The organism is Mesorhizobium sp. M1027, from assembly GCF_040318745.1.
Taxonomy (GTDB): domain Bacteria; phylum Pseudomonadota; class Alphaproteobacteria; order Rhizobiales; family Rhizobiaceae; genus Mesorhizobium.
Window position 1 is genome coordinate 111,905 of record NZ_JAMYMW010000006.1, and the last position, 224,758, is coordinate 336,662.

Genomic DNA, 224,758 nt, shown 5'->3' on the forward strand with positions numbered 1-224,758 from the left:
GGTTTTCCGTCCGGTATTTGCGTCAAACAATAAGATAGACCGGTTCTGCGTTTCCGCGGAACGATGAACCGTCCAGCGCCGGTCAGATCGCCGGCACCCACTTCCAGAACACGCCTTCCTTGCGTTCGGGGTAGTGCTTGAACTCGCATTCGAAGCGCCAACCGTAATTCTTGGCGGCGGCAAGCGCCTCCTTGCTGACCGGGTTCATGCCGGTTCCCGGCGCAAACCAGTCCTCCAGCAAGTCGTCGGGGATATAGGCGCCGATCCTCAAAGGCAGCTTTTCGAGGACGACATCCATTTCAGGTGGTGCAGGCAATGGGGTCTCTCCCTTCAAGATCTACCCACGAACAAGTCATTCGAAGCTGATTGGGTTCCAGACCATGGCTGAGATCGGGGGTGACGGTCATTGGCGGGCAGATTGGATTCCAGCTTTACGAGATATGGCTGAATAGGAGGATCGGCAGATCGCAAGTTTGGCGCACCGGCCCTCTGCCTGCCGAAGGCCAACGCCGTGAGGTTTTGGGGTATGCATCTACTCCGCTAACATCTTAATCTGATTCGGCATAAGGGTCAGGGGTAGCGAGCGAATCCCACATCAACAATGGCCTGAGTAATATTGGGGCAACACCGCCTGTCAATTTGGGCCAGATTTCCTCATCGCATAGCTTATTGCTCGCGCGGTTTCATAGGCTATAGGAGGCCCGGAACTGATGACGAATAACGACTGAAGGCTAGGATTGAGAGTATGGCAGGGGCACGTAACGGGAACGGCGACTTGAGCTTTGAGGCAGACCTGTTTCGGGCCGCCGATAAGCTGCGGGGAAATCTGGAGGCGTCGGAATACAAGCACGTCGCACTTGGCTTGATTTTCCTGAAATACATTTCTGAGGCATTTGAGGCGCAGCGCGCCAAGCTGGAGCAGGAGGAATTCGCCGATCCCGAAGACCCCGAGGAATATCTGCAGGACCGTGTGTTCTGGGTTCCTGACATTGCTCGCTGGTCCTATCTGCGTGACAACGCCCGCGTCCGCGACCTGGAGATCATTGATCCCGTTACCGGGAGTAAGAAAAAGGTCGACATTGGCGGGCTGATCGATGCAGCGATGGAAGCCATTGAGAAGGCCAACAGCACCACTTTGAAGGGCGTTCTGCCCAAGGACTATGGCCGCCCCGCGCTCGACAAGGAGATGATCGGCGACCTGGTCGAGCTCTTCTCTGACATTACCATGCACACCGAAGGAGAAAAATCACGCGACCTCCTTGGCCGTGCCTATGAGTATTTTCTGTCAGGCTTTGCGGGGGCCGAGGGCCGGCGGGGGGGAGAGTTCTTCACGCCGCGCTCGGTGGTCCGCGTCATGGTCGAGATGCTGGAGCCCTTTAGGGGCCGCGTTTATGATCCGTGCTGCGGCTCAGGCGGCATGTTCGTGCAATCGGAAAAGTTCATCGAGGATCACTCCGACCAGCGCAATGTCGATGAGGCCAAGCGGCAAATCTCAATCTATGGGCAGGAGCGCAATCACACGACTTGGCGGTTGTGTAAGATGAATCTTGCCGTGCGCGGCATCGATGCGGATATTCGCTGGAACAATGAAGGCTCCTTTATTCGCGATGAATTTTCAAATGTGAAGTTTGACTTCGTGCTCGCCAATCCGCCTTTCAACGTGTCGGACTGGTGGCGAGAGAGCCTTGCCGAAGACATTCGCTGGACCGCCTTCGGCACCCCGCCGCAGGGCAATGCCAACTATGCCTGGCTCAGCCACATCTACCATCACCTGGCGCCGCGCGGCACGGCCAGCGTGGTGCTGGCCAATGGCTCCATGTCCTCGCAGCAATCGGGCGAAGGCGAAATTCGCAGGAAGATGATCGAAAACGACTCCGTCGACTGCATGGTGGCGTTGCCTGGGCAACTCTTCTATTCCACGCAGATACCGGCCTGTCTCTGGTTTCTAGCGCGCGACAAGAGCGCTAACGGCCACCGCGACCGGCGCGGGGAAATCCTCTTTATCGACGCGCGCAAGTTGGGCGTGATGGTAGATCGCACCCGTCGGGAATTTGCACCGGACGACATCGCCAAAATCGCCAAGACCTACCACAGCTGGCGCAATAAGGACGGCGGCTATGAGGATGTGCCGGGCTTCTGTCGAGCGGCACCAAAGGAGGAAGTTGCAAGGCACGGCTATGTGCTGACTCCGGGACGTTTTGTGGGCGCGGAGGATGCAGTAGATGACGGCGTCCTATTCGAGGAAAGAGTTGGTACCTTGCGGCAAGCATTGGCAGGTCAGTTTGAACGTTCGCGCGACCTGGAAACCCAGATTACGGCTAGCCTGTCGAGGCTTGCGGAATGAGGGCTGTCCTTGCTGAGCTTTTGGCGTTCACCCGCGACGGCGAATGGGGAAGCGGAGAGCCTGCAGATGGGCTTGTCGAAGTAGGTATCGTACGAGGTACCGATTTCGAAAGGGTCCGGTACGGCGAACTTTCAAGCATCCCAATCCGCTATGTGCGGTCAAGCGTCGTTGAAAAGAAAAAGCTAAAAGCAGGCGATATCCTGATCGAAACAGCGGGAGGAACCAAGGATCAGCCAACGGGGCGAACCGTATTCCTAAGTAAAAACATTGTAAGCACTAGTGCACGACCGCTTCTTTGCGCGAGCTTTGCAAGATTCCTTCGCGTGCGTGAAGATAAGGTTGATTCGTCTTATCTTTTTTGGAAGCTGCAAGACGAATACTGTCGGGAAGAGCTCCTCCCATATCATGTTCAGCACACCGGTGTTGCTCGATTCCAATACACGCAGTTTGCCGCGACACATCCGTTGGATATGCCCGACGAGTTAGTGGAGCAGCAGGAGATCGCGTCAATCCTCTCCATCCTCGACGACAAGATCGAGTTGAACCGGCGGATGAACGAGACACTGGAGGCTTTGGCGCAGGCGATCTTCAAGGATTGGTTCGTTGATTTCGGCCCCGTCCGCCGCAAGCTGGAGGGTGCAACTGACCCCGTCGCCCTCCTTGGTGGCCTCATGCCCAATGCCACCCGCGCCGCAGACATCGCCGGTTTGTTCCCGGGCAGCTTTGGCGATGACGGTTTGCCGGAGGGGTGGGACGAAAAGCCCTTCTCAGACTTCGTCGACATCATAGGCGGGGGAACGCCGAAAACATCAGAACCTACCTACTGGAATGGCGACATCCCTTGGTTCTCCGTCGTGGATTCCCCTTCGGGGAGCGACACATTCGTATTTCGAACAGAAAAGACCATAACGCCTCAAGGTTTGTCCGGCAGCTCAGCGCGGCTGATTAGTCCTGGAACTACGATCATTACAGCGCGCGGCACCGTTGGGAATTTGGCAATCGCTGGCCGTGAGATGACCTTCAATCAGTCATGTTATGCGCTGCGATCACTGAAGGATTTGCACCCGTTTTTTACCTATCTAGCGGCCAAGCAGGTAGTTGAGCGGTTGAAATCGATGGCGCACGGATCGGTTTTCTCGACGATTACGAGACAGACCTTCGAAAACGTCAATCTCCCAACATCTTCGATTGAGATCAGAGACGCCTTCGAAAAACTATCCGCTCCTTTATTCGAACGCATCAGTGCGTCTGTTCAGGAGAACCGCACAGTCGCGGAGACCCGCGACTATCTCCTCCCAAAGCTGATGTCTGGCGAGGTGCGCGTGCGCGATGCTCAAGAGGCGGTGTCCTGATGAGCGTGGACCGTACCTATCTCAAATCTGCGATCGCTGCCATGCTGGATGTCCTGGCGATCGAACACCCGCTCGGCCATCAGGAAGCCTATGTCCGGCGCTACATTCTGACTACCCCCAGCGGCAAGCGCATCGAACTAATGTTCGAGCAAAGCGCGAAAACGCCCGCCAACATCTGGCTCGAAGCCAGCGTCGCTGGGTCGCTACTAAGAAGCTGGACTAAGCACCGGTTGTCGCCTGCGTCGCAGCTCTACGCCAAGCCGGGCAAGAATGGTGACCCCCAATATGGCCGCCATAGCGCGCTCGAAACGATGCCAGCGCTGGGAACGGCGGATCTAATATGCATGCAGCCGAAAACATTGGCGGAAGCCGGTGCGATCCTCGATCACCTGTTGGGGGCGTGAGCGAGGGATGGAGTATTTTCGCCAGCGTTACCACGAATACTTGAATGAGACCGGTCCGGTCGAGGTCGCTGGCTTCACCTGGGAAAGCGCCGATGTGTTTAAGACGATGGCTGCTGGCGAACACGGTGATTATGAAGCGACCTTTGCCGCTTACGTGCAGGACCAGATTCAAGCCGCAAAAGAACGTGCGGCCGAGTTCCTGCAAGAAACTCAATGCCTGGAGCGGTTTCGCGCCTTAACCGCACGAAAGCGCAATGGGCATGTGCTGCCCTTCGTCGGTGCGGGTATGTCGATTGCCAGCGGCTATCGACCTTGGGGAGCGTTCCTCCTTTCGCTGTTGGCGGACTTCCCGCAAGTCAGGGCCGAGGTGGAGGCCAGCCTCGCACGCGGTGACTACGAAGAAGCCGCCCAAGTTGCCCATGACGCGCTTGGCCCTGGCGTCTTCGCCGAAGAGATCGCCAATCAACTCGGCCGCCATCGGTTGAACGCATCTGGCCCCGTTTGTCTGCTCCCTCGGCTGTTCGAGGGTGAGGTTCTGACGACCAATTTCGACTACGTCCTGACCCACGTCTACAACGGCGCGCAACGGCCCTTCACAAGTGAGTTCTGCGGCATTCGTCTGCGGGAGGCTCGGCAGCGTATCGGCAATGATCCTCACTGCCTTCTGCGATTGCACGGGGAGGCAGATGCGCAGGAAGGCAGGGTTCTTACACGCGTGGAATACGATGCGGCCTATAATGGTGGCGTAACACTTACCAACATCTTTGGCGCACTGATCGGAACGCGAAGCTTGCTTTTCATGGGGGCGGGTCTGCAGTCAGACCGAACCTATGCAGTGCTGCGCGACATCCGCGCGGCGAACGGCGACGCCGCGGTTCGTCACTATGCCTTCTTGCCCTGTCCACCGAACAACCAACGCGCGGCGAGGCGAGCCTTCCTCGCAGAGGCCGAAATTCATCCGATCTACTACCCGCCGGAAGATCATGACCAATGCATCGAAGACCTTTTGATTACGCTGACGGAGGGTGGGCTGGATGACTGAACAAAGTATCATTTCAGATGACATGACGCTGAAGCGCATGTTTCAGGACTTCTACCGCGTCCCCGACTATCAGCGCGAGTACGTATGGGGCGAAACGGACCCGAAGGGCGAAGGTGGCGAGGAAGTCGATCAGTTTCTTTCGGACATTTATGCCGAGTATGAGGGCGCGACGAAGGACTTCGCTCCGGAATATTTCATTGGCACAATAGTCGTCTGCAAAGACGACAAGGACGTTTTCGAACTCGTCGACGGGCAGCAAAGAACAACTACCACGTACGTCACCCTATGCGCTCTTCGCGACGCCCTGGTGGAGCTTGGTCAGGACCTGCCGGAAGAGCTGAAGAGCCAGATCGCGTCGAGCACCATCGATTGGCAGGGGGAAAGCGTCGCGCGATTCCGGTTGGAACTCCAGTATGACGATTCTGGCGGCATACTTGTTCAGTATGCCGAGGGCGACGGTAACAACGCCGACCGGGAGCGGACGAGATCGATCCGGAACATCGGCAATGCCTATCGGACCGTTCGCGAGTTTATCATCACAACGCTTGAGAATGATCCGGGGGCCATTCGGAAATTCCACGGATATCTGACGAACAAGGTCAAGATCATCCGCATCCAGACCCCCACGATAGCCAAAGCGCTTAAGATATTTGAGACCATTAACGACCGTGGCGTCGGCCTTGACGCTATGGACCTCCTCAAAAACCTGCTGTTCATGAACGCAAAGGAGGCCGAGTACGCCAAGTTAAAGGACATTTGGAAGGCGCTGACGGACGAGATTTACAAGGCTCGGGAGAAACCCCTTCGCTTTCTGAGATACTATCTCTTGGCCAGCTTCGACGTAGACAGCAAGTTAAGGGAAGAGATCATCTACGACTGGTTCCTCAAGAACGAAGCACTTACGGGCCACAAGAGTGCACCCCTGAAGTTCGCGCAGAGGCTTTTGGAGGCTGCAAGAGCGTACAGCAACTTCGCGTTCAATCGAAACGCTGCGGGGAGCATAGAGCGGGGCATTGTCAACACGCGCCTGCTTGGCGGAAAATCGATCAAGCAGCATTTCATCGTATTGATGTCCGGCCGACACCTCTCGTCCGCCAATTTCTCCAGGCTTTGCGACGAAATTGAGAAGACGATGTTCGTCTGGCTTATCACCGGCACGCCCGGCAAAGAGTATGAACGCCGGATTGTCGATGCAGCGCACATTTTGCGCGGAACGACCGACCAGGAGTTTGAGGAATTTGTCCGGTCCCATTTCCACAAGGAACGATCCAACCTTGCAGCGGACTTTAGTACTCGCCTTCTGAGCCTCAAACTGGGTGATACGCGGCAGTTCCGGATTCGCTATCTACTGGCCAAGATCACGCAACACGTGGACCTCCTGGCATATGGTGCCAGCCAGGGTCGAGATGACCTTCAAGAGTACGTTGCAGGCGGCAACGATATTGAGCACATCCTGCCAGACAACGGCGATGCTGAAGCCATTGCCGAATTTGGCGAGGGCGGCGACGATCAGGCTATCATCCAACGGCTTGGAAACCTGCTGTTGATCGAGAAGTCGATCAACCGCGCCATCCAAAATGGGCGATACTCTTCAAAGATAAGCGTGTATCCGCAATCGAAGTACCTGCTCACCCGTTGTCAGGCAAGCAATCAGAGTGGACAGGTTGGGGTCGCCGACAAGATTACGACGGCGGCAAAATCCCTGGAGGTGTTTCCCCATTGGAACGTGGAGGCCGTTCAGGAACGACAGGCATTCCTTGCAAAATTGGCAACGACCGTATGGGACGTTGAGCCAAAGGGAGGCGCTGCGTCGGCATGAGTGGCTTCTATGAGGACATCGTTGAGCATGCCAGCATCGAGGCGCTGAAGGCGCTTGGTTGGCTGCATCTGCATGGCAGCGTCATCGCGCCAGACGGAGCGTCCCCGCAACGCCCATCCTATTCGGAGGCCGTGCTGCTTAAGCGTCTGGAAGCGTGGGTTGCACAGATCAACCCTTCCGTTCCGGAGGAAGCGAGAGCCGAAGCGCTAAGGCAAGTTCTGACCAGCCAGTCTCCCGATCCGGTGGAGGAGAACCGACGAATCCACACGCTCATTACCGAGGGTGTGACCGTGGAGTACCGCGCGAACGACCGTATTGTCGGGGACAAAGTCTGGCTGATCGACTTCGAGAATCCAGACGCCAATGATTGGCTGGTGGTCAACCAGTTCACACTTATTGAAGGGCGCAAGAACCGGCGGCCTGACCTCGTGCTCTTTGTCAATGGCCTTCCATTGGCGATGCTGGAACTGAAGAACCCCGGTGATGAGAACGCCACGCTCAGCGCTGCATTCAACCAGATCGAGACCTACAAGCGCGACACCCCGTCACTTTTCCGAACCAATGCCGTGCTCGTCACATCCGACGGGATCAAGGCCCGTATCGGTTCGCTGACCGCTCAGGAAGAGCGCTATATGCCTTGGCGTACCGTGGAAGGAACGGACTATGCCCCGCCCGGTACGCCCGAATTGGATACGCTGTTGCGCGGCGTGTTCGAGCGCAGCCATTTCCTGCAACTCATCAGGGATTTCACCGTCTTCGCCGACCGAGGCGAAGGTCCCTTCAAGATCATTGCTGGCTACCACCAGTTCCACGGCGCACGGAAGGCAGTTCAGGAAGCGATAGATGCGTCTGCTCCTGATGGAGATCGCAAGATCGGGGTGATTTGGCACACGCAGGGTTCGGGCAAGAGCTTCCTCATGGCCTTCTTCGCAGGCCTGGCGGTTCGCTCTCCTCAGCTTCAGAACCCAACCTTGGTTATTTTGACCGACAGGAATGATCTGGACGATCAGCTCTTCGGCACATTCAGCTTGTGCCGCGACCTAATCCGCCAGAAACCCGAACAGGCTGAAAACCGAGAAGACCTGAAGCGTCTTCTAGAGCGCTCGGCAGGCGGTGTGATCTTCACAACCGTGCAGAAGTTTCTTCCGGTTGGGACGGAAGAGAGTTTTCCCGAACTCACGAACCGCCGGAATGTCATTGTCATCGCCGACGAGGCGCATCGTACCCAATACGGACTGGACGCACGGCTGGACACAAAGACCGGCGTTCGGCGATATGGATATGCGCACTACATCCGGCAGGCGCTGCCAAACGCTTCCTTTATGGGCTTCACGGGAACACCGGTCGAGGGCGAAGACCGGAACACCCCAGCGATCTTTGGGGATTACATCGACATCTACGATATCTCTCGCGCGGTCGAAGACGGGGCGACCGTGTCCATCTACTACGAGAGCCGCTTGGCCCGTATCGAGCTTGATCAGGACGAGAAGCCTAATATCGACGCCGAGATCGAGGCGCTGGTTGAAGACGATACGCTAACGGAAGCGGAGAAGTTCAAGGCGAAGTGGGCAACGGTCGAGGCCCTAGTTGGCGCCAAGAAACGCCTCTCCCTCATCGCCGCGGATTTGGTTCAGCACTTGGAAGCTAGGCTGGTTGCACTCGACGGAAAGGCAATGGCTGTCTGCATGAGCAGGCGTATTTGCGTTGACCTCTACAATGAGATCATAAAATTGCGTCCGGATTGGCACTCTGACGATGATGCCGACGGCGCTATCAAGATTGTAATGACGGGTGCTGCTTCCGATCCGCTCAGTTGGCAGCAGCATATCGGCAACAAACGCCGGCGCGACCTCTTGGGGAAACGGGCGCGTGACCCCAACGATCTGCTGAAACTGGTGATCGTCAGGGATATGTGGCTCACTGGCTTTGACGCGCCTTGCATGAATACGATGTACGTCGACAAGCCCATGCGCGGTCACGGACTGATGCAGGCGATTGCCCGAGTGAACCGCGTGTTTCGGGACAAGCCCGGTGGCCTGATTGTCGACTATATCGGAATCCTCCAAAATTTGAAGAATGCGCTGAAGGACTACAGCCCGTCCGATCAGAGCAAGATCGGCATCGACGAGGACAAGGCGGTTGCCGCAATGCTCGAGGCCTTTGAACGGGTGAAGGAGATTTTTCACACGCATGACTATTCCGCCGGACTCGCGGGCACTCCGCGAGAGAGACTGAGCGCACTTGCTGGCGCTATCGATTGGGTCCTGAAATGGCAGGAGACCCAAGCTGGCAAGGCCTCTGGTGATGAAAACCGGAAGCGGGCTCACCGTGCGTTTCAAGATCTCGTCCTCAACTTGACGAAAGCCTATGCCTTGGCCTCTGCCAGTGATGCGGTCGCGAAGATTCGCGATGAGGTGGGCTTCTTTCAGGCCGTTCGTGCAGCCATCGCCAAATCAACTGCTACGGGTGCAATTTCCCAAGCAAATCGAGCTTTTGCAGTTCAGCAGCTCATCGACCGTTCGGTCGCCTCCACCGAGATCATCGACGTGTTGCGCGCGGCTGGAATGGAAAGCCCAGACATCTCGATTTTGTCCGACGAGTTCCTTACAGAGCTTCACGGAATGGAGCGTAAGAATCTCGCACTGGAGGCATTGCGAAAGCTCCTCAACGGCGAAATTCAGAGCCGCTCGCAAACGAACGTCATCGAAAGCCGCGCATTTTCGAAAAGGCTGGAGGAGGCCGTCGCGCGCTATCATGCCAACGCCATATCAGCGGTCGAGATGATCAATGAGTTGATTGCCCTCGCTAGAGACCTGCGAGCGGCAAGAAAGCGCGGCGAAGAGCAAGGGCTATCGAATGAGGAAGTCGCCTTCTACGATGCCTTGGCGCAAAATGAGAGCGCAATTGACGTTTTGGGCAATGAGACGCTACGCGTCATCGCCCATGAGCTGCTGGAGCAACTTCGGCAGAATGCAACGGTTGACTGGCACAAGCGGGAGAGTGCCCGCGCGCGAATGCGCGTGCTCGTAAAGCGCATTCTCAAGAGATATGGCTATCCTCCCGATCTAGCAGACGACGCCGTGAAACTTGTTCTGGAACAAGCCGAGGCTCTCCTCCGGCAAATTGGATAGGGCTTGCTCCGGCCCACCAAGGAAAACCGTTCTCTTTCCTCGGACCCGCCTTCTACAGCGCTATTTGGGGCGCGAAGGCGGCTCCGAGGAAAGCGAACTACCCTCGGCGCTCTATCTCAACTCTTCATAGATGGAAGGTGATGACAGCCGCCAGTTTCCGGCAACATGGCCGAAAAGCCATATCTGGAGCGTGCTACCCCGGTGCTACCCGGAACATTTCAGGGGTTTGCGACTAGGCGCTAACCCCTTGAAAAAATTGGCGCACCCGACAGGATTCGAACCTGTGACCTCTGCCTTCGGAGGGCAGCGCTCTATCCAGCTGAGCTACGGGTGCCTTCAGGATCGGTGATCCCAAAAACGAACCAGCCGGTAAACCGGCCAGCCACGGCTTCTTAGCGGAAGCAGGCGCCGGCTTCAACGGGCAATCGCCAGCGGGCTCAAGTTGCCGTAGCAGCCCGGGGGAGACAGACACCGTCCCGTCCGGCGCCACCGCCTGCTCATTCTGTCACGGTAAGCACTGCCTTGCCGCTGATGCTGCGCTGCCGCAGCGCGTCGAGGGCCTGGCCGACGTCCCGCCACGGCACGGTGAGGACCACGCGCGTTTCGAGCCGGCCGGCTGCGATCAGCGCGAGCAGCGAGGCGATGTCCGCGCCACGGTCCGGACCAGAAGTGTAGTAGGCGAAGGTCTGCAGCCGCGCGCCTTCGTGACCCGGAACGAACTGGCGGAAGCCGATGGGCGTGAGTTCGCCGCTGCTCGAGCCGAACATGACGACGGTCCCGCCGGGCGCGATCCGTTCGATCGCGTGGGCGAGGCTATCGCCGCCCACCGATTCGGTAATCAGCGAGAACAGTCCTTCGGCCAGCTCGATCGTTTCGACGACCCGCTCGGCTCCGAGGCCGCGGAGATCCGCGGCATGCCGGTCGGCGGCGACCGCCACCACCGACGCGCCCTGCTGGCGGGCGATCTGGATCTGGAAACGGCCGACCGCGCCGCTTGCGCCGGTAATCAGGACCCGCTGGCCGGCCAGGTCGCCGCCGAGGCGCAGGGTCCGCAGCGCGGTCGTGCCCGCGACCGGAACAGTGGCGGCGGAGACGAAGCTGACGTCGTCCGGCAGGACGGCGAGGTGGTCGGTCGGAACGGCGACCCGTTCGGCCCACCCGGCCTCGTCGACCAGAGCCGCAACCCGGGCGCCGACGGCCGGCCCGGAGCCGTCGGCCGCGGCGCGCTCGACAATTCCGGCGACGTCCTGGCCAGGCACCCAGCCGTTCGGACGGATGTTGAGCAGGCGCAGTTCGCCGCGGTTCAGCGAGACTGCCCGGACCGAGACCAGCGCCTCATGCGGGGCGAGCTCGGGCTCGCCAAGCTCGGCGAGCTTCAACCTTGTGGCGCTGTCGAGAGAGGTGACTAAAGCGAGCATGGCGTCATGGCTCCTCGGACGTGCCCGGCTTGGCGGGACAGGCGCGGGGCGGAGGGTCTCGGAGCCCAGCCGCACGTCGAGGCAGCGGGCCGAACAGGCCAAGCCGTCGCCGTGTCCCATGGCCGCTGACGATGCGATCCACCGCCCGGTCTTTCAGCACGGCCGCCGGGCGTCTGAACAATCTTTCTCATCGTCTTTTCAGGCTCCTGACTCATTCGCAACTCGGAGCCTATCGACTTTGCTGATGGAAGAATTTGGCTATCATGCCAGTTGATCGCTAAAATCAGTCAAAATGAGACAGCCGCTTCGCTACCCCTGGCCGAATTTCGATCCCGATGATGTCCTTGCCCCGGCAATTGTCGTGCGCGTCGACGTTCCCGAGACCAGGGCGGAGGTGCCGGATCACCGCCACCGCAAAGCGCAACTCGTCTTCGTGCTGGGAGGTGGCGTCACATGTCGCGTTCCCAGCGGCCTGTGGATGGTGCCGCCTCATTGCGGGGTGTGGATTCCGGGTGGCATGCAGCACAGCAACGTCGCGACCGCCAATGCCCGGATTTTTTTCGTCTATATCGAGCCGGGAGCCACCGACCTGCCGGACCGGTGCTGCACGCTTTCGATCTCGGCGTTGCTGCGCGAGCTCATCATCGAGCTGGCGGATCGCGGTGAGGACGATGACGCGAGGGGCGAACTCCTGACCAGGGTACTGCTATCCGAACTGCCGCGCATGCCTGTCCAGCAGCTACATTTGCCGATCTCGTCCGAGCCGCGCTTGAGGCGCATCGCCACGGCGCTGGCGGAAGATGCTGCCGACCGCAGCACCCTGGCGGAATGGGCCAATCGCGTCGCGCTCAGCGAGAGCAGTCTCGCACGTCTCGTGGTCAAGGAGACAGGGCTGACCTTCGGGCGCTGGCGCCAGCAATTGCACTTGATCGTCGCGGTGCGCGAGCTGGCCTCCGGCGCCAGCGTGCAGCAGGTTTCGGCCGATCTCGGCTATGAATCGGTCACCGCCTTCATCACCATGTTCAAGAAAGCGCTTGGCAAGCCACCGGCAAAGTATCTCAGCAGTGTCGCGCAAAACGGCGGTTCTGCGTTTGTCGCCTGATGAGCCCCCGATCCGCCGCCCACCCGGACGTCAACCCTCACTGCTGCTCGGCATACAGCAGCCGCGTCGTCGCATTCGCCGTCGCCGTCGACAGGCTGCGCTGGATCAGCGCCTCGACGTGGTCGTTGCGCTGGCGCGCGCTGTCGGCGCCCATCACCACGATGATCAGCCTGTGCCCATCTGCATTATAGGAGGTAACGATGTTGAAACCCGAAGCTCTGATGTAGCCGGTCTTGATGCCGTCGACGCCGCGCACCCGGCCGAGCATGTCGTTGTGGCCGCGCACCAGCCTGCCGCGGAACATGAAGTCGCTGTCGGAGAAATAGTGGAAATGCTGCGGGAAGCGGGTGTGCAGCGCCATGCCGAGCACCGCCATGTCACGCGCCGTCGTGTGCTGGTCGCCATCCGGCAGGCCCGAGGCGTTGCGGAAGACGGTGCTGCTCATGCCGATCTGGCGCGCCTTGGCGGTCATCATGCCGGCGAACGCCTCTTCGCTGCCGCCGAGATATTCGGCAACGGCGACCGCCACGTCATTGGCCGATTTGACAACGATGGCGCGGATCGCCGAATCGACGTCGATCGTCTCGCCGCGCCTGAACCGCAGCTTGGTCGGCGGCTGCCGCGCGGCGTAGTCCGACACCGGAATTTGCGTCTCCTTGCTGATCCGCCCCGACTCCAGCGCCTCGAAAAGAAGGTAGAGCGTCATCATCTTGGTCAGTGACGCCGGATAGCGTGGCGCCGTGGAATTGACCTCGAACAGCGTCTTGCCGGTGCCGGCGTCGATGACCATCGCGGCATATTTCTGCGGCGGCGCCGGCACGGCCAGCACGCTGTCGGGCGGCGTCACCGTCGTGCAGCCGGCGGCAAACAGCAGCAGCGCCAGCATCGCGACGTAATTGTGAATGAGCGGAAAGAAGCGCAAGGCGGACAAGTCGGTTCCGAAGGCAGGCTGTTTCTGAGACGAGGCGAAGCTATCTTACCGCAAAGGCACAGTCCATTTGGTTAATATCGGTCGGGGCCCTGGATTGGTGCCCTGTCCACAGGCCGACATGGCCGCTGTGCCGAGCCGGCTGATGGGAATTGCCGGCCATCGCGCTTGCGCAACCGGCGGCGAGTGGGCTTTGCTGGCGCCGGCAGAATCGGTAGGTGCACATGGATACGGTCACGATCACGGCAAAAGGCATTTCGGTATCGGTCGATCTTGCCGTCGGCCATCTCGCCGACATGGCGCTCGATATCGATGGCCGTCGGCTGAAGCCGCTGCATCGCGCACCCTGGGTCGGCGAGCCGCGCGAGACGCTGCCGAAAGACCTGCCCGAAGGGACGGTCCACTTGTCCGGCGATTTCCTGTGCGCGCCGTTCTCGACCAGCGACGTCGAAGCGGCACCTTTGCATGGCTGGCCGGCCAATAGTCGCTGGGACGTCGTCGACAGCGCGGCAACGGTCGATGGCTGGCGCGCCGTCTTGCGGCTGCAGCGCCGGGTCATCGGCGCAACCGTCGACAAGATCCTGATCGTGCGCGACGATCATCCCTTTCTCTATCAGGAACACGTCTTTTCCGGCGGGGCCGGCGCCATTGCGGTCGCCCATCACCCGATGACGGTGATGAAAGCCGGCGGCAGCCTGGCCTTCTCGCCGAAGCGCCTTGCCGCGACGCCGAACGAAGCGCCGGAGCCCGATCCGGCCCGCGGCCGCTCTTTGCTCGCCTACCCGGCGCGCAGCACCGACCTGACGCGCTTTCCCGCCGCCGGCGGCGGCACGATCGACCTGACCGCCTATCGCATGGACCAGCTGCGTGAGGACTTCGTCACGCTGGTCGAGGCCGATCATGCCGGGCCGGGCTGGACCGCGCTGGCGCGCCAGGCGGAAGCCGATCTCGTGCTGGTGCTGAAGAACCCGGCCGAACTGCCGGTCACCATGCTGTGGGTCAGCAATGGCGGGCGCGATTACGCGCCATGGAGCGGCCGCCACCGCGGCGTGCTCGGCATCGAGGACGGCCGCACCGCCGTCGGCCATGCCGCCTCGCTCGGCGACAACTGGCTGAAGCATGAAGGCGTGGCGACCGCCTTTGCCCTTGCTGAAGGGCGCCGCTTTTCGTTCCGCCATGTCATCGGCGCACTGCCATGGCCATCCGGCGAGCCGCCGCGCGACGTCACGACCTCGCCGGGCCGCATGCGCATCCTGGCGGCTGACGGTGCCGAGCGCGACATCGGCTTCGACAGCGATTTCCTGCGGATCGGCCAGTCCAGGCCCGATTGAAGGCCTGGCACAAGCCGCGTTTGAAATTTTCGAAAACTGCCGCCAAAATGCGCCAGAACCATCTTAACGGATGCCAATGTCAGAAATCGCCCATCTCGCCGCTACCATTTTCAAGCGCGCCGGCAAGGCGCCGCGCTTTATCGTTGCCATTGCGGGTCCGCCCGGCGCCGGCAAGTCGACATTGTCGGCAGGCTTGCATGACCTGCTGCCGGAAGGCACGGCGGAAGTCGTGCCGATGGACGGGTTCCACTACGATGACGTCGTGCTCGAGCGGCGCGGCCTTCGCCAGCGAAAAGGTGCCCCGGAAACCTTTGATTTTGCCGGCTTCGAAGCGCTGCTGAAGCGCATCCGCGCTGGCGAGCCGGATATCGCCATCCCGGTGTTCGACCGCAGCATGGAGCTGTCGCGCGCTGCCGCTGCGATCATCGCCGCCGAGACCAAATTCATCCTGGTCGAAGGCAATTACCTGCTGCTCGACGAAGAGCCATGGACGCGGCTGGCGCCGCTGTTCGACTACTCTATCTTCGTCGACGTGCCGCGCGCCGAGCTCGAGCGCCGACTGCTCGAGCGATGGCACGAGCACGGCCGGTCCGACCAGGACGCGCGCGCCTGGATTGCTTCCAACGACATGCCGAACATCGACCGCGTGCTTGCCCGTCGGCGGCCCGCCGACCTGGTGGTCGGTGGACCAGGCCTGATCTGGTAAGGACTGTTCGGCCGGAACCTTAACACTTTCAGGCCGTTATCCCGGACACGGCAATTGTGCCGCATGAGGGAACGGTTCGATGGAAACCATGGCAAGAAAGCCTGCGCCCGCCAAGGGCAAGGTAACACGATCAAAAATCACTCGAGCGAAAACCAGCGCCGGCCCGGCAGGGGCGGCCCATTCCAAGGATGCGGCAAAGCCCAGCTTTGGCAAGGCGGCGCCGAAAAAGGTGATGCCTGCCGCGGCCAAAGCCGCTGCACCCAAGGCCAAAAGATCGGCAAGCAGCAGAGGATCGATCGCAGGCAGCGCAATGCGCACCGTTAAGGCAACGGCCAATGTCGCCGCCGGTGCCGTGCTTGCGACCGCCAAAGGTGCGGCGTCGCTTGCCGCTTCCGTAGTCGGCAAGAGCGGCTCGAAATCCCGTACCAAGGCAAAATAGCCGGGGCAGTCAGGGTTTTGATCAGGCTCTGGCCGGAATGGTGAGGCCCCTCTGCACCGCCGGCCGGGCAAGGCCACGCTCCAGCCATGCGCCCACGCTGGGGAAATCGTCGAAACCGACGAGGTCCCGCGCCTCGTAAAAGCCGATCAGATTGCGCACCCATCCAAGCATCGAAATGTCGGCGATGGTGTAATCGTCGCCCATAATCCAGCTGCGGCCCTTGAGCCTCGTTTCGAGGACGCCGATCAGCCGTCGCGACTCGTCGCGATAACGCTCCAGCGGGCGCTTGTCGGCGATTTCGCGCCCGGCGAATTTGTGGAAGAAACCGACTTGGCCGAACATGGGCCCGATGGAAGCCATCTGGAAGAACACCCACTGGATCGTCTCGTAACGCAGCGTTGCGTCTGCCGGGACCAGCTTGCCGGTCTTGTCGCTGAGATAAAGCAGGATGGCGCCGGATTCGAACAGGCCGATCGGCTTGCCGCCCGGGCCGTCCGGATCGATCATCGCCGGGATCTTGCCGTTCGGGTTCAAAGACAGGAATTCCGGCGTCCAGCTCTCGTTCTTGCCGATGTCTACGGCATGCGGCTCGTAGGGCAGGCCAAGTTCCTCCAGCGCGATCGATATTTTCACCCCGTTCGGCGTCGGAAACGAATAAAGCTGGATGCGGTCGGGGTCGCTCGCCGGCCAGCGCCTGGCGATCGGAAACGCGGACAGATCGGTCATCGAAACTCCTGGTCGGGGACCGCGCCGAGCGGCATGGTCATGGCGGGTCGCAGTGAGTTAGGCGCGACGCCTGGCGCGATCAATATGCGCATGGAAAGTTTCACCGGCCCCGGTGAAGGGATCGCAAGGGGTGTGGTCACACGGCCTTGACCGCCAGCACCGCATTGGTGCCGCCGAAGGCGAAGCTGTTGCTCATCGCGGTGCGCACCGCGCGCTCGCGTGCCACGTTCGGCGTGATGTCGAGATCGCAGTCGGCGTCGGCTTCCCGGTAATTGGCGGTCGGCGGCACGATGCCTTCGCGGATCGCCATCACGCAGGCGATCATTTCCAGCGCGCCGGATGCGCCGAGGCAGTGGGCATGCATCGATTTGGTCGAGGAGATGGAAAGCTTGTAGGCATGGTCGCCGAACACGCGTTTGATCGCCGCCGTCTCGATCTGGTCGTTGGCCTTGGTGCCGGTGCCATGCGCGTTGAGATAGTCGACGTCCTCCGGATTGAGCCCGGCATCGACGAGGCAGAAGCGCATCGCCGCCTCAGGCCCTTCGATAGTTGGCGCGACGATATCGGAAGCGTCGGCGGAAAGGCCCACACCGGCGATTTCGGCAAGGATGGCGGCGCCGCGCGCCATGGCATGCTCATACGTTTCCAGCACCACCATGCCGGCGCCTTCGCCGAGCACGAGCCCTTGGCGGTCGGCCGAAAACGGCCGGCAGGTGTCCGGCGACAATACCCGCAGGGCCTCCCAGCCCTTGAGGATGCCCCAGACCAGCGGCGCATCGGTGCCGCCGGCGACCATGACGTCGGCCCGGCCGAGCCTGATCTGATCGACCGCGGAGGCAATGGCGTGGTTGGATGACGAGCAGGCAGAGGTGATGCCGAACACCGGTCCACGCAGACCAAGATTCATGCTGACATGGCCGGCGGCTGCGCCCGGCATTACTTTCGGTACGGTGAAGATGCCGGCGCGGTTCTTGCCTTCGAGCAGGATGGCGCGATAGTTCTCTTCGATTGCCTCCCAGCCGCAGACGCCGACGCCGACGATGGTGCCCATCCGGTAGGTGTTGGCCGCGTGCGGGTTCAATCCCGCCTGCTGTGCCGCCTCCCGCGCGGCGATCGTCGCCAGAAGGCTGAAGCGGTCCATCGACACGACCTGTTTGCGGTCGATGCCGTGCTCGGGAAGCGCCTTGATTTCGCAGCCGACCTTGACCTTCAGATCATGCAGCAGCGGATTGTCGATCGCGCCGATTGCTGAACGGCCGGCGCGCATCTCATTCCAGATTGCCGGTGCATTGGTGCCGAGGCCGCATAACCCGCCGATGCCCGTGATGACGATGCGCTTGTGCATTCAGTCAGGCTTTTTTCGCGATCAGCGCGCGAACCGCCTCGACCATGTCGCCGACATTCTTCAGATTGCTCCAGGCATCGACCGTGTTCATCTCGATTTCGATGCCATACTCTTCCTCGAGATCGAAGATGATCTCCGTCAGTTCCAGCGAATGGATGCCAAGCGCGGTCAGTTCGGTACTGGTGGTGATTTCCTCGCCGCCCGGCTCGGCATGAGCCTTGATCTTGGCGATGATATCGTTTGCCAGCTGGTCAGCCATTCGGTTTCTTCCCCAACTCTGTCGTTTCCCGACGCCAACTGATCAGCGCCCCTTTTGTCCTCGATTACGCCGTCATCGTCGCCTTTTACCCCCGCCAGGCGCCGGTGACCGTACCAAGGTGGCTCCCTCTATAGAAACCGAAACGCTGTCAAGCAACAAGCTATATATCGACAAAGCCGCCGCAGTGCTTAACGTTGGTGTCGTGGATACGATCGCAAATAGCTTGACCTCAGTGCCGCCGGCCCAGCGCGTTGCCGGGCTTGCGCGGCTTGGCTGCGACTGGAACGGAGGCCGCACGCGTCTTCGGCGCCTGTACCAGGACGGCTCGGCCAAGATCCGCATGCCGGCAGTCTCGGCCGATCCGCTCGAAGCCGTCCTGATCAACACCGCCGGCGGGCTGACCGGTGGCGACCGTCTCGCCTGGGAGGTCGATGTCGGTGCCGGCGCGTCCGCAACGATAACGACGCAGGCCTGCGAGAAAATCTACCGCGCCGCATCCGACCGCGCCGAAGTGCGGGTGCAATTGAGCGCCGGCGAAGGCGGCCACATTGCCTGGCTGCCGCAGGAAACCATCGTCTTCGACCGCTCGGCCTTTGCCCGCACGCTTGACGTGGAGCTTGCCGCCGGAGCCGAGGCGCTGATCCTGGAAGCTACCGTCTTCGGCCGCCTGGCCATGGGTGAACGGGCTTCGCAAGGCCAATTCCATGACCGCTGGCGCGTCCGCCAGGACGGGGCGCTGATTCACGCCGAGGAGTTTCGCATCGGCCCGGACATTGCCGGTACCTTGAATCGTACGGCGGTTGCCGGCGGCGGCATCGCGGTGGCGACGCTGCTGATGGTGTCGACGCGGGCAGAAGCTTTGCTCGAGCCGGCCCGAGCCATGGTCGGCGGCCAGGGCGGCGTCAGTTTCTGGAGCGTGCGGAAATCTGGCAAGCTTCTTGCTCGGCTGTTCGCCGAGGACGGCTACCAGCTCCGCAAGCGGCTGGTGCCGCTTGTCGAATTGCTCAACGGACGGGCGGGCCTGCCCAAATTATGGTCACTCTGATTTCGATTGTACCACTGCAGGAAGACGCATGAATCTGACGCCGAGGGAGAAAGACAAGCTGCTGATCGCCATGGCGGCGATCGTGGCCCGCAAGCGGCTCGAACGCGGCGTCAAGCTCAACCATCCGGAAGCGATCGCGCTGATAACCGATTTCGTCGTCGAGGGTGCCCGTGACGGCCGCGCCGTCGCCGAGCTGATGGAGGCCGGCGCCCATGTCGTCACCCGGGCCCAGGTGATGGAAGGCATTGCCGAAATGATCCACGATGTGCAGGTCGAGGCGACGTTTCCAGACGGCACCAAGCTGGTGACCGTGCACGAGCCGATCAGATAACCCGCCAAGGAGAGGAAAATGCTTCAGCTGCGTCCGAACTGCGAATGCTGCGACAAGGATCTGCCGCCCGATGCGACGGACGCGGTGATCTGCACCTTCGAATGCACCTTCTGCGCCGACTGCGCACAAAACGTGCTCGGCGGCGCCTGCCCGAATTGCGGCGGCAACTTCTCGGCCCGCCCGATCCGTCCGGCAGCGCTGCTGACGAAATATCCGGCCTCGACCAAGCGCGTCCTCAAGGCAGAAGGCTGCGGTCCGGCCCGCAAGGCGGCGTGAGAGGCATGATGATCTCGAAGATGGAAGCTACGCCGATGATCCCCGCTACGATGAAATGCACGACGCTGTCGGCGGTCCTGCTGCTGGCGGCAGCTATGCCAGCCTATGCCCATGTCGGCGTCGGCACGGTTTCGTCCTTCACCGCCGGCTTCTCCCACCCGCTCTCCGGCCTCGATCATATGACGGTGATGATTGTCGTCGGCCTATGGGCGGCGCTCAGGGGCGGCAAGGCGATCTGGGCATGGCCGCTGGCTTTCGTCGGCGTCATGCTGGCCGGCGGCGGGCTCGGCATGCTGCATGTGCCGATGCCTTTCGTCGAGCCGGCCATACTGGCGTCCGTCGTGGCACTCGGGCTGCTGGTTGCGCTCGCCGTCGATCTTCCCGTCTCGGCCGGCGTCGCCGTCATCGGCCTGTTTGCGCTGGTCCATGGCTACGCCCACGGCACCGAGGTGCCTGAAAATGCCGCTGGGCTTGGCTATACCGCAGGCTTTGTCGTTGCCACCGCGTTGCTCCATGCTGTCGGCATCACGGCTGGTCTCGGCCTCGGCTGGCGCTTCAGTGGGCTTGCGCGCGCCGCTGGCGCCGCCTGTGCCGCGATTGGCGCCGGCCTCGCCTTCGGCATCCTGTGAGGCCGTGATGATCCCCGGCGAAATCATCACGGCGAGCGGCGAGATCGAACTGAACAAGGGACTGCCGACGGTCATCATGAAGGTGGCCAACAGCGGCGACCGGCCGATCCAGGTCGGCAGCCACTATCATTTCTTCGAGACCAATGAAGGGCTGAGATTCGATCGCGACAAGGCGCGGGGCATGCGCCTCGACATCGCCGCCGGCACCGCGATGCGCTTCGAGCCCGGCCAGGAGCGCGACGTTACCCTGGTGCCGCTCGGCGGCAAGCGCAAGGTCTACGGATTTCAGCAGAAGATCATGGGCAAGCTGTGAGATCGAAGGCGTCGAGCAGTTTCGGCTCAGCCGGGCGGCTTGGCCGCCGCATAGATGACGACCTTTCCCGAATCGTCGAATTCAACCGCCAGAACGTCCTCGGTCTGCACTCGCCGCGAGTCGATGGCGTTGAACAGCAATGCGTTCGCCTCGATCTCCTTGCGCAGCTCGGCAATGTCGTCCCGATGTTGCCTGACCTTGCTTTCGATCGCCGGCGGCGGGCCGCCTTCGGTGCGCGCGGCGTCGGTAAGAAACACGATATCGACCTTGTCGAGCTTGGATGTCTTTCGCACGGCAGCGATGTTCTCACGCGTGCGGTCGATCGCCGAGCTGACCCTGCCGGCTTCCGCATTTGTCTCGGTCTCCTCCTGGCCGACCTCCGAGCCGACGATCCGGTTGACGGTCTCGGCGCTGTCGAGGCTCTGCGCGTTCAGCGCGGCGTGCGGAATGCTGGCTGCCAGAAAGGCGGTCGCGGCAATGCCATGCAGCCAGCTGGTGTCGGAGAAGGTGGTGATCGCCATCGCTCGTTCTCAGGGTCCTTTTCGAGGCTTTTGTCAGGGCGACAGGACCGAAACGTAACGTCCCCCGTGAAGGTTCCCTTTGCGATGCGGCGGGCTGACCGGGCGCCGGCCCGCCGCCTCGTCTCGTCAGCTCGCTTTCTTGGTGATCAGCGTCAGCGCGCCATTGGTGCTCATGCTGGCGGCGATCACCTGCGCCGAGGTGAGCCCCTTGGCTTCGAGTGCGGACTTGACCTGCGGTGTCGCGTCGATCGAGCCGCGCAGTTTCTGCAGATCGGCGTCGCTGCGCTTGGCGATCACCTCGTTGACCTTGGCTTGAGTGTCCGCCGGCAGATCCTTGATGTCGACGACGTTGATCGCCTGGATGGTGGGCGCCTGTGGCTGCGCTCCGGGCGCGGCAGGAGCAGGCGCGGCCGGCGCCGGACTGGGCTGCTGCGCAGGCTGTTGCTGGGCGCTGGCGGCGGTTGCGAGCACCAGCGTGGCGGCGGCTGCCAGAAGGGTCGTTTTGCGCATGGATGTTCCTTTCCATCGATTGGCAAATGGTCGTTTTGGGGTGACCCGGCCACCTCAAACGCCAAATGGGATCGGAAAGTGTCGCTCAGCGGGTCATTGCGTGATCATAGGATGGCGGCAATGTGGGGCCCGCCTTCGACAAGCGGTATTTTCGGGCTGTATTTCGGGAGCAATTGCTGATGGCTAAAATCACCCGCGCCGCCTATGCGCAGATGTACGGCCCGACCGTTGGCGACAAAGTCCGGCTCGCCGACACCGAGCTGTTCATCGAGGTCGAAAAGGATCTCACCGTTCACGGCGAGGAGGTGAAATTCGGCGGCGGCAAGGTCATCCGCGACGGCATGGGCCAGAGCCGGGTTTCACGCGCGCAAGGCGCGGTCGACACCGTCATCACCAATGCGCTGGTCGTCGATGCCACCGCCGGTATCGTCAAGGCCGACATCGGCTTGAAGGACGGCCGCATCGCCGCGATCGGCAAGGCCGGCAATCCGGATACCCAAGGCGGCGTCACCATCATCATCGGTCCCGGCACCGAGATCATCGCCGGCGAAGGCAAGATCCTGACCGCCGGCGGGTTCGACGCGCATATCCACTTCATCTGCCCGCAGCAGATCGAGGAAGCGCTGATGTCGGGCATCACCACCATGCTCGGCGGCGGCACCGGCCCGGCGCACGGCACGCTGGCGACCACCTGCACGCCGGGGCCGTGGCATCTGGCGCGCATGATCCAGTCTTTCGACGCCTTCCCGATGAATATCGGCCTGTCGGGCAAGGGCAACGCGTCGCTGCCTGCCGCGCTCGAGGAGATGGTGCTCGCCGGCGCCTGCTCGCTGAAGCTGCATGAGGACTGGGGCACGACACCGGCTGCAATCGACTGCTGCCTGTCGGTCGCCGACGATTACGACGTGCAGGTGATGATCCACACCGACACGCTGAACGAGTCCGGCTTCGTCGAAAACACGGTCGCGGCGATCAAGGGCCGCACCATCCATGCCTTCCACACCGAAGGCGCCGGCGGCGGCCACGCGCCTGACATCATCAAGGTCTGCGGTCTGCCCAACGTCATTCCGTCCTCGACCAATCCGACGCGTCCCTACACGGTCAACACGCTGGCCGAGCACCTCGACATGCTGATGGTCTGTCACCATCTGTCGCCGTCGATCCCCGAAGACATCGCCTTTGCCGAAAGCCGCATCCGCAAGGAAACCATCGCCGCCGAAGACATTCTGCACGACATCGGCGCCTTCTCGATCATCTCGTCGGACAGCCAGGCCATGGGCCGTGTCGGCGAAGTGGCGATCCGCTGCTGGCAGACCGCCGACAAGATGAAGCGCCAGCGTGGTTCGCTGCCGCAGGAGACCGGCAACAACGACAATTTCCGGGTCCGCCGCTACATCGCCAAATACACCATCAATCCGGCCATCGCGCATGGCCTGTCGAAGGACATCGGCTCGGTGGCGGTGGGAAAACGCGCCGACCTTGTGCTGTGGAACCCGGCCTTCTTCGGCGTCAAGCCGGACATGGTGCTGATCGGCGGCATGATCGCCGCCGCCCCGATGGGCGATCCCAACGCCTCGATTCCGACGCCGCAGCCGATGCACTATCGGCCGATGTTCGGCGCCTACGGCAAGGCGATGACCAATTCGTCGGTGACCTTCGTTTCGAAGGCCGCGCTGGATTCGGGCCTGCGCGGCAGGCTCGGCGTCGACAAGCAGATGGTGGCGGTCGAGAACACCCGCGGCGGCATCGGCAAGCATTCGATGGTGCTCAACGACGCCACGCCGCATGTCGAGGTCGACCCGGAGACCTATGAGGTCCGCGCCGACGGTGAATTGCTCACCTGCGAGCCGGCAACCGTGCTGCCGATGGCGCAGCGCTACTTCCTGTTCTGAACCATAGGCGTTAGAACGACCGATGTAGAACATGCCGCGCCAGGCCTATGGACCAGCAACTCCCCTACGCCCACGACATCTTCCCGCATATCCGCATTGTCCTGGGCATGGTGATTGGGCTTGGCGTCACCCGCCTGCTGTCGGGGCTCGCCCGCATCGTCCAGCATCCCGGCCAGTACCGGCTCTATCCCGTGCACCTCGCCTGGGTTGCGTCGGTGCTTTTAATGCTGGTGCATTTCTGGTGGTGGGAGTTCGGCCTCTTCCAGATCGAGAATTGGACCTTCGGCAAATACCTGTTCATCATCTTCTACGCCGTCACGCTGTTCCTGCTCTGCGCGCTGCTGTTTCCGGACTCGATGCTGGACTACACTAGCTATGAGGATTTCTTTTATTCGCGCCGGGCCTGGTTCTTCGGCCTGCTGGCGGCGACCTATCTGCTCGACGTGGTCGACACGCTGCTGAAAGGGCCGGCGCATTTCGCCCATTTCGGCGTCGAATATCTGATCCGCACGCCGGTTTTCGTCGCGCTTTGCGTCATTGCGGTCCTGCTGCGCGACCGCCGCTTTCACATCGCCTTTGTCGCCGGCGCGCTCGTCTATCAGGTATGGTTTATCCTGCGGCTCTTCGACACGATTGTTTGAGCGCCATTGGGGCGGCGGACGCGATAGGCTAGGCTTTTGGGAGAGGCAGTTTTTACATGAAGCTCGATATTCGCACCGACTTCACCAAATTCCCGCGCGCCGTCGCCGTCCTGGCCGCAGGCGAAGCCGGAACCACCACGCCATACGACCGGGCGGTGCTTGCCCATGACGAGCGGCATCTGCGCCGTCGTGCCATCGAAACGGCCGGTAGCGACAAGGTGCTGGTCGACCTGCCCGAACCGGTGACGTTGAACCATGGTGACCGGCTGGTGCTGGAGGATGGCTGCCACATCGAGATCATCGCGGCCGAAGAGCCGCTCTACGATATCAGGGGCAGCGACCCGATCCATCTCGCCGAGCTCGCCTGGCACATCGGCAACCGCCATCTCGCCGCCGCCATCGAGGCTAACCGCATCCTCATCCTGCGCGACCATGTCATCAAGGCGATGCTGGAGGGATTGGGCGCCATCGTGAGCGACGTCTCCGAACCATTCAAGCCGGTGCGCGGCGCCTATTCCGCGCATGGCGGGCACGGCCATGCCCATGCCGAGGCACACGCGCACAGCCACGCCGAAGCGCATTCCCATAGCCATAGCGATTCGCATTCCCACAGCCATTCGCACGACCACGACCATGACTGACCGGCCTTCCAGCGTTGCCCAGCCTTCCAACATTGCTTTGTTGCGGCTGATGGCGTGGGTGTCGCCTTCCTTCCCGGTCGGCGGCTTTTCCTACAGCCATGGCCTGGAACAGGCCGTGCATGCCGGGCTGGTTGCCGACAGCAAAGATCTCGCCGCGTGGCTGGAAACGCTCGTCGAGATGGGTTCGGGCTGGAATGATGCGGTGCTGTTTGCCCAAAGCTGGCGCAGGGCGCGCGAAACCGGCGATCTCGATCAAATCGTCACCCTTGCCGAAGCTCTGGCAGGCTCGCGCGAGCGTCATGCCGAGACGATGCTGCAGGGCGCCGCTTTCCTGAAAGCAGCCTCCGCCTGGCCGTGCCAGGTGCTGGATCGCCTGCCGACCGAATGTGCCTATTGCGTTGCCGTCGGCGCTGTTGCCGGCGATCACGGCATTTCGCTGCGGGACGCCCTGGCCGCCTTCCTGCAGGCCTTCTTCTCAAACCTCGTTCAGGCCGCGATCCGGCTCGGCGTCGTCGGCCAGACCGGCGCCACCGCGCTGCTCGCCGGCTTCGAGCCACTAGCCTTGGCGACCGCAGCCCGCGCTGCCGGCTCGACCCTCGATGATCTCGGCGGCTGCGCTTTTATCTCCGACATCACGGCGATGAAGCACGAGACCCAGTATTCGCGACTGTTCCGCTCATGATCGTCCTCGCTTTCGCCCTCTCGCTCGTCCTGCTGCTGATCACCGCGTTGCATGTCTATTGGGGCATTGGCGGCATCTGGCCGGGCAGGGATGTCGCCTCCTGCGCCCGCGCCGTCATTGGCTTTCATGGCGTCGACGAAATGCCGGCACCCTTCGCCAGCTTCGCCGCTGCCGCCTGCCTTGGCCTGGCGACACTGTGGCCGATGGCGCTCGAGGGCATCTTTGCTACGCCCTTTCCCAAGGCCGGGCTTGCCGCCACGTCGCTGCTCATCGCGCTGGTTTTCCTGGCGCGCGGCATTGCCGGCTTCACGCCGTGGTGGCGCCGGCTAACGCCCGAACAGCCTTTCGCGCGGCTCGATCTGCGTTATTATTCGCCGCTGTGCCTGCTGATCGGGCTTGGCTTCGCCATTCTTGCCGTCACGGAGTTCCCCGCATGATATCGCCCAATGGTCCTCTTCGCATCGGCATTGGCGGCCCGGTCGGCTCGGGCAAGACGACGCTTACCGAAAAGCTCTGCAAGGCACTGCGTGACGAGTTTTCGATTGCCGTCGTCACCAACGACATCTACACCAAGGAAGACGCCATGATGCTGGCCAGGTTGCAGGCCCTGCCCGAGGATCGCATCGTCGGCGTCGAGACCGGCGGCTGTCCGCACACCGCCATCCGCGAGGACGCCTCGATCAATCTGCAGGCGATCGCCGAGATGACCAGAAAATTCCCCGATCTCGACATCGTCTTCATCGAATCGGGCGGCGACAATCTCGCCGCCACCTTCTCGCCGGACCTTGCCGACCTGACGCTCTACGTCATCTCGGTTTGCCAGGGCGAGGAGATCCCGAGGAAGGGCGGACCGGCGATCACCCGGTCCGATTTCCTGGTCATCAACAAGAGCGACCTTGCGCCCTATGTGAACGTCAATCTCGACATCATGGAACGCGACGCTGCCCGCATGCGCGGCAAGCGGCCGTTCGGCTTCACCGACCTGTCGCGCGGCAAGGGGCTGCAGGAGGTGATCGATTTCATCGTCGAGAATGGCGGGCTTCGGGTCGGCGCGGCCACCAGCACGGCGGCATAGCGGCGCTCGCCTGTACCAAACGAAACCGGTTGCGCGTGTTCCAGCCGCGCGGCATCCTTGCTTCTTTCACGGAGGTTTACGATGAGCATCACGCGCCTGCAGAAGGAAGTGCTGACCAACCTGCCGTTCTATGAGGAGCGCGTCGACCTCGCTTGCGCCTTCCGCTGGACGGCGCGGCTCAACATGCACGAGGCGGTGGCCAATCATTTCTCACTGGCCGTCAGCGACGATGGTTCGCAATTCCTGATGAATCCCAACCAGGTGCATTTCTCGCGCATCAAGGCGAGCGATCTGCTTCTGATCGACGCCAACGATCCCGACACGCTGGTCGGCCCGAATGCGCCCGATCCGACGGCGTGGGGCCTGCATGGTGCCATTCATCGCAACGTGCGTCATGCGCGCTGCGTCATGCATGTCCACTCGATCCACGCCACCGTGCTTGCCTCGCTCGCCGACTCGACGCTTCCGCCGGTCGACCAGAACTCGGCAATCTTCTTCAACCGCCATGTCGTTGACGCTCATTATGGCGGGCTGGCCTTCGAGGAAGAGGGCGAGCGCTGCTCGCAGCTTCTTGTCGACCCGAAGGTCAAGGTGATGGTGATGGGCAACCATGGCGTGCTGGTCATCGGCGACAGCGTCGCCGACACCTTCAACCGCATGTTCTATTTCGAGCGCGCCGCCGAAACCTATATCAAGGCGCTGTGGACCGGCCGGCCGCTGCGGGTACTGTCGGACGAGATCGCCGAAAAGGCGGCAAGGGAACAGGAAGACTATCCCGGCCAGGCCGAACGCCACCTTGCCGAACTGAAGGCGATCCTCGACGAGCAGGAACCCGCCTACCGGAGTTGAGCGCGGTCCCGCCGGGCTTGGCTTAAAGCCCGAGTTCGGCTCGCAATTCATCGGCGCTGTTGATGACAATCGCCCCCGGCGGCCCCTCCATAGGCACCTCTGGCCAGAAGATCGTCTTCATTCCCGCTGCCAGCCCCGCCGCGGCGCCGGTCACGCTGTCGTCGACCGCCACGGCCTCGGCGGGATCGACGTCGGCCAGCCAGGCGGCGCGCAGGAAAGGTTCGGCATGCGGCTTGCCTTCACGCACGTCGTTCCGGCTGACCGTCTTCATGCCGGGATAGACGAGGCCGACGGCGCGCAGATTGGCATCGACGATCAGCCTGTCCGAGTTGGAGACCACCGCTTGCGGTATGCCAAGCGCGCGCAGCTCGTTGAAGATTTCGATCGCGCCTCTGCGCGGCGTCAGCGTTTCGGCCATCGGCAGATAGTGATCGTATTTGCGCACGATCCAGTCGTCGAAAGGCAGGTCGAGGCCGAACTCGTCGCGCAGCATTTCGTAGACCGGCCATGCGGCGATGCCGAGCACGCGGTCATGCAGGTCGGCCGGCGGTACGATGCCGACACTGTGCAGCGCTGCGATCAGCGCCGCTTCGTGCAGCGGCTCGCTGTCGACCAGCGTGCCGTCCATATCCCAGAAAACCGCTTTCGGCGTCATGCAAGGCTCCATTCTCAAAAATCCCTTAAAGCGTTTGGCGCAGGAGATAAACCGCGGCGTCCCCGCTAATGCATGTCGCGCAAAAGTGTGCAGCGGTTTTACGATACGGACATGCATAGAAAGCAAGAATCTAAAGCGCATCGCATAAGGCCGATTGAACGCGACGCGCTTTGGACCGAGATTGTGCGACCTCCACAGCCTTGCTGTTGCAACGAGACTGGGTCGACTCGCCACTTCGCTCCAAACACCCAAGTCTCAGCGCTAAGCAATTGCTCTTGCAATAGGCAATTGCGCGCAAGTTCATTCCCTGCGAAACTACGGCGCTCCGCCTCTTATGCCCGGCGGGGTTGGGAGGCAGGAACTTGAATTCGCGGCAGGATAGCGGCGGCAACAGGCTGGACGATGCGGCGCGCGCCGGCTGGCTTTATTACGTTGCCGGCAACACCCAGGACCAGATCGCCGCCACGCTTGGCATCTCCCGCCAGACGGCGCAGCGGCTGGTGTCGCTCGCAGTCTCCGAAGGATTGATCAAGGTGCGCGTCGACCATCCGATCGCCAATTGCCTCGACCTTGCGGCACGGCTGAAATCGCGCTTTGCGCTTGATCTGGTCGAGGTGGTGCCCAGCGACCCTTCTTCTTCCTCCACCGTCATCGGCGTCGCCGAGGCGGCGGCGGCCGAGATCGAACGGCGGCTGCGGTCGCCGACGCCGATCGTCATGGCGATCGGCACCGGCCGCACGCTGAAGGCCGCGATCGAGCAACTGCCGCCGATGGAATGCCCGCAGCACAAAGTGGTGTCGCTGACCGGCAACATCTCGCCGGACGGCTCGGCCGCCTTCTACAACGTCATCTTCACCATGGCCGACAGGGTCAAAGCGCGCTCGTTTCCGATGCCTTTGCCGGTCATCGCCTCCTCGCCGGAGGAGCGCGAGATGCTGCTGAGCCAGCCGATGATCCAGCCGACGCTGGCGCTTGCGGCTGAGGCCGACGTCACCTTTGTCGGCATAGGCGATCTCGGCCCGAAGGCGCCGCTTTACGAGGACGGCTTCATTTCGGAGGGTGAATTAAAGGCGTTGCAGAAGGCCGGCGGCGTCGCCGAGATCGTCGGCTGGGTGTTCGATCGTGATGGCCGCATGATCGAGGGTATTACCAATGATCGGGTGTCGTCGGCACCGCTGCCGTCGCGCGAAAAGTCGCTAGTGATCGCGCTTGCGATGGGCGACCGCAAGCTGCCGGGCATCTTCGCCGCCGTCAACCGGCGGCTGGTCAACGGCCTGATCACCGATGAGCGGACCGCCGCCGCCTTGCTAGCGGGCGCATGATCTCCGAGCCGCTGGCGGTCGGAAACGATCATGTGAAATCGAAACGTATCTGAATCCCCGATAAAACGAGCGCCACTACTGGTGCCGGCCGCATGGATCGTTGCCGTCGAGAAAGCCCATGTCGCGCTGCAGATGCGGCGGCAGCTCCCGGACGTCGAGATAGGCCCGTTTCCGCGCCGCGTGCCTTGCCAATCCCCGCGCCAACCGTGAAAACCAGCCATGGGCTGGAGCAAGAAGCAGCTTTTCCTGTATTGTGGTCATGATCGTCAGCCTTCGCTATCTCTAGGCGTAGTTGATCTACAATACGGAATATCGGTAGGCCCGGCCGGTGCCGCCAATCAAACGTCGATCACTGCCCATAAGGAGGGCTTATGCCGGAGCTCAATTCACGACAGCTGGTTTCGCAGCTTCCTCCGCTTCAGGCGATCCGGGTATTCGAAGCGGTGGCGCGGCATCTCTCGTTCACCAAGGCCGCCCAGGAGCTTGGCATGACGCAGGCGGCGGCAAGCTATCAGATCAAGCTTCTAGAGGAGCGCGTCGGTGCGCCCCTGTTCCTGCGCCAGCCAAAACAGATCGTGCTGACCGAACCCGGCCAACGCCTGGCGCCCGCGGTCAGCGAAGCATTCGCGCTGTTGAGCGGCGCCTATGCCGCCGCGCGCACCGGCGCCGACGGCGTGCTTTGCGTTTCGACGCTGCTGACCTTTGCCTCCAATTGGCTGGCCCAGCATCTCGGTTCGTTCCAGGTAGCGCATCCGTCGCTGGCGGTGCGCGTCGATACTTCGAACAGGGTTGTCGACTTTGCCAGAGAGGATGTCGACATTGCCATCCGCTCCGGCGGCGGCAACTGGCCGGGCGTCGAGACCCATATGCTTTTCAGGGCCGATTTCACGCCGGTCCTTAGTCCAAAGCTCGCGGCAAGCATCGGCGGCGTCAAGGAGCCGGCCGACCTGCTGCGGCTGCCGATCCTCGACCCGGGCGACATCTGGTGGCGGGACTGGTTTGCCGCCGCCGGCCTGCCGGTCGAGGAACTGGCCAAGCGCCCCGGCACCAGCATGGGCGCGCAGGCCTATGAGGCCAATGCCGCGATTGCCGGCCACGGCGTGGCGATCGTCACCAAGGCTCTGTTCAAGGCCGAACTTGCCGACGGCCGCCTGATCCAGCCCTTTGATCTGGTCGGTGACGACGGCCACGCCTATTGGTTGGTCTATCCGACGGCGCGGCGCAACGTGCCGAAGATCCGCGCCTTCCGCGATTGGATCCTGAGCGAGATCGCTTGCCAATAGGCTGAATCCCAGCAAGCCCGACAGCAAAGCTCCGGGCCAATCAGCCCGGCTGAAATCTTTCGTCAGACATGCCGCAAACGTCCCAGCTTGTCGCCGCACGAGACCCGGCGTGCTGCGCTGCAGCAACGAATCCGTCTTGACAGAATTCATCGCAGGTGAGTAATTGCCCACAGCAAAGGCAAATGCTCATCTTGGTTTATGGGAGGAATTTTGATGAAACTTCGCACGTTCACCCTAGGCCTGTTCTCGGCCAGCGCCCTCGCTTTCGCCGCGCATGCCGAATCCATCACCATCGCCACGGTCAACAATGGCGACATGGTCCGCATGCAGAAGCTGACCGACGACTTCACCGCCAAAAATCCCGACATTCAGCTACAGTGGGTCACGCTCGAGGAAAACGTCCTGCGCGAGCGCGTCACCACCGACATCGCCACCAAGGGTGGCCAGTACGACGTGATGACCATCGGCACCTATGAGGTGCCGATCTGGGCCAAGCAGAACTGGCTTTTGCCGCTCGACAAGCTCGGCGACGATTATGACGTCAAGGACATCATCCCGGCCATAGCCGGCGGCCTGTCGGTCGACGGCAAGCTCTACGCAGCGCCGTTTTATGGCGAAAGCTCCTTCGTCATGTACCGCAAGGACCTGATGGACAAGGCCGGGCTCAAGATGCCCGATGCACCGACCTGGGACTTCATCAAGCAGGCCGCCGACAAGATGACCGACCGCGCCAACGGCGTGAACGGCGTCTGCCTGCGCGGCAAGGCCGGCTGGGGCGAGAACATGGCCTTCCTGACCGCCATGTCGAACTCCTTCGGCGCGCGCTGGTTCGACGAGAACTGGAAGCCGCAATTCGACCAGCCCGAATGGAAGAACACGCTGCAGTTCTATGTCGACCTGATGAAGGCCGACGGCCCCGAGGGCGCGTCGTCCAACGGCTTCAACGAAAACCTGGCGCTGTTCCAGCAGGGCAAATGCGGCATGTGGATCGACGCTACCGTCGCTGCGTCCTTCGTCTCCGACCCGAAGAACTCGACCGTCGCCGACAAGGTCGGCTATGCGCTGGCGCCGGACAATGGCCTCGGCAAGCGCGGCAATTGGCTGTGGGCCTGGTCGCTGGCCATCCCCGCCGGCACCCAGAAGGCCGACGCCGCTCAAAAGTTCGTTTCCTGGGCGACTTCGAAGCACTATCTCGAACTGGTCGCTTCAAAGGAAGGCTGGGCCAACGTTCCGCCCGGAACGCGCACCTCGCTCTACAACAACCCGGAGTACCAGAAGGCGGCGCCTTTCGCGAAAATGACGCTGGATTCCATCAACGCCGCCGATCCGACGCACCCGACCGTCAAGCCGGTGCCTTATGTCGGCGTCCAGTTCGTCGCCATTCCTGAGTTCCAGGGCCTTGGCACCACTGTCGGCCAGCTCTTCTCGGCGGCCCTTGCCGGCCAGACGAGCGTCGACGACGCCTTGAAGCAGGCACAGGACGCCGCCACCGCGACGATGACCGAGGGCGGGTACATCAAATAAGGCGCCTCCCGGTGCCGGTTGCCCATGGCAGCCGGCACGGGCCGCCCGAATCCCAGTTCGGGCGGCCAACTTTACGCCGCTGAAAAACTTGGCCGACCTCGAAGGGTGACCGTCATGGCTACTCAGCAGACCCGTTCGCTTGCCCGCTTCATGATGGCGCCATCCGTGGTGCTGCTGCTGGTTTGGATGATTGTGCCGCTGGCATTCACGCTGTGGTTCTCCTTCCAGCAGTACAACCCACTCAATCCGATGCGCGACGGCTTCGTCGGGTTTTCGAACTACGCGCTGTTCTATTCCAACCCGGCATTCCTGCAGTCGATCCTCAACACGCTCACCATCGTCGTCAGCGTGCTTTTGATCACGGTGATCGGCGGCATCCTGCTGGCCCTTCTGCTCGACCAGCCGATGTGGGGACAAGGCATCGTCCGCATCCTCGTCATCTCGCCGTTCTTCGTCATGCCGCCGGTGGCGGCACTTGTCTGGAAGAACATGATCATGCATCCGCAATACGGCGTCTTCGCCGATATTGCGCGCTTCTTCGGCGGGCAGCCGATCGACTGGTTCGGGCAGCACCCGCTCCTGGCGATCATCATCATCGTCGCCTGGCAGTGGCTGCCGTTTGCGACGCTGATCCTGTTGACCGCGCTCCAATCGCTCGACGGCGAGCAGAAGGAAGCCGCCGAAATGGACGGCGCCGGCTTCATCAGCCGCTTCATCTATTTGACGCTGCCGCATATGTCGCGCGCCATAACCGTCGTCATCCTGATCCAGACGATCTTCCTGCTGTCGGTCTATGCCGAGATCCTGGTCACCACCAATGGCGGCCCGGGTTATGCCTCCACCAACCTGCCCTTCCTCGTCTACCAGAAGGCCTTGCTGGAGTTCAAAATCGGCCAGGCGTCCGCCGGCGGCATCATCGCAGTCATTCTCGCCAACATCGTCGCCTTCTTCGCCATGCGCGCCGTCGGCAAGAACCTGGACAAATAAGGGAGGATAAGATGGCACGTGCAGTCACCACCCGGCACAAGACGATTGCGACTGCGGCCGCCTGGATCGTCGCCCTGCTGATCTTCTTCCCGATCCTCTATACGATCATCACCTCGTTCAAGTCGGAGCAGGAGGCCATCCAGGGCTTCAACCTGTTCCCGTCGGGAACCATGGAGAGCTATTCCGAGGTCCAGGCGCAGAACGGCTATTTCAAATTCTTCCTCAACTCGGTGTTCCTCTCGGTCGGCTCGACCGTCCTGGCTCTGCTCGTCGCCATACCGGCGGCATGGTCGATGGCGTTTTCGCCGGGCAAACGCACCAAGGACATTCTGATGTGGATGCTTTCCACCAAGATGATGCCGGCCGTCGCGGTGCTGTTTCCGATCTATCTGATCTTCCGCGACACCGGATTGCTCGACAGCCGCATCGGCCTGATGGTCATGCTGATGCTGATCAACCTGCCGATCGTGGTCTGGATGCTCTACACCTATTTTCGCGAGATCCCTGGCGAGATCCTGGAAGCGGCGCGCATGGACGGCGCATCGCTGTGGAACGAGATAATCTACGTGCTGACACCGATGGCGGTGCCCGGCATCGCCTCGACCATGCTGCTTAACATCATTCTCGCCTGGAACGAGGCGTTCTGGACGATCCGGCTGACCACCACCGAGGCAGCGCCGCTTACCGCTTTCATCAGCTCCTTCTCCAGTCCGCAGGGGCTGTTCTGGGCCAAGCTTTCGGCCGCCTCGACGCTGGCGATCGCGCCGATCCTGATCATGGGCTGGTTCAGCCAGAAGCAGCTGGTCCGAGGCCTGACATTCGGTGCGGTAAAGTAGCGGGCATCGCCTGACGCAAAACGAAAAGGATAGCCCTTCGGGGGAGGAAACCATGGGAAACATCACGCTCAAGAACGTCTCCAAATCCTTCGGGGCGACGTCCATCATCCCCGGCCTTGATCTGGTCATCGAGGACGGAGAGTTCGTCGTCTTCGTCGGTCCGTCGGGCTGCGGCAAATCCACCCTGTTGCGTCTGATCGCCGGTCTGGAGGATACCAGCGGCGGCACCATCATCATCGATGGCCGCGACGTCACCGGGGAGGCGCCGGCCAAGCGTAAGCTGGCCATGGTGTTCCAGTCCTATGCGCTCTACCCGCACATGACGGTGGCCAAGAACATCGCCTTCCCGCTGAAGATGGCGGGCGAGGACCAGGCAACCATCGACAAGAAGGTGAAGGACGCCGCGCGGATCCTGAACCTCACCAACTACCTCGACCGCCGCCCCGGCCAGCTCTCCGGCGGCCAGCGGCAGCGTGTCGCCATCGGCCGCGCCATCGTCCGCCAGCCATCGGCCTTCCTGTTCGACGAACCGTTGTCCAATCTCGACGCGGCGCTGCGCGGCACCATGCGGCTGGAAATCAGTGAACTGCACCACCAGCTCCAGACCACCATGGTCTACGTCACCCACGACCAGATCGAGGCGATGACCATGGCCGACAAGATCGTCGTGCTCAATGCCGGCAATATCGAGCAGGTCGGCTCGCCGATGGAGCTCTACAAGACGCCGAAGAACCTGTTCGTTGCCGGCTTCATAGGTTCGCCGAAGATGAACCTGATCGAAGGCGCGCCGGCCGCCAAATATGGCGCCAAGACAGTCGGCATCCGCCCGGAGCATATGAACATTTCGAAGGCGTCAGGCGACTGGAAGGCGACGGTCGGCGTTGCCGAGCATCTCGGCTCCGACACGTTTTTGCACGTCCAGGCGGATGGCGTCGGGCAGCTGACGGTGCGTGCCGACGGCGAATTGGCCGCCCATCACGGCGACACGATCTATCTGACGCCGGACAAGGCCAAGCTGCATCGTTTCGGCACCGATGGGAAGGCGATGCTGCAATGAGGCTCCGGGGTAAATCGGCGCTGATCACCGGATCGGCGCGCGGCATCGGCAGGGCGTTCGCCGAAGCCTACATGCGGGAGGGAGCGACGGTCGCCATCGGCGACATCAATCTCGAGGCTGCCGAGAAGACGGCTTCCGAAATCGGCGGCAACGCCTACGCGGTGATGCTGGACGTCACCGATCTCGCGTCGATCGATGCGGCCGTCAAGGCGGTCGAAACCAGGGCCGGCAGCCTCGATATCTTGATCAACAACGCCGCCCTGTTCGACCTGGCGCCGATCGTCGAGATCACCAAGACAAGCTACGACAAATTGTTTTCGGTCAACGTCGCCGGCACGCTGTTTACGTTGCAGGCCGCCGCCCGTTCTATGATTGCCCGCGGCAAGGGCGGCAAGATCATCAACATGGCAAGCCAAGCCGGGCGCCGCGGCGAGGCGCTGGTCGCCGTCTACTGCGCCACCAAGGCGGCGGTCATCTCGCTCACCCAGTCGGCAGGGCTCGACCTGATCAAACACGGCATCAATGTCAACGCGATAGCACCGGGGGTCGTTGACGGCGAGCACTGGGATCATGTCGATGCCTTGTTCGCCAAGTTCGAGAACCGGCCGAGGGGCGAGAAGAAGAGACTGGTCGGCGAAGCCGTGCCTTATGGCCGCATGGGCACGGCGCAAGACCTCACCGGCATGGCGGTGTTCCTGGCCAGCAATGAGGCCGGATACATCGTCGCCCAGACCTACAATGTCGATGGCGGCCAGTGGATGAGTTGAGGGGGGCGAAGGCGCTCTTCTCCCCGTCTCCTCCACGGGGGGAAGAGCCGTCCCGCTAAAGGGTAAAGCAGATGACCGTGAAACTCTCTTCTTCCATCCTAGCCAAGCTGCCGCCCAAGGTCGCCGGCCCGAAATACGATCGCGCCGCGCTCAAGGCCGGCATCGTGCATTTCGGCGTCGGCAATTTCCATCGCTCGCACCAGGCCGTCTACCTCGACGACCTGTTCAACTCGGGCGTTGGCCACGACTGGGCTATCGTCGGCGCCGGCGTCTTCGAGGGCGAGAAGGTCGGCCGCGGCAAGCTGCAGGAGCAGGACTGGCTGACCACCGTGGTCGAGCAGGACAGCGGCCATATGAGCGCGCGCGTCACCGGCGTCATGATCGACTTCCTGGTGCCTGGCGACGCGATCGCAATTGTCGAGCGGCTTGCCGATCCGGCGATCAAGATCGTTTCCCTGACTATCACCGAGGGCGGCTATTTCATCGATCCGGCTTCTGGCGTCTTCAATCCGACACATCCCGACATCGTTGCCGACGCTGAGCCGGGGGCGACGCCGAAGACCGTCTTCGGCCTCATCCTCGCCGGGCTGCTACGCCGCCGCGCCGACGGTATCGTGCCCTTCACCGTCATGTCCTGCGACAACATCCCCCATAACGGCCATGTCACCTCAGATGGCGTCATCGGCCTTGCGCGGCTGATCGACGAAGGTTTGGCAAACTGGGTGAGCGAGAAGGTTGCCTTTCCCAATGGCATGGTCGATCGCATCACGCCGGCCACCACCGACCGCGAGCGCGGCATTCTCGCCAGCGAGTTCGGCCTCGACGACAATTGGCCGGTGTTTTGCGAACCGTTTAAGCAATGGGTGCTGGAGGACCGTTTCACCGACGGCCGGCCGCCGCTGGAAAAGGTCGGCGTGCAGTTCGTCAGCGACGTCGCGCCCTATGAGCTGATGAAGATCCGCATCCTCAATGGCGGCCATGCGACCATCGCCTATCCGGCCGGGCTGATGGACATCCATTTCGTCCATGAGGCGATGCATGAGCCGCTGGTACGCGGCTTCCTCGACAAGCTCGAGCATAATGAGATCATCCCGACCGTGCCGCCGGTTCCGGACACCGACCTCGAAGATTACTACCAGCTCATCGAGCACCGCTTCTCCAATCCGAAGATCGGCGACACCATACGCCGGCTTTGCCTCGACGGCTCCAACCGCCAGCCGAAATTCATCATTCCGACGATCGCCGACCGGCTGAAGGCTGGCAAAAGCGTCACCGGCCTGGCGCTGGAATCTGCGCTCTGGTGTCGCTACTGCTTCGGCACGACGGATTCCGGTGCCGTCACCGAGCCCAACGACCCTAACTGGGGCCGGTTGCAGGCGACGGCCAAGGCGGCCAGGGACATGCCTGGCGCCTGGCTTGCCATGGAGGACATCTATGGCGATGTCGGCCGCTCGCCGCCCTTCGCCGAAGCGTTCGCCCATGCGCTCAAATCGCTGTGGGCGGACGGCGCGCGCGCGACACTGACGCGCTATCTCGCCGGCGACCTCTGAAGCCGATCCAGCGCGATGACGCCTGAACTGGTCATTTTCGACTGTGACGGCGTGCTGGTGGACAGTGAGATGCTGTCCGTCTCGGCATTGCTGGAGATGATCGCGCTTGCCGGCGGCAACGTCAGCGAGGACATTGCCTACGAGCACTTCCTCGGCAAGAGCATGAAGAGCGTCCGCGAAATCCTCGCAAGCGACTTCGGGCTCGATCTCACCGACCAGCATCTGACCGAGATGCGCTCCGAACTGATGCGCAAGTTCCGCCAGGAGCTGAAACCGATGCCAGGCATCGCACAGGTCCTGCCGAAGCTCGGCGTGCCGTGCTGCGTCGCCTCCTCCGGCACGCTGGAGCGCATCCGCTATGCGCTCGAGGTTACGGGGCTGCTTGGGCTGCTGGAGCCGCATCTGTTCAGCGCTGCCATGGTGGCGCGGGGCAAACCGGCGCCCGATCTCTTTCTCCATGCAGCAGATAAAATGAGAGCGGCCCCGCGAAACTGCCTCGTCGTCGAGGACAGCCCGGCCGGCATCGAAGCGGCGCGGGCGGCCGGCATGCGCGTCCTTGCCTTCACCGGCGGCTCGCACACCGGCAACCCGGCCTTGAAAGCGCGGCTTGCGTCGAGTGAGCCGGACTTTATATTCGCTGACATGCTGCAATTGCCCGATCTGATTGCAGGCCTGGGAGCGAGAGCAAGAACACCTTGACCAATAGTTTCGTTTGCGCGGTCGATGTCGGCACCGGAAGCGCCCGTGCCGGCATTCTCGACACCGGTGGCGCCTTGCTCGGCCGCGCCGAGCACCCGATCGCCATGCAACAGCCGAAGGCCGATCACGCCGAGCACGATTCGCAGGATATCTGGTCGGCGGTGTGCAGTGCCGTGCGTGCTGCCCGCGAAAAGGCGCACGTGAAGGCTGAGGATATCGTCGGCATCTCTTTTGACGCCACCTGCTCGCTGGTGGTGCGGGACCGGCATGGCGGCCAGCTCAGCGTATCCGTTACTGGCGAAAGGCGCTGGGACACCATCGTCTGGCTCGACCATCGCGCAATTGCCGAGGCCGATGAATGCACCGAAAGCGGCCACGCCGTGCTCGACTATATCGGCGGCGTCATGTCGCCGGAAATGGAAACGCCGAAGCTGATGTGGCTGAAGCGCAACCTGCCCGGAACATGGAACGAAGCCGGCTACCTGTTCGACCTTACCGACTTCCTCACCTGGAAGGCGACCGGCTCGCTCGCCCGTTCGCAATGCACGCTGACCGCCAAATGGACCTATCTGGCCCATGAAGCGACCGGCTGGCGGCGCGACTTCTTCGAAGCGGTCGGGCTCGGCGACCTTTTCGAGCACGGCAATTTGCCAGAGAAGGCGAGCCCGGTCGGCGCAGATATCGGTCCGCTCAGCGCGCAAGCCGCGGCGGAGCTTGGCCTCACCGAAAAATGCCGGGTCGGCGCCGGCGTCATCGATGCCTATGCCGGCGCGCTCGGCGTGCTCGGCGGTTTCGCAGGTGACGCGACGAACATCGGCCGCCATCTGGCCCTGATTGCCGGTACGTCGAGTTGCGTCATGGCGATGTCGCCAGATCCGCAGCCTTTCGCCGGTGTCTGGGGGCCATATTATGGCGCAGCCCTTCCCGGTCTTTGGCTGTCGGAAGGCGGCCAGTCGGCCACAGGAGCGCTGCTCGATCACATCATCCGCTGGCATGGCGCCGGCGGCGAGCCGGATGCCGTAATGCATGCCAGGATCGCCCGCCGCGTCGCCGAGCTGCGCGCCGCCGAGGGTGGCAACCTCGCCGCAAGGCTGCATGTATTGCCGGATTTCCATGGCAACCGCTCGCCGCTTGCCGACCCGCATGCCGTCGGCGTCATTAGCGGACTGACACTGGATTCCTCCTTCGACAGCCTGTGCAAGCTTTACTGGCGCACCGCCGTCAGCATCGCGCTTGGCGTCCGCCATGTGCTGGAAGCACTGAACGAGAACGGCTATCTGATCGACACGCTGCACGTCACCGGCGGCCACACTAAGAACCCGCTGTTGATGGAACTCTATGCCGACGCCACCGGCTGCACGGTGGTCGAGCCGCTGGCGGACGAGGCGGTGCTGCTCGGCACCGGCATGATTGCCGCCACCGCGGCCAGGCTTTTTCCCGATTTGAATGCCGCCTGCGTTGCCATGCAGCAAGGCGGCAGGACGCGAGAGCCCAATCCGGCTGCCGCCGGCCGGTTCGACCGCGACTACCGCGTGTTCCTCGAAATGCACAGGCAAAGGCGGTCGCTGGACGCGATCATATAGGTCGAACGGCTTTCACGCGCTATCGCTGGTTCCAGCGCCGAACAACCGGCTCGTCGAGATCATGCTCATAACCGAGCACGCTTATGCTGGCGGTATCCAGCACGAACAGCGCGCCCTCTTGCGGCGGCAGGCCGAGCCAGCGCGCAGCCAGCACTCGCAGGAAATGCGAGCTTGAAAACACCAGGATGTTGCCGTTGGCCTGGCGCAGCTGGCTGACGATGCGGTCCGCCCTCGAGCCGACGTCCGCGGCTGATTCGCCCCTCGGGCAACCGTCGCGAAAGAGACGCCAGCCTGGACGTTCGGCAAGGATTTGCTTGGTGGTCAATCCCTCATAGGCACCATAATCCCACTCTGCCAGATCGTCCTTTTTTACGCCCGAAGAGCCGAAGCCGGCCAGCGCACAGGTGTTGAAGGCGCGCTGCGACGGGCTCGACCACACCGCCGAGAAGGACAGGCCCTTTAGCCGCTCAGTGACCCGCCTCGCAGCGTCCTCGCCGGCCGGCGTCAGCGGTATGTCGGTCCGGCCGGTATGCTTTCCGGATGCACTCCATTCCGTCTCGCCATGCCGAACCAGATAGATTTCGGGAAACGCGCTCATCAGGGTGCCTTTCAAATGAATCCACCGTGACAATAGCGGCTTCCATAGCCTCTCCAACAGCCTGCATTGAGCTGACTGGCTTAACCCTTCCGCAAGTCAGCCCCTTGCCACCGGTGCCTATTTCATAGACAAACCCGTCGTAATGCGGAATCCGGCCGATCGTGGCCGTTTCTGCGCTGAGATGCGGCTTCCGGCTCTTGCCGACGTGCCGCAATCGGATAGGCGGAAAACTGGAATGTCTGCGATCGAAGCCGACGCTCGCGCGCCGGAAAACCTTTGGCGTCGGGAAATCAGGGCGATGCTGGCGCTCGCCTGGCCGATGGTGCTGACCAATCTCGGCCAGACCGCGATGACCGCTACCGACGTCATGATGATGGGGCGGCTGGGGCCGGACACGCTGGCCAGCGGCGCGCTTGGCGCCAACCTCTATTTCATGCCGCTGATCTTTGGACTTGGCCTGATGCTGGCGACCTCGCCGATGATGGCGACCGAGCTCGGCCGTCACCGCCACTCGGTGCGCGACCTGCGCCGCACCGTGCGCCAGGGTCTGTGGCTGGCGATCCTCATCTGCCTTCCGATATGGGCCCTTCTCTGGCACGGCGAGAGCGTGTTGCTGGCCATGGGGCAGGAGCCGGCGCTGGCGCATCAGGCGGGTATCTATCTGCGCTGGCTCGAATGGGCGGTGCTGCCCTTTTTCGGCTATATCGTCCTGCGCTCGTTCATTTCGGCGCTGGAGCGGCCGGGCTGGGCACTGATCATCGTTTTCGTTGCCGTCGCCTGCAATGCCTTCTTCAACTGGCTGTTCATGTTCGGCAATCTCGGCATCCAATCGATGGGCATCGCCGGCTCCGGCCTTGCCACCACTTTGTCCAGTACGCTGATGTTCGCCGGCATGGCGACGGTGGTGATGCTTGAGAAGAAATTCCGGCGCTATCGTCTGTTCGGACGCTTCTGGCGCGCCGATTGGCCGCGCTTCAAGGGCCTGCTGCGGCTCGGCCTGCCGATCGCCGGCCTGCTGGCGTTCGAGGTGACGATCTTCAACGCGGCCGCCTTTCTCATGGGCCTGATCGATGCGGCTTCGCTTGCCGCCCATGCGATCGCCATCCAGATCGCCTCGGTCACCTTCATGGTGCCGCTCGGCCTCAACCAGGCGGTGACGGTGCGCGTCGGGCTCGCCCACGGCGCCGGCAATCCGGAAGGTGTCAGCCGGGCTGGCTGGACTGCCTATGTCGTCGGTGTCTCCTTCATGGCGCTGATGGGGCTGGTGATGATCTTGTGGCCGCATTTCTTGATCGGCGCCTTCATCGATGTGGGCAATCCGGCTAATGCCGAGGTGGTGGCGCTTGCCGTGTCGTTCCTCGCTTTTGCCGCGCTGTTCCAGGTTTTTGACGGCGCGCAGGCGGTAGCCAGCGGCATGCTGCGCGGGCTGCACGACACCAAGGTGCCGATGATCTACGCCGCGATCGGCTATTGGGGCATCGGCCTGCCGCTCGGCGTGCTGCTCGCCTTCCGTTTCGGCTTCCATGGCGTCGGCATCTGGATCGGCCTGTCGTCGGGACTGGCGGTGGTTGCTGCACTCCTGCTGGGGCGCTGGCTGCGGCGGGACAGAATCGCGCCGCCGCTGGTATTCGGGCGTTGAATTGCTGGTCGCCCGGCTCAGCGGGCGGCCGCCCGCTGCTCGAGCGAACGTGCGTATTGCGTTAGCGGGAAGCACATGACGAAGAAGATCAGTGCTACCAGCCCATAGACTTTGAACGGTTCGAAGGTCGCATTGTTGATCGCGTTGGATGTCCTCACCAGCTCCTCGAAACCGATGATCGAGGTCAGCGCGGTCGACTTGATCAGCTGCACCAGGAAGCCGACGGTCGGCGCGCGGGTGATCGAAAACGCCTGCGGCAGGATGATCAGCCTGAGCTCCTGCAGGTAGTGCAGGCCGAGGCTGGCGCCGGCGTCCCACTGGCCGCGCGGCAGTGCATCGACGCCGCCGCGCCAGATCTCGGCGAGATAGGCGCTGGCAAAGAAGGTCAGGCCAAGCACCGCCGCGGTCCACGGCTCGATGCGCAGGCCCAGCATAGGCAGGCCGAAGAACATCAGGAACAGTTGCATCAGCAGCGGCGTGCCCTGGAAAAGCGCGATGTAGCCGGACGCAAAGCGGCGCGCCCATTTGTTCTTGGCGATCCGGAAGAACAGCACGACCATACCAACCACGGCCCCGCCGACAAAGGCGGCCAACGACAAGAGCACCGTCCAGCGCGCCGCCAGCAGCAGGTTGCGCAGAATGTCCCAGAAGGTGAATTCGATCATGACACACCGGCTCCAAGAAGCCGGCGCCCGCCGCCGACCAGCAGCCGGCGCAGCCCAATCGACAGGGCGAGATAGACCATCGTCACCACGAAATAGGTCTCGAAAGCCCGGAACGTGCGCGCCTGCAGCATGTCGGCCTCATAGGTCAGCTCGCGCACCGCGATCTGCGACACCACGGCGGATTCCAGCATCATGATGACGATCTGGCTGGTCAGCGCCGGATAGATCACCTTGAGCGCCTGCGGCAGCACGATCTTGATGAAGACCTGGCGTGGCCTGAGCCCAAGCGCCAGTGCCGCTTCCGTCTGCCCGGGCGGCACCGCGTCGAGCCCGGCGCCAACGATCTCGATCGTGTAGGCGGCCATGTTGAGCGTCATCGCCAACATGGCCGCCAGCACCGGATCGAGCCTGACGCCGATGCTGGGCAGCCCGAAGAAGATGAAGAACAGCTGCACCAGGAACGGCGTGTTGCGGATCACCTCGACATACCAGCCGATCGCCCGCTTGAGCAGCAGCGGACCGTTCCGCCGCCCTGCGGCGCCGAGGATGCTGAGCAACGTTCCCGCCAGCGTGGTCACGGCGATCAACAGGATCGTCGTGGCCGCGCCGCGCGCGATCGCCCCTGTCGCCCCGGCAAGCCAGCCGAAGTCGAGGCTATAGGTCACCGGCCGTCAATCCTTGAGATTGGCGGGATCGAGCGGTGTCTTCAGCCAGGCCTTCGAGCTTTCGTCCAGTTTGCCGTCGGCCAGCATTTTGGCGACCGCATCGTTGACCGCTTGCTTGAGGCGGTCTTCCTTCTTGTTGAGGCCGATATGCGAGGGCGACGTGAGAAGCTGGAATTTCTGCTCCGGCTTCAGTTCCTCCTGGCGAGCCAGCACCTGGGCGCCGACATCGTTGCCGACCACCATCAGTTGGGTCTGGCCCGAGATGAACGCCTGGATGACGGAATTATAGTTGTCGAAACGGCGGATGTCGGCCGAGGCGGGTGCCGCCTCGGTCAGCGAGGTGTCCTCCAGCGTGCCGCGATTGACGGCGATCGACTTGTCGGCAAGGTCTTCCTTGCCTTTGACCGAGAGTGCTGCCGGGCCGATGACGGCGATGTAGTAGGGTGCGTAGGCGGCAGCGAAATCGATCACCTGCTCACGCTCCTTGGAGTAGCCGACGCTCATCAGCAGGTCGACGCGCTTGTCGGTCAGGTACGGAATGCGGTTCTGGCCGGTCACGCTGACCAGGTTGAGCTTGACCTTGAGCTGGTCGGCGATGGATTGCGCCACGTCGATGTCGTAGCCCTTGATGCTCATGTCGGCGCTGGCCGAGGAGAAGGGCGGGAAGTCGGAAAAGATGCCGACATTGATGGCACCGGCCTTGGCGATGTCGTCGATGGCGTCGGCATTGGCGGCCTGGGTGGTGAAAGCAAGACCGGTCGCGCCGAACATCAGCACGGCGACGATGGATGATTTGAGCTTCATGTGAAGTGTCATTGTCATTCCCCTGCTGGAAGCTTGTTTGTTGAATGCAACCGCCGGCTCCAGCGCGGCGGTCGCCTTTGGATTCTCTAGTGGACCATGATCTTTTCCGAAAACCGGTTCCCACTTTCGGGATCATGGTCGAGCTGCGTCAGCCTGCCCTGCCGGCAATCGCCGGGCTGAACACCATCAGGCTGAGGATCTCGAACAGCACCTGCGCGCCGGCATGCGCCGTGTTGGTGGTCGCGTCATATTGCGGTGCCACCTCGACGACGTCGCCGCCGACGATGTTGAGGCCCTTCAGGCCGCGCAGCAGCTCGAGCACTTCGCGCGTCGTCAGCCCGCCGACCTCCGGCGTGCCGGTGCCCGGTGCGAAGGCCGGATCGATGCTGTCGATGTCGAAGGAGACGTAGGTCGGGCCGTCGCCGACTATCCTGCGCGCCTTCTCGATAATGGCGGGAATGCCGAGGCCGGTTACCTCTTCGGCATGCACCACGGTCATGCCGGACTCATAGGTGAACTCCCACAGATATTCGGCCGAGCCGCGAATGCCGATCTGGATGGCGCGGCTCGGGTCGAGCACGCCGTCCAGCACCGCGTTGCGGAACGGCCCGCCATGGTGGAACTTGGTCATGTCGAACAGGCCGCTGGTGTCGCAATGGGCGTCGATATGGATCATGCCCACCGGCGCCTTCTTGCCGACAGCCTTCAGGATCGGGTGGCTGATCGAATGGTCGCCGCCGACTGAAAGCGGAAGGACGCCGGCGTCGACGATCTGGTTGGTGCGGCGTTCGATGTCGTCATGGCTGGTCTCCAGCCGGTAGCGGCTCTGGAACGGCACGTCGCCGATGTCGGCGACCTTCAGCTCATGCGTCGGCGCGCATTCCAGCACATGATTGTAGGGGCCGATGCGCTCGATGGCGCGCAACGCCCGTGGCCCGAAACGGGCGCCCGGCCGGTTGGTGACGCCAAGATCCATCGGCACGCCGATCATCGCCACCTGCAGATCGCCGAAATCCGGATTGTCGGCGGCGATTTCACGATAGGGCGCCGCGAGGAAGGTCGGGATGCCGGAATAGGGCGCCAGCCGCGTGCCGGTCTTGGAGAAGATCTTGTCGGCGACACGCTGGAATTTCGGGTCGAACATTTCGCCGCCATGGCTCTCGCCATATTTGCGGCGCAACGCTTCGAGCTTGCCGCGGTCGTAACCCATGTCGGTCCTCCATGGCTGGTGCGGTGCGCGGACGGCGGCCTCGATAGCCGCAGCGTTGGCTGCCTGCAGATTTCACGTCTTGATGCAATGCCTGGGCAAAGTGTCCTGTAGCTGCATTGAAAAATCAATTGATATTGTTAGGGTGTTCGCTGTGAGAAAATCTCACAGAGTTCAGGTTCCAAATGGCCAAGCGTTTGCCACCGCTCAACCCGCTGCGCGCCTTCGAGGCGACGGCGCGCCATGCCTCACTGAGCAAGGCGGCGGCCGAGCTGAACGTCACCCACGGCGCCATCAGTCATCAGATCAAGGCGCTCGAGCAATCATTGGGCGTCAAGCTGTTCGAGCGTGCCGGCCAGCGGGTGAAGCTGACGCCGCACGGCGCCGAGTTGCTGCCGGCGGTGTCGACCGCCTTCGACGGCATTGCGGCGGCCACACAGCGCATGACACGGCCGGCCAGCACCGGCGCGCTGTCGGTATCGTGCGTGCCGGCTCTGCTGTTGCTATGGATGATCCCGCGGCTGGGCAGCTTCACCTCGCAATATCCGGATATCAGGCTGACGCTGATCCCATCCAATGACGCCAAGGACGTCCGCGCTCCGCACATCGATGTCTGCGTGCACTATGGCGACGGCAGCTGGACCGACTGCTGGATGCGCAAATGGTCGGGTCTCGAACTGTTCCCGGTGGTCAGTCCGACGCTGATCAACAACCGCCCGATCCGCACCGTCCGCGACCTCGCCGATCACGTCTTCCTGCATGGCGATGACGGCCGCGAATGGCACACCTGGCTGGCCGCCGCCGACGCACTGGATCTGGAGCGCGGCCGCCGCCATCATCTCGGCGATGCGCGCATGGCGACCGAAGCCGCCGTGCACGGCCATGGCGTGGCGCTCGGCGATACGGTGACGGCAAGCGGACTGCTCGCCAGGGGTCTGCTTGTCGCCCCGTTCAGCCTTTCCGTGCCGGCGGTCGACGATTTCTACGTCGTCTGCCGCAACGAGATGCGGTCGGCGCCGATCGTGCAATTGTTCATCGACTGGCTGTTTGCCGAGAAAGAGCAGGCCGACCGCCGCGCCGACGCGCCGGTGGCAGGTCGCATCGGCATTCGCCGCAAGCGTCCAGCGCTCAAGGTGGTCGGCTCCAAGACTGCATCCTGAGGCCGAAACTGCCGCAGGCGCCGCTTGCCGCAGGGGCTTCTTTTTGTCGGGCCAGCCCGCAAAGCGGGAGGCGCGTTCAAAAATTCGATGCTAAGAGGCATTTGGAGCAATTCCAGGAAAAGTGCGCAGCGGTTTTCCGTCCGGATTGCGATAGACAAAAGCTAGAGCGAGCAGCGAAGGCGCATTGAGCGATGGCAAAGACCGATATAGCGCGGCGCGTCTACAACCACACTTGGAAGCTCGACCCGATCGTCCGTAGCTTGCTCGACACCGATTTCTACAAGCTTCTGATGCTGCAGATGATCTGGGGCATGTATCCCAAGGTCGACGCCACCTTCTCGCTGATCAACCGAACCACCTCGGTCCGCCTTGCCGAGGAGATCGATGAGACGGAGCTGCGCGAGCAGCTCGACCATGCCCGCACCTTGCGCTTCTCGAAGAAAGAGATGATCTGGCTCGGCGGCAACACCTTCTATGGCCGCAAGCAGATCTTCGAACCGGAATTCCTCGCCTGGCTGGAAAATTTCCGGCTGCCCGAATACGAGCTTTCCAAGCGCGACGGCCAATACGAACTCGCCTTCAGCGGCCCGTGGATGTACACGACGCTGTGGGAGATCCCGGCGCTGGCAATTATCAATGAACTTCGATCTCGCGCGGCCATGCGAGCGTTCGGGCCGTTCGCGCTCGACGTGCTCTATGCCCGCGCCAAGGCCAAGATGTGGGCCAAGACTGAGCGGCTGAAGGCGCTGCCCGGCATCCGCATCTCGGATTTCGGCACCCGCCGCCGCCATTCTTTCCTGTGGCAGCGCTGGTGCGTCGAAGCGTTGAAGGAGGGCATCGGCGAGGCCTTCACCGGTACCTCCAATGTGCTGCTCGCCATGGACAACGATCTCGAGGCGCTCGGCACCAACGCGCATGAACTGCCGATGGTGTTCGCCGCGCTCACCAATTCGGAAAAGGAATTGAAACAGTCGCCCTACAACGTGCTGCAGGACTGGCAGCGCTACTACGGCGGTAACTTGCTTATCGTATTGCCGGACACCTTCGGCACCGCGGCGTTCCTGCGCGATGCACCGGACTGGGTCGCCGACTGGACCGGCTTCCGCCCCGACAGCGCGCCGCCGATCGAAGGCGGCGAGAAGATCATTTCCTGGTGGCGCGAAAAGGGCAAGGACCCCAAGCAGAAGCTGCTCATCTTCTCGGATGGGCTAGAGGTCGAGACCATCGAGGAGACCTACCGCCACTTCCGCGGCAAGGTGCGCATGTCCTTCGGTTGGGGTACCAACCTGACCAATGATTTCGAGGGCTGCGCGCCGACCGAGACCAACCGGCTAGACGCCATCTCGCTGGTCTGCAAGGTCACCGAAGCCAACGGCAGGCCGGCGGTCAAGCTTTCCGACAATCCGGCCAAGTCGACCGGCGACGAGAAAGAGATCGAGCGCTATTTGCGGATATTCGGCCAGAAGGATCGCGTGGAGCAACTGGTGAAAGTGTGAGGTGGGGGGACTCTTGCGTAGTATGAGTTCCTTCGCGCCCCCCTCTGTCCTGTCCGGTAGGACAGAGGGGGACGCCGTAGAGCCCCGTCGTTACAGTCTAGCTCTCGTCGTTGTTGGCTTTGCATTCTCGCCCACTCCCGCCTTCGCCCACGCCTCCGACCGCGGCCACGTCCTGCTGCTTCCCACCGGTTACTACGTCGTGGGTGGCGCGCTCGCCGTTGCCGCCAGCTTCCTGATCCTCGCTCTACTCCCGCCGGACTCCCTCGACCGCTTCTGGCGCAAACGCCTGCCGCTTTTCGCCTTCGGCGACGGCGCGCGAACTGCCGTCAGCCTGGTATCCTTTGCCGGCTTTGCAATTCTGATCGCCGCCGGCCTGTTCGGCAGCCGCGATCCGCTCTCCAATCCACTGCCGCTGACCGTATGGACATTGCTCTGGGTTGGCCTGGCTCTGTTGCAGGGGCTCGCCGGCGATCTCTGGTCGTGGGCCAATCCGTGGTACGGGCCGTGCCGCGTCGTCTCGCACTTGTTCGGCAGATCGCAGCCGCAGTTGCTCCCCCAGTGGCTCGGCTATTGGCCGGCTTTCGTGCTGTTCTTCGCCTTCGCCTGGTTCGAGCTGATCGACCCTGCGCCCGACGATCCGGCGCGGCTGGCCTGGGCCGCCGGCGCCTATTGGCTGCTGAGCTTTGCCGCCATGCAGGTCTTCGGATACCGCGACTGGAGCCAGCGCGGCGAGTTCCTGACGGTGTTCTTTGCCATGGTAGCGCACTTCGCCATCGTCGAGCACAACGAGGACGGCCGGCTCAAACTCTGCTGGCCGGGTGCCAAGCTGCTCGGTGCCGCGCCGCTACCGCTCAGCGGCGTCGCTTTCCTGCTGCTTGCGCTGTCGTCTGTCTCCTTCGACGGCCTGTCGAAAACCTTCTTCTGGCTAGGCTGGTTCGGGATCAATCCGCTGGAGTTTCCTGGACGCACCGCTTTGATCGGCATCGGCAGTTTCGGCCTTGCGCTGAGCTTTGCCGTGCTTGCGGCGGTGTTCGCGCTCGCCCTCTTTCTTGGCCAGCACCTTGCCGGCAGCAAGCATTCGCTCGGTCACGCCGCCGGGCTTTTGGTCTGGTCGATCGTACCGATCGCGCTCGCCTACCACTTCGCGCATTATCTGACGGCGCTGCTGGTCGACGGCCAATATGCGATTGCCGCTCTTTCCGACCCGCTTGCGCTGGGCTGGAACCTGTTCGGTACCGCCGACATGTCAATTGAAGCCGGCGTTGTCGCCGGCGCCGGCTCGGCGTGGTGGCTGTGGAACCTCCAGGCCGGCGTCATCATTGCCGGCCACATGCTTGCAGTGCTTGTCGCTCATGGCTTGGCCTGGCGGCTGCATCCCGGTCCGGCTCGCGCCGCGCTCAGCCAGTTCCCGCTCACCGTGCTGATGATCGCCTATACCGTGCTCGGCCTATGGCTGCTTGCGACGCCGAGCGCCGGATGAACGAGGTGCGCGATGGCCGTCAATCGGACCTTGGGGAAAGCTCGCTTGCCACGTCAGAGCTTTGGTGATTTAGTTTGTACACATGCAATTTTCGGCCCTCTTAACAAGAGTGGCCTGCCTGCTACAGCCATTGGTCAAAGCTCAAAAACAAGGGGAACTGCCGTGACTGACAAGAATGGGTTTTTCGATCTCTCCAGATCCGCTCTCACCCGCCGCGCGGCGCTGAAGGGCCTTGCCGCCGGCGCCGGTCTTGCCGTCGCGCCGGGTTTCGTGCGTTACAGCCAGGCGCAGAGCTCGGCGCCGATCAAGATCGGCTTTCAGTCGCACCGCACCGGCATCGGCGCCGCCTACGGCCGCTGGTACGAGAAGACCACGGCCGCTGCCGTCAAGGCTATCAACGATGCTGGCGGCATCAACGGCCGGCCGGTCGAGGTGATCATCGAGGATGATGGCACCGATCCCGGCCGGGGCGCCGAAGTCGTCGGCAAGTTCGCCTCCCAGCACAAGACCGACATCGTCTACGGCACGCTGTTTTCGCATGTCGTCATCGGCTCGGCGCCGGCCGCCGGCGAGGCCAAGATGCCCTATTTCGTCGTTAGCGAAGGCCACCACGTCGCGTCGACCAAGTTGAACCGCTACGTCTTCCAGCCCGGCATCACCGATGTGAAGAGCCAGATCCAGTCGATGGCGCCGTGGATTGCCGCCAATGCCGGCAAGAAGGTGACGCAGATATTTCCCGATTTCGCGTTCGGCTACGACCATCGCGACTACCTGCCGCCGGCCCTGAAGGCGCAAGGCGCCGAGGTCATCGCCCAGATCGCCATCCCCCCGACAGAATCCTCCTTCACCAAATATTTCCCGCAGATCCCCGCGGAGACCGAGGTGATCTACCACGTCATGGTCGGCCCGGCGGTGCTCACCTTCGTCAAGGAGCTCGGCGAGTTCTACGGCTCCAATCGGCCACAATTGTTCGGCTTCATCGATTCGCTCGAAGCTACCGACATCAACAGCCCCGGCCTCGAATTCCTTGACGGCAGCCATTTCTGGGAAGGTTCGCCGCGCTACGCGCAGCCTGATGATTCCCCCGCGCAGAAGGCCTACCGCGCCGCCGTCGGCATCGACGACAACGGTGCCGCCGTCGGCGACCCCAAGGACGTCTCCACCGCCGCGCATATGTTCGGCTGCTGGGAAACGCTCTATGTCGTCAAGAAGGCGATGGAAGATGCCGGCTACAAGGGCCCGGAAGACCGCGCCAAGCTGGTCGAAGCGACCGAGGCATTGACCGAGTTCGCCGAAGGGCCCGAGCATCCGCAGGGGCCGAAAACCTTCAACGGCAAGATCCACCAGTGTTTTGGCATCCAGAACATCTCCAAGGTCGAAGGCGGCCGGCTGAATGTCGTCCACAAGACCAAGATCGAGGACGGCCTCTACGAGCCGGAAGGGGATTACACGACGCAGGCGCTGTGAGCTTGGCTGCCGCAGCAAGCGTGAGCGCCAAGACACCCTCCTCTGGCCTGCCGGCCAGGCCGGCAGGCCAGAGGGGGGTGCTTCGCGCATCCGCCGGTGCTTAGCCGATGCACTTCGGACCTCACCTGCTCCTCGCCGCCCTCGAAGGCCTCGTCACCTCCGCCGTGCTGGCGCTGACGGCGCTCGGCCTGTCGCTGGTGTTCGGCGTCATGCGCGTTGTCAATGTCGCGCATGGCGAGTTCTTCATGCTGGGCGCGGTGCTTGCCTGGGCAATCTCTACGGCGATATCCGGCCATCCTGCGCTCGGCTTCCTGGCCGCCCTGGTGCTGGCGCCATTGATCGTCGGTCTGATCGCGCTGGTCGCCGAACGGCTGGTGCTGCGCCGGCTCAACTATAATCCGGAAGCCACCATCGTCGCCACCATCGGCATGCTCTACATCATCCAGCAATTGGCGCTGACCTTCTACGGCCCGGAGGCGCGGCCGGTGGAGCCGCCGTTCAGCTATCGCATCCTCCTGCCGTGGTTCGGCTATTCCGGCTACAAGCTGTCGATCATCGCCGCGTCGGCGCTGCTGCTGGTCGCGACCTGGCTGGTGCTGACGCGCACGAAAATGGGCCTCGTCATGCGCGCCACGCAATATGACAGCGAGACGGCGCAGGCCTTCGGCATCCCGGTGACCAGAGTCTATGCCGGCGTTTTCGCGCTCGGCGCCATGCTAGCGGCTGTGGCCGCGGTGCTGATCGTGCCCATCAGCCAGGCGCATTATCTGATGGGGCAGGACCCGCTGCTGCTCTCGTTCATCGTCGTCATCATCGGCGGCCTCGGCTCGTTGCGCGGCACGGTGCTCGCCGCGGTGCTGATCGGACTGTCCGACGGCATTATCTCGGTGTTCTTCTCGCCGACGCTGGCCAAGATCATAGCCACCGTGCTTGTCGCCATGGTGCTGGTGTTCCGGCCGCAAGGCCTGTTCGGGACAGCATCGCGATGAAGGATGCTTCGCCGGCAAAGCCATATGCGCTGCATCTCGGCGTCATCGCCCTGCTTTTCGGGCTTAGTTTTGTCCTGCCGGAATATCATCACGGCCTGCTCGCCCGCATTATGGTGCTGGCGGTCTTCGCCATGGGCTACAATCTGCTGTTCGGCTATGTCGGGCTGCTAAGCCTCGGCCATGCCATGTTCTTTTCAGCCGGGCTCTATGGCGCCGGCCTTGCCGTCATCCATCTCGGCTGGAGCGTGCCGGCCGCCTTCGCAGCCGGGCTTGCCTGCGGCGCGCTGCTTGCGCTGGTGATCGGGCTGCTGGCGCTGCGCACCTCCGGCGTCGCCTTCATGATCGTCACCATGATGTTCGCTCAGGTATTTTATCTCCTCATTCTTTATTTCGCCGCCTGGACCGGCGGCGACCAGGGCTTGGTGGTGCCGCAGCCGATGCGGGTCCTTGTCCTGGGCAGCACGTCATTCGACCTCACCAACGCGACCGTGCGCTATATAAGTGCGCTGGCACTGTTCTCGATCGTGCTGCTCATAAGCCTGGCGATAGTCCGCTCCGGCTATGGCCGTGTGCTGGTCGCCATCCGCGAGAACGAGGAGCGGACCAAGATGCTTGGCTACGACACGTTCTCCAGCAAGCTTGCCGCCGTCGTCATCTCCGGCAGCATCTGTGCGGCTTCCGGCGCTGCCTATGCGCTGCTGTTCGGCTATGTCGGCTCGAGCTTCGCCTCGGTGCAGTATTCCATCCTGCCGCTGCTCTGGGTGCTGCTGGGCGGTGCCGCCACCACGCTCGGTCCGCTGATCGGCACACTGTTCATGTATTATGTCATCGACGTCGCCAGCGGCTACACCTCGGCCTATCTGCTGATCGTCGGCATAGCGCTCATCCTGCTGGTGCTGTTCTTCCCGAGAGGCATTCTCGGCAGCATCCGCCAGCGCTGGCTCGGGTGGTTGCCATGATGCCGCTGCTTACCACCAAAGGCCTGTCGCGCAGTTTCGGCGGCTTGCGCGCCGTCGACGGCGTCGACTTCGCGCTGATGCCGGGCGAGATCCGCGCCATCATCGGCCCCAACGGTGCCGGCAAGACCACCTTCGTCAGCCTGGTCAGCGGCCGCATCCAGCCCTCGTCGGGCATGATCGTCTTCGACGGCGCCGACATCACCAGCATGCCTGCCTACGCCCGAGTTCGCCTTGGCATCGCCTACACGTTCCAGATCACCAGCGTCTTTGCCAATCTCAGCGCCTACGACAATGTTGCCCTGCCGGTGCAGCGCACGCTGACCGACGGCCGCTCGAAGGGCGCGGTTCACACCGGCGTCATGGCGGCTCTCGAGCGCACCGGCCTTGCCGACCGGGCGCAAATGCCGGCCGGGCAATTGTCCTACGGTCACCAGCGGCTGCTGGAAGTGGCAATGGGACTGGCACTGAAGCCGCGGCTGCTGATCCTCGACGAACCGACGCAAGGGCTGGCCGATAGCGAGATCGACAATTTCATCGAGCTGGTGCGCGAGATCGCCGACAGTGCCACCGTGCTTTTGATCGAGCACAACATGCCGGTGGTCATGCAACTCGCCGACCGCATCACCGTCTTCAATGCCGGCAGGATCTTGGCTGAAGGCACGCCCGAGCAGATCCGCGCCAATGCCGCGGTGCAGGACGCCTATCTGGGGACCACCCATGGCTGAGGCCCAGTCCAAGGCGTTGACCATATCCGGGCTCGATTGCTTCTATAGCGAAGTCCAGGTGCTCTATGGCTTGGATCTTGTGTTGAACGAGGGCGAGGTGCTCTGCCTGTTCGGCCGCAACGGCGCCGGCAAGACGACGACGCTGAAGGCGATCATGGGCCTGGTGCCGGCAAGCGCCGGCTCGATCCGGCTCGAAGGCCGGGAATTGACCGGTCTGCCGGCACATGAGGTGCCCAAGGCTGGCGTCGCCTACGTGCCGCAGGGCCGGCGGCTGTTCGCCGAGATGACCGTGGCGGAAAACATCGAGATCGGCCTGATGGCCCGCAACAAGGGCAAGGCGACGCGCGAGAACGTGCTCGATCTTTTCCCGTTGCTGCGCCAGCGCCTCAGGCAGCGTTCCGGCACGCTGTCCGGCGGCGAGCAGCAGATGCTGGCCATGGCCCGCGCCCTGTGTCTGGAACCGCAGGTGCTCCTGCTCGATGAACCGACCGAAGGGCTGATGCCGTCGATGATCGCCAGGATCCGTGAAACCGTGTCGAAACTGCGAGCGCTCGGCGTGTCGACAATTCTTGTCGAACAGCGCGTCGACGCCGTGCTCTCGGTCGCAGACCGCGTTTGCTTCATCGAGAACGGCCGCAACCGCGAGACGGTCGATGTCGAGGAACTGCGTGCCGATCCCTCGGCGGTCCGTCGCTATGTCGGCGTCGGCTGATCAGGCAAAAAACAGCAAGCCGGCGAGCAGGAAAGTCGGGATCAGCACGGCGCCCGACCACGCCATATAGCCAAAGAAGCTCGGCATCTTGATGCCGCGATGCCTGGCAATGGCGTAGACCATGAAATTCGGCGCGTTGCCGACATAGGTGTTGGCGCCCATGAACACCGCGCCTGCCGAGATCGCCGCCAGCGTCGAGGCGAGCTCGGTCATCAGATGCTGCGCATCGCCGCCGGCCAGTTCGAAGAACACCAGATAGGTCGGCGCATTGTCGAGGAAGGACGACAGCGCTCCGGTCAGCCAGAAATACGCGAGATTGTCGGGCGCGCCGGTCGGCGAACTGACCAGCAGCACCAACGGCGCCAGCGCGCCGTCGAGGCCGGCCCGCAATATGGCGACGACCGGAACGATGCAGATGAAGATGCTGGCGAACAGCTTCGCCACCTCGGCGATCGGCCCCCAGCTGAAGGCGTTTGCGCCGCGAAACTCCTTCGGCGAGACGACAAGCGACATGAAGGCCAGTATCAGGATGGCGGCGTCGCGCACCAGATTCTGCAGCTCGAGGCTGACGCCCTGAAAAGCGAAGCTCACTCCCGGCTTCCAGGCAGCGGAAATCAGGATCGCGGCGATTACCCCGGCCAGCAGCGGGATGTTGGCCAGGCCGCGGATGCGCACCTTGCTGTCGGGCGTCGGATCCTTGATCTTCGGCGCGCCTTCCTCCCGATGATGCATGATGATGTCGATCGCCAGGAAAACCACCAGCACCACGCCGGCGACGAACAGCGTCTCGGGCAACAGGTGAACTGTCGTCCAGAAGAAATCGACGCCGCGCAGAAAGCCGACGAACAGCGGCGGATCGCCGAGCGGCGTCAGCGAGCCGCCGATGTTGGACACCAGGAAGATGAAGAAGATGACGACATGGGCGTTGAAGCGCCGGTTGTCGTTTGCGCGGATGAGCGGCCTGATCAGGATCATCGAGGCGCCGGTTGTGCCGATGATGGAAGAAAGTACAGCGCCGCCCAGCAACAGCCCGGCATTGACCAGCGGCGTGCCGTGTATGTTGCCGGCAACGAAGATGCCGCCCGAAATGGTGAACAGCGCAAACAGCAGGATGATGAACGACATGTATTCGGTGAGCAGCGCATGCAGCACCGCCTGCGTGGCCGACGGAATGCCGAAGGCGATTGCCAGCGGCCCGATCACCAATGCCGCCCAGAAGGCAGCGATCTTGCCGTAATGGTGCTCCCAGGCATGATGGAACAGCAGCGGGCCGGTCGCGATGCAAAGCAACAGCCCGGCAAACGGCAACACCCACCACAGCGACATGGCGGCGCCCGGCAATTCGTGCGCTTCGGCCGCGAGAACCGCTCCCGGAGAAAGGATTGCGGCAATAAGTGCAGCACTTGCCGTCAACGCCGCAAACCGCATGAAGCCCTCAAAAGTCTGTCAGGTTCGGCTGGATGACGTTCAAATCAGTGCCACGCCGGCATCGCGCATCCGGCCCAGCATCGTCTCCATGGAGCCGTTGAGATCGATGCCGCGGCAGGCGTCGAGCCGCACCGATGTCGCAAAACCGAGCTTGACCGCGTCGAGCGCCGAAAAGGCGACGCAGAAATCCGTCGCCAGGCCGACCAGGGTCAGCGTATCGATATTCCGCTCCCGGAGATAGCCGGCAAGGCCGGTCGGCGTCGTCCGGTCGTTCTCGAAGAATGCCGAATAGCTGTCGATCGCAGGACGGAACCCCTTGCGGATCACCAGCTCGGCCTTGCTCCAGGCCAAGCCGGAATGGAAGTCCGAACCAAGGCTGCCCTGGATGCAGTGATCAGGCCACAGCGTCTGCTCGCCATAAGGCATGTCGATCGTTTCGAACGGTCGCTTGCCGGGGTGGCTGGAGGCAAAGCTCGAATGGCCGGCAGGGTGCCAGTCCTGCGTCAGCAGGACGTGCTCGGTCCGCCGGATCAGATCATTGACCAACGGCACGATTTCGTCGCCACCGGCCACTTCCAGGGCGCCACCTGGGCAGAAATCGTTCTGCAGGTCGATAATGACAAGCGCTTCGTCGGCCATGGAGCCTCCTTATTTTCTTCGTCCTGAGCTTAGGCTCCAATGAAAACGCGACCGGACGCAGAAACTTGACCAGATGGCCGGCTGCGTCAACCTCTCACGGCATAACAAATGCGTTCCGGGCGCACCGGTGCCAACAGCCGTGCAAACTCTGGTTTTGACAATTCCTGCCGGCTTGATATCATTTGCATACGAATGAATTTCCTGCCTTGAATGCTCGGGAAAGTCTTTCGGCAGGATCCCCTCTCGGGAAGCCCATTCTGGGAAGGCAAAGCGTGATCCGTTACGCAAAACCCACGACGGTCGACGACGCCCTCGCGTTGCTGGGCGAAGGACAATGGCGCATCCTTGCCGGCGGCACCGATTTTTACCCGGCACAGGGCAGCAAGCCTTTCCGCGACAATATCCTCGACATCAATGGCTTGGCGGCATTGCGCGGCATTGCCGAAGCCGAAAACCATTGGCTCATTGGCGCCCGCACCGCCTGGACCGATCTCGTCCGTCATCCACTGCCGGCGGCCTTCGACGCGCTGAAGCAGGCGGCGCGGGAAGTCGGCTCGGTGCAGATCCAGAACGTTGCCTCGATAGCCGGCAATCTCTGCAATGCCTCGCCGGCCGCCGACGGTGTGCCGGCGCTGCTGGTGCTCGATGCCGAAGTCGAACTGCGTTCCTCGGTCGCGACCCGGCATCTGCCCCTTGCAAAGTTCATCCTTGGCAACCGTCGCACCGCTCTGCAGTCCGGCGAAATGGTGACGGCAATCCGTATTCCCAAACCTGCTACCGCCGGCGGCTCCGCCTTCGTGAAACTCGGCGCGCGGCGTTATCTCGTCATCTCCATCGCCATGGCCGCCGCACGCCTGGCCGTCGAAAATGGTATCGTCAGGAACGCGGCCGTCGCCGTCGGGTCCTGCTCGGTCGTCGCCAGGCGCCTGGCGAGTGTCGAGGCGGCGCTGCACGGCCTGCCCGTCGGCCCCGCGCTGGCCACTGCGATCCAATCCGCGCCGATGGACGAGCTGTCGCCGATCGGCGACGTACGCGGCAGCGCCGAATATCGGCTGGATGCGGCGCGCGAGATCGTCGTCCGCGCTGTGCTTGGTGCTGTGGGCGCAATCCCTGGCGAAAGGGCGGTGGCCTGATGGGGATGGAGCGCGCCGACATCGCCTTCGAGGTCAATGGCGCCGCCGTCAGCGTTTGCGTGCCGCCGGTGCGGCGGCTGTCCGCGGTGTTGCGCGACGAGCTGCGGCTGACCGGCACCAAGGTCGGCTGTGATGCCGGCGATTGCGGCGCCTGCACGGTGCTGGTCGACGGCGAGCCGGTCTGCGCCTGCCTGATGCCCGCGGCTTCCGCCTCCGGCACCGTCGTGACGACCGTCGAAGGTCTCGGCAATGGCAGGCTGTCGGCACTGCAGGCCTCGTTTCTCAGCCATGGCGCAGCACAGTGCGGCGCCTGCACGCCCGGCCTGCTGGTCGCCGCAACGGCACTCCTGGACAGGACGCCTTACCCGAGCGAGGCTGAAACGCAGGATGCGCTCGGCGGTGTACTCTGCCGCTGCACCGGCTACTGCAAGATCGTCGCGGCGGTGATGGATGCTTGGCGCCACGACGGCGGTCTCGATCAGCGCATGCCATCCTCTGGCCATGCCGTCGGCTCCTCTCCGATCCGCCTCGATGGCGTGCCGAAAGTCACTGGCGGCGAAAAATTCGGCGGCGATTCCTTCCCCGCCGATGCGCTGTCGGTGCTGGTGGTCCGCTCACCGCACTATCATGCCGCCTTCAGCTTCGGCGATCTCGGCAGCTGGGTGAAATCCCGTCCCGGCATTGCCGGCGTCTTCACCGCCGCCGACATTCCGGGAAAGAATTGTTTCGGCGTCATCGCGCCCTTCGCCGACCAGCCGGCGCTGGCCGAAGGGGTTTCGCGCTTTCGCGGCGAGGCGGTGGCGCTGGTTGCCGGCGAACGCGAGGCTATCCTCGATCTCGACCTGGCCGATTTCCCTGTCAGTTGGACCGAGTTGCCGCATTTTCTGGAAACTGGCGAAGCGCAGGCCGGCGGCGCGCCACTGGTCCATGAAAACCGGCCCTCGAACCTGCTCACCTCCGGCTTTGTCGAGCGTGGCGACCCCGAAGCCGTGCTTGCCGGTGCGGCTTTCGTCGTTTCTGGCGCCATCGACACCTCCTATGTCGAGCACGCTTATATCGAACCGGAAGCCGGCTATGCCTTCATGGACGGCGACACGCTGGTCGTCGTCGCCTGCACGCAGGCGCCCTATATGGACCGTGACGACACGGCAAAAGTGCTCGGCCTTACCCCGGAAAAGGTGCGCATCGTGCCGACCGCGACCGGCGGCGGCTTCGGCTCGAAGCTCGACGTCTCGCTGCAACCGCTCATCGGCCTCGTCGCCATGAAAACCGGCCGACCGGCGGCGCTCGCCTACAGCCGCACCGAATCGATGATCTCGACCACCAAGCGCCATCCGGCCCTGATGAGAGCGAGCATCGGCGCCGATGCCGACGGCCGTGTCACCGGCATGGTCTTCGCCGGCGATTTCAACACCGGCGCCTATGCCAGCTGGGGGCCGACGGTCGCCAACCGCGTGCCGGTGCACGCCTCCGGCCCCTATGCTACGCCGAACTATCGCGCCGAAGGCCGTGCCATCCACACCAATGGCCCGATTGCCGGCGCCTTTCGCGGTTTTGGCGTGCCGCAGGCGACGATCATGCAGGAGACCCTCTATGACGAGCTGGCCGACAAGCTCGGCATGGATCGGCTCGACTTTCGCCTGAAGAACTGCCTTCGGAACGGATCCGAAACAGTTACTGGGCAGCGGCTCGAGTCGGGCGTCGGCATCGCCGACTGCCTGGAGGCCCTCCGTTCACATTGGCAACGTGCCGTTCGCGATGCCGAAGCGTTCAATGCCGGTAGCAGCATCAAAAAACGCGGCGTCGGCATCGCTTCTTGCTGGTACGGCTGCGGCAACACCTCGCTGCCCAATCCGTCGACCATCAAGGTCGGCATCTCGATATCGGGCGAAGTCGTCCTGCATCAGGGGGCGGTCGATATCGGGCAAGGCTCCAACACCGTCATCGCGCAGATCTGCGCCGACGCGTTGGGTCTGCCATTGGAGAAGTTGCGGCTGAAAGGCGCCGATACGGCGATCACGCCCGACGCCGGCAAGACCTCGGCCTCGCGCCAGACTTTCGTCACCGGCAAGGCCGCCGAAAGGGCCGGCCGCGCCTTGCGCGAGGAGATCTTGCGTTTTGCCAATGTCTCGCAAAAGGCGGCGATTGCGCTGGACGGCACAAGCCTGAGCGTTAGGGAAGGCGAAGCGACGCGCCGCATCGATCTTTCCTCGCTGAAGGCAGACGTCGAAGGTTTTGTCTTCCGGGCCGAGGAAAGCTACGACCCGCCGACACAGCCGCTCGATGCAAAAGGTCAGGGCAAGCCTTACGCCGTCTATGGTTATGGCGCTCAGATCGCCGAACTGGCGGTCGACCTCAAGCTCGGCACCGTGAAGCTGATAAAAATCACCGCCGCCCACGATGTCGGCAAGGCCATCAATCCCTTGCTTGCCGAGGGCCAGATTGAGGGTGGCATCGCCCAGGGCATCGGCATGGCGCTGATGGAAGAGTATATCCCCGGCCGCACCGAAAACCTGCACGACTATCTGATCCCGACGATCGGCGACGTGCCGCCGATCGAGACCGTCCTGATAGAAGTTCCGGATCCGGAAGGACCCTTCGGGGCCAAGGGTTTGGGCGAGCATGTGCTGATTCCGACGGCGCCGGCGATCCTCAACGCCATCCGCCATGCAACAGGTGTGCTGGTCACCAAAATTCCGGCGACGCCAACCCGCATCCGCGCCGCCATCCGCGACAAGGAGGCGCGCCGATGAGCGAGCTTGCCGAACGCTTCGAGACGCATGATCCCGGCGAGAAGCTGGTGGCCGAGAAGATCCGCTGCGATGCCTGTCCGGTCATGTGCTACATCGCCGATGGCCGCACCGGCGCCTGCGATCGCTACGGCAATGTTGGCGGCAGGATCGTGCGGATGGATCCGCTGACCATCCTCGACCACGCGGCCGAGACCGGCGCTGCAATCGTACCCTTTGCCGAGGAAGGCGAGGCATGGGACGGCGAACTGGTCAACACCGGCCGCCGCTTCGTCACCGCCATCGGCGCCGGCACCACCTATCCCGATTACAAGCCGGCGCCTTTCATCGTCAGCCAGGAGGTCGAGGGCGTCGATCTGGTCACCGTCGTCACCGAGGGCATCTTCTCCTATTGCGGCGTCAAGGTGAAGATCGACACCGATCGTCATATCGGCCCCGAAACGGCGACGGTCCGTGCCCAAGGCGAGGCGATCGGCCATGTCACCACCGGCGAATACGGCTCGCAGATGCTGTCGCTGGGCGGCGTACATCATTTGACCGGCGGCTCGAAGGCTGAAGGGCGCGCCACCTGTGACGCCATGCTCGCCCTGTGCAACCGCAAACCGGTCGAACTCGTCATCGACGGCGGCGCCACCGTCATCGTCGAAGCCGGCAAGCCGCCGGTCATCGACGGCAAGCTCGAACAGCGCATGCGCGTCGGCTGCGGTTCGGCCACCATAGGCATGTTCGCGACCCAATGGCGCGGCCTTGTTGACGAGGCGGTGGTGGTCGATGACCACATCACCGGCGTCGTCTCCGAGCATCAGGCCGGCAAGGTGCTTGGCTGGCAGGATACCGGCATCAAGATCATCGGCCGCCGTTCGACGCCGGGCCGTTATTTCAAGGTGTCGGAACCCGGCCTCGGCTGGGGCGGCACCAGTATCTCCGACCCGCTGTCGATCCTTGGTGAATGGAACGCCAAAAAGGGTGCGCGCCCCGGCATGTCGCTGCTGATGGTCTCGACCACCGGCGAGCAATTCGCCTATTACGAGCTCGACGACGAATTGAAGCCTGTGCAGAAACCGTTCCCGGAGCGGCTGCGGAAGTCGGTTGAACTGATCGAGGACAATTGTGAGCCGGCGCTCTGCACCGTGCTTTTCGTCGGCGGCGCCGGCGGCTCGCTGCGCGCCGGCGTCACCGAGAACCCGGTCAATCTGACCCGCTCGGTGCAGGGCCTCAAGACCTATGTGACGGTCGGCGGCGCGCCGGTCTATGTCTGGCCGGGCGGCGGCATCACGCTGATGGTCGACGTCACCCGCGTGCCGGAAGGCGCCTTCGGCTATGTGCCGACGCCGGCGCTGGTGGCCCCGATCGAGTTCACCATGCGCCGCGACGATTATGTCAGGCTTGGCGGCTACGAAGCCGAAATCCGCAGCGTCGACGATATCCTGGCCAAGGGCGGCGAATATCTCAATCCGCGCCGCGGCACGGCCGCACCCCGGGACAATCCCTGGCCGCCGCTGGCTCAGTTGCGTCGCGCGGCCGCAAACGGGGCCGGGCGATGAACGGCCCGCAGGCGCATTGGCTCGAGGACGGCCGGAGGCTTCACCTCAATCATGGGCCGATCGACCTGATCGTCGAGGCCTTCGGCGAGGCAAGCGAATGCCGGACTGCCTATAGCCAGGCAGTGGCGCGCTTCCAGCCAATCCTGGTTGAACTGGTCGAAGAGTTGCCCGAACTACGGCGCCCGGCCGCCTCGCGGCCACGTCCTTTCGCTGGCCCGACGGCGCGCCGCATGGAAGCGGCGGTCGTTCCGCTAGCGAAACAATTTATCACACCGATGGCGGCCGTCGCCGGCTCGGTAGCCGACGAAGTGCTTGGGGCCCTGCTTGCCGACCGCCGGCTCGAGCGCGCCTATGTCAACAATGGCGGCGACAGCGCGATCCATCTCGGCAACGGGCAGTCGATGACGCTTGCCATTGCCGGGACAGGTCATGGGTTGGCAGATCGTCTCACGATCCGCGCCGAAGACGGGATCCGCGGCGTCGCGACCAGCGGCTGGCGCGGCCGCTCCTTTTCGCTCGGCATCGCCGACGCGGTCACGGTGCTGGCGCGAACGGGTGCTGACGCCGATGCCGCCGCGACCTTGATCGCCAACGCCGTCGACCTGCCCGGTCATCCGGCCGTTAGGCGCGTACGGGCGCGCGATCTCGCACCTGACAGCGATCTCGGCGACCGTTTGGTGACGCAGGGCGTGGGGCCGCTTTCCGCCGCTGAAATCGCTATTGCGCTGGAAGGCGGATTTGCCGTTGCCGAGGAGTTTCGGCGGCGCGGTCTGATTGCCGCCGCGGCGCTTTTCCTCGGCGGTCAGGCGCGCATCGCAGGTCCGATGGGGCTCGCCGATAAAGCTTTAGAGAGGGAAATTGCTCATGCCTGAGTTTCCGATCCGCAAGATCGCCGTGCTGACCGAAGAGATTTTTCACGAGGGCGGGCCGGTGGCGAAGGTGCCGCGGCGCCGCGCCGCGGCCATGGCTGTGGTCAAGAACCCGTTCGCCGGCCGTTACGTCGAGGAACTACAGAGCGCCATGGAGGATTTGAAGCCGCTCGGGCTGCTGCTCTCCGACAGGCTTATTGCCGCATTGGGCGGCGACGTGAAACAGATCGACGGTTACGGCAAGGGCGCCATCGTCGGCATGGCGGGCGAGCTGGAGCATGGCGCGCTGTGGCATGTGCCGGGCGGCTATGCGATGCGCGAGCGGCTCGGCGACGCCAAGGCGATCGTGCCGTCGGCAAAGAAGGTCGGCGCTTTCGGCGCGCGGCTCGATGTGCCGCTCGGCCACATCAACGCCGCCTATGTGCGCAGCCATTTCGATGCCATGGAAATCGGCATCAGCGATGGCCCGCGTCCCGACGAGATCCTGTTCTGCCTCGCAATGACCTGCGGCCCGCGCGTGCACGACCGCATGGGCGGGCTGGCGGCCAAGGACATCAAGGCATGGGACGGGCTGCGGTGAGCGCCGAAGACAATCTGCTCAAGCTGGTCGAGACCGAGGAGCCTGACGAAAACGACTATCGCTTGCAGGAGCAGGTCGGCTTCATCCTGCGCAAGGCGCATCAGCGCCATGTCTCGATCTTCGCCGCACACATCGCCGATCTGACGCCGCCGCAATTTGCCGCTTTGGCCAAATTGCGCGACGTCGGCGAGACCTCGCAGAACCAGCTTGGCAGCCTGATCGCCATGGATGCGGCGACCGTGAAGGGTGTCATCGACCGGCTGAAAGCGCGTGGCTTTGTCGAACTTAGCAAACACGAAGTCGACAAACGGCGCCTGCTGGTCAATCTGACGGCCGAGGGGCGCGACGCGATCGAGCGGCTGATTCCGCTTGCCCGCGAGATCACGCAGGAAACGCTGGCGCCGCTTTCCGCCAAGGAGGCTGCCATTTTCATGAAGCTGCTGGGCAAGCTGGCTTAATCTGCTGCCTGCCGGCGTTTGATTGTTGTTCCTGCCGGGCGCTGAAACGCCCGGCAGGAAAGCCTCGTCTCAGAGGCCGTTGTCCTTCAGGATCTGGGCGGCATTTTCCTTGGTGATCTTCTGCGTCGGCAGGGTGATGGTCTTTTCAACCTTCTCCCCGTTCAGGAACTTGATCGCCTGCCGCAGCCCTTCGGCGCCCGGCGTCACATAAGTGAACGTCGCCGTCAGCTCGCCATTGGCGACCAGCTGCACGCCTTCATTGGGCAGGCCGTCGATGCCGATGAACTTGATGTCCTTCTCACGTCCGACGTCCTTGGCGGCAAGATAGGCACCATAGGCCATCGGATCATTATGGCCGTAGACAAGATCGATCTTCTCGTTGTTGCGCAACGCGGTCGCCATGATGTTGTAGGCCTGGTCCTGCTTCCAGTCGCCCGACTGCTGGTCGAGCAGGTATTTTATGCCCGGCTCCTTGTCGGTGAATTCATGGAAGCCGTCATGGCGATCGTGTGCCGGCTGGGTGCCCATGCCGCCCCAGATCTCGACGACGTTGCCGGCGGCCTTGCCCTTGCCGCCAAGCAGCTCGACGGCATATTCACCGGCAGCCCGGCCGATCAGCTTGTTGTCGCCGCCGACGAACTGCGTGTAGTCATTGGTTTCGACGTTGCGGTCGAGCACGAAGACCGGGATCTTCGCATCGATCGCCTGCTGCACGACACCGGTCAGACCGGCGGATTCTTTCGGCGATACCAAGAGCGCATCGACCTCCTGACGGATCAGGTTCTCGACGTCGGCCACCTGCTTCTCGGTCTTGTCCTCGCCGTCGGTGATGATCAGTTCGACTTCCGGATGCTTGGCCGCTTCGGCCAGGATGTCCTTGTTGAACTGAGCCCGCCAGGGTTCGATGGTCGTCACCTGCGAAAAGCCGATCTTCCACTTCTTGTCCTGCGCATGGGCGCCGCCGGCAAGCATGGCGGTCGTGGTCAGGAGTGCCGCTGTCAGCCCGGCGAGCTTCAACAATTCACGTCGTTTCATTTCTTGTTTCCTCCAATATTCAGAGACGCGGTCTCTTGCGACGGCCGCTTTGCCGCGGCCGTTTCCTTGTGCGCTTGCCCACCGGGCAGCCGCAGATAGAAGAGAAGATCACCGGCATTGCGCTCCTGTACGAGCACGGTACCGATGATGATCATCCCCTTCAGCACCAGCTGAAGGTTCGAATTGATGTTGTGCAGCTGCAGGATGTTAGAGAGCAGCCCGAAGATCAGCACGCCGCAGAACGTCCCGGTGAGGCTGCCGCGTCCGCCCATCAGGCTGGTGCCGCCGATGACCACGGCGGCAATCGCGTCGAGCTCCAGCCCGGCGCCGGCGTCCGGCTTGCCTTGCCGGTACTGCGCGACATAGAGCACCGCCGCGATGCCGGCCAGCAGCCCTGACACGGCATAGGTGGCGATCTTCACGCGGCCTGCGGCGATGCCCGACAGCCGCGCCGCCTCCTCATTGCCGCCGATTGCATAGACATAGCGGCCGAACGGGGTGAAGCGCAGCACGGCGCCGTAGATCAGGATGGCGCCGAGGAAGAACAGGCCCGGCATCGGGATCACGCCGAATACCAGCGAGCGCAGCATTTCGAAATCGGCCGTGGCGTTCGAGCCGGTATAGACCGGCAGCACCGCATTGTTCTGGCCGGCTGTCAGCCGGGCGATGCCGAGCGCAGTAACCATCATCGCCAGCGTCACGATGAAGGGCTGCAGCCGCCCCGCGACGATGATGAAGCCGTTGAGCGCGCCGAACAGCAGGCCGACGCAAGGCGCCACCAGCAGCACACCGAGCACGCCGAATTTTGAGCCTACCTGCGGCAGCAGGAACCACAGCACCAGACTGCACAGGATCACCCCGACAATGCCGGGCGTCACCAGCCCGCGAACGCTGTCCAGCCTGATGTCGTGCGTCGCCTGCGCGCCGGCACGGGATTTTTCGACGTTCAGCAGGATGAAACGAGTGACGAGAATGCCGAGGCAAAGGGCTGCCACGGCAACTGTCGGCACCCCAAGCACCACCGCCGGCGTCACGCCGGGGACCGTCAGCAGCATGGCACAGACCACCGTACAGATCGCCATCAGCGAGCCGACGGAAAGGTCGATACCGCCGGTAATGATCACGGCCGTCATGCCGGTGGCAATCAGGCCGGTGGTCGACACCTGGCGCAGCACGTCGAGCAGGTTGCCGTAGGACAGGAAAATGTTGTTGCCCTTGGAGCTGATCGGCGAGCCGAGCACGCCGATCAGGAAGATGGCGATCAGGCCCCAATAGAGCTTCGTCCGGGACAGGATATGCAAAATGCTCATGCGGCAGGCCTCGTAATCGTCCGTCGCGGCGCCGCAAGCCGCATGATGGCCTCCTCGCTGGCTTGCGCGCGGGACAGGATTCCCGTCTGGCGGCCGTCGGCCATGACCAGGATACGGTCGGAAAGATGCAGCAGCTCCGGCAATTCCGAGCTGATGACCGCGATCGCCAGCCCGTCTCGCGCCAGCTTGACGATGAGATCGTAGATTTCCCGCTTGGCGCCGACATCGATGCCGCGCGTCGGCTCGTCGAGCAGCAACACCCGCGGCCTCGTCGCCAGCCATTTGCCGATGACGACCTTCTGCTGGTTGCCGCCGGACAGCGTGCCGGCCGGCTGCTCGACGGTCTCGCAGCGAATGCCGAGCGCCTTGACGGCGTCCCGTGCCAGCCCTTGCTCACCGGCCAGCGAGCGCAGGCCGAACCGCGCCAGCGCACCGACCAACGGCAGCGCGACATTGTCGGTGATCGAGGCCTCGAGATGCAGGCCTTGCGTCTTGCGGTCTTCCGTGACAAGGGCGATGCCGAGCCGGCGCGCATCGCGCGGCGAACGGATTTCTACCACCTCGCCATCGAGCCTGATCTCACCGCCGGCACGTCCGCCGCTGGACCCGAAGATGGTTTCCAGGATTTCGGTCCGGCCCGAGCCCAGCAGCCCGCCGATACCCAGGATTTCACCTGCGGCAAGATCGAAACTGACGCCGTCGAGCACGGTGCGCCAGCCATGGCGATTCGGCTTCGACAGCGACAGCTCGCTTACGGAAAGGACGGTGTTGACACCGGGGATGCGGTGCTCCTGGGAGGAAGCCAGCAGGTTTCGCCCGACCATCGCCGAAATTATGGCGTCTTCGTCGAGCTTGTCCATCGCCCGCGTCAGGACGTGGCGTCCATCGCGGAACACGGTGACCCGGCTGGCCAGATGCATGACTTCGTCGATGCGGTGCGAAATGTAGACGATCGCCACGCCGCTGTCGGCGAGCTGGCGGATGATGCGGAACAGCCGCTGGCATTCGGCTGGCGAAAGCGCCGAGGTCGGCTCGTCCATGATCAGAATGCGCGCCGACATCGACAGCGCCTTGGCGATCTCGACCAGTTGTTGTTCGCCGACGCGCAAGGCACCGACGCGCGCATCCGGATCGAGCTCGATGCCGAGCCTTTGCAGCAGCGCGCCGGCAGCGCGGCTGCTCGCCTTGCGGTCGACGATCAGCCCGGCGATCAGCTTCTCGCGGCCGAGAAAGATATTGTCGGCGACGCTGAGTTCGGGAACGAGATTCAGCTCCTGGTGGATGATGGCGATGCCGGCGCGCTCGGCTTCGCGGACGCCGGCAAAGCGCACCGCATCGCCATCGATACTGACCGTTCCGTTATAGTCCGTATAGACGCCGGACAGGATCTTCATCAGCGTCGACTTGCCGGCGCCGTTCTCGCCCATCAGCGCATGGACCTCGCCGCGCCGCAGTTCGAAATCGACATCGACAAGCGCGGCGATGCCACCGAAGGACTTGGAGATGTGCTCGGCGCTCAACACGATAGCCGAGCCGTCCGCCACAACGCCTTGCGCAGGGATGGAATTGCCGTGCTGCATGACAAGGACGGCCTCCCTCCGTCGCCACCGAACACCTCAAACGCTAATCTAAACGTTTCGATCATGTCAAGGCAATATCTGGAGTCTGAGATTGTTCCATTTCAATTCTTGCGCAAAATCGTAAGATTCCGTACGTATTGCTGCCGTGGAGTGGTGAAACGTTTCGAAAATGACAGCGTCAGGACGAAAAAAGCAGCGCAAATTCACTGCTCCGACCATGCTTCACGTGGCCGAGGCCGCGCGTGTTTCCGTGGCCACGGTGTCGGCGCTGATCAACGGCACCGCGACCGTCAGCCCCGAGCTCAGCCAGCGCATCGAACAGGCGATCCGCGACATCGGCTACAAGCGCAACGCCATTGCCCGCAGCCTGAAGATAGGCACCACACGCACCATCGGGCTCACCGTCCCCCACATCACAAACCCGTTCTTCACCGACGTGGTTTCGGTCATCCAGCAGGCTTTCGACAGGGCCGGTTACGCCGTCATGCTGTGCTGCACCGACGAGCACCTGAACACGCAGGACGACCAGATCAGATTGCTGCTCGACCGCATGGTCGACGGACTGATCGTCGCGCGTGTCGGCGACGGCGCGATCCTCAAACCGATTGTCGACGACGCCAATGTGCCGGTCGTGCTGCTCGACCGTGTTTGCCAGGGTGTCGACACCGATGCCGTCGTTCTCGACAACCAGCGCGCGGTGTTCGACGCCATCACCTACCTGATCGATCTCGGCCATCGGCGCATCGGCTACATCTCCGGCTCGTTCGATATCTCGCCGATGCATGACCGCATGGCGGGATACCGCGAGGCCCTCCAGGCCGCCGGCCTGCCGGCCGAGCCCGAGCTCGTCCGCTTCGGCAACTTCCATGAAGTCGACGGCTACAACGCCACCATGCAGCTGCTTTCGCTGCACGACCGGCCGAGCGCCATCTTTTCGGCCAACAACCCGATGGTGATCGGCACGATGAAGGCCATTCGCGATATCGGCCTGTCCTGTCCGGAGGATATTTCGGTCGCCTGCTTCGACGACTTTCCGTGGTCGGATGTGTTCCGGCCGCAATTGACCACGGTCGCACAGCCGGTGCAGGCGATTGGCGAGCAGGCGGCCAATCTGCTGCTCGACCGGCTCGCCGGAAACAGGGATGCGCCGCCGCGCAAGCTGACGCTCAAGGGTCGCCTGATGATCCGCAATTCATGCCGTCCGCTAGGTGCGACTGCGCAGAGCGTCAGCGCGTAGCGCTTGGGCTCCGTTCAGAAACTTTGCAATGCCGGACGGACCAGCGGTCCCCCTGTCCTGCCGACCCGGGCCTTCGCAGCCACTACGGGCGTTCGTCGTTCGAAAACCGAGCAATGGAAGGACGCGGCGCCGATCGAGCCAAGTGGCCAACGGTCAGCCAGCCGACAGTCAGGAAAATCTTGGCAATCGAAGCATGTCTGGAATATGACGAGATGCGGCTGATCGTTCACACGGGCGCCGGCTTGAGTCATGCGCGTGAAATCGATCCTAATCGGGCTGGTTCTTGCTGGGATGGCCGTATTCTTCGGCTGCACTACCAGCGGCGCATTAAAGACTTTCCCCTCGGCCTATGGCGGCCTCACCGACGCCGGTTTTCGCGTTCCGCCGGTTCCGATCTACAAGGTTGACCCAAAGTTCCATCGGCAGACAGTACCTTATGCGACTGAAGAGGCGCCGGGCACCATCATTGTCGATACAGGAGCGAAGTTCCTCTACTACGTGTTGGGAGACGGTCAGGCGCTGCGCTACGGAATCGGCGTTGGCAAGGCGGGCTTCGAGTGGCATGGCACTGCTCACGTTGCGAGGAAGCGCGAATGGCCGGATTGGAGCGCGCCGTCTGCGATGATCGTGCGCGAGCAGAAGCGAGGCCGCATCATACCGGCCCATATGGAGGGCGGACTCATGAACCCGCTCGGGGCGCGGGCGCTCTATCTTTTCAACGAGAAAGGTGACACTGGATATCGCCTGCACGGTAGCCCTGAATGGTGGTCCATCGGCAAAGCTGTGTCGGCTGGCTGCATTCGCCTCATGAACCAGGACATCATCGATCTCTATGACCGCGCCACAATCGGCACCAAGGTGATCGTCATTTAGTGGACGCCGCGTTTCCCGCAAACGGACGAGCATGAGGATCGAAAACCTCCGCGTAAAGCGCGCGAAATGTTCGCTGTGTCTTCGCACACCTGTTCGCGAGGTTCCCTGCCCAAGGCCGGCCTTGCCCGCAACAGTGGCAAGTGGCGAACCAACTCTCAGGCAGCTTCCGACAGCGATTTGTGAGCGTCGGCCAGGATCTCGAACGAGCGCACCCGCGCCGCATGGTCGAAAATCTGCGCTGTGACCATCAGCTCGTCGGCGCCGGTGCGGCGCACGAAGGCCTCGATGCCTTGCCTGACCGTTTCGGGAGAGCCGACGACGGCGCAGGAAAGCGCTTGGCCGAGCATGGTCTTGGCCATTGGATCGAGGTCGCGCTCATATCCTTCGACCGGCGGCGGCAATCGGCCGGGCCGGCCGGTGCGCAGATTGACGAAGGCCTGCTGCAGCGAGGTGAACAGCAGCCGCGCCTCGGCATCGGAAGGAGCGGCGAAGACGTTGAGGCCGAGCATCACGTAAGGCTTGTCGAGCTGCTCCGAAGGCTGGAAACGCGAGCGGTAGATCTCCAGAGCATGGTCAAGCTCGGCCGGCGCAAAATGCGAAGCGAAGGCGTAGGGCAGGCCGAGCATGGCGGCAAGCTGCGCGCCGTAGAGGCTGGAGCCGAGAATCCAGATCGGCACCTTTTCGCCTTCGCCGGGCACCGCGCGGATGCGTTGGCCGTCTTCGGCCGGCTGGAAGTAACCGATCAGCTCGACGACGTCCTGCGGGAAATTGTCGGCGCCAGCGTCGAGGTTGCGGCGCAGCGCCCGTGCCGTGGCCATATCGGTGCCGGGCGCCCGCCCGAGGCCGAGATCGATGCGACCAGGATGCAGAGCGTTGAGCGTGCCGAATTGCTCGGCGATGACCAGCGGCGAATGATTGGGCAGCATGATGCCGCCGGCGCCGACGCGTATCGTCTTGGTGCCGCCGGCCACATGGGCAATGACCACCGAGGTGGCGGCGCTGGCGATGCCCGGCATGTTGTGATGCTCTGCCAGCCAATAGCGCCGGTAACCCAGCCGCTCGGCATGGCGGGCGAGATCGAGCGAATTGGCGAGTGACTGCGAAGCGTTGCTGCCTTCGACGATCGGCGACAGGTCGAGAACGGAAAGAGCGGTCATCGGCGCGGGTTTCCTGTGGGCCGAACGGATGTAGGAAGCCGTTGCCGAGGCGGCAAATTCAAAATGTTGATTGAGCACTGCGGCACAACGGACGTGCGACCGATGCAAGGTCGTTGATCTGGACACTAATCAATGACGCGCTTGGCCTCTTACGCCGCTACTTTTTCGCCTCGTGAATTTCTTCGTCCTCGATCACCGCCGTATGCTGCGCCGCGAGGAAATTGCCGACATGACTAAGGCCGTCGAAATGATCGCAGAACACCTTGATGACGACCAGCAGCGGCACCGCCAGCAAGGCGCCGACGAAACCCCACAGCCACGACCAGAAGGCGATGGCGATGAGGATCGCCACAGCGTTGATCTCGAGACGGCGGCCGACCACCGTCGGCGTCACGAACTGGCCTTCGACGACATCGCACATAAGGACGAAGGCCGGCGCCAGCAGCGCATAGGAAATCGTGTCGAAGCTGATCAGCGCGATGATCGTGACCAGCGTGATGGTGGTCAGCGCCCCGATATAAGGCAGGAAATTGAGCAGAGCCGCTGCCGCGCCCCAGACCTGCGCGTTGGGCACGCCGAGCGCCCAAAGGCCGAGCCCGATGACAATGCCGAGACATGTATTGATGACCGTGACGGTAAGCAGATAATGCGAGATTTCACGTTCGACGTCGTAGACGACGCGCAGCGCCCGCTTCTTTTCGCTGAGACTGGGGAAGGACTGGACGATCTTTTCATAGAACATCGTGCCCGAGGCGAGCAGGAACAGCGACAGGACGAAGACGATGGTAACGCTGACGCCAGCTGACAGCACATTGCCGGCCGCCTGCGAGAGAATACCGGATGGCGCCATCGCCACCCTCTGAACGCCCGGCTCCTGGGATGTCTGTGTCAGGCCCTCGATCTGGCGCGAAATCTCCACGATCCGTTCGAACGGACGGCGCAGTTGTGCCAGACGTTCGGTAAGCTGCTGGCCGATCGTCGAGGTGTTGTTGATGAGGTCGATGACCGGGCCGCTGAGCAGATATCCCGCGACGGCGACGAGGCAGAACGAAAGCAGCACCAGCAGTGTCGCCGAAATGACATCGGGCATGCCGTGCTTGCGCAGGAAGCGAACGATCGGCGTCAGCGTCAGCGCCAGCAGGAAAGCCAGAATGACCGGCATGAAGAAGGCGCGGGCGAAGTAAAGCGCGTAGATCGCCATAAGGATGAAGATGCCGACGAGCAGCGAACGCATCAGATGCGCATCCGCCCGCGCCTCGACGCGCGGATCCGGGCTTTCGGCAGCGCTTGCGCCCGAAGCGGCGGGTTCGGCTTTCATTCTGACCCTCGGCGGCACACCGCGATTGGTGCAGACCGTTGGCGAAAACGCCTCTGTCGCTTCAAGGTTCCGTTAGCCGGCGTCACCGGCAAGGCCGCTTCGCGGCCTTGGCAATGAATCAGGTGACTGGGAATCAGGCAACCGGCGCCGCCACGGCGGGAACGGCCTTCGCGGTTTCCCGGCGCACGATCGGCGCCACCTTGGTGCCGTAGAGTTCGATGGCCTTCATCACCTTGGCGTGCGGCATGGTGCCGATCGCCATTTGCAGCAGGAAGCGGTCATTGCCGAATATCCTGTGCTGGGCAATGATCTTCTCGGCCACCTGTTCTGGATTGCCGACGAACAGCGCGCCGTTCGGGCCGCGCGACTGGTCGAAATGCGCCCGCGATGTCGGCCCCCAGCCGCGCTCGCGGCCGATACGGTTCATCACCTCGGCCTGCGGCCCGTAAAAATCGTCGGCTGCTTGGTCCGTGCTGTCCGCGATGAAGCCGTGCACGTTGAGACTGGTGGCAAGGCTTGCCGGATCGTTGCCGGCGCGTCTGGCTGCATCCCTGTAGATCTCGAACAGCGGTGCGAACCGCGCCGGCTCGCCACCGATGATCGCCAGTGCCAGCGGCAACCCGAGCACGCCCGCGCGGGCGACGGATTGCGGTGTTCCACCGACGGCGACCCAGATCGGCAATTTGTCCTGCAAGGGCCGGGGATAGACGCCGCGATCATTGATCGGAGCACGCAGACTGCCCGACCAGGTCACCTTGACATGATCGCGGATGGCGAGCAGCAGGTCGAGCTTCTCGGCAAAGAGCTCGTCATAATCTTCGAGATTGTAGCCGAACAGCGGAAACGACTCGATGAACGAGCCGCGCCCGGCAATGATCTCCGCCCGGCCGCCGGACAGAAGGTCGAGGGTGGCAAACTGCTGGAAGACGCGCACCGGATCGTCGGACGACAGCACGGTCACAGCGCTGGTCAGCCTTATGCGCTTGGTTCGTTCGGCCCCCGCCGCCAGTGCCACCGCCGGAGCGGAGGCAGCGTAATCGGGACGGTGGTGCTCGCCGAGACCAAAGACATCCAGCCCGACCTGGTCGGCGAGCTCGATCTCCTCGATCAAATTGCGCAGCCGCTCGTGCGCACCAATCGCACCGGGACCCGGTTCCGGGCTGACGTCGGCGAAAGTGTAGAGACCGAGTTCCATAGTGTGTCATCCCAGCGTTTGTCCTGGCGCTACAGGTAGCGATCAGTCCGCCGCCCCGCCAGATGCCTGGGTGGTGAACAGTGCGGGTGCCTTTCAGCCGAATTCAATCGAAATGGCGTCTCCCGGCTGCAACAGATCAGAATTTCATGGCTGGCATACCGTTTTGGCGCTTGAACTCTCGGTTTTCACGCGTATGTAAGCCTCGCAAATTGACTTCAGGGAAGTGGACTTGGCTATCTATAGGGAAAAAGACGTTTTCGAGCGGCGCAATGCCGCGAACGAGGCAAAGAAGGCGCTTCTGGAGCGCTTCAAGGCAAAGCCGGCGGCAGATGATCCAGCGGTGCTGGCACGACAGGCCGAGCGCAAGGCGATCCTCGAGGCCCGCGCGATACGCGAGGCCGAAAAGGCCAGGCTGAAGCAGGAAAAGCTGGCGCGCGAAGCGGCCGAAAAGGCCGAGCGCGAGGCAGCCGCCGAAGCGGCACGCATCGCCGCCGAAGAGGCTGCACAGGCCGAAGCGAAGATCCGGGAAGCTGAAGAGAACGAGCGCATCGCCCGTTTTCTTGCCGACGAGGCCGAACGCAAGGCCAAGCGTGACGCACGCTATGCCGCGCGCAAGCAGCGCACCGGCAGGACGCCGCCCGGCTTCTCCGCGCGATAACGCCTCCGGCACTGATTCAAGCCATCGGAACGCTCCGTTTCGATGGCTTTCGGCCGATTTCTTGAATGCGTGAAATCAGTCTTCGCCGCATCGATAGGGGATGCGCGCGAGCTTAATGAACAATCATGCCGGCCGCGTTTGCGGCCGGTCGAAATAAGCCGAAACGGCCCTACTTGTCCTTCAGCTTCATCGCCTTCACCGGCGGTGCCTTCAGGGCCGGCGCCGGAGCGGGTTTCTTCGCGTCCTTCTTCGGCTTGCGGGCTTCCTTGCCTGCCTTCATCGCACCCTTAGCCATGATTCGTTCCTCCAGTTGATGTCTGGCGAAGTGAAACAAGAGAAAACGCTCGACTGCAAGGGGCCGCTGCCGGGCAGTCGCCCTGACCGATGGCTGTCAACCGGTTTCTAATTCCCTCGTAAACCGCAGCGGTCCGTGCCATGGTCTTCTTCGCACTGCAGCATCAGCCCTCGCGTTTCGCCGGCTGATGATCAGGCAGGCCGGTCAGGACGACAATGCGGATCCACATCGGTTGCCAGATGAGCTTCGACTTCCCGCAGGAAACACCGCTGATCGCGATGCTAAATGTCCATTATTCGCGCGCATCCGATCTTGAGCGGCCGGACTTCCTGACGTCGAACCCGCCGGTGCCGATCGAGAGCTACCGCGACAGTTTCGGCAATTGGTGCAACCGTCTCGTTGCGCCGGCCGGGCGCTTTGCCTTCGGCACCGACGCGGTCATCCGCGACCCCGGCTCCTTCGAGACGCGCGAGCTGACGGCGTGGCAGCACGAGGTGCGCGATCTGCCGTCGGAGACGCTGCTGTTCCTGCTGCCCAGCCGTTATTGCGAGAGCGACGTGCTGTCGAATGAAGCGTGGCGGCTGTTCGGCAGCACCCCGCTCGGCATTCCGCGCGTCCAGGCGGTCTGCGACTTCGTCCATAACCATATCGTCTTCAACTATTTCAATGCACGGCCGACGCGCACCGCCGCCGAGGCCTATCGCGAGCAGAGTGGTGTGTGCCGCGACTTTGCTCACCTCGCTGTTGCCTTCTGCCGCGCCCTGAATATTCCAACCCGCTACTGCACCGGCTATATCAGTGACATCGGCCTGCCAAAGCCGTGGTCGGACATGGATTTCGCCGCCTGGATGGAGGTCTATCTCGGCGGCCGCTGGCACGCGTTCGACCCGCGCAACAATGCGCCGCGCATCGGCCGCATCCTGATTGCCTCCGGGCGCGATGCCGCTGATGTGCCGCTGACCCACATTTTCGGGCCGGGCGCGCTGGCTGGCTTCAAGGTCTGGACGGACGAGGTCGTGGAATAGCCCGCGCCGCCCTTTTGAACAACTGACCTTGTGAACAACTCGGCGCTTCAGGCGTTGTGAGAGTTGTGGAGCGTGGGCGGACGCTCCGCCAATCTCGGTGCATCAACCAAGGCAGCACACCGTGGCGGCGCATGGCGGGTCGAAAAAAGTGATCTATGCGGCGCTCGCCGGGAATCTTGCGATCGCACTGACCAAATTCGCCGCTGCCTTGTTCACGGGCAGCTCGGCAATGCTCTCGGAAGGCGTCCACTCGCTCGTCGATACCGGCAATGGCAGCCTGCTGCTTTACGGCATGCACCGTGCCGCGCGCCCGGCCGACCGCACGCATCCGCTCGGCCATGGCCGCGAGCTGTACTTCTGGAGCTTCATCGTTGCGCTCCTCGTCTTTGCACTGGGCGCCGGCATATCGTTCTACGAAGGCGTGACGCACATCATGACGCCGGAGCCGATTGCCAACGCCAAGGTGAACTACGCTGTCCTTGGCCTTTCCTTCCTCTTCGAAGGCACTTCTTGGCTGGTGGCGCTGAAGGAGTTCCGCCACCAAAAAGGCAGCCACGGCTGGCTCGAGGCGGTGCAGCTCAGCAAGGATCCGAGCGTCTACACCGTACTCTTCGAGGACAGCGCGGCACTTCTCGGCCTCGTTGTCGCCTTCGCCGGCATATCGGCGGCGGAACTGCTGGATATGCCGAAGCTCGACGGCGCCGCGTCGATCGGCATCGCGCTGATCCTGGGCGCAACCGCGATCTTCCTGGCGCGCGAAAGCAAAAGCCTGCTGCTCGGCGAGCCGGCTTCGCCCGAGGTGCAAATGAAAGTATTGGACATCGTCCAGCAGGACCCGGCGGTGCAGCGGGCGAATGGCGCGCTGACGCTGCATATGGGTCCGCAGGAGATCGTCGCCGCTCTGAGCATCGAGTTCGAGGACCACTTGTCGGCGCCCGAGATAGAGACCTGCGTCGAACGCCTTGAGACGCGGCTGAAAGCGGAGATGCCGGAGGTGACGCGGCTGTTCGTCAAGCCTCAGACCACCGGCACCTGGGAACGCCGGAGCAAGGCCTTGGCGGGGGCATCCGGACAAGAACCGGCCTAAGGAAAATGGCTTGAGGAAATCGATGCGCCATCGGACAGTCCCGGTTATGATCGCAGGCAAAAGCTCGGGAGGAACGAAGATGAAAATCGACGGCGGGTGTCATTGCGGCGCCATCACTTACGAGGCCGAGGTCGATCCGGAAAAGACCACCATTTGTCACTGCATCGATTGTCAGAAGCTAACCGGAACGGCCTTTCGCGTCACCGTGCCGGCGCCCGAGGACAATTACAGGATCACCAAGGGCAAGCCGAAAATCTACATCAAGACCGGTTCGAGCGGCGCCAAGCGCGCCCAGGCGTTTTGCGGTGAGTGTGGCTCGCATCTCTACGCCACGTCGGCGGGCGAGGGACCGAAGGTTTACGGCATCAGGGTCGGCACGGCACGGCAGCGCGAGCAACTGGTGCCGAGAAAGCAGATCTGGCACCGCTCGGCGCTGCATTGGCTGCCGGAATTCGAAGGCACGACCATCATCGAGGAGCAGTAGCGCCAGATCCGGGTGAAGTCTCCGGTTCCGGCGTAGCTCTCAATCGTCGCCTTCGACGACCCTTAGCCTCAACTGCCCGGTTTTCGAATCAGCGACGCGCGGGCTGCTTTCCGCTTTTGCTCCGCTGCCATTCGAACCAGCGGTATCCTCCGCCGGCTGCACGCCAAACTCCAGCGCCTCGATCTTTTGTCCGCGCCGGGTCACCTTCGATGTCGAGACCAGGATGTCGTCGATATCCTTGGCCGATTGACCGAAATGCGTCTGCAATTTGCGCACCCGCTCGTCGAGCCGGGAGACGTCTTCCATTAGCCGGATGACCTCGCCCTGGATCAGGTGCGCCTGCTCGCGCATGCGGGCATCCTTGAGGATTGCCTGGATGACCTGAATCGACAGCATCAAAAGCGATGGCGAGACGATGACGATCCGCGATCGATGCGCCTTTTGGACAACGGCCTCGAAATTCTCATGGATTTCGGCGAACACCGATTCCGAGGGCACGAACATGAAGGCGGTGTCCTGCGTCTCGCCCTGGATCAGGTATTTTTCGGAAATATCGCGGACATGCACCTCGATGTCGCGGCGGAAAGCCTGTGCTGCCGACTTCTGCAGGTCGGCGCCTTCGGCGGCACGGATGGCATTCCACGCCTCGAGCGGAAACTTTGCGTCGATGGCAAGTGACGGCGCGCCGTTCGGCATCTTCACCAGGCAGTCGGGCCGGCTGCCATTCGACAAGGTCGCCTGGAATTCATAGGCGCCGTGCGGCAATCCGTCGGCGACGATGGCCTCCATGCGCGACTGGCCGAAGGCGCCGCGCGTCTGCTTGTTGGAAAGGATCGCCTGCAATTGCACGACCTGGCCGGCCAGCGACTGGATATTGCCTTGCGCGATATCGATAACCGCCAGCCGTTCCTGCAGCTTGGCGAGGCTCTCATGCGTCGATCTCGTCTGCTCGGTCATGGTCTGGCCCAGGCGGCCGGTCATGGCATCGAGGCGCTGGCCGATCGACTGGGTCAGTTCCGCCTGGCGCGCCCCGAACACTTCGGCGATGGCGCCCATGCGGCCTTGCATTTCCGCCTGGCTTGCCAAGATGCCGGCCATCCGCACCTCGGCGTCACGGGCGTGGTCGGCGGCTTCGGCGGCCGCCACTGCACGCGCCTTGGCCGATCGCCAGAGCGCAACGACGAGCGCCACGAACAGTCCAAGGAACAGCATTGCGCCGAAACCCAGGGCTTGGCCGAGCGTGAGCGTGGTGGCGCCGAGGCGGGCGACAGGTTCGGACAGGATGGTGGCCAGATCGTTCATGCCGACAGCATAGATGATTCGGTCTGCCGGCACAGATCAAAACGTGAACGACCCGAAGCCGTCCCGGTTGACGCTTTTCCTGCGAGGTCTTAGGTGAGACGCCATGTCGATCAAGCCGCTTATCATCCTCCCCGATCCCGTCCTGCGCCAGGTTTCAAAACCGGTCGAGCGTGTCGATGGCGATTTGCGCAAACTGGCCGGCGACATGCTGGACACTATGTATGACGCGCCCGGCATCGGCCTCGCAGCGATCCAGGTCGGCGAACCCTTGCGCATGCTGGTGATCGACCTCGCCAAGGAGGACGAGACGCCGGCGCCGCACGTCTTCATCAATCCCGAAATCCTTGAAAGCTCCGACCAGCGTTCGGTCTATGAGGAAGGCTGCCTGTCGATCCCCGATTACTATGCCGAAGTCGAGCGCCCCGCCGCGGTGCGGGTGAAGTATCTCGATCGCGACGGCAAGCTGCAGGAGATCGAGGCCGAGGGGCTGATGGCGACCTGCCTGCAGCACGAGATCGACCATCTCAACGGCGTGCTGTTCATCGACCACATCTCAAAACTGAAGCGCGACATGGTGGTCAAGAAGTTCAAAAAGCTCGCCAGGGACAAGGCGCCGGGCAAGATGGTGGGATAGGGGTCGACGAATGCCCCTGCGTGTCATCTTCATGGGTACGCCCGAATTCTCCGTGCCGACGCTGCGGGCGATTGCCGGGGCCGGGCACGGGTTGACCGCCGTCTATACGCAGCCGCCGCGCGCCGGCGGCCGGCGCGGGCTCGAACTGACGCGGTCGCCGGCGCAGCGCGAGGCGGAGCGGCTGGGCGTCGAGGTGCGGACGCCGGTGTCGCTGAAGAGCGAGGCGGAGCAGGAGGCGTTCCGCGCCTTGCGCGCCGACGTCGCCGTGGTCGTCGCCTACGGGCTGCTTCTGCCCAAACCCATTCTCGAGGCGCCGCGGCTCGGTTGTCTCAATGGCCACGCATCGTTGTTGCCGCGCTGGCGCGGCGCTGCCCCTATCCAGCGCGCCATCATGGCCGGCGATACCGAAACGGGCATGATGGTGATGCGGATGGACGAAGGCCTCGACACCGGGCCGGTGGCAATGGTTGAAAAATGTCCCATTGGACCCGACATGACGGCCGGCGATCTGCACGACCGGCTGATGGTCCTCAGTGCTGCGCTGATGGTGCAAGCGCTCGAGCGGCTGGAGCGGAATACGCTGACATTTACCACACAGGCGGAGGTGGGGGTGACCTACGCCAAGAAAATCGATAAATCGGAGACTCGCATAGCCTGGCTGCGACCTGCTGGCGACGTGCACAACCAGATTCGCGGCCTGTCGCCCTTTCCCGGTGCATGGTGCGAGGCCGAAATCGGCGGCCGTGTAGAACGGCTGAAACTGCTTCGCTCGACGCTCTCGCAAGGCGCCGGCGAACCGGGAGGAATTCTCGATGACCGGCTGACGGTCGCCTGCGGGTCAGGCGCGATCAGGCTGGTCGAAGTTCAACGTGCGGGCGCAAGGCCCATAGCCGCGCAGGAGTTTCTGCGCGGGGCCAAGCTCGAAAAAGGAATGAAATTGTCATGAGCATGATGTCCATACGCGCGGCGACGCCGCGGGACCGCGAGGCGATCCGCCTAGTCGAAGAACACGCATTCGGCCAGCAGACGGAGGCCGGACTGGTCGACGCGCTGGTCACCGGCGGTGATGCCGTCGTCGAACTGGTGGCGGACGAAGACGGGCAAGTGGTCGGGCATATCCTGTTTTCACGGCTTTTCGTGCAGAATGGCGGCAAGAGCTTCCCGGCGGTGGCTTTGGCTCCTTTGGCGGTCGAGCCGTCGTTCCACGGCACCGGCATCGGCGGTGCGCTGGTCCGCGAGGCGCATATCCGCCTGAAGGCTGCTGGCGAGACGCTCGCCGTGGTGCTCGGCGATCCCGCTTACTATGGACGTTTCGGTTACAGCCGCGCCCGTGCAGCGAAGTTCGAGAGCGAGTACCAAAGCGAGGCTTTGCAGGCGCTTGCCTGGGGCGAGGCGCCGGAGACCGGCAGGCTGGTCTACGCCTCGGCCTTCGGCTCAGCCCTCGCCGCCTGATTTCGCTTCGATCCGGGAATGCCGCGTTTTCGCCTCGACATCGAATATGACGGCAGTCTCTTCGCCGGCTGGCAGCGCCAGGCCAACCAGCCTTCGGTGCAGCAGGCGATCGAGCAGGCGATCGAGAAGTTCTGTGGCGAGCAGGTTTCGCTGCGCGCCGCCGGCCGCACCGATGCCGGCGTCCATGCGACCGCTCAGGTGGCGCATGTCGATCTGATCAAGGCATGGCCCGGCGACAAGGTGCGCGACGCCGTCAACGCGCATCTGCAGGCGGCCAAGGTGCGCATCGCCATCCTGAAGGCCGCCTCCGTGCCGGATGGTTTCGATGCGCGTTTCTCGGCGATCGGCCGCCATTACCTCTACCGCATCGTCAATCGCCGCGCGCCGGCGGCGCTCGACAAGGGCAAGATCTGGTGGGTACCGAAGCAGCTCGATGCCGGGGCCATGCACGAAGCGGCAAAGGTGCTGCTTGGCCGGCATGATTTCACCACCTTCCGCTCGACCCAGTGCCAAGCCTCCAGCCCGGTCCGCACACTCGACCGGCTGGATGTCAGCCGGGCGGGCGATTTCATTGAGGTCCGCGCTTCGGCGCGCTCATTCCTGCACAACCAGGTGCGCTCTATGGTCGGCTCGCTCAAACGCGTCGGCGAAGGCGGCTGGACTGTTGCCGACCTCAAGGCGGCGCTTGAGGCGCGCGACCGTGCGGCCTGCGGTCAGGTGGCGCCGCCCGACGGGCTGTTTCTCGTCGGCGTCGACTATCCGACGCCTGGCTGATCCGGAACGCTGATCCCGAGCAGCGCCTGCAGTCCGAACAGGACGATCAGCGAGGCCACGAACATGCCGGCAAAAACGGCGCTGCCGACGGCCGCACCCCTGCCGATCGCAACGTTGGTCATCCGCCAGGTCAAGACCATCGACAGCGCGAACAACAGCAGCGACACGAGTCCGGAGACTTCGTTGGCCGACGTCAGGAAAAGCCGGATCAACGCCGATGGCAGCATCATCCAGGCGATGATCGCCGAGGCCCAGTTGCTGGCCACGACATAATGGACGAAACGGCCGCCGACGCCGACCCGCGGCGCCACCAGCGCGAGGCCTATGAGCGGCAGCACCCAGGCGCCGATATCGACGGTGGCCAGGCGGATCAACATGCTGAAACGGCCGACGAATGCGTTGGGGTCGCCGATCTCGTTGGCAATACCGACCCAGCCGACGATCAGTGCCGGCGCCGCGACGACGATGGCAAAAAAGGAGTTCCAGAATCCGTCCGCCGAAAGGTCGAGCAGGCGAAATCCGTCGGCCTTGCCGAGCATCAGCCGCCAGGCACCGGCAAGCGAAGCGTAGGTTTCATCCGCTGAAAGCATCACTAGGATATGTCCTGCGCAAACCAGTCTTCAACGAAGCGCAGATAAATCTGCGTCAGCGTCTCGAGGTCGGCAATCGCCACGCGTTCGTCGACCATGTGCATGGTCTTGCCGACAAGGCCGAATTCGACCACCGGACAATAATCCTTGATGAAGCGGGCATCGGAGGTGCCGCCGGAGGTGGAGAGCGCAGGCTTCCTGCCGGTCACCGCCTTGATCGAGCCGCCAAGCGTCTCGATCAACCTGTCGTCGCGTGTCAGAAAAACGTGGCTCGGTCCGTCGCGCCAAGCGATCTCGTAGTCGACGGGCGTCGCCTTGCCGGCGCGGTATTTCTTGCGTTTCGCCGCCCGGTCGAGGCGGTTGTGGATCTCGGCCTGGATCGTCTCGGCGGTCCATGTGTCGTTGAAGCGAATATTGAAGGTAGCCGCCGCCTTCGCCGGGATGACGTTGGTGGCAGGATTGCCGACATCGATGGAGGTCACCTCAAGATTGGTCGGCTGGAAATCCCTTGTTCCGTTATCGAAGGCGGGGTGAAGCAAGGCGTCGACCAGCGTGACCAGGCCGCGCACCGGGTTGTCGGCCAGCTGCGGATAGGCGGCGTGTCCCTGGCGGCCGTTGACGACGACCGTGCCCGATAGCGAGCCGCGCCGGCCGATCTTGATCATATCGCCGAGCGCGTCGGGATTGGTCGGCTCGCCGACGATCGCAGCATGCCATTTCTCGCCTTTGGCGGCCGCCCATTCGAGCAGTTTCGTCGTGCCGTTGATCGCCGGACCTTCCTCATCGCCGGTTATCAGCAGCGAGACCGACCCCTTCGGGCCGCCCTTCTGCGCGATGTGTCGCGCTACCGCCGCGACGAAACAAGCAATGCCGCCCTTCATGTCGACGGCGCCGCGGCCGAACATCTCGCCATTGGCGATGTCGGCTGCAAAGGGCGGGTGCGTCCAGGCTGTTTCATCGCCCACCGGCACGACATCGGTATGGCCGGCAAACATCAGATGCGGGCCGTTGCCGGAACGCCGCGCGTAAAGATTCTCTATGTCAGGTGTGCCGGATTCGGAAAACACCGGGCGCTCGACGGCAAAGCCGAGCGGCTTCAACATTTCTTCCAGCGCGCTCAGCGCACCGCCTTCGGCGGGCGTCACGGAAGCGCAGCGGATGAGAGCAGCCAGATTTCTGGTCGGATCGGTAGGCAGCGTCATGGGCAAAGCGATAGTCGAAAGCGCAGGGACTGTCACGGCCAGACATAAGGGCCAGACATGCCGCCGACATTATGGTTTTCATGTCGTATAATTGCGGCAAGGCCTCTCGACCAGGGCAGGGCCATCGCATGATCACGCATGGCAAGACAATCGTAATCGCCGGTGCCGGCAGTATCGGCTGCTACGCCGGCGGCTGCCCGATACTTGCCGGGCGACAAATGGTTCTGCCGGCGCGGCCGCGCATCGAGAAGGCGGGCAAGTAACGGTCAAGAGCGGCGCGACGCAAGGCATGGCCGGCCGGGCAGGAGAGAAGCGGATCGCCCTGCCTGTCGCCGGAAGCCGTCGCCGTCAGATGGTAGCCCGCACAGGTGCCCAGTAACGGCCCTTGCCGGTGCGCTTGGCTTCGTAGAGCGCATGGTCGGAACAGGTGAGCAGGATTTCCGGATCGCCGCCGTCGGCGGGTGCGAAGGCGCTGCCGACGCTCAGGCCGACATGGATAGCGGAACCGACCCCGAGGTCGAAAGGCACCGAGACCTTTTCGATGGCCCGCTTTGCCAGGTAGGTGGCCTCGATCTCCGAGGTTGCGGGCAAAAGGATGACAAATTCATCGCCGCCAATGCGGAAGACAACGTCCCCCGGACGGAAGCCGCGCTTCAATCGTTCGGCCACCTTGCGCAGCAGCACGTCGCCGACGGCGTGGCCAAAACGGTCGTTGACCTGTTTGAAACCGTCGAGATCCATGCTGAGCACTGCAAACGGCTTGCCGCCATTGGCGGCCGGCGCCGCAAGCTCGCGGCACATGTCGCGCAATTTCTCCTGCAGGAAGATGCGGTTTGGCAGGCCGGTCAGCGCGTCCTTGATGGCCAGGTCGCGATTGTCCAGTTCGGCGCGGATCATGCGGGCATTGATTGCGTGGTTCTGAAGCAGCACGATGATGACGCCGGCCACATAGAACGGCGTTTGAATTCCGACGATCGGCATTCCGGGCGCCGCAGAAAACAATGCACCGGCCACGTAAGGCAGGCTTACGGCCAACATGACGAATATGGCGAAGCGCGGGGTCGCCGCATTGCGTGACGACACCACGCCGACGACGCCTGCGACATTCAAGGCGGCAAGTACGGAAAGCGCCATATTCCCGCTGGCAACACAGCCATAGCAGCCGAGGCCGAAGACGACCGACCAGACGCCGCTGGCTGTCATCAGGCCCGCCAGCGGCCCTTTCGAGCCGCGCCTGCGGGCCTGTTCGCATTCCCGCATCAGCAGAACGCGGACGGTGAAAAGCATCAGGTCGGCGGCAATCCAGGCGTAGGGCCACCAATCCCCGGTGGCGAGAGCGGCGCTGACCGCAACCAACAGAACGCTGATGGTGCCGAACAGGACTGCGAATTTGCGATCGAAGGTGGTGTCGAGAAGCCGGGCGCGGACAGCTTCCGGTTCCAATTTCATTGGCGAAGAGAACCAGGCAAACAGGCGAGCGGCGGCGCTCCACGTTTTGCGCGGCTCCTTGGTGATCAGGGATAGGTCGCTTGCCAGTCGAGCGCTCCGTGCCGGTCGACACAGTCTTCGCCGGCATGCTGGGCCAGGGTGATTAACATTCGCTTAGAGCATCCGGCACAAAACCGGGCTTTCGGAACTCCCCGCTCTGCCGCTCTAGCGGATCTGACCGCCGGGTCGCCGGTTTTAGCTTGCCGGCCCCGGTCGTCTGCGGACTGCAGGCCGGCGCGGCGGGCCCGGCTCGGGATCGGTCTTCGCCGCACGTGCCGGCTGCCCATGAGGGGTTTCGATCAGCGTGATCTTCTGCCAGATCTTTCGCGAGAGGTTCGAAGCCAGGTTCTCGATGTCGTTGACGCCGTCGATCACCACGGCGTCATTCACCGATTGCGCGAACAGCGCGGCGATCTTGCCGGTGATCGAGAGCATTTCGGAGCAGTAGTCGAGATAGCGGGCAAGGTCGGCGGCGTTGGTGATGCGGGCTGGCGAATGCGCAGTCGGCTTGAAACTGGCTGAAAGCGTTGCCGGATCCTTGGTCAGCTGGTGCATGTCGATGACGTGGATCAGCGACCGCAGCCCGTGGAGCTGGCGAAACACCCGCTTGCGCTTGATCCGCTCCTCGGAGCGAATCAGGGCCAGGAAGCCCAGCACCGCGAGGATGATCATGTTGAGGGAGGCTTCGATGCCTTGCACCGACTGGAAGGCATCGTGGTTTCCCGAGATGCGGCCGAGCGGCAGGATTGTGCCGACGAACAGGAACATCAGCGCTCCGACGACGAAGGCGGCGATGATGAGGCCGCGCAGCCACCAGATCGGCGCCTCCAGCGCCTTGGCTGCCTTTGCCAGATCGCGCGACAGCGACACGAGCTCGGCGGCGACGCCGCGCAAGCCTGCATCGGGAAAGCGCTCGGCGACGCGCCCTTCCAGCCGTTCGGCGGTTTCGAGGATCAGTTTCGGATCAAGCGAGCGGTAGCGCATGACGAAATGTCCGATCGGTGCTCAGGGTTCGGCCGGGGCGTTGGTGCGCTTGCCGTAGCGGTTGGGGCCGGGTTGCCCTGGAAACAGGCAAAGCACGAGGAAAGCGATGATCGAGACAACCGGCACGAACAGCACCAGCGCCGCAACGCCCGGCTTGTCGAGGTCGTGCAACCGCTTGACCGCCAGCACCACGTTCGACCAAAGCGAGGCAATGAAGGCGATGAAGAAAATGAACGACCACATGTTGCTCTCGGTGGTGCCCTCCGGCACCAGCGTGAAACGGTAGAGCGGGAAGGCCTGTATGATGGCCACCAGCAGTCCTCCAAGAAAATAGGCCGCGCGGCTGACGCGGCCCGAAGCTTTGAAGAAAAGCCAGATGAGGTCGGATCTTTCAGGCAAGCGAATTCCGTCCGTGTTCGTTGAGAAAGATCAATCGCGAAGCAATTCGTTGATCGAGGTCTTGGACCGGGTCCTGGCGTCGACCCGCTTGACGATGACGGCGCAGTAGAGGCTGGGGCCGGGCTCGTTGTTTGGAAAAGGCTTGCCCGGCAGCGAGCCGGCGACGACGACGGAATTAGGCGGCACCTCGCCGTAGAAGATCTCGCCGGTGGCACGGTCGACGATCTTGGTCGACTGGCCGATGAAGACGCCCATGCCGAGCACCGAGCCTTCGCGAACGATGCAGCCTTCGACCACTTCGGAACGGGCGCCGATGAAGCAATTGTCCTCGATGATGGTTGGGCCGGCCTGCATCGGCTCCAGCACACCGCCGATGCCGACGCCGCCCGACAGATGCACATTCTTGCCGATCTGGGCACAGGAGCCGACCGAAGCCCAGGTGTCGACCATGGTGCCGCTGTCGACATAGGCGCCGACATTGACGAAGGACGGCATCAGCACGGCGCCGGGCGCGACGTAGGCGGAGCGGCGCACGATCGACGACGGCACGGCGCGGAAGCCCGCCTTCTCGAAATCGACGGCGCTCCAGCCGTCGAATTTTGAGGGCACCTTGTCCCACCATACCGCCTGACCGGGACCGCCCTCTATGATCTCCATCGGGGTGAGCCGGAAGGACAGCAGCACCGCTTTTTTCAGCCACTGGTTGACGTGCCATTTGCCGTCGGCCTGCCGCTCGGCGACGCGTGCGACGCCCCGGTCGAGCAGGTCGAGCGCCGATTGGATGGCCTCGCGCGTCTCGCCGCGGGTTGCGGTCGAAATCGTGTCGCGTTCCTCGAAGGCGCTCTCGATAATCTCCTCGAGGCTCGCGAGATCGGGCTTCGACATGAATTCGCTCCATTACCAAGCTGTTAAGGGCCGGCGCCTTAACCTGTTTGAAAGTCGCGCGGACCCTATGTGAAGGCTTGGGGAGGGTCAATCGCGGCAGCGTCACGGGACGGCGCAGGTGAATGATTGGACGGGTAAAGCAAATATGACTCCCATGGAAAAGGCGGGATGGACGCCGCTGCCGCATTCGGACGAGGATCTGGAGCGGTCGAGAAGCGTGCCGGACACGCCGCAAACGCGCGCGGAGACATATCGGCTGGCCTGGAACGATCCCGATTTCATGACGCGGCGCGAGTTGCGTGCGGTCAGACTGCAGCTCGAACTGCTTAAACCGGAGATGATCCTGGCCGAGCGCGGCATCCAATCGACCGTCATCCTGTTCGGCGGCGCCCGCATTCCCGAGCCCGGCGGCGAAGCCTGGGCGGCCAAGAACGAGACGCAGAAGAAGAACCTCGAGCAAAACAGCAAATATTACGAGGAGGCGCGCAAATTCGCCCGCCTCTGCTCACAGCAGTCGGCCACCTCGTACTATCGCGAATTCGTCGTGGTGACCGGCGGCGGGCCGGGTGTCATGGAGGCCGGCAATCGTGGCGCCGACGATGTTGGCGCGCCGTCGATCGGTCTCAATATCGTGCTGCCACACGAGCAGGCGCCAAACGCCTATGTGACGCCGGAACTCTGCTTCAACTTCCACTATTTCGCGGTCCGCAAGATGCATTTCGTCATGCGTGCCAAGGCCGTTGCGGTGTTTCCAGGCGGCTTCGGCACGATGGACGAGTTCTTCGAGACGCTGACCCTGATCCAGACCGGCCGCATGGAACGCGTGCCGGTCATTCTGTTCGGCAAGGCTTTCTGGGCAAAGGCGATCGACCTCGATTTCCTCGCCGAGCAAGGCACGATCACACCCGGCGATCAGGATATCATCGATTTCGTCGACACCGCTGACGAGGCCTGGGGGATCGTCAGCCGCTTCTATAAACTTTGACATGCAAGCAAGGACTTGAAGCGCGCCGGCTGCCTCAAGCAGGGACTTCCACGATCGCCGTGAGAAAGCTGGCGAGGTCGTCGGTGACGAAGTCCACATCGTCCTCGTTGGCCGGGTCGCGTTCCCAGATTTCCGAGAAGGTCGGCTCGAAATTGCGCGGCACCACCAACACTGTGGTCATGCCCAGCGATTTCGGCACCGACAGGTTGCGGGCAAGATCTTCGAACATCACCGCATTTTGTCCGGTAACGGCGTGGAGTTCGGCAAATTTCTCATAGGATTGCCGCGCCGGCTTCGGGTTCAGTCCGGCTGCGACGATATCGAAAATATCATCGAAATGCTCGAGAATGCCCAACTGCCGCGCGGTCCGTTCGGCATGCCGGCGATCGCCATTGGTGAAGATGAATTTACGGCCGGGAAGCTGGCGAATGGCGGTGCCTAGGACGGGATCTGGAACCAGCCAGGAATAATCGATGTCGTGCACTTTCTCGAGAAAATCGTCGGGGTCGATGCCGTGGCGCGTCATCAATCCGTTCAGCGTCGTGCCATATTCGCGGTAGAGCTCCTTTTGCAGCTTGCGTGCTTCCTCGCGCGGCAGCGTCAGCAATTCTCCGACGTAGGCGGTCATATTCACATCGATCTGCGAGAACAGATTCGAATGATGCGGATAAAGCGTGTTGTCGAGATCGAACACCCAGTCGGTGACATGGGCAAAGCGGGCGGGGTCGGGAAGTGTCGTCATACGTCCTTATGGCACGAAACGATCTTTCTAACCGGAGGTTTATCCACAACCTATGCGCGCCCTGGGTGGTAAAAATGGCGCCATGATTAAAATCTTAAGCATCGCCGAAAGGTGACATTCAGCGCTTTGCTGGAACCAAGACGGACCAGTGGGAGCAAGCGATGAATCGCATATTTCTAAAGTCTGCCGCCATCGCTTTCGCCTCTGTAGCGGTCTCGCTTTTGCTGACGCTGATCGTCGTGCCGGCAATGGGATTTCCGACCAATCGCACCATCTGGCTGACATCCACCGTCTGCCCGCTCGCGCTTGCCTGGGGCGTCGGCGCCTATACGTTCTGGCAGGGCGAAAGGTTGCAGACCGCGCATCGCGAGCTCGCCCGCGCCCATGCCCAGCTTGCAGCCGCGCACCGGCGCCTGGCGGACAAGGCGAGCCGCGACGACATGACCGGCATGCTCAACCGCGAAAGTTTCTTTGCCGCCCTCGACGGCTCTCGGCGTAAATCCGATCGCGGGGCATTGCTGATCGTCGATGCCGACCATTTCAAGACCATCAACGACAGCTACGGCCACCTGATCGGCGATGATGCGCTGCTCCTGATCGCAAAGGCGATAGAGCGTGGCGTGCGCAGCGGCGACGTGCTTGGGCGTATCGGCGGCGAGGAATTCTGCGCCCTTCTGATTGGTGCCACCGAACACGAGGCCAGGCGCGTCGCTGAGCGCATCCGCCGTGAGGTCGAGCGTATCCGTTTCCGGCCTGTCGACGAACGAACGGTTCCGCTGACAGTCAGTATTGGCGGCATCACCTGCGGCAGAGACGCCGCAGTGTCGGAGCTGATGCGCGCCGCCGACCAGCGGCTTTACGAGGCCAAGCATCGCGGCCGCAATCTGTCGATCATCGACCGCGATATTTCCGAAGCCGCCTGAGCTCGGCCCTGAGCCTTCCGCTGGGAGAGTTCCACCCTGTCTGCATTCAACCCGACCGTGGTCAGACTGTCAAAATCCGCGTATGGCGATGCGGAACAGCAGGGCGGCGGCCGCCAGCGCGACCAGAGCGATGCCAAGGCCAATGGGAGAGCCCCAGCCATACCACTCCATCGCCAGCTTGGCGTATTTGAACTCCTCAGCCGGTGTGAGTGGGCCGCGCGTCGGGGTCTGATTCATTTTTCACTCCTTGCAAGCTGCGATAGGCCTTGCCTTGTGCCCGATGCAGCACATTACTATAATAGCCATAATGTTAGGCAGATTGATAGTTAGATGATCGAAATAAATTCGTCAAGCGTGAATCGGGCAGACATGAAGACCGCTATCAGCCTTGCCATTATGGGCTGGCAGGACGCGACGCAGGCTTATGACGAGGCAGTGGGCGATAGGCTTGGGCTGAGTATGGCGGAACGCCATTGCCTGGCGCTGCTCTATGGCGGACCGCGATCGGCTGGCGAGGTCGCGGCCGCAACAGGGTTGACGCCGGCCGCGGTCACCGCGCTGATCGACCGGCTGGAAGCGCGCGGCCTGCTGACACGAACGCGCAGCCTCGAGGACAGGCGCAAGGTGGTCATAGAGGCGACGGAACTCACGCGAGAACTATCGACGCGCTATTACGGCGCGATCGCGCAGGAGGGGGAAAAGGTGATCGCCACATTCAGCGACACTGAACTCGCCACGATCCTGCGCTTCGTCACGGCGTCCCTCGACCTTCAGCGCGACCAGCTGGCCCGGCTGAAGGCCGAGGCGTTGGAAACAACCGACAGCCTATAGGCTCGCCGGGTCGAGCGCTGGCTCGCCTTTGCGGCGCGCCACGATCGCCGCAAGATCGGCTGTCTCGAAAGCATCACGCAGGGCGTCGAACGACGGCAGCACGAAATAGGCACGCTGGAACTTGTCGATCTCGTAGCCGGTGCGCATTACGGTTTCCAAGTCGAAGGGAACATGGTGCGCCTCGCCGCCTTCGACCGCGAACTGAAGCTCTGTGAAGGATGACATCAGCCCAGCGCCGAAAGCCTTCAGCGGCTGGCCCGGCTCGCGTATCAGGCCGTATTCGACGGTGTACCAGTAAAGCCTGGTGATCATCTCGTCGCCGCCGAGCGCAATCACGCTATCGGCCTTCTTGCCATACATCTGCATGAAGTCGGCAAAGACCGGCTGCGTCAGGATCGGCACGTGACCGAAGAAATCGTGGAACATGTCGGGCTCGACAATGTAGTCGAGTTCCTTTTGGGTTCGCAGCCAGTTGGTGACCGGGAAGCGGCGGTTGGCGAGATGGTCGAAGAACGGCTGGGCGGGGATGAGCCCCGGCACGGCGACGATCTCCCAGCCGGTGAACTTGCGCAGCTTCTCGCTGACCGCACCGAAATCCGGGATCTTGTCGAGAAGGCCGAGTGCCGCGACGCCGTCGAGGTAGGAGTGGTGGGCCAGCTTCCTGGTCAGCTTCGTCTGGCGGTCGCACAGCGTGCGCCACACCGCCTGTTCTTCGTCGCTATAATTGTAGCCCTGCGCCACGGTGAAATCGGCACGGCAGACGGAATAATCGCCGCGAAGGCCTCGCGCCGCGCATTCGCGGGCATAGTCGGCAACGTTCATTGTCATGGCTTGCTCTCCCTGGAAATCATGACCAGCGAATTGCCGGAAATTCTAGCCGGATCGCGCGAGGCAAATCAGCTTTGATGGTGGCTCAAATGCAGGGTTGGAGGTAAAAGACTCCACGATCGAGCTTTGGGAGAGTGAAAATGCCTCAATTTGACGAATTCGAGATCAAGATGCTCGACATCCTGCAGCGCGACGGGCGCAAGCCGGTATCGGAATTGGCGCAGCAGATTGGCCTGTCGACGACACCTTGCGCGCGGCGCTTCGAGACTCTTCAGCAGGCGGGCATCATAAAAGGCTTCGCCGCGGTACTCAGCCGCCGCGCCGTCGGTCTGATGGTCGAAGTGTTCATCCAGGTGCGCCTCGTGACCCACAGCGACGGCTCGCCCGAAACCTTTATCGCCGCCGTGCAGCGCATGGACGAGGTGTCGTCGTGCTGGACGATGACTGGAGACTACGATTTCCTGCTGCATGTCATGGTGCCGTCGGTCGACGAACTCAATGCCTTCGTCATGCACCGGCTGATGCGGCTCGAAGGCGTGCGCGACGTCCACACGCAGCTTGTGCTGCAGAACATTAAGGGACCCGGCCATGTGCCGCTGGCACATCTCAGACGATAGGCATTTCTGCGGAAAAGCTGCACACAAACTGCTGAAGCGAGCCAATCTCCGGAACTAGATCGCCGACTACGACATGCGGACCGCCATCGCATAAGGCCCGCCATGAAAATCGTCCTGATCAACCCGCCGCATACCGCCATCGGCAGCCGTGTGCCGGACGACCATCTGCCGCCGCTCGGTTTGCTGGGCACTTGGCGGTCCGCTGATCGACGCGGGACATCAAGTGCGGCTTGTGGACGCCGAATTCGGGCCGATGGCGCTTGCCACGCTGGTCCGGGACGCCTTGAGCGACCATCCCGACTGCATTCTGATCGGCCATTCCGGCTCGACCTCTGCGCATCCGACAGCCCTGCTGATCGCCGGCATGGTCAAGGACATCCAGCCGGCGACAATCCTGATCTATGGCGGCGTGTTTCCGACCTATCATTGGCGCGACATACTGGCTGAAACGAATGTTTTCGACTTTATCGTGCGCGGCGAGGGCGAGGCGACCATCGTCGCGCTGGTCGAAGCGCTTGAGAAACGCAAGCCGCTGCCGGATGTGGCGGGCATCGCCTTTCCTGACGATTTGCGCCAGCCCTTTGCAACCCGGCCGGCAAGAACGATCACCAACCTAGAAGACTACCGCATCGGCTGGGAACTGATCGACTTCAGTCGCTACAGCTATTGGGGAGGCAAGCGCGCGGTGGTCATGCAGTTCTCGCGAGGCTGTCCGCATCTGTGCAACTATTGCGGCCAGCGCGGCTTCTGGACGCGCTGGCGGCACCGCGACCCCATGAAGTTCGCGCGGGAGATTGCCTGGCTCTACCGCGAGCACGGCGTCGAACTGATCAACCTTGCCGACGAGAACCCGACGTCGTCCAAAAAGGCCTGGCTCGCCTTTCTCGACGCGATGATCGCCGAGAATGTGCCGGTGCTGATCGTCGGCTCCACCCGCGCCGACGACATCGTCCGCGACGCCGACAGCCTGCATCTTTATCGCCAGGCCGGCGTCATTCGCTGGCTGCTTGGCATGGAAAATACCGACGAGCAGACGCTTGCATTGATCCGCAAGGGCGGCAGCACCTCATCCGACCGCGAGGCGATACGGCTGCTGCGCCTCAACGGCATCTTGTCGATGGCGACCTGGGTGGCCGGTTTCGAGGACGAAAGCTTGCGCGACCTCTGGCGCGGCTTCCGCCAACTGATCGCTTATGACCCTGACCAGATCCAGGCGCTCTATGTGACGCCGCATCGCTGGACGCCGTTCTTCAGGATTGCCAGGGACCGCAAGGTGATCCAGCTGGACGCCCGCCTGTGGGACTACAAGCATCAGGTGCTGCAGATGACCCGCCTCAAGCCGTGGATGTTGTTCTTCGCCGTCAAGCTGATCGAACTGGCGGTGCAGTCGCGGCCCAAGGCGTTGGCGCGTATCCTGTTCCACAAGGATCCGGAGCAACGGCATTCGATGCGCTGGTACACCAAAATGGGCCGCCGCGTCTGGTTCCGCGAAGTCTGGGGCTTTCTGGTCCGCGACCGCCGCCTGAAACATGGCCCGACGCTCGCCGAATTCTGGGGCTCGCCGCAAGACGAGGAAGAGGAATCGATGGTTGTCGAACGCCTGCCGCGTCAGTCCGTGACCGCTATTTCGCCAAACGCTTGAGCCCCTCAGACACCCGGCCTCACGGCACGATTAGCGTGCCGGCGCCGTGTTCGGTGAACAGCTCGAGCAGCACCGCATGCGGCGTCTTGCCGTTAAGGATGACGACGCCTGCGACGCCGCGCTCGATTGCCTCGATGCAGGTCTCGACTTTGGGGATCATGCCGCCCGAGACCGTGCCGTCCTTGATCAGGGCCTTGGCCTCGGCCACGGTCAGCTCGTCGATCAGCTTCTTGTCCTTGTCGAGCACGCCGGGCACGTCGGTAAGGAACAGCAGGCGCGTCGCCTGGCAGGCGCCGGCGATGGCGCCGGCAAAAGTGTCGGCGTTGATGTTGTAGGTATGGCCGTCGCGGCCGGGCGCTACCGGCGCCAGCACCGGGATCATTTCGGACCGCGCCAGGAGGTCGAGCAATGTGCGGTCGACCTCGACAGGCTCACCAACGAAGCCCAGGTCGAGTACCCGCTCGATGTTGGAATCCGGATCGATCATGGTCTTGCGCGCTTTTTCGGCAAACACCATGTTGCCGTCCTTGCCGCACAGGCCGATCGCCCACTCGCCCTCGGCATTGATCAGCGCGACGATCTCCTTGTTGATCGACCCGGCCAGCACCATCTCGACAATCTCGACGGTCTTCTGGTCGGTGACGCGCAAGCCGCCCTCGAATTTGGATTCGATGCCCATCTTGCTGAGCATGGCGCCGATCTGCGGCCCACCACCATGCACGACGATCGGGTTGACGCCGGATTGCTTGAGCAGTGCGATGTCGCGGGCGAAGGCCTTGCCGAGCGCGATGTCGCCCATCGCGTGGCCGCCATATTTCACCACGACCGTCTTGTTCTCGTAGCGCTGCATATAGGGCAGCGCCCTTGAAAGCAGCGCGGCCTGCATTTCGGCGGTGGCGGCGACGTCCGTCATCGGCGTGGTTCCCAGCTTGGCATGAACGGCGGCGTCTTAGCGGGAATTGGACGAGGGGGCAAACGGCTTTGCTGTCACGATCGATCAAATCGGTACTACTATTTGTTTGACCATGATCTTGTCCGAAAACCGGTTCCCACCTTTCGGGATCATGGTCTATGCCGGCACCTGCAGCGGCGCCCGCCGTCCCAGCCAGCCCGAGATCTTTTCCATCTGCGCGGCGAACGACAGAAGCGTTTCCTCGTCGCCGGGGCGGCCGGCGGCCTGGACGCCGAGCGGCAGGCCGGTATCGGTGACGTAGACCGGAAGCGTGATCGACGGTTGCCCGCTGACGTTCTGGATCGCCGGCCAGTGGGTGAACCAGAGGCTCTTGTCCATCAGCTGGCCGAATAGCGGCTTGAACTTCAGCAGGCCGGCGAGGCGCAGTCTGTCCAGGACATTCTCGATGAATTCGTCGACGCCTTTCGGGTCCATGGTGCCGCAGGCGAGCGGCGGGTGCGCGATGACAGGCATCAGCACCGCATCATAGTGCGCGGTTTCGGTGATAAGCCGGCGCGAGGCGGCGTGCAGCCGCTGCAGGCCGGCGTAGATTTCGCCGGCCGAGAGGATTTCACCGAACCGGCTCATCACGCGCGTAGCGCGTTCGATATCGCCTGAGATGGAGCGGCCGACGCGCAAGACCTCGCCCCGCATCGTGCCGGCCACCGCCGCGGCGACGGTTCTGGCGAAATCGGCGATGAAATCGCGATCGATATAGGGCAGGTCGATCTCCTCGACGCTGTGCCCGCCTTCGCGCGCCAGCGCGATCGCCGCATCCAGAGCTTTCAACGTCTCTTCCGATATCGGCAGGCCGAGCGGCGATTTTCGATAGAAGGCGAGGTTGAGCTTGCCCGGATCGCGCCCGGCCGCCGCAGCAAAACTGCCGGTCGGCGACGGTGCCGCGTAGGGCGACAGCGGGTCAGCCCCGTGGGTCAGGTCGAGCAGCAGCGCCGTATCGCGCACTGAGCGGGCCAACGCATGGTCGACGACGAAGCCGTACCAGCTTTCGGTGACGAGCGGTGTCAAGGGCACGCGGCCGCGCGAGGTTTTCAGCCCGACCAGCCCGGTACAAGCGGCAGGCACCCTGATCGAGCCGCCGCCGTCCGAGGCGTGCGCCACCGGCACGACGCCGGCCGCGACCAGCGCAGCCGCACCGCCCGAGGAACCGCCGGTCGTGTGCGCGGTGTCCCATGGATTGCGGGTGACGCCGTAAGCCACCGACTCGGTCACCAGCCTCAGTCCGTGTTCGGGTGCGGTGCTGGTGGCGATCGGGATCAGGCCGGCGGCCAGATAGCGTTCCGTCATGACCGAGTTGAAATCGGGGGTGTAGGCAGGGATGCGGCTGCCGCCATGCGTCGGCACGCCCTTCATGGCGATGCCGAGATCCTTCAGCGCAAAGGGCACTCCGGCAAGTGGCAGCTTGTGGTCGACGGTCCGCGCCCGCGCCCGCGCCGCCTCATAAAGCGGTTCGGCGATGGCGTTGATCTCCGGCCGGGTGGCCTCGGCCCGGGCGATCGCCGCATCGACGAGATCTTGCGGTGTGATCTCTCCCTTGTGCACGAGCGCGGCCTGGCCGGTTGCGTCATGCCCCCAAAGAACCCGCTCGATCGACATGGTCGCCCTCCCGCTCATGGCAAGCTAGCGGGAGGCGATTCCATTGGCAATCGAGGCTGGCGCTGCCGGTGCGCAAGACCATTTCAGTCGTTGCAAATACATTGCAATCGCCTAATTTGGCGGCCGATGACGCCGCAGGACATCAGCAACCTGATTGTCCGGACTTCGATGAAGGACCGGGCTGCGTTCGATCTGCTCTACCGGCAGACCAGCGCGAAACTTTTCGGCGTCTGCCTTCGTGTATTGAAGGATCGGGGAGATGCAGAAGAGGCGCTTCAAGAGATCTTCGTCAAGATATGGACGAAGGCGGACCGTTTCGCCGTTTCGAATCTGAGCCCGATCTCCTGGCTGGTGGCCATTGCGCGCAATCATGCGATCGATCGGATCAGAGCGCGGCGAGAACCTGCCGCCTATATCGATGCCGCGCTCGACGTGGCCGATCCGGCGCAGGGGCCGGAGGCCATGGCCGTGGCGGGCGGTGAGTCCGGACGCATCTACCATTGTCTCGAGGAGTTGGAGAGGAACCGGGCGGCGGCCGTCCGGGGCGCGTATCTGGATGGCAAAAGCTATGCCGAGCTGGCGGAGCGCTATGGCGTACCGCTGAACACGATGCGGACCTGGCTGCGCCGCAGCCTGTTGAAACTGAGAGAATGCCTGGAAAGATGACGCTGGCTGACGACAATGGACCGGAACGTGGGGGCGACGACCTGTTCGCCGCCGAATACGTTCTTGGCGTTCTAGCCGCCGATGAACGCGAGATCGCGTCGCGCCGCATCGATGCGGACGCCGCCTTCGCGCGCCTTGTCGATAGCTGGGAGGCGCATCTTTCGCCGATGACCGCCGCCTATCCGGAGACAGAGCCTCCGATCAGGGTCAAGGAAGCATTGGACCGCCGGTTGTTCGCTGCAGAGCCGCGCGCCGGCCTCTGGTCGAGCCTTGGCTTCTGGCGCGGTCTCGCCGCCGCCGCCATTGCGGCGCTGGCGATCTACATCGCCGTGCCGTACTTCCGCCCGCCCACCGAACCGCCGCAGACGCGGCTTGTCGCCTCGCTGGCGGCCGAAGGCAGCGACGTCAAATATCTCGTTGTCTACGATGCCGCCCGTCACGAGGTCGGTCTTTCCCACGTTTCCGGCGAGCGGGCCGCCGGCAAGGACTTCGAATTGTGGATGATCGAAGGCAAGAAGGCGCCGGTGTCGATGGGCGTCATCCCGGCCGGTGCGACCGCGCATTTGGCCATCCCGCCCGCCGTCCAGGAGAAATTGGCGCAAGGCGCCGTGCTTGCGGTCAGCGTTGAACCTGCCGGGGGTTCACCGACCGGCCAGCCGACTGGACCGGTGGTCGCAGCGGGCGATCTGAAGAGCATCTGACCGCTTCTCATCTCCGGAAGCAGACCTTAAAATCTATCTTCCGCGATTTAAACGCCTGCAAAGCTTGTTGGTGGTTGTCGATCCGCGCCGGGAAAATTTCAGCGACGCAATTTTTTTTGCGGAGAGAACGAAACTCCGGAATTTTCTATCGCGTATCTCCTTGCGTTCCCGAATAAGGGGAACGATAACCCGAGGAGATTGAAATCATGCGTAAATTCGCCACCCTTTTGCTTGCCGGTACGGTCGCCATTTCTGCGCTCGCCACCGTTGCCTATGCCCAAAACCCGATGGTAGGCGGCGCCGCCATGTATGCCCAGAAAAACATCGTCGAAAATGCTGTCAACTCGAAGGACCACACGACGCTGGTCGCTGCCGTCAAGGCAGGCGGCCTGGTCGATACGCTGCAAAGCGCTGGCCCCTTCACCGTGTTCGCGCCGACCAACGAGGCCTTTGCGGCACTTCCAGCCGGCACGGTGGAGACGCTGCTCAAGCCTGAAAACAAGGACAGGCTGGTCAAGATCCTGACCTGCCATGTCATCGGCGCCAAAGCGATGGACGCCGACGTCGCCAAGATGGTCAAGCACGACGGCGGCACGCACAAGGTTAAGACGGTCGGTGGTTGCGAACTGTCGCTCAAGACCGACGGCGGCAAGGTCACCGTGACCGACGAAAATGGCAACATCGCCAATGTGACCATCGCCGATGTCGAACAGTCCAACGGCGTCATCCACGTCGTCGATAAGGTTCTCCTGCCGAAGATGTAACAAACGCACGCTGCCGGCGAAGATATCCCTAGGGGCCTCCCTGCGCACACTCCGCGCCGTTCACGCAAGATGGATAGGCGCGGAGTCCCGCTTTGAGGACAGCGATCGTCACCGGCTTTTGATTTCCGTGTGGCGGTCGAATTTGGCACAAGCAGTAACAGGAGGAATGGCCATGAACCGTCGCGAGCTTCTTTTGAGTGGTGCGGCAGCCATTGGCGTTGTCGCAGGCGCCACCGCGCTGCGCATGGGCGGAGCCCAGGATGCACGCGCGGCCGAGACATTCGAGGTTACCAAGACCGAGGCCGAGTGGCGCGCCATCCTGTCCGACGCGGCCTTCAATGTGCTGCGCAAGGAGGGCACCGAATATCCGGGCACCAGTCCGCTGCTCAACGAGCACCGCAAAGGCATCTTCGCTTGCGCCGGCTGCGGCCTGCCGGTCTATTCGTCTGAGACCAAGTTCGATTCCGGCACAGGCTGGCCGAGCTTCTGGCAGGAAATCCCGAATTCCATCGGCAAGACCGTGGACAGATCGTTGGGCATGACCCGCACCGAGGTCCATTGTCGCCGCTGCGGCGGCCATCTCGGCCACGTCTTCGACGACGGTCCGCCGCCGACCGGGTTGCGACACTGCATCAATGGCGTCGCCTTGACCTTTAAGCCGGCGACGGCGTGAGGACGGCTGCGACCCTTACTTTGTCGGAGCGCGCTAGAGCATCGGACCCAAAAGTGCGAAGCGGTTTTGGGAAAATCCGATGCTCAAACAAAAAGTTGGAGCGGTGGAGTGTCCGCCGCTCCAAGACCTCGTAATGGTTGATTTTGCGCATGACCCCGAAAATCGCTTTTCGGGGTCATGCGCGAGGGCGCCAGGCGGGGGATCCAGCGCGCCTCAATGGCCTCCGCCACCGCCGCCCTGAGCGGCTGGCTTGCGGATCACCAGGGTGAAGAGCCCAAGCGTCGCGAACAAAACCGTCAGCATGAAGAATACGTCCATGAACGACAGCAGCGACGCCTGCTGCTGGACCATGCCTGACAGTTTGGAGATGGCCGCCTTGGAGGCGTCGAGCCCGGCGGTCTGCTCGAAGTTGAGCGTCATGTTCTGCAGCTTCTGTTGCGCAGCGGCACTTCCCCATTGCACGTGCTCGGAGAGCCTGGCGTAGTGGAAGGCATTGCGGTCGATCAGCACGGTGTTGATGACGGCCAGGCCGACGGCGCCGCCGAGATTGCGGGTCAGGTTGAACAGGCCAGACGCATTCTTCAGCCGCTCCGGCGGCAAGGTTCCGAGCGCAATGTTGTTGATCGGCACCATGCACAGCATCATCGAGCAGCCGCGCAGGATCTGCGGGATCAGCAGTTCGTAGAAATCCCAGTCGGCGGTGAGATGCGTCATCCACCAGGTTCCCGTGGCGAAGCCGAAGAAGCCGATCATCATCATGATGCGCGGGTCCATCTTGTTCGACAGGATGCCGGAGATCGGCGCGGTGAAGAACATGGCCAGGCCGCTGACGAACAGCGCCTCGCCGATCATCATCGAATCGTAGCCGCGGATGCGCCCCAGGAACACGGGATAAAGATAGGTCAGACCGTAGAGGCCGATGCCGACCACGAAGGAGAACAGCGAGCCGAACGCAAAATTGATATTGCTGAAAGCCTTCAGATCGACAATCGGCTCCTCGGCGGTGAACACGCGCCAGAAGAACAGCACCGCGCCGAAGGTCATGATGACGGCGCAGACGAACACCGCCTGATCCTGCAGCCAGTCGTTGTTGGGGCCTTCCTCCAGCACATATTCCATGCAGCCCAGGAAAGCGGCCATGCCGGCAAGCCCCCACCAGTCGAACTTGCTGAACAGCTTGAGATTGGGTTTGTCGAAGTCGATCAGCGACCAGGCGGCCGTGGTCACCAGAATGCCGGGCACGACGTTGACCAGGAACAGCCAATGCCAGGACATGGCATGGCTGATATAGCCGCCGACGGTCGGGCCGATGGTCGGCGCCAGCGTCGCCACCAGGCCGATCATCGGCGAGACGACGGCGCGGCGGGACGGCGGGAAGATGGTGAAGGCGGCTGCAAAGACGCTCGGGATCATGCCGCCGCCGATGAAGCCCTGCACGGCGCGGTAAACAATCATCTGGTCGATATTGGTTGCGGTTGCCGCCAGCGCGCTGGCCGCGGTGAAGCCCGCCGCCGAGATTGTGAACAGCACGCGCGTCGACAGCATCCGGCTGAGAAAGCCGGACAGCGGGATCATCACGACCTCGGCAATCAGATAGGCCGTCTGCACCCACGGGATCTCGTCCGAGCTGGCGCTCAAGCCCGCCTGGATCTCGGCCAGCGAGGCTGAGACGATCTGGATGTCCAGGATCGCCATGAACATGCCGAACACCATCGCCAGGAAGGCGATGACGCGGCGGATCGGCATGTGATCTGTCTGGGCCGGGATGGCCGACACCGATCCGGCGGTAATGGTTGCGGTCGCCATGACCCTTGCTCCCGGTTCCGCTTTACTTCGATGCCGAAGGCGCCGTGCGGCTGTCGACGGCGACGACGACGCTCAGGCCGGCGCGCAGTTTGCCCGTCTTCAGCACATCCGCGGGCACGTCGATGCGAACCGGAACGCGCTGCACCACCTTGGTGAAATTGCCTGTGGCGTTCTCCGGCGGCAGCAGCGAGAACACTGCTCCCGAAGCCGGCGCCAGCGACGACACGGTACCCTCGAAGTCCTGGCCGTCGATCGCGTCGACCGACACCCTGACCTTTTCACCAGGCACCAGCCGGGCAAGTTGCGTCTCCTTGAAATTGGCGACGATGTAGAGCTTGTCCATTGGCACGATGACGGCGAGCTTCTGTCCGGGGCTGATCAGGTCGCCCTGCTCGACCGAGCGGTTGCCGACCACGCCGTCATAGGGTGCGCGCAGTACGGTGAAGGACAGATCCCGCACCGCCTTGTCGTGGGCAAGCTGCAGCGAGGCCAGCGTACTGGCCGATTCCGCCCGCTGCGCCTGGAGCACGCCGATATTGGCCTGAGCCGCCGCGATCTGCGCGTCGGCGCCGGCTAGTGCGGCATTGGCTTGCTCGACCGCCGTCTGGGCGTCGTCCAACTGGGCCTGGGTACCGACCCGGGTCTTGAGCAACTGGGCGGCGCGGACCTGAACCCGCTTCGCATTGTCTGCTGCGGCCTGGTCGGCGGTCTTCTGCGCCTGCGCCTGCTTGAGCGAGGCGCGGGCCGCTTCGGTCTGGGCATCGATGCGGTCGAGCGTCTTGCTCAACGTGGCGATCTGCGCCTCGGCCTGGGCAACGGCTATCTTGTAGTCACCGTCATCGACGATCAGCAGCGGGTCGCCGGCCTTCACCTGCTGGTTCTCGGTCACTTTGACCTGATCGACATAGCCCGAGATTTTTGGCGAGATGAACGCCGTGTCGGCCTGGACATAGGCGTCGTCGGTCGAGATCATGAAGCGCCCGTCGGTCCAGTAGTCATAGCCATACCATGCGCCGGCGCCCAGCAGGGCCAGGCCGATGATGGGCAACAACATCGAGCGCATCGAGCGCTTCTTTTTGGCGGGAGCCAGCGGGGTGATGTCGGCGGGCTTGAGAGGGGCTTCCGGCGCTTCGATCGCAGGTTGGACCTTGGCGCTGGGGAAAGGGCGGACTTCGGCACTGGTAGGCGCGTTCGAGGACATGATATCTCTCTAAATTAACTGGCGCTGAATGTTGTCAGACTGAACCGTTCGGTTCGATCTCGACATTGACTTAGCGCTTAAACAGGCCCATATCAAGAGCAATCGAACCGGATGGTTCGAATTATTTTACGAGGTGTGACATTATGGCCGAAGCCCCCAAGGCCGCTCCTTTGTCTGATTCAGGCCCATTGTCCAGCGCTGGCAAGGAGCAGTGCGATCTGCTGGACAGTCTGCCGCGCGGCCGCCCGGCCGCGGGGCAAGACCCGGTCAAGCGAAGCCAGATCATCGAGGGTGCGCGCCGTGTCTTCATCGACAAGGGCTTCGAAGCCGCGTCGATGAACGACATTACGCGCGAGGCCGGCGTGTCCAAGGGCACGATCTATGTCTACTTCGCCAACAAGGAAGAGCTGTTCGAAGCGCTGATCGAGGAAGAACGCGGCACGATCTTCAAGAATATGTATGAGGTGCTCGACCAGATCGGCGACCTTCGCCAGACGCTGGTGAAGTTCGGCATCGTGCTATCCATGAAGATCACTTCGGCCAGGGTCATCCTGGCGCAGCGGACGGTGATCGGTGCGTCGGAACGGATTCCGGAGCTTGGCGCGCGATTTTACGAACGCGGGCCGAAGCGCGGCCATGACAGGGTTGTCGTTTTCCTCAACATGGCTATCGAACGTGGCCTGCTGAAGATCGACGACGTCGAGCTTGCCGCCTATCAGTTCACCGAACTGTGCCTGGCCGGTCTTTTCCGCCAGTGCATATTCGCCTATCGCACCAAGGCGCCAAGTGTGGCCGAGATTGAACATATCGTCAGGTCGGGCGTCGACGTGTTCCTGAAGGCCTACGGCACAGAACAGCTTGCAGAGCAGGAACGGGCCTCCAGTCCCGCCTGACCAGCCGTCGGAGGCCGTTGCCTATCCGCCATTGGCGGCGAGCACGATCGCCGCACGCAGTTCCTCGAGGCCCTCGCTCTTTTCCGACGACGTGGCGAGCACGAAGGGGAAGGCCGCCGGGCGTTTCTTGATCTTCTGAAGCGTTTCCTCGACCAGTCGCGGTACCCCCGCCGCCTTGATCTTGTCGGTCTTGGTCAGCACGATCTGATACGACACCGCCGCCTTGTCGAGCAGCGACAGCACCTCGTCGTCCTTGGCCTTGATGCCATGGCGGGCATCGATCAGCACGTAGACGCGCTTCAGCGTCACCCGGCCCTTCAGATAGTCGAACACGAGCTTCGTCCACTCGTCGACCTTTTCCTTCGGCGCCGTGGCGTAGCCATAGCCCGGCATGTCGACCAGGGCCATCGGCGGCAGGTCGGCGCCCTCTCCCGAAAATCCGCCCGGCACGAAATAGTTGAGTTCTTGCGTGCGGCCCGGTGTGTTGGAGGTGCGCGCCAGCCCCTTCTGGTTGACCAGCGCGTTGATCAGCGACGATTTGCCGACATTGGAGCGGCCGGCAAAGGCGATCTCGGGCGGACCCTCCGGCGGCAGGAATTTCATCGCCGGCACGCCGCGGATGAATATCCAGGCTCGCGTGAACAATTCGATGCCGATCGTGGTCTTGTTCAACGCGTTCAAACCGCTGCCTCCAGAAGAAAAATGTTGCTGCCACGAATGGCATCGAGATTGCGGCTGATCTTTTCCACCGGCCAGTGCCACCACGCCAGCGCCAGCAGCCGCCGGATGGTCCTGTCGTCGAAGCGCATCTTTACCACCTTGGCCGGATTGCCGGCGACGATCGCATAGGCCGGCACATCGTGCGTCACCACCGACTTTGCCGCGACAATGGCGCCGTCGCCGATCTTCACGCCCGGCAGCATCACCGCTTCCATGCCGATCCAGACATCATTGCCGACGATCGTGTCGCCGCGGACCTCCTTCGACCATGTCGCCGGGTCGAAGCCTTCCTCCCAGCCGTGACCGAAGATGTTGAACGGATAGGTCGAAAAACCGGACATGGCGTGATTGGCGCCGTTCATGATGAAGCGCGCGCCTTCGGCAATGGCGCAGAACTTGCCGATGACCAGCCTGTCGCCGATGAACGGGTAATGATGCAGCACGCATTTTTCGGCGAATTTGTCGGGCCCGTCAGGGTCGTCATAGTAGGTGAAATCGCCGATCTCGATGTTCGGCGCCGTTACCAGCGGTTTCAGAAAGCCGACGCGCGTGTGCAACGGGATCGGATGCTTGATCGATGGATTGGGTCCGGTCATATCGAGCTCCGTCGGGCAACTGCCAGCCAGGTCAAAATAGCGCGATCCGCCCGGCCGTACCAATCGCTTAATCCAGACCGCCAGCCTGTACAAAAAGCCCCGGACGAACCGGGGCTTTCTGGTTTCGCATCATCGGAGCGCCGGCTATTCCGCCGGCGACGGTTTCTTGCGGAACAGCGCGACCAGATTGTCCCACAGTTCGATCTTGGCGCCCTGCCGCTTCATGATCACGCCCTGCTGCAGGATCGACAGCGTGTTGTTCCAGGCCCAGTAGATAACGAGACCGGCCGGAAAACCCGCCATCATGAAGGTGAAGATCACGGGCATCCAGGTGAAGATCGCCGCCTGCGTCGGGTCCGGCGGCGTCGGGTTCATGCGCATCTGCAGGAACATCGTCACGCCCATGATCAGCGGCCAGACGCCGATCATCAGCATGTGCGGCAAGGTGATCGGGATCAGCCCGAACAGGTTGAAAATCGATGTCGGGTCCGGCGCCGCCAGATCCTGGATCCAGCCGAAGAACGGCGCGTGCCGCATCTCGATGGTGATGTAGAGCACCTTGTAGAGCGAGAAGAACACCGGAATCTGCAACGCCACCGGCCAGCAGCCGGCGAGCGGATTGATCTTCTCGGTCTTGTACAGCTCCATCATCGCCTGCTGCTGCTTCATCTTGTCGTCCGCGTATTTCTCGCGGATCTCGAGCATCTTGGGCTGCACCTTCTTCATGTTCGCCATCGACGCATAGGACTTGTTGGCGAGCGGGAAGAACAGCGCCTTGACGATGACGGTGGTGGCGAGGATCGCCAGGCCGAAATTGCCGAAGAATTTGTAGAGCGTGTCGATCAGCCAGAACATCGGCTTGGTGATGAAATAGAACCAGCCCCAGTCGATCAGCAGGTCGAACTGGCGAATATGACGGTCCTTTTCATAGGCGTTGATCGTCGAAACTTCCTTGGCGCCGGCGAATATCTCCGACTCCACGGTCGTCGATTGCCCGGGAGCGATTGTGACCGGATCGGACAGGAAATCGGATTGGTAGCTATGCGGGTGGGGTCCGCTTTTGAACTCGAAATAAGAGAATTTGGGCTGAAATTCGCGGCCGCTCGGCGGCACCAGGGTCACCGCCCAGTATTTATCGGTGATGCCGAGCCAGCCGTCGCTCGACTTGCCTGGTTTGTACTCCTTGTCCGATTCGACGCTGGAGTATTTGTATTCCTGCAGGCCCTCGCTTCCGGTAACGCCGATCAGGCCCTCGTGCAGCACATAGGTGCTGGCGATAGCCGGCTTGTCGAAGCGGGTGACTCGGCCATAGTTCGACAACGTCGCGGGTGCCGAGCCGCCGTTCTGGACCGTGTCGGATACGGTGAACATATATTGGCTGTCGACCGAGAAGGTGCGCTTGAAAACCAGGCCCTTGTCGTTGGTGAAGGTCAGCGTGACCGGCGTCGCTGGTGTCAGCGTCGCATTGCCGTCGGTCTGCCAGACCGTGTCGGGGCCGGGCAGCCTGCCCACATCCGGCGTGCCGGAAAAGCCGATCTCGGCGAAATAGCCGTTTGGCAGGGACGCCGGGTTGAGCAACGCGATCTCGGGCGAGGTCTTGTCGACCGTCTCCCTGTAATGCTTGAGCCGGAGATCGTCGAGGCGCGCGCCGGTGAGGTTGATCGAACCTTCGAGGCTCGGCGTGTCGATCTTGACGCGCTTCGTCGAAGCAATCGCCTGCTCGCGGCCGGCCGGCGTCACCGCGTCGCCGCCGGGCGCGCTCGGAATGGCGCCCGGCTGCACCGGCGTTTCGCTCGCGCCCGGACTGGTGCCTTGGGCAGCCTTCTTCTGCTCCGCCACGCGCTGTTCTTCGATGCGGGCGGCTTCGCGCTGCATCTCGCTGCGCGGCATCACGTAGAAATATTGCCAAAGCGCCAGGATCAGCACCGACAGTGCGATGGTGATGAAGAAGTTTCGGTTGTTTTCCATCGAAGCCCTTGGCCTATCGTGTTCCACGCAATCTGCGGGAGAGTTCGGCCTTCAACTGGCCGAACGGAGTCGTAAGCACGTCTTCGCGCCCGACGATGACATAATCATTGCCCGGCGCCATGTCATCCGCGGCATGCGTGCGCACGGCCTCTCTCAGCCGCCGCCGGATGCGGTTGCGAACGACGGCGTTGCCGACCTTCTTGGTGACGGTATAGCCGACACGCGGCGCCTCGCCGTCGCCGCGGCCCAGGACCTCGACGAGGAAAAGCCGCCCGCGGCGCTTTTCGCCACGGCGGACGGCCAGGAATTCCGCGCGCTTCAGAAGCCGCTTGGGATGGGCACCCGTTGGCTTGCCGGTTGCGGGCAACGATTTTGTCTCTCGCTCGGTGCTCAGGCGCTGAGACGCTTGCGGCCGCGGTTGCGGCGGGCTGCGACGACGCCGCGGCCACCCTTGGTGGCCATGCGGGCACGGAAGCCGTGCCTGCGTTTGCGAACGAGTTTGGACGGCTGGTAAGTACGCTTCATTTGTTTAAATACCGCGGGGTGCGGCCCTTCTTGATTCTGTCACTTTGTAACAGGAGCTTTGCCGGGCCGGTTTTGGCGCGATCGAAACCGCGCCGGGACGAATGGCCCGAGCGTGAGCGGGCTTATAGAAAGAAGGGTTTTGGAAGTCAATCCAGCCTGTCGGGCCGGCGTTGTCGGACTGGCAGGGAAGTCCTTGCGGCCTCTTTCCGGCTTCGACCAAGGATGAATTTGGCAAAAAAGCCGCAATCGCCTAATCTTGCCCGATCAAGCGATCGTGAAGACGAGCAGTCCTTAAGACAAGCAGCCGTGATGACAGGCAGCCGTGACGACGAGCATGAGTGAAGTCCCAGCAACCGACGAAAGCATCGCCCGGGCGAAGGCCGCCACCCGCAGGGTGCCGCTGGCGCGCGGCCTGTCGACGAAGCTGTTGCTGCTTACCATCGTCTTCGTGCTCTTGGCCGAAATCCTCATCTTCGTGCCCTGGATCGCCAGCTACAGGCTGAGCTGGCTGAAGGAGAGGCTGAGCACCGCCGCCGCGGTTTCCATCGTCCTGGTGCAGGGCGAACCTGCCTCGCTGTCGCGTGCCGCCCAGAACGACGTACTGATGGCGATCGGCGCCAAGGCGATCGCCGTGCGCGACGGCGGCGTCTCGCGGCTTCTGGTCGTGGCCGAAATGCCGCCGCAGGTCGACGAGCATATCGATATCGCCAATGTCGGCATGATCAAGGGCATGACCGGCGCGCTGGACACGCTGTTCTTCGGCGGCAACCGCATGCTGCGCGTTTTCGGGCCGGTCGGCGACAGCGACAAGGAATTCGAGCTGATCATGCCCGACCACCGCCTGCGCAATGCCATGCTGATCTATTCGCGCAACGTCGCCTTCGTCTCGCTGCTGATCTCGCTGTTCACCGCCATGCTGGTCTATGCCGCGATAGACCTGATCATGATCGGCCCGATCAGGACGATGACACGCTCGATGCTGTCCTTTTCCGAGGCGCCCGACGATCCCGGCCGCATCATTCACCCCGCCGCACGGGCCGACGAGATCGGCGTCGCCGAACGCGAACTGTCGCAGATGCAGGAGCGGCTGCAAAAGATGCTGACCGAGCAGAAGCACCTGGCCGATCTCGGCCTGGCCGTGTCGAAGATCAACCACGACATGCGCAACATTCTCGCCTCGGCGCAGCTGATGTCGGACCGCCTGCGCCAGGTCAAGGACCCGACCGTGCAGGCCTTCGCGCCAAAACTGCTGCGCGCGCTCGACCGTGCGGTGTCCTATTCGGAGGGCGTGCTGGCCTATGGCCGCACCCAGGAGCCGCCGCCGTCGCGCCGCAGGCTGCGGCTGCGTCAGCTGGTCGAAGACGTCCAGGGCCTGCTCGATATCGAATGCGGCATCGAATTCGTCAACGCCGTCGACCCGGTGCTCGAGGTCGATGCCGATTCCGACCAGCTGTTCCGCGTGCTCACCAATCTTAGCCGCAACGCCGTGCAGGCGATGGCGGCGGACACCGAGAGCGCCGTGGTGCGCCGCCTGACCATATCGGCCGAGCGCATCGGCAGCGTCAGCCGCATCGTCGTCACCGACACCGGCCCCGGCCTGCCGCCAAAGGCGCGAGAAAACCTGTTCGCGGCATTTCGCGGCTCGGCCCGCAGCGGCGGCACCGGCCTTGGCCTGGCGATCGCCCATGAATTGATCCGCGCCCATGGCGGCACGGTGGAGCTGGTCGAATCGATCGGCGGCCGCACCACATTCGCGGTCACCATTCCCGACCAGCCGGTCCGGCTCGACCAGGCCCGCAACGGGCTGCGCCGCCCGGCGTAACGAACCGTATCGTTACGGATCGTTTTAATTCGCGAAGCGTTGGTCCGAGACTACGAGCCATCGGCTCGGCCGCCGTGCAACGGCTCATTTCGTTACGGACCGTTCCGATTGGCAAATGACCGATCCAAGACTACGACCTGTCGGCTCGGCCGCTGCGTGACGCGATCTTGCCTTCGCCGGCCGGCGCATGATGGCAAGGCATGACTGCAAAACTTTTGGCCAGGGTCGGCTTGCTTTTCGCAAATTCAGCCGCTAGGGAACAGCTCACATCGCGGCCGGTCGCCAGGATCGGATCGCGGGGCTATGCCAAGCATGGCCTGTTGCGCGCCCGTAGCTCAGCTGGATAGAGCACCAGACTACGAATCTGGGGGTCAGGAGTTCGAATCTCTTCGGGCGCGCCAAATATCCACCGATCGCACTATATAGCCCGATTCCCACCAGACTACGCCCGCGCAAATCGCGGGAGATAGTCCGCGAGCGAAAGGCCTAGAAACGGCGGCGTTAGGCGGTGGAAAAGGTCGAATCTCTCGGGTTGAATGGCTGATTTCTGATCAGCAGGCACGTGCCATATATCACTTGGGTGGCATCAGCCATTTCACTCTAAATCTACTTCGGTTGCGAACGTAGAAGGCCGCTGATTGCCGCGAAGTTTACCAATAAGACCTCTTTGCAGGCGCCCGTCGACCTCGGTGCGTGCTGTAGGCTAAATACAAGGCAATGGCCGTCGTACAAAAGGTGACACCGGCGCTGATAAAGAACACAACGCTCAAACCTGCTCGATCGGCAGCCCATCCCAACACCGGGCTTCCTAGAGCCATCGCGACATCGAGAAAGACCGTGTAGATGCCCATTGCCAGCCCGCGGCTTTCAGGCGAGGTGTCACGGACAGCCTCGACACCCAGACCGGGATAGACGAGCGAGTAGCCGAGTCCCGCGAGAGCGGCTCCGGCGGATGCCATCATCATGCTTCGGGCCAATCCCATGAGGATCAATCCGGCCGCTTGCACCAGAACGAACACCAAGGCGATTCTCGCGCCACCGAACTTATCCGGTAGATGGCCAAACATCATTCGCGCCACGATCAACGCCGCGCCAAAGGCAGTGAAGGCAAGCCAGACGGGCTGCCAGCCGTGATTGGCATAAAGGAGCGAGCTGAATGCGAGAATGGCGCAATAGCCGATGCTGCTAAGCGCCGCGCCAAGTCCGGGTAGCCAGACCGCTCCAATCACGCCGCCAAAAGTGGATCTCGTCCGTGCCGATAGGACAGGCGGACTCGGCGCTCGCAATAGGAACAGCAGAACGAGCAGTGGCGCCAAGGTCGTGATAAGGCCGATCGCCGCAAAGCCGTACGGTACAAAGAGCATCGTGCCGAGCGGACCGCCGAAGGCGAGCGCCGCGAACATGGCCGTGCCGACCCAGGCGATGACCTTCCCCGCATGGCCGGAATCGACCATTGCCAATCCCCAGCTCACGCCCCCGGTGATGATGAAGCTTTCGGCTCCACCGAGCACCGCACGTCCCACCAGAAGAATCGCAACAGAGAGGGTTGGCGAACTCACGAAGGTCAAGGACAGGAGATACAGCAATCCAGCACCGGCGGCGGCGATCAGGCCGAGGACGACGCTGCGTTTGCCACCATTCGCATCCGAATAGGTGCCGGACCATATGCGCGTGACCAGAGACGCGGCAAATTGCGAGCCCGCAACCAGGCCGACGACGAAAGTTCCGAAGCCGAGATCCTGATTCACATGCAGCGGCAGCACCGGCAGGGCCGCGCCGATGACGAGGAAGCCGGCCAACACGGCCGCCATGATCGGCAGCAACGTCACGGCGGCCGAGGGCGGCGGTCTGGACGATGAGGGCAAAGGAGTCATCGCGACCAGCAGCGTTCAGTTGGCGGAGCGCTTCTCGAACACGGAGCGCGCAACGGCGGCTGCCGAGAAAGCGTTCGGCCATCCGGCGTAGTACGCGAGATGGCTGATGGCTTCGGAGGCTTCCATGCGCATCAGTCCATTATCCATCGCCCGGTTGAGGTGGTAGGGAATCTGCTCGACCTGGCCGGCCGAGATCAGGGCGCTGACCGTCACCAGACTGCGATCGCGCGGGGCGAGATCGGGCCGCAGCCACAGGTCGCGAAACAATACGACGGTCGTATCCCTCACCAATCCCGGCGATGCCGGTCCTGTGCCTTGCGCGACGCGGGCGGCGCGATCGGCCTCGGCTTTTTCGTCCAGCGGCAGGAAATCAACCATGGCCTTGGGGAGTTGGTCGGGTCCGACACCGCGCGCCGCGAACACCTCCTTCGTGATGCCCGTCGCGGCAACCGCATTGCCCCAGCCGGCATAGAAGGCGAGATGCGTGATAATCTCTGAGATTTCGGCCGGCTTCACCCCATTGTCGAGTGCGAGATGCACCTGCTCCGGCAGGAGAATGTCCTGGTTGCGCGTGATCACGGCAGCGACAGTGACGATGCTGCGATCCCGCAGCGACAGGCCCGGCCTCTTCCAGAGGCCATTTGCAAGCTTCTCATCGGCGTAGCGCTCAAGCGCGGGCGAAACCGTTCGCACGTCCTCGCGGGACAGGCTGCCGGTCTGCGATCCGGCCTGCGCGGCGGCATCGACGGCTCCCATGGAAAGAGCGAGAGCCAGAACGGTCGAGGTTTTCATGATGAAGCCTTTCGTTCAGTATCCCGTCAGCGGTATTGCTCGTCGGAAACAGGTTCGAACCAGTCGACGTTCTTGCCGTCCCGCATGTAGCTCAAGGCGATATGCGCCATGGGGCTGATCGCGGTCGCTCCATGCCAGTGCTTCACGCCGGCCGGAATCCAGACCACATCGCCAGGATTGATGCCTCGCCGCTCCTTGCCCTCTTCCTGCACCCAGCCTTGACCGCCCGTGATGATAAGCATCTGGCCTGCCGGATGGCTGTGCCAGACCGTCCGCGCGCCGGGCGCGAAGTTCACAAGTCCGGTGCTCGCCCGCGTCATGTCGGTAGGCGGATAGAGCGGACTGATGACCGCCTGCCCGGTGAAGTTGTCCGCCGTTCCGATCACGGCCGGCGTGCTGCCGTTCGTGCGGATTTCGATGGTCTCGGCCTCGGCCGGCATTAAGCCGGCGGTGCTGATTGCAGCGGCAGCGAGAATCTTCTTCATGTTCGTCTCCTTCTGCGTTTGCAGCTTCTTGCTGTTCCCGGTGAATGATGCGGGTTTTTCCGACACCCGCGGCATTGTCCTGATGCGCAGCGGCCTTCCAGGTTCAGGAAAGCATTTCGACGTGCAGCGGATGTTCTCCGCGCATCAGAAGCGGCGCAGGTCCCTGGTCTAGTCGCCCGAGCCGGATCAGGCCGCGCGACCAGCGATAGGGACCATGAAACATCGCGAGATTGCCCCAGGGGGCGTAGTAGCAAAGATCGCCAGCCGCCTCGTTCCCGAAGCGACCGTTGCCTTCCTCGGTGAGCTTGCGCGGCAGATAGGCGATCTTCTCGTTGGACGAATAGTCGTCGATCGTCAGGTCCAGCGGCAGCATCGAGACCAGGTCGTGCGCGGAAGGATTGTTCTCCAGCGTCGCCGTGAAATCCTGATCTGCAAAAACAAATCTCAGGCGCATCGGGGCTCCTTTCGTACCCGGGGTTGTGGAGGTCTGAGAGTGCACCGAAGAGGGAAGCGCGAAGCTGACAGCGCCTGCCAGCAAGGTGCGGCGTGAAAGCCATGTGGCGTCGCGTGTCATTTAAGGTCTCCCAATCGGTGCGGCCATATCCATTGTTCCGGCACACGGCCGCACCCTTCGACGAATACGGCCTTGTTAAGCTGCCAGATGCTGACCGAAGAAGCTGGTAAGCCTGTCGAACGGAATCAGGTCCACACGGTCGTAGAGATCGACGTGACCGGCGCCCTGGACCCAGACCAGTTCCTTCGGCTCGGCTGCCAGTCTGTAGGCTTCCTCACTGAACTCCTTCGAATGCGCCTGATCGCCGCTGATGAACAGCATTGGGCGCGGCGAGATCGTCTCGATGTCGTTGAACGGGTAGAAGTTCATGAATTTGACATTGCTGGTCAGCGTCGGCTTGGTCGTTATCTGGTCGGAGACACCCGCCGGGGTAAACTCTCCGCGGGGTGTCCGATAGAAATCGTAGAACTCACGCTGGATGGGATGCGTCGACGCGGTCAGTTCGAGATCGGTTCCGCCCGTATACTGGATCTGGCCGCCTTCGAATTCGGAGTAGCGCTGCTCGGCGGCGGCCGCGATGATCTGCTTGCGTTGCTCGACGCTTAGCGAGTGATTGAGTGCGTTTCGGTTCGCCGCGCCCATGTCATACATGCTTACCGTGGCAATGGCGCGCATGCGTGGGTCGATCTTGGCGGCGCTGATGACGAAGCTGCCGCTGCCGCAGACACCAATCGCGCCAATGCGGTTGCGGTCCACGAACGCGCGTGTCCCGAGGAAGTCCACCGCCGCGCTGAATGCCTCGGCATAGACATCCGGTGAAACGATCTGTCGGGCTTCGCCCTCGCTCTCGCCCCAGAATGGCAGATCGATCGCCATGGCGATGAAGCCCCGCTCGGCCATCTTGGTGGCATAGAGCGTCGCGCTTTGCTCTTTCACCGCGCCCATTGGATGGCCGACGACGATGGCCGGATGACGTGCATTGCGGTCAAGGTCCTTGGGAACGAGCAGATTCCCCGCGACATTCATCTGGTATTGGCTCTTGAAGGTGACTTTCTGCAGCGTCACCTGATCGCTCGTATAGAAATTGTTTGCACCGTTGGACATGTCTTGAGCCTTTGCGAAGGTTAGGTTTCCAAGTGACATCGCGCCGAATGCGGCGATGCCTGTTCCGGTCAGCTTCATCAACTCACGCCGGTGAATGTTTCGGGCCGGGGCTTTCTGGTTTGTTGCGTCAGGGATGTTCGTAGGCATCTATGATCTCCTGCAAGGTTAGAGTGGATTTGAGATTGGCCGATCCTGCTGGTCATTCAGGCTTGAGCAGACGCGGCCCATTGCCGGCCAGAATCACGCTGCCGACGGACGCGGCGAAGATTGACATGCCAGCCAGCAGCAGCCCGCCGACCACGGCACCGAGCAGTGGTGATGACCATGCTCGCAGCCACCGCGAAGAGGCCGCTGATCGAAATCGCCTGTCCGGTTGCTACCTGCATCTGCTGTGGCGGCGATCGCCATATGGTTCGGTCCCGCTGAATTGTTGCAGTGCAAACCTAGTGGTTTTGCCATAAAACGATTACCCGTCGAAATTGGCATGAACTAATCGACTACATCGAATAATCTGTTGCGAGATGGCAAACGAAGGAAGCTCATGGCCAGAACCGATCTCAACCAATTGACGTGGTTTCAGGCCGTCGCAGAAGAGCGCAGCTTCACCAAGGCAGCGGCAAAGCTCGGCGTCGCGCAATCGACGCTCAGTCACACGATCAAGCAGCTCGAAACACGCATGGGCATACGCCTTCTGACCCGCACGACGCGTAATGTCGCGACGACCGTTGCGGGCGAAAGGCTGCTACAGACGATCGCTCCGCGCATTGGTGAAATCGAAGACGAGATCGCAGCGCTGATGGCGTTCCGCGAAAAGCCGTCAGGCTCGATCAGGTTGACCCTGTCCGACCACGCGCTCGAAAGCGTGGTCTGGCCGAAGCTTAAGCCGGTCCTCAGCGCCTACCCCGACATCGGCGTCGAACTGATCCTGGACAGCACCTTCCGCAACATCGTCGAGGAAGGCTTTGACGCCGGTGTCCGGCTTGGAGAGAGCGTCGAGAAAGACATGATCGCGGTCCGCATCGGCCCGGACTGGCGATTGGTCGCCGTGGCTTCGCCGCGATACTTCGCGGCGCACGGTGTGCCTGTGCATCCGCAGGATCTGGTCCGGTACATCTGCATCAACATGCGCCACGAAACCGCCGGCGGTCTGTACGCATGGGAGTTCGAGAAGGATGGACAGGCGCTGCGTGTCCGTGTGGACGGTCAACTTACCTTCAACAACACCTACGCCATGATCGACGCCGCGGTGAGTGGCTATGGTATCGCCTATGTTCCCGAGAACATCGTGGAGCGGCACGTCGCCTCAGGGTTGCTGGTGCAGGTCCTCGACGACTGGTCGCCCTTCTTCGATGGCTATTTCCTCTATTATCCTAGCCGCCGCCAAAACCTTCCTGCGTTCAAGATTATTGTGGACGCATTGCGGCATCGGGAATGAAGCGACAGGATCTAAACCCGCGCGATTGGCTCACGCCCCATTTGGGAGTGTTCTAGAGGCAATAGGCAGAGTTCTCATCATCGCCCCGATGCGGCGCCATTAAACTCATGCCCACCCCGGGAACATAGGTAACAGAATCTATCGCCTGCGGCCGGAAGATTGCGAGGAGTGAGCGCCATCCCTGCCAAAAGAGCGGTGTCGGCTGAAGCTGCTCAGTCGGCCTGCTTGACCTCCGGACCTGGTTCAGTTGGCGGAACTGGCGTGCAATCTTGGCCGGTGCATTCCTGCACAGGATCGTTCGCCGGCGGGAGACAATTTTGGCCTTCACAATGAACGGGCGGCTGCGCTGTTGCGGCTTTATTGTTTGGCGGCACAGGCCGATCCTCAGCGTGAACGGCCGGCATTCCAAGGTCGATCATGGCCGTGCACAAGAGCGCAATCCGAAGCAAATTCATTTTCGCCTCCGCACCTGACAGCGAGACGCAGACTATACCTTCGAACTGCGGCCAACATCCTGTCACTCCCGAACGGCGTTAACAGCGCGTTACACGCAGCGGCAGCTTGAGGGCGGACATACGGATGCTGTTTCCGGCGAGGCCGTCTTCGAAACGGGCGGCAGGTTGGTATAGGGTTCGCACTTCGAAAAGCTTATGCTGTGCTTCCCGGCTCCCTCACCTAAACCGCACATTTTCCCTGGAAAGCTCTGCCACCGACCTGCATCCCATCAGCCGCATGCCGCGTTCGATCTCGGTTCGCATCAGGCCGAGCGCCCGTTCGACGCCGGCCTGTCCGGCGGCTGCCAACGGGAACAGATAATACCGCCCGACGCCGACGGCCTTGGCGCCCAACGACAGGGCTTTCAGCACATGCGTGCCGCGCTGGACGCCGCTGTCGATGATCACGTCTATCTTGTCGCCCACCGCGTCGACGATCTCGGACAGCTGGTCGAAGGGGCTGCGCGAGCCGTCCAGCTGCCTGCCGCCATGATTTGACAGAACGATGCCGGTGCAGCCGATGTCGACCGCCTTTCTGGCATCGGCGACGCTCATGATCCCCTTCAGGCAGAACTGGCCGTTCCAGAAGCGGACCATGTCTTCGACATCCTTCCAATCCAGCGACGGGTCGAGGATCTCCGTGAAATAGCGGCTGATGGAAAGCGCTCCGCCGCCGAGATCGATATGGCCGTCCAACTGCGGCAGGCTGAACTTTTCGTGGGTCAAATAGTCGATAGCCCATCTCGGTTTGATCGCGAACTGCATCATGCCGCCGAGCGTAAGCCGAAAGGGGATAGAAAAGCCGGTCCGCAGGTCACGCTCGCGGTTTCCGCCGGTGACGCTGTCGACGGTCAGCATCATCACCTCGACGCCCGACGCCTTAGCGCGCTCCATCATGGCGCGGTTCAGGCCGCGATCTCTGTGGAAATAGAACTGATAGACCTGCGGCGTCCTGTGCTTGCGCACTTCCTCCAGGCTAACCGTGCCGAGCGACGAGACGCCGAACATCGTGCCGAACTTCTCCGCTGCCGCGGCGACGGCGCGCTCGCCGCTATGGTGAAACAGTCGCTGGAGGGCCGTCGGCGAACAATAGACCGGCATCGCCAGCTTCTGGCCCATGACGGTGACCGACATGTTGACCTGTCCAACGCCGGCAAGGACGTTAGGGACGAGATCGCAGTCCTCGAAAGCCGCCGTGTTGCGCCGCAGCGTCGTCTCGTCGTCCGCGCCGCCATCGATATAGTTGAAGATTGGGCCTGGCAGGCGCTGTTTTGCCAGCCGGCGGAAGTCCTGAAAATTATAGCAGCTTTGCAATCGCATGAAATCAATCGGGTATATGCCGGGCCTGATGTCAAGCCTGTGCCATTGTCGATCGCCGGCGCTCAGCCCGCCATAGCGCCAACCGACTCCCGCTCCACCAGCGGGCATTCGAGCTTGGTGATGGGATAGCGGCCGCGACCGGGAGCAGCGGGGACTTCGAGCTGCTCGATCGCCCATTGTCCCATTGCCATATGCGGCAGGATCGACGTCGTCAGGGGCGGGAACAGATGTCGCGCGATCTCCTCGTCGTCATAGCCGACCACCGAAATATCTCCGGGGATGTGCAGGCCGGCCTCCTTCAGCGCCTCGTAGCAGCCGATCGCGGTACGGTCGTTCTGGCAGAAGATGGCGGTCGGCCGGTCCTTCAGCGCCAAGAGCTTGACGGTCGCGGCATAGCCGGCGCTCGCTGACCAATCGCCTTCGACGACCAGCGCCGGGTCGAACGGGATGTCGGCCGTCGCCAGCGCCCGGCGGTAACCTTTCAGCCGGTCCTGGGCCGCCTGCATCCAGGGCTCGCCGGTGATGGTGGCGATGCGGCGATGGCCATAGCTGATCAGGTGCCGGGTCGAGCTCTGGCCGCCGGCGATCTCGCTCGGCACCACGGCGGGGAAGGCATGGTCGGCGGTGTAGCAGTTGAGCAGGATGACCGGAATGTCGAGACCGTAGAGATAGTCCGGCGCGACGATCTCGCGGGTGAAGATGGTCATGTAGATCAGCGCCGAAATGCCCCGCTTGGTCAGTGCCGCGATGGCCCGGGGCTCCATCACCTCGTCGCCCATGGTCTGCGCTACCAACACGACATTGCCGGCGTTCCACGAGGCTTGCCGCGCCCCTTCAATGGCGACGACCGCCTCCGGGCTGGTCGCCAACTGGTCGACGGCGAAGCCGATCACGCCATCCAGCCCGTCGAATGCGGCAACCGGGGCTCGCAAGGCAGAAAACACCGGCGGCGAATAGCCCAGCGTTCGCGCGGTCTCGATCACCCGCTGTCGGGTTTGCTGCGACAGCCTGATGCCCGGCGTGTTGTTGAGCACGAACGAAACCGTCGCCTGCGAACAGCGGGCGGCCCTGGCGATGTCGGTCATGGTAACGCGGCCCTTGGGGTTTTTCCCGGACGGCTTGCGCCTCCTGGTACCCTCAAGGACGGGATCACGCAGTGGTTCGTTCATGTCGTCCCTCGAATTTCGCATTATAGGGTGAAGCGCTACTAATAGATATAATCGACCCTCCTGGGCGATGTAGTCCCCAATTCAAAACGGTTGCGACTGGGAGGCTTCTCTCCTTGTGGCGAGAATCTCGACCAAACTAATACTCTTTACTAATATCCGGCATCACTATAACGTCAATCCATCATGCCCGGACGACGTCGGACCGCGCATGTTCGGAACGCAAGCCAGCCTGGTATCGGACGGTTCCCGTCAGCCGAAGCTTGCCTGCCGCTCCGGGAAATGTCAGACAAATCGGACTATTTACGAACGGCGAATGAGTCTCTAAAGTCGACGATCGCGGCTGGAATGGCGTCGTTCTTCGCTGCCGGAAACCCTTGAGGAGGAGGGCGTCCAAGCCGCGCCGGCACGTTCATCATCAGCGAAAATTACTGAGTCAAAATGGGAGGTTGAATATGAAATCTGTGATACGAAATGCGTCCGTCGCCGCTGCGGCCCTGCTGCTCGGCCTGTCCGCCAGCGCAATTGCGCGGGCCGACGACAAGCCGACACTGGCCTTCGTCGTCAACGGCGCTTCCGATTTCTGGAAGGCGGCGGAAGCCGGCGTCAAGAAGGCTCAAGCCGAACTGCCCAACTACAAACTGGAACTCAAATATCCGGAGCAGTCCTCGGTCGCCATCCAGCAGCGCCTGATGGACGATCTGGTGACGGCCGGCGTGAAGGCGATCATGGTCTCGGCCGTCGATCCCAAGACGTCGACCGACGGGCTGAACAAGATCGCCTCGGAAACGGCGTTGTTCACCACCGACAGCGACGCGCCGCAGACCAAGCGTGTCGCCTATATCGGCTCGTCCAATGTCGATGCCGGCAAGCAGGCGGCGGAGATCGCCAAGAAGGCAATGCCTGACGGCGGCAAGTGCCTCGGCTTCGTCGGCCTGCTCGGCGCCGACAACGCCAAGGAGCGCATCCAGGGCATGAAGGAAGGTCTCGCCGGCACCAAGATCGAATTGGTCGACGTGCGTGGTGACGACATCGATCAGGCTCGCGCCAAGAAGAACGTCGAGGACGCGCTGGTCGCCAGCCCCGACGTCACCTGCATGGTCGGCTTCTATTCCTACAACACGCCGCGCATCTACGAAGCGCTGCGCGATGCCGGCAAGCTCGGCCAGATCACCGTCGTCGGCTTCGACGACGACCCGATCACGCTGGGCGGCGTCAAGGAAGGCACCGTCGCCGCCACCGTCGTGCAGCAACCCTTCGAATGGGCCTATCAGGGCATGAAGCTGATGGCTGCCTATCTCGAGGGCGACAAGTCGGGCATTCCCGCCGATGGCCTGATCATCATCCCGACCAAGATCATCGGCAAGGACGATGTCGACGCCTACGCCGCCAGCCTCAAGGCGATGTCTGGAAACTGAGCGAATTAGGTTGCGCCGGCTCAAGGTTCGCCTTGAGCCGGCGTTCTATTGACGGGCCTCGCGAGGCTCGTCAGTCTGAGGCCAAATTTTGCTCACCGGCTGCTGTCAGGCGTGATGAATTATTCCGACCTATCCATCGTTGCATCTGCGGACGCTCCGTTCCTGAGCCTCGACGGCGTGCGCAAGACCTATCCCGGCGTCGTTGCACTGGACGGATTCTCGATGGAGGTCAGGCCCGGCGAGGTCATCGGCCTGGTCGGCGAAAACGGCGCCGGCAAATCGACGCTGATGAAGATCCTCGGTGGCGTGACCAGGCCGGACACCGGCACCATCACCGTCGATGGCGTCGCCCATGACGGGCTGACTGTCGAGGCCAGCATCGGCTCGGGCATCGCTTTCGTCCACCAGGAACTCAACCTGTTCGAAAACCTCGATGTGGCCGCCAATATCTTCTTCGGCCGCGAACCGCTGCGTGCCGGGCCGCTCAAGCTCGTCGACCGCGCCAGGCTGCGAGCGCAGGCGGCGCCGCTGCTCAAACGCGTGGGCGCCAATTTCTCGGCCGATACGCCGGTGTCGGCGCTGTCGCTGGCGCAGCAGCAAATGGTCGAGATCGCCAAGGCGCTGTCGATCAAGGCACGGCTGGTTATCCTCGACGAACCGACGTCCAGCCTGCCGATCGCCGAAACCGACAAGCTGCTCGGTGTCATCAAGGCGCTGAAGGCAGACGGCATCAGTGTCATTTTCATCTCGCACCGCCTTCACGAGGTCGAGCGCGTCGCCGATCGCGTCGTCGTGCTTAGGGACGGAATGCTCGCCGGCACTTTGCCGAAGAGCGCCATCAATCACGACCAGATGGTCAAGCTGATGATCGGCCGCATGCTGAAGGAGCGCGAGAAGGCCGCAGAATCGGCGCGCCCGCCGGGCTCTGTCGCGCTGTCGGTCAAGGCCATTCGCACCGCCGCCTATCCTGACCGGCCCGTCGACCTCGATGTGAGGCATGGCGAGATCCTCGGCCTGGCCGGCCTCGTCGGCTCCGGCCGGACGGAACTGGCGCGCGTGCTGTTCGGCATCGACAGGAGCTTTGGCGGCTCGTTCCAGCTTGACGCAAAAGATCTGGTTCTTGGTTCGGCCGCCGACGCAGTGGCCAACGGGATTTTCCTCGTCCCGGAAGACCGCAAGCTGACCGGCATCCTGCTCGACCTGTCGATTGCCCAGAACATCTCGCTGCCCAATCTGCCGGCGCATTCGCGGCGCTCGCTGGTCTCGGCCAGCGCCGAGGCCGCCACCGCCGAAAAACAGAAGACCGATCTCGGCATCAGGGCGCCCTCCGTGCAGACGCGCACCGGCACGCTGTCGGGCGGCAACCAGCAAAAGGTCGTGCTGGCCAAATGGCTGGCGATGAAGCCGAAGGTGATGATCCTCGATGAGCCGACGCGCGGTATCGATATAGGCGCCAAGGCCGAGATCTACGGGCTGATGCGGGCGCTGGCCGATGCCGGGGTCGCCGTGCTGATGATCTCCAGCGACATGGAGGAGGTGATCGGCGTTTCCGACCGCATTGCCGTCATGCATGAGGGCCAGATCTCCGGCATTCTCGACAAGGACCGGTTCAGCCAGGAAAACGTGCTGCTGCTGGCGGTCGGCAAGCGGCCGAAGTAATTCGCAGGCGTTGGGAGAAGACGATGAGCAAGAAAGATCTCGGCCTGCTGATCCTGATCCTGGTGGTCGGCGCGGTGGTGGCGATCATCAACCCGCGCTTCCTGCTGCCGATCAATCTCGCCAACACCTCGAACCTGATCGGGCTGTTCGGCATCCTGTCGATTGGCCAAGCCTTCGTCATCATCACCGGCGGCATCGAATTGTCGGTCGGCTCGGTTGTTGCGCTACTCGGTACGCTGTTCATCGATTTCATCGCCGTGCGGGAGATGGAGTGGCCTCTGGCCTTCGTGCTGATCATCGCGCTCGGCGCCATCATCGGCCTGATGCATGGCTGGCTGATCACCCGGCTGAAGTTGCAGCCGTTTGTCGTCACACTCTGCGGCCTGCTGATCTATCGCGGCGTGGCGCGCTTCTACACTGCCGACGGCACCGCCGGCTTTGCCTTTGGGCAGAACTTCCCGGAACTCGAATTCCTGACGGCGGGGCGGTCCTGGGGCGTGCCGAACAGTTTCATCGCGCTGATCGTCATCGCCGTCGTCATGTGGGTGGTGCTGCACCGTTCGGTATTCGGGCGCTATCTCTACGCCATCGGCAAGAACGAGGAAGCGGCAAAATATTCCGGCATCCGCACCGGCCGCATCGTCATAGCCGCCTATGTCATCTGCGGCGTGCTGACGGCGCTGTCGGCTATCTATTTCGCCATGTACACACGCTCGATCTCGCCGGCGAGCCACGGCCAGTTCTACGAACTCTACGCCATCGCGGCAGCGGTGCTCGGCGGCTTCTCGCTGCGCGGCGGCGAAGGCTCGCTGATCGGCGTCCTGCTCGGCACGGTGCTGCTGCAGGAGCTGCAGAACCTCGTCAACCTGCTCGGCATCCCGTCGTCGCTCAACTTCGCCGTCATGGGCGGGGTGATCCTCATCGGCGTGCTGGTCGACCAGCAATGGGGCGTGTTCAGGGCGCGGCGGCGGATGCTGGAAGCTACCCGTAAGGGCGTGGCGGGTGCTGCCGCGGAATGACGCAAAAATAGCTGGATGAAATGCGCCGACTGCCATTGGCAGGCATCAAAAAGTTGGCCTGAGCTTCGCGACAGCAGTTCAGATTAATCTCCATTTGGAACGAAACCCGTATCGAAGCGTTTATTTAAGCTTTGCTATGCGGAGGCGTCCCATGCCCACGAATCCAGTAAGTACCGCAAAGGTCGGAACTCACCCTCTCCACCCGATGCTGATACCTTTTCCTGTCGCGTTTCTTGTCGGTGCCTTTGTCACCGACCTGGTTTTCTGGGGAACTGCCGATGCTTTCTGGGCACGGGCATCGATGTGGCTGATCGGGGCAGCCATCGTAATGGCCCTTCTCGCCGCGACAGCCGGTTTTATCGACTTCCTCAACGAGCCGCGCATTCGCGCCTTGTCGGACGCCTGGTATCACATGCTGGGCAACCTGACCGCGGTCGTTGTGGCACTGATCAATTTTTATCTTCGCTATGCCCAAGGCGCCGAAGCCGCGGTCCGCCCATGGGGTGTGCTCTTGTCGTTCATAGTGGTCTGCATACTGCTGTTCACCGGCTGGAAGGGCTGGGAAATGGTGTATCGCCATCACGTTGCAGTTCTGGATACACCGGCGGATGCGCCAGTGAAGCCTTCGACAACCACTGCCGCGGATACTCGTCACGCTGGTCGGGACCGGCACGCCGCATGACGCCATAATCCCGAAAAGGGGGTACCGGCTTCCAAAGATATTGGTTAGACAAGTAGCGCCCATACCGAATGCATCGGATGGGCGCTACTTTAGATAAGGCCCGACATGTCGGAGAAGGCCATGGCCTTGCGCAGCACCTCGGCGAAGCGCTCGCCGGCGGCTTCACGAGGGCCGCTATTGTCGATCGAGGTGACACCCGGTCCGGACAGCGCCACATTGGCACTGCGCGCCAGCCGTGCCAGCACTTCGCCGCGCGACTCGCGACCGCGCAATGCCAGCCGCTCGGCCAGGATATCCGGTGTAGCCGTGATCTCGACGACAGCCAGATTGGCGTAGCGCTCCCGCAGCGCCGGGATGATCGCGCGCGAGACGTTGGCGATCGCGACACGGCCGTTGGAGACCGACCAGTCGACTTCGGCCGGGATGCCGTAGTGCAGGCCATGCGCCTCCCAGGAAATGGCGAAGGCGCCATCCGCTTCGGCCTCGACAAAGGCAGCATCGGCGAGCGTATCGTGATCCTCGGTGGCCGCATCGCTCGGCCGGGTGATCACCCGGCGCACGAACTCCAGCCGCCTCTCGCCGGCAAACACCGCGCGCGCATAGCCGATCACCGTGTCCTTGCCGGCACCGCTCGGCCCGACGACGGCGACGAAGACACCGTCGCGGATCGGAAATCCCGCGGCGGACAATTCACGCTCGACCGATGCCGACACCATCATGCGACCCGGCGTCCCTGCCGCCAGACCGTGCGGACGACCGGGACATGGTCGTCGACGCGCACGCGAACCAGATCGGCGCGCCGGCCGGGCTCGATGACACCGCGATCGGTGAGGCCGACTGCCTCGGCCGGGTTCTTCGAAACCATGGCCACAGCCTGCGGCAGCGAGATACCTTCGACCACGTCGCCGAGGAAGAAGGCCGACTGGATCAGGCTGAACGGAATGTAGTCCGACGACAGTATATCGAGCAGGCCGTCGCCGGCCAGCGTGCGGGCCGAGACATTGCCCGAATGCGAAGCGCCGCGCATGACGTTCGGCGCGCCCATCAATACGCCGAGCCCTGCCTTTTTCGAAGCCCTTGCTGCCTCCTCGGTGGTCGGGAACTCGGCGACGCGCACACCTTGCTCGATCGCTTCGTCGACATGGCCGACGGTCGCGTCGTCATGGCTGGCGAGCACGATGCCGCGCTCATGACAAGCCGCGGCGATGAAGCTGCGGTTCGGGCTCGAGTTCCTCGCCGATTCCGCCATCCGCTTTTCGCAGAATTTCTGGAAATCGCGATCCGTAAGCTTCAGTTTGCGCTGATAGTAGTAGGCGTAGGTCTCGAGATCGACGAATTGCCGCTGTCCCGGCGCATGGTCCATCAGCGACGCCAGCCTGACCCGCTCGTCACCGTCGAAATTGGCGAAGGCTGGAAGGCAGTCCGGCGCCGAAACCTCGCAGCGCAGATGGATGAAATGGTCGGCCCTGAGCCGGTCCTGCTGGACACTGTCCTCGATCGCGTCGGCCAGCTTGCGTATGTCGGCAGCCGTCAGGTCCGCATCCTCGTCCATGCCGACGCGCAAGGCGTCGAGCACGGTGGTGATGCCGGCGGTCGCCACCTGCGCGTCATGGGCGAGCACCGCGGCGATCGGGTTCCAGCGCACTTTCGGCCGTGGCGCGTAATGGCCTTCGAGATGATCGGTGTGGAGCTCGACCAGGCCAGGGATGATGAAGTCGCCGCCCATGTCCTCGCCGGTTCGGCCAGCGCCGGGAGCAATGTCGGCTATCACGCCGTCGCGCAGCACGATCGACCCTTGGACGATCTGGTCGGCGAGCACGATCCGGGCGTTGTCAAGAACAGTCTCGGCGGTCATTTCAAGCAGTCCTTGCAGGATTTTGCAGCCAACTGGAACCAATTGGCGTCGCACAAACGCGGTTAGAGCAAATAGTCATTAGGCAGTTCTTCTGGCCGGGCGGCGCCCGAGCGCGTGATGGGACAGCACCATGAACGGCGCGCCAGGTTCAGTTTCCACAAACAGCGTCAGCGCGTCCACCGGCACCGGCCTTTGCAGCACGCCCGCAAACAGGCTGTCGATTGCTAAGCGAAGACGAGGGCTTTCCTGTGACGAGACCCGGCCGGACAGCGTCATGTGGAAGCGAAACGTCTCGAAGACATAGGGATAACCCCATTGGCAGAGATTGCGGAACTCGTCGGGCTTCAGCGAATCGGGGCTGCGCCGTTCGATCTCGGCTTCCGTCAACGGCGCGCGAAAGCGGTCGAAGTCGCGCACCACATCATCGGCGAAGCGGTTGAGCGCCGGCAGCGGTGCTTCCGGCACCAGCGCGAAGAAGCCGTCGATCTGGCTGACGACGAGGCGCGGGATCGTAACCACCGGCGTCGCCTCGGCAAAATCGTCGAGTGCCGCGCGAAGCGAGGTTTCCGTCTCATTGGAGGCCAGTCGAAAGGGCGCCTTCAGCGTCGCATGAAAGCCATAGCGGCGCGCCGAAGCGGTATGGAAGGCAACTTCCGCCGCCGACAACTCGCCTACTGCCTCGACCGGCTTTGTGGCGGCACCGAATGGGTCGCGGCCGAGCCAGTTGGCGGCGATCCGTGCCAGCGGTTCGTCCTGTCGGGGGGTGAAATAGATCGCGTAGCGCATCGAAAGTCCTTGTCAGCCCCGCTGCCATAGGTGATTTCCATGACGAATTGACGAAGCGTTGCGGCGTTTTCGGTAACAAAACCACGCAGCCGGGTAGTTAGCCGACGATTTTTCGCTTGGACCAGCCGTTGGGGCGAAGGGGAAGTGGTCAGGCCTTCATCAGCCATTCGTGCTCGGGCGCGTTGTGGAATTTCCACGTCCGCTTCGGTCCGGCCATGACGTTGAGATAATAGAGATCATAGCCGTGGCAGGCTGCGCAGGGGTGATAACCCCTGGGTACCAGCACGACGTCGCCGTCCTCGATAGCCATCGCCTCGTCGAGCGAACGAGCACCGCTCTGGTCGGCGTCGGTGTAGACGCGCTGGAAAGCAAAGCCCTGCGGCGGGTTGAGGTGGTGGTAGTAGGTTTCCTCCAGATAGGATTCAGCCGGCAAATTGTCCTGGTCGTGCTTGTGCGGCGGATAGCTCGATGTGTGGCCGCCGGGTGTGATGACCTCGACCACCAGCAAGGAATCGGCCGGCTTGTCCTCCGGCAGGATGTTGGTGACGTAGCGCGTGTTGGTGCCTTTGCCGCGAACCTCCTGGCCGAGATCGTCGGGCCCGATGACACGGACCGGCAGACCGCCGCCCAGTCCTGGCGCCGAGCAGACGGCAAGTTCGAGATCGGTATCGGCGCTCACCGACCACTCCGACCCCTGCGGCACATAGACCGACCAAGGCTTGCCTTCGAACGGCGACATGCGTTCGCCCAGCAGGCCGAGATCCTTGCCGCCGGCTTTGGCCTTGCCCTTGCCGGTGACGAACACCAGGCAGACCTCACGATCCGCGGTTTGCCCGGAAGCGCTCTCGCCGGGTCTGAGCCGATGCAGATCGAAGCCGACATAGGTCCAGCCGGCGTTTTGCGGCGTCACATGAGCGACGCGGCCGTGGCCCTTATTGGCTTTGATGAGCAGCTTAGACATGGTCATTCCTTCGGTTTGGCGTCCGCCGATGGCTTGTCCTCGTCAGCCGGCTTGTAGAGATAGAAGAATTGCCAGACGGCATAGCCGGCGAAGCCGAGCGCGATCACGCCCCAGAACGGCGTGCCGGTGGCGAATTCGATCACCGACCAGACCAGGCAGACCGCGACAACGGCAACGCGCCGCCACAGCGGCCGGAAAAACGGGTGCTCGGAGTCTTTCATCGGATCACCCCCGGCATCGGATCAGCCCTTCCTCGCGAGCCTCAAGCATTGGGAAAGCCTTGTGTCTCCACCGTATAGCCGGCCGCTGTCATCACCCGCATCAATTCCTTGTAGCCGACCTGCGCCATCTTGAGCGGCGGGTTCTTCTTCGGATCCTGCTCGGCCTCGACCACGAACCAGCCTTCATAGCCATGGTCGGCGAGCCTCTGGACGATGGCGCCAAAGTCCAGCGAGCCATCTCCCGGCACGGTGAAGGCACCAAGCGCCACCGCATCGAGAAAGGATTGCCTGCTACGATCCAGCTTGTTGATCACCTCCATGCGCACGTCTTTCACATGCACGTGGTTGATGCGCCGGTGGTGGTTATCAATAGCGCGCAGCACATCGCCCCCGGCAAAAGCCAGGTGACCCGCGTCGAGCAGCAGTGGAATGCCTTCTCCCGAATAGCGCATGAAGGCGTCGAGCTCTGGCTCGGTCTCGACCACCGCCGCCATGTGATGGTGATAGGAGAGCGGCATGCCTTGCTCGGCACACCATTCCCCGAACTGCGTGAGCTGCTTCGCGTAGGCTTTCATCTCATCGTCCGAAAGCCTGGGCTTGCTGGCGAGGGGTTTCGAACGGTCGCCCTGGATGGAGCGGCCGACTTCGCCATAGACGATGCAGGGCGCATTCACCGCCTTGAACAGATCGATCATCGGCTGGATACGATCCTTGTTTTTCGCCATGTCTTCATTGACCAGCGTCCCCGAGAACCAGCCGCCGCAAAGTGTCACGTCGGCCTCTTTCAGGATCGGCAGCATGATTTGCGGATCGTTGGGAAAGCGGCGGCCCATTTCCATGCCGGTAAAGCCAGCCGAGCGCGACTGGCGCAGGCACTCCTCCAGCGACACATCATCGCTGAGTTCGGCAAGATCGTCGTTCCACCATGCAATGGGGGACATGCCCAGTTTGGCTTTCAAGTCGTCACTCCAGTTTCGGACATTTCGAGGCGCGTTCGCGGATGGTTCAAAGAACCCGCCCGCTCAGCGCTTCCTCGTATTTCTTGCGCGCCGCATTCACTTGCGGCCGTGCCGAGACTTCCGGCACTGCGACATCCCACCAGCTTCCACCGGCCTCGGTCGAAACCAGCGGGTCGGTGTCGATGACCAGCACGGTCGTTCGCGTGTTCTTCTTCGCTTGCGCCAGCGCCGTTTCCAGCCCGGCGATCGATGGCACTTTTTCGGCAATCGCACCCATGCTCGCAGCATGCGCGGCGAAGTCGATCTCGGGCAAGGTTTCGTGACGGGCGTCCTTCAGCAGATTGTTGAAGTTGGCGCCGCCGGTCGCCATCTGCAGCCGGTTGATGCAGCCATAGCCGCGGTTGTCGAGCAGCACGATGGTCAGCTTGAGGCCGAGCATCACCGAGGTCGCGATCTCGGAATTGAGCATCAGGTAGGAGCCGTCGCCGATCATCACGACTACCTCTTCGTCCGGCTTGGCCATCTTGACGCCGAGTCCGCCGGCGATTTCATAGCCCATTGTCGAGAACCCGTATTCTGCGTGGTAGGAGCCGGGCGCGCCCGCCTGCCAGAGCTTGTGCAACTCGCCGGGCAAGCCGCCGGCGGCATGGAGCAGTACCACGCCGGAGCCCATGGCGCGCTGTACGGCGCCGATCACCTGCGCGTCGGACGGATAGGCGGCATTGGTCGACGCAGTCACCTTGCCCGCCTCCGCCTGCCACTCCTTTTTGCCCTTGATCGCATTGTCGGTCCAGGCGGCAGGCACCTTCCAGCCCTTCAGCGCCTCGCCGAGTTCGGCGAGCCCTTCCGCCGCATCGGCGACCAGCGTCAGCGCCTGGTGCTTTCCGGCGTCGAAGGGCTGGACGTTAAGTCCGATAATGGTCTTGCCGGAATTCTTGAACAGTGCCCAGGAGCCGGTGGTGAAGTCCTGCAGCCGGGTGCCGACGGCAAGCACGACGTCGGCCTCTTCGGCCAGCCTGTTGGCAGCCGAAGTGCCGGTGACGCCGACCGCCGCCATGTTCAGCGGATGATCGTCGGGCAGCGAGGATTTGCCGCCTTGCGTCTCGCAGACCGGAACGCCGGCGTCCTGCACCAGTCTGGCCAGTTCACCCGAGGCCTGCGAATAGAGTACGCCGCCGCCGGCAATCACCAATGGCTTCTTCGCCGCTTTAAGAGCCGCCACCGCGGCGGCCAGCTCCTGGCGATCCGGACGCGGTCGCCGCTGATGCCAGATTCGTTCGGCAAAGAAGCTCTCGGGGTAGTCATACGCTTCTGCCTGCACGTCCTGGCACAGCGCCAGCGTCACCGGGCCGCATTCGGCGGGATCGGTCAGCACCTGCATGGCGCGGTTGAGCGCCGGCATGATCTGCTCCGGCCGGGTGATGCGGTCGAAATAGCGCGACACCGGCCGGAGGCAGTCATTGACGGTCGCCGTGCCGTCGGAGAAATCCTCGGCCTGCTGCAGGACCGGATCGGGAATGCGATTGGCGAAGACGTCGCCGGGCAGAAACAGGACAGGCAACCTGTTTACATGCGCAAGCGCCGCAGCGGTCACCATGTTGAGCGCGCCGGGGCCGATCGAACTGGTCGCAGCCAGGAAGCGGCGGCGGAAATTGGCTTTGGCATAGGCGATCGCCGCATGCGCCATTGCCTGCTCGTTATGGGCACGGAAGGTCGGCAGCTCGTCGCGAACCTGGTACAGCGCCTCGCCGACGCCGGCGACATTGCCGTGGCCGAAGATCGCCCAGACGCCGCCGAAGATCGGCACCTTCTTCCCGTCCATCTCGGTCATCTGTCGAGCAAGAAAGCGGGTCAGAGCCTGCGCCATCGTCAGGCGGATTGTCTTGGTCATGTCGGTTCCTCCGCAGTCCTTGTGCCGCGCCTTCTTATGCTGCTTTGCGGCCGCGCGCGGCAAGCCACGCCTCGGTCAGTCTCTCGAAGCGAGATGCCATGTCGGCAACCGCTTCATCGTCCGACATCTTGCCGGCAAGCCATTGTTCGGCCGCGTTGATGAAGATGGTGCGACCGACGGCAAAGCCCTTGACGATGGGCGCCTTGGCGGTGGCGGCAAAGGCCGCTTCCAGCTCGTCCTGCGGCGCTTCCAAACCGAGCAGCACAATCCCGCGGCACCACGGATCGTTTTTCAGGATCACCGCCTCGATCTTTGCCCATGCGCCGTGCGATGCCTGCGGTTCGAGCTTCCACCAATCGGGCTTGATGCCGAGTGCGTAGAGTTCCTCGAGCGCGCGCGGGATGGTCATGTCGTCGAGCTTGCCATGCTTGCCGGCGATGATCTCCACCAGAAGTTCTCTGCCCACTTTCCGCGCGGCCTCGAACAAAGCGCGCAGTTTCTGCTGCTGTTCGGTCTTCAGCTCCGCCGGATCATCGGGATGATAGAAGCACAGGCACTTGATGCAGTGGTCGACCGGCCATTCGGTCAGTTGCGAACCAATGTCTTGCGAGAACTCGAAGCGAAGCGGCCGCGAACCCGGCAACTCGACCGGCCGGCCGAGCCAGGTGAAGGAATGGTGGGCGAATTCGAACATCGCCTCGCGCCCGTATTTTTCGTCGAGCAGCATGCCATAGCCGGCGCGGCCGGCCGCGACTTTGGCCGCAGCCTTGACGGTCAGCACCTTGAAAGCCGGGATCCGCGACGGATCGGCGCCGGCTTTTGCCGCGACGTCCTCCAGCTGGACGCGGTGGTCGCAGGCGAACGCCATCAGCGAGGGGATGTCGCGCCGGCGCGTGGTCGCCCAATGGATGTGGTTGATCGCCTCGTCCTTGCGCAGCGCCAGGTGCTTGCTGCCGTTTTTCAGGAAGAACTGCAATTCCTCGAAAGTCGGGTATTCAGGTGCGCAGAGGAGCCGCGACACGGCAAATGCCCCGCAGGCATTGGCCCAGGTCGCCGCCGTCGCCAGGCTTTCCTCGCCGAGCCAGCCGCGCAGGAAGCCCGACATGAAGGCGTCGCCGGCGCCAAGCACATTGTAGACCTCGATAGGAAACCCCTTGCCGACGATACCGTCCTCGAGATCGTCGCTGATCGGCCCGTCATAGACAATGCAGCCCATGGCGCCGCGCTTCAGCACGATGGTTGCCGCCGACAGCGAGCGGATGGTTTTCAGCGCGCTCAGGCAATCGTCTGCGCCCGACGCGATCATGATTTCCTCTTCAGTGCCGACGATGAGATCGCAGTCGGGCAGCACCGTCTTCAGCCGCGCCGAGACGCGGTCGGATTTCACATAGCGCTCGAAGCCTTCGGCGTGGCCGGCGAGACCCCACAGGTTGGGGCGGTAGTCGATGTCGAACACCACCTTGCCGCCTTTGGCTTTCATGACACGGATCGCCTTGCGCTGGGCGGCGTCGCTGTTGGGTCGTGAAAAATGCGTGCCGGTGACGACGATCGCGCGTGCCGAAGCGATGAACGCCTCATCGATGTCGTCTTCCGAAAGCGCCATGTCGGCGCAATCGCTGCGATAGAAGATCATCGGCGAGACGCCTTCATCCTCGACCGACAGCAGCACCAGGGCGGTCAGCCGCTCCGGATCGGCCTTGAGGCCTTGGACCGAAACGCCCTCGCGGGTCAGCTGCTCGCGGATGAAGCGGCCCATCTGCTCATTGCCGACGCGGGTGAGCAGCGCCGAGCGCAGGCCTAATCTGGCAGTGCCGACTGCGATATTGGCTGGACAGCCGCCGACCGACTTGGCAAAGGAAGTAATGTCCTCGAGGCGCGAGCCGATCTGCTGGCCGTAGAGATCGACGGAAGCGCGGCCGATCGTGATGATGTCGAGCGGCGAATATTTCGCTTCCACGGCTTCGCCCATTCGAACCTCCCATCGGCTTTGTTGTCTTGGGTAACACGCGCGAGCGGCAGCGTGGCGCCAGCAATATGAAATAATAATTCCAATCCATAGTCAATATGGAACGAGCATTCCCAAGCTGAAAAGTGTGCAAGGCTCGCGCGTTCAGAAATTTTGAAGTCAGACGAACGTCAAGTGTCTACCCCTGAGACCAGCTGATTTACCAAGGAAGTGGGCCATCATCGTTGAAGTACCCCGCGGTCGGGCCATCGGCGTCCAAGGTCGCCAGGTGAATGACGATCTCGGCCGCCTGCTGCACCGTGCGGTGACCTTTATAGCCGTTGAGATCGGTGGCAGTGTAACCAGGCGCGGCGGCGTTGACCTTGATGCCTTGCGGTGCGAGCTCCTTGGCGAAGGCCACCGTGATGGCGTTTAACGCTGTCTTGGAGCTGCCGTAGCTCATCATATTGATGGCGTGGTTCGCGGTGGCGGGATCCAGCGCCCTGCCGATGGAGCCGGTGGAGCTGCTCACCATCACGATCCGGGCAGCAGGTGCTGCCAGCAGCAGCGGCAGGAATGCCTGGGTCACGCGGATCGGGCCGAAGACATTGACGTCGTAGGTGGCCTGGATATCGGCGATCCGCTGCTGGCTCGGCGGCAGGTCGTAGTTGATGGCGACGCCGGCGTTGTTCACCAGCACGTCAAGGCGGCGGCTGGCCTGCCCGAACGCCTCGGCTGCCGCCTTCACACTGTCATCCCTCGTGACGTCCAGCTCAAGCCACTCTACGTCGTGGCCTTCGGCACGCAATGCCTGCGCCGCCGCCATGCCGCGTTCGGCGCTCCTGGCTCCGAGCCAGACCTTGAAGCCCATGGTCGCCATTCGCCGGGCGATTTCACGGCCTATACCCTTGTTGGCGCCGGTCACCAGCGCAGTTTTCGATGTCGTCATGTCGTGTCTCCATGTTTGCTGTCGAAGACCCACAAATGGCGCGAGGCAGCGGGCGCCGCGCGCCGGAAACTCTCCAGCTCTTGCCTAATCCCCTCACGCTGTTGCGCGGCCGGTGCGAATGCGCGATGCTGGCGCAATGAGCGAGGCGCTGCAGGAGTTGATCGAAATCGCCGGCCGCCATGCGCGCGGGCGAAGAATAAGAACGGCAATTCCCCGCGTTTCGATCGGCCGCAGCGAAGTCGCGACGGCGCCATTGCCGGGTGTGTGGGGGTCGGGGGTCTTATTCGTATTGCAGGGCGCGAAGACGGTTCTGATCGGCGACCGGGCTCTTCGTTACGACCCGGCCAGCTATTTCATCTACACTGTCGAGACGCCCAGCATCAGCCAGATAGTCGAAGCGAGCGCCGCACGTCCTTATCTGGCCATTGGCTTGACCCTTGACCTGCAGGCTGTCGCCGCGCTCCTCGTTGAGCACGGGCCGGTCCTCGGCGGCGACAGGTTCTCCACCTCTCCCGTTGATGTCGACCTGCTCGACGCGTTGCGTCGAATGCTGCGGCTGCTTGACCGGCCAGCGGAGATTCCCGTTCTCGCGGCCATGCTCGAGCGGGAGATGCTGTTTCGGCTCCTGCAAGGCCCGCAAGGCGGAAAGCTTCGTGAACTTGCGCGCGCCGACGGCCATCTGTCCCGGATTGGCCAGGCGATCGCCCGGATCCGCTCGCATCCCCATCAGCCGGTCCGGGTCGGGGATCTGGCCGAAATCGCCCATATGAGCAGTGCTGCGTTTTATCGTCACTTCAAGGCGGCGACGGCCATGAGCCCAATCCAGTATCAAAAACAAATCCGCTTGCTGGAAGCCCGCCATCTGCTGATTGCCCAGCCGGGCAACGTGGCGCGTGGCGCCTTCGCTGTCGGCTATGAGAGTGCTTCCCAGTTCAGCCGGGAGTATGCCCGCCAGTTCGGATCGCCGCCTGCCCGCGACGCAGCGCGGCTTTTGGCAGGAGGCGAAACGGCAATAGAGGTGCTCTAAGGCTTGCGCTTCTTTCCGCTATCGCGCCGCTTCTCGCCGACGGCGACGGTCAGCGCCATGGCCAAAGCCATCGTCGCCGACAGCGAGCGGAAGCCGGCGAAATCGGCCTCGGCGACCTCGAACCAGACCCTGGCGAATTGGGCGAGCGGCGAAAACGAGGAGTCGGTAATCGCCACGATCGGCACGCCTTGCTCCGAAATGACGCGCGCCTCCTCGATGGTGGCCGGGGCATAGGGCGAAAAGCTTATGGCAATGACGGCGTCCCTTGGAGAGGCAAAGCCGATCATCTCCGCATTGAGGCCGGCGGCCGATTCGATCAGCTGGTTGCGGATCTTGAGCTTGCCCAATGCGTAGGCGATGTAGGAGGCGACCGGGTAGGAGCGCCGCTTGGCCAGCACGTAAATGGTTTCGGCCTTGGCCAGCACGGCGATAGCATCTTCGAAATGGTCTTCATTCAGCGTGCGCGAAATGTCGTTGAGCGAGGTGCTGGCTGCGGCAACAAAACCATCGAAAATCGCGCGGTGGCCGGCGCCTTCCTCGGCCTTGGCGCGCAATGCCGCCAGCCTTTCATCATAGGACGAGTTGCGCTCGCGCAGACGCTCGCGAAACACCAACTGCAGGCTGGTGAAACCATCAAAACCAAGCTGCTGGGCAAAGCGGATCAGGGTCGAAGGCTGGACACCGGCGGAAGCGGCGATGCTGGCGGCGGTGCCGAAGGCGATATCGTCTGGGTTGTCGAGCGCATAGGCGGCGATCTGGGCGATACGTTTCGGCAGGCTCTGGCGCCGCTCCAGGATCGTCGCCCGCAGCGTCTCGAAATCGCGCGGCACCCGTTCGTCCATCGTCGCTCCGCCCAGGCTCATCGTCTGGTTCCCTCTGTGCCCCATCATAGCGGGCCTGTGCAAGAACACCATAAAAAATGAGACAAGCGTTCCATCTGCAGACAAAATGGACTAATTCATCCACACAAACTTTGCACACAGGGAGGCAAGCGGATGGTCGGGGTAGGTCTTATCGGCACGGGCTTCATGGGCAAGTGCCACGCCATTGCCTGGAACGCGGTCGGCACCGTCTTTCCCGATGTGGCCAAGCCAAGGCTGGTTCATCTGGGCGAGGTCAACGAGGACCTTGCCAAACGCCGTGCCAGCGAATTCGGCTTCGCCAAGGCGTCCGGTGACTGGCGCGCGGTGGTCGACGATCCCGACGTCGATGTCATCTCGCTGACCACGCCGAACCAGTTCCACCCGGAAATGGCCATCGCCATCCTCGAAGCCGGGAAGCATCTGTGGTGTGAAAAACCGATGGCGCCGAGTTTTGCGGAGGCGCAAGCAATGGCTGCGGCAGCCCAAAAGTCCGGCAAAGTCGCCGCGCTCGGCTATAACTACATCCAGAACCCCGCAATCCGCCATATCGGCGCGCTGCTCGACGAGAAGATCATCGGCGAGGTCAACCATCTGCGCATCGAGATGGACGAGGACTTCATGGCCGATCCGGAGGCGCTGTTCTTCTGGAAGCACGAGGCGGCGTCCGGTTACGGCGCGCTCGACGATTTCGCCGTGCATCCGCTTTCGCTCATCGCCGTGCTGTTCGGCCGCGTTGCCCGCGTCATGTGCGACATGGCCAAACCCTATGCCGAACGCCGCGTCGCCTCTGGCGGGCGCCGCGCGGTCGAAACCTACGACATCGCCAGCATCCTGATGCATCTCGAAAACGGCATCGCCGGCACGCTGCTGGTCAACCGTTCGGCCTGGGGCCGCAAAGGCCGGATCGCCATTCAGATTTTTGGCTCGAAGGGCTCGATCCTGTACGATCAGGAGCGGATGAATGAGTTCCAGCTCTATCTGACAGCCGACCGGCCGACCGAGCAAGGCTATCGCACCATCCTGGTAGCGCCGCACCACAAGCCCTACGACGCCTTCCTGCCGGCACCCGGCCACGGGCTTGGCTTCAACGACCTCAAGATCATCGAATGCAGGGAACTTTTGACGCGGCTGGCCGGCGAGCCGGCGCGCATCATCGACTTCGACGAAGGCTTGGAGATCGAGCGCACCGTGCACGCGATGGCCAGGTCGTTCAGTGAGAGCCGCTGGGAGGACGTGAGGTAGCCCCTCCCCCGGCATCCGCTTCACAGTGGCCGCTTCAGCCGCCTGCGGCTGAGGTGTCCGTTTCCCATCCGTTCACCCAGACCTGCCGCAAACCGTCGCCTTCACCCTTGAACCATAGTCCCGTCGCCTGGCAATCCTCGATCCGGTCGCTGCGGAAATTGCGGATTGCCTGGCGCAGCTCGCACCAGGCAACGATGTTGGCGGTTTCGGAGTAGTAGATGAGGGCGATCGGACAGATGATGCGCTCGGTGGCTCGGCCCAGTTCGTCGCGGTAGGAAAGGTCCAGCTTGGCCTCGTCGCGGATGGCACGGCGCACCAACGCCAGATCGACCGCGGAGGCCGATGGCGCGGCAAAACCCCATGCATGCAACTGATTGGCGTCGAGCGTTTGGCGCAAAGGCGGCGGCACCGCGCCGGCGATCTTGGCGCTGACGCGCTTGGCCGCCTGCTTGAGCTCGCTGTCGCCCGTGCGTTCGAGCAGCGCGAGAGACAGTACGATCGCCTCCATCTCCTCGATCGAAAACATCAACGGCGGCAAGTCGAAGCCAGGACGCAGTATGTAGCCGATGCCGCGCCCGCCCTCGATCGGCACGCGCATCGCCTGCAGCGCGGCAATGTCACGATAGACCGAGCGCACCGTCACCTCCAGCCGCTCGGCGATCATTGCCGCCGTCACCGGTTTCCTCGCCAGCCGCAGGATCTGGATGATCTCGAACAGACGCGACGCCTTGCGCATTCCCTCACTCGGCCCGAAGGCAACTGACAACACCTCGTCAGTTGGACTGACCTATAGGATCGCCTATCGGATTGAAAATCAACAAGTTCCTCTGCAGCTCGCCTGCATGAGGCGACAGGCAACTGACATGGACTACGCGGCAAACCTCTGGCTCTTCTTTCTCCTCCTTTTCGGCATCATCATCGTGCCCGGCATGGACATGCTTTTTGTGCTTGCCAATGCGCTGACCGGCGGCAGCAGCAGAGGGCTTGCGGCGACCGGCGGCATTATGCTGGGCGGCGTGGTGCATACGCTGAACGGCGCGCTCGGCGTCGGCCTGCTCATGCATTTCTTGCCAATCCTCTTCAATCCGCTGCTGATTGCCGGCGCAGCCTACATGGCCTTTATCGGCATCACGCTGATGCGCAGCTCCATCACCGTCGGCCATGACGGCCCTGCCGCCAGCCGCTCCGCATGGAAGGCCTTTCGCCAGGGGATCATGACCTGCCTGATCAATCCAAAGGCCTATCTCTTTGTTCTTGCCGTCTATCCGCAGTTTCTGAGGCCGGATTACGGTCCGATCTGGATGCAGGCGATCATCATGGGGCTGATGACGATCGCCACACAGTTCGCTGTCTATGGCGGACTCGCAATTACCGCCGGTCGCAGCCGGGATCTGCTGGTCGCCAATCCAAGGGCAACCGCTCTTGCCGGCCGGGCGGCCGGACTGCTTCTCGTTGCGGTTTCGGCGCTCACCGTCTGGGAGGGCTTGAAGGCGGCGTGAATTCCGAGCCAGAAGGGCAGCGGCGCCGGCCGGGTCATGCGGCTCCCGGACGGCTTGATATCATGGCGCGGCGCACCGACCGGCGCCGCTCGACCGCGTCGGCAAGGCCGTAAAGCACCGTCTCGGTGGTTGCCCAGTCGATGCAGCCATCGGTGATGCTCTGGCCATAGACGAGCGGCTTGCCGGGCACGACGTCCTGCCGGCCGGCGACAAGGTTGCTCTCGATCATAACGCCGATGATGCGCTCGTCGCCCGCCGCGACCTGGCACGCCACCTCGGCTGCCACCCCTGGCTGGTTTTCCGGCTTCTTGCTGCTGTTGGCGTGGCTGACATCGATCATCAGCCGCGGCGCCACGCCGATCCGGCCGAGTTCCGCGCAGGCAGCAGCAATGCTGGCCGCGTCATAATTCGGCACAATACCGCCGCGCAGGATGACGTGGCAGTCCTCGTTGCCGGTGGTCGTAGCGATGGCGCTGCGCCCACCTTTCGTCACCGCCATGAAATGATGCGGCTGGGCGGCGGATTTCACGGCTTCGGCGGCGATCCGCAAATTGCCGTCGGTGCCGTTCTTGAAGCCGACCGGGCAGGACAGGCCTGACGCCAGTTCGCGATGGATCTGGCTCTCGGTCGTGCGCGCGCCGATCGCTCCCCAGGCGACGAGGTCGGCAATATATTGCGGGGTGGCCATGTCGAGGAATTCGGTGGCCGCCGGAAGGCCGAGATTGTTGACCGCGGAGAGCACGTTGCGGGCCATCCGCAACCCCTTGTCGATGTTGAAGCTGCCGTCGAGATCGGGATCGTTGATCAGGCCTTTCCAGCCGACCGTCGTGCGCGGCTTCTCGAAATACACCCGCATGACGATCTCCAGCCGGTCCGACAGGCTTTCGCGCAGCGTCGCCAGACGACTGGCATAGTCCACGGCAGCCGCTGGGTCGTGGATCGAACAGGGGCCGACGACAACCACCAGCCGGTCGTCGGCGCCGGTCAGCATGGCGTGGATCGCGTTGCGTGATGCGGCAACGGTGCGCGTCGCCGTCAGCGTGCGCGGTATCTCCCGCATCACCTCGTCCGGCGTGCTCAATTCCCTTATTTCTTTGACCCGAAGATCGTCTGTGGTCGTCAACACGGCTTTCTGCTCCTGTCTGTTGGAGCATGACCTTTTCCGAAAACCGGATGCCACTTTTCGGGATCATGCTTTAGGAGACCTGCCGGCAAACAAAAAAGCCGCCAGGTCTGGCGGCTGTTCGGATTTTTGATGCTGCAATCTTCAGATCGAGCGCAATCCTCCCGCCGCCAGCGAGCTGCTAAAGTACCAATAGGTGGCGGTCAGGTTGATCATGCGGCTCATATAATCGATGCCGGGGCGCTTGTCACGTGGGTGATGAGGCTGCGTAGTAGCGCTGCGCACGGGATCCGAGGGGTTGGAGGCCTGTTGGCAGCCAATTCGGGATTGGTCGAAGCCTCCGCAACTTCGTCATCCCAGGGCGAAGCAGGAGCGAAGCTCCGTCGCGAAGACCGTGGGATCCATGCCGTAACCTTGGCCGAGGGGTGCAGCGGAGCAGAATTCTGCACCGTTGCGGCGCTCTGAGGGCGCGGCATGGATCCTGGGGTCTGCGCCGCGTCGCTTCGCTCCTTGCTCCGCCCCAGGATGACGAAGCGATGGGCGTTCTGCCCATTGACCAGAGCGTCAGGGTGCGCCGCGACACTATTCCGGCGACGCCCCCGCAATGCTCTGGTCATAGTCGACCAGCGATCCGGTCATGACGCCGGACTGCGGGCTGATCATATAGCTGATCAACCGGGCAAGCTGTGCCGGTTTCACCAATTGACCCATCGGCTGCGCGGCCTCGGCCCGTTCCAGCCAGTCGTCCGGCGCGTCGTGCCATTTTTTCTGCACGATCGCTTCGCCCTCGGTGTCCATCCAGCCGGGCAGCACCGCATTGCAGCGGATGCAATTGCCGCGATAGGCATTGGCGACATTCTTGGTCAGTGTCGCCAGCGCACCCTTGCTCGACGAATAGGGTGCCAGGAACGACTGGCCGCAATGCGCCGACATCGACAGCACGTTGACGATCGAGCCCGGTGCCTTGCGCGCCAGCAAATGCGCCACCACGCCCTGCATCAGGAAAAACGGGCCGCGCACATTGGTCTGGAATATCTGGTCGAAGAGATCCTCGGAGGTCTCGACCAGCGAGCCGCGAGCCGAGGTGGCAGCGGCGTTGACCAGCGCGTTGACGGTACCGAAATGGCCAATCGCCATTTCGACCGCACGCTTGCAGTCGGCCACCTCTGAGACGTCGGCACTGATGAAGATGGCATCGACACCTGCCCGCTTGAGAGTGGCGACAGCTTTGTCGCCTTTCTCTTGCGAGCGGCCGATCAGCGCCAGCGCCCGGCAGCCCTCATCGGCCAGCGCTTCGGCGACGGCAAAGCCGATGCCTTGTGCGCCGCCGGTGACGATGGCGCGTGTTTCGGAATTGCGACCGGCGGAACCGTTCATCGCCTTGCTCCTGTGTTTGATAGTCAGATTGTTTTGTCGAGGCGGACGGTCTTGCCTTCCTTGGCCGATTTCAGCGCCGCATCTGCCAGCCTGAGCGCCACCAGGCCATCCTGGCCGCTCGGCGCCGCCTTCTTGCCCGACGTCGCTGCCGCGATGAAGGCGGCGATCTCGTTGGCATAGGCGTCGAGATAACGGGTCATGAAGAAATCGTGCAGCGGCGGCCGCGTATAACCTTTCTCGTTGGCCAGTTCGATCGACACCGGCCGCTGGTTTTCGGCCGCGATCATGCCTTTCGAGCCATGCACCTCGATGCGCTGGTCGTAGCCATAGGTGGCGCGGCGCGAGTTGGAGATGACGCATTGCTTGCCGGAGGCGGTTTCGAGGATGACGCTGACGCTGTCGAAGTCGCCGGCTTCGCCGATCTTCTTGTCGACCAGCACCGAAGCGTGCGCGCTGACCGCCACCGGCTCCTCGCCGAGCAGGAAGCGCGCCATGTCGAAATCATGAATGGTCATGTCGCGGAAGATGCCGCCCGAGCGGCCGATATAGTCGAGCGGCGGCGGGCCGGGATCGCGCGAGGTGATCGTCACCATTTCGACGGTGCCGATGGCGCCGTCGTCGATCGCCTTGCGCACGGCGGCAAAATGCGGATCGAAGCGGCGGTTGAAGCCGACCATCAGGGTGGCGCCGGCCTTGTCGACGACGGCCAGGCAACGTTCCACCCTGGCGGCGTCGAGGTCGATCGGCTTTTCGCAGAAAATCGCTTTACCCGCTTTGGCGAAGCGTTCGATCAGATCGGCATGAGTGTCGGTCGGCGTGCAGATGACGACCGCATCGATATCGCCGGCCTTCTCGATGGCATCAATGCTGCGCACTTCGGCGCCATAGGCAGAGGCCAGATCGGTCGCCGCCTTCTCGAAGGCATCGGCAACTGCAACCAGCCTGGCCTGCGGATTGGAACCAACGGCGCGAGCATGGACCTTGCCGATACGGCCGGCACCGAGAAGAGCAAAGCGAAGAGGCATGAAGAATTTTCCTTTGAGGATGGTTGGGAAGGGAAGGCGTGTCAGCGCCTGTGGCCTGGCGTTGCCGTTACGCCGCAAGCTCCGCCCGCCCGGTCTTGGCACCGGTGATGTAGGAGACGATATCGTTGCCGTCGGTGTCTTGCTTGCGCAAATTGGCGACGATGCGGCCGCGCCGGAAAACGACGATGCGGTCGACCAGGTCGAACACCTGGCGCATGTTGTGAGAGATCAGGATCAGCGGTTCGCCATTTTCCTTCAGCGTGCGGATGATGTTTTCGACCTGCATCGTCTCCTGCACGCCGAGTGCCGCCGTCGGCTCATCCATGATGATGAGCTTGGAAGCAAAGGTCGCGGTTCTGGCAATTGCCACGCACTGGCGCTGGCCGCCCGACATATGGCGGATGGTGTTGGAAAGATTGGGGATCTTGACCGCCGTGCGGACCAAGGCTGCCTCGGTCGCCTTGCGCATGAACTTGCGATCGAGGATCGAGAAGGGTCCTAGATTGAACAGCACCCGCTCGCGGCCGAGGAACAGGTTCGACGGCACGTCGAGATCGTCGGCGAGCGCCAGGTTCTGGAACACGGTCTCGATGCCCGCCTCGCGGGCTTCGATCGGGCCGGCAAAATTCACTTCCTTGCCGTCGAACCACATCCTGCCGCTAGTGCGCTGCTCGACGCCGGTGATCTGGCGTACGAAGGTCGATTTGCCAGCGCCGTTGTCGCCCATGATAGCGACATGCTCGCCCTTGTGCAGCTCGAAGTTGGCACCCTCCAGCGCATGGACGCCGCCATAATACTTGGTCAGGTTTTCCGTCTTCAGGACGATGTCCGACATGGTCAAGCCCTCATTGCCCGCAGGCGTTGGCGCCACTGGTCGAGAACGACTGCGCCGACGATGATCACGCCTTTGACCATCTCCTGATAATAGGCGTCGAGGCGCAGAAAGGTGAAGCCGGAGATGATGACGCCGAAGATCAGCGAGCCGATCACCGTCCCGATAATCGAGCCGCGGCCGCCCGACAGCGAGACGCCGCCGATAACCGCCATGGCGATCGCGTCGAGCTCGTACATCACACCCATGCCGGCCTGGGCGGTGAGATTCTTCGAGCTCAGCACCACGGCGGCGAGCGCGGCGAGGACGCCGGCAATGACGTAGACGAGGATCTTGTGGTTGGCGATGTTGATGCCGGACATGCGCGCGGCATCCTCATTGGAGCCGATTGCATAGCAGTGCTTGCCATATTTGGTGTAGCTCAGGATCAGCTGAAACAGCACCGCGAGCGATATGAAGATGATGACCGGCATCAGCCCCTTGCCGATGGCGGCGAAACTCTCGGTCGGAAACGAGATCGGCTGTCCCTTCGACCACCATTTGGCGATGCCGCGCGCGGTGACCATCATGCCGAGCGTGGCGATGAACGGCGGAATGCGGGTGTAGGCGATCAATGCACCGTTGACCAGGCCGGCCAGCAGTCCGCAGCCGATCGCGACCAGCACCGGCACGATCACCGGCAGGTCGGTCCAGCCCTGGGCGATGAACATTGCCTTGGGGTTCGGGTTGCCGTTGACGGTCGCCACCTGGGCGAAGCTCATGGCGATCATTGCCGTGGCGCCGACGATCGAACCTGAGGACAGGTCGATGCCGCCGGTAATGATCACCTGCGTCACGCCGATGGCAATGATGCCGACGATCGACACCTGCAGGATGATGATCTGCAGGCGCGCTTCGTTGAAGATCGCATCGATATTGTCGCGGGTATTGAACAGGAAGCTGTCGCCCAGGAAGACCCGGCCGATCAGCTCGAAAGCGCCGACCAGGATGACGAGCGCCAGGAAGACGTTGAATTCGGCCGGCCATGCGCGCCGCTTCGCATCATAACTGAGCCCGCCGACGCCGTGAGATGTCTGTGCCAATCGTGCTTCCTCCGTCAGCCACGGTCTCTTTCGGCCGCTCTTCAGGCCGAGAGAGAAGGAGGAGCGGCGCTGGTGCGCCGCTCCGGTCCGCTGCCTCAGTTCTTCTTCAGGAACTTGTCGATATTCGCCGGCGTGACCAATTGGAACGGGATGTAGACCTTGTGCTCGACCTTTTCGCCCTTCGCCAGCTTGAGCGCCGCGTCAAGCGCGCCGGCGCCCTGGCCGGCCGCATCCTGGAACACCGTCACATCGAGATCGCCCGCCTGCATCGCCGCAAGCGCGTCCTGGGTAGCGTCGACGCCGCCGACGACAACCGACTTCATGTCGATGTTGGCGGCCTTCATCGCCTGGATGGCGCCGATCGCGCTTTCGTCATTGTTGGCGATGACGCCGTCGAACGGCTTGCCCGTCGACAGCCAGTTGGTCATCAGGTTCTGCGCTTCTTCGCGCTTCCAGTTCGACGTCTGCTTATCGATGATCTTGATGAAGCTGCACTCCGGCGTGGCGATCACGTCGTCAATGTCCTTGGTGCGCTGCACTGCTGCCTGGTTCGACAGTTCGCCCATGATCACATAGACGTTGGCTTCAGTCTTGCCGGCCTCCTTGAACAGGCGGCAGACCTCCTTGGTCTCGAGCGTGCCGGAATCGGCTTCGTTCGAAGCGACGAAGGCCTGGTTTTCGGGCAGCGTGTCGACGTTGACCGGCTCGCGATTGACATAGACCAGTGGAATCTTGGCAGCGGCGGCTGCGTCCGACATCGCCTGGGTCGCCGAGGTGTCGACCGGGTTGACGATGATGGCATCGACGCCCGAGGCGGCGAAGTTCTTGATCTGGTCGAGTTGCTTGGCGACGTCGTTCTGCGCATCCTCCACCTGCAGTTCGACGCCGTCCATGCCCTTGGCCTGCTCGATCATGCCGTTGCGCAGCACGGTGAGAAAATTGTCGTCGAACAACGCCATCGATACGCCGATCTTGGCAGCGAAGGCGGACGAACTCATCAGCGCCGCGAACGCGACGCCCAAAAGCAGTTTTTTCATTTTATTTCTCCTCCACATTGGTGTCCGGCTGCACCGATCTACCCGGAATCCCCGATCTCGCAGGGAATTCTCTCCCGATTGCCATTTTAGTTCCGGAGGCATTTGCCTGAAACAGATCTTCCGGAACGAAAGAACCAAAATGCTCAGTTGGTGAAATATTTATTCCATTTCGCGTGGGCGTCAAGCGAGATTTCGCCATGAAGGATGGATTTTCGGCATTTCAAGCGCTTTTGGACGGACGCTCAGGCAAGCCAAGCCTGAAAGCGTTCTGATAGATTACATCATGTCTGCCGCCAATGACCGCGACGTCAGATGTTTTCCGGCAGATAGATGTCGAAGGGCAGAAAGGTCTGGCCCGGCGCATTCGCAGCGCCGGTCTCGATGGCATGCGCCATCAGCCCGACAAGCTCGCGGCAAAGCGCTGCCAGTGGCGTCGAGATCACCATCGTCAGGAAATTATCCGCCAGCGCCGAGCGGGAGTCGGGCGTGATCTCGTTGCAGACGACCGCCGGCATCTCTGCCGGCTTTGCTTCCCTCAGCGCCGAGATCGCACCTTCCATGCCGCCACCGGCGACATAGCAGCCGACGAGATCAGGGTGGCGGGCTAGAAGCTCGATCATTGCATCATGCGTGATCTGGTTCGCTTCCAGATTGACCAACGTCTCGAGCAGAGTGAATTCCGGCGCCTGCTCGCGAAAGAAGGAGCGAAAACCGATCTCGCGAAGCTCATGGCCATGGAAGCGATGGCTGCCGACGAAGAGGGCAACCTTGCCAGGCCTCTTCGCAGCCTTCGAGATCATCCAGGCAGCGGTGCGGCCGACCTTGCGATTGTCCAGGCCGACATAGCCCTCGCGAATACCGGACGCAAAGTCGGAAAGCAGGGAGAACACCGGCACGCCATTGGCTTTGAGAGCCTCGACGGCGACCGTCAGCGTCGGGTGATCAGGCCCGACCAGGGCGACGGCCCTGGATTTGGCGGCCAGCTTGCGCATCCGCTCGACGATCTCGTCCGGCGCCAGCGAGCCGGCGAAGTCGATGGTCGCCACGCCGCGAAAGCGCGGCGACTGCGATACCGCCAGTTCAAGCTCGCGGGCAAATTCGTTGTAGAAGACGTCCTCCCGCCGCAACAGCAGGAACCCGAGCCGATACTCCGGCAATTCATGGCGCATCCGCTGCTTGATCAGCCCGGCTGCGTGATAGCCAATGCTGGTCGCCGCTTCATAGACGCGGCGCGCGGTTTCCTCGCGCACCGGCAACCGGTTGTTCAGCACCCGGTCGACGGTGGCGACGCTGACCCCCGAAATGCGTGCCAGGTCGGTAATCGTCGGCCGTTTCGCCATCGCTGCCTCGCTCTATTGTCCTGCTTTTACACCATTATGATGGAAAATGATAGAAACTATCTTTGTGATATTGAGCCTATCAGGCTTCGGCGTTATTTGAATGCGGACCGACTATGATCGAGGCCTCCGCCATGGTGGATATTGGACTCCGAACCGGGAACACGATCGCCACAGCAGCGTCCCGGCGTGACTACAGCCTGATCGGCCGCGACGCGAAGCTCGCCATCGAGAGCGGGCTGGCGGCGGCCGAGTGGTATCACACGGACGTGCCACGCAAGCAGATGAAGGAGCTGATGCAGCGCTCCGACGGCCCGGCGATCCGCGATACGGTCATCTGGCTCGGCGCCTTAATCCTGAGCGGAGCCGGCGGCGTCTGGTTCTGGGGTAGCTGGTGGTGCGTGCCGTTCTTCTTCGTCTACGGCGTCCTCTACGGCTCCTCCACCGATTCACGCTGGCACGAATGCGGCCACGGCACCGCCTTCAGAACGCAGTGGATGAACGACGTGGTCTATCAGATCGCCTGCTTCATGATCATGCGCAACCCGGTGACCTGGCGCTGGAGCCATACGCGCCACCATACCGATACCATCATCGTCGGCCGCGATCCGGAGATCTCGGTGATGCGTCCGCCCGATCTGCTGCGCGTCGTGCTCAACTTCGTCGGCATTCTCGACGCCTGGCATGCGATGAGCGACATGCTGCGCAATGCAGCCGGTATCGTCAGTCCGGCCGAAAGAACCTTCATTCCCGACCAGGAGCAGCCGAAGGCAATTGGCATTGCCCGCATCTGGACGACAGTCTATGCCGCGACCATTGCGCTGGCGCTCTACACGGGCTCGTTCCTGCCGCTGATGCTGGTCGGGCTGCCCAGGCTTTACGGCGCGTGGCACCATGTCATGGTCGGCCTGCTGCAGCATGGCGGCCTGGCTGAAAACGTCACCGATCACCGGCTCAACAGCCGCACCGTCTACATGAACCCGATAAGCCGCTTCATCTACTGGAACATGAACTACCACGTCGAGCATCACATGTTTCCCATGGTGCCCTATCATGCGCTGCCCAGGCTGCATGAGCTGATCAAGCACGATCTGCCGGCGCCGACACCGTCCATCCTGGCCGGCTACCGCGAGATGATACCGACCTTCCTGCGGCAGCTGCGCAATGAGGATTATTTCATCAAGCGCGAACTGCCGCCGACGGCGAGGCCCTATCGCGAGGACTTCCACAACGACAACGCTGCCGCTGCGGTGGCTGCCGAATGACAAGCCCATGCCGAGGCACCAAAAATCGAGGGACCCGTAAATGAGCGACTGGGTCGAGGCCTGTGACGCCGAGGACATCGACGAAGAGGACGTGATGCGCTTCGACCATGGCGGCCGCACCTTTGCTATCTATCGCAGCCCCAACGACGAGTATTTCGCCACCGACGGGCTTTGCACGCATGAGAAGGTGCATCTGGCCGACGGGCTGGTCATGGACGACATCATCGAATGCCCGAAGCACAATGGCCGCTTCAACTACAAGACAGGGGCTGCCAGGGGCGCGCCTGTCTGCGTCGATCTAAGGACCTATCTGGTCAAAGTCGACGCCGGCAAAGTCCTTGTCCGGATCGGTTGATGATGACGAAGGGAATGGTCGTCATCGGCGCCGGCGAATGCGGCGGGCGCGCCGCCCTTGCGCTGCGCGAGCTCGGCTATGATGGCCCCGTAACCTTGGTCGGCGACGAGCCGCATCTTCCCTATGAGCGCCCGCCGCTGTCGAAAGAAGCGATGGTCGCCGACGCGCCCCTGATCAAGGCGATCGCCAGCGACGCGATCCTGGCCGAGCGCTCTATCCGGCATATCCATTCGGTTCTGGCTGTGGCGATCGACCGCACGGCGCATGTCGTGCGCCTGTCCGACGGTTCCGCCCTGGCCTACGACAAGCTCCTGCTGGCGACCGGTTCGGTGCCGCGCAAATTGCCGATGCCGGGCCTTGGCGGGCGCTGCGTCTATCTGCGAACCTTCAACGACGCGCTGGCCATTCGTGCCCATCTCAACGCCGGCAATCGCATCGCCATAGTCGGCGGCGGCTTCATCGGGCTCGAGCTCGCCGCGGCGGCGCGCAGGCTGGGTGCCGCGGTCACCGTCATCGAGGCGCAGCCGCGCATTCTGATGCGCGGCGTGCCGGCCGAGATCGCGCAGGTCATCCATCAGGCGCATGAAGCCGAAGGCGTAAAAATCCTGTGCGGCGAGGGCATCGCGGCCATTGCCGATGACGGCGCCGAAGTGCGCATCGCGCTTGCCGGTGGACACGACATTGTCGCCGATCTTGCCGTGATCGGGATCGGCGCCGTGCCGGTGACCGGACTTGCCGGGCAGGCGGGGCTGACCATCGACAATGGTGTCGCCGTCGACGCCGAGCTTCGCACCAGCGACCGGGATATCTTTGCAGCCGGCGATTGCTGTTCGTTTCCGCTCGCTATCTATGGCGGCCGGCGCGTGCGGCTGGAAGCTTGGCGCAATGCGCAGGAGCAGGGCGCACTCGCCGCAAGGAACATGCTTGGCGCCGGCGAGGCGCATTCGGCGGTGCCTTGGTTCTGGTCAGATCAGTACGGATTGACCCTGCAGATCGCCGGCCTGTCGGACGAAGGCCGCAGCATCGTTCGCCGCGACGTTGGCGACGGCGCCTTCATCCTGTTTCATCTGGCCGAGGACAGCAGGCTGGTTGCGGCAAGCGGCATCGGCCCCGGCAACGCGGTCGCCCGCGACATAAGGCTGGCCGAGATGCTGATTGCAAAGCAGGCAAAGCCGGCGCCGGAAGCGCTAGGCTCGCAAACGGTCAAGCTGAAGTCGCTGCTGGCGGCGTGAGCTGAGGGCGTGGATAGTTGGCCGAACGCGTTTGGCTAAAACAGCGCTTTCAGCTCCGGCAGCTTGTCGTTGATCAGCCAGCCATAGTAATTCTCCTCAGGCAGTTTTTCCGGCTCGCCCGCAGCGCGGCGCTTGTCGTTCTCGGCCTTCAGCGCATAGGCGCGCTGTTCGGGGTTGCCGACATTGTAGAGCGTCGACGTGATGCCGGGATTGCCTGAGATGTCGTAGCCGGCAATGCTTCTATAGGCGTCGATCGATTTCCGGATCGTTGCTGCGACATAAGGCAGTGTCAGGTCAGGATCCATGATGGTCTTGTAGACCGCGTTGGGGTCGCCGACGTCGAGTTCCGGCAGGCCGGAAACCTTGTGCACGAGGTCGCTCATTTGCAGCGCCGTCAGCGGATTGAGCTGGCCAAGGCCAAAAGTCTGGCCGGCATAATAAGGCTGGAAGAAAGTGGCACCGAAGCGGTCGTTGGGAAAGCTCTCGCCGTTGACGGTCTTGCCGCGGAACGACCGGTTCCACACCTGCTCGCGGCACTCCCATAGGTCGTAGCTATCGGACTTCCCTGCGCATTTGGCGAATTGCGGCCGCTGCACGAAATCGGTGATGTCCTCGCCGTCATAGGCGAAGGAGAGCTTGCTCGATAAATACGAGATCGCCTTGACGTAGTAGGTCTGCAGCCGGTCATAGGCATCGACATTGTAGGTGTGCTCGCCGACGATGGCGCCGACGATATGCATTGGGTCGATGCCATAAGCCGCGGCTGCCTGCTTGATCTTGCCGCGCAGCGCGGCATCGTTCTGGAGCAGCGCAAAGACTTTGCGGTATTTCGCCTGGAAGGTGGTGTTGGTCGCCTGGGTGCGCCGGCTCGATGCGCCCGGTATGTCAGGCTGCTCGGTGTTGCGGTTGCCCGGCGGCACCATCGTTGCCGCTTGCGCGGCGAACATAGCTGTCGCCAGCGTCAGCCCCAAAATGACGAGGATCAGTTTTTTCATGCGCCGCCGCCCAAATAGTCGGCGGCAAACTAGGTAATGCTCCACCGGGAGTCGAGAGACGCCTGCACCGGACGGGACGAAAGCTTGCCGGATGCTTCCATTTGGCCACACCTCCGGAATGCCGGGCCGAATTTGACGGAGGCCGGGAGTAATTCCCCGGCCTCTTGGAGAATCAAGAGTCTCCTACAAGATGAAACGCGACAAGTCCGTGTTTCTGGAGAGGTCGCCGACATGCTTCTCGACATAGGCTGCATCGATTGTCACCGAGGTGCCGTTACGATCCGGCGCGTCATAGGAGATGTCGTCCAGTACCCGTTCCATCACCGTCTGCAGCCGCCTGGCGCCGATATTCTCGACGCTGGCGTTAAGGTCCACGGCGATGCCGGCCAACGAATCGATCGCGTCATCGGTGAAGACCAGGTCGACGCCTTCGGTCTTCATCAGCGCGATATACTGCTTGATCAGGCTGGCTTCGGTCTCGGTGAGGATGCGGACGAAATCGTCCTTCTCCAGCGCCCGCAGCTCGACGCGGATCGGCAGGCGGCCCTGCAATTCCGGCAGCAGGTCGGAGGGCTTGGCGACGTGGAACGCGCCCGAGGCGATGAACAGGATATGGTCGGTCTTCACCGGTCCATATTTGGTCGCAACCGTGGTGCCTTCGACCAGCGGCAGCAGGTCGCGCTGTACACCTTCACGCGAAACACCGGCACCGATGCCGCCTTCGCGCGAGGCGATCTTGTCGATCTCGTCAAGGAAGACGATGCCGTCATTCTCGGTCGATTCGAGTGCCCGGCGCACCACTTCGTCCTGATCGAGCAGCTTGTCGGACTCGTCGCTGATCAACAGCCCGTAGGACTCCTTGACGGTCGTCTTGCGCAACTTGATCTTCTTGCCGCCCATCGCCTTCGACAGCATGTCGTTGATGTTGAGCACGCCGATATTGGCGCCCGGCATGCCGGGGATCTCGAAGCCAGGCATGCCGCCATTGCCGGTATCGGCCACTTCGATCTCGATCTCCTTGTCGTCGAGCTCGCCGTCGCGCAGTTTCTTGCGGAAACTGTCGCGGGTGGCTGGGCTCGCCGTCTTGCCGACGAGCGCTTCGAGCACCCGTTCCTCGGCGTTGATGTGGGCACGCGCCTTGACGTCCTCGCGCATCTTCTCGCGCACCAGCCCGATGGCGATCTCGACCAGATCGCGGATGATCTGCTCGACGTCGCGGCCGACATAACCGACCTCGGTGAACTTGGTGGCTTCGACCTTGACGAAAGGCGCACCGGCAAGGCGCGCCAGGCGGCGTGAAATCTCGGTCTTGCCGACACCGGTCGGGCCGATCATCAGGATATTTTTCGGCATCACCTCTTCGCGCATCTGGCCCTCGAGCTGCTGGCGGCGCCAACGGTTGCGCAAGGCAATCGCCACCGCACGCTTGGCGTCTTTCTGGCCGATGATGAAGCGGTCGAGTTCCGAAACGATTTCGCGGGGAGAGAAGGTGCTCATATCACTAAATTCCACTTTGCCACTGCCGAATGGACTCGAACGGATGCAGCAGCATGATCACATTGAGTGTCAGATTGTCCCGGATGAGATAGCCGACACCGAATTCGAAGATGAGGGCGAGGGTGACGATCACCCATATAGGAAGCCTTCGCGCCATGACAAACCCCAGCACCATGGCCAGCGTGTCCGACACCGAATTGATGATGCTGTCGCCATAATAATCGAGCGAGATCGTGCCGGCGCGGTAGCGGTCGATGATGAAAGGACTGTTCTCGAGCAGCTCCCAGCCGCCCTCGATGACGACGGCAAACGCCAGCCTGAGCCCGATCGGCGAGCGCGGGAAAAGGAACCACGCCAGCGCATAGAACAGGAAGCCGTGAATGACGTGCGAGAAGCTGTACCAGTCGGAAATATGCTGGGAATTCTCGGAGCTTTGGACGATGCCGTGCCACAGCTTGACATAGCCGCAGGTACAGATCGGCGTCCGCCCCATGCCGTAGAGGACCCCGGCCTGGAAGATGACCAGGCCGAGAACCAGCAGGAGCCCCATTCGCCAACTGTCTTCGTAGGCCGAGACGGTTTTGTCGCTGGATACGCTCATGCTGCTATTGCCCCTCTTCTGCGTCACCCTGTCCGGCATCACCCTCTGGGGCATCAATGGCCATCAGCACGGCGTCGCCATATTCCGACTTCCTGCGATCGATAGCCGTAAAACCGGCCTTTTCATAGGCACGGATAGCCCGTGCATTGGCGGGGTCCGGGTCGATGATGACGCGCGGCGTACCTTCCTCGAAAAGCTGCTCGACGAACTGCCGGACGATCGCGGAGCCGTGGCCGACCCCGACAAGCTCCGGCACGCCGATCGACAGATCGATGCCGAGCGTGCCGAACGGCTGGTCGCTATAGGGATGGCCGTCCTCCAGATGCGGATCGTAGCTCTGCAAATAGCCGATGGGCTTTCCGTCCAGCTCGATGATCAGCGGCTCGACCGAAATGCTGTCGATATGCTCGCGGATCTCCGCAATCTCGGTCTCTGGGTCGTCCCACCACTCGGCGACATGCGGCTCGGCAAGCCAGCCGGCGATCATCGGCAGGTCCCTCTGGGTCACCGGCCGAAAACCATAGCGGAGGCTCCGCTCAGGCGGCATCGAGGGTTTCGACGACGAAGTTGTTGTTTGTGTAGACGCAAATGTCTGACGCGATCTGCATCGCCTTGCGGGCGATCTCCTCTGCGCCCTTGTCGCTGTCCATCAGCGCGCGTGCCGCTGCCAGCGCGTAATTGCCGCCGGAGCCGATGGCCATGACGCCAAATTCGGGCTCCAGCACGTCGCCGGTGCCGGTCAGCGCCAGCGACACCGACTTGTCGGCCACCAGCATCATCGCTTCCAGCCGCCGCAAATAGCGGTCGGTGCGCCAGTCCTTGGCAAGCTCGACGCAGGCGCGTGTCAGCTGGTCGGGATATTGTTCGAGCTTGGCTTCGAGCCGCTCGAGCAGCGTGAAGGCATCGGCGGTGGCGCCGGCGAAACCGGCGATGACGTTGCCGCCCTTGCCGATGCGGCGCACCTTCTTGGCGTTGCCTTTCATGATCGTCTGGCCGAGGCTGACCTGGCCGTCGCCGGCGATCACCACCTTGCCGCCCTTGCGCACGGTCACGATGGTCGTGGCATGCATGGTCAGTTCATTCGACATTTTCTGCTCCGACAAGCACCGATCCCATCGGGGCGATCGGCGCGTTACGAGTGACTTGATCGGCCATATGTATGCATAGGCCGGACGATTGCAAACCGGCCATCCGCCGGGCCGGACTGTGCTCCGCAGCGGTAACTGGCAATCGCCGGATCATGCTGCTAGAAGGCTTTCGTTTTCAGGCATGTGAACGCCTGACGTGCAAATCTGAGACAAGGATGAGGTCATGGCGCCCCGTTCCGCCGAGATAAGCCGCAAGACCAGGGAAACCGAGATCTCCGTGTCGGTTCAAGTCGACGGCTCGGGCAAATCCGACATTTCGACGGGCGTCGGCTTCTTCGACCATATGCTCGACCAGTTGTCGCGCCATTCGCTGATCGACATGACCGTGAAGGCCAAGGGCGACCTGCATATAGACGACCACCACACCGTCGAGGATACGGGCATCGCGCTCGGCCAGGCACTGGCCAAGGCATTGGGCGAGCGGCGCGGCATCATGCGCTACGCCTCGATCGACCTCGCCATGGACGAGACACTGACGCGGGCGGCAATCGATGTCTCCGGCCGGCCTTTTCTGGTCTGGAATGTTTCGTTCTCGTCGCCGAAGATCGGTATGTTCGACACCGAGCTGGTGCGCGAATTCTTCCACGCTCTGGCGCAGAATGCCGGCATCACGCTGCATGTCACCAATCATTACGGCGCCAACAACCACCACATCGCCGAGACCTGCTTCAAGGCCGTGGCGCGTGTGTTGCGTTCGGCACTTGAGCGCGACCTGCGGCAGCCGGACGCGGTTCCCTCCACCAAGGGATCCCTGAAAGGGTAACGCCATGGCCATCTATGTCGTGATGGAGCCGCCAGGCCGCAGCGAAAGGGTGGACACTACCTTTATCCGTGACGGCTTTGCCTGGCTCGGCTTCCTGGTGCCGCCGCTGTGGCTGGCCCGGCACCGGCTGTGGGTCGAGGCGGCATTGGCGTTTGTCGCCATCGGCCTGCTCTCGACGCTGGGCGAAAGGCTGGACCTGGAAACAGCCGGCTCGCTTTTATCCTTCCTTGTCATGCTCTTTGTCGGGTTGGAGGGACAAGGCTTGCGAATTGCAGCCCTTCGTCGCCGCGGCTGGCATGAATGGGGTGTCGTCGAGGCCGACAGGCTCGACGACGCCGACATCCGCTATGTGTCGGAAGCCGCTGCGGATTCGGATGCACAAACTCCTGCGCAGCGTATCGTCCCAGACGCAGCACATGCCCGGCCGGCGCAGATGGGCTTGGCACTGGGGCTGAACCATATTCCGGGAAAGCCCTGAGATGAGGGTCGCGATCATCGACTACGGGTCGGGCAATCTGCGCTCGGCCACCAAGGCCTTCGAGCGTGCCGCGCATGAAGCCGGCATTGCCGCCGCGATTGAACTCACCGCCGATGCCGAGCGGGTCAGGACCGCCGACCGCATCGTCCTGCCCGGCGTCGGCGCCTATGCCGATTGCGCCGCTGGACTGCGTGCGGTCGCCGGCATGTGGGAGGCGGTCGAGGAGGTGGCGATCGCCAAGGCTCGGCCGTTCCTCGGCATCTGTGTCGGCATGCAGCTGATGTCGGAGCGAGGCCTGGAAAAGACCGTCACAAAGGGCTTTGGCTGGATCCCCGGCGACGTCAAGGAGATCACGCCGGCCGATCCGACACTGAAGGTCCCGCAGATCGGCTGGAACACGATTGACCTGAAGCGCAAGCATCCGCTGTTTTCCGGCATTGCGACGGGCGGCAAGGGACTGCACGCCTATTTCGTCCACTCCTACCATCTCGATGCACGGAAGGAGGATGAGGTGCTGGCGGTTGCCGACTATGGCGGCCCGGTAACGGCCGCTGTCGCTCGCGACAACCTCGCCGGAACGCAATTCCACCCCGAGAAGAGCCAGGCGCTGGGCCGGGCGCTGATCACCAATTTCCTAGGCTGGAGGCCCTGAACCATGAGCAAGAAGGGCTATTGGATGGCAATGGTCGATGTCCACGATCCGGAGATCTACAAGCAGTACATCGAGGCCAATGCCGCGGCTTTCGCGAAATACGGCGCGAAGTTCCCGGTGCGCGCCGGGCGGTATACCAGCCCGGAAGGACCGACCGGCAATCGCCACGTGCTGGTGGAATTCGAATCCTATGAAAAGGCGCTGGAATGCTACGGCTCGCCTGAATACCAGGAGGCCTTGAAGTACAGGCTCGCCGGCTCGACCGGCCACTTTGTCATCGTCGAAGGCGCCTGAAGGTGATCCTGTTTCCGGCCATAGACCTCAAGGACGGCAAATGTGTGCGCCTCAGGCATGGCGACATGGCAACTGCGACGATCTATAACGACGATCCCGCCGCTCAGGCGCGCGCCTTCGAAGAGCAGGGCTTCGAATGGCTGCACGTCGTCGACCTCAACGGCGCCTTCAAGGGCCAGAGCGTCAACAGCGCCGCGGTCGGCGCCATCCTCAAGGCGACGAGCAACCCGGTGCAGCTCGGCGGCGGCATCCGCACCCTGGCGCAGATCGAGGACTGGCTCGACCGTGGGCTGGCCCGCGTCATTCTTGGCACCGTGGCGGTGCGCGATCCGGATCTGGTCAGGCAGGCCTGCAAGGCATTCCCGGGCAAGATCGCCGTCGGCATCGATGCCAAGGGCGGCAAGGTCGCGGTCGAAGGCTGGGCCGAGGCCTCGAGTCTCGGCATCATCGAACTGGCGAGGAAATTCGAAGGCGCCGGCGTCGCCGCCATCATCTACACCGACATCGATCGCGACGGGGTGCTGACCGGCATCAACTGGGACGCCACCATCGATCTCGCCGAGGCGGTTTCGATCCCGGTCATCGCCTCGGGCGGACTCGCCTCGATCGCCGACATCGTGCGCATGACCATGCCCGATGCGCAGAAGCTCGAAGGCGCGATCTCCGGCCGCGCGCTCTACGACGGCCGCATCGATCCGGCCGAGGCACTGGCGATCCTGCGCGGCAAGCCGACGGCAGGGGCGTCATCATGAAAGTCTCGATTATCGCCGCCCCTTATGACAGCGGGCACTATCACGAAGGGTGCGGCCAAGGGCCGGACGCCATTGTCGGCGGTGGGCTCGTCGAAGCCCTGACCGTGGCTGGCCATGAAGTCGCCGTCGAAGATATCGGCAGGGTGGGAGACGAGCAGGGGCGCGAAATCGCAACCGGCTTTGCCGTCTGCAACGCTGTCGCGACCAAGGTTAGCCTCGCCCGCGATGGAGGACGCTTCCCCATTACCCTTGCTGGAAATTGTCTGACCGCCGCCGGTGCGGTCGCCGGTGAAGCCGCGAATTCGATCATCTGGATCGACCAGCATGGCGATCTCAACACGCCGGAGACGTCGGCCTACGGCTTTCTCGATGGCATGGCGCTGGCGGCGACTCTCGGGCTCTGCTGGCGTCCGATGGCGGCAGCGATTCCGGGGTTCCGGCCGATAGACCCGGCGCGCTGCCTGCTGGTCGATGCCCGCGACCTCGATCCCGACGAAAAGCGCCTGCTGGAAACCTTGCCGATCGTGCGCACCGAATGTGCCGGTGCACTCGATATGATCGGAAAGCTCACGGCGACAGGGACTGTGCGGGCGCATCTGCATCTCGACCTGGACGTCGTCGATCCGAACGTGCTGCAGGTGAACCGCTACACGCATCCGGGCGGTCCGAGCCCGGAACAGTTACGGCAGCTTGCCTGCGGACTGGCCAGGTCCATCCCGATCGTCGGCGTGACGCTCTCGGCCTACGACCCGGCCTTTGATTCCCAGTCCGAGGTTCCGCCCGTCGTCGGCCAGCTGCTCGTCGACTTTCTTGCGGCGATCGAGAGGATCTGATGCTGAAAGCCCGCGTCATCCCCTGTCTGGATGTCAAGAACGGCCGTGTCGTCAAGGGCGTCAATTTCGTCGACCTGGTCGATGCCGGCGATCCCGTCGAAGCGGCAAAAGCCTATGACGCGGCCGGCGCCGACGAGCTCTGCTTTCTCGACATCACCGCCTCGTCGGAAAACCGCGAGACCATTTTCGATGTCGTCGCCCGCACCGCCGAACAATGTTTCATGCCGCTGACCGTTGGCGGTGGCGTCCGTCAGGTCGCCGACATCAGGAAGCTGCTATTGGCCGGCGCCGACAAGGTGTCGATCAACACGGCGGCGGTGAAGACCCCAAATTTTGTCGCCGAAGCAGCGGACAAATTCGGCAACCAGTGCATCGTCGTCGCCATCGATGCCAAGAAAGTGTCCGCTGCGGGCGAGGCCGATCGCTGGGAGATATTCACCCACGGCGGCCGCGAGAAGACCGGCATCGACGCCGTCGAGTTCGCTCGGCGAGTGGTCGATCTCGGCGCCGGCGAGATCCTGCTGACATCGATGGACCGCGACGGCACCAAGGCCGGCTACGACATAGCCCTTACCCGCGCGGTCGCCGATGCCGTACGCGTGCCGGTCATCGCTTCCGGCGGCGTCGGCACGCTCGACCACCTTGTCGAAGGCATTCGCGACGGCCATGCCGGCGCGGTGCTGGCGGCGTCGATCTTCCATTTCGGCACCTACAGCATCGCCGAAGCCAAGCTGCACATGGCTCAGGCCGGACTGCCGATGCGGCTGGACTCGCCGGGTAATCGGTCCTAGAGCCTTTCCGGCTAAGAAGAGGCTGTAAACGCCGTCATGACCGAGTTCTCGCTCTCCGATCTGGAGAAGATTATTGGCGAACGCGCGCGTTCCGGCGATCCGGATTCGTGGACGGCCAAGCTCTTTCAGCGCGGCATGAGCAAGGCAGCGCAGAAACTTGGCGAAGAGGCGGTCGAAACGGTAATCGCAGCCGTCAGCGCCGACCGGGACGCGCTTGTTTCGGAAAGCGCCGATCTCATCTATCATTGGCTTGTCGTTCTCGGCATAGCGGACATTCCGCTGAGCGATGTGCTCAACGAGCTTGAACGCCGCACCGGTCGTTCGGGCATCGCCGAAAAGGCGTCTCGGCTGGACCGGGGCTGATCGCTGCGGAGGAACTCGATGGACCAGCTCGCTCCTACCGAGAAGTATTCACCCTATCGTTTCTTCTCGGCCGAGCAATGGTCGCGGTTCCGCGCCGATACGCCGATGACGCTCACCGAGGACGAAATCCGTCGTCTGCGGTCGCTGAACGATCCGGTCGATCTCCACGAAGTCGAGCGCATCTATCTTTCGATGTCGCGGCTGTTGTCGGCTCATGTCGAAGCCAGTCAACTCCTGTTCAGGCAGCGTCAGGCCTTCTTCAACGCGCTGGACGCGGCCAAGACACCGTTCATCATCGGCATTGCCGGTTCCGTCGCGGTCGGCAAATCGACCACGGCGCGCGTGCTAAAGGAGCTGCTGGCGCGCTGGCCGTCGAGTCCCAAGGTCGACCTGGTCACCACCGACGGCTTCCTGCTGCCGAACGAAGTCCTGCGCCGCAACAATCTGATGGAGCGCAAGGGCTTTCCCGACAGCTACGACGTCGGCGCGCTGCTGCGTTTCCTGTCCGGCATCAAATCGGCGCAGCGCAACGTCCGCGCGCCGGTCTATTCGCACCTGACCTATGACGTCATTCCGGGCGCGTTCCAAACCATCGACCGGCCCGACATCCTGATCTTCGAAGGTATTAACGTCCTGCAGCCGGGCAAGCTGCCGAAGGACGGCAAGATCGTGCCTTTCCTGTCGGATTTCTTCGACTTTGCCATCTACATCGATGCGGAGGAGGCGCTGATCCATCACTGGTATATCGCCCGCTTCATGCGGTTGCGCGAAACCGCCTTCCGCGACCCGGCCTCCTTCTTTCACCGCTATTCGCAACTTTCCGAGGATGCGGCCCGCGCCATCGCCGAGGGTCTGTGGACCAACATCAACCTGAAGAATCTGCGCGAGAATATATTGCCGACCCGCGCCCGAGCCGATCTCATCCTGCGCAAGGGCGCCAACCATCTGGTCGAGGAAGTGGCGCTCAGGAAACTGTAACGGCGCGGTTAACGGCGCCTTAGGCTATCCCGGCTAGTGTTCGATGGGCAATTCCAGCGGATCTGTCGGGAGCAGTCTGTGATCAACGCGAGCAGTACCGGAGTTCGTGCGACGCAGCTCCGCTATTCCCTGGTCATTCCGATCTTCAACGAGGAGGCGGTTCTTCCACTCCTTATCCGGCGAATAGTCGCCCTGCTCGACGTGCTGGACGCACCGGCAGAGGCTATTTTCGTCGACGACGGCAGTACCGACACGAGTGTGATCTACCTGCGTGGGATGGTTGCCGAGGAGCCACGCTTCCGGCTGATCGAACTGTCGCGCAATTTCGGGCACCAGATTGCAATTACGGCCGGTATGGACGCGGCTGCCGGCGAAGCCGTGGTGGTCATGGATGCCGACCTCCAGGATCCCCCTGAAGTCGTTCTCCAGCTGGTGGAAAAGTGGAAGGAGGGCTATGAAATCGTCTACGCGAGGCGTATGCGGCGCGAAGGCGAAACCTGGTTCAAACGGCTGACGGCCAGCATCTTCTACCGGCTGATGGAGAAGATGACTTCAGTCGACATTCCCCGCGACGTTGGCGATTTCCGACTAATCGGCCGCAAGGCTCTCGATACGTTCAAGCAGATGCCGGAGCGCAACCGTTTCGTGCGCGGCATGTTCGGTTGGATGGGATTCAAGCAGACGGCGGTTTCATTCGAGCGACCGGCGCGCGCCGCAGGTGAAACAAAGTATCCTTTCTGGAAGATGCTCCGCCTGGCTGTCCACGGGGTCATCGGCTTTTCGGAAAAACCATTGCGTATGGCGCTCTGGGCCGGGCTCGCTATCTCGGGGGTAGCCGCGCTGCTCGGGCTCTTCGCCGTGGCTTCCTGGGCATTCAGTTTAGGTGTTGTCCAAGGCTGGACGTCGACAGTTGTTATCGTTTCCTTCTTGTCGGGGATCAACCTGTTCATGACCGGTATCGTCGGCCTCTATGTCGGCGGGATCCACTCCGAGATCAAGCGCCGGCCGCTCTACGTCGTTGATCGCCTTACTGGCTTCGAGGACGCGCTCCGGGCGGAAGTCGACAATCGAAACACCGAGGCGACGTTGTCGGCGTCACGCGACAGAAGGTTTGGTTGATGGCCGAACTCTTCGATCAATATCGCACCACCTATAACAGGACGGTCGACGACTCGATCAGGTTTTCCGGGCTGAAGCATGACTTCTTCCTGCAGGCGAAGTCAGTCCTCCTTGCCGACCTGATCGCCGAGCGTGGTATTGCAAGGCGCGACGGTTGCGTTCGGGCGCTTGATGTTGGCTGTGGGGTCGGCGCACTGCATCCCTACGTGAAGCCGCTTTTTTCAGACCTTCATGGCTGCGACATTTCGAGGGAATCCATCGCCCGGGCGCGTGAGGAAAACCCCTGGGTCACCTATGCCGACTACACGGCTCCCGTGCTGCCTTACGCGGATGGCACATTCGACCTCGCATTCGCCGTTTGCGTCGTCCATCATGTGCCGCCCGAACATTGGTCGAGCTTCGTTTGCGAGATGCGGCGCGTCGTGCGGCCCGGCGGCGTCGTGTCGGTTATCGAGCACAACCCGTACAATCCGCTGACACGCCTTGCCGTGCTTCGCTGCCCCTTCGATGAAGACGCCGTGCTGATCAGTCGCCGCAAAGCCGGCCGTCTCCTGGAGGCGGCCGGCCTCACACAGGTTGCAGGCAGGCATTTCCTGATGTTTCCCTTCGCGAATTCCGTCGCGCGCAAGGTCGAGGGCTGGGTCTCGCACCTGCCGCTCGGTGCGCAATATGTGTGCAGCGGCCGTGTTTAGCGCCGGTTCGGGCTTCAGACTTGCAAAGCGGCCGGCGCGTTTCCTGATTATCGGCTTTGGCGCCACTCTGCTCTACGCACTGCTTGCCGCGGTATTTTCGATGGGGGACGCGGTGTCGATGCGGCCGGCTTCGGCCTCGGTGCTCGCTTATGCCATCGCCGCCGTCTTCTCCTATGCCGGACAAAAGTATTTTACCTTCGCGTCCAGCGGGGCGCATCGTTTCGAGGCGCCTCGCTTTTTCGTGCTGACATTGCTTGGTCTGGCGGTGTCATTTCTTCTGCCCGCCGTGTTGTCCGGGATTCTGGGCCTGCAGGCGCAGGTTCCGATTGTGCTGACATGCTTCGTGGTCCCGCTCGTCAACTATGTGGTGCTTCGCCACTGGGTATTCGCCAGTGCTGGTCTAGGTTTGCGGAACGGCTCGAGATGATGCGATTCCCGGACCGCCCGAGATCGGCTGTTGGCGCTCCAGGCCTGGCGTGCGCGCAACGATGCAACGCACCGCCAGGCTCCGGGCTTGCAACCCTGGCCGGGCAGTGCCCTGCTGCTGGCCAAACGCTACAACGGCGGTCGTGGTACTGGCACCCCCGGGCACCCGAACAGCCTATTTCGGCGTCGTCACCCGCCTCAGCGTCAGATTGATCCGCCCGCCGTTCTTCAACAAGGCCGAGGTCGAGGGGTAGATACGGTCGACGCCGTGAAAGCAGAGCCGCCCTTCGCCGCCAAGCACGACGACGTCGCCGCTCTTCAGCCTGAACGATTTGGTGGCGCCGTCGCGCGTGGTCTGGCCGACCCGGAACAGGCAATCATCGCCGAGCGAGACCGAGACGACCGGTGCCGAGAAATCCGCCTCGTCGCGGTCCTGGTGAAGACCCATCTTGGCATCCTGCGAATAGAAATTGACCAGGCAGGCCTCCGGCGGGTGCGCATAGGCAGATACGTCCCGCCACAGATCGAGCAGCATCTCCGGGATCGGCGGCCAAGGCCTTCCGGTCACCGGGTGGGTCGGCTGGTAGCGATAGCCGTGCTCCTTGTCGGTGACCCAGCCCAGCGGGCCGCAATTGGTCATGCGCACGCTCATCTCCTTGCCGGTACGCGGCATTGCCGGCACGAACAGCGGGGCTTCCTCCACGACTTTCCTGATATCTTCCACCAGCACTTCCTGCATGGCGCGCGACAGGTGGCCGGGCATATGGCGGACGCCTTTGGGCAGTACGAGCATCGCGTCGCTTGATCCGTTGGTCTGGAAAATCAGAATGCCACCGTCAAACGAAAACGGCGACCCGAAAGCCGCCTCCGACAGTAGCTGCGCACTTTACGCCGGCGATCTGAGATCCGAAGCCGCTTCGGCTGTCACTCATCCTCAACCCGGCCGCGCATTTTCTTGATCGAGCCGCGCCCGGCCTTGCTCTTGAGCCGTCTTTCGACCGCGCCTTTGGATGGCCTGGTCTTCTTGCGCGGCGGTGGCGGTGGTTCGGCGGCCTTGGCAACCAGTGCCGTCAGTCGCGCCCGGGCGTCCGCCCGGTTCTGCTCCTGGGTGCGGAAGCGTCCGGCTTCGATGACGATGACGCCGTCCTTGGTGGCGCGCTGGCCGGCAAGCTTGATGGTCCGTTCGCGCACCCGCTCCGACAGGCCAGCCGCATTGGCGGCATCGAAGCGCAATTGCACTGCCGTCGCCACCTTGTTGACGTTCTGCCCGCCCGGGCCGGACGAACGGATGAAGTCCTCGTGCAGGTCGCCCGGATTAATCACCGCATCGTCGGTGATGATGATCTTGTCGTCGGCGTTCATGCCGCAGTCATGGCGCGGCAGGCGGAAAAAGAAAAGGCCCGATCGAAGCCGGGCCTTGAAGCATCACCAGGGGCGACGGCTATTCAGCCGCTACCTGCATGCGTGGTGCGGCGCCGAGCACGGTGGCGTCGACATGGGCTTCGAACTTTTCGAAATTGTCGACGAACATGCCGACCAGCCTTGCCGCCTGCCGGTCGTAGGCGGGCTTGTCGACCCAGGTCGATCTCGGGTCGAGAATGGCGCGGTCGACGCCGGCAACCGTCACCGGTACGTCAAAACCGAAATTGGCGTCGGTGCGGAAGTCGGCCGCTTTCAGCGAGCCGTCGAGCGCCGCCGCAAGCAGCGCCCGCGTTGCCTTGATCGGCATCCGCTTGCCGGTGCCGTAGGCGCCGCCGGTCCAGCCGGTGTTGACCAGCCAGCAATCGACGCCGTGGCGGGCGATGAGCTCGCGCAGCAGATTGCCGTATTCCGACGGATGCCGCGGCATGAACGGTGCGCCGAAGCATGTCGAAAATGTCGCTTCGGGTTCGGTAACGCCCTTCTCGGTCCCGGCCACCTTGGCGGTATAGCCGGAGAGGAAATGATACATCGCCTGCGCCGGGGTCAGCCGCGCGATCGGCGGCATAACGCCGAATGCGTCGGCGGTCAGCATGATGATGTTCTTCGGGTGGCTGGCGCGCCCCGTCTTGCTGGCGTTGGGGATGAAATGGAGCGGGTAGGCGCAGCGCGTGTTTTCGGTCAGCCCGCCGTCGTCGAAATCCGGCACGCGGCCGGCGTCGAGCGCCACATTCTCCAGCACCGTGCCGAAGCGCTGGGTGGTGGCGAAGATCTCCGGCTCGGCTTCGGCCGAAAGCTTGATCGTCTTGGCATAGCAGCCGCCTTCGAAATTGAAGATGCCGTGCGGTCCCCAGCCATGCTCGTCGTCGCCGACCAGCGTTCGCGACGGGTCGGCCGACAGCGTCGTCTTGCCGGTCCCGGAAAGGCCGAAGAAAACGGCCGCGTCGCCGGCGGGCCCTTCATTGGCCGAGCAATGCATCGGCATCACGCCTTTTGCCGGCAGCAGATAATTGAGCACGGTGAACACCGACTTCTTCATCTCGCCGGCATAGGAGGTACCGCCAATCAACACGATCATGCGCGAAAGATCGACCGCGATCACCGTTTCGCCGCGCGTGCCGTGGCGGGCGGGATCGGCGCGGAACGACGGCAGGTCGATTATCGTCAAATCCGGCACGAAATGCTCGAGTTCGGCGGCTGCAGGCCGGATGAGCAGATTGCGGATGAACAAGGAGTGCCAGGCAAGCTCCGTGATCACCCTGGTCGGCAGCTTCAGTTCCTCGTCGGCACCGCCGACCAGGTCCTGCACATAAAGGTCCTTTCCAGCCGCATGGGCGCGAAAATCGGCAAGCAGCGTATCGAACTGGATCGGCGAAATCGCCTTGTTGTTGTCCCACCATACATGCGGCGCGGTGCTTTCGTCGCGCACCACGAATTTGTCCCTGGGCGAGCGGCCGGTGTGCTGCCCAGTCTCGGCGGCAAGCGCGCCATGCGCGGTGAGTCGGGCCTCGCCACTGCGGATTGCCTCCTCGTAGAGCGCGGCCGCGCCGAAATTATAGCGCACCACGCCAGTGGTTCTCAGACCGATCCGATCGATTGCACATGCAGGATTGCGTTTGCCGGCTTCCGACATGGGTGTCCCTTCTTCGATTTACCGCGTCTTTACCGGCGAATTCCGGAAACCCCATTGCAGGAGCTAAAAACGTCAAAACCAGAAAAGGCGAATGATATCAAATCATTAATCGATTTAAATATTTTGAAAGTTGTTTAAATCGTTTATATGTGCAAAAACACTGATGGTTGCCCAAAGGATTGGCGATGTTCATTCGTCCAATCCATATCGAGGTACAATTGTGGCCGCCGGCGTGCCGCGCGTGACAGCGGATAAAGCCTATGCCACATTTTGTACCTAATTTGTCCTGCAAAAGCCCCTTCTCGACGAAAGAAGGGACAGCTCATGAGGGAGCCGCTTGAAATGGCAACAATCGCGCTTGTCGACGACGATCGCAACATTCTGACTTCGGTTTCGATCGCCCTCGAATCCGAGGGTTATCGGGTCGAAACCTACACGGATGGGGCATCGGCGCTGGAGGGACTGGCGGCGCGCCCGCCGAACCTCGCCATCCTCGACATCAAGATGCCGCGCATGGACGGCATGGAGTTGCTGCGCCGGATGCGTCAGAAATCCGACCTGCCGGTGATCTTCCTGACCTCCAAGGACGATGAGATCGATGAACTGTTCGGCCTCAAGATGGGCGCCGACGACTTCATCCGCAAACCCTTCTCGCAGCGTCTTCTGGTCGAACGCGTCCGCGCCGTGCTGCGCCGCGCCAGCACCCGCGAGGCGGCGGCCAAGGCGCCCAACCAGCAGGCCCGGTCGCTTGAGCGCGGCCAGCTTGTCATGGACCAGGAGCGCCACACCTGCACCTGGAAGGGCGAGCCGGTGACGCTGACCGTCACCGAGTTCCTCATCCTGCATTCCCTGGCACAGCGCCCGGGCGTCGTAAAAAGCCGTGATGCGCTGATGGATTCCGCTTATGATGAGCAGGTCTATGTCGATGACCGCACCATTGACAGTCACATCAAGCGGCTGCGCAAGAAGTTCAAGGCCGTCGACGATGACTTCGAAATGATCGAAACCCTTTACGGAGTCGGGTATCGGTTCCGCGAAGCATGAGTAGGCAGTAGGCAGTAGGGAATGGTCGGTAGTCAGTTTTGAATGATGCGAGCGGCCACCCATGCATCGCCGCGATCTCAGCCAACCATTTCTCTATTCCTGCTGCCTACTCACTACTCACTAATTACCGAGCGGGAGCTGCTATTCGATGGCAGTGGAAGTAGAGCGAGTGAGACGGTCGGGCGCCGCCAGGCGCCCGCCGCGGATTCTGCCCGCCTTCGTGTCGAAAATTACGGTGCCGATGCGCCGGTTTCTCGGCCATCACATCTTTTCCAGCCTGACACGGCGTATTCTCTTTCTCAATCTCGCCGGCCTTGCCGTCCTGGTCACCGGCATTCTCTACCTCAACACCTTTCGCGACGGGCTGATCGACGCCCGTGTCGAGAGCCTGATGACCCAAGGCGAGATCATCGCCGGCGCGATCGCCGCGTCGGCGACGGTCGAAACCGATTCGATCAGCATCGATCCGGAAAAGCTGCTTGAGTTGCAGGCCGGCGAAAGCCTCGGCCCGGGCTCCGACCAGCTCGACAATCTCGATTTCCCGATCAATCCGGAGCGCGTGGCGCCGGTGCTCAGGCGGCTGATCTCGCCGACGCGCACGCGCGCCCGCATTTATGACCGCGACGCCAACCTGCTGCTCGATTCCCGCCATCTCTATTCGCGCGGCCAGATCCTTCGCTACGACCTGCCGCCGGTCGAAGTGGAACAGCCGGACCTTCTGGAGCGCATCCAGAAATTCGTCTTTGATTTCTTCCGCAACAAGCAGCTGCCTGTCTATCGCGAGCAGCCGGGCGGCAACGGTGCTGCGTTTCCGGAAGTGGTCAAAGCGCTTACCGGCAGTCCGTCGACGATCGTGCGGATCTCGGAGCAGGGCGAGCAGATCGTTTCAGTGGCGGTGCCGATCCAGCGCTTCCGTGCCGTTCTCGGCGTGCTGATGCTGTCGACCGAAGGCGGCGACATCGACAAGATCGTCGCGGCCGAGCGCAAGGCGATCCTGCGCGTGTTCGGCATCGCCGCCCTGGTTACCGCCATCCTGTCGATGCTGCTGGCCTCCACCATCGCCAACCCGCTTCGCCGGCTTTCCGCGGCGGCGGTCCGGGTTCGCCGCGGCGTCAAGAACCGTGAGGAAATCCCCGACTTCTCCGACCGCCAGGACGAGATCGGCAATCTCTCGATCGCCGTGCGCGACATGACCAATGCGCTCTACGCCCGTATCGAGGCGATCGAAAGTTTTGCCGCGGATGTCTCGCACGAGCTGAAGAACCCGCTTACCTCGCTGCGCAGCGCCGTGGAGACATTGCCGCTGGCCAGGAACGACAATTCGCGGAGCCGGCTGATGGATATCATCCAGCACGATGTGAGGCGGCTGGACCGCCTGATCACCGATATTTCCGATGCCTCCCGTCTTGATGCCGAGCTGGCGCGGGAAGACGCGGGAACCGTCGACCTGAAAAAGTTCATCACCGATCTGGTCGCCGTCTCGCGCGAGGCCACGCGCAACAAGAAGGCGGTCGAGATCGAGTTCAAGGTCGCCAAACTGCCGCAGGGCGTGAAAGGCTACTTCGTCGTCGGCCATGATCTGAGGATCGGCCAGGTGATCACCAACCTGATCGAGAATGCCCGCTCGTTCGTTCCCGAAGATCGTGGCCACATCACCATATCGCTGGCACGCGCCGGTAAGTTCAACATCGTCACCGTCGACGACAATGGCCCCGGAATCCGGGCCGATAACATCGATCGCATTTTCGAGCGGTTCTATACAGATCGGCCGGCCGGCGAGGCGTTCGGTCAGAACTCGGGCCTTGGCCTGTCGATATCCAGGCAGATCGTTGAAGCCCATGGCGGCACGCTGAGCGCCGAGAACATCCCGGGCACCAAGCCTGGCGAGATCAAGGGCGCGCGCTTCGTGGTGACGCTGCCGGCGGAAGGCTGAGGGATGAATTCCAATCACGCCTGGTCCTATTGTGCAGCCTGAACACATTCACGGCACCGCGATCCTGATAGGTGATCGCGGCATTCTCATCACCGGACCGTCCGGCTTGGGCAAGACGACGCTGGCGCTCGCCTTGATCGATCATTGCAGCCAACGCGGGCTGTTTTCCCGGCTGATCGGCGATGACCAGCTCTTTGCCGCCGATTGCGAGGGGCGGCTGGTCTGCCGCGCACCAGCCAGCATAGCCGGCCTCGTCGAGGTGCCGGGATTCGGCCCCAAACCGATACAGTTCGAGCCAAGCTGCGTGATCGACCTCATTATCCAGCTCGTGCCAGCCGGCAAAATGGTCCGCTTCCAGGAAGACTGCAGCGAACTCGTTGTCGGCGTGACAGTGCCGCGCATCGATCTTGCCGGGCGCAATGTCGCGGCCGCCTTGCCGGCAGTGATGTCGCGTCTGTCGATTGCGCCTTTCCTGTGATCCGATTTCGATTTTTTGCTGCAATGCGTCAAATTGGCTTGGGCCGGCGCAATTTTGGGCTTGTCAACGGGCCTTGCGTCGACAAGATAGCGCTCCCGCCGCCTGGAACGGTCGGCGAGCATAAAATGCGCCTGTGAAGCGGCGATGACGGGAGCCACCAAAGAATGATCGGACTCGTGCTTGTAACGCACGGTCAACTGGCCGCCGAGTTCCGCAATGCCGTGGAACACGTCGTTGGGCCACAAGACAATTTCGAGACCGTGGCGATCGGTGCCGACGATGATATGGAACAGCGCCGCCGCGACATTATCGACGCAGTCGGCCGCGTCGATACGGGATCAGGCGTCATCGTTTTGACCGACATGTTCGGCGGCACGCCCTCCAACCTCGCCATTTCCGTGATGGAATCCGGCCGCATCGAGGTCATTGCCGGCATGAACCTGCCGATGCTGATCAAGCTGTCCAGCGTTCGCAAGGGCGACAACATGACGGCAGCGCTGGATGAGGCGCAGGCTGCCGGCCGCAAATACATCAATGTCGCCAGTCAACTCCTGAGCAGCAAATGAGCGCGCTCTTGCCGGAACAGGACAAGATCGTTCGCGACTTTCCGATCGTCAACCAGCGCGGCCTGCATGCGCGCGCCTCGGCCAAGTTCGTTCAAATTGCCAGCGGCTTCAATGCCACGGTTCAGGTCGAGAAGGACGGCGTCAAGGTCGGCGGCACCTCGATCATGGGCCTGATGATGCTGGCGGCGAGTCCCGGTTATTCAATCCGCGTCACCGCCACCGGCCCAGAGGCCGAAGAGGTCATCGATGCGCTGGAGCAACTGGTTGCTTCCCGTTTTGGCGAGGAATGCTGACGTGCTGATCGCTTCCGAAGACATGCACGGATAAAGATTTCTTTATATCCCATTGTCGTCCAACTCCCGATCTGCTAGTCAGGCCGGCAACTCGCGCCCTCCGACACGCCTTCGGGGCGGGGCGCGTCCCGCAATCAATTCGCATCGGAGCACTGCCATGACGGGTAGCAAGGACTATGTGGTCGCAGACATCGCGCTTGCCGGCTGGGGCCGCAAGGAGATCGAGATCGCCGAAACCGAAATGCCGGGCCTGATGGCCTGCCGCGAGGAATTCGGCGACAAGAAGCCGCTCAAGGGCGCGCGCATCACCGGCTCGCTGCATATGACGATCCAGACGGCGGTGCTGATCGAAACGCTGAAGGCGCTCGGTGCCGATATCCGCTGGGCTTCCTGCAACATCTTCTCGACCCAGGACCACGCCGCCGCGGCCATTGCCGAGGCCGGAATTCCGGTGTTTGCCGTCAAGGGTGAGACGCTGGAGGATTATTGGGTCTACACCGACAAGATCTTCCAGTGGGCCGATGGCGGCACCTCCAACATGATCCTCGATGACGGTGGCGATGCCACCATGTACATCCTGATCGGCGCCCGCGCCGAGGCCGGCGAGGATGTGCTGTCCAATCCGGGCAGCGAAGAGGAAGAGATCCTGTTTGCCCAGATCAAGAAGCGCATGCAGGCATCACCCGGCTTCTTCACCAGGCAGAAGCAAGCGATCCGCGGCGTCACCGAAGAGACGACGACCGGCGTCAACCGGCTCTATCAGTTGCAGAAAAAAGGCCTGCTGCCGTTCCCGGCAATCAACGTCAATGATTCCGTCACCAAGTCGAAATTCGACAACAAATATGGCTGCAAGGAATCGCTTGTAGACGGCATTCGCCGCGGCACCGACACGATGATGGCCGGCAAAGTCGCGGTCGTCTGCGGCTATGGCGATGTTGGCAAGGGCTCGTCGGCTTCGCTCAAGGGCGCCGGCGCCCGCGTCAAGGTCACCGAGGTCGATCCGATCTGCGCGCTGCAGGCGGCGATGGACGGTTTCGAGGTGGTCACGCTCGAGGACGCGGCGCCGACGGCAGACATCGTCATCACCACCACCGGCAACAAGGACGTCGTTACCCTCGATCACATGCGCCTGATGAAGGACATGGTGATCGTCGGCAACATCGGTCACTTCGACAACGAGATCCAGGTTGCCTCGCTGCGCAACCTGAAATGGACCAACATCAAGCCTCAGGTGGATATGATCACCTTCCCGGACGGCAAACGGATGATCCTTTTGTCGGAAGGCCGCCTGCTCAACCTCGGCAACGCCACCGGCCATCCAAGCTTCGTCATGTCGGCGTCCTTCACCAACCAGGTGTTGGCCCAGATCGAGCTGTACACCAAGCCCGGCCAGTACGAGAACCAGGTCTATGTCCTGCCGAAGCATCTCGACGAAAAGGTCGCGCGCCTGCATCTCGACAAGCTCGGTGCCCGCCTGACCGAACTGTCTGGCGAACAGGCCGCCTATATCGGCGTCACTCCGCAGGGACCGTTCAAGCCGGAACACTACCGCTATTAACCACGGCGAAACTTGCCACTAGATATTGAAGCCGGGCGATTGACTTTTCGCCCGGCTTTATTTTTGCGCTGATTGATTCTTCACGCCGATTCGCGCAAGCGCTATGGTGCTGATTCGCGGTCCGGGGACGAGGCCCGGGCGCACGCATCAGGGCGGTCTTGCATTCAGGCGGCGAAGAGGACCAAGACATGCCGGGGGATAACCCGCCTTGCGCGGGACAGGCCGTTTCCGGCGGCCATAACGATTCGGTCACGGGCTCCGCTGCCAGAGGCGGCAGCCTTTTGTGGCGTGCCGGCAGCCGTATCGGAGTGCTGCTTGCTTCGTCCGCGCTGGTTGGTCCGCTGCTTGGCTCTGCTGCACATGCCCAAACCCGCGCGGCGCAAAAGGCCGGGCTGTCGGTCAGCACGGTCGAGGTCATGCAACTCGCCATGTTCGTCGGCGTCATGGGGGCGGCATTGCTGTCGGCCATCTTTCTGATCCGCGAACGGGCGCGCACCGCGGCGGAAAATGCCGAGCTCAGGACCCGCATCGCCGACGTCAATGCCGCGCTGCAGCGCTCGGAGGCGCTGCTTCATTCCCGCGATCAGCGCGTGGTGGTATGGGCGGCCGAAAACAAGAAGCCCGAGCTTGTCGGGACATTGCCGCTCGAGAGCGGCGCGCCGGAGGACCGGGCGGCCTTCCTGGCTTTCGGCCGCTGGCTGATGCCGCGTTCGGCGGCCGCACTCGAACATGCCGTCGCATCACTGCGGGACAAGGCAAAGCCGTTCGATCTGGTCATCGAATCGCAGGCCGGCCAGCCGCTCGAGGTTCACGGCCGCAAGAGTGCGGCGCATGTGCTGGTTCGCTTCGTCTCGCTTTCGGAGACACAGCGAAGCCAGGCCAGGCTGAAGATCGAGAACCAGCGCTTGGCCGCCGACCATGAGACGCTGATCGGCCTTCTGGATGCGCTCAAGATGCCATCATGGTTGCGGGCCGTTGACGGGCGGCTGAAATGGGTCAACCGGGCCTATGCCGAAGCGGTCGAGGCCGAGAATGCCGAAGCGGCGGTTCGTGACGGCAAGGAATTCCTCGGAGGCCAGGCGCGCGACACGATCGCTGCGCAGCACAAGTCGCACCCCGTCTTCGAACAGACGCTCTCCACGGTGATCGAAGGCGACCGCCGTATGTTTGCCGTGACCGATTTTGCCGGGGCGGATGGTTCGGCTGGTCTTGCCTGCGACATCAGCGCCATCGAGGCCATTCGCGCCGAATATGAGCGGACCGTGCAGAGCCACGCCGACACGCTCGATCAGCTCAACACCGCCGTGGCGATTTTCGATACCGACGAGAAATTGCGGTTTTTCAATCAGGCGTTCCAGAAACTATGGGGCCTCGACAGCGGCTTCCTGCACAGCGCGCCGGATAACGCCTTGCTGCTCGACCGCCTGCGCAGCGAAGGCAAGATCGCTGAGCAGCCCGAATGGCGGCGCTGGAAAGAGAGCCTGCTCGGCGCTTACCGCGCGGTTGAATCGCAGGAGCATTGGTGGCATCTGCCGGACGGCAAAACCATTCGCGTCGTCGCCAATCCGCAGCCCAAGGGCGGCGTCACCTGGGTGTTTGAGAACCTGACCGAGAAGATGGACCTTGAAAGCCGCTATCAGACCGCTGTGCGGGTTCAGGGTGAGACGCTCGACAACCTTGCCGAAGGCGTCGCCGTGTTCGGCCCCGACGGCAGGCTGAGATTGTCCAACCCGGCCTTCGCGGCCCTGTGGGGGCTGGATGCCGATGCCTCAAAACCCAACGTCCATGTCTCGACGATCCGCGAACTTTGCGACCGCCGTGCCGTCGACAGTCCGTGGGGCGGGTTCGTTGCCGCCATCACCGGCTTCGACGACGAGCGCCGCGACCGCCACGGCCAGACCGAATTGAACAACGGCACCGTTTTGCGCTACGCCGTCATCCCTTTGCCCAACGGCCAGGTGATGATGACCTTCGTCGACGTTACCGACAGCGTCAATGTCGAGCGGGCACTGAAGGACAAGAATGAGGCGCTGCAAAAGTCCGACCAGATCAAGAACGAATTCGTGCAGCACGTCTCCTATGAGCTGCGCTCGCCACTCACCAACATCATCGGCTTTACCGAGCTTCTTTCACTGCCGTCGACTGGTCCGTTGAACCAGAAGCAACGCGAATATATCGGGCATGTCGGCTCGTCCTCCTCGGTCCTGCTCACCATCGTCAACGACATCCTCGATCTGGCGACGGTGGATGCCGGCATCATGGAACTCGACATTTCCGAAGTTCACATCAATCGAACCATTACGGCCGCCGCCGAACTGGTCGCCGATCGGCTGGAGGAACATGCGATCAAGCTTAGGATCGACGCGGCTGCCGCGCCGAAGACCTTCCACGGCGACGAGATCCGCGTCCGCCAGATACTCTACAATCTGCTCAGCAATGCCGCCAATTACGCGCCGGAGGCGAGCACCATAACGCTCGCCTGCCGCCAGCTTGCCGACGGCGTGGAATTTTCCGTTCACGATGACGGCCCCGGCATGCCGCCGGACCTGCTTGAGTCAGTGTTCCGGCGCTTCGAGCCGCGCACCAATGGCGGCCGCCGCCGTGGCGCCGGGCTCGGCCTGTCGATCGTCAAGAGCTTTGTCGAACTCCATGGCGGCAGCGTCCGCATCGAGACCGGCAGGGATAAGGGCACCACGGTTGTTTGCGCCTTTCCCGACACGCCGTCGGGCATCCGTGCGGCGGCCGAGTAGCGCGTTCGATGGCGGTATTGGTGCTGGAGCGTTTTCTCGCCGACGAGGCTGCGACGGCAAGGCTCGGCGAGGATCTTGCCATGTCGCTGCGCATTGGCGACGTGCTCGCTCTCAAGGGCGATCTCGGCGCCGGCAAATCGACCTTGGCACGGGCGCTGGTCAGGGCGCTGGCCGACGATGCCGGCCTCGACGTGCCCAGCCCGACCTTCACGCTGGTCCAGAGCTACGACACGCGTGTGCCGGTCCATCATTTCGATCTCTACCGCTTGGGCACGGCGTCCGAGCTGGACGAGCTGGGCTTCGACGAGGCGCTGACGCAAGCGGCTGCGCTGATCGAATGGCCGGAGCGGGCAGAGGCATATCTGCCGAAAACCTCGGTGCTGGTCGAACTTCTCCAGCAGGGCGACGGCCGACTGGCGAGACTGTCGGGGGAGGGCGCCGCCTTCGAGCGCGCGGCGCGATCGCTGGCAATGCGCGATTTTCTCGGGCAGGCCGGTTGGGGCGACGCGCAGCGACGATATTTCATCGGTGATGCCTCGGCTCGCTCCTACGAGATCGTCACGCTCGCCGGATTTCCGCCGCGCGTGCTGATGAACTCGCCAAGGCTGGTGCTCGGACCGCCGGTCCGCGACGGCAAACCCTATGCCGAGATCGCCCACACGGCGCAATCCGTTTCGGCATTCGTCGCCATCGACCGGGCCTTGCGGGCCGGCGGTGTCAGCGTCCCGGAAGTCCATGCCCAGGACCTCGAGCAGGGTTTTCTCCTGCTGGAGCATCTCGGTTCCCAAGGCTTTCTCGACAAGCGCGGCCAGCCGGTAGCCGCGCGTTATGCGGCGGCGGCCGAACTGCTTGCCATGATGCACGGCAAAACATGGCCGGCCCGCATGCAGGCCGGCCCCGGCGTCTTCCACGAAGTGCCGCCTTTCGACCGCGACGCCATGATGATCGAGGCCGAATTGCTGGTCGACTGGTATGTCCCGGCGATTTCACGCACTCCGCCAAGCGAGGCGCTGCGCGCCGGCTACCGCAGCGAATGGAATGCGGTGCTCGATCGGCTCGAGGGGCGCGAATACACGCTTATGTTGCGCGACTTCCATTCGCCCAACCTGATCTGGCGCGCTGACCGTTCCGGTCATGACCGCCTCGGCGTCGTCGATGTCCAGGATGCGCTGATCGGACCGTCCGCCTACGACGTCGCATCGCTCGCCTTGGACGCGCGCGTCACCATTTCACCTGAAATCGAGAAGCACACGCTCGCCGCCTATATCGCCGCGCGGCGCGCGGCCGGCGTCTTCGACGAGGACGAATTCCTGGAAACATATGCAATCATGGCCGCACAGCGCAATTCCAAGATCCTCGGCATTTTCGTGCGGCTCGAAAAACGTGACGGCAAGCCTTATTATCTGAAGCATCTGCCGCGCATCCGCGATTATCTTCGCCGGGCGCTAGCGCATCCGGCGCTGGCCGGGCTGCAGGATTTCTACATCGCCCACGGCTTGCTGGAGGAACGCTCGATTTGACGGCTAAGGATTTGGGCCTGAAGGCGTCGGATGAGCAGCCGATGCCAACGACCGCCATGGTGCTCGCCGCCGGGCTCGGCAAGCGCATGCGGCCGATCACTGACACCATGCCGAAGCCGCTGGTCAAGATCGCCGGCAAGACATTGCTCGACTGGGGGCTGGACTGCCTGGCCGAAGCCGGCGTCGCCAACGCCGTCGTCAATGTCCATTACCTGCCGCGACAGATCGTGGACCATGTGGCCCGCCGCAGTGCGCCGACAATCGTCATCTCGGACGAGAGCACCGGCCTGCTCGACTCAGCCGGAGGTATCGTCAAGGCACTGCCCGGGTTAGGGGCGCCCTTCTATGTGCTCAACGCCGACACCTTCTGGATCGACAGCGGCGTTTCCAATCTCAGGCGTCTTGCCCTTGCATGGGAGGGCGCGACAATGGACATTCTGCTGATGCTTGCGGATCTCCAGTCGGCAACCGGACATAGCGGCGGCACCGATTTCCTGATGGCGCCGGATGGCGCCTTGCGGCGTGCGAACAACGATCCGGCCGGCCTGATCTATGCCGGCGCCGCGATCGTCCATCCGCGCATCTTCAAGAATGCGCCGGCCGGCCCACACTCTCTTAACGCCTATTTCGATGCCGCAATCGCCGCCGGCCGCCTGTTCGGCATGAAGATGCAGGGTCACTGGATCACTGTCGGCACACCTGACGCGATCCCGCGGGCGGAAGCAGCGGTCGCCGCCGCGCTTGCCGGCACGCCCAATGCTGTTGCTGAGGCACCCGGCGCTCTTACCGAGTCGAAATGAGCGGCTCCCGCCGCGTTTTCTCGATTCCGCCCGGAGCGCCGTTCCTGCCGACGCTGGCCGAGGCGTTGCTTGCAGGGCGCCTGGTTCCCGGCTTTGCCTATGATGGCGATCCGCTGATGCTGGCCGATCTCACCATCTATGTGCCGACGCGCCGTGCGGCGCGGGCGCTTCGCGGCGAATTCGTCGATGCTCTCTCGCGCTCGGGAAGCCGCTCGGCGATCCTGCCGGTCATCCACCCGCTTGGCGAGTTCGACGAAGATGAAGCGGCCCTCGAGGCAGGAGCTTCGGCCGCCATCGACCTTGCGCCGCCGATCGCCGCGGTAGAGCGCCTGCTGCTGCTTGCGCCGCTGGTGCGAGCGTGGAAACGCCGCCTGCCGGCACATGTCGCCGCATTGTTCGACGAGGAGATCGTCATCCCGGCCTCCGCCGCCGACGCCCTCTGGCTGGCGCGCGACCTGGCGCGGCTGATGGACGAGATCGAGACCGAGGGCACGGATTGGGCGAGGCTCGCCGACCTTGTGACCGGCAATCTCGCAGGCTGGTGGCAGGTGACGCTCGATTTCCTGAGCATCGTGACCGAGAACTGGCCGAGGCTGCTCGAGGAACGCCATCGCTCCAATCCCGCCGCGCATCGCAATGCTCTGATAAGGCTGGAGGCGGCGCGGCTGAGGCGCAATCCGCCGGCCGGGCCGGTGATCGCCGCCGGCTCCACAGGATCGATCCCAGCCACGGCCGAGCTGCTTGCCGTGATCGCCGGTCTGCCCAATGGCGCCGTTGTGCTGCCCGGGCTCGACCGGACACTGGACGAGCCGTCCTTTGCCGCCATCAGTGCGCTCGGTGCGCGCCCGGCCCTGCTTGGCCACCCGCAATACGGCCTGGCAAAGTTGATCGGCAAGATCGGCGTGCCGCGCGCCGACGTCGAGGACCTTGCTGTTGCGCCGCGGCCGCTTGCATTGCGCGCCGCACTCGTCGGCGAAGCGCTTCGCCCGGCGGAGACTACCGAGCTCTGGGCCGAGACGCGCGCCCGTTTTACCGCCGGTGATGTTGCCGAGGCCTTCGCTGACGTGACGCTTCTCGAAGCCGCCAGCGAACGCGATGAAGCCGTGGCGATCGCCGTCGCGCTCAAACAGGCCGTCGAACGGCCCGGCCAGCGCGCCGCGCTGGTCACCGGCGATCGCGCGCTGGCGCGGCGCGTCTCGGTCGAGCTGTTGCGCTTCGGCGTCGCCGCCGACGATTCCGGGGGCACGCCGCTCATCAACACGCCAGCCGCCAGCCTGCTCAGGCTGGCGCTTCAGGCAGCCTTCCGCCCGGGCGACCCGGTCGCCTTGCTGTCGCTGCTCAAGCATCCCCTGCTTGGCCTCGGCCGGGAGCGGGCAAGCGTGCGCCATGCGGCCGAAATCGTCGAACTCGTGGCGCTGCGCGGTGGCACCGGGCGTCCGGACGTCGCGTCGCTGCCGCAGCTCTTCGACACCCGGCTCCTCGAATTCGACGGCGGCGGCAATCGCCGCCCGCCTTTCTGGCGATCGCGCCTCTCGGTCAGGCGCATCGAACAGGCGCGCGAGCTGCTGATCCGGCTAGCGGCTGCGCTGGCGCCGCTGGTTGCTTTTCGCGGCGAGGAGAATGCCGATCTTGCCACGCTTGTGCGTGCCAGCGTCGTTGCGCTCGAAAGCCTCGGACGCGCCGCCGACGGCAGCCTGAGCGAACTCTATGCCGGCGATGCCGGCGAAAAGCTTGCCGAGCTCTTGCGCGGGCTGGTCGCGGCCTCGGTGTCGTTCTCCTTCGCGGCTGACGAATGGCCTGACGTGATGGAGGCGCTGATCGCGCCCGAGATGGTCAAGCCGGCGCAGGGCACCGACAGGAACATCGCCATCTGGGGGGTGCTGGAAGCGCGGCTTCAGGATATCGATACGCTGGTCGTCGGCGGGCTCAACGAAGGCGTGTGGCCGCGCAAGCCGGAGAGCGACCGCTTCATGTCGCGGCTGATGAAGACCGGCATCGATCTTGAACCGCCGGAGCGGCGCATCGGCCTTGCCGCCCATGATTTCCAGATGGCCATGGGCGCCAAGAAATTGGTGCTGGCCCGCTCCGCCCGTTCTGGCGACGCACCGTCGGTGCCCTCGCGCTGGCTGCAGCGTATCCTTACCTTCGTCGGCGAGGACCATGCTACGGCACTTCGCCGGCGCGGCGATGAACTGCTTGCCTGGGCGCGTGTGCTCGATGCCGGCGAAAAGCAGGACTTTGCGCCGCGGCCGCAGCCGAAACCGCCGCTCATCGTACGGCCGCACCACTTCTCGGTCACCGAGATCGAAACGCTGCGTCGCGATCCCTATGCGGTCTATGCCAGAAGGATACTCGGCCTGATGCCGCTCGATCCGGTCATTCGCGATCCGGGCGCCGCCGAGCGTGGCACGCTGTTTCACGCAATTCTGCACCTCTTCTCAGCGAGGGTGGCCGACCCGCGCGCGCCGGAGGCGCTGGACGGGCTCATCGCCGCAGGCCGCTCCTGCTTTGCCGAGGCTGCGCTGCCCGCCGATGTCGAGGCGGTGTGGTGGCCACGCTTCGAAAAGCTTGCCGCCGGCATCATCGAATGGGAGCGCGGCCGGGCCGCAGCCGTGGCACGGCGGCACGCCGAGGAACGCGCCGAAAAGACCGGGGTCGGCCGATCCGGCGTAACCCTGTCCGGCTATGCCGATCGCATCGATCTGATGGCTGGCGGAATGGCCGACATCCTCGACTACAAGACCGGCTCGTCGCCATCCAAAGCACAGGCGCACACGCTGCTCGCGCCGCAACTGGCGCTGGAGGGCGCGCTGCTCAGGCGCGGCGCTTTCAAGGAGCTTGGCGCATGCGAGCCGTCGCAACTGGCCTTCGTGCGGCTGAGGCCGAATGGCGAAGTGTTCGAGGAATCCATCCTCGAATACAACCGCAGGCCGCGAACCGCTGCCGATCTCGCCGATGAAGCGTGGGCGCGGCTGGAGAAACTGCTGATCCACTACGCCGACCCGGCGACCGGCTATCTGTCGCGGGCGCTGCCGTTCCGCGAGGGCGAGACCGACGGCGACTATGACCATCTCGCCCGCGTGCTCGAATGGTCGGCCGGCGGCGACGCCGACGACGAGGGAGGGGAGGCATGAAAAAGGCCTACCCCATTCCAAGCGACACTGCCGCGAGCCAGGCAAGCGCGTCCGACCCGCGCAATTCCGCCTGGGTGTCGGCCAACGCCGGATCCGGCAAGACCCATGTACTCGCCCAGCGCGTTATCCGGCTTTTGCTGCGTGGCACCGATCCGTCCAAGATCCTGTGCCTGACCTATACGCGTGCCGCAGCCGCCAACATGTCGAACCGTGTGTTTTCCACCCTGTCGCAATGGACGACCTTGGGCGATGCCGAGCTCTCGACACGGATAGAGGCGCTGGACGGCCGCCAGCCCGACCGCGAAACCATGCGCCGGGCGCGGCGGTTGTTTGCGGAGGCGCTGGAAACACCGGGCGGGCTGAAGATCCAGACCATCCACGCCTTCTGCGAATCGGTGCTGCATCAGTTCCCGCTGGAAGCCAATATCCCGGCACATTTCGAAATGCTCGATCCGCAAATGGAGGCTTCGCTGTTCGCCGCCGCCCGCCGCGACATGATTTCGGGCGGCGTTGCAGGCGATGCGGCATTGGCCGAGGCCTTCGCCACCGTGCTTGAGCGCGGCGGCGAACATGGGCTCGACGCACTGCTGGCGGAGATCGTGCGCAAGCGCGATGGTTTGCGTGCGTTCATCGCCGCGGCCGGCGGCGATGGTTTTCAGGCGCTGTTCGACGAGTTTCAATTCCGCGCCGGCCAGACGGCCGAAGGCATAGCCGCCTCCGTCTGGCCGCTGCCCGGCTTCCTGCCGGATTATCTCGTCACCTTTTCACGGGCGGCCGAGGCCGCCGATGCGCGCGTGGTGCTGAACAATATGCTGCCATACGCCCGTCTCGCCTTCGCCGAGGAGCATCCGGTGCGTCGCCTGAATTTGCTCTCCAAGGCTTTCCTGAGGGCTGACGGCGAGCCCTACGATCCGGCAAAGACGTTCAAAAGGGCATTGCTTGACCGGTTGCCCGATCTTGCCGAACGATATCTGGCGGCGGTCGACGCCATTCTCGAAATCTCCGACCGGCTGGCCTTGTTCAGGATGCTGGAGGGCACGCGTGCGGCCTTGACCATCGCCGACTGGCTGATCGCCCGCTACGAGCAATTGAAGCGCGCCCGCGGCTTCCTCGACTTCAACGACCTGATCACCCGCACGGTCCATCTACTGGCGCGGCCCGACGCCGGCCCATGGGTGCAATACAAGCTCGACCAGGGCATCGACCACATCCTCCTCGACGAGGCGCAGGACACCAGTCCCGACCAGTGGGAGGTGGTCAAGCGGCTGGCGGAGGAGTTCTTTGCCGGACTCGGCGCACGCGACGCCGTCCACCGCACCATCTTTGCGGTCGGCGACGAAAAGCAGTCGATCTATTCCTTCCAGGGAGCCGCCCCGGACTCCTTTGCCGACAGCCGGATTTTGTTTGCCGGCAAAGTCAGATCCGCCGCCGCCGCCTTCGCCGATCTCAAGCTGACCTGGTCGTTTCGCTCGACCGACGACGTGCTTGCGGCGGTGGATCGTGTCTTTGCCGACCCGAACGTGCGGCGCGGCATCAGCCACGATCCCGATCCGCTCGACCACAAGGCGATCCGCAACGATGCGCCGGGCTATGTCGAGGTCTGGCCCTCGCTCGGCGCCGACACCGTCGACGAACCGGACGACTGGACGCAAGCGGTGGATCACGCCCACGCACCGGCGGTGCGCGTTGCCGAAAACGTTGCAGCGACCATTGCCGGCTGGATCGGCGGCGGCGAGGTCATCGAAGGGCGTGGCAAGAAACTCCGGCCCGGCGACGTGCTGGTGCTGGTGCGCAAGCGCGACCGCTTCGTCCATGCGCTGACACGGGCGTTGAAGCGCCGCGACATCCCGGTGGCCGGCGCCGACCGGCTCAGCCTGCCTGGCCATATCGCGGTGAAGGACCTGATCGCACTCGGTCATTTTCTCGTCCAGCCCGAGGACGATCTGTCGCTGGCCGCCGTGCTGCGCAGCCCGATCTTCGATGTCTCGGAAGAGCAGCTTTTCGCGCTTGCTGCGGAGAGGCCGTCGGGCGTCTCGCTGATCGCCTCGCTGCGCCGGCATACCGGCGAAAGCGTGGCGTTGGCCGCCGTCGTCAGCCGGCTCGACACATGGTCGAACGAGGCCGCATTCAAGCCGGTGTTCGAATTCTATGCTGCAGCTCTCGCCCGCGACGGCCTGCGCAAGAAGATGATCGCGCGGCTCGGGCCGGAGGCCGGCGACATCCTCGACGAATTCCTGAATTTCTGCCTGGCCGAGGAGCGGACCGGCCTGCCGGGACTGGAATCCTTCCTGTCGACGTTGGAAAACGCCGGCCCCGAGATCAAGCGCGAAATGGACCAGACCCGCGACGAGGTTCGCGTCATGACCGTGCATGCCGCCAAAGGCTTGGAGGCGCCGGTGGTATTCCTTGTCGATGGCGGCTCCGCGCCGTTCAGCGACCAACATCTGCCGAGATTGATGCCGTTCGAAGGCTCGGGCGACTGCTGGGAGGGCAAGGGTTATCTCTGGCGTTCAGCCAGCGATGTCGCCAATGGATTTTCACGCGCCGCATCGGCCCGCGCCCGAGAGCTCGCCGACGATGAATATCGCCGGCTGCTCTATGTCGGCATGACCCGCGCCGAGGATCGGCTGATCGTCTGCGGCTACCATGGCAAGCGGGCGCCGAATACCGGCACCTGGCATTCGATCGTCAGCCGCGCACTGGTCGGTGCCGCGGAGAGCGAAGCACGCCGGCATCCCGCCACTGGCGAGACCGTGCATCGTTTCCAGGCGACGAAACTGTCGCCCATGCCACTGGCGTCAGTGGATGAGGCACGACAGGCTGAACGCTTTGCGCCATTGCCGGAAACCCTGTTCCAGCCTCTGCCGCCCTTCGAGGAATTGCCGCGGCCGCTCTCGCCGTCCGGCGCCTCGGTGCTGATCGACGAGGCGCGGCAAGCGGTGGCCGACACGCGTTCGCCGGTGCTGGATGCCGACGCCGAGCCCGGCTTTGCCGTCGTGCGCGGGCTGGCGCTGCACAAATTGCTGCAGATGCTGCCCGGCATCGACGAGGGAAAACGCCGGGATGCCGCCGAACGCTATCTGGCAAGAGCCGGCGCGGCATGGCCCGACGACGAGCGCGACAAGGCCCTGGCTGGCGTTTTCAGAATTCTTGCTGACAGCCGCTTCGCGCCGCTGTTTGCGCCAGACTCGCGCGCTGAAATCGCCATCATGGGCAGCCTGGAGGTGAGGGGCAAACTGCGCTCGATTTCCGGCAAGATCGACCGGCTGACAGTAACGCCGGACAAGGTTTCGATCGTCGACTACAAGACCAATCGGCCAGCGCCAGCTACGCTCGCCGAAGTCCCGCAAGCCTATGTTCTGCAGCTCGCACTCTATCGCGCGCTGCTTCAGCCGCTCTATCCGGGACGCGAGGTCTCGGCGGCGCTGCTGTTCACCGAGGCGCCGCGGCTGATCGAGCTGCCGGCAGCGGCCATGGACGACGCGCTTGCTAGACTCACGGGAGCGTGACACAACACTTGCTTGAAGACGGACGCGATCACCACCACATTTGGTGCGACGAACAAATCGAAAGGATCTCAGCATGGCCACCGTCAAGGTCGACAAGAGCAATTTCCAGGCCGACGTGCTCAATGCCAAGGAGCCGGTCGTGGTCGATTTCTGGGCGGAATGGTGCGGCCCGTGCAAGATGATCGCCCCGGCGCTCGAGGACATCGCCATCGAACTCGGCAGCAAGATAAAGATCGCCAAGCTCAACATAGACGAGAATCCTGAGCTGGCCGCGCAGTTCGGCGTGCGCTCGATCCCGACGCTGATGATCTTCAAGGGCGGCGAAGTCGCCGACATGAAGGTCGGTGCTGCGCCGAAAACGGCATTGTCGCATTGGATCAACGGCAGCCTCGCCTGATCCGATCAAAATTTTGCAGAAAGCCCGGCCTTGTGCCGGGCTTTCTTTTGCTGGCGTCATTGGTGGGGCGCTCTGGCACTCGCGGCTTGCCGCCCGGTATTCTTCTCTTCTGAATACAAAGGAGAAGCGATATGACCGGATCCGCCAAGGCCACCGTCTTCATCGACAATGAGCGCGTCATTGTCACCGAATACCGCTTCGCTCCCGGCGACAACACCGGCTGGCACCGCCACGGCCACGACTATGTGATCGTGCCGCTGACCGACGGCAAGGTGAAGCTCCTGACCAAGGATGGCGAATCCTTCGCCGAGATGAAGAAGGGCGCGCCGTATTTCCGCAACGAGGGCGTCGAACATGACGTGATCAGCGCAAACGATAGCGAATTCGCCTTCATCGAGGTCGAACTGAAGTAGTCCACCAACCACCGGCTGCGCCGCTACAATTGTCCGGCGCGGCGCTATTCACCAATCCGCGATACGATCGCCGCCGACGAATTGTGCGCTTTTCTCAGTGTATTCGAACAGTTCTATCTTCACGCCGTTGGGGTCGCGGATCCAAGCCTGGTAGGTGTCATCGCACGCGCGTTTCTTGGAAGTGACATCGACCCCCTTTGACCTCAGATGGGCGATCGCGGCGTCGATGTTTTCCACTTCGAGGCAGAAGTGGTTGATCTGGTTCAAGTCGCTATAGCTTGCGCCGTCTTTCTGGAACACCTCGACATGGCTACGGCTGCCGCAATTGAGGTAGAAGCCGAAAGTCTTCCCGTCGCGCAGGAAATTGAACTGGGTGTCCATGCCGAGGACGTCCCGATAGAAGCGTCGCGTCATCTCCAGGTCATTCGCGAAAATGCAAACGTGTGCGAGCTGCTTTACCTTGATCATGACTGGCTCCTCGCGGTGATCTGACAGGTGTGGCGCCATCGCGGCCCGGGCGAACGCACGCCTCAGGTTGGCGGCGTGCCGTTTTCGGCCAGTACCCCGCCGGCCAGGTAAAGCGATCCGCCGATCAGGATCCGTGGCGGCGGTCCGTCCCATGTGTCGCGCAGCAGCATCAGTGCGCTTGCAACGGAACTAACCGGTTCGGCCGACAAGCCTGCCTCAATGGCGCGGGTCGCCAGTTCGTCGTTTGGCACGCCGGCGTCGCTCAGACTCACCGGCACGGTGTAGACGTGCCGCACCAGCCCTTTGAAGGCCCGGAAATAGCCGCTCTGGTCCTTGGTGTTGATCATGCCCGAGATCAGGAACAGCGGCCGCGGGTTCTTTTCCTCCTGCTCCGCCAGCGCCTCAGCGACGACCACGCCTGCGCCGGGATTATGGCCGCCGTCGAGCCAGATGTCGGCGCCCTTCGGCGCCAGTTCGCTCAGCCGGCCTTGCGGCAGCTTTTGCATGCGGCCCGGCCAGGCGACATTCGCCATCGCCTTCTCGGCGGCGCGGTGGCTGATCTCGAAGCCGGCCGCCTTGACCGCCGCGATCGCCGCCGCCGCGTTGGCGAATTGATGGCGCCCCGGCAGGCGCGGCGGCGGCAGATCCATCAATCCATCTTCGTCCTGATAGACCATGCGGCCGTTTTCCTCATAGGCAAGGAAATCCTGGCCATAGACGAAGGCGGGGCAGTCGAGCCGTTCGGCGGTTTCGATGAGCACCTGCTGGGCCGTCTCGCTTTCCTGCGCGCCGATGACGACCGGGCACCCGCGCTTGATGATGCCGGCCTTTTCGGCGGCGATCAGCTCGACGCGGTCGCCGAGATAGGCTTCGTGGTCGAGCGAGACCGGCATGATCACCGACACGGCCGGCTCGGCGATGACGTTGGTGGCGTCGAAGCGGCCGCCAAGGCCGACCTCGAGGATGACGGCATCGGCCGGATGTTCGGAAAACAGCAGGAAGGTGACGGCGGTGAGAATTTCGAAGACGGTGATCTTCTGGCCTTGATTGGCCTCGGCGACCCGGGCGATGGCTTCGGCGAAGACCTTGTCGTCAACCAGCCTGCCGCCGCCATCGGCGGCCAGCCGGTAGCGCTCGTGCCAGTTCACTAAGTGTGGCGAAGTGTGGACGTGGACGCGGTAGTCGGCTGCTTCGAGCAGCGCCCGTGAAAAGGCGGCACAGGAGCCCTTGCCATTGGTGCCGGCGATGTGGATGACCGGCGGCAGCTGGTCCTGCGGATTGCCGAGGCGTTCGAGCAGCCGCGAAATGCGGTCGAGCGAAAGGTCGAAGCCCTTCGGGTGAAGCGCCATCAGGCTTTCGATTTCGCGGTCCGCGGCAAGCGTGGTCATGGGAGAATCCTAGGCGCGTGCGCAACGGCACACAACAGCCGCTCGCGCCGCGGGCTGTCGCGTCAGGCGTGCGGCCGGGCTTCGGCCGGAATCACCGACGGCGGCAGGATCTCCGGCTCCTGCGGTTTTTGCTCTTCCGGCAGCTTGAGCAGCATTCTCAGCAGCCGCGCAATCGTCTGGCGCATCTCCAGCCGTGACACCACCATGTCGACCATGCCGTGTTCCATCAGATATTCGGCGCGCTGGAAGCCTTCGGGCAGTTTTTCCCTGATCGTCTGCTCGATGACACGCGGTCCGGCAAAGCCGATCAGCGCGCCTGGCTCGGCAATATGCACGTCACCCAGCATGGCGTAGGAGGCGGTGACGCCGCCGGTCGTCGGGTTGGTCAGGACGACGATGTAGGGCAGGCCGGCCTCCTTCAGCCTGTCGACGCCGACCGTGGTCCGCGGCAACTGCATCAGCGACAGGATGCCTTCCTGCATACGGGCGCCGCCGGAGGCCGCAAACAGGATCAGCGGCCGCTTGCGCTGCAAGGCGACCTCGAAACCATGCACGATGGCGTCACCTGCCGCCATGCCGAGCGAGCCGCCCATGAAGGCAAAATCCTGCACCGTCACCACCACCGGCACGCCTTCGACCGTGCCCAGCGCATTGATGATGGCGTCTTCCATGCCGGTCTTGGCTTTGGCATCCTTCAGCCGGTCTGCGTAGCGCTTCTCGTCGCGGAACTTGAGCGGATCCTGAACGACCTTGGGGTTTTCCAGCGTCTCGTATTTGCCGTCGTCGAGGAAGAATTTCAGCCGTTCCTTAGCCGATATCTTCATATGGTGGCCGGAGGACGGGATGACGAACTGGTTCTGCTCCAGATCCTTATGGAACACCATTTCGCCGGTCTCGGGATCCTTGATCCACAGGTTTTCCGGCATGTCGGTGCGGCGGCCGAGCATCGAATTGATCTTCGGACGGACGTAATTGGTGATCCAGTTCATCGCTTCGGCTCCTGTCCTTAAGAAGACGTAGGAAGATTATTCGGCGGCAGCAAGGCGAGCCGCGCGAACCCCTTGCGAAAGCCCGCTGACCAGCGTGGCGACGGCCTCGGCCGGATCGGCGGTCTTTTCGCCCTTCGGCCCGAGCACGTTGGCGACGGCATTGACAATCGCGGTGCCGACAACGACGCCGTCGGCCGACGCGCCGATGATGCGCGCCTGCTCTGCTGTCTTGACGCCGAAGCCGACGCAGACCGGCAGGTCGGTATGGCTCTTGATGCGCTTGACAGCTGCCGCTACCTTGCCGGTGTCGGCCAGCGCCGAACCGGTGATACCGGTCATCGACACATAATAGACGAAGCCGGAGGTGTTCTGCAGCACCTTGGGCAGGCGCTTGTCGTCGGTGGTCGGCGTCGCCAGCCGGATGAAATTGATGCCGGCCTTGAGTGCCGGGATACAAAGTTCCTCGTCCATCTCCGGCGGCAGGTCGACGACGATCAGCCCGTCTATGCCGCTGGCCAGCGCGTCGCTCAGGAAGCGCTCGACGCCGTAGATGTAGATCGGATTGTAATAGCCCATCAAGACGATCGGCGTTTCACTGTCGCCGGCGCGGAATTCCGAGGCCATCTTCAGTGTCTTGGCCAGTGTCTGGCCGCCCTTCAGCGCCCGCAGGCCGGCCGCCTGGATCGCCGGGCCGTCGGCCATCGGATCGGAAAACGGCATGCCGAGCTCGATGATGTCGCTGCCGGCGCCGGGCAGCGCCTTCATGATCGAAAGCGACGTGTCGTAGTCAGGGTCGCCACCCATGAAATAGGTTACGAGTGCCGGTCGGCCCTCGGCCTTCAGCTTTGCCATGCGGCGGTCGATACGGGTGGCCATGATCAGATCTCCATGCCCAGCATGTTGGCCACCGAATGCACGTCCTTGTCGCCGCGGCCGGACAGGTTGACGATGACGATCTGGTCCCTGTCCATGTCAGGCACGATCTTCACCGCCTGTGCGATGGCATGGGCCGATTCAAGCGCAGGAATGATGCCCTCGACGCGTGTCGTCAACTGGAACGCCTCCAGCGCCTCGCTGTCGAGGATCGGCACGTAGTCGACGCGGCCGGAATCGCGTAGCCATGAGTGCTCCGGCCCGACGCCGGGATAGTCGAGGCCGGCCGAGATCGAGTGGCCGTCCATGATCTGGCCGTCGGCGTTCTGCAGGAGGTAGGTACGGTTGCCATGCAGCACGCCGGGCGCGCCGGCACTCATCGAGGCGCAATGCTCGATGCCGTCGAGGCCGCGGCCTCCGGCTTCTACGCCGATGATGCGCACCTCACTGTCATCGAGGAAGGGATGGAACAGGCCGATAGCGTTGGAACCGCCGCCGACACAAGCGATGATGGTGTCCGGCAGCCGGCCTTCCTGCTCGAGGATCTGGGCGCGCGCCTCGGTGCCGATCACCGACTGGAAGTCGCGCACCAACTCCGGATAGGGGTGCGGGCCGGCGGCGGTGCCGATCAGGTAATAGGTATCGTCGACGTTGGTCACCCAGTCGCGCAGGGCCTCGTTCATGGCATCCTTCAGCGTGCCGTGGCCGGCCGTCACCGGCCGCACCTCGGCGCCCAGAAGCTTCATGCGAAAGACGTTGGGGCTTTGCCGGGCGACATCGGTCGCGCCCATATAGACGATACAAGGAAGCCCGAAGCGCGCCGCGACCGTGGCGGAAGCGACGCCATGCTGGCCGGCGCCGGTCTCTGCGATGATCCTCGTCTTGCCCATGCGCTTGGCGAGCAGGATCTGGCCGAGGCAGTTGTTGATCTTGTGCGAGCCGGTGTGGTTCAGGTCCTCGCGCTTGAAATAGACCTTTGCGCCGCCCCCGACGCCCTTTGCCAAGGACACCTCACGAAGATGCCTGGTCAGGCCTTCGGCGAAATAGAGCTTCGACGGCCGCCCGGCGTAATGCGTCGAGAGATCGGTCAGTTCGGCCTTGAAATTCGGGTCGTTCTTGACCTCGTTCCAGTGCCGCTCCAGCTCGAGGATCAGCGGCATCAGCGTTTCGGCAACGAAACGACCGCCAAAAATGCCGAACATGCCCTGCTCATCGGGGCCGGTGCGGAAGGAATTCGGTATCGCCGGCTTGTCCATCGCCGATCTCCTGGTCTGAGGTTTGAAGCGTGGTCAGGCGGCGCGGTTGTCGCGTGCTGCCCCGACGGCGCGGAAAAATTGTTCGATCAGCGCCGGTTCCTTGACGCCCGGCGCGCTCTCCACGCCCGAGGAAACATCTATTCCGGGCGGGTTCGCCAGCCGAAAGGCGTCGCCGATATTGCCGGCATTGAGCCCACCGGAAAGCATGTAATCAACGCCGGCGTCAAGGCCAGCCAGAATGCGCCAGTCGAAGGCAAGACCGTTGCCGCCCGGCAATTCCGAACCCTTAGGCGGCTTGGCATCGAACAGGAAGCGGTCGGCAATGCCGATGAAGGGTTTGACCCGCGCGAGATCGGCAGCCTCACTGACCGGCAGCGCCTTCATCACCGGCAAACCGTAGCGGGCCTTCACCTCTGCCACCCGCTCGGGGGGCTCGGCGCCGTGAAGCTGCAGCATGTCGGGCTGCATCTTTTCGACGATCTCGTCCAGGAACGCATCGCTGGCGTCGACCGTCACGGCGACCGCCTTGGCCTTGCCGCGCGTCGCTTCGCGCAGGCGGCCGGCTTCCGCCGGCTCGACATAGCGCGGGCTTTTGGCAAAGAAAATGAAGCCGACATGGCTGGCGCCGCCGGCCAATGCCGCAGCCAGTGCCTTGTCGGTCTTCAACCCGCATATCTTGATGTCGAGCGCCATGGCGCGGGATTGGCACGAAACGGCCAAAGAGTCGAGAAAAAGCATCCTGTTTGCCGCCAGCGTGGAACGCGCTACCTTGCTAATGTAAGAGCGGAACGCGCTACCTCGCTAATCTAGTTTCCGTCCACAAACGAGCGCATTTTGCAGCGTTTACAATGGCTTGTGCCGTACTGGATAGGCCTTTTGACGGACATAGTCAGGGTTAGGAGCGCTGATTGTCGAGAAAATGATGTCATCGGCACATCAGGCGCACGCCATGAGGGCCGGCAAATGGCCGGCGCGACGCAAGCGCGATACCTTGCGCGGAATCAGGTTGACTTGAGACGAGTGAAGAGGACGAGGTTGTAGGCCACGACCGAGGACCAGACGTAGGCCTTGAAGTGGTCAAGCCCGCGCCAGGTGCAGCGTGCCAGGCCGTAAGCGCGTTTGAGGCAAGAGATGCCGGCTTCGATGCCGGCGCGGAAGTTGCGGAGCTTGCGATAGACCCACTTGCTTCTGACCATGTCCTCGATCCTGAGGCCGGCCTTCTTATGGAAGGCCATGTCGGAGACGCCCCACGCCTTCGCTGTGGCCAGGTTGTCGCGGGTGGCGAAGCCGCCATCGGCCGCCGCTTGCCGCGGCGCTTGACCATAGAGGTCGATGTGACGCTCCAGCATCGGCAGCAAGCGGTCGCTGTCGGCCGGGTTGCCTTTCTCGATCACCAGATCGAGGATCATGCCGCTCCTGCCGGTGGTCAGGTTGAGTTTGTGGCCGTACTCGGTGTCGCGACTGCCTTTGACGATGATATCGGCATGCGATTCGAACAGGCTGACCAACTTCTCGCCGGCTGGCACCGGCTCGCCGGCCAACACCCGCCGCTCGCTCTGTCTGATGATGCGTTCGATCAGCGGCCGAAAGTGACGAACCTGAGCCTGCCACAGTGCGATGGACGGAGTGCTCGCCACTACCAGTCGCTCGCTCGTCTGCTTCAGATAGGCCAAGGTCGCGCGGGTGATTGCGATCAGCTCGCGGTAGAGTTGGACCCGATTGGGCCGACCGCGCGTGAACTGGATTTTGCGGTTGCGCTTCTTGGCTGCGCGGCAATGATCGCACCATGATGAGCCGGAGCCGCCGACCAAGGTATCGGCCCGCTTCAGCAGGCGCACCATGACCCGCACAGCATCCCAAAGCAGGCTGCTGTCGCTCGGCTCGTGTATGAGTGCCGAGGTCACGGTGCTGTCCAGCCGCACCACCGCGCCATCTTCCAGCCTCGCTTGCCGCGCGCTCGACAGCAGCGTCCGATTGATCGCCTCCCAGGTCTCGGGCCGGATCGCGCTGATCGTCTTTTGCAGCACCGACTTCTGTGGGCTCCACGACCATGGCAGGCGGGCAAAGGCGCGAAACGAGGCGGAGTCCTCAAGATGGAACGCCAGCTCCTGGTAGCTTAGTTGCCGGTACTGCTTGAGGATCGCGCAGCGCAACACCGCTTCGGCCGGCAGGCCCTGCCGTCCCGTAGCCTTGACGCCGACCCGGACCAAATCGCGGGCCACCAAGCCAAGCAGATTGCGATGCTCGTCCAGCCATCGCGACATCGCCTTCAACTCGTGGCCGATCTCGTGCGTGGCGAAAACATCGAATATATTGGCTTGGACGGTGCGTTCTTGGCGCATTGTCGGCTCCGGCGGTGGCAGGGATTTGGACTCAGTGGCATGATCCAAGATACCTGAAACCGCCGGGCCTCGCTCGCGCAAAGCTACGATTCACTAAACAAAATCAAACAGTTGCCGTTTATGGATGGAAACTAGACTAGGCCGAATACACGCCACAGCCACCCTATTTCAGGTGCCTCAGCAGTCACAGCCGATCGCGGATATTGTGCTGTCTAAGGCCTGTGAGACTGACGATTGCTCCGGATCGAGCGCGCCTTACAGCGTGGCTACTCCCACACTGCCCGGCATACGGGTCCGTACCAGAGCGGTTCGCTCGGATTAAGCTTGGGCAGAGACATGAGGTCGAGGTAGACCGAGGGACCCTAATAATGATTGCGCAGCGAGTATTGGACCGCCGGTTATGCTGACACGTGACAGAATCCCGCCGGCTAACCGGCGACGACATCACAGTGCCGATTTTGGCCCACGACAAAACCGACACGGGCCGCGGGGATGGCAGAATCGCGAGCGGCAGCGCGTATCGCGCAAAGATTTAATGACGAAGCGGCCGGCGACCAGCTCATCATTCTGCAGCGAGCTCGGCCATCATCTTCACCAGGGGATCACTGAAGTCGGGGTCGGAGGCACTCTTGTTCTCGAGCACGCCAAAGTAGACGACGACGTTGCCGGTGTCAGGGTTCGCGAGCATGTACTGGCCGCCGTAGCCGCCGTGGCCAAGGAAGGTGCCGTCGGTGTTCACGTGGCGGCTATAGCGCGTCCAGTCACGCGTCTTCGAGTAGACAGGGCCTGGATTGCGGCGTGTTTCTTCGATGAAAGCGGCATCGCCGACGCGGCGACCGTCGATGCCCTCGCCCTTGCGCGCGAAGAGCAGCCCGTAGCGCGCGAGATCGCGGGCGGCGAGGCAGGCCCCGCCGCAGAGCAGCGGCACACCCTTGCGGTCGCAGGTGATATGGAAGCATCCCTCGAGGCCCGCCGCCTCAACGATCTCGATCAGCCAGTCGCGCAGAGCCCGGCCGCTGACGCGCTCGATGATCCAGCCGAGCACATCGGTGTTGGTTGACTTATACAGCATCTCTCCGGTGCGATTCGCCAGGTCACCGCCGGTGATGCCGCAGATGAAGGAGCGGGTCGTCCCTTCCTTCTGACCATCCAGCGGCAGGCGCCAGCCGTAGGCAGGCTCCCAGTCGTAGGCCCCTGCGTAGGGGTCGCTGTAGTCCTCACTGAAGTCGTTGGCGACGTTCATGTCGGCGACCGCCTTGACGGTAGCCTCGGCATAGCCGGTACCGATCTCCGGCAGATAGGTGCCTACTCGCGCGTCGAGATTGACGAGGCCGTCAGCCACCGCGCGACCGAGTATCAGGTTAAGCGTCGTCTTCGTGATAGACATGATGGGATGCGGCCTGTCGGGCCCGAAGTCCGGCGCGTAGGCCTCGTAGAGGACGCGATCGTCGCGCACCACGACGAAGGCCGAGAAATGTGGCATGGCGAGGAAACGTGCGACCTCAGGCCGTTCGCCAATGGTCCAGTCGACCTCCTTCCGGAGTGGCAAGACGCGGGGGGCGCGTATCGAAAAGGCATAGCGCATCGTGGTGTGGAGGTTGTGGAAGCCACTGCGGCGGTGGTCGGGCAGGTTCCAGCGCGGCTTGTTGTCGAACAGGGTGACGAGGTCGGGATTGGCGATCGAGGAGAGCGTCATGCGGCGGGCCTTTCCAAGTAGGGGCGGTTCATGGGACTCATGAAGAGTGCACGGTGCGTGTGTTTCAGCGACCTGATAGCCGATCCAGGTGCTAACGCCGGAATCTTCCTGGCTTCGGGCCGCCGAAGATGCGAGGGTTCAAGCAGACAAGCCGCAGTATGCTGCGTTGGTTGCGAATAGAACCCCCGGCATCGGAGCCTCGCCGTCGAGCGGCGCCGGTTAAGTCTCGAGTAAGACCAATCGATTTGATCCGGACGGTCCGGGCCACCGGAAATGCGTCCGCGGGACGGGAGCAGCCCGACGAGGCCGCACCAGGATGCCGAAAAACGAATTGAGTCGCTACGGTCGCTGGCTTGTGCAATCGGAACGATGCCAGCGGCCACCGCCGCTGCGGGTCCCGCAGACGAGCCGCCTGTAGAGCGGCCGAGAGTCCTTAGCCCTCCAGCCCGGGCGCGACGAAAAAAGAAGCTGTCGGCATTTGAACGGTAGCCTTTAAACAATCAGCTTCCTTTCTCTTGAAAACGACCGGCTTCGGTAGCTCCGAGATTCTTGCGAAGGAATGGCACGCCAAAAATGCCCCGTCTGCGCGGGGGCGACGAAAGTAGCATCTTCGTAGAACTCGATAACGACGTTGATCCGCGGATTGACCTCGTCGTGCGCCGCGCGGGCCAGGCGCATCGATTTCGCGGATGTCGCGTCCACTTTGCCCGCGCGCACGAGCGCACCGATGTCATCGCACTTTATGTATTCACTCAGTCTCACTTCCTTTGTTTCTTCTATCTTCTTCGCATGGTCTGGGAGGAGCAATGGATGACTAAGTCATTTCATGGTTGGCCCAGCTAAAGACAGCCGTCTCTGCTCAAACGGCATCGCGGTTTCGCGCTCCAGCGGGAAATGGCATTTGAAGCTGTGATCCGCGTCATCCGGGTTTGTTGAAGGTTCGGGAAAGACGCGGCTGCAGATATCCTGCGCGTAACGACAACGGGTGTGAAACTCGCAGCCGGATGGCCGGCGCAACAGGCTCGGCACGTCACCCTTGAGCTCTATCCGGTTCAGCACCGCATCCGGGTCGGGCTCCGGATTGGCCGCAAGCAGCGCCTCCGTGTAGGGATGACGCGGGTGCTCAAAAGTACGCTCGGTCGAGCCGACCTCAATAAAGCGGCCGAGATACATGATCGCCATGCGATCGGTCATGTGGCGGACAACGTTAAGATTGTGCGTGATGATGAGGATCGCCGTGCCGAGTTCGTCTTGAAGCCGCGCGAGAAGATTGAGCACCTCGCCTTGCACTGAGACGTCGAGGCCTGCGGTCGGCTCATCGGCAATGATCAAGTCCGGGTTCAGGGCAAGAGCACGCGCGATACCAACGCGCCTGGCCTGACCTCCGGAAAGCTGATGGGGATAGCGGCGAGCAAAATCCGCCGGCAAGCCGACCATGCGCAGCAGGCGCTCCGCTTCGCCTCTGGCATCGCGACGCTTTAATCCATGGATGCGAAAAGGCTCTGTCAGGAGCGATCGAACGGTCAGCCTCGGCGAGAGTGAGCCGACGGGATCCTGGAACATCATCGCCATGCGCCGCAAGTAGGGCTTGCGTTCGGCCCCGCTGAGCTCCTCAATTTCCTGTCCGTCGAAGCTGATGCTGCCGCTCACGGCCCGCTGCAAGCCGATTATCGTGCGCGCGATGGTGGATTTGCCTGAGCCGCTTTCACCGACAAGGGCGAGTGTCTCGCCCTTGCGGATTTCAAAGGACACACCGCATACCGCGTCGATGAAAGGGGCTTTCGTCCCGGTTGCGAGCGCCTTCAGCGGACCCATGGTGCGGAAGCGGACCCGCAGGTCCTCAACCCGAAGCAGCGCGCTCATGCCGAAACCAACCGCTCCTCGTCGAGGAGATGGCATCGGGCGACTTGGTCCACGCCGATGCGGTACTCGACCGGGTTCTCTTGCAGACAGCGATTGAATGCTTGGGGGCACCGGGCGCGGAAGATACATCCGTTCCTGCTGCCGAGGAGACTGGGCACCTCGCCCGGAATGGTCGGCAAAGTGCGCGTGCTTTTTTTGACCCGCCCTGGATCGCACTCAAGTAGCGCGCGCGTATATGGATGAGCAGGATTGTGGAAGATGTCCCGGACAGCTCCCGCCTCCACCACTTCGCCCGCATACATGACGGCGACCCGGTCGCACAACTCAGCTACCGCGCCGAGGTGGTGGGAGACGAACAAGACCGAGCAGCCGATCTCCTTTTGCAGTTCTTTGAGAAGATGGATGATCTGCACTTCCAGCGTTGCATCGAGCGCAGTGGTTGGCTCGTCGGCGACGAGGAGCGCTGGTTTCACAAGAAGCGCCATGGCAATGCAAACGCGCTGACGCATGCCGCCAGAGAAGTGATGCGGATAGGCGCCGATACGGCTTTGGGGATCCGGAATTCCCACCCGGTGAAGCATTTCGAGGGCACGAATGCGCTTTTCGCTCCGGCTTCCTTGATCGTGGTGCTGGATATCGATCATCTGGCTCTCGATGGTCCGCACCGGATTGAGTGCGGTCATCGGATCCTGAAAGATCATGGAGAGACGATCGCCGAGCAGGTTCCGACGCGCCTGAGCGGGCATTTTGAGCAGGTCTTTACCTTCGAATAGAATGCTGCCGGATGTCACATCTGCATTTTCTGGAAGCAGGCCCATCACTGCATAGGCGAGCGTCGACTTCCCAGATCCGCTTTCGCCGACTATGCCAATCACCTGTGCGGCCGGGACGTCGAGAGAAACGTTACGCAGGGCATGGACGCGTCCACTCGGTGTGCCGAAATCGAGATTTAGGTCACGGATCTCAAGAAGCGGCCGGGCGGACGTATGGGATATCGAATCGTCGCGTCTCATAGGTCTTTCCGCAATTTCGGATCGAATATGTCGCGCAGCGCCTCACCCAGAAACGTGAAGCCAAGCGTTGCGAGGACGATGGGAATGCCGCCGGCGATGACCAGCCAAGGTGTTCTATCGATATAGTTATAGCCATCGTTGAGGATAGCTCCCCAATCGGGCGTTGGTGGGCGCACGCCCATGCCGAGAAAGCTGAGACCCGCCTCTACGGCGATGACGGCCGGAACGTCCATGCTCACCAGAATGAGAAGCGGGCCGAGAACATTGGGCAGTACGTGCACGACGAGAATGCGCGTCGTGCCGGCGCCCATACTACGCTCTGCGGCGATGTACTCACTACTACGCAGCGCTTCTGTCTGGGTGCGCACGACGCGTGCGTAAATGGGCATAGACGTTATTGAGATGACTAGAATGACACTCGCCAAGCTTGGTCCCAGAAGCGCGATCATGGCCAACGCGAAAATGATGCCGGGAAACGAACGTATTGTATCGAAGAAAAGCAGGAGCGCATTGTCGATCCAGCGAGGACCGAACCCTGCAATCAAACCAAGTACGAGGCCGACTGCCAGCGAACTGCCGAGAGAGGCGAAAGCAACGAGGAGGGGGATGCGGCCGCCCATGACTACGCGAGAAAACGTGTCGCGGCCCAATTGGTCCGTACCCAGTAGAAAATCCATTGAAGGTGCGGCCAGACGCGGCCCGACCATGATCCGGGTCGGATCGTGCGTGATCATCAGCGGGGCGAAGATCGCGATTGTTGCTATGAGTATGACAAGCACTGCTCCGAGTATGCCCAGGCGTTTTTTGCGAAATTGCCGCAAAAAGGTGCGAAAGGCGCCGGTAGCCATCGTATCGTTGGGTTCCGGACGGATGGCTTCAGCGATCACCATGTCAGAGCTTTTCCCGGGTTCGCGGATCGAGGAATGCATTGACAAGATCCGAGAAGGTCGTGGCAGCAACGATTACAAACGTGGTGACGAGCACGGTGCCCATCACAATCGGATAGTTGCGCGCATTAACCGCATTCACGATCAGTGCGCCGATGCCAGGTCTCGCGAAGACCACCTCGATAAAGACGGCGGACGAAAGCAGCCAACCTATGCCTACCCCGAGTATGGTTACGGTCGGCAGGATCGCGAGCGGCAGCGCGTAGCGCGCAACGATGCGCCATTCCGAGATCCCGAAAGAGCGGGCCATCCGTATGTGGTTTTCACTAAGGATCTCAAGCATGGACGCCCGGATCAGTCGGGAAATGTAGCCGACCCAGCCAATACCTATGGCAAAGCCTGGGAGGATGAGATGGACAAGTCCATCCCACAAGCCATTGCCGGCTCCGATAGCTGGCAACCATCGCAGGGTCACCGCAAAAATCAGGAGCGCGTAGACCGCCACGACGAAGGAAGGAATTGCGATCGTGGCGACTGTCACGATGCCGGCCACCTGGTCGATCAGGGAGTTGCGCCGCATCGCCGAGTAGCAGCCGAGTGGAACCGCAATCGCGACGGCCCATAAGATCGAGATGATAATCAGCTCGATCGTATAGGGCAGCTGCTCGAAAACAATGTCCGCAACAGGTCGCTGGCTGAATACATCAAAACCGAGATTGCCATGGAGCAGCCCGCCGAAGAAGGTAGCGATCTGCATGATGAACGGCTTGTCCAGTCCCATCTTCTCGTAGAGTTGCGCCTTCATTTCCGGAGTTGCCCGTGGTCCGAGCAGAACCGCCGCAGGATCGCCGGGTACTGCTCTGATCATCAGGAACAGAAGCGTCACCGCGATCGCAATAATTGCGATCGCGAGAGCAATCCTTTTGAGAAGATAGAGCCACACGTTCCCGGCGCCTCTAAACGGTCTTGAAGTCGAGGTACAGTGGGTAACCGTCCGGGCGGGTGGCGGTCTGCATTCTTGTGGTACGATACACGATCGCCGTTCCCCCGTGGGTCAGGAACCGATAGGCGCCAGAATCCTCCATAAGATCCTGCATCTCATGGTACAGCTTCGCCCGCGCATTCGGGTCGTCCATCGTGACCGCCTCTGCGGCCAGTTGATCATAGCGTTCGCTGCGGAAGCGCTCCCAATTCGAAGCCGTACCGACTAGAGATTGCACGAACCAAGACGTCGGATAATACGGATCCGGCAACGAGGCGTATGGCTCCAAGATAAGCTGCAGATCTTTCCAGCGCTCGCCTTCAGTTTCTACGCCGAGCGTCCAGAACGAGCCGGAATCTTGGAGATTGATCTCAAGGGAAATGCCGATCTGCGACAATTGCGCCTGAACTGCCTGGGCTATAGTCGAAGACGTACTATCATTCAGGCAGTCGATCGTAAGGGCCAGACCGGCCACACCGGCCTTCTCCAGAAACTCCTTGGCTTTCTCAACATCGCCTTCCGGCGGCACAAGGCCCGTGTCGCGGTGCCCGATCATACCTGGAGGAATGATCCCTGTTGATGGGGCTGCTTGACCCGAATAAGCGGCATCAAGGATCTGTGGCACATTGATCGCCCATTGGATTGCCTTCCGGACATTGATGTCCTTCAGCTTCGGGTGATCTAGGTTCATACCGATCCAGGTGAAACCGAGATCTTGGTATTCCTCGACCTTCGTGTCGACGGGCGGATCGTTCTTGAAAGTCGCAAGCGAATCCAGACCGATATCAGTGAAATCGACGTCGCCCGCCTGATAGGCGCGTTCCCGCGCCTTGGCGTCGGGAATCGACAGGAGGCGGATTTCGTCAAAGCCCGGCATCGGGCCGGACCACTCCGGATTGCGCGTCAAGACCGTATACTGGTTCGGCTTCCAGTCTGCGAGCACATACGGGCCGGAGAAAGCAGGCGGTTTCGTACCAAAAGTACCGCCGTCCTTGGTTGCCTTTGTCACCGCATCTTCGGAAAGGATATGCCCAACCCCAAAGGGAAGCGAGATCAACCAGAGCGGCGCATACGGCGTCTTCAGCACGATCATGCCTGTATAGTCATCTTCAATATCGACATGATCGAGCGAACCCCAATCGGACTTCACTGGCGAATTGCGCTTGATCACGCGCTCGAACGAGAATTTGACGTCCCTAGCAGTCAACTCTCCGTGGCCTCCGGTGAACTTGATGCCCTTCTTAAGACGGAAGCGGATATGGGTGGGATCGACCTTTTCGATTTTTTCTGCCGCTTCCAGTTCCCACCCCCATTGGGAACCCGGCTTGTAGCGCGTGAGCTTCGAATAGATGCAGCTCATGACATCTACTTCGTGGTTTAGAACGTAAAACCCTGGATCAAACGTCGCGGGGTTAATTCTCCAACCCACCTTCAGCACCTTGCCCTCGGCTGCCCAGATCGCTTGCGAGAGTGGCATGCCGGCAACGATGCCTGCGGCAAGCGTCGCGCCGGTTTTGAGAAATGCCCGGCGGCTCACAGGGTTCACGATATCTTTCACGATTGGTTCCTCCCGTTTGTGTTAAGCGACTTCCCGTTTAGAGCGGTCGTATTTGCGTTGGTTCATTGACTGGAAAATGCGTTTCCGCGTTTTACAGCCGAAATAACTTTTTTCGTCGGCGCCTCCACAGCGGACTCCTCGACCACGCGCCGGTGCGCATGATCAAGGACTTGCACGATTCGTAGCAACAGGGAGGGGATAGTTTGCGCCAAAATGGGCCGACTGCTGAAATGTGTGTCGCAAAAGTGACGCAGTTTGAAATGTTGGAATCACGGGGCTCACCGCGTCTTCGATATACGCATCATCGAAGATGACCAGCGGCGACTAACCGCCAAGCTCCATCCTGACGTGTTTCATTTTCCCTCTGCGGCGCGATAGACCTTTCGGCCGTGGCCACCGACCCAATCAGCGACACCTTTGCCACGCGCCGATCAGTCGCTAGCTAGTTTCCGTCCACAAACGAGCGCATTTTGCAGCGTTTACAATGGCTTGTGCCGTACTGGATAGGCCTTTTGACGGACATAGTCAGGGTTAGGAGCGCTGATTGTCGAGAAAATGATGTCATCGGCACATCAGGCGCACGCCATGAGGGCCGGCAAATGGCCGGCGCGACGCAAGCGCGATACCTTGCGCGGAATCAGGTTGACTTGAGACGAGTGAAGAGGACGAGGTTGTAGGCCACGACCGAGGACCAGACGTAGGCCTTGAAGTGGTCAAGCCCGCGCCAGGTGCAGCGTGCCAGGCCGTAAGCGCGTTTGAGGCAAGAGATGCCGGCTTCGATGCCGGCGCGGAAGTTGCGGAGCTTGCGATAGACCCACTTGCTTCTGACCATGTCCTCGATCCTGAGGCCGGCCTTCTTATGGAAGGCCATGTCGGAGACGCCCCACGCCTTCGCTGTGGCCAGGTTGTCGCGGGTGGCGAAGCCGCCATCGGCCGCCGCTTGCCGCGGCGCTTGACCATAGAGGTCGATGTGACGCTCCAGCATCGGCAGCAAGCGGTCGCTGTCGGCCGGGTTGCCTTTCTCGATCACCAGATCGAGGATCATGCCGCTCCTGCCGGTGGTCAGGTTGAGTTTGTGGCCGTACTCGGTGTCGCGACTGCCTTTGACGATGATATCGGCATGCGATTCGAACAGGCTGACCAACTTCTCGCCGGCTGGCACCGGCTCGCCGGCCAACACCCGCCGCTCGCTCTGTCTGATGATGCGTTCGATCAGCGGCCGAAAGTGACGAACCTGAGCCTGCCACAGTGCGATGGACGGAGTGCTCGCCACTACCAGTCGCTCGCTCGTCTGCTTCAGATAGGCCAAGGTCGCGCGGGTGATTGCGATCAGCTCGCGGTAGAGTTGGACCCGATTGGGCCGACCGCGCGTGAACTGGATTTTGCGGTTGCGCTTCTTGGCTGCGCGGCAATGATCGCACCATGATGAGCCGGAGCCGCCGACCAAGGTATCGGCCCGCTTCAGCAGGCGCACCATGACCCGCACAGCATCCCAAAGCAGGCTGCTGTCGCTCGGCTCGTGTATGAGTGCCGAGGTCACGGTGCTGTCCAGCCGCACCACCGCGCCATCTTCCAGCCTCGCTTGCCGCGCGCTCGACAGCAGCGTCCGATTGATCGCCTCCCAGGTCTCGGGCCGGATCGCGCTGATCGTCTTTTGCAGCACCGACTTCTGTGGGCTCCACGACCATGGCAGGCGGGCAAAGGCGCGAAACGAGGCGGAGTCCTCAAGATGGAACGCCAGCTCCTGGTAGCTTAGTTGCCGGTACTGCTTGAGGATCGCGCAGCGCAACACCGCTTCGGCCGGCAGGCCCTGCCGTCCCGTAGCCTTGACGCCGACCCGGACCAAATCGCGGGCCACCAAGCCAAGCAGATTGCGATGCTCGTCCAGCCATCGCGACATCGCCTTCAACTCGTGGCCGATCTCGTGCGTGGCGAAAACATCGAATATATTGGCTTGGACGGTGCGTTCTTGGCGCATTGTCGGCTCCGGCGGTGGCAGGGATTTGGACTCAGTGGCATGATCCAAGATACCTGAAACCGCCGGGCCTCGCTCGCGCAAAGCTACGATTCACTAAACAAAATCAAACAGTTGCCGTTTATGGATGGAAACTAATCTAAGAGCGCAACGCCACTTGCTCAGGCACAAAGGCGGGAGAACAAAGATCATGCCGGAAAAGACCGTCGCGGAACTCAGGCAAAAGCTGGCGCAGGCCCATGAGGTCATCGCTCATTTGATGGACAAGGCGGCTTTCAACGGCGCCGAGGCGCACCGGGCGCTGGCTTATTTCAGCAACGAGACCTTCGAGAAGGATTTTCTGCCCTGGCCCCGCCATGTCGATGAGGGGTTGCGGCCGGAGGAGTTGAACGCGGCGAATGACGATTGATCGGACAACTACTCGAACGCGATCGCCTGCAGCGCGCCGCCATTGCGCTTGAGCCAATCCTTGCAGCGCTCGGTATCCGGGCAAAGCTGCTCGCATAACTTCCAGAATTTCGGCCCGTGGTTCATCTCCTTGAGATGCGCCACCTCGTGCGCGACGAGGTAGTTTATCACCGGCCGCGGCGCCATCATGATGCGCCAAGAAAACGACAGATTGCCGTCCGACGTGCACGACCCCCAGCGGCTCGACGTATCCTTGAAGCGGATCGCCTTGGCGCGCTTGCCGATCGCCGCGCTGTGCTTGGTCACCAGCGCTTCGATCTCGCGCTTGGCTTCGCGCTTGAGGAAATCGGCGATGCGGCGCGGCAGATGCACGCGTTCGCCATGCACGATCATCAGCGGCCCGCGCTCGTCGCGCGACAGCGTGACGGTGCCGCGTTTCGACGGTTCATGGACGATGCGATGCGGCACGCCGCGCACCGGTACCTTGATGCCGGGCCGGACCTGCGGCCGGTTGGGCACTTTGGCTAGCCTTTGCTCCAGCCAGTCCTGATGGCGGTCGAGGAATTTTTCCACCTCGCCGCGCCGCAGCCCCGGCGGCACGGTGATGCGCAGACCACGGCCGCCGGAATCGATGCGCAGTGTCAGGCGCCGCGCCCGGTCGTTCTCGACGATCTTGAGCGGCAGCGTGCGGCCGGCAACGCAATGCTCGCGCTCCACGACGGGCGTGGGTTTGGGTTTCGTCGGGGTGCGAAAGAAGCCGAAGGACATTCCGGGACGATACGTGATTCGAGGGAAACGACTAGAACAAAAAAGAAACGGCGCCGCTGACGCGACGCCGTTGGATTATCTATCTGCGCACGGGACCTTACTCGTCAAGCAGGCCTGGCGTGGACTTGCCGCTGGATTTGTTGTTCGTCGCCGACCCGGTCGTGGGGGACGTCGACTTGTTGCGATTGGCCATGAAGCGATCGAACTCTTCCTGATCCTTGGCGCGGCGCAACTCGCGGGCATATTCGTCGAACTCGCTCAGCATCTCGTCGAGCTTGCGGCGTTCCTCGGCAAGCCGCTCGAGTTCCTTTTCGCGCCAGTCGTCGAAAGCGACGTTGCCGGTGCGGGCGGAGCCATGACCCCAGCGCGCGGCCTTGTCGGAACCGCGGCGGCAACCGGCGAAGATGCCGTCGGTGGCGCGGTTGACGTCGCGCTTGAAGCCCTCGAGCCGGTCGCCCCAGATGATGTAGGCGAGCATGGCCAAGCCGAGCGGCCAGAACACCATGAACCCGATCACCATCAACGCGATGGTCGCCGGCGTCCAGGCCGGACGGATCAATGCAGATGTGTTCATTTCTCCCAATCCTTCAGTTGGAGACAGCCAAATCCGGCTGCGTTGAATCGAAATGGGATGGAGAAAACGGCGATTCAAGACAGCGATCGCCAAAACCGGACAAGCGGCTGAAATGATTATCGCTTTTTGAGATTTTCGAGGAAAAGCACGACCAATCCGGCAATCAGCCCCCAGAACGCCGCGCCGACGCCGAACAGCGTCAGCCCCGATGCGGTAACGGCGAAGGTGACGGTGGCGGCCATCCGCTCGTCCTCGTCTTTCAAGGCGATCGACAATGCATTGGCGAGCGGCGCCATCAGCGCCAGGCCGGCGACCAGCGCGATCAGGCTCTGCGGCAATACGGCGAAGATCGCCACCAGCGAGGCGCCGAACAGGGCAAAGACGAGATAGGCCAACGCATAGAACGGCCCGGTCTTCCAGCGCTCGGCCGGATCGGGATGCACGTCGGGCCCGGTGCAGATCGCCGCCGAGATTGCCGCCAGATTGGTAGTCGAGGCGCCGAACGGCGCCGTCAGCAGCGAAAACAGGCCGGTGACGCCGATCAGCGGCCCGGGTTCGGGATGATAGCCGGCTGCCCTCAGCACGGCGAGGCCGGACAGGTTCTGCGAGGCCATGGTGACGAGGTAGAGCGGCAAGGCGAGGCCGATGATTGCAGTGGCGGTGAACCGCGGCATCACCAGTATCAAGCTCGAGAGTTCCGGTGCCGGCAGACCGCCGACCCGGCCGGTGAGGAAGGCGGCGAGACCGCCGCCGATCAGCACCAGCAGCACCGACAGCGCCGGGTTGAACAGGCGGATGACGAAGAACGCCGCAACCAGCGGCAGGATCAGCCAGGGGTCGACGGGAACGGTCTTCACCGCATTGATGGCGAAGGTGACGACGATGCCGGCCAGCATTCCGGATGCGACGGACGCCGGTATTCTGGCGATCAGCTTGGTCAAGGGCCTGAACAGGCCTGTGGCGATCAGCAGGACCGCGGTGACGACGAAGGCGCCAACCGCCTCATCCATCGAAAAGCCGGTCGACGCGGCGATCAGCGCCACGCCTGGCGTCGACCATGCGGTAATGACCGGCATTTTTGTGCGCCAGGACAGCCACAGGCTCTCGATCGCCATCGCCAGGCAAAGCGCCGTCACCCAGCTTGCGGTCTCGACCTGCGTTGCGCCGACCGCCTTGGCGGCGGCAATGACGATGGCCAGCGTACCGCCGAAGCCGACGATCGCCGCGACGAAGGCGGACACCGGAATGGAAATGCGCATGCCTCTATCCCGCCTGCCGCACCATAGCGTCCACCGCCCGCACCAGCATGTCGAGATCCTGCGGCCGCGACAGGCGGTGGTCGCCGTCGGGGATGAGCGACAGCGTGACGTCGTCGGCCGGCAGCAGGCTGACCAGCTTCAACGCATGGCTCGACGGCACGTCGGGATCGGCCAGGCCTTGCAGGATGTGGACCGGACAGTGCGTGTCGATCGGCCCGGTCATCACCCGGTTGTTGCGGCCGTCCTCGATCAGTCCGCGCGTGTAGATGTACGGTTCGGCGGAATAGTCCGACGGCTCTTCGAAAAAGCCCTTTTTCCTGAGGTCGCGCTTCTGCGCCCCGGTCAGCACCGGCTCCACCAGTTCGAACGTGAAATCGGGCGCCGGCGCCAGCAGCACAAGGCCGGCGACGCTGTTCTCGCCCGCCTTGTGCAACTCCTGCACCATGCGCAGCGCGATCCAGGCGCCCATCGACGAACCGACCAGGATTTGCCTGCCCCGGGTGAAGCGGCGGAAAACCGCCAGGCTCTCGCCCAGCCATTTCGAGATGGTGCCGTCGGCAAAGGCGCCACTCGATTCGCCGTGGCCGGAATAATCGTGGCGCAGGAAGGCGCGGCCTTCTTTGCGCGTCCATTCCGACAAGGTTTCGGCCTTGGTGCCCAGCATGTCGGATTTGTAGCCGCCAAGCCAGACGATGCCGGGCTCGGCACCTGCCGCATGCCTGACGGCAATGCTCGTCCCGTCGACGTCCAGGAAGATCGGGGTGGTGCTCATGGTGTATTCCCTCACGCCGGTCTTTTGGCACAAGCGGGGGTTCAACGAAAAGTGCTCTGCTACTTTCTTCGCTTGGTGCAGAGGAGCATTCATCGGGCAGGTGATTTCCTGAGAATGCTGTGCTATTGACTCCGACCGCGCGCTCACCACATTGCGCGTTCGCAATTCTGAACTGAAGAACCCCTTAACGAAACGGCTCAAGGAGACCACGACCATTCGCAGACCTTTCAAAGCAGCGGCGCCCACCAAGGAAGGCCCGCGCTCCAACCGTGACATCCGGGTTCCCCGGGTCCAGCTAATCGACGCCGAAGGCCAGAACCGCGGCGATGTCTCCATCAACGACGCATTGCTGCTCGCCGAAGAGGCTGGGCTCGACCTGGTCGAGATATCGCCCAATGCAGTGCCGCCCGTCGTAAAGATCCTCGATCTCGGCAAGCTGAAATACGCCAACCAGAAGAAGGCGGCCGAGGCGCGCAAGAACCAGAAGGTCATCGAGATCAAGGAGATCAAGATGCGCCCGAACATCGACAGCCACGACTACGAGACCAAGATGAAGGCTGTCCGGCGCTTTTTCGAGGAAGGCGACAAGGTCAAGCTGACATTGCGCTTCCGCGGTCGCGAGATGGCGCATATGGAACTCGGCATGCAGCTTCTGAACAAGGTTCGCGAGGAAGTGGCGCCCATCGCCAAGGTCGAAGCCGAACCGAAGCTCGAAGGCCGCCAGATGATGATGGTGCTGGCGCCCCGCTAACGCGCGTTGCGCTTTAGTTCTGTTTTGTGCATGTCCTTGTCGCAAAACCGCTGCGCACTTTTGGGCGACGTGCATAAAATCCGCCTGAATCATGTTGCAAGGCGTCCCGGCGATCGGCGGGGCGCCTGTTTTCTTGGCCAGACGCTGCGATCGCCGGCGAGAGCAAAGACGCTCTGGTTCCCTCGACGATCGGATTCCCGACATGGTCAATGACGTCAAGCATTCGGAAGCCAAATATGGGCTGGGCAGCTACCAGCACACGCGCAGGATGGTGCTTGCCGTCGTCGTCGTCGTCCTGTTCGCGATGCTTTTGTTCGGGCAGTCGGTTTTTCCGCCCGATACGCCTGTGCATGAAACGATCGAAATGGTTGGCGTCGTGCTGATCTTTCTCGGCATCGTCGGACGCTTGTGGTCGACGCTCTATATCGGCGGTCGCAAATCCTCCGAAGTGGTGACCGGCGGCCCCTATTCGATCACCCGCAACCCGCTCTATGTCTTCTCTACTTTAGCTGCCGCCGGTGTCGGCGCACAGATCGGCTCCATCACCGCCACGATCGGCTTTGCAGCGCTTTGCGCGGGTGCCTTTTACATCGTTATCCTGCGCGAGGAGAAATTCCTCAAGGAGGTTCTCGGCGCGCCATACCAGGCCTACCTGGCGAAAGTGCCGCGCTTTTTTCCGAAGCTGTCGCTGTATCAGGAAGGCGACACCGGCGGCTTCAAGCCGCGCCTGCTGCGAACCACGCTGCTGGACGGTCTGGTCTTCCTGATTGCCTTGCCGGCTTTCGAACTGATCGACGGCGCCCAGCAGTCCGGCATATTGCCGGTGCTGTTCCGTTTCCCCTGAGTGCAGTATTGCTGAGTACAGTGTTGCTCGGTACGGGGTGTTGCGCGCCGGCCCGCTTTGACGTATAGGACCGCCGTTCCCAAAAAACCGCCCGGCAGGGCATGCCGTGGCGGTTTCATTTGCTTTTCGGGCTTTGGTCGGCCTGAAGCGAACAAAAAGCGCATTGGTGCGCATATAAACGGAGTAGCAAAATGCCCAAGATGAAGACCAAGTCGGCCGCCAAGAAGCGGTTCAAGATCACAGGTACGGGTAAAGTTCTGTCGGCTGCGGCCGGCAAGCGTCACGGCATGATCAAGCGTTCCAACAAGTTCATTCGAAATGCCCGCGGCACGATGGTTCTGGCTGAACCGGACGGCAAGAAGGTCATCAAGAATTTTCTGCCGAACGGCCTCTAGGGCATGATGCCAAAAAGTTGCAGACTTTTTGGAAACATCATGCGCCAAAATAAGAGCATTCGGTCTGGACACGCATTTGTTTTACGCAATTCCGAACGGAAAACCGCTAGGCACTTTTCCTGGAATTGCTTTTAAGGAGATCATGACATGGCACGCGTAAAGAGAGGCGTCACCTCGCACGCCAAGCACAAGAAGGTCCTGAAAGCCGCCAAGGGTTTTTACGGCCGTCGCAAGAACACCATCCGGATCGCCAAGCAGGCGGTGGAAAAGTCGCTACAGTACGCCTATCGCGACCGCAAGAATCGCAAGCGTTCGTTCCGCGCGCTGTGGATCCAGCGCATCAATGCGGCGACGCATGAGCATGGCCTGACCTACGGCCGCTTCATCGACGGTCTCAACAAGGCTGGCATCGAGATCGACCGCAAGATCCTGTCGGATATGGCCATCCACGAGCCGCAGGCCTTCGCCGCACTCGTGGCCAAGGCCAAGGTCGCGCTCGAATATCTCAAGAACACCACGCCGAATGCTTTTGAAAGCGCTGTCGCTTAAGACCAGCGCTTCCCAAGCTATTCGACACTTGATTTGGGAAACCCGCGCTGGCAGGGCTGGCGCGGGTTTTTCTTTGCTTCCAATCGGATCTGGAACATGAGTGACATGGAAACTCTCGAACATTCCCTGATGGCCGAGATTGCCTCGGCCGCCGACGAGCAGGCGATCGAGGCGGTGCGTGTCTCGGCCCTCGGCAAGAAGGGCTCGGTTTCCGAGATGCTGAAGACGCTTGGCTCGATGAGCGCCGAGGAGCGCCAGGTCAAGGGCCCGGCGATCAACGGCCTCAAGAACCGCGTCACCGAGGCGCTTTCTCTTCGCCGCGCCGAGCTGAAGGACGCGGCGATTATGGCGCGTCTCGCCGCCGAGAAGGTCGACGTGACGCTGCCGGTCAGGCAATCGCCGGCCGAGCGCGGCCGCATCCATCCGATCAGCCAGGTCATCGACGAGATCGCGGCGATCTTCGGCGATCTCGGCTTTGCCATCGCCGAAGGTCCCGACATCGAGACCGACTATTACAACTTCACCTCGCTGAACTTCCCGGAAGGCCACCCGGCGCGCGAGATGCACGACACCTTCTTTTTCCAGCCGGACGCGCAGGGCGAACGCAAGCTTTTGCGCACCCACACCTCGCCGGTGCAGATCCGCACCATGGAGATGCAGAAGCCGCCGATCCGCATCGTCATCCCCGGCAAGACTTACCGGCAGGATTCCGATGCCACCCACTCGCCGATGTTCCATCAGGTCGAGGGGCTGGTGATCGACAAGTCGGCCAACGTCGCCAACATGAAATGGGTGCTGGAGGAGTTCTGCAAGGCCTTCTTCGAGGTGCCGAGCGTGAAGATGCGCTTCCGGCCGTCTTTCTTCCCGTTTACCGAGCCCAGCCTCGAGGTCGACATCCAGTGCGATCGTTCGCGGCCGGGCGAGGTGCGCTTCGGCGAAGGCTCCGACTGGATGGAGATCCTCGGCTGCGGCATGGTGCACCCCAATGTGCTCCGTTACGGTGGCCTCGATCCTGACGAATACCAGGGCTTCGCCTGGGGCATGGGCATCGACCGCATCGCCATGCTGAAATACGGCATGCCGGATCTGCGCGCCTTCTTCGACGCCGATGTCCGCTGGCTTTCGCATTACGGTTTTAGGCCGCTCGACATGCCAACGCTGTTCGGTGGCCTGAGCGCGTGACGAGCGGGCTGCAGCAGCAAATCCGCGGACAGCTCGCCTTCCTGCACATGTCGGACGCGCGGCCGCATAGCTTCAAGTGCAACGTGCCCAGACCAGACGGAACACAGTCATGAAACTCACCCTCTCCTGGCTCAAAGACCATCTCGAGACCGACGCCTCGCTGGCGGAAATCGTCGAGCGTCTCACCTCGATCGGCCTTGAAGTCGAGCATGTCGACGACCGGGCGAGCCTAGCCCCCTTCGTCATCGCCAAGGTGGTGACGGCGGTGCAGCACCCAGATGCCGACCGGCTTCGCGTGCTGACCGTCGACACCGGCGACGGCAAGCCGCCGGTGCAGGTCGTGTGTGGAGCGCCGAACGCCCGCGCCGGCCTGATCGGCGCCTTTGCGGCACCGGGCACCTATATCCCCGGCATCGACGTGACGCTGACCGTCGGCAAGATCCGTGGCGTTGAAAGCCACGGCATGATGTGCTCCGAACGTGAGCTCGAATTATCCGAAGAGCATGACGGCATCATCGACCTGCCGGCCGATGCGCCGGTCGGCACCAGTTTCGCCGCCTATGCCCATCTCGACGATCCGCTGATCGAGATCAATCTGACGCCGAACCGGCCGGACGCCACCAGTGTCCATGGCATCGCCCGGGATTTGGCGGCGAGTGGGCTTGGCACGCTGAAGAGCGCGCCGATAGAGCCGATCCCCGGCAAAGACGCGACGCCGATCAAGGTGACGATCGAAGCGCCGGAGCTCTGCCCCGGCTTTGCCCTGCGCCTGGTGCGCGGCGTCAAGAACGGACCGTCGCCGAAATGGCTGCAGCAAAGGCTTCTCGCCATCGGCTTGAGGCCGATCAGCGCGCTCGTCGATATCACCAATTACGTCACCTTCGACCGCGGTCGGCCGCTGCATGTTTTTGACGCTGGGAAGGTCACCGGCAATCTCACCGTGCGCCGGGCGCGTGACGGCGAAAAGGTGCTGGCGCTCGACGGCCGCGAATACACGCTGACGCCTGAGATGTGCGTGATCGCAGACCAGGACGGCATCGAATCGATCGCCGGCATCATGGGCGGCGAGCATTCCGGGTGTGACGAGAACACCACCGATGTGCTGATCGAGTCGGCGCTTTGGGACCCGATCGCCACCGCCCGCACCGGCCGCACGCTCGGCATCATCAGCGATGCACGCTACCGCTTCGAGCGTGGCGTCGACCCGGAAATGATGGTTCCCGGCGTGGAGCTGGCAACGAAGCTGGTGCTCGATTTCTGCGGCGGCACGCCGGCGCAAACCGAGGTCGTCGGCTATGCCGGCCATCGGCCGAAGATCGTCTCGTTCCCTTTGTCGGAAGTGAGGCGGCTGACCGGCATCGAAGTGCCGCGCTCGACGAGCCTCGACATTCTTGCCCGCCTCGGCTTCAGGCCGGAGGGCACGGGCGATGTCGTCAATGTAGCGGTCCCGTCCTGGCGACCGGATGTCGACGGCAAGGCCGACCTGGTCGAGGAGGTCATGCGCATCCACGGCGTCGACAATATCGCGCCGCAGCCGCTTGGTTCGCACGATGCGGTCAACGCCAAGATCCTGACTGTGCTGCAGATCCGCACCCGCGCCGCCAAGCGGGCGCTTGCCGTGCGCGGCATGATGGAGGCCGTCACCTGGTCGTTCATTCCGGCAAAACACGCCGAATTGTTCGGCGGCGGCCGGCAGGCGCTAAAGCTTGCCAACCCGATCGCGGCCGATATGTCGGATATGCGGCCGTCGCTGCTCCCGGGGCTGATCGCGGCAGCGCAACGCAATGCCGACAAGGGCATCGGCGATGTCGCGCTGTTCGAAGTGTCGGGCACTTACGAGGGCGACGGCGCCGACCAGCAGCGGCGCGTTGCCGCCGGCGTGCGGCGCGGCACCGCCAAGCTCGAGGGCTCCGGCCGCCATTGGGCCGGCAACGCCGGCGCCGTCGGCGTCTTCGATGCCAAGGCCGATGCGATCGCAGCACTCGAAGCCTGCGGCGCGCCGGTCGAGCGGCTGCAGATCGAGGCCGGCGGCCCGGCCTGGTATCATCCCGGCCGCTCCGGCACGATCAAGCTCGGGCCGAAGGTCGTGCTCGGCACATTCGGCGAATTCCACCCGAAGACGCTGGAAGGGCTTGACGTCTCCGGCCCGCTCTGCGGCTTCGAAGTATTCATTGATGCGGTGCCCGAGCCGAAGGCCAAGCCGACGCGGACAAAGCCAAGGCTCGATCTGTCCGCCTTCCAGGCGGTCAAGCGCGACTTCGCCTTCGTCGTCGACAAGGCGGTCGAAGCCGGCACACTCGTTCGCGCCGCCCTAGCCGCCGACAGGAAGCTGATTTCCGGCGTCTCGGTGTTCGACGTTTTCGAGGGTACCGCCCTCGGCGCGGCGAAGAAATCGATCGCCATCGAGGTGTCGATCCAGCCCGTCGAAAAGACGCTGACCGACGAGGATTTCGAGGCGCTGGCCAAGCGCATCGTCGAGAACGTGCACAAGCAGACCGGCGGTGTGCTGCGCGGCTGAGGGGTTGCGAGCGCCTGGCGAATCGCCGTCCAAAGGGCGATGGACCATTTGCGCTATTCAGGGCTGCCCTTCGAGGAACAGCGTGCAGTCTTTCTCGATATCGTCTCAGCCGATCCGCTGGTCAGTGAGACGCTGTCGCGGGTACGGGTGCTAGGCCTGCCGGACTGGCTGGTCGTCTCCGGCGCGCTTTACAACAGCGTTTGGAACCATCTGACCGGAAAGCCTTCGGGGTACGGCATCAAAGATGTCGACCTGTTCTATTTCGATGAGAGGGATTTGTCCTACGAGGCCGAGGATTTGGTCATTCGTTGTGCGGCGGAGCATTTCGAAGGGCTGAAGCTGCCGGTCGAGGTGCGCAATCAGGCGCGGGTGCATCTGTGGTATCCGAGCAAGTTCGGGCAGGAATGCCCGCGCTATATGAGCGCTAGCGAATCGGTCAGCTATTTTGCGTCGAAGACGCATGCAGTCGGCGTGCGCTACGATACCGAAGGGCGCCTCGATCTGGTGGCGCCGTTCGGGCTCGACGACATTTTTTCGTTCCGCATCACGCCGAACAGGGTGCTGGATAATCAGCGGACCCATGAGCTGAAGGGCAGGCGGGCACAGGAGTGCTGGCCGGAGATTACTGTCGTGCCTTGGTAGAATGTCGGCGCGAGGCACCTGCCCTGCCGGGCATCTCCCGCAAGAAGGGCGATTGGCAGTTCCAGCGCCCTGCCCGCCCTTCCGGCGCCGGTGATTGGCGAAAGCCGAGGTGACGTCCAATTTCCCTCCTTGAGGGGGAGATGTCCGGCAGGACAGAGGGGGTGCCAATTTCTCGCAATTATTCTGCACCGCTGCGGCATTCGAAACGGGGTGCCGAAACGCCCCGTTTCGATTGCGCTGTCGATTGCAGTTCACCCGTCGACCAGGGCCAGCAGCTCCTCGGTGTAGCGCTTGCCGACAACCTTGTCCGGCGACAGCGCATCGCCGATGGCTGCTACCTCGGCCTGGGTCAGCACGATATCGGCTGCCGCCGTATTCTGTTCGAGATGTCGGATCTTGCGGGCACCAGGGATCGGCACAATGAAGTCGCCCTGATGCAGCACCCAGGCGAGCGCCAGCTGCGCCGGCGCCACGTCCTTCTCGGCGGCCATCTTTTCCAGCACGGCGACGACCGCCGCATTGGCCGCCATGGCATCGGCCTGGAAGCGCGGCAACCCCCGGCGCCAGTCGTCGGCGCCGAGAACATCGGGCCTGGCGATCGTGCCGGTGAGCAGGCCGCGGCCGAGCGGGCTATAGGGGACAAAGCCGATGCCGAGCTCGCGGCAGACGTCAAACACCTCCTCCTCCGGATCGCGGCTCCACAACGAATATTCGCTCTGCACCGCGGCGATCGGATGCACGTCATGCGCCCGGCGGATGGTCGCCGCACTCGCCTCCGACAGGCCAAGCGCCCGCACCTTGCCCTCGCGTACCAGCTCGGCCATGGCGCCGACCGTATCCTCGATCGGCACGCTGGGGTCGACGCGGTGCTGGTAGTAGAGGTCGATGATCTCGGTATCCAGCCGCTTCAACGACGCTTCGGCCACCGCCTTGACATGCTCCGGGCGGCTATCAACACCAACCATGCGCTCGGTGCCGCTGCCTTCTTCGAGGATCTTGAAGCCGAATTTGGTCGCGATCGTCACATGATCACGCACCGGCTTCAGCGCCTTGCCGACCAGGATCTCGTTCTCGTAGGGGCCATAGACCTCGGCGGTGTCGAAGAAATTGACCCCGATCTCAACGGCGTGGCGCAGCGTGGCAATCGCCTCCGCCTCCGGCTGGCCACCATAGGCAAAGCTCATCCCCATGCAGCCGAGGCCGACTGGGTAGACGTCGAGTTCATTGCCGAGCTTGCGGGTTTGCATCACGTGTCTCCTTGTTGTGATGGTTGTGATGCCACGGAGATACCGTCTTGCGCAGCGTTCGATAATTGCCTCTTATTTGCACGGGCTGTTCCCAAAAATAGATCAATGAAGCGAACCTATCTTTCACAGCTTGCCGTGCTGGCAACGGTCGCCCAATGCGGCAGTTTTCGCGGCGCCGCCAAGGAGCTGGCAATCGCGCCGTCGGCGGTCAGCCACGCGGTGTCCAGCCTGGAAGCGCGCCTCGGCGTGCGCCTTCTGGCGCGCAGCACGCGCAGCGTCGCTCCGACCGAGGAGGGCGCGCAGCTGCTCGAGCGCCTCAGGCCGGCGCTGTCGGAAATCGACCTGGCGCTGGAATCGGCGATCGAGGCGCGCGACCGGCCGGCGGGCAATCTCAGGCTGACCGTGCCGCGCACCGCCGCCCACCTGGCGCTGACGCCAAGGCTCGGCGCCTTTGCGGCTGCCTATCCCGACATCGCGCTGGAGATCGTCATCGACGACCGCTTCACCGATGTGGTCGAGGGCGGCTTCGATGCCGGTGTGCGGCTGGGCGAGAGCCTGCAGCGCGACATGATCGCAGTGCGCATCGGGCCGAGCCTTCGCGGCGCGGTGGTCGGCACGCCATCCTACTTCGAGACCAGGCCCAAGCCGCAGCATCCGCGTGATCTCGCCGCTCACCGCTGCATCCGCTTCCGCTTCTCCAGCGGCATCATCTATCGCTGGGAATTCGAGAAAAACGGCGAGGAGATCGAAATCCCGGTGCAAGGGCCATTGATCCTCGACGAGGACCATCTGATTGCCAATGCTGCGGTTGACGGCGCCGGGCTCGCCTTCGTGTTCGAGGACTATGTCCGCGACCCGCTCGCCGCTGGCAAGCTCGTTCGCGTGCTGGAGGACTGGTGCCCGCCCTTCGATGGTTTCTTCGTCTATTATCCGAGCCGACGCCAGATGCGGCCGGCGCTCAGGGCCTTTGTCGATTTCTTCAAAGTGAGTACATAGGGGCACCGTCGGAACTGCGGAGGGCAATCTATTTCGGCGTGAATGCTCGTCTTACCGCCGTTGGCACCGGCAATTGGTCGTCTCCAAACATAAGTGGAAACCGCCTTTCCGGGATGGAAGAAAGCCGACCTGGCATTCGTTCACAGACCATGTCAGCACTGCCCAAACACCAGCCGACCGGCTACGGCTGGACAGCGATCATCCTTCACTGGCTGATCGCGGCGCTCTTTATCGGCCAGTTCGTGCTCGGCTTCGTCATGGTGCGGCTGTCCAGCCAGCGCACCGCCTTCGAGCTGATTCAGCTGCATAAATCCTTCGGTTTCCTGTTGCTTGGGCTGGTCATCCTGCGCATCGCCTGGCGCCTTGGCAGACCGGCCCCGCCGCTGCCGCGCTCAGTCGGCCCTTTCGAGCGCCGCATGGCGCCGCTTGTCCATCTTGCGCTTTATGCTTTTCAGCTCGCTCTGCCGCTGTCCGGCTGGGCGCTGGTCTCGGTCTCGGTGCTAGAGATCCCGAGCGTGCCGTTCAATCTGTTCGTCATGCCCAATCTGCCGCTTGGTGAATCGGACATGGCAGAAAGCTTCTGGGCAGCGACGCACTGGTATCTCGCTTATGCCGGCATCAGGCTTGTCGCTTTGCATCTCGCTGCTGCGCTGCGTCATCATTTCTGGCTGAGGGATACCGTGCTGACGCGCATGATCACGGCTTCGTCACATCGCGAGACGGAATAGAGCGGGCGGCTCATTCGTTCATAGGGCGAGGACGCAAGAAAGCGTTGCCTGCCAAGAGGACCATTTCCATGTACGCGCGCATCTTCGGATTTGCGGCAGCCGCCGCTTGTTTTGCCATGCCTGTTTTCGCCGCCGTTGCCCTTGGCGAGGCGGCCGGCAGCTACACGATCAGCCCAGGGAGTTCCAGCATCCACTTCTCCATCGCCAAGCTCGGCGGCGGCGGGCTCGACGGTGCCTTCTCCCGCTTCAAGGGCAATATCCTTATCGACAACAGCGATGTCGGCCGGTCCCAGGTCAATTTCACCATCTTCCCCGAAAGCGTCGGTACCGGCCAAAGCCGCATCGATGCCTTTCTCCGCTCGGACGCGGTTTTCGACGCGACCAACAATCCGGAGATCCAGTTCCGTTCGACCAGCGTCAAACGCACCGGCGACACGTCGGCCCTTGTCACCGGCCGGCTGACGGCGCGCGGCAAGACCTTTCAGGAAAAGTTCACGGCCGAGCTCGGCGGCCTCAAGGCGGGCACGATAAAGTTCCACGTCACAGGCAAGGTGTTGCGGTCGCGCTATGGCATGGATGTCGGCACGCCGATTTATTCCAACGTCGTCGAATTCGACATGACGCTGACGGGTAGAAGGGGTTGAGCGGTTCTTCCTGCGATTTCACCGTCGCTGCAGGACCTGGGTTCCTCTCCCCACTTCGTGGGGCGAGGAACCATGCTCCCGCATTGGCTTTTCCGCCGATTTCAGGCAAACCTCCAGGCCTGCAATCGAGAGGAGAAATCTGATGTTCCGATGGGGTGTTTTGTCGACGGCCAAAATCGGCCGCGAGCAGCTTTTGCCGGCAATCGTCGAGGCGGAGAACGGCGTGCTGTCGGCGATCGCCAGCCGCGATCTGTCGAAAGCTCGGGCGCTGGGCGAACGCTTCGGGGCGCGCCATGCTTTCGGCTCCTATGAGGAGTTGCTCGCCTCCAGCGACATCGACGGCGTCTACATTCCGCTGCCGACCTCGCAGCATGTCGAATGGACAGCCAAGGCGATCGAGGCCGGCAAGCATGTTCTGGTCGAAAAGCCACTGGCTCTCGACGCCAAGGACATTCCGCCACTGATCAAGCTGCGCGATGCCAGGAAGGTGCTGGTCTGCGAAGCCTTCATGGTCGTCTACCACCCGCAATGGATCAAGGTGCGCGAGCTGATCGCCAACGGCGCCATCGGCCGGCTGCGCCATGTCCAGGGCGCGTTCTCCTACTACAATGTCGACCCCAACAACATGCGCAACAAGCTCGATCTCGGCGGCGGCGCGCTGCCCGACATCGGCGTCTATCCGACGGTATCGACGCGCTTTTCGACCGGCAAGGAGCCGCTGCGCGTCCAGGCGACGATCGAGCGCGACAAGACATTCGGCACCGACATCTATTCCTCGATCCGCGCCGATTTCGGCGACTTCGAGTTGTCGTTTTACCTGTCGACGCAGATGGCGGCACGCCAGGTGATGGTCTTCCACGGCGAGAAGGGCTTCATCGAGGTGTTCTCACCGTTTAACGCCGGACTCTACGACCATCACCGCGTCGAACTGCACAACCAGAACCACAGCGAGGCGCAGGTCTTCCGCTTTCCCGGCACGCAACAGTACCGGCTGGAAGTCGAGGCCTTCGCGCGGGCGGCACAGGGTGGCAAGGATCGTGTCTTCACCCTGGAAGAATCGGTGCTCAACCAGAAGGTCATCGATGCCATCTTCCGCGCCGGCGAGAAGGAAGGCTGGGAGGCAGTCTAGGCCGGCCGTGATCCTACAACTGGCCGGTTTTTGGACGAGATCATGGCCAAATAGATGCCCGACGATGCGGATGTGATCATCGTCGGCGCCGGCCTTGCCGGCCTTGTCGCGGCGGCCGAACTGACTGCGGCCGGCAAGAAGGCCATCATTGTCGAGCAGGGAGCCGGAGCAGTCGCTTGGCGACCAGGCATCGGCGGCCTCTTCCTCGGTGGGATGAAACAAGCCCCGCCGGCGGCCGTTGCGACAAGATGGCGGTCGCACCGAATGGCCAACTTCCCTTGGAGCATTTTGCAGCCAAATGGAATCATTCGGCGTCCGCATAAATGTGGCAAAACAGCTAGTTAGAGCGGGTTACCGGTTCCAGGAGAACCGCTCTAGGCGAAGGGCTGCAAATTGACGTCCTGAAGCTTGGAACCGGCAAGCAAAGCCTCGAGCACCTGCTTCTTGAGAAACAGGCACTGCGAACGGGCAAGTTTGACGATGCCGGAAACGTCGCCTGCCTCGCAGGCAAGAACCAGTTCTTTTTGCTGGGCGATGATCAACTGGGTGAAGTCGCGGGACTTGAACCCAAGGTGGAGAACCCGCGCCGACTGGTCGAGTATCTGGTCCAGTAGATGCGCCAGTCGTAAATTTCCCGAGAGCTCCGCAAGGACCAGACGAAACGCACGATCAGCCGCCAGGAATGCAACGTGACTACGCAACGTCTCCGGCTTCAGCACTTTTTTCGCTGCCAGCCCGATGTCCTCCAGCCCGCGCTCGGTAATGTTCGATGCCGCCACCCTGAACACTTCCGGTTCGATCAAGCTGCGGACATCGAAAATCTCGTTGACGTCCCGCAGGCTGAGCGTTGCAACGACGTAGCCGCGGCGCGGCTCGCTCCTGACCAGACCTTCCTGCATCAGACGGGCCAACGCCGCGCGGATGGTCGCCTTTTTGATCTGGTATCGATCGCCGATCTGTTTCTCGGTCAGCGCTTCGCCGGGGCGCAGCACGCAGGCAATGATGTCGTTCCTCAGCTGCTCATATGCCTGTTCCCTGCGAAGGACGTCGGCGGCTGACAGTGCTGTCGCCTCGACCGTGGCCGGCCCTGCCGGTTCGGCGGTCAACTTCGTCGTTTTCATATTTTGTCCGTTTGGCTGTCCGGTTGACGCTGGCATTGGCATTCGCTAGCGTGAGCACCTCAGGTTGGAAATCTGAGCATCTCAGGGAGGATAACTGATATGCCTTTACCCGCCAACTCGCCTCTCTACGCCGTTGCCGATGATATCGTCAATGCCGCGAAGGGACCAGATCCCCTCGAAGCGGTAAGGACGGTCCTGGGCGACTACACCAACCGTTTTCACGCATCGGGAACACTCGCCCACGAAGAAGACGACGACGAGGTTCTTTTGCATGCGAGCCCGAACCTGACGATCTATCACATCACGCTGTCGCCCGGCCTGCAGTACCCGCCCCACAACCACCTGATGGATGCCTTGATCGGCATCTACAAGGGCAGCGAGACGAACTTCATCTATCCCGTTGCCGGCAGCGAACTCGATGTTCCCGAAAGGCAGGACATCGCAGCGCCTGCCGTCGTGCACATGGCGTCAAATACCGTGCATGCGGTTGCGAATACGGGCAGCGCGCGATCCGGTGCCCTGCATGTCTATCTCGGCGATCTCACACGAACCCACCGGCAGCTGTGGAGCCCGGACAGCAACCAGGCCGAGCCGTTTGACAATGATCGCTACCTGGCCGGCGCACGGCCCATCCAGCAGTCCGGGTAGGAATGAGCAGAGGCGTCGCGGGCGGCGAATTTGGCCGTGATCAGCGGACCCGTCGGAATCGCGTCACACTTGTCACTCTCGCCAATCGGCTATCGCCCCTATCCTGGCTCATGACCAATCAGCAACACGTCGCGCCGGGAATGGTGCGACAACAGACCAGCAAGGGAGATGCACAATGACGGCACATCAGAATGGCACAGGCGAGCAGACGACGCGGCTCGCGATGAAGACACCACCGGTCGTTTCGCCTGACGCGTGGGAGGCCGCGCGCCAGCAGTTGCTCGTGAAGGAGAAGACCGTGACCCGGGCTCGCGACGCCTTGGCCGCCGAGCGTCGGCGGATGCCGTGGATGGCGGTGGAGAAGACCTATACGTTCGAGGGGCCTAGCGGAAAGATGAGCCTGCTCGACCTGTTCGAGGGCCGCCGTCAACTGATCGTCTACCGCGCTTTCTTCGAGCCCGGCGTCTTCGGCTGGCCCGATCACGCTTGCCGCGGCTGCTCGCTGGGGGCAGACCAGGTCGGCAATCTTGCCCATCTGAACGCCCGCGACACCACGCTTGCCTACGCCTCGCGCGCACCGCAGGCCGACATTGCGCGGCTGAAGGCGCGGATGGACTGGAAGATGCCCTGGTACACCATCACCGACAGCTTCGATGCCGATTTCGGCGTTGACGAGTGGCACGGCCATAACGTGTTCATCCGCGATGGTGATCGCGTGTTCCGTACCTACTTCATCAACAACCGCGGCGACGAGGCGATGGGGACCGTATGGAGCTATCTCGACCTGTCGCCGCTCGGCCGCCAGGAGGTTTGGGAGGATTCGCCCGAAGGCTATCCGCAGACGCCGACGTACAAGTGGTGGAACTGGCACGACAATTACGGCGCCGAAACCGTTCCCGACAAAAAGTGGGTCGAGGTGTCGGACGCCGGAGAGGCCGCGTTCCGGAACCGCACCGAATAGAACGTTTGGCGTCGCGGAAATGCGGCTAGGACAATTGGAGGAGCGGGATGCACGTTCATTCGACCGCATCCCGCTCGCTATGCAGGACTATGGCCATGAGCGAGATTCATGCAGGCGGATCCACCGGCGATGCGAGCCCGGCCGGCGTTGGCGCAGCCGATTGGCTGTCCTTTGCGGCCGCGCCGACCTTCGCAACCATGGCGCTGCTGACGTTTCTCGGCGGAGCGCCGGATATGATGTGCTCGACCGGGCAAGATGCGTCGCCGCTGGGCGGCATGGTCCCGATGTACCTGCTGATGAGCGCCTTTCATTTGGGACCTTGGTTGAGGCGGGTCTCCGGCCGCCGACGCCGCCGCAAGTAGAGCTATAGCGGCCGATAAAGGCCCTTCGCGGCGAGGAGGGCAGCCCTCACCAGATCCATTCACCCTTCCCAAGTACCGTCACGGCATCGACAATCCGGGTAAAGCTCGAGCGGGCGCGGCCGGCCGTGTGCCTGGCTCTGAGATAGCCGTGCACCAGCCCCGGCTCCTCGAACCACCAGGCGCGTCCGTCTGCGGCAACGATGCGGTCGCGATAGGCTTCACCGTCTGACGACAGCGGGTCGCATTCGGCGGTGATCACGACGGTAGGCGGCAGATAGGCGAAATCGGCGTCCGCAAGCGGAGACAAAGTGATGTCGCCTGTGGCGTCCACTCCGCCCGTCCGGATGTTTTTATAGAACTCCAGATCGCGCATCGTCAGCATCGGCGCTTCGGCATGCGTGACATAGGAACCGCTTGAACGGTCGCCGCCAAGGCCAGGATAGATCAGCACCTGGCCGACCGGCTTTGTCACGTGGCCACGCGTCGCATGACTGACGGCACAGGCGAGATTGCCGCCGGCGCTGTCGCCGCAGAGCAGGACGGGGCATTCGTAAGTGGCGGTGGCCCATTCGAAGGCGCCAATCGCATCGTCGAAGGCGGCCGGGTGCAGATGTTCCGGCGCCAGCCGGTAGTCGACCGAGACCACCTCATAGCCGGTGCGGGCGCAAAGCTCGGCGCAGACATCATCATGGCTGTCGAGTCCGCCGAGGATGTAGCCGCCGCCATGGACATAGAGCACCATCGCAGAGGCGTTCGGCGCCGCGCTGCGATAAATGCGGATCGGGACGTCGTGCGCTGGCGCGGCAATGACGGTGGTTTCAGCCGTCACGCCATCCGGATAGCCGGCAGAGAATTCGCGGCACATCCGGTCGTAGATCGCGCGCTGCTCGGCGATCGTGTAGTCGATCGTATCCGGCGGATAATACGAATTGGTCCGTTCGATGAAGGCCCAGGTCTCGGCGTCGATGAGTTTCTTGTAGTTGGTCATGGAAACGGAACGGATCGTAACGAATCCGCCTGGCCGGCAGGCCGGAGGGGGGTGGGACGGAACGCCGTCGTTCCAGAGACACTCACTATCTGCCCTTCCACACCGGATCGCGCTTTTCGGCAAAGGCGCGAAAGCCCTCGAGATTGTCCTCCGAGCCGTAGAGCGCGTCAACCGTCGGCAGTTGCCGGCGCGTCACCCGGTTCATGGCATCCTGGAAGGTCAGCGATTCTGCGACCCGGGCCGTTTCCTTGATCGCGGCGAAGACCAGCGGCGGGCCGCCGGCAAGCAGCCGCGCGATTTCCCAGACGCGGTCCTCCAGTCTTTCCTTGGGCAGCACCTCGTTGACCAGGCCCCAGCGATGCGCCTCGGCGACATCCATCCAGCGGCCGGTGAGCAAAAGGTCCATCGCGACATGATAAGGGATGCGCTTCGGCAGCTTGATCGTTGCCGCATCGGCCAGCGTGCCGGCGCGGATTTCGGGCAGCGCGAAGGAGGAGTGGTCCGACGCATAGATGAGGTCGCAGGACAGCGCCAGCTCGAAGCCGCCGCCGACCGCCATGCCGTTGACGCAGGCGATCACCGGCTTGTTGAGGTCGCGCAATTCCTGCAGCCCGCCGAAGCCACCGACGCCATAGTCGCCGTCGACGGCATCGCCGCCAGCCGCTGCCTTCAGGTCCCAGCCGGCGCTGAAAAACTTGTCGCCGGCGGTCTTGACGATGGCGACGCGCAGGTCGGGATCGTCGCGAAACGCCTTGAACGTCTCGCCCATCAGCCGCGACGTCTTCAGGTCGATGGCATTGGCCTTGGGCCGGTCGAGCATGACTTCGAGGATCGTGCCCTCGCGGCGGGTGGTGATGACGTCAGACATTTTTGTTCTCTCCCAGCACCAGCAGCGCGTCGGCGATCCAGGCGCCCTTGCCCTCGGTGCAGACGATCAGAGGATTGATGTCGAGCTCCTCGATCTCGCCGGCATTTTGCTGCACGAAAGCGGCAATGCCCGATATCGCATCGATTGCCGCTGCGACATCGGCCTTCGGCCGACCGCGATAACCGTCGAGCAGCGGGAACAGTTTCAACCCGCGCAAAGCGGCCTCGATGTCGTCACGGGTCGCCGGCAGCATCAGTGTGACGCTGTCGCGCAACAGCTCGACCAGCACGCCGCCGGTGCCTAGCGTCATTACCGCGCCGAACATCGGGTCGCGGGTGAAGCCGACCAGCAGCTCGGCGACGCCGTCGCGCACCATGCGCTCGACATAAAGGCCGGTGCCGAGGGGGCCGAGATCATGGGCGGCGGCGCTGACCGATTCGGCATCCCTGAGGTTGAGCCGGACCGCGTCGAGCTCGGACTTGTGGATGACGCCAAGAGCCTTCAGCGCCACCGGGAAGCCGAGCGCCATCGAGGAGATCACAGCTTCGACCGCATTGCCGGCGCGCTCGCCCTTCGGCACGGGGAGCCCGGCCTCGATGAGCCGCGCCTTGGCCTCGGCCTCGTCCGGCGTGACACTGTCGCCGGCCGGCGCGCCGGACGCCGAAGTGTCGATCGGCTGCGCCTGCGGCTCGCGCCACGCCCAGCCGATGAAGGCTGCCGCCTGGGCGGCGTCCATGGCCTCGGAAATGCCGAACAGCGGCACCATGCCCCGCGCCATCAGGCCGGCAGTGTATTCCTCGGGCAGGTTTTCCGGCAGCGAGGAGACGATCGCGCCCTGCGCGCTGTTGGTCTTCAGCGCCGATTCGAAGGCGCGCAGCGTCGCCCACCAGTCCGTGTCCGAGCAGCGGTCGGGACGCGGAAAGTCGAGCACCAGCATATTGAGGTCGAAGCCGCCAGACACCATGGCGGTGAAGGTGGCGGTCATCGCCGGCTCGTTGTTCCAGATGAAGGTGTGGTAGTCGAGCGGGTTGGCCACCGCGACCAGCGGCCCGAGCGTCGATTTGACCCGCGCGCGGTGCTCAGGGGTGAGTGGCGGAAACGTCACCCAGCGGCCTTCGGCGCTGTCGGCCATGACCGACGCCTCGCCGCCCGAGCAGCTCATCGATGACAGCCGGTAGCCGGGCAGGGGGCCGGTGACGTGCAATAGCTTGAGCGCCTCGATGAAGGCGGGAATTGAATCGATCCGGGCGATGCCGAGCCGCCTCAGGAAGGCGCCGGACGCCGCGTCCGAGCCGGCCAGCGACGCGGTGTGCGAGACGGTCGCCTGCCGTGCCTGCTCGGAGCGGCCGACCTTCATGGCGATAACAGGCTTCTTCAACTCGCGTGCCCGTGCCGCCAGCCTTTCGAAGCCGGCTACCGAATCGAAGGCCTCGATATGCAGGCCGAGCGCGGTGACGCGGTCGTCCTCGACCAGGCCGAGCGCCATTTCGGAAAGCCCGGTCTGCGCCTGGTTGCCGGCGGTCATCAGGAAGGCGATCGGCAGGCCGCGTTTCTGCATCGTCATGTTGATGGCGATGTTCGACGACTGGGTGATGATGGCAACGCCGCGACCGCCTTCCGGCAGCCTGATGCCGCCATGCTGGTCGGGCCACAAAAGCGCGCCGTCGGCGTAATTGATCAGCCCATAGCAGTTCGGCCCGATGATCGGCATTTGGCCGGCCGCCGCGACCAGTTCGGCCTGCAGCCGCTCGCCGTCTTCGTCATAGGCCTCGGTTTCGAGAAAGCCGGCGGCGAAGCAGACCGCACCGCCAGCGCCGCGCTCCGCCAGCGCCTTGACCACTTCGATGGTCAAGTGCCGGTTGACGCCGACGAAAGCGGCATCCGGCGCACTGGGCAATTCGGCCACCGAGCGATAGGCCTTGCGGCCGGCGACCTCGTCCTTGCTCGGATGCACCGGCCAGATCTCGCCGGCAAAGCCCATTTTGATCGATTGCGCGACGACGGCCGCCGCCTGCGCACCACCGAAGACGGCGATCGATTTCGGCCGCAAAAGACGTTCAAGCCTGTGCATTGTCATCTTTTCGTCTGAGCATGATCTTTTCCAAAGACCGGATTCCACTTTTTGGGGTCATGCTCTAGGCCCCGAACGGGCGCAGCAGCGCGCGCGAGATGATGTGGCGCTGGATTTCCGAAGTGCCTTCCCAGATGCGCTCGACGCGGGCGTCGCGCCAGATGCGCTCCAGCGGCAAATCGTCCATCAGCCCCATGCCGCCATGGATCTGGATCGCCTCGTCGGCGACAAAGGCAAGCATTTCGGTGGCCTTCAGTTTGGCCATGGCCATGTCCTGGTCGGTGACGGTGCCCTGATCGTACTTCCAGCCGGCTTCGAACACCATCAGGTCGGCGGCTTTCAACTCGGTCGCCATGTCGGCGAGCTTGAAAGACACGCCCTGGAATTTGCCGATCGGCTGGCCGAATTGCTGGCGCTGCGCGGCGTATTCGATGGCATGGCCAAGCGCCCGCTCGGCACGGCCAAGGCAGGTGGCGCCGACTTGCAGGCGCGTCGCGCCGAGCCAGGAATTGGCGACCTCGAAGCCCTTGTGGACCTCGCCGAGTACCTGGCTCGCCGGCAGCCGGCAATCGTCGAATTCGAGAATGGCATTGGTGTAGCCGCGATGCGAGACGTTGCGGTAGCCATCGCGCACGGTAAAGCCCTTGGTGCCCTTGTCGACGAAAAAGGCGGTGATCTTCTTGCGTTTTCCGCGCGAAGATTCTTCCTCCCCCGAGGCCATGAAGACGATGGCGAAATCGGCGAGGTCGGCGTGGCTTATGAAATGCTTGGTGCCGTTCAGCACCCAGTCGTCGCTGTCTTGCACGGCGGTTGCCTTCATGCCGCGCAGATCGGAGCCGGCGCCCGGCTCGGTCATTGCCAGACAATCCCACTTCTCGCCGCGAATGCACGGAAACAGATATTTTTCGCGCTGCTCCGGCGTGCCGGCAAGGAGAATGTTGGAGGGCCGCGCCACGCAGGTCCAGTGCAGCGCGTAATTGGCGCGGCCGAGCTCCTTTTCATAGAGTAGCCAGGTCACCGTATCGAGCCCGGCGCCGCCGACTTCCGTTGGCATGTTGGCGGCATAGAGGCCGGCTTCGATCGCCTTGGCCTTGATCTCCTCGATCAGCTCGCGGCGCAGCACGCCGGTGCGTTCAACCTCGCGCTCATGCGGGTAAAGCTCGTTCTCGACGAAGGCCCGCGTCGTCTCGACGATGAGCTTCTGCTCCTCCGAAAGACCAAAATCCATGGTCTCAGCCTTTCTTCTTTTTCTTCGGCTTTTCAGCCTTGGCCTTTTCGGCCGCCCTGGAGGCGCTGGGCTTCTTCGCCGCAAGCTTGGCCAACTGCCTGGTGTAGTCCCTATGCAAGGCGCCGGCACCCCAGCCTTTGCCTTTGTTCTGCTTCGACAGTGCCTCCATGATGGCGACCAGATTGTCGTCGCGGATCTTTTCGAGATCGCGGATCGACAGACCGTGCGCCTGGTCGTCCGACTGGGTCGCGATCAGCTCGACCAGTTCGTCGTTGAACTCCGGCACGTCCATCAGCTTGGTCCAGGGCCATTTCAGGCACGGGCCGAACTGCGCCATGAAGTGGCGCATGCCGGCCTCGCCGCCGGCGACGCGATAGACCTGGAACATGCCCATCTGCGCCCAGCGCAGGCCGAAGCCATAGCGCATGATGTCGTCGAGCTCCTCGACCGTGCAGATGCCGTCCTTGACCAGCCACAGCGCCTCGCGCCATGCCGCTTCGAGCAGGCGGTCGCCGACGAAGGCTTCGATCTCCTTGCGGATTACCACCGGCTTCATGCCGATCGAGGCATACATCTCCTTGGCGACCTCGATCGCCTCGGGAAAGGTCTGTTCGCCGCCGACGATCTCGACCAGCGGCAGCAGATAGACGGGGTTGAACGGATGGCCGACGACCAGCCGCTCCGGATGCTTCTTCATCGCCACCTGCATGTCGGTCGGCTTGATGCCGGAAGTGGAGGAGCCGACAATTGCGTTGGCCGGCGCATAAAGGTCGATTTCGGCCAGCACGCGGTGCTTCAGGTCGAGCCGCTCCGGCACGCTTTCCTGGATTAAATCGGCATCGGCCACCGCCTCGGCGAGCGTCTTGGCGAAGGTGAGCTTGCCCTCTTTCGGCAGGCCGCCGGGCAGCATCTGCTTGTAGGCGCGTCGCGCTCCCCTCATCACCTCGCCGACCTTGCGTGATGCCTCGGGGTCGGGATCGAAGATCGATACGTCGATGCCGTTGAGCAGCAGCCGCGCGACCCAGCCGGCGCCGATCACGCCACCACCGATGGCGGCCGCCTTGTTGATGATGCTCATGCGGAAGCTCCGGTTCTTGTGCTGGCTGTTGCGGGGTCGGTGAGGGCGACGCGTTCGCCGGCACGGATCACGGACGCGTCATAGGCCTTGCGCGCGAACACTTCGAGCACGAAGGGCCGGAAGAAATCGATCGGCAATGTCTCGTAGTCGGGATCGAAGCTCGACTGATCCCAGCGTTCGCAAAACTCATCGCAATCGTCGAAGTAGATGTGCCCGGCGAAACGGTCGCGGGCGTGCCGATTGCCGCCGAGGTGATGGGCGTAATAGAGGCGCTGGAAATCGCCGTGCTTTTCCACCACCCAGGTGCATTGCTCGCGAACGAAGGGTTTCAGGATCGACGCCGCATATTCGTCGTGATTATAGGGCGCGTAGATGTCGCCGATGTCGTGCAGCAAGGCGCAGGCAATCCAGTCGGTGTCGGCGCCGCCGCGCCAGGCCCGCGTTGCCGCTTGCAGCGAATGGCCGAGCCGGGTGATCTTGTAGCCCGAGAGGCCCGCATCCAGCTGGACGAGCGCGTCGAGTAGCCGTTCGCCGGTCTTTGCCGCGTAGTCGATCTCGTGCTCGGTGAGGAAGGCGTAATCCTCGCGGTCGCCGTCCTTCATGGCGGTGAATTTCACGGTCTTCATCGGCGGCTCCTCCCAACCGATTCCGCGTTCAAAGCGGTGCGCGCTTCGTCAGGTTGAGCTTCTTGCGGACTTCGTCCGGGCCGATGACCCTGGCGCCCATATTCGACACGATGCTGACCGCCCGCTCGACCAGCTGCGCATTGGTCGCCAGCACGCCCTTGTCGAGCCAGAGATTGTCCTCCAGCCCGACGCGGACATTGCCGCCGGCGAGCACCGCGGCAGCGACGTAGGCCATCTGGTTGCGGCCGATGGCAAAAGCCGACCAGTTCCAGGTCGCCGGCACATTGTTGACCATCGCCATGAAGGTGTTGAGGTCGTCCGGCGCCCCCCACGGCACTCCCATGCATAATTGCACCAAGGCGTCCGGCTTCAGCACTTCTTCCTCGACCAATTGCTTGGCGAACCACAGATGCCCGGTGTCGAAAGCCTCGATTTCCGGCTTGACGCCGAGCGCCGTCATCATGCCGCCCATGGCACGCAGCATGCCGGGCGTATTGGTCATGACATAGTCGGCCTCGGCGAAATTCATCGTGCCGCAGTCGAGCGTGCAGATTTCCGGCAGGCACTGGCGGACGTGCTCCATGCGGTTGCTGGCACCGCCCATGTCGGTGGCTTTTTCGTTCAGCGGCAGCGGGTTTTCCGGCGGGCCGAACACCATGTCGCCGCCCATGCCGGCGGTCAGGTTCAAAACCACGTCGACATCCGCCGCGCGGATGCGCTCCGTTACTTCACGATAAAGGTGTACGTCGCGCCTAGGCTTGCCGGTTTCGGGATCGCGCACATGGCAGTGGACGATCGCCGCACCTGCCTTTGCCGCCTCGATGGCCGAATCGGCGATCTGCTTGGGCGAACGCGGCACATGCGGGCTGCGATCCTGCGAACTGCCGGACCCGGTCACGGCACAGGTAATGAAGACCTCACGGTTCATCGCTAACGGCATAGGACTCTCTCCCAATAGGACGTAGGGCAAGAATGCCTGACTTGCCGGAAACTGTTTTGCGTTTTACGAAGATCGTGTGATCAAAAACGAAAAGCCGACGATC

The 224,758-nt window shown here is 62.8% G+C and carries 228 protein-coding genes, 2 tRNA genes and 1 pseudogene (2 of these 231 cut by a window edge); 124 read left to right on the top strand and 107 right to left on the bottom strand.

Translation table 11 applies throughout. The features are described from left to right. On the top strand, positions 1-38 hold the final stretch of the coding sequence (locus tag NKH50_RS13400; RefSeq protein WP_352879278.1) for a hypothetical protein. The gene continues 283 nt to the left of window position 1, outside the view; the window shows 38 of its 321 coding nt (coding positions 284-321); the start codon falls outside the window, past its left edge; its stop codon occupies positions 36-38. A 44-nt stretch (positions 39-82) separates the two neighbouring features. On the opposite strand, the gene NKH50_RS13405 is transcribed toward NKH50_RS13400, so the two are convergent. Further along, positions 83-316: a hypothetical protein gene (locus NKH50_RS13405; RefSeq protein ID WP_352539901.1), complete on the bottom strand. Its 234-nt coding sequence runs from the start codon at positions 314-316 to the stop codon at positions 83-85. Between the two features lie 459 nt (positions 317-775). On the opposite strand from NKH50_RS13405, the gene NKH50_RS13410 reads away from it, so the two are divergent. From NKH50_RS13410 to NKH50_RS13435, 6 genes are read left to right on the top strand one after another with little or no spacing between them, the layout of a single operon-like run. Next, complete coding sequence (locus NKH50_RS13410; protein WP_352879280.1) at positions 776-2,344, top strand: type I restriction-modification system subunit M; 1,569 nt, start codon at positions 776-778, stop codon at positions 2,342-2,344. Then, complete coding sequence (locus NKH50_RS13415; protein ID WP_352879282.1) at positions 2,341-3,696, top strand: restriction endonuclease subunit S; 1,356 nt, start codon at positions 2,341-2,343, stop codon at positions 3,694-3,696. Before NKH50_RS13410 ends, NKH50_RS13415 begins: the two co-directional genes overlap by 4 nt. Beyond that, complete coding sequence (locus NKH50_RS13420) at positions 3,696-4,100, top strand: hypothetical protein (protein ID WP_352879284.1); 405 nt, start codon at positions 3,696-3,698, stop codon at positions 4,098-4,100. Before NKH50_RS13415 ends, NKH50_RS13420 begins: the two co-directional genes overlap by 1 nt. 7 nt (positions 4,101-4,107) lie before the next feature. Further along, positions 4,108-5,142, top strand: a complete 1,035-nt coding sequence (locus NKH50_RS13425) for an SIR2 family NAD-dependent protein deacylase (RefSeq protein WP_352879286.1) — start codon at positions 4,108-4,110, stop codon at positions 5,140-5,142. Next, a complete protein-coding gene (locus tag NKH50_RS13430; protein ID WP_352879288.1) occupies positions 5,135-6,961 on the top strand; it encodes a DUF262 domain-containing protein in 1,827 nt (608 codons plus the stop codon). Before NKH50_RS13425 ends, NKH50_RS13430 begins: the two co-directional genes overlap by 8 nt. Further along, positions 6,958-10,092 (top strand): type I restriction endonuclease subunit R, encoded by a 3,135-nt coding sequence (locus NKH50_RS13435; protein ID WP_352879290.1) that lies wholly within the window; start codon positions 6,958-6,960, stop codon positions 10,090-10,092. Before NKH50_RS13430 ends, NKH50_RS13435 begins: the two co-directional genes overlap by 4 nt. A gap of 257 nt (positions 10,093-10,349) precedes the next feature. Here NKH50_RS13435 and NKH50_RS13440 read toward each other — a convergent pair. Both NKH50_RS13440 and NKH50_RS13445 read right to left on the bottom strand, forming a co-directional pair. Continuing rightward, positions 10,350-10,426 (bottom strand) — tRNA-Arg (locus tag NKH50_RS13440). A gap of 163 nt (positions 10,427-10,589) precedes the next feature. After that, a complete protein-coding gene (locus NKH50_RS13445) occupies positions 10,590-11,510 on the bottom strand; it encodes a zinc-binding dehydrogenase (RefSeq protein WP_352879292.1) in 921 nt (306 codons plus the stop codon). 292 nt (positions 11,511-11,802) lie between these two features. Here NKH50_RS13445 and NKH50_RS13450 point away from each other — a divergent pair, with 292 nt between their 5' ends. Beyond that, positions 11,803-12,612 (top strand): AraC family transcriptional regulator, encoded by an 810-nt coding sequence (locus NKH50_RS13450; protein WP_352879294.1) that lies wholly within the window; start codon positions 11,803-11,805, stop codon positions 12,610-12,612. A gap of 37 nt (positions 12,613-12,649) precedes the next feature. On the opposite strand, the gene NKH50_RS13455 is transcribed toward NKH50_RS13450, so the two are convergent. Further along, complete coding sequence (locus NKH50_RS13455) at positions 12,650-13,543, bottom strand: D-alanyl-D-alanine carboxypeptidase family protein (RefSeq protein ID WP_352736671.1); 894 nt, start codon at positions 13,541-13,543, stop codon at positions 12,650-12,652. A 221-nt stretch (positions 13,544-13,764) separates the two neighbouring features. Here NKH50_RS13455 and NKH50_RS13460 point away from each other — a divergent pair, with 221 nt between their 5' ends. Both NKH50_RS13460 and NKH50_RS13465 read left to right on the top strand, forming a co-directional pair. Continuing rightward, positions 13,765-14,871 (top strand): hypothetical protein, encoded by a 1,107-nt coding sequence (locus NKH50_RS13460; protein ID WP_352879296.1) that lies wholly within the window; start codon positions 13,765-13,767, stop codon positions 14,869-14,871. A 76-nt stretch (positions 14,872-14,947) separates the two neighbouring features. After that, positions 14,948-15,577 carry a nucleoside triphosphate hydrolase gene (locus NKH50_RS13465; RefSeq protein WP_352879298.1) on the top strand — a complete coding sequence of 210 codons (630 nt, stop codon included), beginning with the start codon at positions 14,948-14,950 and terminating at the stop codon, positions 15,575-15,577. Between the two features lie 36 nt (positions 15,578-15,613). Here NKH50_RS13465 and NKH50_RS13470 read toward each other — a convergent pair whose 3' ends face one another. Continuing rightward, positions 15,614-15,895, bottom strand: a complete 282-nt coding sequence (locus tag NKH50_RS13470; RefSeq protein ID WP_254815819.1) for a hypothetical protein — start codon at positions 15,893-15,895, stop codon at positions 15,614-15,616. On the opposite strand from NKH50_RS13470, the gene NKH50_RS13475 reads away from it, so the two are divergent. Continuing rightward, positions 15,888-16,016, top strand: a complete 129-nt coding sequence (locus tag NKH50_RS13475) for a hypothetical protein (RefSeq protein ID WP_352647868.1) — start codon at positions 15,888-15,890, stop codon at positions 16,014-16,016. The genes NKH50_RS13470 and NKH50_RS13475 overlap by 8 nt on opposite strands. Positions 16,017-16,037: 21 nt before the next feature. Here NKH50_RS13475 and NKH50_RS13480 read toward each other — a convergent pair whose 3' ends face one another. From NKH50_RS13480 to NKH50_RS13490, 3 genes are all read right to left on the bottom strand, one after another. Next, positions 16,038-16,742 carry a glutathione S-transferase family protein gene (locus NKH50_RS13480; RefSeq protein WP_352879301.1) on the bottom strand — a complete coding sequence of 235 codons (705 nt, stop codon included), beginning with the start codon at positions 16,740-16,742 and terminating at the stop codon, positions 16,038-16,040. Positions 16,743-16,878: 136 nt separating this feature from the next. Next, positions 16,879-18,087 (bottom strand): beta-ketoacyl-[acyl-carrier-protein] synthase family protein, encoded by a 1,209-nt coding sequence (locus NKH50_RS13485; RefSeq protein ID WP_352879303.1) that lies wholly within the window; start codon positions 18,085-18,087, stop codon positions 16,879-16,881. Between the two features lie 4 nt (positions 18,088-18,091). After that, complete coding sequence (locus NKH50_RS13490) at positions 18,092-18,346, bottom strand: acyl carrier protein (RefSeq protein WP_023677013.1); 255 nt, start codon at positions 18,344-18,346, stop codon at positions 18,092-18,094. Between the two features lie 202 nt (positions 18,347-18,548). On the opposite strand from NKH50_RS13490, the gene NKH50_RS13495 reads away from it, so the two are divergent. The 5 genes from NKH50_RS13495 to NKH50_RS13515 are packed head-to-tail and all read left to right on the top strand — an operon-like array spanning position 18,549 to position 20,940. Further along, positions 18,549-19,391, top strand: coding sequence for an urease accessory protein UreD (locus NKH50_RS13495; RefSeq protein WP_352879305.1), 843 nt, complete (start codon positions 18,549-18,551; stop codon positions 19,389-19,391). 28 nt (positions 19,392-19,419) lie between these two features. Then, on the top strand, positions 19,420-19,722 hold the full coding sequence (locus tag NKH50_RS13500; protein ID WP_023677011.1) for an urease subunit gamma: 303 nt from the start codon (positions 19,420-19,422) through the stop codon (positions 19,720-19,722). Between the two features lie 18 nt (positions 19,723-19,740). Continuing rightward, positions 19,741-19,998 (top strand): DUF1272 domain-containing protein, encoded by a 258-nt coding sequence (locus NKH50_RS13505; RefSeq protein WP_254815822.1) that lies wholly within the window; start codon positions 19,741-19,743, stop codon positions 19,996-19,998. Between the two features lie 35 nt (positions 19,999-20,033). Next, positions 20,034-20,627, top strand: a complete 594-nt coding sequence (locus tag NKH50_RS13510) for a HupE/UreJ family protein (protein WP_352879497.1) — start codon at positions 20,034-20,036, stop codon at positions 20,625-20,627. A gap of 7 nt (positions 20,628-20,634) precedes the next feature. Further along, a complete protein-coding gene (locus tag NKH50_RS13515; protein WP_352879307.1) occupies positions 20,635-20,940 on the top strand; it encodes an urease subunit beta in 306 nt (101 codons plus the stop codon). 26 nt (positions 20,941-20,966) lie between these two features. On the opposite strand, the gene NKH50_RS13520 is transcribed toward NKH50_RS13515, so the two are convergent. Beyond that, positions 20,967-21,461 (bottom strand): hypothetical protein, encoded by a 495-nt coding sequence (locus NKH50_RS13520; protein ID WP_352879309.1) that lies wholly within the window; start codon positions 21,459-21,461, stop codon positions 20,967-20,969. A gap of 126 nt (positions 21,462-21,587) precedes the next feature. Next, the gene (locus tag NKH50_RS13525) at positions 21,588-21,971 is read right to left on the bottom strand and encodes a hypothetical protein (RefSeq protein WP_023677006.1); all 384 of its coding nucleotides are present in this window, start codon (positions 21,969-21,971) and stop codon (positions 21,588-21,590) included. A gap of 179 nt (positions 21,972-22,150) precedes the next feature. Between NKH50_RS13525 and ureC the strand changes: the two genes are divergently transcribed. The 7 genes from ureC to NKH50_RS13560 all read left to right on the top strand — a co-directional run bounded on the left by ureC (position 22,151) and on the right by NKH50_RS13560 (position 27,751). Beyond that, positions 22,151-23,863: an urease subunit alpha gene (gene ureC, locus NKH50_RS13530; protein WP_502906862.1), complete on the top strand. Its 1,713-nt coding sequence runs from the start codon at positions 22,151-22,153 to the stop codon at positions 23,861-23,863. Positions 23,864-23,910: 47 nt separating this feature from the next. Then, positions 23,911-24,504, top strand: a complete 594-nt coding sequence (locus tag NKH50_RS13535; RefSeq protein WP_352879311.1) for a hypothetical protein — start codon at positions 23,911-23,913, stop codon at positions 24,502-24,504. 56 nt (positions 24,505-24,560) lie between these two features. Beyond that, positions 24,561-25,145, top strand: coding sequence for an urease accessory protein UreE (locus NKH50_RS13540; protein WP_352879313.1), 585 nt, complete (start codon positions 24,561-24,563; stop codon positions 25,143-25,145). Further along, positions 25,138-25,827 (top strand): urease accessory protein UreF, encoded by a 690-nt coding sequence (locus tag NKH50_RS13545; RefSeq protein WP_352879315.1) that lies wholly within the window; start codon positions 25,138-25,140, stop codon positions 25,825-25,827. The genes NKH50_RS13540 and NKH50_RS13545 overlap by 8 nt, the downstream gene beginning before the upstream one ends. Beyond that, positions 25,824-26,264: a DUF3995 domain-containing protein gene (locus NKH50_RS13550; protein WP_352879317.1), complete on the top strand. Its 441-nt coding sequence runs from the start codon at positions 25,824-25,826 to the stop codon at positions 26,262-26,264. The genes NKH50_RS13545 and NKH50_RS13550 overlap by 4 nt, the downstream gene beginning before the upstream one ends. After that, positions 26,261-26,902, top strand: a complete 642-nt coding sequence (ureG, locus tag NKH50_RS13555) for an urease accessory protein UreG (RefSeq protein ID WP_352820254.1) — start codon at positions 26,261-26,263, stop codon at positions 26,900-26,902. Before NKH50_RS13550 ends, ureG begins: the two co-directional genes overlap by 4 nt. A gap of 81 nt (positions 26,903-26,983) precedes the next feature. Then, the gene (locus tag NKH50_RS13560; protein ID WP_352879319.1) at positions 26,984-27,751 is read left to right on the top strand and encodes a class II aldolase and adducin N-terminal domain-containing protein; all 768 of its coding nucleotides are present in this window, start codon (positions 26,984-26,986) and stop codon (positions 27,749-27,751) included. 22 nt (positions 27,752-27,773) lie between these two features. Here NKH50_RS13560 and NKH50_RS13565 read toward each other — a convergent pair whose 3' ends face one another. Further along, positions 27,774-28,406, bottom strand: a complete 633-nt coding sequence (locus NKH50_RS13565; RefSeq protein WP_352879321.1) for an HAD family hydrolase — start codon at positions 28,404-28,406, stop codon at positions 27,774-27,776. A 362-nt stretch (positions 28,407-28,768) separates the two neighbouring features. Here NKH50_RS13565 and NKH50_RS13570 point away from each other — a divergent pair, with 362 nt between their 5' ends. Then, entirely contained in the window at positions 28,769-29,728 is a 960-nt protein-coding gene (locus NKH50_RS13570) for a sugar-binding transcriptional regulator (protein WP_023722533.1), read from the top strand. Between the two features lie 75 nt (positions 29,729-29,803). On the opposite strand, the gene NKH50_RS13575 is transcribed toward NKH50_RS13570, so the two are convergent. Continuing rightward, the gene (locus NKH50_RS13575) at positions 29,804-29,989 is read right to left on the bottom strand and encodes a hypothetical protein (protein WP_254815832.1); all 186 of its coding nucleotides are present in this window, start codon (positions 29,987-29,989) and stop codon (positions 29,804-29,806) included. A gap of 110 nt (positions 29,990-30,099) precedes the next feature. Here NKH50_RS13575 and gcvA (NKH50_RS13580) point away from each other — a divergent pair, with 110 nt between their 5' ends. The 9 genes from gcvA (NKH50_RS13580) to NKH50_RS13620 all read left to right on the top strand — a co-directional run bounded on the left by gcvA (NKH50_RS13580) (position 30,100) and on the right by NKH50_RS13620 (position 40,014). Beyond that, positions 30,100-31,011, top strand: a complete 912-nt coding sequence (gcvA, locus tag NKH50_RS13580) for a transcriptional regulator GcvA (protein WP_352879324.1) — start codon at positions 30,100-30,102, stop codon at positions 31,009-31,011. A 213-nt stretch (positions 31,012-31,224) separates the two neighbouring features. After that, positions 31,225-32,535: an ABC transporter substrate-binding protein gene (locus NKH50_RS13585; RefSeq protein WP_254815834.1), complete on the top strand. Its 1,311-nt coding sequence runs from the start codon at positions 31,225-31,227 to the stop codon at positions 32,533-32,535. Between the two features lie 114 nt (positions 32,536-32,649). Next, the gene (locus NKH50_RS13590; protein WP_031195183.1) at positions 32,650-33,522 is read left to right on the top strand and encodes a carbohydrate ABC transporter permease; all 873 of its coding nucleotides are present in this window, start codon (positions 32,650-32,652) and stop codon (positions 33,520-33,522) included. 11 nt (positions 33,523-33,533) lie between these two features. Next, positions 33,534-34,358 carry a carbohydrate ABC transporter permease gene (locus tag NKH50_RS13595; RefSeq protein ID WP_352476993.1) on the top strand — a complete coding sequence of 275 codons (825 nt, stop codon included), beginning with the start codon at positions 33,534-33,536 and terminating at the stop codon, positions 34,356-34,358. A gap of 52 nt (positions 34,359-34,410) precedes the next feature. Then, positions 34,411-35,415: an ABC transporter ATP-binding protein gene (locus NKH50_RS13600; protein WP_352686356.1), complete on the top strand. Its 1,005-nt coding sequence runs from the start codon at positions 34,411-34,413 to the stop codon at positions 35,413-35,415. Beyond that, positions 35,412-36,182 (top strand): L-iditol 2-dehydrogenase, encoded by a 771-nt coding sequence (locus tag NKH50_RS13605; RefSeq protein WP_352879326.1) that lies wholly within the window; start codon positions 35,412-35,414, stop codon positions 36,180-36,182. Before NKH50_RS13600 ends, NKH50_RS13605 begins: the two co-directional genes overlap by 4 nt. A 71-nt stretch (positions 36,183-36,253) precedes the next feature. Further along, positions 36,254-37,732 carry a mannitol dehydrogenase family protein gene (locus tag NKH50_RS13610; RefSeq protein ID WP_352686362.1) on the top strand — a complete coding sequence of 493 codons (1,479 nt, stop codon included), beginning with the start codon at positions 36,254-36,256 and terminating at the stop codon, positions 37,730-37,732. 15 nt (positions 37,733-37,747) lie between these two features. After that, a complete protein-coding gene (locus NKH50_RS13615; RefSeq protein WP_254815839.1) occupies positions 37,748-38,431 on the top strand; it encodes an HAD family hydrolase in 684 nt (227 codons plus the stop codon). Then, positions 38,428-40,014: an FGGY-family carbohydrate kinase gene (locus NKH50_RS13620; RefSeq protein ID WP_352686365.1), complete on the top strand. Its 1,587-nt coding sequence runs from the start codon at positions 38,428-38,430 to the stop codon at positions 40,012-40,014. Before NKH50_RS13615 ends, NKH50_RS13620 begins: the two co-directional genes overlap by 4 nt. A gap of 19 nt (positions 40,015-40,033) precedes the next feature. Here the strand turns inward: NKH50_RS13620 and NKH50_RS13625 are convergent, their stop codons facing one another. Continuing rightward, positions 40,034-40,615 carry a histidine phosphatase family protein gene (locus NKH50_RS13625; protein ID WP_352686648.1) on the bottom strand — a complete coding sequence of 194 codons (582 nt, stop codon included), beginning with the start codon at positions 40,613-40,615 and terminating at the stop codon, positions 40,034-40,036. 232 nt (positions 40,616-40,847) lie between these two features. Between NKH50_RS13625 and NKH50_RS13630 the strand changes: the two genes are divergently transcribed. Then, positions 40,848-42,251 carry an MATE family efflux transporter gene (locus tag NKH50_RS13630; protein WP_352879329.1) on the top strand — a complete coding sequence of 468 codons (1,404 nt, stop codon included), beginning with the start codon at positions 40,848-40,850 and terminating at the stop codon, positions 42,249-42,251. 17 nt (positions 42,252-42,268) lie between these two features. Here NKH50_RS13630 and NKH50_RS13635 read toward each other — a convergent pair whose 3' ends face one another. The 4 genes from NKH50_RS13635 to speB all read right to left on the bottom strand — a co-directional run bounded on the left by NKH50_RS13635 (position 42,269) and on the right by speB (position 45,595). Further along, positions 42,269-42,916, bottom strand: a complete 648-nt coding sequence (locus NKH50_RS13635) for an amino acid ABC transporter permease (protein WP_352509350.1) — start codon at positions 42,914-42,916, stop codon at positions 42,269-42,271. After that, positions 42,913-43,581 (bottom strand): amino acid ABC transporter permease, encoded by a 669-nt coding sequence (locus NKH50_RS13640; RefSeq protein ID WP_254815843.1) that lies wholly within the window; start codon positions 43,579-43,581, stop codon positions 42,913-42,915. The genes NKH50_RS13635 and NKH50_RS13640 overlap by 4 nt, the downstream gene beginning before the upstream one ends. Positions 43,582-43,587: 6 nt before the next feature. Then, a complete protein-coding gene (locus NKH50_RS13645) occupies positions 43,588-44,397 on the bottom strand; it encodes a transporter substrate-binding domain-containing protein (protein ID WP_352477002.1) in 810 nt (269 codons plus the stop codon). Positions 44,398-44,533: 136 nt separating this feature from the next. Beyond that, positions 44,534-45,595: an agmatinase gene (gene speB, locus NKH50_RS13650; protein ID WP_352506050.1), complete on the bottom strand. Its 1,062-nt coding sequence runs from the start codon at positions 45,593-45,595 to the stop codon at positions 44,534-44,536. Between the two features lie 182 nt (positions 45,596-45,777). On the opposite strand from speB, the gene gcvA (NKH50_RS13655) reads away from it, so the two are divergent. The 8 genes from gcvA (NKH50_RS13655) to NKH50_RS13690 all read left to right on the top strand — a co-directional run bounded on the left by gcvA (NKH50_RS13655) (position 45,778) and on the right by NKH50_RS13690 (position 54,580). Continuing rightward, on the top strand, positions 45,778-46,752 hold the full coding sequence (gene gcvA / locus NKH50_RS13655) for a transcriptional regulator GcvA (RefSeq protein ID WP_352477004.1): 975 nt from the start codon (positions 45,778-45,780) through the stop codon (positions 46,750-46,752). A 191-nt stretch (positions 46,753-46,943) separates the two neighbouring features. Further along, a complete protein-coding gene (pncB, locus tag NKH50_RS13660; RefSeq protein ID WP_254815847.1) occupies positions 46,944-48,248 on the top strand; it encodes a nicotinate phosphoribosyltransferase in 1,305 nt (434 codons plus the stop codon). A gap of 22 nt (positions 48,249-48,270) precedes the next feature. Beyond that, complete coding sequence (locus tag NKH50_RS13665) at positions 48,271-49,728, top strand: hypothetical protein (protein ID WP_352751772.1); 1,458 nt, start codon at positions 48,271-48,273, stop codon at positions 49,726-49,728. Positions 49,729-49,890: 162 nt separating this feature from the next. Next, positions 49,891-51,195 (top strand): ABC transporter substrate-binding protein, encoded by a 1,305-nt coding sequence (locus NKH50_RS13670; protein ID WP_352777693.1) that lies wholly within the window; start codon positions 49,891-49,893, stop codon positions 51,193-51,195. Between the two features lie 107 nt (positions 51,196-51,302). Beyond that, positions 51,303-52,184, top strand: a complete 882-nt coding sequence (locus NKH50_RS13675; RefSeq protein ID WP_352751768.1) for a branched-chain amino acid ABC transporter permease — start codon at positions 51,303-51,305, stop codon at positions 52,182-52,184. Continuing rightward, positions 52,181-53,143, top strand: a complete 963-nt coding sequence (locus NKH50_RS13680; RefSeq protein ID WP_352751766.1) for a branched-chain amino acid ABC transporter permease — start codon at positions 52,181-52,183, stop codon at positions 53,141-53,143. The genes NKH50_RS13675 and NKH50_RS13680 overlap by 4 nt, the downstream gene beginning before the upstream one ends. After that, complete coding sequence (locus NKH50_RS13685; RefSeq protein WP_352879334.1) at positions 53,140-53,868, top strand: ABC transporter ATP-binding protein; 729 nt, start codon at positions 53,140-53,142, stop codon at positions 53,866-53,868. The genes NKH50_RS13680 and NKH50_RS13685 overlap by 4 nt, the downstream gene beginning before the upstream one ends. Continuing rightward, entirely contained in the window at positions 53,861-54,580 is a 720-nt protein-coding gene (locus NKH50_RS13690) for an ABC transporter ATP-binding protein (RefSeq protein WP_352686394.1), read from the top strand. Before NKH50_RS13685 ends, NKH50_RS13690 begins: the two co-directional genes overlap by 8 nt. Here NKH50_RS13690 and NKH50_RS13695 read toward each other — a convergent pair whose 3' ends face one another. Further along, the gene (locus tag NKH50_RS13695; protein ID WP_352879336.1) at positions 54,581-56,008 is read right to left on the bottom strand and encodes a sodium:proton antiporter; all 1,428 of its coding nucleotides are present in this window, start codon (positions 56,006-56,008) and stop codon (positions 54,581-54,583) included. It lies immediately after the preceding gene. 39 nt (positions 56,009-56,047) lie between these two features. Continuing rightward, on the bottom strand, positions 56,048-56,647 hold the full coding sequence (gene pncA / locus NKH50_RS13700; protein WP_352506043.1) for a bifunctional nicotinamidase/pyrazinamidase: 600 nt from the start codon (positions 56,645-56,647) through the stop codon (positions 56,048-56,050). Between the two features lie 272 nt (positions 56,648-56,919). Between pncA and NKH50_RS13705 the strand changes: the two genes are divergently transcribed. The 6 genes from NKH50_RS13705 to NKH50_RS13730 are packed head-to-tail and all read left to right on the top strand — an operon-like array spanning position 56,920 to position 63,981. After that, positions 56,920-57,780 (top strand): FAD binding domain-containing protein, encoded by an 861-nt coding sequence (locus tag NKH50_RS13705; RefSeq protein ID WP_352879338.1) that lies wholly within the window; start codon positions 56,920-56,922, stop codon positions 57,778-57,780. Further along, positions 57,780-60,533 carry a molybdopterin-dependent oxidoreductase gene (locus tag NKH50_RS13710; protein ID WP_352879340.1) on the top strand — a complete coding sequence of 918 codons (2,754 nt, stop codon included), beginning with the start codon at positions 57,780-57,782 and terminating at the stop codon, positions 60,531-60,533. Before NKH50_RS13705 ends, NKH50_RS13710 begins: the two co-directional genes overlap by 1 nt. Beyond that, positions 60,530-62,074 (top strand): 6-hydroxynicotinate reductase, encoded by a 1,545-nt coding sequence (locus NKH50_RS13715; protein ID WP_352686407.1) that lies wholly within the window; start codon positions 60,530-60,532, stop codon positions 62,072-62,074. Before NKH50_RS13710 ends, NKH50_RS13715 begins: the two co-directional genes overlap by 4 nt. After that, on the top strand, positions 62,071-62,946 hold the full coding sequence (locus NKH50_RS13720; RefSeq protein WP_352686410.1) for a UPF0280 family protein: 876 nt from the start codon (positions 62,071-62,073) through the stop codon (positions 62,944-62,946). The genes NKH50_RS13715 and NKH50_RS13720 overlap by 4 nt, the downstream gene beginning before the upstream one ends. Further along, positions 62,939-63,523, top strand: coding sequence for an amino acid synthesis family protein (locus tag NKH50_RS13725; RefSeq protein WP_352467809.1), 585 nt, complete (start codon positions 62,939-62,941; stop codon positions 63,521-63,523). The genes NKH50_RS13720 and NKH50_RS13725 overlap by 8 nt, the downstream gene beginning before the upstream one ends. Further along, a complete protein-coding gene (locus NKH50_RS13730) occupies positions 63,520-63,981 on the top strand; it encodes a MarR family winged helix-turn-helix transcriptional regulator (RefSeq protein ID WP_352686651.1) in 462 nt (153 codons plus the stop codon). Before NKH50_RS13725 ends, NKH50_RS13730 begins: the two co-directional genes overlap by 4 nt. Positions 63,982-64,050: 69 nt before the next feature. Here the strand turns inward: NKH50_RS13730 and NKH50_RS13735 are convergent, their stop codons facing one another. Genes NKH50_RS13735 through NKH50_RS13745 form a run of 3 tightly spaced genes read right to left on the bottom strand, consistent with a single transcriptional unit; the run spans position 64,051 to position 67,906 of the window. Next, positions 64,051-65,016, bottom strand: a complete 966-nt coding sequence (locus tag NKH50_RS13735; RefSeq protein ID WP_254815861.1) for a substrate-binding domain-containing protein — start codon at positions 65,014-65,016, stop codon at positions 64,051-64,053. Continuing rightward, positions 65,013-66,326 carry an ABC transporter permease gene (locus tag NKH50_RS13740; protein ID WP_352477019.1) on the bottom strand — a complete coding sequence of 438 codons (1,314 nt, stop codon included), beginning with the start codon at positions 66,324-66,326 and terminating at the stop codon, positions 65,013-65,015. Before NKH50_RS13740 ends, NKH50_RS13735 begins: the two co-directional genes overlap by 4 nt. After that, entirely contained in the window at positions 66,323-67,906 is a 1,584-nt protein-coding gene (locus NKH50_RS13745) for a sugar ABC transporter ATP-binding protein (RefSeq protein ID WP_352751760.1), read from the bottom strand. Before NKH50_RS13745 ends, NKH50_RS13740 begins: the two co-directional genes overlap by 4 nt. 217 nt (positions 67,907-68,123) lie before the next feature. Here NKH50_RS13745 and NKH50_RS13750 point away from each other — a divergent pair, with 217 nt between their 5' ends. Together NKH50_RS13750 and NKH50_RS13755 are read left to right on the top strand one after the other, a co-directional pair. Further along, a complete protein-coding gene (locus tag NKH50_RS13750; protein ID WP_352751758.1) occupies positions 68,124-69,143 on the top strand; it encodes a LacI family DNA-binding transcriptional regulator in 1,020 nt (339 codons plus the stop codon). Positions 69,144-69,392: 249 nt separating this feature from the next. Continuing rightward, a complete protein-coding gene (locus NKH50_RS13755; RefSeq protein WP_352506035.1) occupies positions 69,393-70,016 on the top strand; it encodes a L,D-transpeptidase in 624 nt (207 codons plus the stop codon). Positions 70,017-70,171: 155 nt separating this feature from the next. Here NKH50_RS13755 and NKH50_RS13760 read toward each other — a convergent pair whose 3' ends face one another. The 3 genes from NKH50_RS13760 to NKH50_RS13770 form a co-directional block, all read right to left on the bottom strand. Beyond that, on the bottom strand, positions 70,172-71,173 hold the full coding sequence (locus NKH50_RS13760; RefSeq protein ID WP_352879344.1) for an LLM class flavin-dependent oxidoreductase: 1,002 nt from the start codon (positions 71,171-71,173) through the stop codon (positions 70,172-70,174). Between the two features lie 157 nt (positions 71,174-71,330). Continuing rightward, positions 71,331-72,491: an AI-2E family transporter gene (locus NKH50_RS13765; RefSeq protein ID WP_352477022.1), complete on the bottom strand. Its 1,161-nt coding sequence runs from the start codon at positions 72,489-72,491 to the stop codon at positions 71,331-71,333. Between the two features lie 133 nt (positions 72,492-72,624). Further along, positions 72,625-73,686 carry an LLM class flavin-dependent oxidoreductase gene (locus NKH50_RS13770; RefSeq protein ID WP_352879345.1) on the bottom strand — a complete coding sequence of 354 codons (1,062 nt, stop codon included), beginning with the start codon at positions 73,684-73,686 and terminating at the stop codon, positions 72,625-72,627. 229 nt (positions 73,687-73,915) lie between these two features. Here NKH50_RS13770 and NKH50_RS13775 point away from each other — a divergent pair, with 229 nt between their 5' ends. Beyond that, positions 73,916-74,344 (top strand): DUF6481 family protein, encoded by a 429-nt coding sequence (locus NKH50_RS13775; protein ID WP_023718183.1) that lies wholly within the window; start codon positions 73,916-73,918, stop codon positions 74,342-74,344. 169 nt (positions 74,345-74,513) lie between these two features. Here NKH50_RS13775 and NKH50_RS13780 read toward each other — a convergent pair whose 3' ends face one another. Next, positions 74,514-74,639, bottom strand: coding sequence for a hypothetical protein (locus NKH50_RS13780; RefSeq protein ID WP_013528464.1), 126 nt, complete (start codon positions 74,637-74,639; stop codon positions 74,514-74,516). Between the two features lie 215 nt (positions 74,640-74,854). Between NKH50_RS13780 and NKH50_RS13785 the strand changes: the two genes are divergently transcribed. The 3 genes from NKH50_RS13785 (at position 74,855) to NKH50_RS13795 (ending at position 77,235) form a co-directional block, all read left to right on the top strand. Then, on the top strand, positions 74,855-75,664 hold the full coding sequence (locus NKH50_RS13785) for a transglutaminase-like domain-containing protein (RefSeq protein ID WP_254815869.1): 810 nt from the start codon (positions 74,855-74,857) through the stop codon (positions 75,662-75,664). Positions 75,665-75,785: 121 nt separating this feature from the next. Next, positions 75,786-76,751, top strand: coding sequence for a cation diffusion facilitator family transporter (locus tag NKH50_RS13790; RefSeq protein WP_352477025.1), 966 nt, complete (start codon positions 75,786-75,788; stop codon positions 76,749-76,751). A gap of 79 nt (positions 76,752-76,830) precedes the next feature. Further along, a complete protein-coding gene (locus NKH50_RS13795; protein WP_352879346.1) occupies positions 76,831-77,235 on the top strand; it encodes a GFA family protein in 405 nt (134 codons plus the stop codon). 39 nt (positions 77,236-77,274) lie between these two features. Here NKH50_RS13795 and NKH50_RS13800 read toward each other — a convergent pair whose 3' ends face one another. Further along, complete coding sequence (locus tag NKH50_RS13800) at positions 77,275-78,537, bottom strand: DNA recombination protein RmuC (protein ID WP_352506030.1); 1,263 nt, start codon at positions 78,535-78,537, stop codon at positions 77,275-77,277. Positions 78,538-78,640: 103 nt separating this feature from the next. Here NKH50_RS13800 and def point away from each other — a divergent pair, with 103 nt between their 5' ends. From def to truA, 4 genes are read left to right on the top strand one after another with little or no spacing between them, the layout of a single operon-like run. Next, entirely contained in the window at positions 78,641-79,171 is a 531-nt protein-coding gene (gene def / locus NKH50_RS13805) for a peptide deformylase (RefSeq protein WP_352477028.1), read from the top strand. A 16-nt stretch (positions 79,172-79,187) separates the two neighbouring features. Next, complete coding sequence (gene fmt / locus NKH50_RS13810; protein ID WP_352506063.1) at positions 79,188-80,117, top strand: methionyl-tRNA formyltransferase; 930 nt, start codon at positions 79,188-79,190, stop codon at positions 80,115-80,117. Further along, entirely contained in the window at positions 80,114-80,623 is a 510-nt protein-coding gene (locus NKH50_RS13815; protein WP_254815873.1) for a GNAT family N-acetyltransferase, read from the top strand. Before fmt ends, NKH50_RS13815 begins: the two co-directional genes overlap by 4 nt. Before the next feature lie 18 nt (positions 80,624-80,641). Continuing rightward, entirely contained in the window at positions 80,642-81,397 is a 756-nt protein-coding gene (gene truA, locus NKH50_RS13820) for a tRNA pseudouridine(38-40) synthase TruA (protein ID WP_352477029.1), read from the top strand. On the opposite strand, the gene NKH50_RS13825 is transcribed toward truA, so the two are convergent. Further along, complete coding sequence (locus NKH50_RS13825; RefSeq protein WP_254815875.1) at positions 81,379-81,987, bottom strand: transporter; 609 nt, start codon at positions 81,985-81,987, stop codon at positions 81,379-81,381. The genes truA and NKH50_RS13825 overlap by 19 nt on opposite strands. Positions 81,988-81,989: 2 nt before the next feature. Further along, the gene (dapE, locus tag NKH50_RS13830; protein WP_352686422.1) at positions 81,990-83,189 is read right to left on the bottom strand and encodes a succinyl-diaminopimelate desuccinylase; all 1,200 of its coding nucleotides are present in this window, start codon (positions 83,187-83,189) and stop codon (positions 81,990-81,992) included. Between the two features lie 128 nt (positions 83,190-83,317). On the opposite strand from dapE, the gene NKH50_RS13835 reads away from it, so the two are divergent. Next, a complete protein-coding gene (locus NKH50_RS13835) occupies positions 83,318-83,452 on the top strand; it encodes a hypothetical protein (RefSeq protein WP_352506029.1) in 135 nt (44 codons plus the stop codon). Between the two features lie 85 nt (positions 83,453-83,537). Here the strand turns inward: NKH50_RS13835 and NKH50_RS13840 are convergent, their stop codons facing one another. From NKH50_RS13840 to dapD, 4 genes are all read right to left on the bottom strand, one after another. Next, a complete protein-coding gene (locus NKH50_RS13840; protein ID WP_352751754.1) occupies positions 83,538-84,638 on the bottom strand; it encodes a GGDEF domain-containing protein in 1,101 nt (366 codons plus the stop codon). Between the two features lie 234 nt (positions 84,639-84,872). Further along, positions 84,873-85,661, bottom strand: a complete 789-nt coding sequence (locus tag NKH50_RS13845) for a hypothetical protein (RefSeq protein WP_352455973.1) — start codon at positions 85,659-85,661, stop codon at positions 84,873-84,875. A gap of 21 nt (positions 85,662-85,682) precedes the next feature. Next, positions 85,683-86,060, bottom strand: coding sequence for a DUF805 domain-containing protein (locus NKH50_RS13850; RefSeq protein WP_352539950.1), 378 nt, complete (start codon positions 86,058-86,060; stop codon positions 85,683-85,685). 30 nt (positions 86,061-86,090) lie between these two features. After that, a complete protein-coding gene (gene dapD, locus NKH50_RS13855; protein ID WP_352879351.1) occupies positions 86,091-86,945 on the bottom strand; it encodes a 2,3,4,5-tetrahydropyridine-2,6-dicarboxylate N-succinyltransferase in 855 nt (284 codons plus the stop codon). A gap of 145 nt (positions 86,946-87,090) precedes the next feature. Between dapD and NKH50_RS13860 the strand changes: the two genes are divergently transcribed. After that, entirely contained in the window at positions 87,091-87,930 is an 840-nt protein-coding gene (locus tag NKH50_RS13860; RefSeq protein ID WP_352455976.1) for an LOG family protein, read from the top strand. Positions 87,931-87,964: 34 nt separating this feature from the next. Here the strand turns inward: NKH50_RS13860 and NKH50_RS13865 are convergent, their stop codons facing one another. Beyond that, positions 87,965-88,672 carry a pyrimidine 5'-nucleotidase gene (locus NKH50_RS13865; RefSeq protein ID WP_352879353.1) on the bottom strand — a complete coding sequence of 236 codons (708 nt, stop codon included), beginning with the start codon at positions 88,670-88,672 and terminating at the stop codon, positions 87,965-87,967. Positions 88,673-88,833: 161 nt separating this feature from the next. Here NKH50_RS13865 and NKH50_RS13870 point away from each other — a divergent pair, with 161 nt between their 5' ends. Further along, positions 88,834-89,595: a GGDEF domain-containing protein gene (locus NKH50_RS13870; protein WP_352879355.1), complete on the top strand. Its 762-nt coding sequence runs from the start codon at positions 88,834-88,836 to the stop codon at positions 89,593-89,595. Positions 89,596-89,664: 69 nt separating this feature from the next. On the opposite strand, the gene NKH50_RS13875 is transcribed toward NKH50_RS13870, so the two are convergent. After that, positions 89,665-89,832 (bottom strand): hypothetical protein, encoded by a 168-nt coding sequence (locus tag NKH50_RS13875; RefSeq protein WP_352700996.1) that lies wholly within the window; start codon positions 89,830-89,832, stop codon positions 89,665-89,667. A gap of 93 nt (positions 89,833-89,925) precedes the next feature. Between NKH50_RS13875 and NKH50_RS13880 the strand changes: the two genes are divergently transcribed. Next, a complete protein-coding gene (locus NKH50_RS13880; RefSeq protein ID WP_352820229.1) occupies positions 89,926-90,426 on the top strand; it encodes a MarR family winged helix-turn-helix transcriptional regulator in 501 nt (166 codons plus the stop codon). Here the strand turns inward: NKH50_RS13880 and phhA are convergent. After that, positions 90,421-91,254: a phenylalanine 4-monooxygenase gene (phhA, locus tag NKH50_RS13885; RefSeq protein WP_254815886.1), complete on the bottom strand. Its 834-nt coding sequence runs from the start codon at positions 91,252-91,254 to the stop codon at positions 90,421-90,423. The genes NKH50_RS13880 and phhA overlap by 6 nt on opposite strands. A 140-nt stretch (positions 91,255-91,394) precedes the next feature. Between phhA and NKH50_RS13890 the strand changes: the two genes are divergently transcribed. Together NKH50_RS13890 and bchE are read left to right on the top strand one after the other, a co-directional pair. Continuing rightward, the gene (locus NKH50_RS13890) at positions 91,395-91,871 is read left to right on the top strand and encodes an Lrp/AsnC family transcriptional regulator (RefSeq protein ID WP_254815887.1); all 477 of its coding nucleotides are present in this window, start codon (positions 91,395-91,397) and stop codon (positions 91,869-91,871) included. A 102-nt stretch (positions 91,872-91,973) separates the two neighbouring features. Next, positions 91,974-93,513 (top strand): annotated as a pseudogene (gene bchE, locus NKH50_RS13895) (magnesium-protoporphyrin IX monomethyl ester anaerobic oxidative cyclase). Positions 93,514-93,532: 19 nt separating this feature from the next. Here bchE and argB read toward each other — a convergent pair. Together argB and NKH50_RS13905 are read right to left on the bottom strand one after the other, a co-directional pair. Further along, a complete protein-coding gene (gene argB / locus NKH50_RS13900; protein WP_023677482.1) occupies positions 93,533-94,426 on the bottom strand; it encodes an acetylglutamate kinase in 894 nt (297 codons plus the stop codon). Positions 94,427-94,582: 156 nt separating this feature from the next. Next, positions 94,583-96,097 (bottom strand): amidase, encoded by a 1,515-nt coding sequence (locus NKH50_RS13905; RefSeq protein ID WP_352879358.1) that lies wholly within the window; start codon positions 96,095-96,097, stop codon positions 94,583-94,585. A gap of 108 nt (positions 96,098-96,205) precedes the next feature. Between NKH50_RS13905 and NKH50_RS13910 the strand changes: the two genes are divergently transcribed. The 4 genes from NKH50_RS13910 (at position 96,206) to msrB (ending at position 98,883) form a co-directional block, all read left to right on the top strand. Then, a complete protein-coding gene (locus tag NKH50_RS13910; protein WP_352879360.1) occupies positions 96,206-96,745 on the top strand; it encodes a sigma-70 family RNA polymerase sigma factor in 540 nt (179 codons plus the stop codon). After that, positions 96,742-97,446 (top strand): anti-sigma factor, encoded by a 705-nt coding sequence (locus tag NKH50_RS13915; protein WP_352648011.1) that lies wholly within the window; start codon positions 96,742-96,744, stop codon positions 97,444-97,446. Before NKH50_RS13910 ends, NKH50_RS13915 begins: the two co-directional genes overlap by 4 nt. A 206-nt stretch (positions 97,447-97,652) precedes the next feature. After that, on the top strand, positions 97,653-98,210 hold the full coding sequence (locus NKH50_RS13920) for a fasciclin domain-containing protein (protein WP_352700992.1): 558 nt from the start codon (positions 97,653-97,655) through the stop codon (positions 98,208-98,210). Between the two features lie 172 nt (positions 98,211-98,382). After that, positions 98,383-98,883: a peptide-methionine (R)-S-oxide reductase MsrB gene (gene msrB / locus NKH50_RS13925; RefSeq protein WP_352477048.1), complete on the top strand. Its 501-nt coding sequence runs from the start codon at positions 98,383-98,385 to the stop codon at positions 98,881-98,883. Positions 98,884-99,096: 213 nt separating this feature from the next. Here msrB and NKH50_RS13930 read toward each other — a convergent pair whose 3' ends face one another. Continuing rightward, positions 99,097-100,689, bottom strand: a complete 1,593-nt coding sequence (locus NKH50_RS13930) for a DHA2 family efflux MFS transporter permease subunit (RefSeq protein WP_502896113.1) — start codon at positions 100,687-100,689, stop codon at positions 99,097-99,099. Positions 100,690-100,711: 22 nt separating this feature from the next. Then, a complete protein-coding gene (locus NKH50_RS13935; RefSeq protein ID WP_352686454.1) occupies positions 100,712-101,890 on the bottom strand; it encodes an HlyD family secretion protein in 1,179 nt (392 codons plus the stop codon). 143 nt (positions 101,891-102,033) lie between these two features. Between NKH50_RS13935 and NKH50_RS13940 the strand changes: the two genes are divergently transcribed. Beyond that, on the top strand, positions 102,034-102,783 hold the full coding sequence (locus tag NKH50_RS13940) for a TetR/AcrR family transcriptional regulator (protein ID WP_352506014.1): 750 nt from the start codon (positions 102,034-102,036) through the stop codon (positions 102,781-102,783). 21 nt (positions 102,784-102,804) lie between these two features. Here NKH50_RS13940 and yihA read toward each other — a convergent pair whose 3' ends face one another. From yihA to rpmH, 5 genes are all read right to left on the bottom strand, one after another. Next, positions 102,805-103,464, bottom strand: a complete 660-nt coding sequence (yihA, locus tag NKH50_RS13945) for a ribosome biogenesis GTP-binding protein YihA/YsxC (RefSeq protein ID WP_352472343.1) — start codon at positions 103,462-103,464, stop codon at positions 102,805-102,807. After that, positions 103,461-104,099, bottom strand: coding sequence for a CatB-related O-acetyltransferase (locus NKH50_RS13950; protein WP_352452996.1), 639 nt, complete (start codon positions 104,097-104,099; stop codon positions 103,461-103,463). Before NKH50_RS13950 ends, yihA begins: the two co-directional genes overlap by 4 nt. Positions 104,100-104,243: 144 nt before the next feature. Next, complete coding sequence (gene yidC, locus NKH50_RS13955) at positions 104,244-106,067, bottom strand: membrane protein insertase YidC (RefSeq protein WP_352751742.1); 1,824 nt, start codon at positions 106,065-106,067, stop codon at positions 104,244-104,246. A 13-nt stretch (positions 106,068-106,080) separates the two neighbouring features. Then, positions 106,081-106,434 (bottom strand): ribonuclease P protein component, encoded by a 354-nt coding sequence (gene rnpA / locus NKH50_RS13960; RefSeq protein WP_352477053.1) that lies wholly within the window; start codon positions 106,432-106,434, stop codon positions 106,081-106,083. A 23-nt stretch (positions 106,435-106,457) separates the two neighbouring features. Continuing rightward, positions 106,458-106,592, bottom strand: a complete 135-nt coding sequence (rpmH, locus tag NKH50_RS13965; RefSeq protein WP_008833937.1) for a 50S ribosomal protein L34 — start codon at positions 106,590-106,592, stop codon at positions 106,458-106,460. A gap of 334 nt (positions 106,593-106,926) precedes the next feature. Between rpmH and NKH50_RS13970 the strand changes: the two genes are divergently transcribed. Together NKH50_RS13970 and NKH50_RS13975 are read left to right on the top strand one after the other, a co-directional pair. Then, entirely contained in the window at positions 106,927-108,414 is a 1,488-nt protein-coding gene (locus tag NKH50_RS13970; RefSeq protein WP_352700990.1) for an ATP-binding protein, read from the top strand. 324 nt (positions 108,415-108,738) lie between these two features. Further along, positions 108,739-108,815: transfer RNA gene (locus NKH50_RS13975), tRNA-Arg, on the top strand. A gap of 249 nt (positions 108,816-109,064) precedes the next feature. Here NKH50_RS13975 and NKH50_RS13980 read toward each other — a convergent pair. The 5 genes from NKH50_RS13980 to NKH50_RS14000 all read right to left on the bottom strand — a co-directional run bounded on the left by NKH50_RS13980 (position 109,065) and on the right by NKH50_RS14000 (position 113,261). Beyond that, entirely contained in the window at positions 109,065-110,288 is a 1,224-nt protein-coding gene (locus NKH50_RS13980; protein WP_352879365.1) for an arabinose transporter, read from the bottom strand. A gap of 15 nt (positions 110,289-110,303) precedes the next feature. Beyond that, complete coding sequence (locus tag NKH50_RS13985) at positions 110,304-111,080, bottom strand: carboxymuconolactone decarboxylase family protein (RefSeq protein ID WP_502899781.1); 777 nt, start codon at positions 111,078-111,080, stop codon at positions 110,304-110,306. A 26-nt stretch (positions 111,081-111,106) separates the two neighbouring features. Beyond that, entirely contained in the window at positions 111,107-111,565 is a 459-nt protein-coding gene (locus NKH50_RS13990; protein ID WP_352777705.1) for a (R)-mandelonitrile lyase, read from the bottom strand. A gap of 103 nt (positions 111,566-111,668) precedes the next feature. Continuing rightward, positions 111,669-112,139 (bottom strand): cyclophilin-like fold protein, encoded by a 471-nt coding sequence (locus NKH50_RS13995; protein ID WP_352736731.1) that lies wholly within the window; start codon positions 112,137-112,139, stop codon positions 111,669-111,671. 75 nt (positions 112,140-112,214) lie between these two features. Then, positions 112,215-113,261, bottom strand: coding sequence for an alpha/beta hydrolase (locus NKH50_RS14000; RefSeq protein WP_352879503.1), 1,047 nt, complete (start codon positions 113,259-113,261; stop codon positions 112,215-112,217). Positions 113,262-113,724: 463 nt separating this feature from the next. On the opposite strand from NKH50_RS14000, the gene NKH50_RS14005 reads away from it, so the two are divergent. Beyond that, the gene (locus NKH50_RS14005; RefSeq protein ID WP_352800822.1) at positions 113,725-114,618 is read left to right on the top strand and encodes a LysR family transcriptional regulator; all 894 of its coding nucleotides are present in this window, start codon (positions 113,725-113,727) and stop codon (positions 114,616-114,618) included. A gap of 671 nt (positions 114,619-115,289) precedes the next feature. On the opposite strand, the gene NKH50_RS14010 is transcribed toward NKH50_RS14005, so the two are convergent. After that, complete coding sequence (locus NKH50_RS14010) at positions 115,290-116,432, bottom strand: alpha-hydroxy acid oxidase (RefSeq protein WP_352879368.1); 1,143 nt, start codon at positions 116,430-116,432, stop codon at positions 115,290-115,292. A 62-nt stretch (positions 116,433-116,494) separates the two neighbouring features. After that, positions 116,495-117,601 (bottom strand): LacI family DNA-binding transcriptional regulator, encoded by a 1,107-nt coding sequence (locus NKH50_RS14015; protein ID WP_502906863.1) that lies wholly within the window; start codon positions 117,599-117,601, stop codon positions 116,495-116,497. 452 nt (positions 117,602-118,053) lie between these two features. On the opposite strand from NKH50_RS14015, the gene NKH50_RS14020 reads away from it, so the two are divergent. From NKH50_RS14020 to NKH50_RS14035, 4 genes are all read left to right on the top strand, one after another. Further along, positions 118,054-119,016: a sugar-binding protein gene (locus NKH50_RS14020; protein WP_352879370.1), complete on the top strand. Its 963-nt coding sequence runs from the start codon at positions 118,054-118,056 to the stop codon at positions 119,014-119,016. Between the two features lie 114 nt (positions 119,017-119,130). Further along, the gene (locus NKH50_RS14025) at positions 119,131-120,675 is read left to right on the top strand and encodes a sugar ABC transporter ATP-binding protein (protein WP_352879372.1); all 1,545 of its coding nucleotides are present in this window, start codon (positions 119,131-119,133) and stop codon (positions 120,673-120,675) included. Positions 120,676-120,698: 23 nt separating this feature from the next. After that, positions 120,699-121,694, top strand: a complete 996-nt coding sequence (locus tag NKH50_RS14030) for an ABC transporter permease (RefSeq protein WP_254815901.1) — start codon at positions 120,699-120,701, stop codon at positions 121,692-121,694. A 151-nt stretch (positions 121,695-121,845) separates the two neighbouring features. Next, positions 121,846-122,376, top strand: coding sequence for a DUF2231 domain-containing protein (locus tag NKH50_RS14035; protein ID WP_352800813.1), 531 nt, complete (start codon positions 121,846-121,848; stop codon positions 122,374-122,376). 89 nt (positions 122,377-122,465) lie between these two features. On the opposite strand, the gene phnN is transcribed toward NKH50_RS14035, so the two are convergent. The 9 genes from phnN to NKH50_RS14080 form a co-directional block, all read right to left on the bottom strand. After that, positions 122,466-123,095, bottom strand: coding sequence for a phosphonate metabolism protein/1,5-bisphosphokinase (PRPP-forming) PhnN (phnN, locus tag NKH50_RS14040; protein ID WP_352879375.1), 630 nt, complete (start codon positions 123,093-123,095; stop codon positions 122,466-122,468). Beyond that, complete coding sequence (locus tag NKH50_RS14045; RefSeq protein WP_352477064.1) at positions 123,092-124,231, bottom strand: alpha-D-ribose 1-methylphosphonate 5-triphosphate diphosphatase; 1,140 nt, start codon at positions 124,229-124,231, stop codon at positions 123,092-123,094. Before NKH50_RS14045 ends, phnN begins: the two co-directional genes overlap by 4 nt. A 78-nt stretch (positions 124,232-124,309) precedes the next feature. Beyond that, on the bottom strand, positions 124,310-125,017 hold the full coding sequence (locus tag NKH50_RS14050) for a DUF1045 domain-containing protein (RefSeq protein WP_352879377.1): 708 nt from the start codon (positions 125,015-125,017) through the stop codon (positions 124,310-124,312). Between the two features lie 148 nt (positions 125,018-125,165). Beyond that, the gene (gene iolB / locus NKH50_RS14055) at positions 125,166-125,978 is read right to left on the bottom strand and encodes a 5-deoxy-glucuronate isomerase (RefSeq protein ID WP_352879379.1); all 813 of its coding nucleotides are present in this window, start codon (positions 125,976-125,978) and stop codon (positions 125,166-125,168) included. Between the two features lie 2 nt (positions 125,979-125,980). Next, positions 125,981-126,199: a DUF3329 domain-containing protein gene (locus tag NKH50_RS14060; RefSeq protein ID WP_254815905.1), complete on the bottom strand. Its 219-nt coding sequence runs from the start codon at positions 126,197-126,199 to the stop codon at positions 125,981-125,983. A 41-nt stretch (positions 126,200-126,240) separates the two neighbouring features. Beyond that, positions 126,241-127,158 (bottom strand): myo-inosose-2 dehydratase, encoded by a 918-nt coding sequence (gene iolE / locus NKH50_RS14065; protein ID WP_352686472.1) that lies wholly within the window; start codon positions 127,156-127,158, stop codon positions 126,241-126,243. Positions 127,159-127,204: 46 nt separating this feature from the next. Then, positions 127,205-129,049, bottom strand: a complete 1,845-nt coding sequence (gene iolD, locus NKH50_RS14070; RefSeq protein WP_352686475.1) for a 3D-(3,5/4)-trihydroxycyclohexane-1,2-dione acylhydrolase (decyclizing) — start codon at positions 129,047-129,049, stop codon at positions 127,205-127,207. Positions 129,050-129,083: 34 nt separating this feature from the next. After that, positions 129,084-131,018, bottom strand: coding sequence for a bifunctional 5-dehydro-2-deoxygluconokinase/5-dehydro-2-deoxyphosphogluconate aldolase (locus tag NKH50_RS14075; protein WP_352879382.1), 1,935 nt, complete (start codon positions 131,016-131,018; stop codon positions 129,084-129,086). A gap of 196 nt (positions 131,019-131,214) precedes the next feature. Next, positions 131,215-131,943, bottom strand: coding sequence for an SDR family oxidoreductase (locus NKH50_RS14080; RefSeq protein WP_352879384.1), 729 nt, complete (start codon positions 131,941-131,943; stop codon positions 131,215-131,217). Between the two features lie 136 nt (positions 131,944-132,079). Here NKH50_RS14080 and NKH50_RS14085 point away from each other — a divergent pair, with 136 nt between their 5' ends. Next, a complete protein-coding gene (locus NKH50_RS14085) occupies positions 132,080-132,970 on the top strand; it encodes an AraC family transcriptional regulator (RefSeq protein WP_352879386.1) in 891 nt (296 codons plus the stop codon). Here the strand turns inward: NKH50_RS14085 and NKH50_RS14090 are convergent. Further along, entirely contained in the window at positions 132,967-133,812 is an 846-nt protein-coding gene (locus NKH50_RS14090) for a MurR/RpiR family transcriptional regulator (RefSeq protein ID WP_352879507.1), read from the bottom strand. The genes NKH50_RS14085 and NKH50_RS14090 overlap by 4 nt on opposite strands. A gap of 153 nt (positions 133,813-133,965) precedes the next feature. Here NKH50_RS14090 and NKH50_RS14095 point away from each other — a divergent pair, with 153 nt between their 5' ends. Then, positions 133,966-135,075, top strand: coding sequence for a Gfo/Idh/MocA family protein (locus NKH50_RS14095; RefSeq protein WP_352879388.1), 1,110 nt, complete (start codon positions 133,966-133,968; stop codon positions 135,073-135,075). Between the two features lie 34 nt (positions 135,076-135,109). On the opposite strand, the gene NKH50_RS14100 is transcribed toward NKH50_RS14095, so the two are convergent. Beyond that, entirely contained in the window at positions 135,110-135,811 is a 702-nt protein-coding gene (locus tag NKH50_RS14100) for a helix-turn-helix transcriptional regulator (protein WP_254815912.1), read from the bottom strand. A gap of 127 nt (positions 135,812-135,938) precedes the next feature. On the opposite strand from NKH50_RS14100, the gene NKH50_RS14105 reads away from it, so the two are divergent. Continuing rightward, positions 135,939-136,574, top strand: coding sequence for a LysE family translocator (locus NKH50_RS14105; protein WP_352800791.1), 636 nt, complete (start codon positions 135,939-135,941; stop codon positions 136,572-136,574). A gap of 34 nt (positions 136,575-136,608) precedes the next feature. Here NKH50_RS14105 and NKH50_RS14110 read toward each other — a convergent pair whose 3' ends face one another. The 7 genes from NKH50_RS14110 to NKH50_RS14140 form a co-directional block, all read right to left on the bottom strand. Next, a complete protein-coding gene (locus NKH50_RS14110; RefSeq protein ID WP_352879390.1) occupies positions 136,609-137,700 on the bottom strand; it encodes a 3-deoxy-7-phosphoheptulonate synthase in 1,092 nt (363 codons plus the stop codon). A gap of 579 nt (positions 137,701-138,279) precedes the next feature. Further along, a complete protein-coding gene (locus NKH50_RS14115; protein ID WP_352700972.1) occupies positions 138,280-139,074 on the bottom strand; it encodes an SDR family oxidoreductase in 795 nt (264 codons plus the stop codon). Between the two features lie 23 nt (positions 139,075-139,097). Beyond that, on the bottom strand, positions 139,098-140,099 hold the full coding sequence (gene iolG / locus NKH50_RS14120; RefSeq protein ID WP_254815917.1) for an inositol 2-dehydrogenase: 1,002 nt from the start codon (positions 140,097-140,099) through the stop codon (positions 139,098-139,100). Positions 140,100-140,166: 67 nt separating this feature from the next. Beyond that, on the bottom strand, positions 140,167-140,934 hold the full coding sequence (locus NKH50_RS14125; protein WP_352700971.1) for an ATP-binding cassette domain-containing protein: 768 nt from the start codon (positions 140,932-140,934) through the stop codon (positions 140,167-140,169). Positions 140,935-140,936: 2 nt separating this feature from the next. Beyond that, positions 140,937-142,013: an ABC transporter permease gene (locus NKH50_RS14130; RefSeq protein ID WP_292655972.1), complete on the bottom strand. Its 1,077-nt coding sequence runs from the start codon at positions 142,011-142,013 to the stop codon at positions 140,937-140,939. Positions 142,014-142,108: 95 nt separating this feature from the next. Next, a complete protein-coding gene (locus tag NKH50_RS14135; RefSeq protein ID WP_254815920.1) occupies positions 142,109-143,050 on the bottom strand; it encodes a sugar ABC transporter substrate-binding protein in 942 nt (313 codons plus the stop codon). A 308-nt stretch (positions 143,051-143,358) separates the two neighbouring features. Then, the gene (locus NKH50_RS14140; protein WP_352879393.1) at positions 143,359-144,390 is read right to left on the bottom strand and encodes a LacI family DNA-binding transcriptional regulator; all 1,032 of its coding nucleotides are present in this window, start codon (positions 144,388-144,390) and stop codon (positions 143,359-143,361) included. A 131-nt stretch (positions 144,391-144,521) separates the two neighbouring features. Here NKH50_RS14140 and NKH50_RS14145 point away from each other — a divergent pair, with 131 nt between their 5' ends. From NKH50_RS14145 to NKH50_RS14155, 3 genes are read left to right on the top strand one after another with little or no spacing between them, the layout of a single operon-like run. Continuing rightward, positions 144,522-145,652 (top strand): fatty acid desaturase family protein, encoded by a 1,131-nt coding sequence (locus NKH50_RS14145; protein WP_352701399.1) that lies wholly within the window; start codon positions 144,522-144,524, stop codon positions 145,650-145,652. A 40-nt stretch (positions 145,653-145,692) separates the two neighbouring features. Beyond that, complete coding sequence (locus NKH50_RS14150; protein WP_352477080.1) at positions 145,693-146,007, top strand: MocE family 2Fe-2S type ferredoxin; 315 nt, start codon at positions 145,693-145,695, stop codon at positions 146,005-146,007. Positions 146,008-146,009: 2 nt separating this feature from the next. After that, positions 146,010-147,239: an NAD(P)/FAD-dependent oxidoreductase gene (locus NKH50_RS14155; RefSeq protein WP_352879509.1), complete on the top strand. Its 1,230-nt coding sequence runs from the start codon at positions 146,010-146,012 to the stop codon at positions 147,237-147,239. 35 nt (positions 147,240-147,274) lie between these two features. Here the strand turns inward: NKH50_RS14155 and NKH50_RS14160 are convergent, their stop codons facing one another. The 5 genes from NKH50_RS14160 to hslV form a co-directional block, all read right to left on the bottom strand. Continuing rightward, entirely contained in the window at positions 147,275-148,234 is a 960-nt protein-coding gene (locus tag NKH50_RS14160) for a DUF1402 family protein (RefSeq protein ID WP_352879395.1), read from the bottom strand. 183 nt (positions 148,235-148,417) lie between these two features. Beyond that, complete coding sequence (gene hslU / locus NKH50_RS14165) at positions 148,418-149,731, bottom strand: ATP-dependent protease ATPase subunit HslU (protein ID WP_352879397.1); 1,314 nt, start codon at positions 149,729-149,731, stop codon at positions 148,418-148,420. A 4-nt stretch (positions 149,732-149,735) separates the two neighbouring features. Then, a complete protein-coding gene (locus NKH50_RS14170) occupies positions 149,736-150,332 on the bottom strand; it encodes a DUF2585 domain-containing protein (RefSeq protein ID WP_352505979.1) in 597 nt (198 codons plus the stop codon). Positions 150,333-150,336: 4 nt separating this feature from the next. Beyond that, on the bottom strand, positions 150,337-150,879 hold the full coding sequence (locus NKH50_RS14175) for a GNAT family N-acetyltransferase (RefSeq protein ID WP_352477085.1): 543 nt from the start codon (positions 150,877-150,879) through the stop codon (positions 150,337-150,339). Beyond that, on the bottom strand, positions 150,869-151,420 hold the full coding sequence (gene hslV / locus NKH50_RS14180) for an ATP-dependent protease subunit HslV (RefSeq protein WP_352879400.1): 552 nt from the start codon (positions 151,418-151,420) through the stop codon (positions 150,869-150,871). The genes NKH50_RS14175 and hslV overlap by 11 nt, the downstream gene beginning before the upstream one ends. Positions 151,421-151,643: 223 nt before the next feature. On the opposite strand from hslV, the gene hisB reads away from it, so the two are divergent. From hisB to NKH50_RS14240, 12 genes are all read left to right on the top strand, one after another. Next, positions 151,644-152,243 (top strand): imidazoleglycerol-phosphate dehydratase HisB, encoded by a 600-nt coding sequence (hisB, locus tag NKH50_RS14185; RefSeq protein ID WP_352879402.1) that lies wholly within the window; start codon positions 151,644-151,646, stop codon positions 152,241-152,243. Positions 152,244-152,247: 4 nt separating this feature from the next. Beyond that, the gene (locus tag NKH50_RS14190) at positions 152,248-152,721 is read left to right on the top strand and encodes a DUF2628 domain-containing protein (protein ID WP_352879404.1); all 474 of its coding nucleotides are present in this window, start codon (positions 152,248-152,250) and stop codon (positions 152,719-152,721) included. Between the two features lies 1 nt (position 152,722). Further along, entirely contained in the window at positions 152,723-153,373 is a 651-nt protein-coding gene (hisH, locus tag NKH50_RS14195; RefSeq protein WP_352879406.1) for an imidazole glycerol phosphate synthase subunit HisH, read from the top strand. A 3-nt stretch (positions 153,374-153,376) separates the two neighbouring features. Next, positions 153,377-153,667: a DUF1330 domain-containing protein gene (locus NKH50_RS14200; RefSeq protein WP_352879408.1), complete on the top strand. Its 291-nt coding sequence runs from the start codon at positions 153,377-153,379 to the stop codon at positions 153,665-153,667. Positions 153,668-153,669: 2 nt separating this feature from the next. Continuing rightward, positions 153,670-154,419: a 1-(5-phosphoribosyl)-5-[(5-phosphoribosylamino)methylideneamino]imidazole-4-carboxamide isomerase gene (gene hisA, locus NKH50_RS14205; protein WP_352879410.1), complete on the top strand. Its 750-nt coding sequence runs from the start codon at positions 153,670-153,672 to the stop codon at positions 154,417-154,419. Next, entirely contained in the window at positions 154,416-155,252 is an 837-nt protein-coding gene (locus tag NKH50_RS14210; RefSeq protein WP_352879412.1) for an arginase family protein, read from the top strand. The genes hisA and NKH50_RS14210 overlap by 4 nt, the downstream gene beginning before the upstream one ends. Continuing rightward, positions 155,249-156,043 (top strand): imidazole glycerol phosphate synthase subunit HisF, encoded by a 795-nt coding sequence (gene hisF, locus NKH50_RS14215; RefSeq protein WP_254816374.1) that lies wholly within the window; start codon positions 155,249-155,251, stop codon positions 156,041-156,043. The genes NKH50_RS14210 and hisF overlap by 4 nt, the downstream gene beginning before the upstream one ends. A 36-nt stretch (positions 156,044-156,079) precedes the next feature. Then, complete coding sequence (locus NKH50_RS14220) at positions 156,080-156,406, top strand: phosphoribosyl-ATP diphosphatase (protein ID WP_254815934.1); 327 nt, start codon at positions 156,080-156,082, stop codon at positions 156,404-156,406. Between the two features lie 18 nt (positions 156,407-156,424). Further along, complete coding sequence (coaA, locus tag NKH50_RS14225; protein ID WP_352480184.1) at positions 156,425-157,384, top strand: type I pantothenate kinase; 960 nt, start codon at positions 156,425-156,427, stop codon at positions 157,382-157,384. Positions 157,385-157,462: 78 nt separating this feature from the next. Then, on the top strand, positions 157,463-158,503 hold the full coding sequence (locus tag NKH50_RS14230) for a glycosyltransferase family 2 protein (RefSeq protein ID WP_502906864.1): 1,041 nt from the start codon (positions 157,463-157,465) through the stop codon (positions 158,501-158,503). Beyond that, positions 158,503-159,195, top strand: coding sequence for a class I SAM-dependent methyltransferase (locus tag NKH50_RS14235; RefSeq protein ID WP_352879414.1), 693 nt, complete (start codon positions 158,503-158,505; stop codon positions 159,193-159,195). The genes NKH50_RS14230 and NKH50_RS14235 overlap by 1 nt, the downstream gene beginning before the upstream one ends. Further along, the gene (locus tag NKH50_RS14240; protein WP_352879416.1) at positions 159,173-159,622 is read left to right on the top strand and encodes a GtrA family protein; all 450 of its coding nucleotides are present in this window, start codon (positions 159,173-159,175) and stop codon (positions 159,620-159,622) included. The genes NKH50_RS14235 and NKH50_RS14240 overlap by 23 nt, the downstream gene beginning before the upstream one ends. Before the next feature lie 174 nt (positions 159,623-159,796). Here NKH50_RS14240 and NKH50_RS14245 read toward each other — a convergent pair whose 3' ends face one another. The 3 genes from NKH50_RS14245 to NKH50_RS14255 all read right to left on the bottom strand — a co-directional run bounded on the left by NKH50_RS14245 (position 159,797) and on the right by NKH50_RS14255 (position 162,673). Beyond that, positions 159,797-160,414 carry an alpha-ketoglutarate-dependent dioxygenase AlkB family protein gene (locus NKH50_RS14245; RefSeq protein ID WP_352879418.1) on the bottom strand — a complete coding sequence of 206 codons (618 nt, stop codon included), beginning with the start codon at positions 160,412-160,414 and terminating at the stop codon, positions 159,797-159,799. 131 nt (positions 160,415-160,545) lie between these two features. Next, complete coding sequence (gene arfB / locus NKH50_RS14250) at positions 160,546-160,983, bottom strand: alternative ribosome rescue aminoacyl-tRNA hydrolase ArfB (RefSeq protein ID WP_352480188.1); 438 nt, start codon at positions 160,981-160,983, stop codon at positions 160,546-160,548. A 79-nt stretch (positions 160,984-161,062) separates the two neighbouring features. Further along, positions 161,063-162,673: a phosphoenolpyruvate carboxykinase gene (locus tag NKH50_RS14255; protein ID WP_352879420.1), complete on the bottom strand. Its 1,611-nt coding sequence runs from the start codon at positions 162,671-162,673 to the stop codon at positions 161,063-161,065. Between the two features lie 342 nt (positions 162,674-163,015). On the opposite strand from NKH50_RS14255, the gene NKH50_RS14260 reads away from it, so the two are divergent. The 13 genes from NKH50_RS14260 to NKH50_RS14320 all read left to right on the top strand — a co-directional run bounded on the left by NKH50_RS14260 (position 163,016) and on the right by NKH50_RS14320 (position 181,068). Beyond that, positions 163,016-163,717, top strand: coding sequence for a response regulator transcription factor (locus NKH50_RS14260; RefSeq protein WP_023677547.1), 702 nt, complete (start codon positions 163,016-163,018; stop codon positions 163,715-163,717). Between the two features lie 148 nt (positions 163,718-163,865). Beyond that, complete coding sequence (locus NKH50_RS14265; RefSeq protein WP_352879422.1) at positions 163,866-165,650, top strand: sensor histidine kinase; 1,785 nt, start codon at positions 163,866-163,868, stop codon at positions 165,648-165,650. 31 nt (positions 165,651-165,681) lie between these two features. Next, a complete protein-coding gene (locus NKH50_RS14270; RefSeq protein ID WP_352879424.1) occupies positions 165,682-166,128 on the top strand; it encodes an HPr kinase/phosphorylase in 447 nt (148 codons plus the stop codon). Positions 166,129-166,292: 164 nt separating this feature from the next. Then, positions 166,293-166,694, top strand: coding sequence for a PTS sugar transporter subunit IIA (locus tag NKH50_RS14275; RefSeq protein ID WP_254815942.1), 402 nt, complete (start codon positions 166,293-166,295; stop codon positions 166,692-166,694). After that, on the top strand, positions 166,691-166,987 hold the full coding sequence (locus tag NKH50_RS14280) for an HPr family phosphocarrier protein (protein ID WP_352879426.1): 297 nt from the start codon (positions 166,691-166,693) through the stop codon (positions 166,985-166,987). Before NKH50_RS14275 ends, NKH50_RS14280 begins: the two co-directional genes overlap by 4 nt. A gap of 157 nt (positions 166,988-167,144) precedes the next feature. Further along, on the top strand, positions 167,145-168,545 hold the full coding sequence (gene ahcY, locus NKH50_RS14285) for an adenosylhomocysteinase (protein WP_352879428.1): 1,401 nt from the start codon (positions 167,145-167,147) through the stop codon (positions 168,543-168,545). Positions 168,546-168,733: 188 nt separating this feature from the next. Then, positions 168,734-171,295 carry a sensor histidine kinase gene (locus NKH50_RS14290; RefSeq protein ID WP_352700964.1) on the top strand — a complete coding sequence of 854 codons (2,562 nt, stop codon included), beginning with the start codon at positions 168,734-168,736 and terminating at the stop codon, positions 171,293-171,295. A gap of 8 nt (positions 171,296-171,303) precedes the next feature. Next, a complete protein-coding gene (gene tsaE, locus NKH50_RS14295; RefSeq protein ID WP_352879429.1) occupies positions 171,304-172,815 on the top strand; it encodes a tRNA (adenosine(37)-N6)-threonylcarbamoyltransferase complex ATPase subunit type 1 TsaE in 1,512 nt (503 codons plus the stop codon). Positions 172,816-172,856: 41 nt separating this feature from the next. Continuing rightward, on the top strand, positions 172,857-173,615 hold the full coding sequence (locus NKH50_RS14300; RefSeq protein WP_352879430.1) for a nucleotidyltransferase family protein: 759 nt from the start codon (positions 172,857-172,859) through the stop codon (positions 173,613-173,615). After that, a complete protein-coding gene (addB, locus tag NKH50_RS14305; RefSeq protein ID WP_352879432.1) occupies positions 173,612-176,749 on the top strand; it encodes a double-strand break repair protein AddB in 3,138 nt (1,045 codons plus the stop codon). The genes NKH50_RS14300 and addB overlap by 4 nt, the downstream gene beginning before the upstream one ends. Beyond that, positions 176,746-180,258: a double-strand break repair helicase AddA gene (gene addA, locus NKH50_RS14310; protein ID WP_352879434.1), complete on the top strand. Its 3,513-nt coding sequence runs from the start codon at positions 176,746-176,748 to the stop codon at positions 180,256-180,258. Before addB ends, addA begins: the two co-directional genes overlap by 4 nt. Before the next feature lie 73 nt (positions 180,259-180,331). After that, the gene (trxA, locus tag NKH50_RS14315; protein ID WP_023677558.1) at positions 180,332-180,655 is read left to right on the top strand and encodes a thioredoxin; all 324 of its coding nucleotides are present in this window, start codon (positions 180,332-180,334) and stop codon (positions 180,653-180,655) included. Between the two features lie 131 nt (positions 180,656-180,786). Next, positions 180,787-181,068 (top strand): cupin domain-containing protein, encoded by a 282-nt coding sequence (locus NKH50_RS14320; protein WP_352879436.1) that lies wholly within the window; start codon positions 180,787-180,789, stop codon positions 181,066-181,068. 48 nt (positions 181,069-181,116) lie between these two features. Here the strand turns inward: NKH50_RS14320 and NKH50_RS14325 are convergent, their stop codons facing one another. From NKH50_RS14325 to NKH50_RS14400, 16 genes are all read right to left on the bottom strand, one after another. Continuing rightward, positions 181,117-181,536, bottom strand: a complete 420-nt coding sequence (locus NKH50_RS14325; protein WP_352879438.1) for a VOC family protein — start codon at positions 181,534-181,536, stop codon at positions 181,117-181,119. A gap of 62 nt (positions 181,537-181,598) precedes the next feature. Further along, on the bottom strand, positions 181,599-182,924 hold the full coding sequence (locus NKH50_RS14330) for a bifunctional folylpolyglutamate synthase/dihydrofolate synthase (RefSeq protein WP_352686530.1): 1,326 nt from the start codon (positions 182,922-182,924) through the stop codon (positions 181,599-181,601). A gap of 62 nt (positions 182,925-182,986) precedes the next feature. Then, positions 182,987-183,913 (bottom strand): acetyl-CoA carboxylase, carboxyltransferase subunit beta, encoded by a 927-nt coding sequence (accD, locus tag NKH50_RS14335; RefSeq protein ID WP_352480200.1) that lies wholly within the window; start codon positions 183,911-183,913, stop codon positions 182,987-182,989. Positions 183,914-183,949: 36 nt separating this feature from the next. Beyond that, complete coding sequence (trpA, locus tag NKH50_RS14340) at positions 183,950-184,789, bottom strand: tryptophan synthase subunit alpha (RefSeq protein ID WP_352879440.1); 840 nt, start codon at positions 184,787-184,789, stop codon at positions 183,950-183,952. 2 nt (positions 184,790-184,791) lie between these two features. After that, entirely contained in the window at positions 184,792-186,042 is a 1,251-nt protein-coding gene (gene trpB, locus NKH50_RS14345) for a tryptophan synthase subunit beta (RefSeq protein WP_352879442.1), read from the bottom strand. A 33-nt stretch (positions 186,043-186,075) separates the two neighbouring features. Then, positions 186,076-186,735: a phosphoribosylanthranilate isomerase gene (locus NKH50_RS14350; protein WP_352879513.1), complete on the bottom strand. Its 660-nt coding sequence runs from the start codon at positions 186,733-186,735 to the stop codon at positions 186,076-186,078. A gap of 308 nt (positions 186,736-187,043) precedes the next feature. Continuing rightward, a complete protein-coding gene (locus NKH50_RS14355) occupies positions 187,044-188,384 on the bottom strand; it encodes an ISNCY family transposase (RefSeq protein WP_352480272.1) in 1,341 nt (446 codons plus the stop codon). 562 nt (positions 188,385-188,946) lie between these two features. Next, positions 188,947-190,080 (bottom strand): serine hydrolase domain-containing protein, encoded by a 1,134-nt coding sequence (locus NKH50_RS14360; protein ID WP_352879444.1) that lies wholly within the window; start codon positions 190,078-190,080, stop codon positions 188,947-188,949. Continuing rightward, positions 190,077-190,463, bottom strand: a complete 387-nt coding sequence (locus NKH50_RS29000; protein ID WP_502906868.1) for an amidase family protein — start codon at positions 190,461-190,463, stop codon at positions 190,077-190,079. The genes NKH50_RS14360 and NKH50_RS29000 overlap by 4 nt, the downstream gene beginning before the upstream one ends. A 109-nt stretch (positions 190,464-190,572) precedes the next feature. Then, positions 190,573-190,887, bottom strand: coding sequence for a hypothetical protein (locus tag NKH50_RS14370; RefSeq protein ID WP_352879446.1), 315 nt, complete (start codon positions 190,885-190,887; stop codon positions 190,573-190,575). A gap of 12 nt (positions 190,888-190,899) precedes the next feature. Then, positions 190,900-191,943 carry an ABC transporter ATP-binding protein gene (locus NKH50_RS14375; RefSeq protein ID WP_352879448.1) on the bottom strand — a complete coding sequence of 348 codons (1,044 nt, stop codon included), beginning with the start codon at positions 191,941-191,943 and terminating at the stop codon, positions 190,900-190,902. Further along, entirely contained in the window at positions 191,940-192,956 is a 1,017-nt protein-coding gene (locus NKH50_RS14380) for an ABC transporter ATP-binding protein (protein WP_352879450.1), read from the bottom strand. Before NKH50_RS14380 ends, NKH50_RS14375 begins: the two co-directional genes overlap by 4 nt. Further along, positions 192,953-193,846 (bottom strand): ABC transporter permease, encoded by an 894-nt coding sequence (locus tag NKH50_RS14385; RefSeq protein ID WP_352879452.1) that lies wholly within the window; start codon positions 193,844-193,846, stop codon positions 192,953-192,955. The genes NKH50_RS14380 and NKH50_RS14385 overlap by 4 nt, the downstream gene beginning before the upstream one ends. A gap of 1 nt (position 193,847) precedes the next feature. After that, complete coding sequence (locus NKH50_RS14390) at positions 193,848-194,786, bottom strand: ABC transporter permease (RefSeq protein WP_352879454.1); 939 nt, start codon at positions 194,784-194,786, stop codon at positions 193,848-193,850. A gap of 13 nt (positions 194,787-194,799) precedes the next feature. Beyond that, positions 194,800-196,383 (bottom strand): ABC transporter substrate-binding protein, encoded by a 1,584-nt coding sequence (locus tag NKH50_RS14395; protein ID WP_352879456.1) that lies wholly within the window; start codon positions 196,381-196,383, stop codon positions 194,800-194,802. 637 nt (positions 196,384-197,020) lie between these two features. Then, positions 197,021-198,361: an ISNCY family transposase gene (locus tag NKH50_RS14400; RefSeq protein WP_352480272.1), complete on the bottom strand. Its 1,341-nt coding sequence runs from the start codon at positions 198,359-198,361 to the stop codon at positions 197,021-197,023. A gap of 187 nt (positions 198,362-198,548) precedes the next feature. Between NKH50_RS14400 and NKH50_RS14405 the strand changes: the two genes are divergently transcribed. After that, positions 198,549-198,767 (top strand): hypothetical protein, encoded by a 219-nt coding sequence (locus NKH50_RS14405; RefSeq protein ID WP_254815955.1) that lies wholly within the window; start codon positions 198,549-198,551, stop codon positions 198,765-198,767. An 8-nt stretch (positions 198,768-198,775) separates the two neighbouring features. Here NKH50_RS14405 and NKH50_RS14410 read toward each other — a convergent pair whose 3' ends face one another. From NKH50_RS14410 to NKH50_RS14425, 4 genes are all read right to left on the bottom strand, one after another. Continuing rightward, positions 198,776-199,534: a M48 family metallopeptidase gene (locus NKH50_RS14410; protein ID WP_352472563.1), complete on the bottom strand. Its 759-nt coding sequence runs from the start codon at positions 199,532-199,534 to the stop codon at positions 198,776-198,778. Between the two features lie 97 nt (positions 199,535-199,631). Continuing rightward, positions 199,632-200,108, bottom strand: coding sequence for a DUF2852 domain-containing protein (locus tag NKH50_RS14415; RefSeq protein WP_352480204.1), 477 nt, complete (start codon positions 200,106-200,108; stop codon positions 199,632-199,634). A gap of 116 nt (positions 200,109-200,224) precedes the next feature. Further along, positions 200,225-201,367: a benzoate/H(+) symporter BenE family transporter gene (locus tag NKH50_RS14420; RefSeq protein ID WP_352686535.1), complete on the bottom strand. Its 1,143-nt coding sequence runs from the start codon at positions 201,365-201,367 to the stop codon at positions 200,225-200,227. A gap of 4 nt (positions 201,368-201,371) precedes the next feature. Next, positions 201,372-202,139, bottom strand: coding sequence for an alpha/beta hydrolase (locus NKH50_RS14425; RefSeq protein WP_352686537.1), 768 nt, complete (start codon positions 202,137-202,139; stop codon positions 201,372-201,374). Between the two features lie 214 nt (positions 202,140-202,353). On the opposite strand from NKH50_RS14425, the gene infC reads away from it, so the two are divergent. The 7 genes from infC to NKH50_RS14460 all read left to right on the top strand — a co-directional run bounded on the left by infC (position 202,354) and on the right by NKH50_RS14460 (position 209,020). Beyond that, a complete protein-coding gene (gene infC / locus NKH50_RS14430; protein ID WP_023677573.1) occupies positions 202,354-202,890 on the top strand; it encodes a translation initiation factor IF-3 in 537 nt (178 codons plus the stop codon). A 202-nt stretch (positions 202,891-203,092) separates the two neighbouring features. After that, positions 203,093-203,734, top strand: coding sequence for a methyltransferase family protein (locus tag NKH50_RS14435; protein ID WP_352686540.1), 642 nt, complete (start codon positions 203,093-203,095; stop codon positions 203,732-203,734). A 191-nt stretch (positions 203,735-203,925) separates the two neighbouring features. Then, on the top strand, positions 203,926-204,129 hold the full coding sequence (gene rpmI, locus NKH50_RS14440; protein WP_006201248.1) for a 50S ribosomal protein L35: 204 nt from the start codon (positions 203,926-203,928) through the stop codon (positions 204,127-204,129). A 147-nt stretch (positions 204,130-204,276) separates the two neighbouring features. Then, the gene (gene rplT / locus NKH50_RS14445) at positions 204,277-204,678 is read left to right on the top strand and encodes a 50S ribosomal protein L20 (RefSeq protein ID WP_006201247.1); all 402 of its coding nucleotides are present in this window, start codon (positions 204,277-204,279) and stop codon (positions 204,676-204,678) included. Between the two features lie 96 nt (positions 204,679-204,774). Further along, the gene (gene pheS, locus NKH50_RS14450) at positions 204,775-205,860 is read left to right on the top strand and encodes a phenylalanine--tRNA ligase subunit alpha (protein WP_352736789.1); all 1,086 of its coding nucleotides are present in this window, start codon (positions 204,775-204,777) and stop codon (positions 205,858-205,860) included. A gap of 109 nt (positions 205,861-205,969) precedes the next feature. After that, positions 205,970-208,378 (top strand): phenylalanine--tRNA ligase subunit beta, encoded by a 2,409-nt coding sequence (gene pheT / locus NKH50_RS14455; RefSeq protein WP_352879460.1) that lies wholly within the window; start codon positions 205,970-205,972, stop codon positions 208,376-208,378. Positions 208,379-208,417: 39 nt separating this feature from the next. Further along, positions 208,418-209,020, top strand: a complete 603-nt coding sequence (locus NKH50_RS14460) for a nucleotidyltransferase family protein (protein ID WP_352879462.1) — start codon at positions 208,418-208,420, stop codon at positions 209,018-209,020. A gap of 251 nt (positions 209,021-209,271) precedes the next feature. On the opposite strand, the gene NKH50_RS14465 is transcribed toward NKH50_RS14460, so the two are convergent. Next, positions 209,272-210,267, bottom strand: coding sequence for an aldo/keto reductase (locus tag NKH50_RS14465; protein ID WP_352879464.1), 996 nt, complete (start codon positions 210,265-210,267; stop codon positions 209,272-209,274). A gap of 105 nt (positions 210,268-210,372) precedes the next feature. Between NKH50_RS14465 and NKH50_RS14470 the strand changes: the two genes are divergently transcribed. The 5 genes from NKH50_RS14470 to NKH50_RS14490 all read left to right on the top strand — a co-directional run bounded on the left by NKH50_RS14470 (position 210,373) and on the right by NKH50_RS14490 (position 214,109). Continuing rightward, positions 210,373-211,263 carry a LysR family transcriptional regulator gene (locus NKH50_RS14470; protein ID WP_352700950.1) on the top strand — a complete coding sequence of 297 codons (891 nt, stop codon included), beginning with the start codon at positions 210,373-210,375 and terminating at the stop codon, positions 211,261-211,263. A 149-nt stretch (positions 211,264-211,412) separates the two neighbouring features. Next, positions 211,413-211,991: a cytochrome b gene (locus NKH50_RS14475; protein WP_352700949.1), complete on the top strand. Its 579-nt coding sequence runs from the start codon at positions 211,413-211,415 to the stop codon at positions 211,989-211,991. A 68-nt stretch (positions 211,992-212,059) separates the two neighbouring features. Continuing rightward, positions 212,060-212,635, top strand: coding sequence for a YceI family protein (locus NKH50_RS14480; protein ID WP_352650168.1), 576 nt, complete (start codon positions 212,060-212,062; stop codon positions 212,633-212,635). 142 nt (positions 212,636-212,777) lie between these two features. Next, positions 212,778-213,764, top strand: coding sequence for a Gfo/Idh/MocA family protein (locus NKH50_RS14485; RefSeq protein ID WP_352490432.1), 987 nt, complete (start codon positions 212,778-212,780; stop codon positions 213,762-213,764). Positions 213,765-213,818: 54 nt separating this feature from the next. Beyond that, the gene (locus NKH50_RS14490; protein ID WP_352700948.1) at positions 213,819-214,109 is read left to right on the top strand and encodes an FAD-dependent oxidoreductase; all 291 of its coding nucleotides are present in this window, start codon (positions 213,819-213,821) and stop codon (positions 214,107-214,109) included. Between the two features lie 29 nt (positions 214,110-214,138). On the opposite strand, the gene NKH50_RS14495 is transcribed toward NKH50_RS14490, so the two are convergent. Next, on the bottom strand, positions 214,139-214,927 hold the full coding sequence (locus NKH50_RS14495; protein WP_502906867.1) for a GntR family transcriptional regulator: 789 nt from the start codon (positions 214,925-214,927) through the stop codon (positions 214,139-214,141). Between the two features lie 57 nt (positions 214,928-214,984). Here NKH50_RS14495 and NKH50_RS14500 point away from each other — a divergent pair, with 57 nt between their 5' ends. The 3 genes from NKH50_RS14500 to NKH50_RS14510 all read left to right on the top strand — a co-directional run bounded on the left by NKH50_RS14500 (position 214,985) and on the right by NKH50_RS14510 (position 216,856). Continuing rightward, positions 214,985-215,533: an autotransporter gene (locus NKH50_RS14500; RefSeq protein WP_352879468.1), complete on the top strand. Its 549-nt coding sequence runs from the start codon at positions 214,985-214,987 to the stop codon at positions 215,531-215,533. 175 nt (positions 215,534-215,708) lie between these two features. Then, positions 215,709-216,494 (top strand): DUF899 domain-containing protein, encoded by a 786-nt coding sequence (locus tag NKH50_RS14505; protein ID WP_352879470.1) that lies wholly within the window; start codon positions 215,709-215,711, stop codon positions 216,492-216,494. A gap of 89 nt (positions 216,495-216,583) precedes the next feature. Then, on the top strand, positions 216,584-216,856 hold the full coding sequence (locus tag NKH50_RS14510; protein ID WP_502904673.1) for a hypothetical protein: 273 nt from the start codon (positions 216,584-216,586) through the stop codon (positions 216,854-216,856). Between the two features lie 46 nt (positions 216,857-216,902). On the opposite strand, the gene NKH50_RS14515 is transcribed toward NKH50_RS14510, so the two are convergent. From NKH50_RS14515 to bcoG, 7 genes are all read right to left on the bottom strand, one after another. After that, positions 216,903-217,844, bottom strand: coding sequence for an alpha/beta hydrolase (locus NKH50_RS14515; protein ID WP_352480221.1), 942 nt, complete (start codon positions 217,842-217,844; stop codon positions 216,903-216,905). Positions 217,845-217,929: 85 nt separating this feature from the next. Next, complete coding sequence (locus NKH50_RS14520; protein WP_352879472.1) at positions 217,930-218,712, bottom strand: carnitinyl-CoA dehydratase; 783 nt, start codon at positions 218,710-218,712, stop codon at positions 217,930-217,932. Continuing rightward, a complete protein-coding gene (locus NKH50_RS14525) occupies positions 218,705-220,783 on the bottom strand; it encodes an acetate--CoA ligase family protein (RefSeq protein WP_352879474.1) in 2,079 nt (692 codons plus the stop codon). The genes NKH50_RS14520 and NKH50_RS14525 overlap by 8 nt, the downstream gene beginning before the upstream one ends. A gap of 64 nt (positions 220,784-220,847) precedes the next feature. Then, the gene (locus NKH50_RS14530) at positions 220,848-222,011 is read right to left on the bottom strand and encodes an acyl-CoA dehydrogenase family protein (RefSeq protein ID WP_352879476.1); all 1,164 of its coding nucleotides are present in this window, start codon (positions 222,009-222,011) and stop codon (positions 220,848-220,850) included. Between the two features lie 4 nt (positions 222,012-222,015). Beyond that, entirely contained in the window at positions 222,016-223,089 is a 1,074-nt protein-coding gene (locus tag NKH50_RS14535) for a 3-hydroxyacyl-CoA dehydrogenase NAD-binding domain-containing protein (RefSeq protein ID WP_352820180.1), read from the bottom strand. Continuing rightward, positions 223,086-223,715 carry an HD domain-containing protein gene (locus NKH50_RS14540; protein ID WP_352820178.1) on the bottom strand — a complete coding sequence of 210 codons (630 nt, stop codon included), beginning with the start codon at positions 223,713-223,715 and terminating at the stop codon, positions 223,086-223,088. The genes NKH50_RS14535 and NKH50_RS14540 overlap by 4 nt, the downstream gene beginning before the upstream one ends. Before the next feature lie 28 nt (positions 223,716-223,743). After that, positions 223,744-224,655: a 3-dehydrocarnitine:acetyl-CoA trimethylamine transferase BcoG gene (gene bcoG / locus NKH50_RS14545; protein WP_352480227.1), complete on the bottom strand. Its 912-nt coding sequence runs from the start codon at positions 224,653-224,655 to the stop codon at positions 223,744-223,746. 76 nt (positions 224,656-224,731) lie between these two features. On the opposite strand from bcoG, the gene NKH50_RS14550 reads away from it, so the two are divergent. Continuing rightward, positions 224,732-224,758, top strand: the 5' portion of a protein-coding gene (locus NKH50_RS14550; protein WP_352820177.1) for a GlxA family transcriptional regulator. 954 nt of this gene lie beyond the right edge of the window; 27 of the gene's 981 nt are visible here — the first part of the coding sequence; its start codon is at positions 224,732-224,734; the stop codon falls past the right edge of the window.

Coding starts and splice junctions, on each gene's coding strand:
- NKH50_RS13415 (WP_352879282.1), top strand. CDS start 2,341: ATGAGGGCTGTCCTTGCTGAGCTTTTGGCGTTCACCCGCGACGGCGAA.
- NKH50_RS13420 (WP_352879284.1), top strand. CDS start 3,696: ATGAGCGTGGACCGTACCTATCTCAAATCTGCGATCGCTGCCATGCTG.
- NKH50_RS13425 (WP_352879286.1), top strand. CDS start 4,108: ATGGAGTATTTTCGCCAGCGTTACCACGAATACTTGAATGAGACCGGT.
- NKH50_RS13430 (WP_352879288.1), top strand. CDS start 5,135: ATGACTGAACAAAGTATCATTTCAGATGACATGACGCTGAAGCGCATG.
- NKH50_RS13435 (WP_352879290.1), top strand. CDS start 6,958: ATGAGTGGCTTCTATGAGGACATCGTTGAGCATGCCAGCATCGAGGCG.
- NKH50_RS13445 (WP_352879292.1), bottom strand. CDS start 11,510: ATGCTCGCTTTAGTCACCTCTCTCGACAGCGCCACAAGGTTGAAGCTC.
- NKH50_RS13450 (WP_352879294.1), top strand. CDS start 11,803: ATGAGACAGCCGCTTCGCTACCCCTGGCCGAATTTCGATCCCGATGAT.
- NKH50_RS13460 (WP_352879296.1), top strand. CDS start 13,765: ATGGATACGGTCACGATCACGGCAAAAGGCATTTCGGTATCGGTCGAT.
- NKH50_RS13465 (WP_352879298.1), top strand. CDS start 14,948: ATGTCAGAAATCGCCCATCTCGCCGCTACCATTTTCAAGCGCGCCGGC.
- NKH50_RS13475 (WP_352647868.1), top strand. CDS start 15,888: ATGCGCACCGTTAAGGCAACGGCCAATGTCGCCGCCGGTGCCGTGCTT.
- NKH50_RS13480 (WP_352879301.1), bottom strand. CDS start 16,742: ATGACCGATCTGTCCGCGTTTCCGATCGCCAGGCGCTGGCCGGCGAGC.
- NKH50_RS13485 (WP_352879303.1), bottom strand. CDS start 18,087: ATGCACAAGCGCATCGTCATCACGGGCATCGGCGGGTTATGCGGCCTC.
- NKH50_RS13490 (WP_023677013.1), bottom strand. CDS start 18,346: ATGGCTGACCAGCTGGCAAACGATATCATCGCCAAGATCAAGGCTCAT.
- NKH50_RS13500 (WP_023677011.1), top strand. CDS start 19,420: ATGAATCTGACGCCGAGGGAGAAAGACAAGCTGCTGATCGCCATGGCG.
- NKH50_RS13505 (WP_254815822.1), top strand. CDS start 19,741: ATGCTTCAGCTGCGTCCGAACTGCGAATGCTGCGACAAGGATCTGCCG.
- NKH50_RS13510 (WP_352879497.1), top strand. CDS start 20,034: ATGATCCCCGCTACGATGAAATGCACGACGCTGTCGGCGGTCCTGCTG.
- NKH50_RS13515 (WP_352879307.1), top strand. CDS start 20,635: ATGATCCCCGGCGAAATCATCACGGCGAGCGGCGAGATCGAACTGAAC.
- NKH50_RS13520 (WP_352879309.1), bottom strand. CDS start 21,461: ATGGCGATCACCACCTTCTCCGACACCAGCTGGCTGCATGGCATTGCC.
- NKH50_RS13525 (WP_023677006.1), bottom strand. CDS start 21,971: ATGCGCAAAACGACCCTTCTGGCAGCCGCCGCCACGCTGGTGCTCGCA.
- ureC (WP_502906862.1), top strand. CDS start 22,151: ATGGCTAAAATCACCCGCGCCGCCTATGCGCAGATGTACGGCCCGACC.
- NKH50_RS13535 (WP_352879311.1), top strand. CDS start 23,911: ATGGACCAGCAACTCCCCTACGCCCACGACATCTTCCCGCATATCCGC.
- NKH50_RS13540 (WP_352879313.1), top strand. CDS start 24,561: ATGAAGCTCGATATTCGCACCGACTTCACCAAATTCCCGCGCGCCGTC.
- NKH50_RS13545 (WP_352879315.1), top strand. CDS start 25,138: ATGACTGACCGGCCTTCCAGCGTTGCCCAGCCTTCCAACATTGCTTTG.
- NKH50_RS13550 (WP_352879317.1), top strand. CDS start 25,824: ATGATCGTCCTCGCTTTCGCCCTCTCGCTCGTCCTGCTGCTGATCACC.
- ureG (WP_352820254.1), top strand. CDS start 26,261: ATGATATCGCCCAATGGTCCTCTTCGCATCGGCATTGGCGGCCCGGTC.
- NKH50_RS13560 (WP_352879319.1), top strand. CDS start 26,984: ATGAGCATCACGCGCCTGCAGAAGGAAGTGCTGACCAACCTGCCGTTC.
- NKH50_RS13565 (WP_352879321.1), bottom strand. CDS start 28,406: ATGACGCCGAAAGCGGTTTTCTGGGATATGGACGGCACGCTGGTCGAC.
- NKH50_RS13575 (WP_254815832.1), bottom strand. CDS start 29,989: ATGACCACAATACAGGAAAAGCTGCTTCTTGCTCCAGCCCATGGCTGG.
- gcvA (WP_352879324.1), top strand. CDS start 30,100: ATGCCGGAGCTCAATTCACGACAGCTGGTTTCGCAGCTTCCTCCGCTT.
- NKH50_RS13585 (WP_254815834.1), top strand. CDS start 31,225: ATGAAACTTCGCACGTTCACCCTAGGCCTGTTCTCGGCCAGCGCCCTC.
- NKH50_RS13590 (WP_031195183.1), top strand. CDS start 32,650: ATGGCTACTCAGCAGACCCGTTCGCTTGCCCGCTTCATGATGGCGCCA.
- NKH50_RS13595 (WP_352476993.1), top strand. CDS start 33,534: ATGGCACGTGCAGTCACCACCCGGCACAAGACGATTGCGACTGCGGCC.
- NKH50_RS13600 (WP_352686356.1), top strand. CDS start 34,411: ATGGGAAACATCACGCTCAAGAACGTCTCCAAATCCTTCGGGGCGACG.
- NKH50_RS13605 (WP_352879326.1), top strand. CDS start 35,412: ATGAGGCTCCGGGGTAAATCGGCGCTGATCACCGGATCGGCGCGCGGC.
- NKH50_RS13610 (WP_352686362.1), top strand. CDS start 36,254: ATGACCGTGAAACTCTCTTCTTCCATCCTAGCCAAGCTGCCGCCCAAG.
- NKH50_RS13615 (WP_254815839.1), top strand. CDS start 37,748: ATGACGCCTGAACTGGTCATTTTCGACTGTGACGGCGTGCTGGTGGAC.
- NKH50_RS13630 (WP_352879329.1), top strand. CDS start 40,848: ATGTCTGCGATCGAAGCCGACGCTCGCGCGCCGGAAAACCTTTGGCGT.
- NKH50_RS13635 (WP_352509350.1), bottom strand. CDS start 42,916: ATGATCGAATTCACCTTCTGGGACATTCTGCGCAACCTGCTGCTGGCG.
- NKH50_RS13645 (WP_352477002.1), bottom strand. CDS start 44,397: ATGACACTTCACATGAAGCTCAAATCATCCATCGTCGCCGTGCTGATG.
- speB (WP_352506050.1), bottom strand. CDS start 45,595: ATGGGTTACGACCGCGGCAAGCTCGAAGCGTTGCGCCGCAAATATGGC.
- gcvA (WP_352477004.1), top strand. CDS start 45,778: ATGGCCAAGCGTTTGCCACCGCTCAACCCGCTGCGCGCCTTCGAGGCG.
- pncB (WP_254815847.1), top strand. CDS start 46,944: ATGGCAAAGACCGATATAGCGCGGCGCGTCTACAACCACACTTGGAAG.
- NKH50_RS13665 (WP_352751772.1), top strand. CDS start 48,271: ATGAGTTCCTTCGCGCCCCCCTCTGTCCTGTCCGGTAGGACAGAGGGG.
- NKH50_RS13675 (WP_352751768.1), top strand. CDS start 51,303: ATGCACTTCGGACCTCACCTGCTCCTCGCCGCCCTCGAAGGCCTCGTC.
- NKH50_RS13680 (WP_352751766.1), top strand. CDS start 52,181: ATGAAGGATGCTTCGCCGGCAAAGCCATATGCGCTGCATCTCGGCGTC.
- NKH50_RS13685 (WP_352879334.1), top strand. CDS start 53,140: ATGATGCCGCTGCTTACCACCAAAGGCCTGTCGCGCAGTTTCGGCGGC.
- NKH50_RS13690 (WP_352686394.1), top strand. CDS start 53,861: ATGGCTGAGGCCCAGTCCAAGGCGTTGACCATATCCGGGCTCGATTGC.
- NKH50_RS13695 (WP_352879336.1), bottom strand. CDS start 56,008: ATGCGGTTTGCGGCGTTGACGGCAAGTGCTGCACTTATTGCCGCAATC.
- pncA (WP_352506043.1), bottom strand. CDS start 56,647: ATGGCCGACGAAGCGCTTGTCATTATCGACCTGCAGAACGATTTCTGC.
- NKH50_RS13710 (WP_352879340.1), top strand. CDS start 57,780: ATGGGGATGGAGCGCGCCGACATCGCCTTCGAGGTCAATGGCGCCGCC.
- NKH50_RS13715 (WP_352686407.1), top strand. CDS start 60,530: ATGAGCGAGCTTGCCGAACGCTTCGAGACGCATGATCCCGGCGAGAAG.
- NKH50_RS13720 (WP_352686410.1), top strand. CDS start 62,071: ATGAACGGCCCGCAGGCGCATTGGCTCGAGGACGGCCGGAGGCTTCAC.
- NKH50_RS13725 (WP_352467809.1), top strand. CDS start 62,939: ATGCCTGAGTTTCCGATCCGCAAGATCGCCGTGCTGACCGAAGAGATT.
- NKH50_RS13735 (WP_254815861.1), bottom strand. CDS start 65,016: ATGAAACGACGTGAATTGTTGAAGCTCGCCGGGCTGACAGCGGCACTC.
- NKH50_RS13740 (WP_352477019.1), bottom strand. CDS start 66,326: ATGAGCATTTTGCATATCCTGTCCCGGACGAAGCTCTATTGGGGCCTG.
- NKH50_RS13745 (WP_352751760.1), bottom strand. CDS start 67,906: ATGCAGCACGGCAATTCCATCCCTGCGCAAGGCGTTGTGGCGGACGGC.
- NKH50_RS13750 (WP_352751758.1), top strand. CDS start 68,124: ATGCTTCACGTGGCCGAGGCCGCGCGTGTTTCCGTGGCCACGGTGTCG.
- NKH50_RS13755 (WP_352506035.1), top strand. CDS start 69,393: ATGCGCGTGAAATCGATCCTAATCGGGCTGGTTCTTGCTGGGATGGCC.
- NKH50_RS13760 (WP_352879344.1), bottom strand. CDS start 71,173: ATGACCGCTCTTTCCGTTCTCGACCTGTCGCCGATCGTCGAAGGCAGC.
- NKH50_RS13765 (WP_352477022.1), bottom strand. CDS start 72,491: ATGAAAGCCGAACCCGCCGCTTCGGGCGCAAGCGCTGCCGAAAGCCCG.
- NKH50_RS13770 (WP_352879345.1), bottom strand. CDS start 73,686: ATGGAACTCGGTCTCTACACTTTCGCCGACGTCAGCCCGGAACCGGGT.
- NKH50_RS13780 (WP_013528464.1), bottom strand. CDS start 74,639: ATGGCTAAGGGTGCGATGAAGGCAGGCAAGGAAGCCCGCAAGCCGAAG.
- NKH50_RS13785 (WP_254815869.1), top strand. CDS start 74,855: ATGCGGATCCACATCGGTTGCCAGATGAGCTTCGACTTCCCGCAGGAA.
- NKH50_RS13795 (WP_352879346.1), top strand. CDS start 76,831: ATGAAAATCGACGGCGGGTGTCATTGCGGCGCCATCACTTACGAGGCC.
- NKH50_RS13800 (WP_352506030.1), bottom strand. CDS start 78,537: ATGAACGATCTGGCCACCATCCTGTCCGAACCTGTCGCCCGCCTCGGC.
- def (WP_352477028.1), top strand. CDS start 78,641: ATGTCGATCAAGCCGCTTATCATCCTCCCCGATCCCGTCCTGCGCCAG.
- NKH50_RS13815 (WP_254815873.1), top strand. CDS start 80,114: ATGAGCATGATGTCCATACGCGCGGCGACGCCGCGGGACCGCGAGGCG.
- truA (WP_352477029.1), top strand. CDS start 80,642: ATGCCGCGTTTTCGCCTCGACATCGAATATGACGGCAGTCTCTTCGCC.
- NKH50_RS13825 (WP_254815875.1), bottom strand. CDS start 81,987: ATGCTTTCAGCGGATGAAACCTACGCTTCGCTTGCCGGTGCCTGGCGG.
- dapE (WP_352686422.1), bottom strand. CDS start 83,189: ATGACGCTGCCTACCGATCCGACCAGAAATCTGGCTGCTCTCATCCGC.
- NKH50_RS13835 (WP_352506029.1), top strand. CDS start 83,318: ATGATCACGCATGGCAAGACAATCGTAATCGCCGGTGCCGGCAGTATC.
- NKH50_RS13840 (WP_352751754.1), bottom strand. CDS start 84,638: ATGAAATTGGAACCGGAAGCTGTCCGCGCCCGGCTTCTCGACACCACC.
- NKH50_RS13845 (WP_352455973.1), bottom strand. CDS start 85,661: ATGCGCTACCGCTCGCTTGATCCGAAACTGATCCTCGAAACCGCCGAA.
- dapD (WP_352879351.1), bottom strand. CDS start 86,945: ATGTCGAAGCCCGATCTCGCGAGCCTCGAGGAGATTATCGAGAGCGCC.
- NKH50_RS13860 (WP_352455976.1), top strand. CDS start 87,091: ATGACTCCCATGGAAAAGGCGGGATGGACGCCGCTGCCGCATTCGGAC.
- NKH50_RS13865 (WP_352879353.1), bottom strand. CDS start 88,672: ATGACGACACTTCCCGACCCCGCCCGCTTTGCCCATGTCACCGACTGG.
- NKH50_RS13870 (WP_352879355.1), top strand. CDS start 88,834: ATGAATCGCATATTTCTAAAGTCTGCCGCCATCGCTTTCGCCTCTGTA.
- NKH50_RS13875 (WP_352700996.1), bottom strand. CDS start 89,832: ATGAATCAGACCCCGACGCGCGGCCCACTCACACCGGCTGAGGAGTTC.
- NKH50_RS13880 (WP_352820229.1), top strand. CDS start 89,926: ATGATCGAAATAAATTCGTCAAGCGTGAATCGGGCAGACATGAAGACC.
- phhA (WP_254815886.1), bottom strand. CDS start 91,254: ATGACAATGAACGTTGCCGACTATGCCCGCGAATGCGCGGCGCGAGGC.
- NKH50_RS13890 (WP_254815887.1), top strand. CDS start 91,395: ATGCCTCAATTTGACGAATTCGAGATCAAGATGCTCGACATCCTGCAG.
- argB (WP_023677482.1), bottom strand. CDS start 94,426: ATGACGGACGTCGCCGCCACCGCCGAAATGCAGGCCGCGCTGCTTTCA.
- NKH50_RS13905 (WP_352879358.1), bottom strand. CDS start 96,097: ATGAGCGGGAGGGCGACCATGTCGATCGAGCGGGTTCTTTGGGGGCAT.
- NKH50_RS13910 (WP_352879360.1), top strand. CDS start 96,206: ATGACGCCGCAGGACATCAGCAACCTGATTGTCCGGACTTCGATGAAG.
- NKH50_RS13915 (WP_352648011.1), top strand. CDS start 96,742: ATGACGCTGGCTGACGACAATGGACCGGAACGTGGGGGCGACGACCTG.
- NKH50_RS13920 (WP_352700992.1), top strand. CDS start 97,653: ATGCGTAAATTCGCCACCCTTTTGCTTGCCGGTACGGTCGCCATTTCT.
- msrB (WP_352477048.1), top strand. CDS start 98,383: ATGAACCGTCGCGAGCTTCTTTTGAGTGGTGCGGCAGCCATTGGCGTT.
- NKH50_RS13930 (WP_502896113.1), bottom strand. CDS start 100,689: ATGGCGACCGCAACCATTACCGCCGGATCGGTGTCGGCCATCCCGGCC.
- NKH50_RS13935 (WP_352686454.1), bottom strand. CDS start 101,890: ATGTCCTCGAACGCGCCTACCAGTGCCGAAGTCCGCCCTTTCCCCAGC.
- NKH50_RS13940 (WP_352506014.1), top strand. CDS start 102,034: ATGGCCGAAGCCCCCAAGGCCGCTCCTTTGTCTGATTCAGGCCCATTG.
- NKH50_RS13950 (WP_352452996.1), bottom strand. CDS start 104,099: ATGACCGGACCCAATCCATCGATCAAGCATCCGATCCCGTTGCACACG.
- yidC (WP_352751742.1), bottom strand. CDS start 106,067: ATGGAAAACAACCGAAACTTCTTCATCACCATCGCACTGTCGGTGCTG.
- rpmH (WP_008833937.1), bottom strand. CDS start 106,592: ATGAAGCGTACTTACCAGCCGTCCAAACTCGTTCGCAAACGCAGGCAC.
- NKH50_RS13970 (WP_352700990.1), top strand. CDS start 106,927: ATGAGTGAAGTCCCAGCAACCGACGAAAGCATCGCCCGGGCGAAGGCC.
- NKH50_RS13980 (WP_352879365.1), bottom strand. CDS start 110,288: ATGACTCCTTTGCCCTCATCGTCCAGACCGCCGCCCTCGGCCGCCGTG.
- NKH50_RS13985 (WP_502899781.1), bottom strand. CDS start 111,080: ATGAAAACCTCGACCGTTCTGGCTCTCGCTCTTTCCATGGGAGCCGTC.
- NKH50_RS13990 (WP_352777705.1), bottom strand. CDS start 111,565: ATGAAGAAGATTCTCGCTGCCGCTGCAATCAGCACCGCCGGCTTAATG.
- NKH50_RS13995 (WP_352736731.1), bottom strand. CDS start 112,139: ATGACACGCGACGCCACATGGCTTTCACGCCGCACCTTGCTGGCAGGC.
- NKH50_RS14000 (WP_352879503.1), bottom strand. CDS start 113,261: ATGAAGCTGACCGGAACAGGCATCGCCGCATTCGGCGCGATGTCACTT.
- NKH50_RS14005 (WP_352800822.1), top strand. CDS start 113,725: ATGGCCAGAACCGATCTCAACCAATTGACGTGGTTTCAGGCCGTCGCA.
- NKH50_RS14010 (WP_352879368.1), bottom strand. CDS start 116,432: ATGCGATTGCAAAGCTGCTATAATTTTCAGGACTTCCGCCGGCTGGCA.
- NKH50_RS14015 (WP_502906863.1), bottom strand. CDS start 117,601: ATGAACGAACCACTGCGTGATCCCGTCCTTGAGGGTACCAGGAGGCGC.
- NKH50_RS14020 (WP_352879370.1), top strand. CDS start 118,054: ATGAAATCTGTGATACGAAATGCGTCCGTCGCCGCTGCGGCCCTGCTG.
- NKH50_RS14025 (WP_352879372.1), top strand. CDS start 119,131: ATGAATTATTCCGACCTATCCATCGTTGCATCTGCGGACGCTCCGTTC.
- NKH50_RS14030 (WP_254815901.1), top strand. CDS start 120,699: ATGAGCAAGAAAGATCTCGGCCTGCTGATCCTGATCCTGGTGGTCGGC.
- NKH50_RS14035 (WP_352800813.1), top strand. CDS start 121,846: ATGCCCACGAATCCAGTAAGTACCGCAAAGGTCGGAACTCACCCTCTC.
- phnN (WP_352879375.1), bottom strand. CDS start 123,095: ATGATGGTGTCGGCATCGGTCGAGCGTGAATTGTCCGCCGCGGGATTT.
- NKH50_RS14045 (WP_352477064.1), bottom strand. CDS start 124,231: ATGACCGCCGAGACTGTTCTTGACAACGCCCGGATCGTGCTCGCCGAC.
- NKH50_RS14050 (WP_352879377.1), bottom strand. CDS start 125,017: ATGCGCTACGCGATCTATTTCACCCCCCGACAGGACGAACCGCTGGCA.
- iolB (WP_352879379.1), bottom strand. CDS start 125,978: ATGTCTAAGCTGCTCATCAAAGCCAATAAGGGCCACGGCCGCGTCGCT.
- NKH50_RS14060 (WP_254815905.1), bottom strand. CDS start 126,199: ATGAAAGACTCCGAGCACCCGTTTTTCCGGCCGCTGTGGCGGCGCGTT.
- iolD (WP_352686475.1), bottom strand. CDS start 129,049: ATGACCAAGACAATCCGCCTGACGATGGCGCAGGCTCTGACCCGCTTT.
- NKH50_RS14075 (WP_352879382.1), bottom strand. CDS start 131,018: ATGGGCGAAGCCGTGGAAGCGAAATATTCGCCGCTCGACATCATCACG.
- NKH50_RS14080 (WP_352879384.1), bottom strand. CDS start 131,943: ATGACGACATCGAAAACTGCGCTGGTGACCGGCGCCAACAAGGGTATA.
- NKH50_RS14085 (WP_352879386.1), top strand. CDS start 132,080: ATGAGCGAGGCGCTGCAGGAGTTGATCGAAATCGCCGGCCGCCATGCG.
- NKH50_RS14090 (WP_352879507.1), bottom strand. CDS start 133,812: ATGGACGAACGGGTGCCGCGCGATTTCGAGACGCTGCGGGCGACGATC.
- NKH50_RS14095 (WP_352879388.1), top strand. CDS start 133,966: ATGGTCGGGGTAGGTCTTATCGGCACGGGCTTCATGGGCAAGTGCCAC.
- NKH50_RS14100 (WP_254815912.1), bottom strand. CDS start 135,811: ATGCGCAAGGCGTCGCGTCTGTTCGAGATCATCCAGATCCTGCGGCTG.
- NKH50_RS14105 (WP_352800791.1), top strand. CDS start 135,939: ATGGACTACGCGGCAAACCTCTGGCTCTTCTTTCTCCTCCTTTTCGGC.
- NKH50_RS14115 (WP_352700972.1), bottom strand. CDS start 139,074: ATGAACGGTTCCGCCGGTCGCAATTCCGAAACACGCGCCATCGTCACC.
- iolG (WP_254815917.1), bottom strand. CDS start 140,099: ATGCCTCTTCGCTTTGCTCTTCTCGGTGCCGGCCGTATCGGCAAGGTC.
- NKH50_RS14125 (WP_352700971.1), bottom strand. CDS start 140,934: ATGTCGGACATCGTCCTGAAGACGGAAAACCTGACCAAGTATTATGGC.
- NKH50_RS14135 (WP_254815920.1), bottom strand. CDS start 143,050: ATGAAAAAACTGCTTTTGGGCGTCGCGTTCGCGGCGCTGATGAGTTCG.
- NKH50_RS14140 (WP_352879393.1), bottom strand. CDS start 144,390: ATGGCGAAACGGCCGACGATTACCGACCTGGCACGCATTTCGGGGGTC.
- NKH50_RS14145 (WP_352701399.1), top strand. CDS start 144,522: ATGGTGGATATTGGACTCCGAACCGGGAACACGATCGCCACAGCAGCG.
- NKH50_RS14150 (WP_352477080.1), top strand. CDS start 145,693: ATGAGCGACTGGGTCGAGGCCTGTGACGCCGAGGACATCGACGAAGAG.
- NKH50_RS14155 (WP_352879509.1), top strand. CDS start 146,010: ATGACGAAGGGAATGGTCGTCATCGGCGCCGGCGAATGCGGCGGGCGC.
- NKH50_RS14160 (WP_352879395.1), bottom strand. CDS start 148,234: ATGAAAAAACTGATCCTCGTCATTTTGGGGCTGACGCTGGCGACAGCT.
- hslU (WP_352879397.1), bottom strand. CDS start 149,731: ATGAGCACCTTCTCTCCCCGCGAAATCGTTTCGGAACTCGACCGCTTC.
- NKH50_RS14170 (WP_352505979.1), bottom strand. CDS start 150,332: ATGAGCGTATCCAGCGACAAAACCGTCTCGGCCTACGAAGACAGTTGG.
- NKH50_RS14175 (WP_352477085.1), bottom strand. CDS start 150,879: ATGCCGCCTGAGCGGAGCCTCCGCTATGGTTTTCGGCCGGTGACCCAG.
- hslV (WP_352879400.1), bottom strand. CDS start 151,420: ATGTCGAATGAACTGACCATGCATGCCACGACCATCGTGACCGTGCGC.
- hisB (WP_352879402.1), top strand. CDS start 151,644: ATGGCGCCCCGTTCCGCCGAGATAAGCCGCAAGACCAGGGAAACCGAG.
- NKH50_RS14190 (WP_352879404.1), top strand. CDS start 152,248: ATGGCCATCTATGTCGTGATGGAGCCGCCAGGCCGCAGCGAAAGGGTG.
- hisH (WP_352879406.1), top strand. CDS start 152,723: ATGAGGGTCGCGATCATCGACTACGGGTCGGGCAATCTGCGCTCGGCC.
- NKH50_RS14200 (WP_352879408.1), top strand. CDS start 153,377: ATGAGCAAGAAGGGCTATTGGATGGCAATGGTCGATGTCCACGATCCG.
- NKH50_RS14210 (WP_352879412.1), top strand. CDS start 154,416: ATGAAAGTCTCGATTATCGCCGCCCCTTATGACAGCGGGCACTATCAC.
- NKH50_RS14220 (WP_254815934.1), top strand. CDS start 156,080: ATGACCGAGTTCTCGCTCTCCGATCTGGAGAAGATTATTGGCGAACGC.
- coaA (WP_352480184.1), top strand. CDS start 156,425: ATGGACCAGCTCGCTCCTACCGAGAAGTATTCACCCTATCGTTTCTTC.
- NKH50_RS14235 (WP_352879414.1), top strand. CDS start 158,503: ATGGCCGAACTCTTCGATCAATATCGCACCACCTATAACAGGACGGTC.
- NKH50_RS14240 (WP_352879416.1), top strand. CDS start 159,173: ATGTGTGCAGCGGCCGTGTTTAGCGCCGGTTCGGGCTTCAGACTTGCA.
- NKH50_RS14245 (WP_352879418.1), bottom strand. CDS start 160,414: ATGCTCGTACTGCCCAAAGGCGTCCGCCATATGCCCGGCCACCTGTCG.
- arfB (WP_352480188.1), bottom strand. CDS start 160,983: ATGAACGCCGACGACAAGATCATCATCACCGACGATGCGGTGATTAAT.
- NKH50_RS14255 (WP_352879420.1), bottom strand. CDS start 162,673: ATGTCGGAAGCCGGCAAACGCAATCCTGCATGTGCAATCGATCGGATC.
- NKH50_RS14260 (WP_023677547.1), top strand. CDS start 163,016: ATGGCAACAATCGCGCTTGTCGACGACGATCGCAACATTCTGACTTCG.
- NKH50_RS14265 (WP_352879422.1), top strand. CDS start 163,866: ATGGCAGTGGAAGTAGAGCGAGTGAGACGGTCGGGCGCCGCCAGGCGC.
- NKH50_RS14275 (WP_254815942.1), top strand. CDS start 166,293: ATGATCGGACTCGTGCTTGTAACGCACGGTCAACTGGCCGCCGAGTTC.
- NKH50_RS14280 (WP_352879426.1), top strand. CDS start 166,691: ATGAGCGCGCTCTTGCCGGAACAGGACAAGATCGTTCGCGACTTTCCG.
- ahcY (WP_352879428.1), top strand. CDS start 167,145: ATGACGGGTAGCAAGGACTATGTGGTCGCAGACATCGCGCTTGCCGGC.
- NKH50_RS14290 (WP_352700964.1), top strand. CDS start 168,734: ATGCCGGGGGATAACCCGCCTTGCGCGGGACAGGCCGTTTCCGGCGGC.
- tsaE (WP_352879429.1), top strand. CDS start 171,304: ATGGCGGTATTGGTGCTGGAGCGTTTTCTCGCCGACGAGGCTGCGACG.
- NKH50_RS14300 (WP_352879430.1), top strand. CDS start 172,857: ATGCCAACGACCGCCATGGTGCTCGCCGCCGGGCTCGGCAAGCGCATG.
- addB (WP_352879432.1), top strand. CDS start 173,612: ATGAGCGGCTCCCGCCGCGTTTTCTCGATTCCGCCCGGAGCGCCGTTC.
- addA (WP_352879434.1), top strand. CDS start 176,746: ATGAAAAAGGCCTACCCCATTCCAAGCGACACTGCCGCGAGCCAGGCA.
- trxA (WP_023677558.1), top strand. CDS start 180,332: ATGGCCACCGTCAAGGTCGACAAGAGCAATTTCCAGGCCGACGTGCTC.
- NKH50_RS14320 (WP_352879436.1), top strand. CDS start 180,787: ATGACCGGATCCGCCAAGGCCACCGTCTTCATCGACAATGAGCGCGTC.
- NKH50_RS14325 (WP_352879438.1), bottom strand. CDS start 181,536: ATGATCAAGGTAAAGCAGCTCGCACACGTTTGCATTTTCGCGAATGAC.
- NKH50_RS14330 (WP_352686530.1), bottom strand. CDS start 182,924: ATGACCACGCTTGCCGCGGACCGCGAAATCGAAAGCCTGATGGCGCTT.
- accD (WP_352480200.1), bottom strand. CDS start 183,913: ATGAACTGGATCACCAATTACGTCCGTCCGAAGATCAATTCGATGCTC.
- trpA (WP_352879440.1), bottom strand. CDS start 184,789: ATGGCCACCCGTATCGACCGCCGCATGGCAAAGCTGAAGGCCGAGGGC.
- trpB (WP_352879442.1), bottom strand. CDS start 186,042: ATGGACAAGCCGGCGATACCGAATTCCTTCCGCACCGGCCCCGATGAG.
- NKH50_RS14350 (WP_352879513.1), bottom strand. CDS start 186,735: ATGGCGCTCGACATCAAGATATGCGGGTTGAAGACCGACAAGGCACTG.
- NKH50_RS14355 (WP_352480272.1), bottom strand. CDS start 188,384: ATGCGCCAAGAACGCACCGTCCAAGCCAATATATTCGATGTTTTCGCC.
- NKH50_RS14360 (WP_352879444.1), bottom strand. CDS start 190,080: ATGACGCTCTCCTCGATCGCCAATCCCGACCTCGTCACCCTGTTCGAC.
- NKH50_RS14375 (WP_352879448.1), bottom strand. CDS start 191,943: ATGAGCGCGCTGCTTCGGGTTGAGGACCTGCGGGTCCGCTTCCGCACC.
- NKH50_RS14380 (WP_352879450.1), bottom strand. CDS start 192,956: ATGAGACGCGACGATTCGATATCCCATACGTCCGCCCGGCCGCTTCTT.
- NKH50_RS14385 (WP_352879452.1), bottom strand. CDS start 193,846: ATGGTGATCGCTGAAGCCATCCGTCCGGAACCCAACGATACGATGGCT.
- NKH50_RS14400 (WP_352480272.1), bottom strand. CDS start 198,361: ATGCGCCAAGAACGCACCGTCCAAGCCAATATATTCGATGTTTTCGCC.
- NKH50_RS14405 (WP_254815955.1), top strand. CDS start 198,549: ATGCCGGAAAAGACCGTCGCGGAACTCAGGCAAAAGCTGGCGCAGGCC.
- NKH50_RS14410 (WP_352472563.1), bottom strand. CDS start 199,534: ATGTCCTTCGGCTTCTTTCGCACCCCGACGAAACCCAAACCCACGCCC.
- NKH50_RS14415 (WP_352480204.1), bottom strand. CDS start 200,108: ATGAACACATCTGCATTGATCCGTCCGGCCTGGACGCCGGCGACCATC.
- NKH50_RS14420 (WP_352686535.1), bottom strand. CDS start 201,367: ATGCGCATTTCCATTCCGGTGTCCGCCTTCGTCGCGGCGATCGTCGGC.
- NKH50_RS14425 (WP_352686537.1), bottom strand. CDS start 202,139: ATGAGCACCACCCCGATCTTCCTGGACGTCGACGGGACGAGCATTGCC.
- NKH50_RS14435 (WP_352686540.1), top strand. CDS start 203,093: ATGGTCAATGACGTCAAGCATTCGGAAGCCAAATATGGGCTGGGCAGC.
- rpmI (WP_006201248.1), top strand. CDS start 203,926: ATGCCCAAGATGAAGACCAAGTCGGCCGCCAAGAAGCGGTTCAAGATC.
- rplT (WP_006201247.1), top strand. CDS start 204,277: ATGGCACGCGTAAAGAGAGGCGTCACCTCGCACGCCAAGCACAAGAAG.
- pheS (WP_352736789.1), top strand. CDS start 204,775: ATGAGTGACATGGAAACTCTCGAACATTCCCTGATGGCCGAGATTGCC.
- pheT (WP_352879460.1), top strand. CDS start 205,970: ATGAAACTCACCCTCTCCTGGCTCAAAGACCATCTCGAGACCGACGCC.
- NKH50_RS14460 (WP_352879462.1), top strand. CDS start 208,418: ATGGACCATTTGCGCTATTCAGGGCTGCCCTTCGAGGAACAGCGTGCA.
- NKH50_RS14465 (WP_352879464.1), bottom strand. CDS start 210,267: ATGCAAACCCGCAAGCTCGGCAATGAACTCGACGTCTACCCAGTCGGC.
- NKH50_RS14470 (WP_352700950.1), top strand. CDS start 210,373: ATGAAGCGAACCTATCTTTCACAGCTTGCCGTGCTGGCAACGGTCGCC.
- NKH50_RS14475 (WP_352700949.1), top strand. CDS start 211,413: ATGTCAGCACTGCCCAAACACCAGCCGACCGGCTACGGCTGGACAGCG.
- NKH50_RS14480 (WP_352650168.1), top strand. CDS start 212,060: ATGTACGCGCGCATCTTCGGATTTGCGGCAGCCGCCGCTTGTTTTGCC.
- NKH50_RS14485 (WP_352490432.1), top strand. CDS start 212,778: ATGTTCCGATGGGGTGTTTTGTCGACGGCCAAAATCGGCCGCGAGCAG.
- NKH50_RS14490 (WP_352700948.1), top strand. CDS start 213,819: ATGCCCGACGATGCGGATGTGATCATCGTCGGCGCCGGCCTTGCCGGC.
- NKH50_RS14495 (WP_502906867.1), bottom strand. CDS start 214,927: ATGCCAATGCCAGCGTCAACCGGACAGCCAAACGGACAAAATATGAAA.
- NKH50_RS14500 (WP_352879468.1), top strand. CDS start 214,985: ATGCCTTTACCCGCCAACTCGCCTCTCTACGCCGTTGCCGATGATATC.
- NKH50_RS14505 (WP_352879470.1), top strand. CDS start 215,709: ATGACGGCACATCAGAATGGCACAGGCGAGCAGACGACGCGGCTCGCG.
- NKH50_RS14510 (WP_502904673.1), top strand. CDS start 216,584: ATGGCCATGAGCGAGATTCATGCAGGCGGATCCACCGGCGATGCGAGC.
- NKH50_RS14515 (WP_352480221.1), bottom strand. CDS start 217,844: ATGACCAACTACAAGAAACTCATCGACGCCGAGACCTGGGCCTTCATC.
- NKH50_RS14520 (WP_352879472.1), bottom strand. CDS start 218,712: ATGTCTGACGTCATCACCACCCGCCGCGAGGGCACGATCCTCGAAGTC.
- NKH50_RS14525 (WP_352879474.1), bottom strand. CDS start 220,783: ATGCACAGGCTTGAACGTCTTTTGCGGCCGAAATCGATCGCCGTCTTC.
- NKH50_RS14530 (WP_352879476.1), bottom strand. CDS start 222,011: ATGGATTTTGGTCTTTCGGAGGAGCAGAAGCTCATCGTCGAGACGACG.
- NKH50_RS14535 (WP_352820180.1), bottom strand. CDS start 223,089: ATGAGCATCATCAACAAGGCGGCCGCCATCGGTGGTGGCGTGATCGGC.
- NKH50_RS14540 (WP_352820178.1), bottom strand. CDS start 223,715: ATGAAGACCGTGAAATTCACCGCCATGAAGGACGGCGACCGCGAGGAT.
- bcoG (WP_352480227.1), bottom strand. CDS start 224,655: ATGCCGTTAGCGATGAACCGTGAGGTCTTCATTACCTGTGCCGTGACC.